Source organism: Vibrio sp. 2017_1457_13 (assembly GCF_030851525.1).
GTDB classification, from domain to species: Bacteria; Pseudomonadota; Gammaproteobacteria; order Enterobacterales; family Vibrionaceae; genus Vibrio; species Vibrio metschnikovii.
The window spans coordinates 115,344-346,029 of the sequence record NZ_VHTA01000003.1 but is presented as its reverse complement, the minus strand read 5'-3'; the positions used below and the strand labels follow the sequence as shown (position 1 = coordinate 346,029).

197 protein-coding genes, 2 tRNA genes, 1 pseudogene, 2 CRISPR repeat arrays, 2 riboswitches and 1 other annotated feature (2 of these 205 only partly in view) are annotated in these 230,686 nt (G+C 44.1%); of the genes and pseudogenes, 89 read left to right on the top strand and 111 right to left on the bottom strand.

All coding sequences use genetic code 11. From position 1 onward, the window contains the following. A protein-coding gene (locus tag FKN88_RS05995; protein WP_306687281.1) for an MFS transporter crosses the window boundary here: on the bottom strand, positions 1-885 show its 5' portion. Its footprint begins 330 nt before the window's first position; 885 of the gene's 1,215 nt are visible here — the first part of the coding sequence; it begins with the start codon at positions 883-885; its stop codon lies beyond the left edge, outside the window. A 440-nt stretch (positions 886-1,325) separates the two neighbouring features. Here FKN88_RS05995 and FKN88_RS05990 point away from each other — a divergent pair, with 440 nt between their 5' ends. The 3 genes from FKN88_RS05990 to FKN88_RS05980 are packed head-to-tail and all read left to right on the top strand — an operon-like array spanning position 1,326 to position 7,593. Next, positions 1,326-1,895 carry a hypothetical protein gene (locus FKN88_RS05990; protein ID WP_217533679.1) on the top strand — a complete coding sequence of 190 codons (570 nt, stop codon included), beginning with the start codon at positions 1,326-1,328 and terminating at the stop codon, positions 1,893-1,895. Positions 1,896-1,916: 21 nt separating this feature from the next. Then, positions 1,917-4,415, top strand: a complete 2,499-nt coding sequence (locus tag FKN88_RS05985) for a hypothetical protein (protein WP_306687282.1) — start codon at positions 1,917-1,919, stop codon at positions 4,413-4,415. 1 nt (position 4,416) lies between these two features. Continuing rightward, positions 4,417-7,593 (top strand): tyrosine-type recombinase/integrase, encoded by a 3,177-nt coding sequence (locus tag FKN88_RS05980; RefSeq protein ID WP_306687283.1) that lies wholly within the window; start codon positions 4,417-4,419, stop codon positions 7,591-7,593. A 54-nt stretch (positions 7,594-7,647) separates the two neighbouring features. Here FKN88_RS05980 and FKN88_RS05975 read toward each other — a convergent pair whose 3' ends face one another. The 13 genes and pseudogenes from FKN88_RS05975 to FKN88_RS05915 form a co-directional block, all read right to left on the bottom strand. Next, complete coding sequence (locus FKN88_RS05975) at positions 7,648-10,227, bottom strand: nuclease domain-containing protein (protein ID WP_306687285.1); 2,580 nt, start codon at positions 10,225-10,227, stop codon at positions 7,648-7,650. Positions 10,228-10,229: 2 nt separating this feature from the next. Further along, a complete protein-coding gene (locus FKN88_RS05970) occupies positions 10,230-12,404 on the bottom strand; it encodes an McrB family protein (RefSeq protein ID WP_306687286.1) in 2,175 nt (724 codons plus the stop codon). Between the two features lie 60 nt (positions 12,405-12,464). Further along, a pseudogene (locus FKN88_RS05965) lies at positions 12,465-12,620 on the bottom strand (IS630 family transposase); the annotation flags it as partial. Between the two features lie 20 nt (positions 12,621-12,640). Beyond that, the gene (locus FKN88_RS05960) at positions 12,641-15,667 is read right to left on the bottom strand and encodes a type I restriction endonuclease subunit R (protein WP_306687287.1); all 3,027 of its coding nucleotides are present in this window, start codon (positions 15,665-15,667) and stop codon (positions 12,641-12,643) included. 170 nt (positions 15,668-15,837) lie between these two features. Then, a complete protein-coding gene (locus FKN88_RS05955; RefSeq protein WP_306687288.1) occupies positions 15,838-16,380 on the bottom strand; it encodes an RlfB protein in 543 nt (180 codons plus the stop codon). Next, a complete protein-coding gene (locus FKN88_RS05950; protein ID WP_306687289.1) occupies positions 16,381-17,085 on the bottom strand; it encodes a DUF3800 domain-containing protein in 705 nt (234 codons plus the stop codon). Between the two features lie 8 nt (positions 17,086-17,093). Then, a complete protein-coding gene (locus FKN88_RS05945; protein WP_306687290.1) occupies positions 17,094-18,254 on the bottom strand; it encodes a DUF4268 domain-containing protein in 1,161 nt (386 codons plus the stop codon). Between the two features lie 9 nt (positions 18,255-18,263). Then, positions 18,264-19,514 carry a restriction endonuclease subunit S gene (locus tag FKN88_RS05940; RefSeq protein ID WP_306687291.1) on the bottom strand — a complete coding sequence of 417 codons (1,251 nt, stop codon included), beginning with the start codon at positions 19,512-19,514 and terminating at the stop codon, positions 18,264-18,266. After that, positions 19,514-21,943 (bottom strand): class I SAM-dependent DNA methyltransferase, encoded by a 2,430-nt coding sequence (locus FKN88_RS05935; protein ID WP_306687292.1) that lies wholly within the window; start codon positions 21,941-21,943, stop codon positions 19,514-19,516. The genes FKN88_RS05940 and FKN88_RS05935 overlap by 1 nt, the downstream gene beginning before the upstream one ends. Positions 21,944-22,056: 113 nt before the next feature. After that, positions 22,057-23,010 (bottom strand): WYL domain-containing protein, encoded by a 954-nt coding sequence (locus FKN88_RS05930; protein WP_306687293.1) that lies wholly within the window; start codon positions 23,008-23,010, stop codon positions 22,057-22,059. 505 nt (positions 23,011-23,515) lie between these two features. Continuing rightward, on the bottom strand, positions 23,516-23,878 hold the full coding sequence (locus FKN88_RS05925; RefSeq protein WP_306687294.1) for a hypothetical protein: 363 nt from the start codon (positions 23,876-23,878) through the stop codon (positions 23,516-23,518). Further along, a complete protein-coding gene (locus tag FKN88_RS05920; RefSeq protein WP_306687295.1) occupies positions 23,875-25,086 on the bottom strand; it encodes an Arm DNA-binding domain-containing protein in 1,212 nt (403 codons plus the stop codon). Before FKN88_RS05920 ends, FKN88_RS05925 begins: the two co-directional genes overlap by 4 nt. After that, positions 25,079-25,315, bottom strand: a complete 237-nt coding sequence (locus FKN88_RS05915) for a hypothetical protein (protein WP_306687296.1) — start codon at positions 25,313-25,315, stop codon at positions 25,079-25,081. The genes FKN88_RS05920 and FKN88_RS05915 overlap by 8 nt, the downstream gene beginning before the upstream one ends. Before the next feature lie 100 nt (positions 25,316-25,415). On the opposite strand from FKN88_RS05915, the gene FKN88_RS05910 reads away from it, so the two are divergent. The 10 genes from FKN88_RS05910 to csm6 all read left to right on the top strand — a co-directional run bounded on the left by FKN88_RS05910 (position 25,416) and on the right by csm6 (position 37,214). After that, complete coding sequence (locus FKN88_RS05910; protein ID WP_217533687.1) at positions 25,416-25,637, top strand: helix-turn-helix transcriptional regulator; 222 nt, start codon at positions 25,416-25,418, stop codon at positions 25,635-25,637. Positions 25,638-26,061: 424 nt separating this feature from the next. Beyond that, a complete protein-coding gene (locus FKN88_RS05905; RefSeq protein WP_306687297.1) occupies positions 26,062-26,433 on the top strand; it encodes a hypothetical protein in 372 nt (123 codons plus the stop codon). Positions 26,434-26,682: 249 nt separating this feature from the next. Continuing rightward, positions 26,683-28,425 carry a hypothetical protein gene (locus FKN88_RS05900; protein WP_306687298.1) on the top strand — a complete coding sequence of 581 codons (1,743 nt, stop codon included), beginning with the start codon at positions 26,683-26,685 and terminating at the stop codon, positions 28,423-28,425. Beyond that, the gene (locus FKN88_RS05895) at positions 28,422-29,009 is read left to right on the top strand and encodes an RAMP superfamily CRISPR-associated protein (RefSeq protein WP_217533695.1); all 588 of its coding nucleotides are present in this window, start codon (positions 28,422-28,424) and stop codon (positions 29,007-29,009) included. Before FKN88_RS05900 ends, FKN88_RS05895 begins: the two co-directional genes overlap by 4 nt. A 3-nt stretch (positions 29,010-29,012) precedes the next feature. Then, positions 29,013-30,626 carry a hypothetical protein gene (locus FKN88_RS05890; protein WP_306687299.1) on the top strand — a complete coding sequence of 538 codons (1,614 nt, stop codon included), beginning with the start codon at positions 29,013-29,015 and terminating at the stop codon, positions 30,624-30,626. After that, the gene (locus tag FKN88_RS05885) at positions 30,623-32,023 is read left to right on the top strand and encodes an RAMP superfamily CRISPR-associated protein (protein WP_306687300.1); all 1,401 of its coding nucleotides are present in this window, start codon (positions 30,623-30,625) and stop codon (positions 32,021-32,023) included. The genes FKN88_RS05890 and FKN88_RS05885 overlap by 4 nt, the downstream gene beginning before the upstream one ends. A gap of 6 nt (positions 32,024-32,029) precedes the next feature. Further along, the gene (locus FKN88_RS05880) at positions 32,030-32,566 is read left to right on the top strand and encodes a hypothetical protein (protein ID WP_306687301.1); all 537 of its coding nucleotides are present in this window, start codon (positions 32,030-32,032) and stop codon (positions 32,564-32,566) included. Then, positions 32,563-34,860, top strand: coding sequence for a TIGR03986 family CRISPR-associated RAMP protein (locus FKN88_RS05875; protein WP_306687302.1), 2,298 nt, complete (start codon positions 32,563-32,565; stop codon positions 34,858-34,860). Before FKN88_RS05880 ends, FKN88_RS05875 begins: the two co-directional genes overlap by 4 nt. Further along, complete coding sequence (gene cas6 / locus FKN88_RS05870) at positions 34,860-35,732, top strand: CRISPR system precrRNA processing endoribonuclease RAMP protein Cas6 (protein WP_306687303.1); 873 nt, start codon at positions 34,860-34,862, stop codon at positions 35,730-35,732. Before FKN88_RS05875 ends, cas6 begins: the two co-directional genes overlap by 1 nt. 132 nt (positions 35,733-35,864) lie before the next feature. Next, positions 35,865-37,214 carry a CRISPR-associated ring nuclease Csm6 gene (gene csm6 / locus FKN88_RS05865; protein ID WP_306687304.1) on the top strand — a complete coding sequence of 450 codons (1,350 nt, stop codon included), beginning with the start codon at positions 35,865-35,867 and terminating at the stop codon, positions 37,212-37,214. Positions 37,215-37,280: 66 nt separating this feature from the next. After that, a CRISPR array of direct repeats spans positions 37,281-38,404; the repeat unit is 38 nt; unit sequence GTCTTAATCCCTTCAGTCAGGGCGTTGTCCAGATGGAC. Between the two features lie 223 nt (positions 38,405-38,627). Here csm6 and cas2 read toward each other — a convergent pair. From cas2 to FKN88_RS05820, 9 genes are all read right to left on the bottom strand, one after another. Beyond that, positions 38,628-38,924: a CRISPR-associated endonuclease Cas2 gene (gene cas2 / locus FKN88_RS05860; RefSeq protein ID WP_217542624.1), complete on the bottom strand. Its 297-nt coding sequence runs from the start codon at positions 38,922-38,924 to the stop codon at positions 38,628-38,630. Next, a complete protein-coding gene (gene cas1 / locus FKN88_RS05855; RefSeq protein WP_306687305.1) occupies positions 38,917-39,795 on the bottom strand; it encodes a CRISPR-associated endonuclease Cas1 in 879 nt (292 codons plus the stop codon). The genes cas2 and cas1 overlap by 8 nt, the downstream gene beginning before the upstream one ends. A 103-nt stretch (positions 39,796-39,898) precedes the next feature. Next, positions 39,899-40,186 carry a CRISPR-associated protein Csx16 gene (gene csx16, locus FKN88_RS05850; RefSeq protein ID WP_306687306.1) on the bottom strand — a complete coding sequence of 96 codons (288 nt, stop codon included), beginning with the start codon at positions 40,184-40,186 and terminating at the stop codon, positions 39,899-39,901. A gap of 2 nt (positions 40,187-40,188) precedes the next feature. Next, a complete protein-coding gene (locus FKN88_RS05845) occupies positions 40,189-41,427 on the bottom strand; it encodes a Card1-like endonuclease domain-containing protein (protein WP_306687307.1) in 1,239 nt (412 codons plus the stop codon). Positions 41,428-41,639: 212 nt separating this feature from the next. Then, a CRISPR array of direct repeats spans positions 41,640-42,688; the repeat unit is 38 nt; unit sequence GTCTTAATCCCTTCAGTCAGGGCGTTGTCCAGATAGAC. Between the two features lie 158 nt (positions 42,689-42,846). Beyond that, positions 42,847-43,536 carry a GTPase family protein gene (locus FKN88_RS05840; protein WP_306687308.1) on the bottom strand — a complete coding sequence of 230 codons (690 nt, stop codon included), beginning with the start codon at positions 43,534-43,536 and terminating at the stop codon, positions 42,847-42,849. A gap of 68 nt (positions 43,537-43,604) precedes the next feature. Then, positions 43,605-44,582, bottom strand: a complete 978-nt coding sequence (locus FKN88_RS05835) for a GTPase (RefSeq protein WP_306687309.1) — start codon at positions 44,580-44,582, stop codon at positions 43,605-43,607. An 87-nt stretch (positions 44,583-44,669) separates the two neighbouring features. After that, the gene (locus FKN88_RS05830) at positions 44,670-45,176 is read right to left on the bottom strand and encodes a hypothetical protein (RefSeq protein ID WP_306687310.1); all 507 of its coding nucleotides are present in this window, start codon (positions 45,174-45,176) and stop codon (positions 44,670-44,672) included. An 889-nt stretch (positions 45,177-46,065) separates the two neighbouring features. Continuing rightward, positions 46,066-46,142 (bottom strand) — tRNA-Val (locus FKN88_RS05825). A gap of 20 nt (positions 46,143-46,162) precedes the next feature. Continuing rightward, a tRNA-Val gene (locus tag FKN88_RS05820) sits at positions 46,163-46,239 on the bottom strand. Between the two features lie 350 nt (positions 46,240-46,589). On the opposite strand from FKN88_RS05820, the gene FKN88_RS05815 reads away from it, so the two are divergent. Continuing rightward, on the top strand, positions 46,590-47,651 hold the full coding sequence (locus tag FKN88_RS05815) for a GGDEF domain-containing protein (RefSeq protein WP_306687311.1): 1,062 nt from the start codon (positions 46,590-46,592) through the stop codon (positions 47,649-47,651). On the opposite strand, the gene FKN88_RS05810 is transcribed toward FKN88_RS05815, so the two are convergent. Next, the gene (locus FKN88_RS05810) at positions 47,643-48,338 is read right to left on the bottom strand and encodes a DUF2726 domain-containing protein (protein WP_154168004.1); all 696 of its coding nucleotides are present in this window, start codon (positions 48,336-48,338) and stop codon (positions 47,643-47,645) included. The genes FKN88_RS05815 and FKN88_RS05810 overlap by 9 nt on opposite strands. A 59-nt stretch (positions 48,339-48,397) precedes the next feature. Continuing rightward, positions 48,398-49,369: a chemotaxis protein gene (locus FKN88_RS05805; RefSeq protein ID WP_040904797.1), complete on the bottom strand. Its 972-nt coding sequence runs from the start codon at positions 49,367-49,369 to the stop codon at positions 48,398-48,400. A 470-nt stretch (positions 49,370-49,839) separates the two neighbouring features. Here FKN88_RS05805 and FKN88_RS05800 point away from each other — a divergent pair, with 470 nt between their 5' ends. The 7 genes from FKN88_RS05800 to pilW all read left to right on the top strand — a co-directional run bounded on the left by FKN88_RS05800 (position 49,840) and on the right by pilW (position 57,244). Then, the gene (locus FKN88_RS05800; protein ID WP_040904267.1) at positions 49,840-50,073 is read left to right on the top strand and encodes a hypothetical protein; all 234 of its coding nucleotides are present in this window, start codon (positions 49,840-49,842) and stop codon (positions 50,071-50,073) included. A gap of 121 nt (positions 50,074-50,194) precedes the next feature. Next, on the top strand, positions 50,195-51,616 hold the full coding sequence (locus tag FKN88_RS05795) for a TolC family protein (RefSeq protein ID WP_040904265.1): 1,422 nt from the start codon (positions 50,195-50,197) through the stop codon (positions 51,614-51,616). Then, positions 51,613-52,587, top strand: a complete 975-nt coding sequence (locus FKN88_RS05790) for an HlyD family secretion protein (protein WP_154168000.1) — start codon at positions 51,613-51,615, stop codon at positions 52,585-52,587. The genes FKN88_RS05795 and FKN88_RS05790 overlap by 4 nt, the downstream gene beginning before the upstream one ends. Before the next feature lie 4 nt (positions 52,588-52,591). After that, a complete protein-coding gene (locus FKN88_RS05785; RefSeq protein WP_004395146.1) occupies positions 52,592-53,755 on the top strand; it encodes an ABC transporter permease in 1,164 nt (387 codons plus the stop codon). After that, the gene (locus tag FKN88_RS05780; RefSeq protein ID WP_158143818.1) at positions 53,742-54,890 is read left to right on the top strand and encodes an ABC transporter permease; all 1,149 of its coding nucleotides are present in this window, start codon (positions 53,742-53,744) and stop codon (positions 54,888-54,890) included. Before FKN88_RS05785 ends, FKN88_RS05780 begins: the two co-directional genes overlap by 14 nt. Positions 54,891-55,317: 427 nt before the next feature. Further along, entirely contained in the window at positions 55,318-56,259 is a 942-nt protein-coding gene (gene metA, locus FKN88_RS05775; protein WP_154167997.1) for a homoserine O-succinyltransferase, read from the top strand. Positions 56,260-56,521: 262 nt separating this feature from the next. Then, positions 56,522-57,244, top strand: a complete 723-nt coding sequence (gene pilW, locus FKN88_RS05770) for a type IV pilus biogenesis/stability protein PilW (protein WP_154167995.1) — start codon at positions 56,522-56,524, stop codon at positions 57,242-57,244. Here pilW and FKN88_RS05765 read toward each other — a convergent pair whose 3' ends face one another. Both FKN88_RS05765 and FKN88_RS05760 read right to left on the bottom strand, forming a co-directional pair. Further along, entirely contained in the window at positions 57,245-57,469 is a 225-nt protein-coding gene (locus FKN88_RS05765) for a hypothetical protein (protein WP_158143816.1), read from the bottom strand. A gap of 125 nt (positions 57,470-57,594) precedes the next feature. After that, positions 57,595-58,101, bottom strand: a complete 507-nt coding sequence (locus tag FKN88_RS05760; RefSeq protein WP_040904263.1) for a M48 family metallopeptidase — start codon at positions 58,099-58,101, stop codon at positions 57,595-57,597. A 144-nt stretch (positions 58,102-58,245) separates the two neighbouring features. Between FKN88_RS05760 and FKN88_RS05755 the strand changes: the two genes are divergently transcribed. Then, on the top strand, positions 58,246-58,479 hold the full coding sequence (locus FKN88_RS05755; protein WP_040904261.1) for a glutaredoxin family protein: 234 nt from the start codon (positions 58,246-58,248) through the stop codon (positions 58,477-58,479). Positions 58,480-58,489: 10 nt separating this feature from the next. Here the strand turns inward: FKN88_RS05755 and FKN88_RS05750 are convergent, their stop codons facing one another. Further along, the gene (locus FKN88_RS05750) at positions 58,490-59,359 is read right to left on the bottom strand and encodes a LysR family transcriptional regulator (protein WP_154167992.1); all 870 of its coding nucleotides are present in this window, start codon (positions 59,357-59,359) and stop codon (positions 58,490-58,492) included. A gap of 117 nt (positions 59,360-59,476) precedes the next feature. Here FKN88_RS05750 and FKN88_RS05745 point away from each other — a divergent pair, with 117 nt between their 5' ends. The 4 genes from FKN88_RS05745 (at position 59,477) to FKN88_RS05730 (ending at position 62,714) form a co-directional block, all read left to right on the top strand. Further along, positions 59,477-60,673, top strand: coding sequence for an MFS transporter (locus tag FKN88_RS05745; RefSeq protein WP_158138529.1), 1,197 nt, complete (start codon positions 59,477-59,479; stop codon positions 60,671-60,673). A gap of 216 nt (positions 60,674-60,889) precedes the next feature. After that, the gene (locus FKN88_RS05740) at positions 60,890-61,450 is read left to right on the top strand and encodes a DUF1415 domain-containing protein (RefSeq protein ID WP_115342677.1); all 561 of its coding nucleotides are present in this window, start codon (positions 60,890-60,892) and stop codon (positions 61,448-61,450) included. A gap of 116 nt (positions 61,451-61,566) precedes the next feature. Next, positions 61,567-61,917 (top strand): DUF2750 domain-containing protein, encoded by a 351-nt coding sequence (locus FKN88_RS05735; protein WP_004395137.1) that lies wholly within the window; start codon positions 61,567-61,569, stop codon positions 61,915-61,917. Between the two features lie 218 nt (positions 61,918-62,135). After that, on the top strand, positions 62,136-62,714 hold the full coding sequence (locus FKN88_RS05730) for a nucleoside triphosphate pyrophosphohydrolase family protein (protein WP_154167990.1): 579 nt from the start codon (positions 62,136-62,138) through the stop codon (positions 62,712-62,714). 100 nt (positions 62,715-62,814) lie between these two features. Here FKN88_RS05730 and FKN88_RS05725 read toward each other — a convergent pair whose 3' ends face one another. The 6 genes from FKN88_RS05725 to FKN88_RS05700 form a co-directional block, all read right to left on the bottom strand. Next, a complete protein-coding gene (locus FKN88_RS05725) occupies positions 62,815-65,889 on the bottom strand; it encodes an efflux RND transporter permease subunit (RefSeq protein ID WP_154167988.1) in 3,075 nt (1,024 codons plus the stop codon). An 8-nt stretch (positions 65,890-65,897) separates the two neighbouring features. Then, a complete protein-coding gene (locus FKN88_RS05720) occupies positions 65,898-67,016 on the bottom strand; it encodes an efflux RND transporter periplasmic adaptor subunit (protein WP_154167986.1) in 1,119 nt (372 codons plus the stop codon). Positions 67,017-67,054: 38 nt separating this feature from the next. Continuing rightward, on the bottom strand, positions 67,055-67,777 hold the full coding sequence (locus tag FKN88_RS05715) for a TetR/AcrR family transcriptional regulator (protein WP_154167984.1): 723 nt from the start codon (positions 67,775-67,777) through the stop codon (positions 67,055-67,057). 372 nt (positions 67,778-68,149) lie between these two features. Beyond that, the gene (gene btuD / locus FKN88_RS05710) at positions 68,150-68,905 is read right to left on the bottom strand and encodes a vitamin B12 ABC transporter ATP-binding protein BtuD (RefSeq protein ID WP_154167982.1); all 756 of its coding nucleotides are present in this window, start codon (positions 68,903-68,905) and stop codon (positions 68,150-68,152) included. Continuing rightward, on the bottom strand, positions 68,892-69,887 hold the full coding sequence (btuC, locus tag FKN88_RS05705; protein ID WP_154170629.1) for a vitamin B12 ABC transporter permease BtuC: 996 nt from the start codon (positions 69,885-69,887) through the stop codon (positions 68,892-68,894). Before btuC ends, btuD begins: the two co-directional genes overlap by 14 nt. A 70-nt stretch (positions 69,888-69,957) precedes the next feature. After that, entirely contained in the window at positions 69,958-70,986 is a 1,029-nt protein-coding gene (locus FKN88_RS05700; protein ID WP_154167980.1) for a succinylglutamate desuccinylase, read from the bottom strand. Positions 70,987-71,278: 292 nt separating this feature from the next. Between FKN88_RS05700 and FKN88_RS05695 the strand changes: the two genes are divergently transcribed. After that, the gene (locus FKN88_RS05695) at positions 71,279-71,968 is read left to right on the top strand and encodes an NAD(P)H-binding protein (RefSeq protein WP_154167978.1); all 690 of its coding nucleotides are present in this window, start codon (positions 71,279-71,281) and stop codon (positions 71,966-71,968) included. Between the two features lie 271 nt (positions 71,969-72,239). Beyond that, positions 72,240-73,619 carry an L-cystine transporter gene (locus FKN88_RS05690; RefSeq protein WP_154167976.1) on the top strand — a complete coding sequence of 460 codons (1,380 nt, stop codon included), beginning with the start codon at positions 72,240-72,242 and terminating at the stop codon, positions 73,617-73,619. 97 nt (positions 73,620-73,716) lie between these two features. Here FKN88_RS05690 and FKN88_RS05685 read toward each other — a convergent pair whose 3' ends face one another. Then, positions 73,717-74,580 carry a DMT family transporter gene (locus FKN88_RS05685; RefSeq protein ID WP_158138534.1) on the bottom strand — a complete coding sequence of 288 codons (864 nt, stop codon included), beginning with the start codon at positions 74,578-74,580 and terminating at the stop codon, positions 73,717-73,719. Between the two features lie 401 nt (positions 74,581-74,981). Between FKN88_RS05685 and FKN88_RS05680 the strand changes: the two genes are divergently transcribed. Both FKN88_RS05680 and FKN88_RS05675 read left to right on the top strand, forming a co-directional pair. Further along, complete coding sequence (locus tag FKN88_RS05680; RefSeq protein ID WP_199244791.1) at positions 74,982-76,238, top strand: aromatic amino acid transport family protein; 1,257 nt, start codon at positions 74,982-74,984, stop codon at positions 76,236-76,238. Positions 76,239-76,440: 202 nt separating this feature from the next. Next, positions 76,441-76,659 carry a hypothetical protein gene (locus FKN88_RS05675; protein ID WP_158143806.1) on the top strand — a complete coding sequence of 73 codons (219 nt, stop codon included), beginning with the start codon at positions 76,441-76,443 and terminating at the stop codon, positions 76,657-76,659. A gap of 192 nt (positions 76,660-76,851) precedes the next feature. Here FKN88_RS05675 and FKN88_RS05670 read toward each other — a convergent pair whose 3' ends face one another. Then, positions 76,852-77,106, bottom strand: coding sequence for a DUF1289 domain-containing protein (locus tag FKN88_RS05670; RefSeq protein ID WP_040904252.1), 255 nt, complete (start codon positions 77,104-77,106; stop codon positions 76,852-76,854). 207 nt (positions 77,107-77,313) lie between these two features. Between FKN88_RS05670 and FKN88_RS05665 the strand changes: the two genes are divergently transcribed. The 5 genes from FKN88_RS05665 to FKN88_RS05645 all read left to right on the top strand — a co-directional run bounded on the left by FKN88_RS05665 (position 77,314) and on the right by FKN88_RS05645 (position 82,081). Beyond that, entirely contained in the window at positions 77,314-77,757 is a 444-nt protein-coding gene (locus FKN88_RS05665; RefSeq protein WP_004395124.1) for an META domain-containing protein, read from the top strand. Between the two features lie 235 nt (positions 77,758-77,992). Beyond that, a complete protein-coding gene (locus FKN88_RS05660) occupies positions 77,993-79,138 on the top strand; it encodes an ABC transporter substrate-binding protein (RefSeq protein WP_004395123.1) in 1,146 nt (381 codons plus the stop codon). Between the two features lie 8 nt (positions 79,139-79,146). Beyond that, positions 79,147-80,805, top strand: coding sequence for an ABC transporter permease (locus FKN88_RS05655; protein ID WP_306687315.1), 1,659 nt, complete (start codon positions 79,147-79,149; stop codon positions 80,803-80,805). Between the two features lie 3 nt (positions 80,806-80,808). Continuing rightward, a complete protein-coding gene (locus tag FKN88_RS05650; RefSeq protein ID WP_170904586.1) occupies positions 80,809-81,456 on the top strand; it encodes an ATP-binding cassette domain-containing protein in 648 nt (215 codons plus the stop codon). Further along, positions 81,449-82,081 (top strand): CDP-alcohol phosphatidyltransferase family protein, encoded by a 633-nt coding sequence (locus FKN88_RS05645; protein ID WP_004395120.1) that lies wholly within the window; start codon positions 81,449-81,451, stop codon positions 82,079-82,081. The genes FKN88_RS05650 and FKN88_RS05645 overlap by 8 nt, the downstream gene beginning before the upstream one ends. Positions 82,082-82,193: 112 nt before the next feature. On the opposite strand, the gene FKN88_RS05640 is transcribed toward FKN88_RS05645, so the two are convergent. Further along, the gene (locus tag FKN88_RS05640) at positions 82,194-82,892 is read right to left on the bottom strand and encodes a TIGR01621 family pseudouridine synthase (RefSeq protein WP_158138539.1); all 699 of its coding nucleotides are present in this window, start codon (positions 82,890-82,892) and stop codon (positions 82,194-82,196) included. Positions 82,893-83,158: 266 nt separating this feature from the next. Then, positions 83,159-84,493: a sodium-dependent transporter gene (locus FKN88_RS05635; RefSeq protein WP_154167965.1), complete on the bottom strand. Its 1,335-nt coding sequence runs from the start codon at positions 84,491-84,493 to the stop codon at positions 83,159-83,161. Positions 84,494-84,828: 335 nt separating this feature from the next. Here FKN88_RS05635 and cls point away from each other — a divergent pair, with 335 nt between their 5' ends. After that, positions 84,829-86,283 (top strand): cardiolipin synthase, encoded by a 1,455-nt coding sequence (cls, locus tag FKN88_RS05630; protein WP_154167963.1) that lies wholly within the window; start codon positions 84,829-84,831, stop codon positions 86,281-86,283. A gap of 32 nt (positions 86,284-86,315) precedes the next feature. Continuing rightward, entirely contained in the window at positions 86,316-87,512 is a 1,197-nt protein-coding gene (locus FKN88_RS05625; protein ID WP_158143802.1) for a cystathionine beta-lyase, read from the top strand. Positions 87,513-87,544: 32 nt separating this feature from the next. Here the strand turns inward: FKN88_RS05625 and FKN88_RS05620 are convergent, their stop codons facing one another. After that, the gene (locus tag FKN88_RS05620; RefSeq protein ID WP_154167961.1) at positions 87,545-88,102 is read right to left on the bottom strand and encodes a DNA-3-methyladenine glycosylase I; all 558 of its coding nucleotides are present in this window, start codon (positions 88,100-88,102) and stop codon (positions 87,545-87,547) included. A 304-nt stretch (positions 88,103-88,406) separates the two neighbouring features. Between FKN88_RS05620 and sapA the strand changes: the two genes are divergently transcribed. The 5 genes from sapA to FKN88_RS05595 are packed head-to-tail and all read left to right on the top strand — an operon-like array spanning position 88,407 to position 93,645. Then, positions 88,407-90,029, top strand: a complete 1,623-nt coding sequence (gene sapA / locus FKN88_RS05615) for an ABC transporter substrate-binding protein SapA (RefSeq protein ID WP_154167959.1) — start codon at positions 88,407-88,409, stop codon at positions 90,027-90,029. Continuing rightward, entirely contained in the window at positions 90,029-90,991 is a 963-nt protein-coding gene (locus FKN88_RS05610; protein ID WP_154167957.1) for an ABC transporter permease subunit, read from the top strand. The genes sapA and FKN88_RS05610 overlap by 1 nt, the downstream gene beginning before the upstream one ends. Further along, the gene (gene sapC / locus FKN88_RS05605; RefSeq protein ID WP_154167955.1) at positions 90,978-91,865 is read left to right on the top strand and encodes a putrescine export ABC transporter permease SapC; all 888 of its coding nucleotides are present in this window, start codon (positions 90,978-90,980) and stop codon (positions 91,863-91,865) included. The genes FKN88_RS05610 and sapC overlap by 14 nt, the downstream gene beginning before the upstream one ends. Continuing rightward, entirely contained in the window at positions 91,865-92,854 is a 990-nt protein-coding gene (locus FKN88_RS05600; protein ID WP_004395112.1) for an oligopeptide/dipeptide ABC transporter ATP-binding protein, read from the top strand. The genes sapC and FKN88_RS05600 overlap by 1 nt, the downstream gene beginning before the upstream one ends. A gap of 2 nt (positions 92,855-92,856) precedes the next feature. Continuing rightward, positions 92,857-93,645, top strand: coding sequence for an ATP-binding cassette domain-containing protein (locus FKN88_RS05595; protein ID WP_154167953.1), 789 nt, complete (start codon positions 92,857-92,859; stop codon positions 93,643-93,645). A gap of 110 nt (positions 93,646-93,755) precedes the next feature. Here FKN88_RS05595 and FKN88_RS05590 read toward each other — a convergent pair whose 3' ends face one another. Further along, complete coding sequence (locus FKN88_RS05590; protein ID WP_040904785.1) at positions 93,756-94,145, bottom strand: DUF2750 domain-containing protein; 390 nt, start codon at positions 94,143-94,145, stop codon at positions 93,756-93,758. Between the two features lie 241 nt (positions 94,146-94,386). After that, positions 94,387-95,229 carry a formate transporter FocA gene (gene focA / locus FKN88_RS05585; RefSeq protein WP_170905904.1) on the bottom strand — a complete coding sequence of 281 codons (843 nt, stop codon included), beginning with the start codon at positions 95,227-95,229 and terminating at the stop codon, positions 94,387-94,389. A 251-nt stretch (positions 95,230-95,480) separates the two neighbouring features. Here focA and FKN88_RS05580 point away from each other — a divergent pair, with 251 nt between their 5' ends. The 3 genes from FKN88_RS05580 to FKN88_RS05570 all read left to right on the top strand — a co-directional run bounded on the left by FKN88_RS05580 (position 95,481) and on the right by FKN88_RS05570 (position 97,297). Next, positions 95,481-95,717 (top strand): TIGR02647 family protein, encoded by a 237-nt coding sequence (locus tag FKN88_RS05580; RefSeq protein ID WP_004395108.1) that lies wholly within the window; start codon positions 95,481-95,483, stop codon positions 95,715-95,717. Between the two features lie 127 nt (positions 95,718-95,844). After that, complete coding sequence (locus FKN88_RS05575) at positions 95,845-96,675, top strand: NAD(P)H-binding protein (protein WP_306687317.1); 831 nt, start codon at positions 95,845-95,847, stop codon at positions 96,673-96,675. Continuing rightward, positions 96,668-97,297, top strand: a complete 630-nt coding sequence (locus FKN88_RS05570) for a YdcF family protein (protein WP_306687318.1) — start codon at positions 96,668-96,670, stop codon at positions 97,295-97,297. Before FKN88_RS05575 ends, FKN88_RS05570 begins: the two co-directional genes overlap by 8 nt. Positions 97,298-97,503: 206 nt before the next feature. Here the strand turns inward: FKN88_RS05570 and FKN88_RS05565 are convergent, their stop codons facing one another. After that, positions 97,504-98,082, bottom strand: a complete 579-nt coding sequence (locus FKN88_RS05565) for a thymidine kinase (protein WP_040904246.1) — start codon at positions 98,080-98,082, stop codon at positions 97,504-97,506. A gap of 169 nt (positions 98,083-98,251) precedes the next feature. Then, the gene (aspS, locus tag FKN88_RS05560) at positions 98,252-100,027 is read right to left on the bottom strand and encodes an aspartate--tRNA ligase (RefSeq protein WP_306687319.1); all 1,776 of its coding nucleotides are present in this window, start codon (positions 100,025-100,027) and stop codon (positions 98,252-98,254) included. A 323-nt stretch (positions 100,028-100,350) separates the two neighbouring features. On the opposite strand from aspS, the gene FKN88_RS05555 reads away from it, so the two are divergent. From FKN88_RS05555 to FKN88_RS05530, 6 genes are all read left to right on the top strand, one after another. Next, complete coding sequence (locus FKN88_RS05555) at positions 100,351-101,253, top strand: DUF72 domain-containing protein (protein WP_170905972.1); 903 nt, start codon at positions 100,351-100,353, stop codon at positions 101,251-101,253. Positions 101,254-101,429: 176 nt separating this feature from the next. Continuing rightward, positions 101,430-102,158, top strand: coding sequence for a carboxy-S-adenosyl-L-methionine synthase CmoA (gene cmoA / locus FKN88_RS05550; protein WP_004395102.1), 729 nt, complete (start codon positions 101,430-101,432; stop codon positions 102,156-102,158). A gap of 116 nt (positions 102,159-102,274) precedes the next feature. Next, entirely contained in the window at positions 102,275-103,246 is a 972-nt protein-coding gene (gene cmoB / locus FKN88_RS05545) for a tRNA 5-methoxyuridine(34)/uridine 5-oxyacetic acid(34) synthase CmoB (protein ID WP_004395101.1), read from the top strand. Between the two features lie 156 nt (positions 103,247-103,402). After that, complete coding sequence (locus FKN88_RS05540) at positions 103,403-104,155, top strand: ATP-dependent zinc protease (RefSeq protein ID WP_154167943.1); 753 nt, start codon at positions 103,403-103,405, stop codon at positions 104,153-104,155. An 8-nt stretch (positions 104,156-104,163) separates the two neighbouring features. Further along, positions 104,164-105,672: an inactive transglutaminase family protein gene (locus tag FKN88_RS05535; RefSeq protein ID WP_154167941.1), complete on the top strand. Its 1,509-nt coding sequence runs from the start codon at positions 104,164-104,166 to the stop codon at positions 105,670-105,672. A gap of 1 nt (position 105,673) precedes the next feature. Continuing rightward, a complete protein-coding gene (locus tag FKN88_RS05530; protein WP_212752362.1) occupies positions 105,674-106,648 on the top strand; it encodes an alpha-L-glutamate ligase-like protein in 975 nt (324 codons plus the stop codon). Positions 106,649-107,074: 426 nt separating this feature from the next. On the opposite strand, the gene mukB is transcribed toward FKN88_RS05530, so the two are convergent. Genes mukB through cmoM form a run of 4 tightly spaced genes read right to left on the bottom strand, consistent with a single transcriptional unit; the run spans position 107,075 to position 114,366 of the window. After that, positions 107,075-111,532 (bottom strand): chromosome partition protein MukB, encoded by a 4,458-nt coding sequence (gene mukB, locus FKN88_RS05525; RefSeq protein ID WP_154167937.1) that lies wholly within the window; start codon positions 111,530-111,532, stop codon positions 107,075-107,077. Beyond that, positions 111,529-112,257, bottom strand: a complete 729-nt coding sequence (gene mukE, locus FKN88_RS05520) for a chromosome partition protein MukE (RefSeq protein WP_004395095.1) — start codon at positions 112,255-112,257, stop codon at positions 111,529-111,531. The genes mukB and mukE overlap by 4 nt, the downstream gene beginning before the upstream one ends. Next, complete coding sequence (mukF, locus tag FKN88_RS05515; protein WP_161426348.1) at positions 112,238-113,575, bottom strand: chromosome partition protein MukF; 1,338 nt, start codon at positions 113,573-113,575, stop codon at positions 112,238-112,240. Before mukF ends, mukE begins: the two co-directional genes overlap by 20 nt. Beyond that, positions 113,572-114,366: a tRNA uridine 5-oxyacetic acid(34) methyltransferase CmoM gene (cmoM, locus tag FKN88_RS05510; RefSeq protein WP_154167935.1), complete on the bottom strand. Its 795-nt coding sequence runs from the start codon at positions 114,364-114,366 to the stop codon at positions 113,572-113,574. Before cmoM ends, mukF begins: the two co-directional genes overlap by 4 nt. 115 nt (positions 114,367-114,481) lie before the next feature. Between cmoM and elyC the strand changes: the two genes are divergently transcribed. The 3 genes from elyC to FKN88_RS05495 all read left to right on the top strand — a co-directional run bounded on the left by elyC (position 114,482) and on the right by FKN88_RS05495 (position 117,676). After that, positions 114,482-115,288, top strand: coding sequence for an envelope biogenesis factor ElyC (gene elyC / locus FKN88_RS05505; RefSeq protein WP_154167933.1), 807 nt, complete (start codon positions 114,482-114,484; stop codon positions 115,286-115,288). Between the two features lie 382 nt (positions 115,289-115,670). Beyond that, a complete protein-coding gene (gene purR / locus FKN88_RS05500) occupies positions 115,671-116,681 on the top strand; it encodes an HTH-type transcriptional repressor PurR (protein ID WP_154167931.1) in 1,011 nt (336 codons plus the stop codon). 205 nt (positions 116,682-116,886) lie between these two features. Further along, positions 116,887-116,969, top strand: a riboswitch (cyclic di-GMP riboswitch). 116 nt (positions 116,970-117,085) lie between these two features. Further along, entirely contained in the window at positions 117,086-117,676 is a 591-nt protein-coding gene (locus FKN88_RS05495; protein ID WP_040904243.1) for a TfoX/Sxy family DNA transformation protein, read from the top strand. A 238-nt stretch (positions 117,677-117,914) separates the two neighbouring features. Here FKN88_RS05495 and FKN88_RS05490 read toward each other — a convergent pair whose 3' ends face one another. The 4 genes from FKN88_RS05490 to topA form a co-directional block, all read right to left on the bottom strand. After that, positions 117,915-118,739 (bottom strand): alpha/beta fold hydrolase, encoded by an 825-nt coding sequence (locus FKN88_RS05490; protein WP_004395089.1) that lies wholly within the window; start codon positions 118,737-118,739, stop codon positions 117,915-117,917. Positions 118,740-118,952: 213 nt separating this feature from the next. Further along, complete coding sequence (gene glgA / locus FKN88_RS05485) at positions 118,953-120,398, bottom strand: glycogen synthase GlgA (RefSeq protein WP_040904783.1); 1,446 nt, start codon at positions 120,396-120,398, stop codon at positions 118,953-118,955. Positions 120,399-120,408: 10 nt separating this feature from the next. Continuing rightward, positions 120,409-121,626: a glucose-1-phosphate adenylyltransferase gene (glgC, locus tag FKN88_RS05480; protein ID WP_154167929.1), complete on the bottom strand. Its 1,218-nt coding sequence runs from the start codon at positions 121,624-121,626 to the stop codon at positions 120,409-120,411. A gap of 433 nt (positions 121,627-122,059) precedes the next feature. Continuing rightward, entirely contained in the window at positions 122,060-124,690 is a 2,631-nt protein-coding gene (topA, locus tag FKN88_RS05475; protein ID WP_004395085.1) for a type I DNA topoisomerase, read from the bottom strand. Between the two features lie 417 nt (positions 124,691-125,107). Between topA and FKN88_RS05470 the strand changes: the two genes are divergently transcribed. Then, entirely contained in the window at positions 125,108-125,359 is a 252-nt protein-coding gene (locus FKN88_RS05470; protein WP_154167927.1) for a YciN family protein, read from the top strand. 59 nt (positions 125,360-125,418) lie between these two features. Here FKN88_RS05470 and aroA read toward each other — a convergent pair whose 3' ends face one another. Together aroA and FKN88_RS05460 are read right to left on the bottom strand one after the other, a co-directional pair. Continuing rightward, on the bottom strand, positions 125,419-126,699 hold the full coding sequence (gene aroA, locus FKN88_RS05465; RefSeq protein ID WP_154167925.1) for a 3-phosphoshikimate 1-carboxyvinyltransferase: 1,281 nt from the start codon (positions 126,697-126,699) through the stop codon (positions 125,419-125,421). Between the two features lie 133 nt (positions 126,700-126,832). Further along, complete coding sequence (locus FKN88_RS05460) at positions 126,833-127,288, bottom strand: glycine zipper 2TM domain-containing protein (RefSeq protein ID WP_040904237.1); 456 nt, start codon at positions 127,286-127,288, stop codon at positions 126,833-126,835. Between the two features lie 33 nt (positions 127,289-127,321). Between FKN88_RS05460 and aat the strand changes: the two genes are divergently transcribed. The 3 genes from aat (at position 127,322) to infA (ending at position 129,057) form a co-directional block, all read left to right on the top strand. Beyond that, entirely contained in the window at positions 127,322-128,056 is a 735-nt protein-coding gene (gene aat, locus FKN88_RS05455; RefSeq protein ID WP_154167923.1) for a leucyl/phenylalanyl-tRNA--protein transferase, read from the top strand. Beyond that, complete coding sequence (locus tag FKN88_RS05450; protein ID WP_154167921.1) at positions 128,053-128,754, top strand: arginyltransferase; 702 nt, start codon at positions 128,053-128,055, stop codon at positions 128,752-128,754. The genes aat and FKN88_RS05450 overlap by 4 nt, the downstream gene beginning before the upstream one ends. 84 nt (positions 128,755-128,838) lie before the next feature. Continuing rightward, on the top strand, positions 128,839-129,057 hold the full coding sequence (gene infA, locus FKN88_RS05445; RefSeq protein ID WP_004395079.1) for a translation initiation factor IF-1: 219 nt from the start codon (positions 128,839-128,841) through the stop codon (positions 129,055-129,057). 172 nt (positions 129,058-129,229) lie between these two features. On the opposite strand, the gene clpA is transcribed toward infA, so the two are convergent. Both clpA and clpS read right to left on the bottom strand, forming a co-directional pair. Continuing rightward, positions 129,230-131,494, bottom strand: coding sequence for an ATP-dependent Clp protease ATP-binding subunit ClpA (gene clpA, locus FKN88_RS05440; protein WP_040904235.1), 2,265 nt, complete (start codon positions 131,492-131,494; stop codon positions 129,230-129,232). A 39-nt stretch (positions 131,495-131,533) separates the two neighbouring features. Continuing rightward, positions 131,534-131,854: an ATP-dependent Clp protease adapter ClpS gene (clpS, locus tag FKN88_RS05435; RefSeq protein WP_040904233.1), complete on the bottom strand. Its 321-nt coding sequence runs from the start codon at positions 131,852-131,854 to the stop codon at positions 131,534-131,536. 694 nt (positions 131,855-132,548) lie between these two features. On the opposite strand from clpS, the gene cspD reads away from it, so the two are divergent. Continuing rightward, a complete protein-coding gene (gene cspD / locus FKN88_RS05430; RefSeq protein WP_004395077.1) occupies positions 132,549-132,770 on the top strand; it encodes a cold shock domain-containing protein CspD in 222 nt (73 codons plus the stop codon). Positions 132,771-132,823: 53 nt separating this feature from the next. On the opposite strand, the gene FKN88_RS05425 is transcribed toward cspD, so the two are convergent. Next, the gene (locus FKN88_RS05425; RefSeq protein WP_158138555.1) at positions 132,824-135,052 is read right to left on the bottom strand and encodes an NADP-dependent isocitrate dehydrogenase; all 2,229 of its coding nucleotides are present in this window, start codon (positions 135,050-135,052) and stop codon (positions 132,824-132,826) included. A gap of 311 nt (positions 135,053-135,363) precedes the next feature. On the opposite strand from FKN88_RS05425, the gene FKN88_RS05420 reads away from it, so the two are divergent. After that, positions 135,364-136,047 (top strand): pseudouridine synthase, encoded by a 684-nt coding sequence (locus tag FKN88_RS05420; RefSeq protein ID WP_233268172.1) that lies wholly within the window; start codon positions 135,364-135,366, stop codon positions 136,045-136,047. A gap of 46 nt (positions 136,048-136,093) precedes the next feature. Here the strand turns inward: FKN88_RS05420 and hisIE are convergent, their stop codons facing one another. The 9 genes from hisIE to FKN88_RS05375 form a co-directional block, all read right to left on the bottom strand. Then, entirely contained in the window at positions 136,094-136,729 is a 636-nt protein-coding gene (gene hisIE / locus FKN88_RS05415) for a bifunctional phosphoribosyl-AMP cyclohydrolase/phosphoribosyl-ATP diphosphatase HisIE (RefSeq protein ID WP_154167917.1), read from the bottom strand. Then, a complete protein-coding gene (gene hisF / locus FKN88_RS05410) occupies positions 136,726-137,499 on the bottom strand; it encodes an imidazole glycerol phosphate synthase subunit HisF (RefSeq protein WP_154167915.1) in 774 nt (257 codons plus the stop codon). The genes hisIE and hisF overlap by 4 nt, the downstream gene beginning before the upstream one ends. Then, positions 137,481-138,218 (bottom strand): 1-(5-phosphoribosyl)-5-[(5-phosphoribosylamino)methylideneamino]imidazole-4-carboxamide isomerase, encoded by a 738-nt coding sequence (hisA, locus tag FKN88_RS05405; RefSeq protein WP_158138556.1) that lies wholly within the window; start codon positions 138,216-138,218, stop codon positions 137,481-137,483. The genes hisF and hisA overlap by 19 nt, the downstream gene beginning before the upstream one ends. Before the next feature lie 60 nt (positions 138,219-138,278). Beyond that, positions 138,279-138,890: an imidazole glycerol phosphate synthase subunit HisH gene (gene hisH, locus FKN88_RS05400; RefSeq protein WP_154167913.1), complete on the bottom strand. Its 612-nt coding sequence runs from the start codon at positions 138,888-138,890 to the stop codon at positions 138,279-138,281. Continuing rightward, complete coding sequence (gene hisB / locus FKN88_RS05395; RefSeq protein ID WP_154167911.1) at positions 138,890-139,963, bottom strand: bifunctional histidinol-phosphatase/imidazoleglycerol-phosphate dehydratase HisB; 1,074 nt, start codon at positions 139,961-139,963, stop codon at positions 138,890-138,892. Before hisB ends, hisH begins: the two co-directional genes overlap by 1 nt. A 62-nt stretch (positions 139,964-140,025) precedes the next feature. Beyond that, a complete protein-coding gene (gene hisC / locus FKN88_RS05390) occupies positions 140,026-141,066 on the bottom strand; it encodes a histidinol-phosphate transaminase (RefSeq protein WP_004395069.1) in 1,041 nt (346 codons plus the stop codon). Continuing rightward, positions 141,066-142,364: a histidinol dehydrogenase gene (hisD, locus tag FKN88_RS05385; protein WP_154167909.1), complete on the bottom strand. Its 1,299-nt coding sequence runs from the start codon at positions 142,362-142,364 to the stop codon at positions 141,066-141,068. Before hisD ends, hisC begins: the two co-directional genes overlap by 1 nt. Before the next feature lie 4 nt (positions 142,365-142,368). Next, positions 142,369-143,265, bottom strand: a complete 897-nt coding sequence (hisG, locus tag FKN88_RS05380; protein WP_306687320.1) for an ATP phosphoribosyltransferase — start codon at positions 143,263-143,265, stop codon at positions 142,369-142,371. A gap of 40 nt (positions 143,266-143,305) precedes the next feature. Next, positions 143,306-143,442, bottom strand: a sequence feature (His leader region). A 133-nt stretch (positions 143,443-143,575) separates the two neighbouring features. After that, on the bottom strand, positions 143,576-145,165 hold the full coding sequence (locus FKN88_RS05375; RefSeq protein ID WP_158138558.1) for a Na+/H+ antiporter NhaC family protein: 1,590 nt from the start codon (positions 145,163-145,165) through the stop codon (positions 143,576-143,578). Between the two features lie 114 nt (positions 145,166-145,279). Continuing rightward, positions 145,280-145,507: riboswitch (Lysine riboswitch) on the bottom strand. Between the two features lie 461 nt (positions 145,508-145,968). On the opposite strand from FKN88_RS05375, the gene FKN88_RS05370 reads away from it, so the two are divergent. Continuing rightward, positions 145,969-146,382: an H-NS family nucleoid-associated regulatory protein gene (locus FKN88_RS05370; protein WP_004395065.1), complete on the top strand. Its 414-nt coding sequence runs from the start codon at positions 145,969-145,971 to the stop codon at positions 146,380-146,382. Positions 146,383-146,581: 199 nt separating this feature from the next. On the opposite strand, the gene FKN88_RS05365 is transcribed toward FKN88_RS05370, so the two are convergent. After that, positions 146,582-147,886, bottom strand: coding sequence for an inosine/guanosine kinase (locus FKN88_RS05365; protein ID WP_040904781.1), 1,305 nt, complete (start codon positions 147,884-147,886; stop codon positions 146,582-146,584). A 311-nt stretch (positions 147,887-148,197) separates the two neighbouring features. On the opposite strand from FKN88_RS05365, the gene mnmA reads away from it, so the two are divergent. The 3 genes from mnmA to purB are packed head-to-tail and all read left to right on the top strand — an operon-like array spanning position 148,198 to position 151,381. After that, positions 148,198-149,316, top strand: a complete 1,119-nt coding sequence (gene mnmA / locus FKN88_RS05360; RefSeq protein WP_306687321.1) for a tRNA 2-thiouridine(34) synthase MnmA — start codon at positions 148,198-148,200, stop codon at positions 149,314-149,316. 20 nt (positions 149,317-149,336) lie between these two features. Further along, entirely contained in the window at positions 149,337-149,954 is a 618-nt protein-coding gene (gene hflD, locus FKN88_RS05355; protein ID WP_004395062.1) for a high frequency lysogenization protein HflD, read from the top strand. Between the two features lie 56 nt (positions 149,955-150,010). Next, positions 150,011-151,381 carry an adenylosuccinate lyase gene (gene purB / locus FKN88_RS05350; protein ID WP_306687322.1) on the top strand — a complete coding sequence of 457 codons (1,371 nt, stop codon included), beginning with the start codon at positions 150,011-150,013 and terminating at the stop codon, positions 151,379-151,381. Between the two features lie 64 nt (positions 151,382-151,445). Here the strand turns inward: purB and FKN88_RS05345 are convergent, their stop codons facing one another. The 9 genes from FKN88_RS05345 to htpX form a co-directional block, all read right to left on the bottom strand. Continuing rightward, entirely contained in the window at positions 151,446-151,973 is a 528-nt protein-coding gene (locus FKN88_RS05345; RefSeq protein ID WP_306687323.1) for a DUF3833 domain-containing protein, read from the bottom strand. Further along, positions 151,970-152,539: a hypothetical protein gene (locus FKN88_RS05340; RefSeq protein WP_233268173.1), complete on the bottom strand. Its 570-nt coding sequence runs from the start codon at positions 152,537-152,539 to the stop codon at positions 151,970-151,972. Before FKN88_RS05340 ends, FKN88_RS05345 begins: the two co-directional genes overlap by 4 nt. Beyond that, a complete protein-coding gene (locus FKN88_RS05335) occupies positions 152,532-153,035 on the bottom strand; it encodes a DUF2878 domain-containing protein (protein ID WP_154167899.1) in 504 nt (167 codons plus the stop codon). The genes FKN88_RS05340 and FKN88_RS05335 overlap by 8 nt, the downstream gene beginning before the upstream one ends. Then, the gene (locus FKN88_RS05330; RefSeq protein WP_161438400.1) at positions 153,035-154,273 is read right to left on the bottom strand and encodes a cyclopropane-fatty-acyl-phospholipid synthase family protein; all 1,239 of its coding nucleotides are present in this window, start codon (positions 154,271-154,273) and stop codon (positions 153,035-153,037) included. The genes FKN88_RS05335 and FKN88_RS05330 overlap by 1 nt, the downstream gene beginning before the upstream one ends. Then, positions 154,273-155,055: a DUF1365 domain-containing protein gene (locus FKN88_RS05325; RefSeq protein ID WP_306687325.1), complete on the bottom strand. Its 783-nt coding sequence runs from the start codon at positions 155,053-155,055 to the stop codon at positions 154,273-154,275. Before FKN88_RS05325 ends, FKN88_RS05330 begins: the two co-directional genes overlap by 1 nt. After that, positions 155,055-156,332 (bottom strand): NAD(P)/FAD-dependent oxidoreductase, encoded by a 1,278-nt coding sequence (locus FKN88_RS05320; RefSeq protein WP_154167897.1) that lies wholly within the window; start codon positions 156,330-156,332, stop codon positions 155,055-155,057. The genes FKN88_RS05325 and FKN88_RS05320 overlap by 1 nt, the downstream gene beginning before the upstream one ends. A 15-nt stretch (positions 156,333-156,347) precedes the next feature. Continuing rightward, complete coding sequence (locus FKN88_RS05315) at positions 156,348-157,073, bottom strand: SDR family NAD(P)-dependent oxidoreductase (protein ID WP_158138565.1); 726 nt, start codon at positions 157,071-157,073, stop codon at positions 156,348-156,350. Next, positions 157,070-157,489 (bottom strand): nuclear transport factor 2 family protein, encoded by a 420-nt coding sequence (locus tag FKN88_RS05310; RefSeq protein WP_158138566.1) that lies wholly within the window; start codon positions 157,487-157,489, stop codon positions 157,070-157,072. The genes FKN88_RS05315 and FKN88_RS05310 overlap by 4 nt, the downstream gene beginning before the upstream one ends. Positions 157,490-157,680: 191 nt before the next feature. Next, positions 157,681-158,544, bottom strand: a complete 864-nt coding sequence (gene htpX, locus FKN88_RS05305; RefSeq protein WP_154167893.1) for a protease HtpX — start codon at positions 158,542-158,544, stop codon at positions 157,681-157,683. Positions 158,545-158,839: 295 nt separating this feature from the next. Here htpX and FKN88_RS05300 point away from each other — a divergent pair, with 295 nt between their 5' ends. Beyond that, on the top strand, positions 158,840-159,007 hold the full coding sequence (locus FKN88_RS05300; RefSeq protein ID WP_004395053.1) for a hypothetical protein: 168 nt from the start codon (positions 158,840-158,842) through the stop codon (positions 159,005-159,007). A gap of 101 nt (positions 159,008-159,108) precedes the next feature. Here FKN88_RS05300 and metE read toward each other — a convergent pair whose 3' ends face one another. Then, positions 159,109-161,400 carry a 5-methyltetrahydropteroyltriglutamate--homocysteine S-methyltransferase gene (gene metE, locus FKN88_RS05295; RefSeq protein WP_154167891.1) on the bottom strand — a complete coding sequence of 764 codons (2,292 nt, stop codon included), beginning with the start codon at positions 161,398-161,400 and terminating at the stop codon, positions 159,109-159,111. Between the two features lie 257 nt (positions 161,401-161,657). Between metE and metR the strand changes: the two genes are divergently transcribed. Further along, positions 161,658-162,569, top strand: a complete 912-nt coding sequence (gene metR, locus FKN88_RS05290) for an HTH-type transcriptional regulator MetR (RefSeq protein WP_154167889.1) — start codon at positions 161,658-161,660, stop codon at positions 162,567-162,569. Positions 162,570-162,590: 21 nt separating this feature from the next. On the opposite strand, the gene FKN88_RS05285 is transcribed toward metR, so the two are convergent. Beyond that, the gene (locus tag FKN88_RS05285; RefSeq protein ID WP_040904231.1) at positions 162,591-162,785 is read right to left on the bottom strand and encodes a DUF4250 domain-containing protein; all 195 of its coding nucleotides are present in this window, start codon (positions 162,783-162,785) and stop codon (positions 162,591-162,593) included. Positions 162,786-162,876: 91 nt separating this feature from the next. Beyond that, positions 162,877-163,554, bottom strand: a complete 678-nt coding sequence (locus FKN88_RS05280; protein WP_154167887.1) for a hypothetical protein — start codon at positions 163,552-163,554, stop codon at positions 162,877-162,879. Between the two features lie 195 nt (positions 163,555-163,749). Between FKN88_RS05280 and FKN88_RS05275 the strand changes: the two genes are divergently transcribed. Beyond that, on the top strand, positions 163,750-166,512 hold the full coding sequence (locus tag FKN88_RS05275) for a pitrilysin family protein (protein WP_154167885.1): 2,763 nt from the start codon (positions 163,750-163,752) through the stop codon (positions 166,510-166,512). Positions 166,513-166,627: 115 nt separating this feature from the next. Here FKN88_RS05275 and FKN88_RS05270 read toward each other — a convergent pair whose 3' ends face one another. Next, the gene (locus FKN88_RS05270) at positions 166,628-169,108 is read right to left on the bottom strand and encodes an EAL domain-containing protein (RefSeq protein WP_154167883.1); all 2,481 of its coding nucleotides are present in this window, start codon (positions 169,106-169,108) and stop codon (positions 166,628-166,630) included. A gap of 285 nt (positions 169,109-169,393) precedes the next feature. Between FKN88_RS05270 and FKN88_RS05265 the strand changes: the two genes are divergently transcribed. After that, positions 169,394-171,607, top strand: coding sequence for a YgiQ family radical SAM protein (locus FKN88_RS05265; protein ID WP_154167881.1), 2,214 nt, complete (start codon positions 169,394-169,396; stop codon positions 171,605-171,607). Positions 171,608-171,677: 70 nt separating this feature from the next. On the opposite strand, the gene FKN88_RS05260 is transcribed toward FKN88_RS05265, so the two are convergent. From FKN88_RS05260 to FKN88_RS05250, 3 genes are all read right to left on the bottom strand, one after another. Continuing rightward, complete coding sequence (locus tag FKN88_RS05260; protein ID WP_154167879.1) at positions 171,678-173,546, bottom strand: methyl-accepting chemotaxis protein; 1,869 nt, start codon at positions 173,544-173,546, stop codon at positions 171,678-171,680. Positions 173,547-173,848: 302 nt separating this feature from the next. After that, complete coding sequence (serC, locus tag FKN88_RS05255; RefSeq protein ID WP_154167877.1) at positions 173,849-174,943, bottom strand: 3-phosphoserine/phosphohydroxythreonine transaminase; 1,095 nt, start codon at positions 174,941-174,943, stop codon at positions 173,849-173,851. A 238-nt stretch (positions 174,944-175,181) separates the two neighbouring features. After that, the gene (locus tag FKN88_RS05250) at positions 175,182-176,444 is read right to left on the bottom strand and encodes a DUF945 family protein (RefSeq protein WP_154167875.1); all 1,263 of its coding nucleotides are present in this window, start codon (positions 176,442-176,444) and stop codon (positions 175,182-175,184) included. A gap of 185 nt (positions 176,445-176,629) precedes the next feature. Between FKN88_RS05250 and FKN88_RS05245 the strand changes: the two genes are divergently transcribed. From FKN88_RS05245 to FKN88_RS05235, 3 genes are all read left to right on the top strand, one after another. Next, positions 176,630-178,564, top strand: coding sequence for an ATP-binding protein (locus FKN88_RS05245; RefSeq protein WP_154167873.1), 1,935 nt, complete (start codon positions 176,630-176,632; stop codon positions 178,562-178,564). 10 nt (positions 178,565-178,574) lie between these two features. Further along, complete coding sequence (locus tag FKN88_RS05240) at positions 178,575-179,072, top strand: response regulator (RefSeq protein ID WP_154167871.1); 498 nt, start codon at positions 178,575-178,577, stop codon at positions 179,070-179,072. 312 nt (positions 179,073-179,384) lie between these two features. After that, positions 179,385-179,933 carry a hypothetical protein gene (locus FKN88_RS05235; protein ID WP_158138576.1) on the top strand — a complete coding sequence of 183 codons (549 nt, stop codon included), beginning with the start codon at positions 179,385-179,387 and terminating at the stop codon, positions 179,931-179,933. Between the two features lie 137 nt (positions 179,934-180,070). On the opposite strand, the gene FKN88_RS05230 is transcribed toward FKN88_RS05235, so the two are convergent. After that, positions 180,071-180,658 (bottom strand): TfoX/Sxy family DNA transformation protein, encoded by a 588-nt coding sequence (locus FKN88_RS05230; protein ID WP_154167867.1) that lies wholly within the window; start codon positions 180,656-180,658, stop codon positions 180,071-180,073. A gap of 352 nt (positions 180,659-181,010) precedes the next feature. Between FKN88_RS05230 and FKN88_RS05225 the strand changes: the two genes are divergently transcribed. From FKN88_RS05225 to FKN88_RS05210, 4 genes are all read left to right on the top strand, one after another. Continuing rightward, positions 181,011-181,931, top strand: coding sequence for an HDOD domain-containing protein (locus tag FKN88_RS05225; RefSeq protein WP_154167864.1), 921 nt, complete (start codon positions 181,011-181,013; stop codon positions 181,929-181,931). 53 nt (positions 181,932-181,984) lie between these two features. Next, a complete protein-coding gene (locus FKN88_RS05220; RefSeq protein ID WP_158138578.1) occupies positions 181,985-182,890 on the top strand; it encodes a lysine exporter LysO family protein in 906 nt (301 codons plus the stop codon). Positions 182,891-183,093: 203 nt separating this feature from the next. Further along, entirely contained in the window at positions 183,094-184,746 is a 1,653-nt protein-coding gene (gene panP / locus FKN88_RS05215) for a pyridoxal-dependent aspartate 1-decarboxylase PanP (RefSeq protein WP_306687328.1), read from the top strand. A gap of 338 nt (positions 184,747-185,084) precedes the next feature. Continuing rightward, complete coding sequence (locus FKN88_RS05210; RefSeq protein WP_004395036.1) at positions 185,085-185,939, top strand: MurR/RpiR family transcriptional regulator; 855 nt, start codon at positions 185,085-185,087, stop codon at positions 185,937-185,939. Positions 185,940-186,020: 81 nt separating this feature from the next. On the opposite strand, the gene FKN88_RS05205 is transcribed toward FKN88_RS05210, so the two are convergent. After that, positions 186,021-187,274, bottom strand: a complete 1,254-nt coding sequence (locus FKN88_RS05205; protein WP_306687329.1) for an iron-containing alcohol dehydrogenase — start codon at positions 187,272-187,274, stop codon at positions 186,021-186,023. Between the two features lie 267 nt (positions 187,275-187,541). Here FKN88_RS05205 and FKN88_RS05200 point away from each other — a divergent pair, with 267 nt between their 5' ends. Both FKN88_RS05200 and FKN88_RS05195 read left to right on the top strand, forming a co-directional pair. Next, positions 187,542-187,808, top strand: coding sequence for a GrxA family glutaredoxin (locus FKN88_RS05200; protein WP_004395034.1), 267 nt, complete (start codon positions 187,542-187,544; stop codon positions 187,806-187,808). Positions 187,809-187,987: 179 nt separating this feature from the next. After that, on the top strand, positions 187,988-189,670 hold the full coding sequence (locus tag FKN88_RS05195; protein ID WP_004395033.1) for an aspartate:alanine antiporter: 1,683 nt from the start codon (positions 187,988-187,990) through the stop codon (positions 189,668-189,670). A 101-nt stretch (positions 189,671-189,771) separates the two neighbouring features. Here FKN88_RS05195 and fabV read toward each other — a convergent pair whose 3' ends face one another. From fabV to FKN88_RS05180, 3 genes are all read right to left on the bottom strand, one after another. Continuing rightward, positions 189,772-190,974, bottom strand: a complete 1,203-nt coding sequence (gene fabV / locus FKN88_RS05190) for an enoyl-ACP reductase FabV (protein ID WP_154167853.1) — start codon at positions 190,972-190,974, stop codon at positions 189,772-189,774. Positions 190,975-191,222: 248 nt separating this feature from the next. After that, the gene (locus tag FKN88_RS05185) at positions 191,223-193,505 is read right to left on the bottom strand and encodes an acyl-CoA dehydrogenase (RefSeq protein WP_154167850.1); all 2,283 of its coding nucleotides are present in this window, start codon (positions 193,503-193,505) and stop codon (positions 191,223-191,225) included. Between the two features lie 61 nt (positions 193,506-193,566). After that, entirely contained in the window at positions 193,567-194,193 is a 627-nt protein-coding gene (locus FKN88_RS05180; protein WP_186461026.1) for a TetR/AcrR family transcriptional regulator, read from the bottom strand. A gap of 505 nt (positions 194,194-194,698) precedes the next feature. Here FKN88_RS05180 and FKN88_RS05175 point away from each other — a divergent pair. After that, the gene (locus FKN88_RS05175) at positions 194,699-195,595 is read left to right on the top strand and encodes a pyridoxal-phosphate dependent enzyme (RefSeq protein WP_154167845.1); all 897 of its coding nucleotides are present in this window, start codon (positions 194,699-194,701) and stop codon (positions 195,593-195,595) included. Between the two features lie 138 nt (positions 195,596-195,733). Here FKN88_RS05175 and arsJ read toward each other — a convergent pair whose 3' ends face one another. From arsJ to FKN88_RS05155, 4 genes are all read right to left on the bottom strand, one after another. Next, positions 195,734-196,960, bottom strand: coding sequence for an organoarsenical effux MFS transporter ArsJ (arsJ, locus tag FKN88_RS05170; RefSeq protein ID WP_154167843.1), 1,227 nt, complete (start codon positions 196,958-196,960; stop codon positions 195,734-195,736). 54 nt (positions 196,961-197,014) lie between these two features. Continuing rightward, positions 197,015-197,509, bottom strand: a complete 495-nt coding sequence (locus tag FKN88_RS05165) for a cyclin-dependent kinase inhibitor 3 family protein (protein WP_154167841.1) — start codon at positions 197,507-197,509, stop codon at positions 197,015-197,017. A gap of 10 nt (positions 197,510-197,519) precedes the next feature. Next, positions 197,520-198,521, bottom strand: a complete 1,002-nt coding sequence (locus tag FKN88_RS05160; protein WP_154167840.1) for an ArsJ-associated glyceraldehyde-3-phosphate dehydrogenase — start codon at positions 198,519-198,521, stop codon at positions 197,520-197,522. 69 nt (positions 198,522-198,590) lie between these two features. Beyond that, a complete protein-coding gene (locus tag FKN88_RS05155; RefSeq protein WP_154167837.1) occupies positions 198,591-198,932 on the bottom strand; it encodes a metalloregulator ArsR/SmtB family transcription factor in 342 nt (113 codons plus the stop codon). Between the two features lie 326 nt (positions 198,933-199,258). Here FKN88_RS05155 and FKN88_RS05150 point away from each other — a divergent pair, with 326 nt between their 5' ends. The 5 genes from FKN88_RS05150 to phoU all read left to right on the top strand — a co-directional run bounded on the left by FKN88_RS05150 (position 199,259) and on the right by phoU (position 204,739). Then, on the top strand, positions 199,259-200,281 hold the full coding sequence (locus tag FKN88_RS05150) for a substrate-binding domain-containing protein (RefSeq protein ID WP_072669632.1): 1,023 nt from the start codon (positions 199,259-199,261) through the stop codon (positions 200,279-200,281). 71 nt (positions 200,282-200,352) lie between these two features. Next, positions 200,353-201,738, top strand: coding sequence for a phosphate ABC transporter permease subunit PstC (pstC, locus tag FKN88_RS05145; RefSeq protein ID WP_306690721.1), 1,386 nt, complete (start codon positions 200,353-200,355; stop codon positions 201,736-201,738). 4 nt (positions 201,739-201,742) lie between these two features. Continuing rightward, a complete protein-coding gene (pstA, locus tag FKN88_RS05140) occupies positions 201,743-203,125 on the top strand; it encodes a phosphate ABC transporter permease PstA (protein WP_306687332.1) in 1,383 nt (460 codons plus the stop codon). A gap of 39 nt (positions 203,126-203,164) precedes the next feature. Then, positions 203,165-203,971: a phosphate ABC transporter ATP-binding protein PstB gene (pstB, locus tag FKN88_RS05135; RefSeq protein ID WP_224214106.1), complete on the top strand. Its 807-nt coding sequence runs from the start codon at positions 203,165-203,167 to the stop codon at positions 203,969-203,971. Positions 203,972-203,995: 24 nt separating this feature from the next. Next, positions 203,996-204,739, top strand: a complete 744-nt coding sequence (gene phoU, locus FKN88_RS05130) for a phosphate signaling complex protein PhoU (protein ID WP_158138588.1) — start codon at positions 203,996-203,998, stop codon at positions 204,737-204,739. Positions 204,740-204,893: 154 nt separating this feature from the next. Here phoU and arsB read toward each other — a convergent pair whose 3' ends face one another. The 4 genes from arsB to FKN88_RS05110 all read right to left on the bottom strand — a co-directional run bounded on the left by arsB (position 204,894) and on the right by FKN88_RS05110 (position 208,644). Then, complete coding sequence (arsB, locus tag FKN88_RS05125) at positions 204,894-205,910, bottom strand: ACR3 family arsenite efflux transporter (RefSeq protein ID WP_154167824.1); 1,017 nt, start codon at positions 205,908-205,910, stop codon at positions 204,894-204,896. 114 nt (positions 205,911-206,024) lie between these two features. Beyond that, positions 206,025-207,782 carry an arsenical pump-driving ATPase gene (gene arsA, locus FKN88_RS05120; RefSeq protein ID WP_306687333.1) on the bottom strand — a complete coding sequence of 586 codons (1,758 nt, stop codon included), beginning with the start codon at positions 207,780-207,782 and terminating at the stop codon, positions 206,025-206,027. A 9-nt stretch (positions 207,783-207,791) separates the two neighbouring features. Then, complete coding sequence (arsD, locus tag FKN88_RS05115; RefSeq protein WP_040904225.1) at positions 207,792-208,178, bottom strand: arsenite efflux transporter metallochaperone ArsD; 387 nt, start codon at positions 208,176-208,178, stop codon at positions 207,792-207,794. 271 nt (positions 208,179-208,449) lie between these two features. Next, entirely contained in the window at positions 208,450-208,644 is a 195-nt protein-coding gene (locus FKN88_RS05110) for a hypothetical protein (protein WP_306687335.1), read from the bottom strand. A gap of 242 nt (positions 208,645-208,886) precedes the next feature. Here FKN88_RS05110 and FKN88_RS05105 point away from each other — a divergent pair, with 242 nt between their 5' ends. Then, complete coding sequence (locus tag FKN88_RS05105; protein ID WP_306687336.1) at positions 208,887-210,611, top strand: SgrR family transcriptional regulator; 1,725 nt, start codon at positions 208,887-208,889, stop codon at positions 210,609-210,611. A gap of 51 nt (positions 210,612-210,662) precedes the next feature. Here FKN88_RS05105 and FKN88_RS05100 read toward each other — a convergent pair whose 3' ends face one another. Then, the gene (locus FKN88_RS05100) at positions 210,663-210,989 is read right to left on the bottom strand and encodes a metalloregulator ArsR/SmtB family transcription factor (RefSeq protein ID WP_306687337.1); all 327 of its coding nucleotides are present in this window, start codon (positions 210,987-210,989) and stop codon (positions 210,663-210,665) included. Between the two features lie 274 nt (positions 210,990-211,263). Here FKN88_RS05100 and FKN88_RS05095 point away from each other — a divergent pair, with 274 nt between their 5' ends. Together FKN88_RS05095 and FKN88_RS05090 are read left to right on the top strand one after the other, a co-directional pair. Continuing rightward, positions 211,264-212,754 carry a SulP family inorganic anion transporter gene (locus FKN88_RS05095; protein WP_306687339.1) on the top strand — a complete coding sequence of 497 codons (1,491 nt, stop codon included), beginning with the start codon at positions 211,264-211,266 and terminating at the stop codon, positions 212,752-212,754. Positions 212,755-212,764: 10 nt separating this feature from the next. Then, complete coding sequence (locus FKN88_RS05090; RefSeq protein ID WP_306687340.1) at positions 212,765-213,613, top strand: universal stress protein; 849 nt, start codon at positions 212,765-212,767, stop codon at positions 213,611-213,613. A 102-nt stretch (positions 213,614-213,715) separates the two neighbouring features. Here the strand turns inward: FKN88_RS05090 and FKN88_RS05085 are convergent, their stop codons facing one another. The 4 genes from FKN88_RS05085 to FKN88_RS05070 all read right to left on the bottom strand — a co-directional run bounded on the left by FKN88_RS05085 (position 213,716) and on the right by FKN88_RS05070 (position 217,627). Next, the gene (locus FKN88_RS05085) at positions 213,716-215,359 is read right to left on the bottom strand and encodes a BCCT family transporter (RefSeq protein WP_306687341.1); all 1,644 of its coding nucleotides are present in this window, start codon (positions 215,357-215,359) and stop codon (positions 213,716-213,718) included. A gap of 185 nt (positions 215,360-215,544) precedes the next feature. Then, positions 215,545-216,402 (bottom strand): hypothetical protein, encoded by an 858-nt coding sequence (locus FKN88_RS05080; protein WP_161429855.1) that lies wholly within the window; start codon positions 216,400-216,402, stop codon positions 215,545-215,547. Further along, positions 216,402-217,259: an ABC transporter ATP-binding protein gene (locus FKN88_RS05075; RefSeq protein ID WP_306687342.1), complete on the bottom strand. Its 858-nt coding sequence runs from the start codon at positions 217,257-217,259 to the stop codon at positions 216,402-216,404. The genes FKN88_RS05080 and FKN88_RS05075 overlap by 1 nt, the downstream gene beginning before the upstream one ends. Beyond that, positions 217,256-217,627: a GntR family transcriptional regulator gene (locus FKN88_RS05070; RefSeq protein ID WP_306687343.1), complete on the bottom strand. Its 372-nt coding sequence runs from the start codon at positions 217,625-217,627 to the stop codon at positions 217,256-217,258. The genes FKN88_RS05075 and FKN88_RS05070 overlap by 4 nt, the downstream gene beginning before the upstream one ends. A 230-nt stretch (positions 217,628-217,857) precedes the next feature. On the opposite strand from FKN88_RS05070, the gene FKN88_RS05065 reads away from it, so the two are divergent. After that, the gene (locus FKN88_RS05065) at positions 217,858-218,541 is read left to right on the top strand and encodes a VC0807 family protein (protein ID WP_154167801.1); all 684 of its coding nucleotides are present in this window, start codon (positions 217,858-217,860) and stop codon (positions 218,539-218,541) included. Positions 218,542-218,617: 76 nt separating this feature from the next. On the opposite strand, the gene FKN88_RS05060 is transcribed toward FKN88_RS05065, so the two are convergent. The 7 genes from FKN88_RS05060 to sufB form a co-directional block, all read right to left on the bottom strand. Then, the gene (locus FKN88_RS05060) at positions 218,618-219,028 is read right to left on the bottom strand and encodes a SufE family protein (protein ID WP_154167798.1); all 411 of its coding nucleotides are present in this window, start codon (positions 219,026-219,028) and stop codon (positions 218,618-218,620) included. An 87-nt stretch (positions 219,029-219,115) separates the two neighbouring features. Next, entirely contained in the window at positions 219,116-219,649 is a 534-nt protein-coding gene (gene sufT, locus FKN88_RS05055; RefSeq protein WP_154167795.1) for a putative Fe-S cluster assembly protein SufT, read from the bottom strand. A 49-nt stretch (positions 219,650-219,698) separates the two neighbouring features. Beyond that, positions 219,699-220,064, bottom strand: coding sequence for an iron-sulfur cluster assembly accessory protein (locus FKN88_RS05050; protein ID WP_154167793.1), 366 nt, complete (start codon positions 220,062-220,064; stop codon positions 219,699-219,701). Positions 220,065-220,074: 10 nt separating this feature from the next. Continuing rightward, on the bottom strand, positions 220,075-221,304 hold the full coding sequence (locus tag FKN88_RS05045; RefSeq protein WP_154167790.1) for an aminotransferase class V-fold PLP-dependent enzyme: 1,230 nt from the start codon (positions 221,302-221,304) through the stop codon (positions 220,075-220,077). Then, entirely contained in the window at positions 221,304-222,563 is a 1,260-nt protein-coding gene (gene sufD / locus FKN88_RS05040; protein WP_154167787.1) for a Fe-S cluster assembly protein SufD, read from the bottom strand. Before sufD ends, FKN88_RS05045 begins: the two co-directional genes overlap by 1 nt. After that, positions 222,563-223,324 carry a Fe-S cluster assembly ATPase SufC gene (gene sufC / locus FKN88_RS05035; RefSeq protein ID WP_154167785.1) on the bottom strand — a complete coding sequence of 254 codons (762 nt, stop codon included), beginning with the start codon at positions 223,322-223,324 and terminating at the stop codon, positions 222,563-222,565. The genes sufD and sufC overlap by 1 nt, the downstream gene beginning before the upstream one ends. 7 nt (positions 223,325-223,331) lie before the next feature. Continuing rightward, entirely contained in the window at positions 223,332-224,768 is a 1,437-nt protein-coding gene (gene sufB / locus FKN88_RS05030; protein WP_004395001.1) for a Fe-S cluster assembly protein SufB, read from the bottom strand. 393 nt (positions 224,769-225,161) lie between these two features. Between sufB and FKN88_RS05025 the strand changes: the two genes are divergently transcribed. Together FKN88_RS05025 and FKN88_RS05020 are read left to right on the top strand one after the other, a co-directional pair. After that, positions 225,162-225,752, top strand: a complete 591-nt coding sequence (locus tag FKN88_RS05025) for a LemA family protein (RefSeq protein WP_004395000.1) — start codon at positions 225,162-225,164, stop codon at positions 225,750-225,752. Then, positions 225,752-227,623: a M48 family metallopeptidase gene (locus FKN88_RS05020; RefSeq protein WP_306687345.1), complete on the top strand. Its 1,872-nt coding sequence runs from the start codon at positions 225,752-225,754 to the stop codon at positions 227,621-227,623. Before FKN88_RS05025 ends, FKN88_RS05020 begins: the two co-directional genes overlap by 1 nt. Positions 227,624-227,776: 153 nt before the next feature. Here FKN88_RS05020 and FKN88_RS05015 read toward each other — a convergent pair whose 3' ends face one another. The 4 genes from FKN88_RS05015 to FKN88_RS05000 form a co-directional block, all read right to left on the bottom strand. Further along, on the bottom strand, positions 227,777-228,445 hold the full coding sequence (locus FKN88_RS05015; RefSeq protein ID WP_154167782.1) for a DUF1826 domain-containing protein: 669 nt from the start codon (positions 228,443-228,445) through the stop codon (positions 227,777-227,779). Next, on the bottom strand, positions 228,442-229,647 hold the full coding sequence (gene zigA, locus FKN88_RS05010; RefSeq protein ID WP_187985708.1) for a zinc metallochaperone GTPase ZigA: 1,206 nt from the start codon (positions 229,645-229,647) through the stop codon (positions 228,442-228,444). The genes FKN88_RS05015 and zigA overlap by 4 nt, the downstream gene beginning before the upstream one ends. A 277-nt stretch (positions 229,648-229,924) precedes the next feature. Next, complete coding sequence (locus FKN88_RS05005; protein WP_373567170.1) at positions 229,925-230,182, bottom strand: alternative ribosome-rescue factor A; 258 nt, start codon at positions 230,180-230,182, stop codon at positions 229,925-229,927. A gap of 217 nt (positions 230,183-230,399) precedes the next feature. Further along, positions 230,400-230,686, bottom strand: the end of a protein-coding gene (locus FKN88_RS05000) for a methyl-accepting chemotaxis protein (RefSeq protein ID WP_154167776.1). 1,285 nt of this gene lie beyond the right edge of the window; 287 of the gene's 1,572 nt are visible here — the last part of the coding sequence; the start codon falls outside the window, past its right edge; its stop codon occupies positions 230,400-230,402.

Below are 230,686 nucleotides of genomic sequence, written 5' to 3'. Positions count from 1 at the left end.
CATCAGTGACATTCCCCATCCCATCCCTTTTGCTGTGCCTAATGAGCGATCTATCCAACGGCTTATTATCATTTGTAGTGTCACCCCCATCAGTGACGAAACCATAAATACCCAAGTAATAATGCTAGGGTCATTAGTCTCTACGCGCGCATGATAAGGTATCGCCATATACAGTTGGTGAAATAGCACTTGATAAATAGAAGCAGCCATTACAAAGGCCATAAACGGTTTATTGCGTAACATCTCTAGCCAATCTTGCCAAAATGGCTGTTGAGCTGATCGGTTTATTTTGTGCCTTTGAGTCGGTAGAAAAAACCATTGCAACAATAGTAATAGGATAAAAATACCAGCAGATAGCACGCCAACCAACGTGAAACTAACACTTAATAGCATCAAACCAAGCAAAGGCCCTAATAACATACCGGCTTCACTAGCAAGGTTTTGTAATGCAAAGACTCGATTGCGTTGTTGATTTTCAGGATATTCAGCAGCAAGAAATGCTTGGCTACTTGGTGTAAATAATGCCCCGGCAAATCCAGTTGCAAAAGCTCCGACGATAATCCACGGTAATTCAACACTCAAGGCAAGCATCAAAAAGCCGACAATACGAACCATACAACCAAATAAAATCATCGGTTTATAACCAAACCAATCACCGAGAGTGCCTCCAACTAAAAATAGCCCCTGTTGACTAAGAACTCGTAAACCGATAACCAGCCCAATATAGGCGCTACTTAAGCCTAAACCTTGTAAATGGTCAGCTAAATAAGGCATCAACATATAGAAACCTAAGTTAAAACTTAGGCTATTCGCGACCAAAACTTTTCCTGCCGGGGAAAGAAGCTGCCAATCATTAAGAAGAGCAACCGGTGGGCGTTTTATCATTGGATTAAACTCGTTTGTTGATTGAGAAGAAGAAACTGAATGAGAAAATTGTAATATTATAACAATAATCAATCATTAAACGCTATTGAATACTAATGATAGGCATTAACAGATATTGCTAGATCACTGACGGTATTGAAAACGGTAAAAAGTAAGAGAAAAAGAAAGGAAATTTAGGGGTAGAAACAACAAAGCCCGCTCAAAAGCGGGCTTTGTCTAAAATTTGGTGGGTCTAGGCAGACTCGAACTGCCGACCCCTACCATGTCAAGACATATATGGTCACTTATAAACTTCGCTTATAACGAAATATCATCGGTCAAACAGTGATTTAGACTCATATCTTTTGACCTTTATCGCAACTTTAACATACAAAATGGACACAAAGCAGGCACAAAACTAAAGTTCTTATATCTGATATGATTTTTGATGTGAGACGATTTTGAAAGACGATATTAAGCACTTTGATGCCACACTACTAGACAATGTAGAGCTCATCCGAGTGCCAATCAAAGAGCTCAGCACTGACGATACGATTCGTGATCTGTTTGCCCAAGCGAATCCGCTGAGCGGATTAAGAACCTCAAATGAAGCAAACGATAAGTCCGCATACTTATTCAACTTGCTATCACTGCAATCTCCGATTATCTGTTACCGATACCGAAAGAATTTTAAAGCTTTGACCGGGGTTTTTACTCTCACTAGACTCCGATGTGCTATTGCTCAACACCACCTGCCCGATGACTTCTCAATATTAGTATTCGTACTTAAAAAGAAACCATCTTCTAACATAAAGCGATCAATTGTCTTATTCGATCTGACTAACGACTTGCTCTCAAAATGCTTTATCAGCGACACAAAAAAAATTAGCTTTTATCTGCATGCATGGTTCACAAAAGATGAAGGAAAACGCAGTATTTATCAGTCTGATGAATGGCAAATATTTTACCCTGAGCTTAATTCGGCGGATAAAGTGGCAAAATTTTTATCTATTTCTAAAGCTGATTTGTAACCTATCAAGGATATAAAATTAATGTCCACACCAAGCGTAGAAGATATTCAATCATTTTTACCATTTGCACCAACTCACCTTTTGAATACACTCGAAAAATTACTTGAAGCCATCGATTGCCCAGAGAATTTTCGCGGCCTGCAAAAAGTACATTCGTTGCTTGAATACCTATTTAATACCCATCCTAATAAATTCTGTGAGATATTCGAGATCGAAATAAATGTAGTCAGCCAATTACTCCCATTATTTTCAAGAGTGGATGATACCTTCTTTAGTAAATATAGTAATACAACTCATGCAAAAGGCTGGATGAGTCGCCGGCCGCTCTATTCTCTACTATTTATTTTCTATGAACATCAGACACCGCAAGCGGCCGAAGCATTATTATTTTTTCTCAATCATTATTACGCTAACGAGTTAAAGATAATCTCTGAAGATCGCACCGAAACTTCGATTCGCTCATTCAGGCTTCTTTATACCGATGAGATGATCGACCGACGATGTTTTAATTCGAATTCGATAGATGATACGGCCAATCAGATTCTTCAAGTTCGTGAGATTCTGATGAAACAAGAACACGAAAATGACGAAGAATCTGGGTCATCAAGTCGTGTGGGTTATCTACGGGACTTAGAGCATTTTTACCGGCTCAATTGGAAAAAACGAAAGAGTTTTTCTCGTACATCTCAAAGAAATATCCGGTCATTCTACAGCCGAAAAAAAATAGAGCGAGTTATCGGTTCAGATAACTTATTTACCGCCTCACTAATCAAACGGGGTTTAAGTAAACCCCTTGTAGATGCAGGAGTATCGGCTGATGAAGATTATCCAGAGCTTTGCATTATCAAAACTGAACAGCCAGTTTTACCTAAACCACGGCACGAATTGCCCGATATATCCGTCATAAAAGATAAGGCTAAAATTAACAATAAGAACCGAGGGATATCGAAAAGTGTAAGTCGGAGCCATAACATAACTCCACTTGCTCGGAACCTTCTTCAGCCTCATGAACTCTGTCACTTATGGCATGGCCGTAATTCTTCGAGTACCAAACTAATAAACAAAATCCCCAAAACCGATATTCAATGCATTCTGCATTTCATATTGATCACCGGACAAAATCTGAATGATGTCTGCAACTTAGCCGTGCATTACAGCCCTAGCAATGACAATCTCGGACTTATCGTCACTGCATCGGAATTAATTTTAAAAATTGCGCCAAAGCCTACAGCAAAGCGAGGTAAACATTCAGATAACCCCAATCTACTCAAAAACCAAATTGTGACATCTATTACTCTTCCGGCTTATTTCTATGAAATGTTCATGAAAAGTAGCCTGCACGGTCATACAAAGTTCTCGGGCAAACCGTCCGTCAATGCATATAGAAAAGCTATAGAGTCCTATTTAAAGCAACTCAATCAACGCCTTCATTGCCAAATCAGTCTAAAACGAATTGAAAATTATCTTATCAATAACTTAATTGCAACAGAACAACACGATCCCGTTATCCTAGAAATTTTACGTGGAGAGTTAAGTTACTATAGTCGTTCACCTCGCCATTATGCCTGGTATTCTGAAACAGAAATTAACTGCCGAATCCAAGCGATATGGTTAGACATGTTTAATCAGATGAGTGGCTACGATGCTCGCATTCAAATCCCGGAATTGCCCGTACAACAACTTGACTTAGATACTACCGGAATTGGATCTCAGTTCACACCAACTAGGGCAGCCATAAAAGATTGGGTTAACCATCATTTGGCACATTTGAAGCAATTTACAGCCTTCGACGTGGTCAAAAATTTAAGAAGCCTGATAGACTACCATAATCAATACACTGCCTATACACTGATTATGTTAGTGAATGCCTCGGGTTATCGAGCCGTTTACAATCCGCTTCCCAGTTTCGACTTGCTGCTATTACGCCATCATGCTCTTTGTATATCAGACAAGGATTCATCAAAAACCTTTTCTCACACTCGAGTTGTCGTGTGCCCAACCGTTCTCAAATCGCAGTTAATTCACTATCAGCAACATATGAAAACACTGGCGAATCTGATTAACCATTTATATCCTGCTCAATCGGCGCAACTTTATGCGCAAACCTGCGATCACCAGTTGATAGATCTTCCCCATAAAAATGACCGAATCGAGTGGTTCCTGACTGCAAAGAATTCACAAGCAAATGATGGGTTGTTTTTTTTATTTATCCAGGATAAAGATGACCCCACGTTTTTCCGGACGAAAAATTCAGGACCATCTTACCTCAGTAAATATATCGATTTGCCACTGAATTTTGGGCGACATTACGTAAGGCGCTATCTACAACTATCGAATATCCATCAAGAATTAATCAAATTTCAATTGGGCCATTGGGTAAACGGTGAAACGCCACTCGAAAAATGTTCATCTCTCAGTCATAGAGTCGCGATAAATCAATTGCTACCGGTTTTGGACATGATGCTGGAAGAACTTAGTTGGGTACCTGTACCGTCTTTAATAACACGTAAGAGAAGTTGATATGAACCGATTAAGTGATGTACTCAACACACAAATAAAGGGCGCATATTTACAAGCAGCTGATTCAGAATCGGAAGAATATCTCAGGTTAACCAATAATGAAAAGCTAGATTTGCCCAGCAAGCTAAAGATGATCAATGATGTTTATTCATTAGCTCAGAAACATGGTTTAGTTGAAAACGAAAAAATCCAATCCGAGTCGCTGAAAACCATCCAGAGCTCTTTTCGCAAAGGGTTCGAAGACCACAATTTCCAGCTTAAATTGCTGGAGCTTTTAATCTGTATTATAGAAAAAAAAACTGGGATCACCGCCCCACCCATTAGCCATACCTGTCATATCAGACAAGATTTGCCTTTGCTCAAGCCCGATGACTTTTTAATGTCGCGGCTACAATCCAAAATCTATGAACTAATTGAAGATGAATCGATGACTGCCTGCTATTTGGATAACCCAAAGCAAAACCAAGCCGTTCTTATTCTATGGTTAGTACTCAAAGAAGGGTTCAAAAAATCAAAAGATATAGAGCAGTTACTTTCAAAAAAAAGCACATGCTACCGAATTGGTGAACACTGGCTAGTTGAAACAAAAGGACAACGCTACTGGTTGTCGCCGATGGCTGAATTACTGTTAACGGCTTACTGGAATGACAGTTCAAAGGTCACGATCAATGTCATGTCAGAGATTAATAAACTACTTCATGAGCATAGAATAGTGCCTCGTATATACAGTTTACGATTTGTTGATCTGCGATCCGCATTTAAATATGAGTTCGTTCTTACTGTCAGTCCAGCAGAATACTCCATCTGCCAATCTTCATTACCCACCACTTCACTTACTCAAGCCTCACTCTATAGGCTACTGCTAGACAAACGGGTTAAACACTGTGAAAAAGACAATGAACAACAAAAAATGCCGGTCCGTCAAAAAGTTGCGTGGCTATCTGCTGGATCCACTTCAGCTGAAAAATTGAGAAAAAAGACCATTCTGACTCAAGAGGAACTCACTACTGCTGAACAAATGAAAGTTATTGAACATTATACAGACAGACTAATTAAAACCCCATTAAAGGAAAGCATTCGAATCAGTAATGAGCTGCAAGACGAGCTCCGTCCGAGGTTGGAAAGTAATGATATAGCAGCAAGTGCCCCTTGGGGGTGGATAGTGCTTTCATGGATGTATCAATTGCTTAAGTTTGGAGGAAAGCATAAAAAACGTCTGCGTTTGACAACGATCAAATCCTATATCAGTTATGTAGCAGCGCCTTTCATTCAAGAATTTTCAGGTTGCGCTCCCAAGAAAATGGACAGTCTGGATTGGGCAGAAAAGCTCAATATTGTGGCAGAACAAGTCACTTCATCCAAAAAAGCGTTTGTACTCTATTTTGCGGAGTTTTTGATTGAAAGTGACATCGTCACCAACTTATGCTTATCTGATATCGATATTCCGTCAATTGGCCATCGTGTTAATGCCAATATAATCACTCACGTCGAAGCCGAACGTATCATTAAAGCCTGTGATTCTTTCGGCACCCCGACGGCCAAAATCGCTAAATTGTGTTTTTATCTCGGTTTTTATAGCGGATTACGCCGCGGCGAAGTCGCCGGACTGCAATTTGCCGATTTCACTATTAATGGCAGACACTATGCCAATCTTCACGTCAGACCCAACAAATATCGTGAACTCAAATCAAGTGAAAGCTCAAGAAACCTGCCGCTTGATTGTTTGTGGCCTGACATAGCTCTTGTGGAGTTAACTGATTACCTTAACATAACTAAGACAAAATTTACCCAGGAAAAATCGCTGATATTTAAAGATACCAGACAACTGAATGAGGCCTTTTCGCTACTAACCGAAATCATGAAAATTATCACTGCAGAGCCTCAAATTCGATACCACCATTGTCGTCACTCTTTCTGCAACTGGACTTGGATCCGTCTAAACTACGCCGAACCATCACAACTAACAGACATATCATTCTGCCAGCATGATTTTTTCTCACCAGTCAGCCACCAACGACTATGTCAACGTCTGGCCATCGCACCGTTTTCCCGTAAAAAACTCTGGGCCTTATCCGGCTTATTAGGCCATTCTTCACCCGAGATCACTACCTCATCGTATTTTCACCTGAGTGAATTGATTCAAAGAACCAAGTTCTCTAATCAGCAACCATCACCATTTTTGTTGCGTCGTGTCTGGGGACAAAGGATACGCATAACTGGTCATTGTAGACCGCTGTCGGTACCCGCATCAAAACGCAATCTCATGGCAGCAGTCCCAGCCACCTATCAACCACCATTGGACTTGTCAAATATTGATGAAGCCATCACACAGGTCGGGCATACTAAAGAAATAGAACTAAAACAAACATTTTCTTTAGGTGAGATCTGGGCAATAATTCAGCTATTGGCGCAAGGGCATCCGTCAGATGATATCGCCAACCTAACCAGTATTGATACTTCAGCGGTCGAAGCTATCGTTAAATCTGATGAATCCATTATGCAAACATCATTGCGCCGCTCAAAATACACACTCCCACCACTGGCTAACTATGCCAAACTCAACCGAGGAAATGTAAAAACGATAGAAAGTCTTATTAAGATATTTCAAAGCGCTATAGAAGACGATGCTATTCCAGACGATTTCAATTTTACGACGCTTATTGAAATACTCAACGATCTGGTCGGAGCGCAAGACTCATTGATCCGTACCCATAATCAAAAAGCGGCTTTGCTCCTGCTTAAGCTCATACAAGTGATGGGGTTAAAAGAACGTCACGTGAAACTCAAGTGGTATTTCCCGAGCGAAAACTGCTTTAATGCCAATCAGATAGAAACGTATAAACAGCATCTATTATTTTGGGACGACACCATTAGAAACCGCATTTTTTCAAATATGGCAATTGAAATTGTGGTACCGAAAACTCTTAAGCAATATATAAAGCCATCCACCAGATTTACCACTACCATCAGTGATGCCGGTAGATTTCTAAAATATCATCCGCCTGGCACGGTCAGTATTCACCTGCTTCAGAGTAAATTCGACCATCAACGACTTGATAAAGAAGGTGATATCATCGAAGTACCACAAAGAACCCGAGCATTTATTACATTTTTGAGATTATTGGCAATTTATACTAAGACCAAGGAGGCGACAAAGAATTCAACCGCTAACGACTAAGGCGACCAATGAATTGTAGGTTGCTTGTATATTGAAGTGCGAGCCTACCCTGCCTTATACGGGAGACTCGCAGTTTGGACACTTTATGTTAATTGAAGACATAGGCATCAAAGACAAGTAGGTCCAATACTCTCCATTTTTGATCAGCCTCGTATTACAAGAGCCGCAATGGGTGTAAACCGTGAATTGGGTGCATTCATTACACCGATACCAACGTTTTTCTTTGTTAGAGCGCTTTGAGTTTGAAACATCCTCAACGTCCGCTGAACCACAAGAAATACAGAAGTTCGCAGCCTCGGTATCATCAGATGCTCTTGGGAAGGAGAAATTGTCTTCAATGCGATACTGTAAAAACATGCCAAGCATACGCTGAATTTCATCAAGATAGCGTTGCGACTTCATTGGGTTAGCACATACTGCACCATAGTTTGTAGCTTGACGTTGAGGCTCTGGCTCCCAATCAAACATGGAAAGCTCACCTAAATAACTGTCTTTCGCCCATTCCTGCGGGGATACGACTTTCTCAACTGCATCTAACACTGGGTGCAGAACAAACACACTGTTCTTTTGGCCTTCGCTATAATCCTTACCACTGTAAAGTTCATGAATAACCCCACCGATTCCACCTCTATGCTTGAGATAGGCAGCTGAATAGTACTTTGCATCGACGACTAACCGTTTTGAAATCTGCGAACCACTTTTGGTCGTCGCTTCCACATCCAGAACAAAATCAGGACGTTTGCCGTTGGCTAGAAATGGCTCGTATTGCAAGGTGACTATTCTTGAAACCTTAGGGTTGAAAAACTGAATGCTGATTTGCGCTTCATTACCTTGAATATTCGCTATCAGCTTACGTTTCCAGTTGCCTTCTGGCTGATATCGGAAAGCCTGAGTCAGCACTTTAATAATTTGAAGCAAACACCACCGCTCATAGAGCAGTGGCATGTTAACTAGTCCAATCGCCTCAATCTTCTCCAGTGAAAGTAAAATGTCCTCATCGGCCAAGCCAATCTGCTCTTTTAACTTTTTAAAACCCGAGTGAACCGCTTGATAGGCAGGGTTTTGCACAAAAGTCATAGAGTTAGGAAAGGTACTTTTACTTTTGACTTTGCATTGACGCCATTCTTTTTCTACTTGCTGGAAAGGCTTTATTTTGGGCGCCAGTACCTGATGCACTATTCCTACTTTTTCATGCTCACTAGCAAAGTAACTAAGGCGCTTTCGAATTGTCTCTCGTTCTTTCTCCTGTTCAGAGAGCTCTTCCTGTGTCAGCTTCGTTTTCCAGCCATTTTCATTTAGAGCAATGCCTTGCTCGCGCAACTTGGAAAACTTCTCTTTATCTCTTAAGAGGGATCGTGAATCCGCCAGAATCGTTAGTTTGGATATGTACTCTGGGTACAAGATCGAAGCTGTTCCTCTCCTCGAGGGAGGAGGCATAATCGCCACCATGTCATAGTCGCTGTATGGCTTAAACAAGCTCGCGTAATGCTCACCAGAACTAAAAATGGTATACCCATTAAGTTCAAACTGTTGCCAATCATCATGCTGGGACGGCTTAATTTTCGCCCACCACTCATTCTCAGATTCTGTAGTTTTTTCTAATCTGAGGTAACCTTTGGCGGCATGATTTGGCGAAAAATATTTATTGGCATTAATTTCACCTAACTGACTCGCCAACTCAGCATTGATTACTTCTGTATCAAAGCACTTTTTAAGTCGTTCTAAGTCTTTAACTACTAGGTCACGGTTGATAGTACGATAATCTTTTAAACTATCTAAACGCTCATTGAGCTTTTCAATAGCACCAGAAAAACGATTCTTTTTGCTCTCAGCTACCCTAACCAATTGCTTTACAATACTCAACGTGCTCGAAACCACATGCAGCACATACTGGTTTTCTGGCACGTTGTAGCTTGGCTCGGATGCGCGACTGGTCAAGTGCTTGCGTGAGCCCTTGGTGCATATTTCCATAAATGTACGCGGTACAGGACGCACTTCTTTGGTTGGCCTCAATGCTTGAACTTCTTTCAGCTCTACTTTGGGCTTTTTTAGGATGATTTGTGTATTACTAAGAATTGACGAGACCAGTGACAACGCTTCCTGATCGATAGCCGCAACCTGAGAATTTTTAGCGTCGCCAGTGATATGGCTGTTCTCATCGAGGATCAGCTCCCACAAATCTGCTTTAAAGTCTGACAAGTAGCATGAAAGCTCCGATGTGGTCTGTTCGGAGATATCAATATCAAGCTTTAGTGTTGAACTGCCAATAACAAACGTGATTTGGCCAGCAGTCCTTCGCGCTTCACTGCGCCAAACCCGCTGTTTTGCATCCCAATGGGCAGGCTCAACCCACCACACTGCATTAGAAGCGGGATCGGTAATCGACTCTAACTGCCTTCTCTCACCATTGGGCATGGCAATGTAAGGCGGTGACTGCTCACCAAGCTGAATTTTAATCGCAAGTTGAGCAAAACGTAGCTCATCGACCTTAGGGTAAATGGTGGTGTGTGCGGAAAAGGCGTTGTTACCCGTATGCTCAAGCTTTAGCGAGTACTCCGACTCGCTAATATTCACTAAGGTTTGCATATCATGCCATTTGGTCTCGATAAACTTGATAGCGAATGGAGCTTCCATGATTACGCCCAATAGTTCACAACGCCATCATTCGATTCAGCCGTTTTAACCAAACGCTCTACCGATTTGGTGCAAGAAAACTCCGTCGCTATCTCCGTTTGATTTTTCAACAGCGACTCAAGTCGAGGTAAGAATACACGGCTAACAAGCTCAGCTTTACTGTAATCACCCACTTGCTTATCGCCATCAAAAGTGAATTTTGGCAGCACTTTGTGAACAATAAAGTTGTTGATAGCAAGAGACTTATTCTCGTTTACATCGCTAAACAGACTAACATAGTTAAGCCCTTGTCGAATGGTACGCATACCAAACTCCACGTCAAGCGGGTCAAACACTTCTCGGTTTAGGGTAGTGAACAACTCACAAAATTCATCAGAGCGTTCAAATTTTGGGTAAGGGGTTCGCTCGCCAAGTTCTGCAATATCAAACACTAGTGGCAAAGTAACGTCATCAAGTTTGTAAGAGTCAATCTCATCAAAAATGACATCCCAGTCGGTCAGCAGAGGACTCTTAAATTTCATCACGTGCGCACGATCGAGAATTTTTGGTGAAAGGTAATGGGTCGTTTCGTCGATGTTGATCGCACCAATGATTCTTACGTTCTCTGGAATCGTGATCGACGAAGGTGTACCAAGAACACCTGCCAACATGCGTCTGATATCACCGTGGTATTTAATCAGTGAGTCTTTAGCGCTAAAGCCAAATGCGCGTTTCATTTCAGCGTTAATCTCTTCATCTTGCATGAGCGTAACGAAGTCCACGATGCCATTTTTACTAAATTTTTCTTGCGCGTTAGAAATGACCGAAACAACCCCTTTTAGCTCGGCAAGAACATGTGCAGCTTCATCATTCGAGTAAAGTTGAATGGTCGGTTGCTCGTTACGCTCCTCAAGCTTGGAAAGAAAGTCAGCAAAGTAATATTCCACTCGGGCAAGATTCATTTCATCTAAGCAAATGAAATATGGGATATCAGGGTTTTGCTTAGCCTCGATCAAGGCCTCAAGAAATGGTGTCGCCAAGTATTTCTTCTCTAGCGGGTTGTAATAACCGAGCAAGTCTTCTGAACTTGTCCAGTTTGGCTTAACTGGGATAATTTTCGATACACCACCAATTGCCTTGGCAAACGACTGAACCAAATTCGTTTTACCCGAACCAGAGTCGCCCGCCAGAATGATAAGATCGTTGGTGCGAATAAGGGTCAGGAAGTTCTCGATAATATGGCGAGGGTACAGGATGTCTCGTTGTTTGAGGTACGCTTGAATGTAAGAAACTGCATCGCTGTAGTTTGAATCAAGGGCTTGTGAAAAAGAGATATGTTCACCTTGCTGTTCTGAAGCTGAACGATTGCCAACAAAAAAATCGAAATCTTCATCATCCAAAAATTCAAAGCTTTTTAGGAATCCTGCCTTACTTTCGACATAGGCTTTTAAGCGTTCAATTTTTTTAGACATTGTTTCTTCCGCCTTTTTTTGTAATGCAATTTTGTGTTGCCATTCAGAGTGTTCAACTTCCAGCTTTTGGACTTTCGCAATCGCCTGAGAGAGAACGTTATTTTTTTGATTTAGGTCATCTTGAGTTTGCAGAAGCTGATCTTGATATGACGATATCTGAGCCTTCAATGAGGATTCTTCGAGCTCAAATTCTGCGTTAAGCGCACTCACTTCGCTGTCAATTCTTGATTGAACGTTCTGTAAATGCAGCTTGTAAACAGCATCATCAAGGAAGATGTTTTCATCGCCTTTGATGATGTCATTCGCCGTATATTCAGGAAGTTTGACAAGTCGACGGACTGAACTTACTACCACATTGCATTCGAATGGGTTTTCATGTTTTTCGCGCTCGGATTGAGGTGCTAAAGCGAGCTCGCATGAGACAAAACTTCCATCTTCCAAGCCAAACAACTCTTCGACACTTTTGAAAGAAACAAAAACACCTTTGTCCATCGTCAAACGAACATTAATGGGATATTCAGTATCCAGTCCCGTTTGGAGGGATTTAATCTCTAAAAGGCGGGTTGGGAGCTTTCTACTATCGGAGTCTGGGCCATTTAGAATCTTGCCCCAAACTGCCAGCTTTCCATTCGTAATACCCCAACTCTCACAAAGGCGTTGATAAAGCTCTGCATCAGAGAGCCCTTTAACCTCTTCAAAGTCATAGATAACTTGTTCTAACGCCATGCTTTCTATACTCAATCAACTTAAAGATGCAGGCTTAAGAACCTGAAAACTATCATTTATTCAAGATACCAAAGAGCCTGCGATCTCTGGAAGAGTCACAGCAAAAAATTGGTCTATTGCCATCTTGAAGTCCCGTTTACTTTTGAAGTAAATGTCGTTCCTCGTCTTCTCATTCATTACTTTCCATAATCGCTCTATTCGGTTGATGTTTAGACTAAGCCAACATCACTCGGGCACTACATCCCAACCATACGCTGCATGCTCTGCGTCCACGACGCTTTAAAAGCAGGGTCTTGGGCAAACAGCTTGTAGAGTTCTAACTCATCTTTACGACGTTGAAGCATGATTTCTTTCAACATTTTCTCAAACGCTAGCTCTCGCGTATGCGGGTCGGCGTTATTTTGGTATTTAGCTTCGAAATCTGGGTGATTGCGGATACTCTCAGCGATGTTCACAAACTTAACTTTTTGCTCTTCAGGTGTGGCACTCCAGCCTTGGAACCATCGTTCATTAAATGTGCGAATGATTTCATCCAGCGGGTCAGTTTCTTTTTCACCGCCATGCGTTCCTCGTGGGTTCGGATTTTGAGGATCAAGCTCCGCTTCTTGGTCGCTAAGTTTAATGCTGTGGTTAAGCTTCACACGTTGCAAACCGTATGAACTCAGATCGACAGAATCGAGAAGCTCATCAATAGCATCTGCATCGGGATCTTCCACTTTCAATTTCGGTATTAAAAACTTCAAGAACCAAAACAGTTTTTCCCAGCTGACCATCTCATAAGGCATGATAGATGCCATCTGCCCATAGATTTTAACGAACTGTTTGGCTTTAATTTTAAAGTCCACTTTAGCTTCAGCTTCAAGCTCTAACTCATGCTCAAACCGTGCTGCGGCAACATCAATGATTGGGCTAAGTGTCTCGGCGTCTTCATTATTGAAATAACGCGTAACAAAGTCTTCAACCTCATACCACTCGTACACACCGACATCGTCCATTTCATCTTTCAACTCGTGCAGCACGTTTATATCTGTAGCCTGGGACAGCGACGTTGCGGTATAAAAAGGATCGAATGCTGACTGAATATCTTCTACTGAGTTAAAAAAATCCAGGATAAACAAGTCTTCTGTTTTCTTCCCTAGCTTAGGTGCACTACGATTGAGCCGAGATAGCGCCTGAACACACAATACGCTGGCAAGCTTCTTATCCACATACATGGCGCAAAGTTTAGGCTGGTCGAACCCAGTCAGATACTTGTTCGCAACCACTAAAAGTCGATACTCATCGGTATCAAACCTATCTTTGGTATCTGACTCAGCAAAACCATTAATATCTGCTTCGGTATACTCAACACCATCAACTTCTTTAGTTCCTGAGAAAGCAATGGCAACTTTAAAGGGGTTCCCTTGCTCCTCAAGTATCCGCCTTATCGCTTTGTAGTATCGAATGGTCGTCTCAATATTTTGAGTGACCACCATTCCTTTACCTTTACCTTTGAGCTTTTTCGCATTCACGACATGCGGAATAAAATGCTCCAGCATAATCTCTGCCTTGGTATTAATCGTTTGCTGGCTTCGCTCTACATAAGATCGCAGTTTTTTCTGCGCCTTTTTAGTATCAAACTCAGGGTTATCAGCGATTGATTTCTCAATCTCATAATAACTTTTGTATGTCGTATAATTTGCCAGCACATCCAAGATGAAGCCTTCTTCAATGGCTTGTTTCATGGAATACAAATGAAAAGGCTTGAAAGTGCCATCTTCTTGGCACTGACCAAACTTCTCCAACGTGCTGTTTTTTGGTGTCGCTGTAAATGCCAGGTACGATGCATTCCCGCGCATCTTGCGCGATTTCATAGCCTGAAGGATTTTATCCTGAGCATCTTCTGCCTCTTCGACTTCAGACTTGCCCATCGCTCGGTTCATGTTGTCATGCGCTGAACCAGACTGTGAGCTGTGTGCTTCATCGATGATCACCGCAAAGCGCTTGTCACTAAGATCGGCGATACCATCAATAATGAACGGGAATTTCTGAATCGTCGTTATAATGATCTTTTTGCCATTTTCGAGCGCCTGCTTAAGCTCAGATGACTTGTTCGCCGGGGCAATAATGTTCTTTACTTCAGAAAACTCTTTAATGTTATCCCGCAGCTGCTTGTCCAGTAGGCGTCTATCGGTAACAACAATCACAGAGTCAAACAACGGCTGCTCCAAGCTTTTTCCGCCTGCCACATCAGACGATGCAGGATAGGTTTCAATTAACTGATAAGCAGCCCAGGTAATAGAGTTAGACTTACCTGAACCGGCAGAGTGTTGAATTAAGTAAGTCTGACCGACACCGTGCTGGGCAGCATGGTCTACTAATTTTCTCACCACATCCAATTGATGGTATCGAGGAAAGAACAGAGTTCGCTTTGGTAATGGATCTTTGCTTGACCCATCCAGACGCACAAAATGCTGAATAATATTCGCCAAGCTTTCTTTGGTGAATACTTCTTGCCATAGGTATGCCGTTTTATGGCCAGTTGGGTTCGGTGGATTACCCTGCCCAAGATTGTGTCCTTTATTGAACGGCAAGAAGAAGGTACTGCCACCTGATAACTTGGTGGTCATATACACTTCGTCGGTATCGACCGCCATATGCACTAGGCAGCGGCCAAAGGTCAGCAATGGCTGAGTTGCATCTCGATCATCTCGATACTGTTTTTGGCCGTGATAACGTGCTGTTTGCCCCGTCCATGCGTTCTTCAACTCCAGCGTTATCAATGGTATTCCGTTGATAAACAATACCATGTCGATTTCTTGTAGGGGATTTACCATCGAATAGCGCACTTGGCGAGTACAACTAAACACGTTATCTGCAAAGTTTTGCTTTACCTTCTCACTACTGCTTGCCAAAGGGGCTGGATAGAGCAAATTGAAGTGAGCATCGTCTACGCTTAGCCCTTTCTTAAGTAAATGAAGAATGCCATGCTTCTTAATCAGTCGGTCAAATCGTTCGAGTAACTTACGCTGCCAATCTGAAGGGTTGTTCTTTTGCAGTTTGGCCAACTCTACTTCTTGTGTCGTTTGCAGAAATTGCCAGAAGAAACGTTCATCAATGGCATATTGCACGTTGAAGTCTGATGCGAAACCAACCTGATAAAGCCTATTGTGAAAATCAGCTGCAACTTCTTGCACCCCTGCTTTGAGCTCTTCGAGAGTCGTACCCGTTAAGCACTTCTCAATCGCCGACTCTAATGCTTGCTCATTAGTTTGACTAACCATACTTATTCCCTAAACCTGCTGTTGCAACCCACGTAACATGAAAAAAGGTCTATCATTACCATTGACAGAACGCCCTAAATTAGTTCAAACTTCCCAACGCTCACCTACCAATGCGTAGAAAGAGGTGACCGCTAATCGCCCGGTCCATAATAGGCGACCATTCCTTTCCTCTAAAACCACTCACAACTATTTAATTCTGGCCTATCCCCAGCTTCATATTCTGTGAACCATTTTTGGTAGCTAGTTCTTTTATAAGCTTCCGTTATATAAAAACTGGTCACTAAAAAGACATCCGAGGCCCCTAGTTTCTGTACAATAACCACGAAATCTTCCTTGTACGCCCATAAATAGAGGCGAATTGGCTTTTTGCCCTTGGTCTCTTTTCGATAAAACATGCGAATATCCGCATGATCATGATTCAAGAGAATCGGGCGAATCCACTCAATTCGGCTGGCTCTGTCAGGGTCTAAAGGTCGAGTAACTATTTGAGTATAAGTTTTCCCCTGTTTAACACGCTTTTTCTTTTCCCTTGTCGTAACATGCCAAAAGACTTCCTCTCGCCCATTTCTCATACCTTGGCCTGTTGGATCAACGTAGATGCGAGCTGCTAACAATGTTTTTTGTGTGACAAAGTCTCTTATAAAAAACGGGTAAAGATGATCAAAAGCCTGTGTTTCCGTATAAGCAGACAGATCAATCGGGCGATTTAGCATTCAATCACCTTTCACTATTGCCGGTGCAAAACGGAAAATATTAAAATTTCGCTCCCACGGTGGGGTCCCGTAGTCTAGAGCATGCCCTAGCTTACTTTCTAAGTAGTCCAAGATTTTTATTTTTATTTGGCTACACTTTTCAATATCACTTCGGTTTTTATAACTAATAGCGCCGATGATCAAATCACAGACTTGGATCAGCTGAGACTCATAGGACTGAATAATGTAAGGCTCTACATTCAGACCTTCTCGGCCTTCCGTCCTTAAAACCTCACAAAGCTTTTTAGTTTTTTCCCCGCCCAAGGTATCCATATAGTCCAAGTAAATTCTGTATTCGTGCCCAGCTTCAAGAAAGTCTTTAAGCGTGTAGTAATACATCTTGTAATAAAAAATGTTATGTGAACCTTCGTTGAAATTAGAATGTGCAAGGCGTTCTTTGTGTTGCACAACAGTAGCTTTAAACCAAACATCCACGTCGTCAACAATCAAATCTATTAAGGCGGCATAGAAATCAAACTGTTTATTAACTAATTTCGTCCACTTTAGCTCCGTATGGTAATTGTGACGATGACGTAACCATTTAATGTGTTTGTTTAAAGCAAGAGCTTTCTCTTCACTACAACGTATTCCACCTAGCACCATAATGTCGGCACCATCATGTTCCAGATGGCAGCTTTCGTCACAGAATATTTTATAAACCGTCATGCCCCACCTTAATTAAAATTCTTCTGTTTCATTGCCTCAGCCGCTTTTTGCAGCGGTCCTTTTAAGGCTTTTTCTAACTTTGTCATCTGCTCTAAGTGCCACGCAACCGCTTGGGGCCAAGTCTCTTTATTAAACCCATCAGCTTTGGTCGAAAACTGGATACGGCAAGATTTCTTCTCATCCAGCCTCATCCACTCAAGTTCTGCACCAAAAGCATGTTCAATGTCCTGTTTGGACTGACTCAACAAGTCAAAAAGGTATTTATTCTCTTCGGTAACTCCACGGCTGATCCAAAGCTCTACTCGAAGCTCTTTTTGCAGAAATATCAGGTTATACGAACATCCACTTAGCCCTGAGCCTGCTGATAACCAATGATCTTTGCTTGGGCTAATGTTGTTATAGAGTTGGCATGAACTTTTCTGAAGCGCCTCTAAGGCTCGCTCCCAGTAATCACGCCGCACGTTATGGCGGTTTTTAAGTACCACTTCGGCGCTTTTCTCTTCGGCTTCTTTAGCGCTAATGCCAATCATCAACTCTTTCGCTTCTGGGGTGGGAATAATCTGATCGATATTAATCAGCAACTGCTCGCCCAAAGCATAGGGCGTGATTTTAAAGCAGGCGATATTAATGCCCTGGCCTAATAACCAGAGTGCGGTGCTGGTAACTTCCTTGCGAAAATTCGCCGCCACCAGCATTAAACGTTGGCTGTTACCTAGGTTTAGTTTTACTTCATCAAGGTCTGGTGCATCCAAAAACTCACAAATACGGGCGGCGGCATGTTGTGGTGCCTTTAGCTCTGGCTCACTTGCCACAGGCTCATAGCGGTCAAGGTATTGCTGATAAATCTCAACAATTTGTGCCTTGGTCAGGCTGGCACAGTAAGAGGCATACTTAAGCGCCTGCCACACCACATCACGGCCGCTGTCATCCAGTTTGTTTTCGATGATCACCAGATTGCCGTCTTTATCCAGCGCCAATAGGTCGAGGCGTTCACGAGTATCATCAAAGCCATCAAACTCCTTTTGAATAATCAGCAGCTCTTCACCGAGTACGGAAGGCTCGTGTGCCAACCACTCCTGAAGATGCTTGCGCTCAGTAAAGCCCAACTCACTGAATCTCTTCGTCTTAACCGGACTAATCCTGTTGGTTTGATGATTCACCGTGAACATAATCGCATCCTATTGCTCAACCATTTCTGGGGTGATTTTTATTTTTCCTGTCACGGCGCTGTTGATCAGGGAGGTTTTGTATTCTTTAAGCTTTTCGATTTGCAGATTGAAAATTTCGATGCTTTTGTGAATGTTTCGCTCTGCTTCAACTATATGTTTAGAAATACCTGCTTGCTCTAGTAATGGTGGGTGAGGGAACAAAACATTCTTTATCACGTTCACTGCAATGCCAGGTTGTGCAGCAGACTGTGACAACCTATTAAAATCTGCAACTCTAATCGCCTCTCCTAGCCAGCGAGTGTCCTCATTGTTTAGTGGATAAACAACGATGGCATGCTCGGAAGCGTAGAACTTACCGCTTGCATAATTGACATTGCCACATAGCGCTCCTTGTCTGCCGATCAAAATATGATCACCATCATTTGTGAATGTACTTGTGTATCCTCGCAAGCCATTTCCACCATATGCTGGAAAACCTGTTTCAGTGAATTGATCGGGTGATAAAGTCTCGCCACTCTTCATATATGCAATGAATTTTAAAGCTTTAACTTCCCAATGCTCCGGTATCTCCCCAATCCAATCAACACCGGAGTCTTTCATTGGCACATTAGGATCAAGTCCTTGGGTCACCGCCTGTTGAATGATGATCTGCTTACGCTCTTTCAGCAGGCTAATTTGCAGCTCTTTAATAGCAATCGCGTCGTCGATTTGAGCGGTTTTCTTGTCTAGGAAGCTGGCGATTAGGGTTTGCTGCTCAAAATTTGGAACAAACGTCTTAAACCCCATAAAAGAATCTTTTGGAATGGTATTCCTTAGGCCACGATACAGAGGTTTCAAGCGTTTGGTTGAATCAAGATTTAAATAAAAATAATAGAGAAATACTTTATTAAAATCTGAGATAGCCTCAAACACTGTATAAGCACCAGTAATCATGCCGTTAAATGAAGACAGTCCTACAGTTCTTGGTGTCTCTTCAACATCAAAAAGGCAAAAGACAAAATCACCACTTGCCACCTCTTGATATGTGTTAAATTCAGCTGGAAACTTTCCTTCAGGATTCTCCATATCGCGTTTTATAATACCTCTGAGTGTCAGAGATAAAAGCTCATACTCGTCTGATCTTTTGCCAACGAGATTTTTCTTTAGCTTGAAAATATATTTGTTTGATAGCAAATTCCATGTTTCAGGTATATCACCCAGCCACTCCGAGCCAGACTCTTTGTACGCTTCGTATTTTGGGAGTATCGCTAAATTACTCATTACGCCTCTCCCTGAACGTCAGCTACTTTTACACCCAATATTTGTGCAATCAAGCCTTCGGCTTTCTGCTCCAGGCTAATAATATCAGCCGCAACCTCTTCCAAAGAACGCAGGGGTTTATGACGGTAGAAGTACTTGTTAAAACTGATTTCGTAGCCAATCTTCACTGAATCCAGATTAATCCAGGCCTCGGCAACGTGCGGTTTTACTTCATCCAGAAAGTATTGCTGAATACTTTGCTGCTTTTCACCACCGGATAGCGGCACGGATTCGCTATCGCGTAAATCGGCATTGGTCTCATAGGTGATGTATTCGCCTTTTTTGCTTGTTGGGAAGTAACCAAAATCAGGCAAGTCGGCTTCTGTACAGCCCAAATGATCCAGTAATGCGGCTAATTTATCACCGCTTAGCTTCACCACTTTATTGACCACTTTTACCGCTGATTCGTCGTACCAGCTGACGGCGTTAAGAATGCTGTTTTTCTCAGTGGCTGAGAGTTTTGTACCACTGGTTTTTAAGGTGTCATCAACCAATTGTTTAAACTGGTTGTAGTCGTTAAATTCGGCCTCACCCATGCTGGCCATTAGCTGCTCTGCGGTTTGCAGCAGCGCTTTTTGCACTAACCAGTGGCTAACATCCAGCAGTTTGGTTTTAGCTTTGGCATTCAGGCTAATATCCTGCTCTTCACACCAGCTGATAATCTCTTTTTCAATCGATTTTAAGAAGCTTTGTTTATGATCTGCGCCAAAACCGGTTTTCTCATAGACGCGCTCGCCGTATTGCTGATAAAGATGCGCCATAACGTCGCTCAGTTGCTTATCGAACCGCAGCGGGTTAATGGCCTCTTGGCTAAAGCGGGCTTTGCGTCTGTCTGGGCGCTCAATGGTTACCTTGTAATAGCCAAAATCTTCGTTATTAAAGACTTTGCTGGCGATACCGACAGGATCCTTGTTCGAATCTAGCTGGCGTTCAATTGCAGCACAAGACAAGTAAGTATCGGTAATTTCCGTGATGTGCTCCGGGGCAAATTCGCAGTTTTTATTGCCCAGGTTTTTACGCAGTTTGCGGTAGAGCAAGCTGGCATCGATTAACTGCACCTTGCCTTTGCGCTGCTGCGGCTTATTGTTGTTTAACAGCCAGATATAGGTGGTGATACCGGTGTTGTAGAACAGGTTATTCGGCAGTTGCACTATGGCGTCTAACATATCGTTTTCGATAATAAAGCGGCGGATATTGCTCTCGCCACCGCCTGCGTCACCAGTAAAGAGTGACGAGCCGTTATGTACCGAGGCAATGCGGCTGCCGAGCGGGCTAACCGCTGGGTCTTTCATTTTGTTGACCATTTCCATCAGGAATAGCAACTGGCCATCGCTGGAACGCGGCGTGGCGTCTAGCAGCTCTGTATTGCCCCAGTAGTCGCTCAGGCTGACTTTAAAGCGTGAATCAATCACATCTTTGTTGTCTTTAATATACTTTTGCTCCGAAGCCCAGCTCTTACCGTAAGGCGGGTTGGATAGCATAAAGTCGAACTTACTGCCGGCAAACTCATCAGTGGATAAGGTAGAGCCCACTTTGATGTTCTCCGGGTTATTGCCCTTAATCATCATGTCGGATTTACAGATGGCGTAGGTTTCGTCGTTGATTTCTTTACCGTACAGGTAAATATCACGATTGGCGTTGGGGTACTTTTCTTCAATAAAGTTTTGCGCTTCGGTCAGCATACCGCCGCTGCCACACGCCGGATCGTAAACGGTCATGGTTAGGGGCAACTGGTCTTTCACTGGGTCGAACACTAGGTGCGTCATCAATTCAATCACTTCACGTGGCGTAAAGTGTTCACCTGCTTCTTCATTGTTTTCTTCGTTGAACTTGCGGATCAACTCTTCGAACACGTAACCCATACCCAGGTTAGTAAGGGCTGGCATCTTGTTGCCATCTGGGTCTTCGACCGTTTCATGAGTTAAGTTGATGTAAGGGGAAACAAATTTCTCGACGACATCAAGCAGGACTTGCTTGGAGGCCATGTGACGAATTTGCGACTTAAGGTTAAAGCATTCAATGATTTCTTTAACATTATCGCTAAAGCCCAGCAGGTACTCTTCAAAATTGGCCAGCATGATTTGCTGGTTATTAGTAGCGGTGTTGTACAGTGATTTCAGCGTCCACTTAGAGGTGTTGTAAAAGACATAACCACTGGCGGCCTTTAATGGTTCATCGTCCAGCTCGGTGGCTTGCATCTCTTCTTTTTGGAACTTTACCTCTTCAAGCACGGCTTCTTTGGTGGGTTCAAGTAACGTATCTAAACGTCGTAATACCACCATAGGTAAAATCACATCACGGTACTTACCGCGAACGTACACATCCCGTAAACAGTCGTCGGCAATGTTCCAAATAAATGAGATGAGCTTGTTATGTACACTATGATCCATTTTCTTTTCCTGTTCAGTGTTAGTTGCACCCCATTAGGTTGCTGCAACGGCTTCACTATAAATTTAAAATTCTGTTCTTTCTGTAACGTCTCAATGGTCGCTACATCGTTCGATTAACTTGTTCTGCCCGGCGCAATACTTAAATTTGTGACACCATAAAGTGCCTGGCTGTTACGCAACCAAAGCTGATACTCAAAGCCCATTAATGAGTGTTCCGTAGAACAATCCACATGCCATTGGCGAAGCAAGTACCCCGCGGTTGCAGCCCTAATCTCAACCTTTAGAACGCCACCCGTCATACCATAATCCAATTCTATCGCTTCGCTGTGCTCAATACGTGGATGCGGCACTAACTCAAGCTCTACAAAGCGATTCCATTGCCGATCTTGGGTTTCGAGCTCAGCTTCAGATAACCTTGAGTCTTCAAGCACAGCCGCTGCTTTAATGCGGGTCAATACAAAGTCACGGAACTCATTATGCTTGCGGTCAAAACCACGAACATGCCAACGCAGGCCATTGTCCACCAGTGTATGCGGCACAATTTCACGCGTGGTTTCACCGCTCGATAACGACACATAGGTGATACTCAAGGCTTTGCCTTTGTGTATGGCCTCGGTGACCTTCGCCACTATCGATAAGCTCGGTTTGTTAAGATGATAAGGCGCTTCACAAGCCAGAGGCGGTTTTACCTTTCCAGTGAAGCCATCTCCGTACCCTTGGCTAATGGTTGCCAGGGTTCTCACAACGTCATAGTCGAACAAGGGTTTAAATGCTTCACCACGCTTATGCAACTTGAGCTTTTGGTCATACTCAATGTTGCCTGGTGCAAGCTCTCGGTACATTGTGAAGTCTTTCGTTGCTTGTGCGGCGGCTATGCTGAAGCGATCGACTAAATCCGCTCGTACCGCTTCGCCCTTAAATAATAAGGTGAAATCGATGTGGGCAATGCGGTCCCTAGTTGCTTGTGGCAACTTCGCTATCTGCGAAAGCCTATCTGGCTTGCCCTCCGCACCTTCTTTAGCGAGTGAACTCGCTGGTACCGTTTGTTTCAGACCATCATTTGTCATGCGTCTTGTTTATCCAATTCAACCAGGTTCTTAAAACTCTGTTTATAAAATACGGTCAGACATCGCTTAATCACATTGAATAGCGCCGCTCAATGCTGCTCTTTATCCGCAATGACTTAGCAATCTCTACTGGTTGAAGCTGGATAGATGGCCATAAGACACTGAATAGACTTCAACCTAATTAATTTTATTAGGTGTCATCCTATCACAAATTATTTTGTAGAGTAGATTAAGCGACAACTTTTTGATCTGGAGTGCAATTGTCGCTCAGATTTGGGCGTAAAGACATTGTTTTATGCCATTGGTGATAGCCGAGATCGATGTGCTCGGAACCGGTGACACCACATTCGCTATCTCTGCTGAGCACTTACGAGAAGAAATGAAACCGTTACTTCTTTTATCAAGGTTCAAGTAGGCTAAACAACAAAGCACCGGTAATACCGATGCCCAACTGAAAAAACGTACAATGAGACGCTACGACCCTGTAAATAATTTTGTGTAACTGCTACGGACGGTCTAAGTGACCCAACATATGCTCACATACCCTGTGTATCACGTCGGTCTCTCCACTCTTTAAAAAATTATCGAGCCGATGTTGTATTAAATCCATGATTAAATCTGGTGAAACACGCCCGGCTGTAAAATGATAATGTAGCAACACATTGATCACCTCTGACGCCAACGCCTTAATCATTCCCTCTTCATCCTGTATGTCACTGGAGACAGGTTCTAGTCGCACTCGGATTTGTATTTTAACTTCTGATTCAAACGCCAGAATATCGGGCGTGGTGTAGCGAAAGAAATGACCTTGATTTAATACATCCAGGCATAAACTGGCACAATGAACATTCATGGTGTTGTATTTCATTGATTTCTCTCCTTCAACTGCGTCAGTAAGCGTTCAAATGCTGAACCATCCTTACGAGTCAGGTTAGGAACGTAACGACTGTAGATTTCGAACAACATTTTTGTGTTGGAATGACCCATTTGACGCGCAATCCATTCAGGTGCTTCCCCTGCTGCTAACCAGAGAGTCGCGGCAGTATGTCGAGTTTCGTAGGGACGACGATAAGGTAAACCCATTTTCTTTAATGTTGGCTTCCAGACACGATCACGAATGTTTCCTTTATCTAATGGATTACCTTCGGCGTTACAGAAAACGAACTCTCCTGCCCCAGTGACTTCTTTCTGACTTTTGAGTGCTTCTAACACCATACTCGACATATGAATATCACGAGCGGAGCCCAATGTTTTGGTGCTATCCATCTTCCCCTGGACATAGGTTTCACGAACACTAATAACCCCAAGACGAAAATCCACATATCGCCATTTCAGACCATCGATTTCAGAAGTGCGCATCCCGGTAAAAAAGCGCACCAGAAAGTAGTTTCGATAGTCAACTTTCACCGCATTTAAGAAATCCATCACTTCTTCCAAAGTAAACGGATTCACGTCCCGTTTCTCTACCCGCAGCGGTTTGATATTTTCAAACTGACAGCGGAAACCATACCTGTCAGCAGCTTCTCGTAAAATCATGCGCAATGGCGTCATTATGTGATTAACAAAATCTGTAGAGAGTTTTGTTCCATCCGGTTTAGGCTGCATTAACTTAGCTCGATATTTTAGAATATCTGGCCGACTAATTTGATCAACATTCACGTCACCAAATTCACTAACAAGATAGCTAAACAAGTAGATCTTCATGCTATTCACATAACTTGTTTTCCATCTCACTTCATTTTCAGCAAACCACTCATGCGCAAACTCCTCAAACGAAATACTAGTGATACCTTGTAGGCCTTTTGAAGCGGTTTTATAAGCACCCAATAGCTCTTCTTTTTTACGTCGAGATTGAATATCTGCTTTTACGAACTTGGTGGCATTTTTTGATTCAGGAAAGTATTCGCTATAAACAAAGCACCCTAAACGAATATCGGCATCGATCTGATTCATCAATTTTGTAAGTTTGCGAATATTCGCTGCTGTATCAGTTAACAGCGTTTGTTCTCGACAGCGAACGCCACAATATCTGAAATCTAAGTAAAGCTTAGAACCTCGTGAATTTACGCTACCCATAACAAACCCTCCCTGCAGCCATCGGTATATACACGGCGTTTCGTGTAGCACTTTGATATAATTCGGCTTCCACCTCTTCCCATATGTACAGAATTTTTCTACCATTGAAAGGTCGAATGTAGTGCTTACCTTCGATAAAAATTGAGTCTCGCAGCTTAGAATTGATATAGTTGGCGCTAAATTTTATCCGAGCTGCGAGCTCTTTCACCGTTAAGAGTGTTTGGTCCATATTGACCTCCATTTGAGTATTTTAACAGGACACAAGGTCAATATAATACAACCAAAGAGTCCTATCAAGACACACATAAAGACTATTATGGAATAGAAATTTGATTAGATATAACCTAAAGGCATTAATCGAAGAAAAATCGGCAAAAGAAGGGAGAAAGATTTCGGGAGCAGAAATTGCCAATGAAATAGGTATCCAACGCTCTGCTATGGCCAAAATGATTCGTGATGAAGGCTATACTACAACGACCAAAACTCTGGATTCCCTATGCCAGTATTTTGATTGTAAGATTGAAGATTTAATAACCTATGAGAAAGTCTAATTATTAAGCGGTTAATTCTAAACAGATACACAATTTAAATTACAGGCTCTCGGCTTTACACCCTAAGAAACCAAATGATTCACGGCGGCGCGACCTTTGGCAGTTCCGCTAACCGTCAACAACTACCCGATTACACTAGCTTACTGCAACACCTTGTCCCCACCTTAATCACCATTATGATGAACAGCAAACAAGCCATGTGGGGCGAGCCGGTGTATCCGTTGGTATATGTGTTACTCGCTAGCTGTCCCCTTCAACGCCAAGTGGTTTGTTATATATTCAAGTGTTAATTCATGCCACTTCTTACCAATTGGTCAAAACTCACCTGTCTATTGTTTACGATATACTCCTCATCATAGAAAGACATCAGCAACAAAGCTTAAAAAACCTTACCTATCCAAACGCGAAAACCGAGGAGGTTATCATGAACGAACAACTCAACGAGCGCTGTCATGTGATTATTCATAGTCACGCCGCTGCAGCCGCCGCCGGTAACTTAATTCCCGTTCCGGGCCTAGGTATCGCTGCGGATATCACTGCAATGACTTCCATGTGCATGAGCCTTGCCAGTGTTATGGGGCGAAATATCAGCGAGGAAGTGGCGAAAGGTTTGGCAATTGCAGCCTTAAAAAACACGATCCTCAAACAGCCAATACGGGTGCTAACGAAAGAGATCAGCAAATTTGTTCCATTTGTCGGACAACTTGTTGCACCTGCAATTTCAGTCGCCATCTTAGAATCCGCTGGCTGGAGCATGGTCAATAGTTTAGAGATCGCCGCCTTAACAACGCACTAGCGAAACAATGGTATGCATTTCCAGTGAAAGAGTGATTAACACAACTAGCATTTCACTTAAGGTGCTAACGCTTGATCCAACTCGTTAGTACCTTAAGTGATCGCGCTTACACTTTTGCCCTTTAAACTCTAGATATTTGGTGCACTGCACCTACATGATTATTATTTCATGGCATTATAAGTGTTTGATCTCTGCATCATAACGGTAAATACATTTACCTTCTTTTGCTTAAACAAAAGGGAACACCGTATGTTTGTTTATCTATTTGAAGCCAAATCGATACAGTCTTATCTGTTTCAATCTGGTAAGCTAAAAGATGTCATCTCAGCCAGTGAACGGTTAGATCGTCTGATTGATAATCACCCATCTTCTGTACTGGCTAACGTTATTGCACAATGCCAACTCGAAACCGACCTGCTTACACCGCACACCAAACAGCATGATCATCAAATTAGTTTTGTACGCTGTAAAGGCGGCGCGTTTTATGCTTGGAGTCAGAGTAAAGACCCGTTGGTACAACTGCGTGGTACCTGGACACTGACCGTTCAACAACTGTTTCCAGGCCTAACGTTTTGTGATGCCTTATGTGAAAACACTTCACTTCAGCAAGCGTTACAACAAGGGCATACGGCACTAGCAGCGGCACGAAATTTGCCAAGTCCTCACTATCCGCTCAGTACCGCACCTTGTGTTGCTTCACCACGTACTGGGTTAGCGGCTGTGCCCATTTCTGCAGTAGCACGGCGCGAAATAGCCCCGCAAGCTAACGAAGGCGAACAACAGATAGATCTTGATACTGAATTACATCGTCAGTGCTATCGCTTTCTCGGATTACGCGAATCACTACTACTAAAAAAATTCAGTTCCAATATCGATCTGCCCGCAAGTCTGCAATTCCCTCTCGATAGCAACAATTTTTACAATGCGCAAACCGAACAAGCAGATGAGACCGACTTGCGTGATCTAGCGCTGATTCATATTGATGGCAACGGCCTTGGCAAACAGCTAAGAGCTCTGCGTAAAGCCCTAGAAAATCAGTCAGATAATGTTTTTTCCACTGCATTTCGCCAATTTTCAGATGCATTAGCTAAGGCCACAGAGCTTGCCGCGGCGGAAGCCACGCAATGGCTTTATCAAACCCAGCTAAAGCAGCAGGAAAATACACCGGTCACATACCTCGCTATGCGGCCATTGGTGCTCGGTGGTGATGACATCACGCTACTGTGCCGTGCGGATTTAGCCTTAGGGTATGCCAAGTATTTTTGCCGCGCGTTCCAGACTTATTCTGCAGAACAGCTCAAAGGCTTACATACTCGCTACCTTAAAGGCAGTGCAGATTTACTGCCCTACCTGACCGCCAGTGGTGGCATTTTGTATCACAAAGCCAATCACCCTTTTATGCTGTGCCATCACTTAGTGGAAGGTTTGTGCAGTGAAGCTAAAACTGTAACCAAAGACACGCCGTCTGCTCTTCCGGCGGCATTAAGTTTTTATCGCATCAGTAAAGCACTGGCTGAAGATATTCGCGTGTTACGGGCACAATCTCAGCAATGGCTCTGGCAGGGTAAGCCGCTGCAAGGGGCGCTGCCGGGTTATCTGATCACTGAAAACGATGATCAATTTAACTCCAGTGTAGTGGGGCCATCATTCATTGAACTTGAGCGTATGCGCCAGTTCCTGAGCCAAAAAGTGAAGGGAGACGCGCCATTGCCGTTGTCTATCAACAAATTCCGCCAAATGGCCACAGAGCTAAGTCGCGATAATAGTGATGAGGCCATGCGGATCTATGATCGCGCCTTGAGCCAACTCACACCGGCTCAGCGCACCGAGTGGGATAAACACTTAGCCTCATTAATGCCTGTAACGCAGCGCGCAGAGCCAAACTGGTTCTGGGATCACACCGATGATAAAGGTGAAAGCCAATACTACAGCTGGATTATCGATTTGCTGGTTTATGAACACTTCATGCCAGAGCAGGAGAATTGCCAATGAGTTCGCTGAATTTTTGCCTCAGATTTGATCTGCGCAGTGAATGGCATGTGGGCACCGGCCGTGAAGGCGGTGCCTATGCCGATAGTTTGGTCTTTAAAGACCAGCATGCCCTACCAATGCTAAGTGGAAAAAGTATCAAAGGATTATTGCGACAAGCCTTTCATGAGGCATTAGAGTTAGAGTGGCTTAAAGGTGCCGATAATCACACCTTAACACAATTGTTTGGTTGTGAAGGTGTACGCGCACAAGCGCAAGGGGCACTACGTATCAGCAGTGCCACATTAAGCGCTGCCGAAATTGCCTATTTCAACGCCAATCCCAAAGATAAAGCGCACCTTTATTTAGTACGCCACGCCACCGCTATTGATTGCCAGACTGGTGCAGCGAAAGAAGGATCATTAAGAGCCATGGAAACCGTCGTACCGTTAGCTCTGCATGCCCATCTTGAGCTCAATAACGCGTCGGCAGAAATACAGCAGCAGTTTGCTCATTGGCTCTCCCTTGTGCTTCCGCTGATTAATTCCGTCGGGGGAAAACGCCGTCGTGGCCTCGGTGATGTGATTGTGACGGTAGAGGAGCAATAACTAATGCGTATTTTTTACACCCTAACCACGCTAGAACCTGTGATCATTAGTCGCAGCTCTGCAACAACGCAGCACCAAACATTAGATCATATTCCGGGTAGTGCATTACTCGGAGCGGTGGCCAGCAAACTGTATCCGCAATTAAGCACAGAAGAGGCGTTTACCTTGTTTCACTCCGGTGAATGCCGCTTTTCCCCCGCCTACCCTGTGGTAAACGGCTCTGATAACCCACAATACGGTGAAATTGCCCTACCGGCACCCGCCAGTTGGCACACCCCAAAAGGGGAAAAAAACGCGCTAACCAACCACGCGGCTCGCCGTTTTGCGCGTGATGAATTAATCCAATACCAGCAAATCCGCCAAGGTTTTATCTCTTCGGCGCGTACCTTACAGTACGCTGCGGATATCCGCACCGGCCTGACCGCCCGCACGGCACTTGACAGTGAAACTCAGCGCGCTAAAGAAGGGCAACTGTTTCAATATGCCTTCATTCAGGCTGAACAAACATTTGCCGGCTGGGTTGATTGTGCAGAGCCTGCGCTTGCGATACTACTCCAACAAACTCTACACGGAGAGTTCGTTTTAGGCCGCTCACGAAACAGTGAGTTTGGTAAAGTTAGTCTGAGCTTGTATCAACCACAAACACAGCCTCAACCAGCGGCGGTTCGAGGTAATGAGTTGGTGATCTGGTGTTTAAGTGATATGGCTTGTTTAGATGCCTTTGGCCAACCCACCCTCACCCCAAGTGCGCAAGATTTACACCCCGAGTTGTGTGGCGATCTCGACCCAACACGCACCTTTATTCGTAGCCGCCGTGTCCGCCGCTTTAACCGCGCCCGAGGCGGATTAAATAGCGAACAACTGCTAATTGCAGCCGGTAGCGTTCTGACTTATCAGTTACAAGATACGCCAACAGAACAGACCCTGCACGCCTTAACCGAGCAAGGCTGTGGCTTCGCCAGAGAGCAAGGCTTAGGCTGGGTCATGATTAACCCTGCATGGGCAGAGCAAGAAAAACCGGGGACCGGTGCTAGCGAATTGTTTACACCGTTTGCTGTAACATTGCCACAGCCGACCGCGCTATATGAAACGAAGGCCGACCACGCTAGCGCAAGCCCTTTGCTGGCATGGGTGCAAAGTAAGCAGGCAAAACAAACTCGCACTCTTGAGCGCAAATTGCGTTGCCAAGCCCTGCACCACCTCATTGCCGATGCATACCAAAGCCTGCGCCGCTATCACCGTACACCACCGGCTTATCAGGCTGGACCTAGCAGCAGCCAATGGCGTCGTTTAGCCGATCTTGCTCGCTCATCGCATGCCGATAGAGTCCAACAACACGGCATTCTCGATTGGCGACGTGCTGCCTTTGAGGGAGAAAGTGCCATCTGTAAAACCACTAACGATCCGAACGGTTGGGGTATCGAATGGCCAGAAGGTGATCTATTAGTCACCTTCGCACAGAAGTTCAATACGGCCATAACGCAACACGAACTGGATCTTGATGATCTGCGTTTACTGCTTGAAGAATTATGCCGTTACGATCTATCAACAAATGAGGGGCTGCGCGCCTACCGTAAAAAATATAATCCAGACAACCAGCAGGAGGCCGAACAATGAAACGTCTTTGGTTAGCCCGTCTACTTTTTGAAACCCGTTCACCACTTGCTATCCATTCTGGTCACCGCGATACCGGTTTTGATCAACAATTAGTACGTGATGCCAACGGCCTGCCCTATATTCCTGCCACCAGCTTTGTCGGCGTATGGCGTCAAAAAGCCAGCCAACAGTTGGGGACATCACCCACGCTCGGTCAGTCCATTGCCGATTACTGGTTTGGCACTACCGATAATCAGTCCGCACAGCTTTCAGTACATCACGGCTTGTTACTGAACAGCCAAGGTAAACCGGTTCAAGGTTTGCTGACCGAGCAAGATATTCATCAAGATCCTCTACTTAGCCGCTTATACCAAGCCAATCCGTTACACCGTGAACGCGTTCGGATCAACGATAGAGGCTGCACTGCGGATAAAGGGAAATTTGATACCGTATTACTGCCGCGCGGATTACGTTTTATCGTCGATATTCGTTGGATGCAATGCGACGAGTCACCCGATCTTGAAGCACAGTGGCATGCATTACTGGCGCTATTAGCCGATCCTGCCTTTGCACTCGGCGCATCAACCCGCAATGGGTTAGGCAAATTAGGCTTAGTCAGCAGTGAGATCATGCCACTGACATTGCAAGGCCAGCCACAGGCGGGCGCACAAATGCTGCGTTTTGCCCAGCGCGATACCTTACCACAAGGCCAAGCTCTGCCCCCCTCAGAGGCCACACCTTTTGCTCGCCTCGGCGTGACGGCACTCGGCGGCTGGCGTGCGGGAAGTGGTGCCCGCCCAATCGGGAATGATACCACTGAACATACGGATACCTTCACGTTCACTGAAAGTGCCGTTCAATGGCAAAACCAACACGCCACCTGGTGCGATAAACCTCAAGCGGTGCTCTGCGGTAGCAGTATTAAAGGCATTCTCGCGCACCGTACCGCATACCACTTGCGCCGACTTAACGGTGACTTTGCCGAGCAGCTTAGCGAAACCGATAGCAAGAGTTGGGAAAGCCGCCCAGCAGCACTGGCTGAATTATTCGGTAGTGAAGATAGCAACACGCCAATGGCTGGTAGGCTGATTGTCGACGACTGCGTAATTTCTCAACCGGTCACTCTGCATCGCACACATACCAGCATTGATCGCTTTACCGGTGGGGTTCGTCAAAGCCGACTATTTAGTGAAGAGATTTTATGGCAACCGGAAATAACGCTAACATTGCACGTTCTGCCGGGTGAACGCTTATCGCCTCAAGTACAACAAGCCTTCGAAGAAACGCTCAACGATCTCAAAGAAGGCTTATTACCACTTGGTGCAGCCAGTGGACGAGGCCTATCTCTGGTGATGCATCAACCACATCAACCTTGGGACATCGACTTTGCGCAATTAACTGGCAGCAGCAAGGAGTAAATATACATGCAAGTAGCATCCTCATTGAAAACCTATAATTCGCTAGCGCAATGCAGCCAACAGCAACCGGAAGTTATCGGTTGCCAACTGCCTACGCTCATCAGCGGGCATCTGCAAATTGAAAGTCGCCGTGGCCAACGTGAAGAATTAAGTGCCTTATTGGCACAATGGCAGCAGGCTGAAGGTTGGTATCAAACCGCCAGCCAATTAGCTCTGGGCTTACCAACCCACGCAGTAGATCTGCTAGAAGGCCAATGGCATCAAAACGGAAATAGCCTGCATATTCAGCATGAGCACAGCACAACCTATCGCATCACCTTGTTGAATAGCCTTGACTGCAATAACAATAGTCATGGCAACAGCACACTCACTCAAGCTTACCGTGATCAGCGTCTGGTTCTACGCCAAGATCTGCCACACGCCCAAGGCCGAGAGCTCGTCTACCGTCTGTGGTGGCAGCAAGGACAAACCGCCACAACAGAAGGCCTGTGGCAGCCGCTGGTGCAACAGTTCGCCGGCTTTGCACAAGGAGACAAATTATGACCCAGGTTCATGCCCCTTATCACTTTGTTCCGTTATCACAGTGGGTTTACTCACCTGACTGGGCACATCAGGTGAGTCATGATCATCCGCTGCAAGACGGTGTTGATGGCATTATCGAATTCGATCTGACTAACCTGACCCCACTTTTGGTTGGTGCTGGTAGTGATCGCACGAATGAACATCAACCGACCGATGTCCACTGGGCTCGTGATCCACAAGGTAATCCGATTATCCCTGGCAGCAGCCTCAAAGGAATGCTGCGTAATGTTTTGGAAATTGCCAGTTTTGCCAAATTTAGCGAAACCGACGATCCTCAATTTTCGTTTCGTGATATCTCTAACGCTGACACCCCGTACAGCAAAACGCTACAAGAGTCCGAACTGCAAACCGGCTGGCTAAAATACAGTACCGAAAACAAGGCGTGGCGATTCACCCCTTGTCAGCATACTGTACTCTTTAGCGATGATATTGAACGCTTCACCAAAATAAAAATCCCCAATGACAGTCACCTTGGTGCATTGGAAAAATATCAAACATTCCAGAAAAACTGGTCAGCCCACACTCTGCCCTTTAGTTTGAGCGAGCGTACGCTACAAGGAACGAAAGGCAAACCCGTTACCGTCGCCTGTGCCAAATTAGAACGCACCGCAGAGCTAGATGGCTATCCGGTTTTTGTTGGCTATCGCCCAGGTAAAAAAGAGTATCAAAATAAGCGCCTGAACTTTCACTACCTGTTCTACTGTGCAGACAACGAAAGCCAGCGTTGGGATTCGAAAGAAGACACCTTACGCATTAGCCGTATGTTTGCCGCTCACAATGAACAACTAGTGAACTACCTCAAACACAGTGCCTACCCGAGCATGGGGATCCCACTTTTTGTGCGCAAGCATAAGCAAAGCGGGAAAATACTGGCCATGGGATTGGCAAAAATGCCGCGCATGCCATACGAAAAGAGTGTGGGTGATTTACTCTTGCAGCAACAAAAAGCCCTCAATAGCGCCAGCATTTTTGACCTGCCAGGTCTGATGTTTGGCACCTTATCGCACTCCGGCTTCTCATTAAAAAGCCGCGTCGCGATTGGCGATGCACTCTGCCGAGAAAATAAGGGCACAGCCAAATCAACGCCAGTGATTTTAGGGCAACCGAGAGCCAGTTACCTAAATGCGTATCTGGAGCAAAGCCAGCAACAGGATCAGGTCAGTGAGCTAAAAGGCTATACCACAGGCAACAAAATTGCCGGCTGGAAACGCTATCCGGCTCAAAACGCGTTCAACGCACATCTTCCTGCTGATTTACAAAGCAAAACCAACGTACAAAGCAGGCTAGAGTTGATGCAACCGGGCAGCCGCTTCACAGGGCGTATTGTGTTTCATAACCTAAAACCAGTAGAACTCGGTGCACTGCTTTGGGCCATTACCCCAACACGTAATGAGCATGATATTGCGCATTTCTGTCATGGTTTGGGGCATGGTAAATCATTGGGAGCCGGCGCGGTGCAACTCACAGCCCGTTTAGCACGTACTCGGGGTCTTGAGAGTCACCATACTGTCGAAAGCCTGCGTAGCCTGTTTGTTGAGCACATGAATCAGGTATACCCGTCAGCCACTAAATGGCAAGACAGCCCACAAGTGCGCCATTTACTGGCCTTTGGTGACCAGCACGATAACAAAGGTAAAAACCTCACCTACATGCCATTAACGAGCGATAAATTCAGTGATGCAATGTCGTACACAGAGTCGCAAAAAGGCCGCATTAAATCGCTGTTACCGGCGTGGCAACAAAATGGGGAAACACTCAATCGGAATGAGTCGTTAACTAACAATATAACGCCTATCGGTCAAGGCCGCTTAGCGGCTTTGCTGCAAGCCCTGCCACAAGACGAATTGTCTCAATTCGAAAAAGAGAGCCTACAGCTCATGCAACAAGCGCAAGCGCAAGCTAAACAGCAAGCCTTGTTGGATTCCGCATCAGAGCCTTTCAAAGTCTGCTTACGTTTACAACAACGTTTAGAGCCTTACAAAGGCCAAACCACGCAAGATGCGATCAACCAACGTGAAGGTGCGGGTGGTGAGATAGACCGCATGTTAGATATGGTTATTACTGATCAACAAGTCAGTCTCAATGAATGGCAGCAAATTTTGACTTTCGTGCTGCAGATGAACTTTAGCGGGTATTTTGATATCGCAATAAAACCTAAAGAATTGAGTAAAAAAGCCAAAGAAAAATACACTCAACGCAAACAACGGCTTATTCAATTACAAATGCGCTTTAACAGTACGGAGGAACTGAAGTAATGCAACTGTCTGAAATTCATGCTTTAGCACAGCGATTTCCTTACTTGCAGTTGCGGTTTTTCTTACAGCTACAGCAAAGGGGGCGCCTACCTGCGTTCAAAGGTTCGTTATGGCATGGTTGGTTAGGACATATGATAAAGGGGAGCCCCCCCCTTTATCAGCTACTCTATGGTGAACACGAAGGCCAACAGCCTAAACCTTATGTGATAAGAACCGATGGCAATCGACAAGAACAGTGGCAAGCCGGCGAGTTAATCACCTTCGATGTTATTTTGCTGGGCGCGGCCACTCAAGCCGCCGAACATCTGATTGCCCACTTAAGTAAAACGCCGTGCTGTGGCCTTGGTTTTGAACGCCTTGAGGTTAGCATTCACAGTGTAGCCACCGTAACACCGCAAGGGTTGCAGCCTGGTTTGCATCATGGCGTATTGGCTGACTGGTTAAGTGCCAAGCCGCTCACCCTATGGCATGAGGTAGCGCTGCAGTTAGAAAGCCCGCTGCGCATCAAATACCAAGGGCAAATAGTCAAGCAAGGGCCCCTGCCCTTGTCATTTTTGCTTGAGCAAATTGCCCGCCGCTGGAGTCTATTGACGCATTTTTGGGTGGATGACCACCCACACTGGCGCACATTACTACAACAGGCACTACCGAATTTAGGCGATCATCAAACTCAAGGAGCCTGTTTGCGGGTGGAAGATTGGCAGCGATATTCAGTTCGGCAAAAAGAGCACTTACCGTTTGGAGGTTTGGTTGGTCAGCTCTGCTATCAAGGCGACATCGCCCCTGCTCTTTTTTGGTTACAAATTGGCGAAAGGCTTCACATAGGAGGTAAAACCACCTTTGGCTTGGGGCAATATCAGCTGATTGCCTAGCGGTATCACATAAAGGTTAATGCTTGAGCTTGCCGCTCAGCCAATCTGCGACCAAATGGTGAGAAAATTAACGAACTCATAGAGCCTCATACTTTGTTAGCAGCCACAAAATGTCAAATAGGATTTCAAGTGATGAATCAGAGTCAACAAAATAGGCAAGAACAGCATCAAGAACCAAAACAACATGTACTACTTGCCGTGTCTGGCATGACACCGCAAATTATCACCGAAACCTTATTCGGGATTTATCGCCAAGATCCAACAAAAGTGCCACAACGCATTGAAGTGATCACCACACAAGATGGCCGTCAACGTTTAATTGATAACTTACTCGGTCCAGATAGCCCACTAAAGCAACTGATCAAAGATTATCAGTTACCGAATACTCGTTTCACTGAAGAAGACATCAAAGTCCCTACAGGTGACGATGGCGCACCACTTAATGATATCAAAAGTGAGCGCGATCAGGAGATCATTACCAACTTCATCACCGACCACGTTCGCCAACTCAGTCAAGATCCAAACATCATTATTCATGCGTCACTGGCTGGTGGCCGAAAAACCATGGGCTTTGCACTCGGTTATGCCATGAGCCTATTTGGCCGGCCAGAAGATAGCTTAAGCCATGTTTTGGTCAGTGAGCCTTACGAATCAATCCCTGATTTCTACTACCCGACGCCAAACACCGTGATGCGCGCCGATCGTGATAAAAAGTCTCAACATGATTTAAGTAAAGCACAAGTGATGCTGGCGAAAATCCCTCTGGTGTTAATGCGTGAAGAGATGCCCACGAGCTTAATTAATGAGCCGAGTTTAAGTTACACCGATACGGTAGCGCGCATTAACCGGGCAAACTTACTTAGCACCGAGAGTGCTACCGTTGAACTAGACTTCACCACCATGAGTATTTGCTGTGATGGCATCACTATTGCGCTGAAAGCCGATTGTTTCGCCTTTTATAGCTGGCTTGCCCAAGACAGCAAAGCGTATCCTGGCGAAGGTATTGAACCGCCAAAACTAGAGATGAAAATGCCTGAACTCGACACGCGATTCGCAAATTATCTCAAAGCGGCGCTTCATCCCGAAGTGGCTATTAATCACAACTGCTCATTAGCGGAACTATTTGAATATGCCAATGATACCGTCGCGGAGATGATAGAGAGAGAGCAGCAAAAAAATGCCGCAAAACCAAAAAAATCGACACGTAATAATTGGCTTTTACAAGGTAATACTAAAATAGATTCTCTTTACTCGGCAGAGCCTGATCGCGACCTCAAAGCCTTAACTACGACCCATAAAAACTTATGGGATCGTTTATTAAAAGAAACCAATCAAGCCATTAAAGATGCCCTAGGGCCGCGGTTGGCTGAGTACTATCAAATAGTGACCGTAAATACAGCAAAAGGCGAAGATAATGGGCGAACACGCTTTGAATATAAGGGTTTAAAACTACCAGCAGAGAATATTCACTTAAAGCTTTAAAAGCACAAAGGGTATCTGAAAGTAAAAGCAAAGCAGAGTTAATTTACTCTGCTTTTTTGGCTCTATTCGCGTTAGTGGTTGATCAGGGCGTAATCCAGATGGACCGTCAAGGGTTATTGCAGTGGGCTTGGGATTCTGGTCTTAATCCCTTCAGTCAGGGCGTTGTCCAGATGGACGAATCAAAGAAAACTGGATACCTCTCCCAGTTTTAGTCTTAATCCCTTCAGTCAGGGCGTTGCCCAGATGGACAACATCTACGTCGCTTTCATTGCCAAAACAATGAGTCTTAATCCCTTCAGTCAGGGCGTTGTCCAGATGGACATGTGTCTCAGACCGTATGGTCAAAGGCAGTGGTGTCTTAATCCCTTCAGTCAGGGCGTTGTCCAGATGGACGCAAGTCAAAACGATGAAACCAATGTTCTTCCAACGTCTTAATCCCTTCAGTCAGGGCGTTGTCCAGATGGACACAAGATCGAAACAGATCTTGACACACGGTTGACGTCTTAATCCCTTCAGTCAGGGCGTTGTCCAGATGGACGTGGAAACGTATGCAAGACCAAACGGTATCTCTAATGTCTTAATCCCTTCAGTCAGGGCGTTGTCCAGATGGACTACTGTAGTCATGACAGGCTTCGTCGTGACGTTCCGTCTTAATCCCTTCAGTCAGGGCGTTGTCCAGATGGACCCAACTTCACTGGAAGACATGGCGCAAAATATCCGTCTTAATCCCTTCAGTCAGGGCGTTGTCCAGATGGACAATAACATCATGAAAAACGTACTATTGGCTTTATGTCTTAATCCCTTCAGTCAGGGCGTTGTCCAGATGGACGAAATTAGAGCGCTTGGCTCGACAGGTAGGATCAGTCTTAATCCCTTCAGTCAGGGCGTTGTCCAGATGGACGGAGCGCTCATGGCGCGCGCTAAAAATCGAATTAGTCTTAATCCCTTCAGTCAGGGCGTTGTCCAGATGGACGAGAGTGTTAGATGTTCGATGCGAATGCGGATCAGTCTTAATCCCTTCAGTCAGGGCGTTGTCCAGATGGACCAGGAACAGGTATGTATATTGTCAAAGGATTCAAGTCTTAATCCCTTCAGTCAGGGCGTTGTCCAGATGGACTTTGGTTAAAGACCACATCAAACTCTTTAACGTGGGTCTTAATCCCTTCAGTCAGGGCGTTGTCCAGATGGACAGAAGATATTTATAACCGATTGTTTTTATTAATGCAAGTTTATCATTAAACAAGCGTTTTAAACAAAAGCCCGCAAGGCAAAAATAAGCAATTGTCATACCATTTAAATAGAGCAAGCGGCTAACTAGCGATGATAATTAAGATTAAATTTAACAGCAAAAAAATAAGCCACTTAACTCGGGCCAATATCCCCTGCCCTTGATTATTCGATCATGGCGGGTGGTTAGTAAACAAAGCCGACTAATCTCGGGTCAGAGTGGATCAAGATTAATGGGCTCTCTGGTACCTGATGAAAGCTGCCTTCTAACAAGGTAAAAGGCAGACATAATAGCCTATCTTGCTGTTGATCAAGCATACTGAGCAAACGTTGGCAGGTTTTTTCTCTTTCCGTTCGCGATAAAGCAAAGAGATAAACTGACTTTTGTAACGGCCAGGCGTATTTGCTGCAGTATTTGTGCATTTTTCGTAAACGCTTAGGACAGCTGATATCATAACTGATGATCCATAACGGTTTATTCATGGCTCATCCCCCGCTCTAAATAACGGCGACATAACCTTATCATCCGCCTCAATGCCGTTTTTCTTTGTTTTTGCCAACCAAACCAAGCCGGATAAAAGCGCTGTTGCCCTGCTCGGGTTAAGCGACAGCCGTATTCGGTTTGCTCAAAATCTTGCGCGGTGAGTTTTTGAGTCCGCCACAAGGCGATCAACCATGCCTCTAAATCTGAGCGAGTCAGTTCTTTGATATCCAGCACTAGGCTGGATCGGCGATAACCAGTTCGATGGTGAAAACCCAAACAAAGGTCAAATCCTTCAGCCAGTAGATGAGGAGTCAACGCACTGTCTTCTAAGGTTGCGGTTAACGACAGTAAAGCATTGATAGGGTCACCCGGAGGTTGCCGCTCTCTGCCGGTAAAGCCATCAAGCTGAAAGCACTGCGCCCACGCCTGCCAATACTTACGGCTCATTTCTGCTTCATAAAGCATAAGATTATTCGGCGGGCAAGTGGGAGTGGCGAGCAAAGGCATACCTAATTGCTTAAGCACTCGGTTTTGACCGCGCCGTCTGGCAGACAATAATGCCCATGCATAACGCTGGCGCTGAGACTCTTGGCAGATCGCCCGATATTGTAATAAGCGTAAGTTATTCGGCGCACTGGCTGAGTTGAAAATCATCGCACTATGCTTGTGACCCACAATGACTAGCTCTTTACCCAACTCTGACAGTTTTAGATGTAAATCGGTACTGATTGCAATGCTTTTACCTACTACCACACGCTCAATTTCTGCTAACGGCAATAAGCGTGATGGCTGCTGTGGATGAGCGATATGGAGCACACTATCCTGAACGGAAAGACTAAAATCAGGCATATCGAGAACTAAGCTTGTCATGGTTATTACCTCGGTTGGTGTATTCATGACAGCATAATTGAACCTAACGAATAAAAACGGCCTGACCAATTGGTCAAGCCGTTCGAGCTAGGCAATAGCCAGTTTAGATTGCTTGAATACGAAACTCTTGCAATTTTGCACCTAGGCGAGCCATGGTTTCGCTATCTAACTCTTTGCCGCGTAGTGCTTCTGGTACATCGAGAGATAAATGCAGATAACGAGCACCGTTTTGCTGGATTTGCGCCGCCATCGGTAAAGGTAAGATGCCAATCACCAGATCACCGGGTTGAATAATGTCAGGGGTTAAATGTGGCAATTGTTGATCCACTTGATACCCCTGCTGCAGACACCATTCTCGCGCCCCGCGATGTCGCGTCACTAAATAGCGCATATTTAATCCATGGCCTGCTTGAGTTCATACAAACACTGTTTAATCTTGTTCGCATTGACGCGATCACACACCTGTATACGATTCACTTTGGCTCGATTAACCATCGACGTATTCACTTCATAAGCGCTAACCAGCAAGTTACGGGCATATAACCCCCCCAGTTTATTACCTAATGTATCAAGTTTATGCAGGGTATCTTGATCATTAGAAACCCCTTGCTGCTTACCATCTGCGCCCCAGTAACGAGCTTTACATTCAATGATCAGTAGTTGATTTTTATGGCGAATGAGTAGATCAAACTCGTTATTTTTGCCTTTGTCTGAACGTCCCTGCATTAAAGCCCGATGTTGATCCATTTTTGTGCCCCACACCCCTTCAACACTCATGGCGACTTGTTCAAAACCACATTGTAAAGCCTGTAGATAGGTCAGCTCTTCTAACCATAAACCAGCTAAATACCGACAAGCGTCTTCAGAACAAAATTGAATTTGTTTGCTCTCCTCTTGCCAGTTGATCAGCCCTGCTTGAGCAAGCTTGGTATAGACTTGCACAAACGGACCACGGGGTATCTGCTTCATCTGTTGCTGTTGATTGGTCGGAAAGTCTTTGGCAGCCGTACTCGCCATCGCCTGTAAACTCCCCAACATATTCTGACATGGACCAGCGAATTGTTGCCCTAAAAACAGAGTTAACTCAGCACGGTCATGAACGACACTATCATTTTCTTGATCGGTACTGTCAGTTAACCAAAAACCGTTGGCCGCTAAGAGTTCTTCAAGGGTTAACACCGATTCATAAGGCAGCTGAAAATCTATATTTTCATTGAGTATTGGAATGGCTTTATTTTGGCTATCGGTATAAAGGATCAAGGCCTGTTCGCCATCTTGTGGCAAATTAGCATTGTGTTGATAAAAGGCTAAAGTCATGGCCAGTGACATCGGTTTCGTACCACAGGTAGCGTTAAGCACCCAACGTTTATCAATATGATGCTCAGTGAGATAGTTAAGCAGGTCTTGTGCTTGTTGTTTTAACGTGGGTAAGTGGTGGCTACTTTTACCATGGCTACGCCATAATACGGGTACGCCGCGCTGCTGATAGATCTCCTCTAAGCGGTCACCTTTGGTGTCTAAGGTGCTATCACCAAAGACTAAAATCGCCCCGCTACAGTTAGGGTCGGCAAAAGTAGGAATAAGGTTCGGGATGATTTGATCAGAAATTAAGTTGATATGAATGGTCTGCATTATTGGCCTCTTACTAATTACCCGCTTGAATCCGTTAATCTACCATAATCCATTAAGTGCATTGATGAATATGATGTTGATCTGTGAAGTTATTAACCTTAATCCTTTACGGTTTGATTAAGTTAAGTAGGTATAGAGTAACAAATAAGGTGACAAGAAACGGTACAGCCAATTGGTGAGGTGCTAGGTGCTAGGTGCTAGGTGCTAGGTGCTAAAATATCCCTTCAGTCAGGGCGTTGTCCAGATAGACGCAACATACCGTTCAATCGTCCAAGTACATCAAGTCTTAATCCCTTCAGTCAGGGCGTTGTCCAGATAGACCTATCTATTCAGATCGTGGCCTATTGGTGTTTGAGTCTTAATCCCTTCAGTCAGGGCGTTGTCCAGATAGACTAATAAATATAAGGAAATAAATCATGAGCTACGGTCTTAATCCCTTCAGTCAGGGCGTTGTCCAGATAGACACTTACCTTCGGTGCTAATCCCCTGCGTATGTATTAGTCTTAATCCCTTCAGTCAGGGCGTTGTCCAGATAGACACTTCTGTTACCGCGTCACTAGCAAATTCGACGGGTCTTAATCCCTTCAGTCAGGGCGTTGTCCAGATAGACTTTAGTTTATAAGACAGATCTTTCCGTCATACGAGTCTTAATCCCTTCAGTCAGGGCGTTGTCCAGATAGACTGTAACATTCTTAAGAACGACGCAGCAGACATCTGTCTTAATCCCTTCAGTCAGGGCGTTGTCCAGATAGACATAGATGTTACCAGTCCCACCTGCACCGACCCACGTCTTAATCCCTTCAGTCAGGGCGTTGTCCAGATAGACCTTACGCGAAGCTACCCGTTGGGAGGGCAATCTATGTCTTAATCCCTTCAGTCAGGGCGTTGTCCAGATAGACTGAGCGTATCACTGAAGCAGTAAACACCACTTATGTCTTAATCCCTTCAGTCAGGGCGTTGTCCAGATAGACATAGGAGGGAGGTTCATGGTGGCCGCGTAAGCTGCAGTCTTAATCCCTTCAGTCAGGGCGTTGTCCAGATAGACCGCAAGCGCCACTGCTTTGCAAAACGCTCGTACTGTCTTAATCCCTTCAGTCAGGGCGTTGTCCAGATAGACTTCACATAAAAGAAAACCCACCGAAGTGGGTTATGTCTTAATCCCTTCAGTCAGGGCGTTGTCCAGATAGACTAATCACTGGCTCGGCTGTTCACTCTGAAGTGCTGTCTTAATCCCTTCAGTCAGGGCGTTGTCCAGATAGACAGAAGCTATTTATAACCGATTGTTTTTATTAATGCAAGTTTGGGGTCAAACAATCGTTTTAAACACAGAGAAAATCGCCCGATTTAAGCATTTTTTAAGCCAAACTTAACACATCAACTTTAATACATTGATTATTAATCACTTATTTTTAGCGGTTTTTATTTTAGCTCACTACGTCTTTCCGTTGGCAAATGAGCAATAATATGGCTCATGACCCGATCAAGGTTATAGCCATATTCAGCGCTATAACAAACAGGCTTGCTGATCTTCAACCCTGTTGACTGTTGAATGCGGCGCTGAACCGATTGGGATTTTTCCGCCAATTGCGCCGCAAGCGTAGGCTCAGGCCTAGCCAGTGAGCGATGCCAATGACGGCCTTTCATCACCATATCGGCTTGGTTAATCACCACCACCACGCGTTCAGGTTGAATTTGCGGTAAAATAACGCTTTCTAGTAACTGAAAACTCGTGCCTAAATCTCGTAAGCCTCCTTCTAGGATCACCAGCACCATATCGATCAGTGCATAATGACGATTAGGCTCGCCCACCGCGGTGCAGGTTTGCTGCAACTGTTGTGAAATGGCTTTAGCGTGCTGTAAATCTGCTGCTCGTCCATCCCCGAGCCCGGCAGAGTCATGCAAACGTAAATATTGACTCAATGAATAATCACTCACCTGCTGGGTTTCCGGATCGACCCCTCGCCCTACTCTGGCTAAATTTTTTCCTGCTAACGCATTAATTGTGCTGCTTTTACCACAGCCAGTTGCGCCAACCAATAATACATCCAGTGGTAGCAACAGTTGACGCTGTTCAATCGCTTGAGCTAAACGTTGCATTAATTGATTCATATTTCACCTCATGGGTCAATAAGTGCCGTAATAGCGGCACTTATTGATCGCTAACTATGATTACTTCACTAAAACAAACGGCCGAAAAAGCCACAAACGCCACCGACAATGGCACCAACCCCGCTGCCAATTTTTTCACCAACACTACCAAACAAGCTGCCAAGTTTTCCGCCAATTTCAGCGCCCTTTGCAGCCCCAGAGCACACCGACTCCCAAAGGGTTTGGTTAATTTCTTGCTGATAGTCCAACAGCGCGTCATCATCTTGCCAAATTTGACTCTCACGGTTGATATCTTGTATTAAAGCCGCCCGCTTTTCCTGTTGCACATTTTGGATAATGTGCAATAGCAGTTTACTCATGTTATAAGGCCGCTGTTCGATGCTGCCCTCTTTATAACCTGCAGCGTAATAGATCGGCGACACCTCGACCTGCGTCGCTTCAAATATACGTCGGCGCGTTGAGCTGATCTTTTCTGCCAGAAACCTGACCAATTCTGGCTCAGGCTGATTGGTTTCATGATCCCAATGACGGCCTTTCATCGCCATATCCGCTTGGTTTATCGCGACCAACAGACGGCTTTTATCGTTACCTAAATTGGGGATGATCACTTGATTGATCAGCTCAAATGAAGTGCCTAAATCACGACTACTGCCATCTAATACCACCAGCACCAGATCAATCAGCAAATTGCCGTTTTGATCGGTCTCGTTCAGCTTGTCGATAATATTCTTCGAATGACGACGATCCGCCGCTTTACCATCGCCCAATCCTGGGCTATCAAACAGGACTAGGTTATCAAGCTCAAACTTGGCAATATCCATGGTTTCTGGATCAACGCCTTGACCAACTTTGGCTTTTTCTGTCGCAAACAGGGCATTAATGGTTGAAGATTTACCACATCCGGTTGCTCCAGTGATCAAGATGTTAATCTTGGTCTGTCTAATTTCGGTGATTCTGGTCAACCATTGCAGCTTTTGTGATTCATTTAAGCTGTTGTCTTGCTCAATCAACTGGCCCAGCTTATCAGTGAAGTGTTGTGCGCTCATAAGAGACTCCTTGTTAACGATATAAAGAAGAAAGAAGATTGCCCCGTGTTCAATACCGCTCACGAATGGTGTACATCAATACTTGACTCAACAGCCAAGCATTGGGGTGCCAACAATGACTTTTGTTTTCATTAATCCAGCAATTTGTCTTTGATAATGAAAACCATCCGCCACTTGAGTTTGAACCGGCTTATTCAGTAACTCGGCCGCTAAACTGGCATGAATAACATAGTGCTGGCCACCACAGTGCCTGAGTACAAAGGCTTCGGCACGCTCAGACAGCTCCATCCAGCTACGAGATAAATCGGCATGAATTAAACGTTGCAGTGCACGGCGAGCACGCTGACCTTGACGGCGACAAGTCGCCATTGCGACTAATTTCCAGCCTCTCTTGGCTTTAAAAAAAGTAGCGGCAATAACTCGCCCGTGACGAATGACTAAACGCCAACGTTGAGTATCTTCGAGTAAATCTTGAGGAGAGGAATAATGTAAACCACCACTGACTTGTGCATAGCTCTCAACAAGCAATGACCATACTTGTTCCAGATAACGTTGCATGCCAGATTGATGCAGTACTGTGATTGTTTTCATCATTGCGCCACCCCCTGATTTGGTATGACGCAAGAATAACTTAATAAGGGAAACAACCCCCTCTGACCAATTGGTGAGTGATAACCGTGTTAAGCGATCTCCACCGCGGATTTGGTGATCTTAGACAGAGAAACCTAGTGGATAGGCGAAGCAAACACCATCAATAGAAAGTAGATGATTGTTACCAATTGTCTGGAGAAGCTGTTAATTATATCGGTGAGTGTCATACTCACCCCGAGGGCTTACCCTAACCATTGCAACAGGATGGGGTTTCATGGTCAACACACCTCGAAGGGGGAACACCTAAGATAGTTCTCATTGTCGGGATAAAAGGTTTTTGGATCGGAAAGATGAAAGGGACTATTTTATCAACACTCTCCCGCAGGTAATCAAATAAGTTTTGTTTATAGATCTAACAAGGCACTAAAACTTGGATTGGGGCAAATGTTTTAGCTGGCAGTTTCGCTCTCTAACTGAATTCTGTGAGTCAATCAATTATTACACTTAACGATTAAGTGAATATTCATTCATGAGGAGGGGCTAGATTAAGACGCCAGATTGAATGGATACACATAGCTACTTGTTCGACTAAAAAGAAAAATGAATGACCATCGTTCCACTAGCACCTGAAGTGGTGCGCTCTTAATTCACTCAGACAACACCACAACATTCGAAGCCTGAATATTGACAATATTTATCACTCAAGATCGATATTAGAAGAATATAGCATGGTCACCGTATGGTCACAATTGTGACCATGTACGCCCATTCAGGTATAGTTCAGTGAATATTTAATGAATAACTATGTAAGGATGAGATAAGGAAACATTGATAAGGCTATATAAACTCTAGAAACAACAAAGCCCGCTGAGAGCGGGCTTTGCATAAAATTTGGTGGGTCTAGGCAGACTCGAACTGCCGACCCCTACCATGTCAAGGTAGTACTCTAACCAACTGAGCTATAGACCCAAATTTTTTCTTGTTCACATTGGTGCGTCCGAGTGGACTCGAACCACCGACCCCCGCCATGTCAAGGCGATACTCTAACCAGCTGAGCTACGGACGCATCACTTGAGAACGGGGTGGATATTAGCGATTGATTTTACTCAGTGCAAGTGGATTTTTACTATTTTTGACTCAACTGACTCTTACGTGATCAACTTGCTTGTTTTTTACTCTAAAATAACCGTTGTCATCCAATCTTTCTGTCTAAGTTCACAGTCATCTCCCTTTTATAGTAGGTCGTGAGTAAGTCATAAAAAAGAGAAAAGGCGGGTCACATCAAAAATTAAAAAGGCCGTTAATTAGAACTAGCTCCTCTTTTTGTGATTTGGATTCAAAAATAACGTTGATTGGTGAAGGCAAATGGGTACTATAACGGCTATTCGAACGAATATGCAATTGAGTCGGTAGAACATGGATGCAAAACTGTTTAATCATTCACAAACGCTAAGAGCGTCCGTACTTCGCGGGCTGAGCTTATTTTTGTGTTTTATTGCTCTCTCTATGGCCATCTTCAACGTTGTCTACCATCAAGCACTCGGCCTAGCGAGTATTGAAGTTCTGTTTTCAGGCTACTCTTTCTATATTCATCAATACGCTAAACAGAATGACTACTCTGAGCGCCATGCTCAGTTTTACGTTTGTGTCCTATTAACGATCATAGTGTTAGCAACTTATCTACAACCGATTAGCAATGGAACCTTTATATGGGGCTTATTGGCTCCGGTGGTACTTTACGTCTTTCTGGGTCAGAAACTAGGCGGAGTAGTAACCGGTATGATCGTCGTGTTCATCAGTTGCCTTTTGTTTATTCAGCTCCCCTACTCATCGTATCCTAATGCGATACCTGTACTGATTAATTTTAGTTTTTGCTATAGCGGCCTTTGGTTTATTGCTCATCTTTATGAATCTAATCGCCATAAAATTGAATTTACGCTGACTCATTTAGCCACTCGAGACCCATTAACTGGAGCTCATAATCGACTTTCGCTGCATTCTGCATTTGACTATTTTGAGCAAAACAAGAGCCCAAATACCTCGCTTTGCTTATTGATTATTGATTTAGATTACTTCAAACAAATCAACGATCAGTTTGGCCATGATACTGGCGATAAAGTGCTAGTAGAAACATGTCGATTATTTGCTCAACACGTTGGGGAGAAAAACTTATTTCGAATTGGTGGGGAAGAGTTTTGTATTACTCTCTTTGATCATTCACTGTTACAGGCAGAGCAAATCGGCGAAAGGCTACGCAATCTTGTTGCTAATTACTCATTTTCTAAACAACAAGCTATCCAGTTAACACTCAGTGTCGGTATTTGTGAGTATCGCAGCGGGGATAACTTGAATGAGTTAATTAAATTAGCGGATATGGAACTGTATAAAGCGAAAAAAAATGGCCGAAATCAAGTCTGTATTTGTCAATCATCAGCCAGCAAAGATTATACTGAACTTTCACAAGCTGATTCAATTTAGCCGTTTTATTTCGGACACCGGTACCTCAGCTTCATCAGTTTCAAAAACAACGTTATAATTCTCAGTATAGGTACAATGAGGTAAACGACTACAAGTGAAAAATCGTCGGCCTTTAAACTCACCTTGGCTGGCCGTCTTGATGACCATTGGGCTACCACAACGCTTACAAAAACGAACTTCTTTATCCGGCTCAATAAGATCAATATGTGCGGCAAGCAATCGGCGTAGTTTACCCACTTGATAACTGTATTTAATATTGGCGCCAATTAGTGGAATATTAGCTGACTGACATACTTGCAGTAACAACTTTTGTCGCTCTATTTTTCCTTTGTTTAACGGTTTTCCATCATCGAGTTCCATGATGACTCGTGGTTCTAACGTTCTTGCATCGCAAACCACAAAACTAAAATAATGCTTAGCAATCCGGCTATGAGCAATAAACCATTGTTTTTTGTTCTTCAATGGTTTGGGCATAACAGCATGGGTCATGCTTACTTTTGCCAGCACAATGCCGTGCTCACCGACGGCGGCTCTTAATGCATTAAAAAAGGTACTTTCTGCGGCATTCAGTAACGGGCCACTTTTTTTGTAAGTGTAATCTTTACTATCATCATTACGAATTAAATATTTTTGAATGAATAGAAAAAAACCAACCAAAAGAGCAACTATAATAAAGACGTTCGCCATAGTACCTATTCTTTATCTATACAACGCTAACGAGAAGCTTATCGCTATATTGACTATTATTAAAAAATAAAACTATCCATCAAACCGACCATCTTACCAATTTCAGGTTTAGTGATAGTGTCGTTAGCACCTAGAGCAAGCGCTTTAGCTCGGTTATCATCGCTCATTAATGATGAGAACATGATGATTGGTGTTTGGTTATATGCTTCATTCTCACGTAACCGTTTGACTAAATGCATCCCATCCATACGAGGCATTTCTACATCAGTCACGATGGCATTCACCAACTCACTAACGGAGGTATTCTCTTCTTTGGCCACACGCTGAATATCCATTAGCTTTTCGTACGCTTCTCCCCCATCTTTACAAGCAATCACGTTATAACCAGCTGAACTCAGCGTTTCTTGAATCATACTACGAATAAATGCCGAATCATCGACTACCATGATCGTTTTAGCATTGCGTTTGCTGACCATTTTCTGATTTAAATCAATCGAACGATCCATTTTAACATCGTATTTACCCATACTTAATTCTGGGTTGATGTCAGCAATGATTTTCTCAAAATCTAAAATCATGATCAGCTTTTTGTCTTTACGGACGACGGCAACGACACAGTCTTGCTCACCAGCTTCTAAAAATTGACTCGGTGACTCAACATCATTCCACGAAATACGGTGAATTCGACTAATACTGTCAATTAAAAATCCGTTTGTCATACGGTTAAAATCGGTCACTATAACGTATTTGTTCTTAATATCTGGGCGAGTGGGAACACCAAGCCAACCAGCAAGATCGACTAAGGGTGTTAATATTTCCCGAGAAGAAAAGACCCCTATCATGTGAGGCTGTGCATTGGGATAATCGGTGGTTTCAGGTACACGAATGACTTCTCGTACTTTGGCAACGTTAATCCCGTAGTAACAGGTTTTCGTCTCACCACTAGGCAATAGTTTTTCTAGATGGAATTCAATAATTTCCAGCTCATTAGTACCACTTTCTAATAAAATTGTATTATTTGGATTGCTCATAATCATTCACATCTTTTCGGCAAAGCGTTAAGTTCGTTCCTTTTTGTAGTATATACGCAAGTCGTCCAAAGAAAATGATAATGGGGTAGATTGTTTATTTAATTTGTTATCTATACCCAATTACCAAGAAAAAAGTCTCTCGTTAATCCGCCATGGCTCCCTTAAACCGTGCTATTGCCAGCAAGTCTATGAATATAGATGAGTAGTTGTAAAAGAAGCACCACAGAACCAATGATTAACCCATTAAAATGGGAAAAATCACACCTCAATAGAAACTCTTTTGCATATCAATATGTGACATCGATCACTTATAATGTCGCTTATTTTTTACTCAACAGGTACGTTCTTCTATATACTGATAAGTGCAGTGAGGTGTTAAATCATCAATCATTCCCTACTCATCATAATCATTTAAATAGATTAGGAACGATTGACTTATCTCATTTTACATCGTCAGGAGGAAAGTCATTATGGAAAAAGATGCTTTAGGTATATGCCTTTCACGAGACATGCTAAGCGAGCATCTTCTGTCAACGTTTACTCATGTTCGGGCTTACGAACTGGCGGTAGAAAACGATGAACAAGTCCGCGTATTATTCGCTTTTCCACAAATGTCGGGCAAGGATGTGCTCACTACGATGCAAGGCACGAAAAAATTGATTTGGCGAGCAGATTTCTTCTGTCCCCATTTCCCTCATCGATAAATCAAAGCTGATTCGTGGTAACGAATCAGCTTTGAACTCTTGTTACAACAAAACACTACCCTCTCGAAAAAAAACTCGCTACTATAGAGTAATCACTCTAAATCGAACTCTGAACGGTAACATGAAGCTAAAAACCATTACTTTGACGTTGTGCTCGTTGCTGGGTAGTGCTTCTGTCCATGCCATGCCGATTTCGTTTCAGCAAGCTTGGGATATTTTGCAGCAAAGCAACCACTCATTAGCCGCCGAACGAGCCAGTGTTGAGCACTATCAGCACCTCCAAGATTCTACGGCAAATCTTAATCTTCCTTCGGTTTCATTAGGAGCCAGCTATACTCGGCTTGATAAAGATGTCACTTTATCCGTACAACAAATTGTAGGCAGTAGCGGGGCTCACTTACCGACCTTGCCGCCGCCATTAAATCAATTGGGGTCTCTTAGCTCAACGATCACTGAACGTGATATTTTTAGTTCTTCGATTCGAGCGGTATGGCCTATTTTTACCGGTGGACGTATTACCGCCGCTCAAACGGCCGCTCAAGGCAGAAAAGAAGAAGCACAAAGTCAATTAGCGATGGTAACCCAAGCACGCTACGAAGATTTAGCCAAGTACTACTTTAGTGTGGTTTTAGCACGCGAAGTGTTACAAACTCGGCTTGCCGTTGAGCAAGGATTGACTCAGCATCGAGATAAGGCCCTTAAACTTGAGCAACAAGGTCAAATCGCTTTAGTTGAGCGTCTACAAGCCGAAGCCTCCCTTGATAAGGCAACGATTGATCGTAAAAAATCAGAAAAAGATTTAGATATTGCACAAAGTGCTTTAACTCAAATACTTAATCAACATCAGCCTGTTGAACCAAGTGGGCAGCTGTTTATTAACCAAAGCCTTCCTCCTTTGAGTGCTTTTATACAGCAAACCTTAGCAACCTATCCTGGCCTTGATCTGCTCAGCGCAAAAGAGAAACAAGCCAATAGCCTTATCAAGGCTGAGAAAGGGAAATACTACCCAGAGGTGTATCTATTTGGTAACTATAGCTTACATGAGGATGACTCATTAGCGGGCCAAATGAAACCCGATTGGCTCGTTGGCGTTGGCGTCAGTGTGCCTTTAATTGAAAATACTGGGCGTAGCCACCAAGTGAAAGCCGCCAATAGCTTAGTCTCACAAGTCCGCTATTTGCGCGCCCAAGCAGAACAAGATTTAACGGTATTGGTTGAAAAAACCTATAAAGAAGCCGAACAAGCTCTAGAAGAAGCACAAGGGCTTAATTCAAGCTTACGCTTGGCACAAGAAAACTTATCATTACGTCAGAAAGCCTTTAATCAAGGTCTGGCCACTTCGCTTGACGTTGTCGATGCCGAACTTTATTTAGCCAGCATTAAAACTCAACAAGCCGTGGCTGGTTTTAACTATCTCATTTCTCTGAGTAAGCTTTTAGCCTTATCGAGTGAGATGCAAACTTTCTCTCATTATAAGCAGATGGCAGTTCCTTTAACGATGCTGCCCAATCACCTTGTCGATTCACAAAGGGAACCTTCATGAAAGCGGTTAAATCTTCTGTTATTGTAATTTCTGTCGTCGCCGCCGTCGCTTGGATAGGTTATAGCTTTTATCAAGCTTATCAGCCTCAACCCATTCGTCTCCAAGGACAAATTGAGTCTCAACAATACAGTATCTCATCCAAAGTGCCGGGACGTATTGATCAAGTCTTTGTTCGCAAAGGGGATCTCGTCAGCAAAGGTCAGCTAATTTTCACCATTCATAGTCCGGAAATCGAAGCTAAGTTAGAACAAGCGATGGCGGGGCAAAGAGCGGCTGGCGCATTAGCTCAAGAAGCGGAAACGGGTTCACGTAGCCAACAAATACAAGCAGCAAGAGACCAATGGCTAACCGCAAAAGCGGCGGCTGATCTGGCTGAAAAAACCTATTTACGAGTGAATAATCTCTTCGAGCAAGGCGTTGTTGCTGAGCAAAGACGAGATGAAGCCAATACTCAATGGCGTGCAGCCAGATACAGTGAAAATGCCGCTCTACAAATGTATGAAATGGCTAAAGAAGGGGCTCGTAAAGAGACCATACTCGCCGCTTCTGAAAATGAACGCATGGCCGCAGGTGCGGTGGCTGAAGTAGAAGCTTATGCCGCTGATACTCGCATTGAAAGCTGGTTTGACGGTGAAGTGTCTCAAGTATTAATGCAAGCCGGAGAATTAGCCCCGCAAGGTTTTCCTGTCGTCACCGTGGTTGATCGCGCCGACTCTTGGGCAGTCTTTAATGTTCGAGAAGATTTATTGCGCCACTTTGAACAAGGATCAACCTTCAAAGCATTCTTACCTGCGTTGGATAAATACGTTGAATTTACCGTGACCCACATCGCAGTAATGGGAGACTTTGCTACTTGGCGATCAACCGATACTTCACAAGGTTTTGATCTAAGGACCTTTGAAGTTGAAGCTCGTCCCACACAACCCGTTGATGGGTTAAGAATGGGCATGAGTGTTGCTGTTGAGTTATAAGACCATGTCAAACCGTCTCCCTTCACAGTGGCAGTTGTTACGTCACGATCACTGGCTACTCTCATGTCTGACTTGGGTGCCCATTACTCTAGCGGCGCTATTATGGTGGATATTTTCCCAAGGTATCCTCCATCATTTACCGATAGGTGTGGTCGACCTATCACACAGCCAATTATCGCGGCAAATGGTTCGTCAACTGGATGCTACATCAACCTTATCGGTAACACGCCACTATCAAAGTGCCTCGGAAGCGAAACAAGCATTAATCTCAAGTGATATTTATGCTTACGTCGTTATTCCTACTCAGTTTGATAAAAGTATTTATCGTGGGGAGCAGCCTCAAGTCAGTACTTTTTACAATAGCCAATATATTTTGATTGGACGATTAATCAATTCAGCGGTTCTTCAAGCCCAAGGAACATTTAACGCTCAACTGGATGGAGCCAGAACCTTAGCAAAAGGCGATCAAACCCTGTTGAGCGCTTTGGGACAAGCGGTGCCTGTTCGAACTCAAGTGACTCCACTGTTTAATAAAAATAATCACTATGCTCAATTTTTAGTCTCTGCGGCGGTTCCTGCACTGTGGCAAATTTTTATCGTGGTCGCGACAATTTTAATTTTAACGGCAAATTATCGTGAATATGGTCTACAACGTTGGTTAGCGGCTCACCCTTTCCGAAACCTGAGTAAAACACTGGCTCCCTATTTTGTCATTTTCCTACTTCAGGGAATTGGATTTTTAATTTGGTTCTATCAAGCCATGCAATGGCCGATGCACGGTAGATTCTCAATCATCATTGTTGCTCAGATGGTGACTATTTTAGCTTGTATGATTATGGGCTGTTTTTTTTACTTTTTAACCCTTGACCCTGCTCGAGCAATGAGTTTTGCGGGTGCATTTACCGCGCCGAGCTTTGCGTTCATGGGCGTCACTTTCCCTGCCTCAGATATGAGTAGCGTCGCGCTCGCTTGGCGAAGTTTGTTACCCATCAGTCATTATATTGAAGTGCAGATCAGCCAAGTCAATTATGGACTGAACGCTCAGCAGTCACTTCAGCATTTATGGCCAATGCTCGGTTACCTACTCCCTTTAGTGATCACACTCGTGCTTATTAATAAACATCAAAGCAAAGAAACCGCGCTAAGGAGTAATCATGACTCTGTTTAATCTGTTCAAAGCCGAGTTAAAAGCGCTGATAACTAATCCTGTCGTGATGTTAACCATGATCGGTGGTGTGGTTTTTTATTCTTTTCTCTATCCATTACCGTATAGCCAACAAACCCCTCGTGAATTACCCATTACTGTAGTGAATTTAGATAAAAGCCAGACTAGCTATCAACTTGAGCGAATGGTTGATGCTACCCCACAGATAAAAATCATCCAGCGAAATCACTCGATCGTGGATGCCAAAGCAGCCTTTTTAGCTGGCGAAGTGAGTGGTATTTTGGTGATCCCTGAACATTTCTATAAAGATTTACTGCTCGGTAAAAGCCCAACGCTAGCCTATGCCGGAGACGCGGCGTACTTTCTGGTCTATGGCACGGTGGTAGAGGGATTGGTTCAAGCTGGTGGCACCTTATCAGCGAAAGCGAAAGTCGCGCGCTTGGTCGTCGATGGAGAGCCTTTAGGTCTCGCGACGGAACACTGGTCGGCACTACAATCGAATATGAAGCCGACTTTTAACCCTAAAATGGGTTATATCGATTACGTTGTGCCCGGTGTATTTGTGTTGATTTTGCATCAAACACTGATTATGGCGGTGGGATTAATGGTCGGTACTCAAAAACAGGGTAAAGGCTACTGGCAGCGCGTCTCTCCACTTCGACTGATTGCAATAAGAACACTGCTGTTTGTCGCCTGTTATTACCTCCTCAGTATGTATTACTTTGGAGCCAGTTTTAGTCGTTTAGGTATCAGTACTCTCGCCAATATGGGGCAATTACTGACACTTTTATTGCCCTTTTTATTGAGTGCTTGTTTTCTCGGTATCTGGCTTGGTGCGCTCGCCCCAAGGCGAGAGCTCGTCACCGTTGTCGTCTTAATCAGCTCGATGCCTTTAGTTTTCTCTTCTGGTTTTATTTGGCCACTAGAAGCGATTCCGCCCCCTATCACTTGGCTGGCCAGCCTATTTCCAAGCACCCCAGGGATACAAGGTTTTCTTGCTCTTAATCAAATGGGCGCGGAATGGTGGCAAATTGCACCACAATGGACACTGCTTTGGTTACAAACCTTAGGTTGGGGTTGGCTAGCGTGGTGGCAATACCGTCGAACCGGCAAAGGAAAACTCGCTCATCATGACTAACTAATCTCTACTCAGGATAATGAAAGTTCTACAAGCTTTCTTATCCTGAGTTGGCATGAAATCATAAGAACCAAAGAATGACTTCGGTGGTTTGAACAGCCCACAAGCCCTTGTATTATCGCCATCGCTCCCCTGCGATACCCTTCCTATTTGAAGCTGCAGGAGTGTTGGCTACGTTTTGTTCACCCCAATCATAGAGTCTATCTATGCTCATGGGGACTCACTCACCTGCCGCCGACCTGCAACTCCAAGTTGTTTGGGTATACATGCATCTGTTATCGCTATTAACACGAGATCCTTCCTCTATCTTATTCCTTATCGAAGTTAAATAAATAACCATGATAGATATCACTTAGCTATCGACTTTTAAAGTTGCATAGGTTATAAGTCTAGAAGTATAGACGTCCATTAGCTTAGGGAGCAAGCCGTGCCAATTAAGATCCCCGATCAACTACCTGCAACCGATGTGCTACGCCAAGAAAACATCTTTGTTATGTCTGAATCTCGTGCATCGACACAAGGTATTCGACCTCTTAAGGTATTAATTTTAAACTTAATGCCCAAAAAAATTGAAACCGAGACACAGTTCTTACGACTGCTGTCTAATTCCCCTTTGCAAGTTGATATTGAGTTATTACGCATCGATGATCGTCCGAGTAAAAATACACCGGAAGCCCATCTTAATGCTTTCTATCGTCAATTTGATAAAGTCAGTCAACGCAATTTCGATGGCCTTATCATTACTGGCGCGCCGCTTGGATTGGTTCAATTTGAAAATGTCGCTTACTGGGATCATCTACAGCGCGTCATGAATTGGGCCAAACATCATGTCACTTCAACGTTATACATTTGTTGGGCTGCGCAAGCTGGGTTAAAACTGCTATATAACCTTCCCAAACGCACTCGAGAAGAAAAACTCTCTGGGGTTTATCAGCATGAGATTCATCAGCCTTTTCATCCTTTACTAAGAGGATTCGATGATACCTTCCTCGCTCCACACTCTCGTTATGCTGATTTCGCAGCTGATTATCTAGAGCAACATACCGATCTCGATCTGCTTGCAACATCAAGCATTGCAGGCGTTTATTTAGCGGCAACGAAAGATAAACGAAATGTATTTGTGACTGGCCACCCTGAGTATGATGCTGATACCCTACATCAAGAATATGTGCGAGATCTTGCCGAGGGTTTGCAACCGCCAATTCCACTCAATTATTATCCTGACAATAATCCAGATCAGCCACCACGGGCGAGCTGGCGAAGCCATGGACACTTATTATTTGCCAATTGGCTTAATTACTGTGTTTATCAACAAACGCCCTATGATCTTGAGCACTTTAGTGAAGATAAATTCACTAAAGACGATTAACACTACTTCCCCTCTTACCTTAGGCTAACTGAGTTTGCTAACTGACTCGCATCCTTGTCGGTTAGCCATTTTTCAAACCCCCAATCATTCTATTATAGACGCCACAACAACTTGAATTTACGGCTGTATTTGGGCTTCGCCAAGATCCTTTAATCACTCTGATGAGTTCTATCGATAATGTGATGCCAGAGAATCAGTGCGATGACACTACTGAACATTCGAGTAAAACAAACATCACAACGTCGCTGAATGGAGAAATGGCATGAAATTGGGAGCCGTATTAGGATTAGGGATCAGTGCCTTGTGGCTAAGTGGCTGCGTTACTATGACGGAACAGGGACAAGCAGAATTACGAAGTACTCCAATTGAAATGGCAGAATCAAGAATTGCGTTAGGGTTAGGTTATCTCGAACAAGGTAACCGAGTAAAAGCTCGGCAAAGCCTACAAAAAGCACTCCAACATGCACCGCACTATTACCGCGCTCAGCTCTCCATGGCGCACTACTTTGAAATAGTGGGAGAGAATGAAACGGCGCAGCAGCTTTATCAAACCGCATTAAGGGAGCACCCCAGAAATGGTAATGTGCTTAATAACTACGGTGCCTTTTTGTGTAAACAAGGGGAATATAGCCGAGCCGATCAATATTTTATGCGTGCCGTTGAGCAGCCTTACTATTATCTGATCCCCGCCAGCTATGAGAATGCAGGATTTTGCGCTTTAAAATCGGGCGATAAACAAAAAGCGCACTATTATTTCGAACGTTCGTTAGATCATGACCCTAATCGTGCTCGCTCAATCCTACAACTGGCTAAGTTGGAGATTGATAATGACCAATTTATTCCAGCACGGCTGCGTTTAATGAAGTTCCATCAACAATATGGATATCAAAAGACATCCTTAGAGCTATTGATTGAACTAGAAAAACGCAGCGGCAATCCTGCTTTAGAAAACAAATATCAGGCATTATTAGCAGAGCTGGTCTAACTATTTTTTGATGTTGGTAGGGCGGCCATCTTTGCCGCCTTTACGCTCGCGATAATTGACACGGCGCTGCTTTTTAACGGCTTTGGCACGTTCAATTTTCTTATATTCACGATAAGCAATACGAATAAACTTAATCAGCCCAGCTAAGAGTAGTAACCCAAAGACGGTCATAAAGGGCACGCAAAGCCACTCAGGTTGACATGGCAGATAGAAGTCGATGTCCATTTGTGGCCTCCTTAGATTTAGGCGCTATTTATACCTCTTACTGATTTATCGGCAGATAAGCCATATTCTTGACTCTGATGTCATTATACACGTAATTTATCTAAAATTTTCGCTTTCAGAACGACTTAACCTTGTTGAGCTCTCAATTCTAGTACCATCATGTATAGCCGAGCATCAAACTCTAACTGATGATAATTAGGCTCCATATGACAACACAGTTGGTAAAAAGCTTTATTGTGGTCTTTTTCACGTAAATGGGCCAACTCGTGCACAACGAGCATACGTAATAAAGGCTCTGGTGCTTGTTTGAATGCACTAGCAATACGAATCTCATTTTTGGCTTTTATCTTGTTGCCGTGCACCCGAGAAACATAACTGTGTAGACCGAGCGCATTATTAATAAGATGAATTTTGCCATCGTACACCACTTTACTCAGCGGTGACGTCTTCTTCATATACTGATTTTTAATCGCCATCGTGTAGTTAAACAGCGCTTTTTCACTCTGGATAGCATGCCGCTCTGGGTAACGCTGCTCAAACCAAGAGATCAACTTATCTTGAGTGATTAATTGTTGAATTTGTTCTATTAGCGAGGTGGGATAACCTTGAATATACTTCAATACAGGATGCATAAATTCACTCTGTCGCATCAATTTTTGACGTGGCAGTGTAACTTAAATGGCCCAAGAAGTAATGCCTATTGCCACTACAAGGCGGCTTGTGTATCGGCTCAGCCAGCGTTAGAATTCGCCCTTTTGGTCAAAGTGAGCCTAAAAATGAAACGTGTTGTCCTTTATGTCAAAGACAAGTGCCCTCACTGTAAAGATGCCCAGCGTTATTTGGATGCGAAAGGTATTCAGTACCGTTTGTGTAATGCCAAAATGGCGCGCGGTCGCAAAGAGTTAGATGCGCTAGGAGCAAGAAGTCTCCCTGTCCTCAAAATTGGCGATCAGCTCTTGATTGGCTGGAACGTCAGTAATTTTGAACGACTCTATACCCAAAAAAGCTAAGCGCGGCGGATTAAACGTATTGCTTTACAAATTCGATAAACGTTCTATCGGCATTAGATAAATAGCCTTCTTTACGCCACGCTAACGCGAGATCAATGGAGACGGGAGGTGTGAACGGTATTGCTCTCACTTCCGGTTCATTATCTGCGACCAGCTTCAATAAAGCAGTAATCGCGTGTTCTTGTTTAACAATGCTGAGGATCATCGGTAACAGATTAGTCTCAAAAGCAATTTTTGCCTCATGTTGATGTGTTTTACAAACCTTATCAATGAACTCACGGTGAAAATAACCCGTTTTAAACATCACCAGTTGATGCTCAAAAAATTGCTTAAAATCGATCTGTGTTTGAGCAGCCAGTGGATGATGCTGGCCTACAACGGCCACCATCGGGGAAGAGAGTAACGGGTCAGTTTCTAAATCAGCAGGCACATCTTGATTTAAAATCACGCCGACATCGAGCTCTCCTGCTAATAACATTTTGCGTATCGATTGGGTTCCCGCATCAATGACCGTCATTTTTAAATTCGGAAACTGGGTTTTAAACGCCATTACGATCGGTGGAAAAAAATAACTACCCATCATACTTGGTGCACCTAAGCGCACTTCCCCTTTTACCAGTCCTTTGAGTTCATCCATGGCTAATTGAGCATTGTCGATTTGCTGCAAAATTCGTCGAGCATGGTCGATTAATACCGAACCTTCATGCGTTAAACTTACTTTACGATCACCACGCTTAAATAGGTTTACACCCAGCTGCTGCTCAAATTTTTTAATAGCAATACTTAATGCTGGCTGAGCGATGTGCAGTTGCTGTGCGGCATGAGTGAAGTTCTCATGCTCTGCCACCGCAAGAAAATATCGTAATTGACGACTATCCATTAGCTATTAATTAAAGTTATTGCTTCGATATTTATAATATATTTTATTAATCCGGATAACGCTGCTAGTTTGATCACATTAAGCTTCCCTAACGACTTCACCTGGTCAATAAAACGTATGATTGAACAACACAGCCCAGCCTATCGCCGAGTTACGTTTGCTCTTGCACTTGGATCTTTTTTGATCTTCTGTAACTTGTATCTTTTCCAACCAATGCTGCCTTATCTGGCTCAACACTTTGCGGTGTCAGAAACACAAATTAACTGGCTGTTTGCTGCCTCAACGTTAGCATTATCGGTAAGCTTAGTGCCTTGGGCGATCAGTTCTGAAGTTTTTGGCCGTCGCGGGGTGATGCTGCTCGGGCTGTTTGCCATGCCATGGTTTGGATTACTCACTCTATTGAGCGATCAATTATGGGTACTGATCATCAGTCGAGCTTTGATGGGGATTGCCCTAGCCGCTTTTGCGTCTGTTGCGGTGGCTTATATGGTCGAAGAATTATCGCCACAAGCGTTTAACAAAGCGATTGGTGGATATATCGCCGCCAATTCACTTGGGGGGATCAGTGGTCGTATTGCTGGCGGGTTGTTAACGGATGCTTTTGGCTGGCAAACGGCCGTCGTTGCTATGGCTATCTTTACTTTATTTGGCGCATTGATTGTTTATTTTTCTTTGCCCGTACAACACCATTTTACGCCACAACGTGGGCGTTTTTTACAACATAATCAAGCACTCATATCTCATCTAAGACAACGTAACTTATGGTTAGCCATGCTCATCGGTGGCACCAACTTTGCTTTGTTCGTTAATCTCTATTCGGTAATGGGTTTTCGCTTAGTCGCAGATCCGTATGCGCTACCCGTTGGCATTGCCTCATTAATCTTTCTTTGTTATCTCGCGGGCACCATCAGCTCTCGACTCACAAACCGCTGGACATCGCATTATCATCCTGTCGCCGGGATGATTCTTGGTGCCATGGTCAGTATGGCCGGAATGTGGCTAGCCGCCGTCGAATCATTATGGTTTATGGTGTTTGGTTTACTTTTGATAAGCTTCGGCGCTTTTTTCACTCATACCTTAGCTTATGCTTGGGTCAGTCAAAAAGCGGTTCAAGCCAAAGCAACCGCGACCGCACTGTACCTAGTACATTACTACGTAGGGGGTAGTCTGGGCGGATTTTACCTGCTCTATTGCTGGCAACAGGGAGGCTGGGTAATGGTTACTCTTGGTGGCACGGTGTGTTATTTGATTTTGTTCTTACTTTGCTGGCAGCTATACCCAAAGCAAGAAAAAGTGGCGATCAACAGTAAGTAACCGATACAATCTGATATTACTCTATGTCTGAGTAGTATTACGCTGCTAAGACGCTTATTCATCACTATACCCAAACGACTTGGAACAATAGGTAGGCGATCAGTGAATCAATTCCAGTCAGCATCAATCAGCGATGCTGATGGGAATTGACGAAGCTCGCCAACATTACTGCGACTTCAAGTGGTAAAGGGATATTAATCAATGTGCTCAACCATTATGTCAACACTTAGTCCCTCAACGATTACCGAACATGTCAATCAATGGCTCAATGACGTCGTGATTGGTTTAAACTTATGTCCATTTGCTGCAAAACCTCAACGCAATCAGCAGATTAAAATTTTCGTTAGTCAAGCGAGCCGTGAAGAAGCGCTGCTACAAGATATTCTTGATCAATTACTCGAACTGGATACGAAAGAAGCACAAGAGCTAGAGACAACCTTAGTAGTGGTCCCTAATATGTTAGATGACTTTATGGACTACAACTTTTTTATCGATTGGGTTGAAGCCTTGATTCGTCAGCAAGACTGGGAAGGCATTTTCCAAGTCGCGACCTTTCATCCTCATTATTGTTTTGCTGGAACCTGCCCAGAAGATGATGAGAACTTAACCAACCGTTCACCCTATCCTATCTTTCATTTAATCCGTGAACAGAGCATGGAAAGAGTACTGAAACATTATCCGAACCCAGAAGCGATTCCTGAGATAAATATTCAACGTGTTAGTCAGCTCTCTCCCGCTGAACGCAAGGCGCTTTTCCCTTATTTATTTAATCAATAGGCGCGAGAAAAGCGACGAATGACTCTTCGCCAGTGACCGGATATTATCGAAATCTTAATGGGATTTATGCCTTGAAAATGCTACTCTAGTCGCATCATTCTTAGTGAGAGAATAAAATGAGCAAATTAACAGCAGATATTCAAGCGAACCTGGATCTTTTCATCAAAGAGTCCCAAGAAAACAAATTGGTATGGGGACTACGCAATGAAGAAGGCTGGCTTTCTTGTGAATCGACTGAGTTTGAAGACAGTGAAGTGATGCCTTTTTGGTCTTCAAAAGAAGATGCTCAACTGCATAACGTTGAAGAGTGGTCTGATTTTGAAGTGCTTGAGATCCCTCTGGATATCTTTGTCGAAGATTGGTTAATCACTTTAGCCGAAGACGGCGTGCTAATTGGGCCAAACTGGAATGCCACACTAGACGGTAAAGAGATGGAATCTTCTGAACTGGCTAAGCTATACCTATAATCCCAGTGATCATAGACAAGGCGCTGATCGCGTCTTGTCTCTTTTTATGCCTCAACGCTAAGCGCTAAACCAATACTATTCGCTCTCCTATCGACCGATATTGTCGTTCGTTTACGAGAAGCAACAATCACCACGGTATTAACCAAGTGGGTGATTAAACGGCTGCCATTAACGCCTATCTATACACTCTTTAAACTATTTCAACCACGGACTAAACCATGCATTTATCTAAGTTGACTGAAGATATCTACCAACACCTCTATCGTGATATTAGCGAATTTCGTCATACGTTTGATCTCCCTGTCGCTGATCCATCGAGCTTAGATAGCCAAGCCGATACCCTGCATACGTCTTTAATTATTGAAGAGCTGACTGAGCTGGCAGAAGCTGACTGTAAAACCGAGCAAGCCGATGCGATTGTTGATAGCGTCTATGTCTTAATGGGACGCCTGGTGCATTTGGGGCACACTCAGATTACCGACAACCTAACAATCAGTTATCTTATTGATTTGCTGTTAAATGTTGCCGTTAATCGTGGGATAGATTTTCTTCCCTGCTGGGATGAAGTGCATGCCTCAAACATGAGCAAAGTCTGTCGTAACGAGCAAGAGTTTATCGATACTGAAGCGTTTTACGCCAAACAAAATATCCCGCTGACGGCAGTACAAAAAGGCGATTACATCATTGCTAAATGTGCTAAGGATGTCGTGATGGAAGGCAAAACCATTCGTCAAGGTAAGGTGCTAAAATCGGTGTATTATCGTCCCGCGAACTTAGCAGCGCTAACCCAATCGTAAACTGATTCGATCATTGTGTTGTCTAAGGCTATCCAATATAAAAATGGCCGTCTCTTTAACGAGACGGCCATTTTATTAGACTGAATTAATCACCATCGCCTTATGCTGAGGCCTCTGACTCAACTTGACCTTGGTGTAAATCTTTAGCCAACAGTAAATACATGGCCGGAACAACAAACAAGGTAAACAGCGTACCAATCGACATGCCACTAGCAATCACTAAGCCCATCGCGTAACGAGAGCCAGCACCAGCACCGGTCGCAATTAATAGTGGGATCATTGCCAATACGGTTGCCGCGGTCGTCATCAAAATAGGTCGTAGACGAATCGCGGTGGCTTCTTCAATCGCATCGCGCTTACTCTTACCATCCATTTGTAATTGATTGGCAAATTCCACAATCAAGATACCGTGTTTAGCGATCAATCCGACCAGCGTCAACAAACCCACTTGGGTATAGATGTTGATGCTGGTGAAACCGAGGCTGGTAAAAATCAATGCGCCACACACACTCATCGGTACGGTAACCATGATAATGATCGCGTTCTTAAATGACTCAAACTGAGCGGCAAGGATCAAGAAAATCACAATCAATGCAAAGAAGAACGTCACAACCAGTTGCTGCCCCTCACTCTTATATTGACGAGATTGTCCGGAATAATCGACGCTAAACCCAGCAGGCATCACTTCTGCCGCAATATTATCAAGTACGGCTAACGCTTCACCGAGCGGAACACCCGGACGTGGCACACCAGAAATTTTCACCGCATTAAGCTGTTGGAATCCACGTAGAGCTTGTGGCTGAACGGATTCACTCAGCGTCACTAAGGCAGACAGTGGCACTAACTCCCCTTGTTGGTTGCGGGTATAATAGTTAGTCAACTGCTCTGGATTAAGACGTTCGCTGCGCTCAACCTGTGGAATCACGCGATAAGAGCGGTTATCCAGTGAGAAGCGTCCAGTATCAGCGCCAGACAGCAGACTGCCTAAGTCAGCGGCAATTTGCTGCATCGACACGCCCATCAGCGCCGCTTTTTCACGATCCACTTCGACGGTTTGTCGAGGACGATTAATTTTCAAATCGCTGTCAACAAAGATAAAGCGTCCGCTCGCCATTGCTCGGCCTAAGATCTCTTGTACCACCTCTTGCAGTGCTTCAAAAGGTTGAGTTGAGCCGATGATAAATTCAACCGGTGTACCACCACCAGGAGAGGGCAGTGACGGTGGCACTAAAGCAAAACTATTGAGCGCGGGTTGCTGAGCAAGAAAAGGCTGAATGTCTTTAGCCAGCACATCATGAGTGAGCCTATCACGACGCTCCCAAGGCGCTAACACGATCCCAGCAATGGCCGTGTTGGTTCCACCCAACCCATTAATGATGAAGACGTTCTCAATTTCTTCCACATCATCAACCAATCTATCCAGTTCTCGAGTACTTTGTGTCAGTGCATCCAGCGTATGATAGCTATCGCTTTCCAAAATAGAGAACACGAAACCTTGGTCTTCTGGTGGCTCTAACTCTGAAGGGCTGGTGATAAACAAGAAGTAACAAGAAACCAGTACAATCGCACCAAAGGTTAACACGACACTCTTACTATCCAGTAAGCTGTGCAGCGTGCGTTGGTACGAATGATGTAATCGGTCAAACTGCTTATCTAACCACTGCTCAAGCGATTTCTCTTTTTTGTTATCGCTGCTGTGTGGCTTAAGAATATAAGCACACATTACTGGCGATAACGTTAACGCAACAATACCCGATAGAATAACCGATGCTGCAAGAGTAAACGCAAATTCAACGAATAATACGCCCGTCAAACCACCAACAAAACCGATCGGTAGAAAAACCGCAACCAAGGTCGTTGACATGGTAATGATTGGCCATGCAAGCTCACGCGCCCCTTGGATCGCCGCATCAATACGACTTTTACCTTCTTCAATATGACGGTGAATGTTTTCGAGCATGATGATCGCATCATCGACCACAACCCCAATCGCCAGTACCATCGCCAGTAGCGTCAGTAAGTTGATAGAGAAACCCAACAACCACATCAAGAAAAAAGTACCAATCAACGATACAGGTATCGCCACCGCAGGGATGATAACCGAGCGAAATGAGCCTAAAAACGCATAAATAACGAAAACAACGATTGCCAACGCCAAAATAATCGACATCACTACTTCATCAATGGCATTTTCGATATATTCCGTCGAGTCATAAGCGATGTACGCAGAAAGTCCTTGAGGCAGCTGAGGAATAATATCTTGATCCCACACTTGACGAACATCTGCGATCACATCCAACGCATTCGCATCCGGAGAGACTTCGATACCAATAAAGGTTGCAGCTAAGCCATTAAAGCTCACCGAACTCTCGTAGTTCTCAGCGCCTAATTCAACCTCTGCAACATCGGCTAAACGAACAACGCTTTGACCGTCACTGCTGACCACCAGTTGTTTAAATTCTTCAACATCGCGTAAATCAGTCGCCGCCGTTAAGTCAATCGCGACCATCTGCCCTTTAGTACGACCTAACGCCGCTAATACGTTGTTACTGCGTAACGCCGTCGCGACATCGCTCCCCGTTAAACCATACGCGGCCATTTTGACTGAATCTAGCCAGACTCGCATAGCAAACGTACGTGCACCAAGAATTTCCGCTCGTTGCACGCCAGGAATGGTCGATAGCTGAGGTTCTACAACTCGAACTAAGTAATCGGTGATTTGGTTATCACCCAATACTTCTGAGTAGAACGCCAAATACATCGCCGCGACACTTTCGCCGACTTTTAAGGTCACCACCGGTTCACGAGCGTTTTCCGGTAACTCTGAGCGAACCTTATTCACCTGAGCAGCAATTTGCGTCAACGCTTGGTTAGGATCGTAATCGAGGCGTAAATACGCTTCGATGGTACTATTACCCGCGACCGACGTAGAGACTAAATAATCAATCCCTTCTGCTGCGGCAATTTCCCGCTCTAATGGTGTGGTGATAAAACCTTGGATAAGATCCGCATCAGCTCCGACATAAGTGGTACTGACACTGATCACCGCATTTTGGATCTCAGGGAATTGGCGAACATTCATATCCATAATGGCTCGTAAACCAAGTAAGATAATGAATAAGCTCACCACCGACGCTAAGATCGGTTTTTTAATAAAAACATCAGTAAAACGCATGAATACTCCTACTGATTCGCGGGTGATGGGTTCACTTCCGCACTCGGTTGAACACGCGGATTGTCACTAATTATGATTTGTGACCCATTACGTAACTTGAGTAAGCCGGAGGTTACAATCCGATCGCCAACCTCTAAGCCTTGTTCCACCGCAATCAGATCGCCACGACGCTCACCCGTTTGCACAAACCGTTGTTGTACCACTAACTTGTCATCTTGCTCTTCAATCACAAATACTGAGTTACCATAAGGGTTAAACTGAATCGCGGTTTGCGGAATTAAGCTAACTGAACGTGGTTTCCCCGTATCCAATTGCACGCGAGCAAACATACCCGGACGCAATGCGAGATCTTGGTTATCCAGAGTGGCTTGTACTTCAATACTTCGACTTGCTTCGCGAACTGAAGGCGCTATAGCAGTAATTTTCCCGGTGAAAACTCGGCCAGCAACGGAATCAACGTTGACTTGCACGCTTTCTCCTAGACGAATATTAGCCAACTGCTGCTCGGGTAAAGTGAAGTTGAGATAAATTGGGGCAAATGATTGTAATGAGACAACGACACTACCCGGAGACAGTAGCTGACCCAAGCTGACTTGGCGCAATCCAGCAATACCATCAAAAGGGGCAAGAATGGTCTTTTGCGCGATCCGAGCTCGTTGGCTTTCTACTGCGGCAGACGCTTGCTTGGCTTCACTCTCACTGCGACGCAGCTCTGACTCAGAGACATTTTTCTCGCGGAACAGACGCTGATAACGCGTCAACTCGATATTGGCTAACTCTTCCACCGCTTGTAATCTTTTTAGCTCCGCTCTATCGACCGAATCATCCAAAGTGACAAGTAGCGTCCCTTTTTTGATATTACTACCGTTAGCAAAATGGATACCGTTGATGATACCACTCGCTTCAGTGGTTAAATCGGTGCTATTAACGGCGACAAAACTACCAATTGCACTGACAAAGGGCTGCCATTCATCGGTGGTGACTTCGCTAGCCGTCACGGTTACCGGTGGAATCGGCATGTTATCGAAAAATTGATTCATAAAATGGTTGCCGACCGCTTTGTAGGCAAAAATGCCACCAAAAATCAGCGTACTGACGATTAACATCAGGATCATGCGTTTTAACATGAAAACTCCTTGCTGGTTGATCCTAAAAATAAAAAGGGTTAGTGAAAAGCAGGATACTTTTCTAGTTCGATTTTCAATGCCGTTACTTTTTGTAAAATAACGTTATCCTCCAGTGATAATAAGGGCTGCCACTCCATCCCATTAAGTAGCATCGTGATGTTACGATAAAGTTGCATCGAATTAGGTGATACCGCTAATGCCTCTAGTAAGCCATCGGCATTAACCAAAGCATGGTGGCCTTGACACTGCGCCCAAGGCGCTAAAGAGAGATCCATTGCGTGATAGCCATAATCAGGCAGCTCACCGCAATCAAGCGCATCTTGGGTTATTCTACTGACGATCTCGCCAATTGGTTTACAGGATTGGAAAATTTTCTGCTTATGAGCGACAGAGACATTTTCCCATACTGCTTCCGTAAAAACGTATTGTTCTAATTTGGCATGTTGCGGATAACGCTGCTGAAATAAACGATCGGCAATCGCTAAAGCCAACATTTTATCGCGCCCGCTGACCTCCAATTGAGCAATACATTCAAAACGTTCGGTTCTATCCGCTGCCTTTAAGCCGACAATAGCGGCCAATAAATCCTCTCGGCTTGCAAAATGTTGATAGAGCGTCCCCGTCGCGTATTGACACTGCTTGGCCAATTTCGCCATATGTAAATTCAAGAATCCATCTTGCTCAATCATGTCGCAAGCGGTTATTAAGAACAGTTGTTCTCTTTCTTGTCGCTCACGAAGCTTTCTTTCTGATGTTGTCATAATCAAACCATACTTGAATGGGAAACAGATTATGAACGTGATTCAAAAAGCGATCAATTTTGATTGTTCACACTTAGTTCACAATTTGTATCAAAATGTGAACTGCAACATCATTTATTCTCATCAATGACTCCCCATCGATGAGAATAAGCAAGAATAGGCAGGGAAAAGAATAAAAAAAGCCACCTTAAGGGCAAGGTGGCTAAAGACTATCAAAGTCTAACAAGAACGAGAATGTATCAATACGTTTAATGCGATTGGCATGCCAAGTTTTCACAATCAACCATCTTATTGTTTATAAAGGATTTTCATAAAGCGCTATTGCCAAAGGCGAATCATTATTGAACCACGATGGTGCTAGATGCACCACCATCAATCAAAGACTAAATAAGGCTGCCCGGCAATCTCCACTTGTTGAACGGCGGTATGAAAAACGTGTTGGATACGCTCGGCGGTTAACACTTGTCGAGGTTCACCTAATGAATGCATCACCCCATTATCTAACAGTAATACTTTATCGGCATAACGTAGCGAACGGTTCAAATCGTGATTAGCCATGATGACCGTGATCCCATCGCTGGCAATACGCTGGATGAGGTCATACAGCAGTCGCTCTTGCGCAATATCTAACGGAGCCGCAGGTTCATCGAGGATCAGTAATCGGCCAAATGGATTTAATGTCGGCCAAATTTGTAGGCAGCTACCCGCTAAACGTACTCTCTGCCACTCTCCACCCGATAAATGGTGGATAGAACGATAGAGCTTATTTTGTAAACCCAGCAGTGTGACCAATTCTTGCAGTACTTCGCTGACTCGAGGTTCCTGATAACTGACCCCTTGGGGAAGGGATAACTCTAAATATTGAAACACATCAAGATAAAAAGCAGGTTTATCACTTTGCGATAAGTAGGCACGAACCTGAGCTTGTGCGGGTAATGAGAGTGACAATAAATCAACATCGTCTAACTGCACCGAACCTTGGCTAGTGATCATACCTGCTATCGCTGCTAATAAAGTACTTTTACCACTCCCATTAGGACCAATCACATGCAGCACTTCTCCGGCTACCGATTGAAAAGAGAGCGGCAGTAAACGTTGCCCAACGTGTAAATGACTAACGTTTATCATGACTTCTCACCAGCATCCAAATAAAGATTGGGGCTCCAATGGTTGTCGTCACCACACCAACAGGCAATTCGGCGGACGTAAGAGCAAGCCTTGCCAACATATCAGCCGCCACCAGCAGCAGAGCACCACACACAGCGCAAGCAGGCAACAACATACGATGCTCACTCCCCAATACAAGACGCAGCAAATGTGGAATAACCAAACCAATGAAGCCAATGATGCCAGCTAAAGCAACACTCACACCAACTAATAATGAGATAGCAACAATCAATTTCCAACGTATTGCTATTACGTCTAATCCGAGTTGTTTGGCATGAGTTTCACCTAGCATCAATTGATCAAGAGATCGTCCTTGAAACAGTAACCAGATAATAACGGGTAACGCCAAAAGAGACAGAGCATGTTGATACCAACTGACACCACTTAAACTGCCCATCAGCCAATACATCAGCTGCCTTAGACTCAAGTTATCACTAAAATAAAAAGCCCATGTCACTATCGAGCCGGACAGGATGCCTAAAGCAACCCCAACCAGTAAAAGACGCGTAGTGGTTAAACTCGTCAGCTTGGCAATCGATACCAAAAGAAAGGTAAAAACTAACGCGCCCATCACGGCAGCTAACATAAACAGCGATGGCGTAGCAAAGGTAGGAAAAAAGAATAAGACAATCACCATCGCCACACTGGCACCACCAGAAATCCCCAAGATTCCCGGTTCGGCTAATACGTTACCCAATAGTACCTGTAACGTAGCTCCCGACAAGGCCAGTGCGCTACCGATAACGATAGCCGCCAGTAATCGAGGTAGGCGTAACTCTAAGATCAATTGTTGTTCAAGAATCGTCCAATCTGAACCCAGCCCGATAAAACGCTCACCGACCATTAAATAAGTCGCACTTAATATGAATAACAGGCAAGTAAAACTACCAATCACCCATCGCCAGCGGCGCTGTTTGTTGGCAATTAATTGGTTGAAGTTCATCGGCCTAATAGCATAAAAAAATAATGGGGCTAACCTTATCGTTAACCCCATTGAAGCTCAAGTGCTTTACTTAATCATAAACCAATTGATCATCTTCATATCGAGTATCTACCTTGCAGACCATTAAGGCCGCACGTTGACCAATCGCCACATTGCGGTTGGGAAACACGATCGCCTCCCCTTCATTCTTCGCCATTAAGGGTTTATCGCCATCATGGCCAAATACTTCCCCATGCATAAAAGAGGTGAAGTTTTCTACATCGTCACCAAAGCGAAAATCAAAATCTTCGTGTAAGCGAACAATCGTTCGACTCACTCGATACATAATGGTTTTCTTGGCTAAATGTTCCGACTGCTCTGCCGCGATTAAATCGCGTAATGCGAGATCAAATGCGGCAAGGCGTGCCAAATCATTTTCACCCAGTTTTGCCACTTGACCGAGTTCAACGGTCATCGCTTGCGCAGCAAAATGCTCGGCACTGAACCAGCTAAAGGTACTTGCAGGAGCATTAGAAAGCATGACAGCTTCAATGTGTGCGCTTTCGATAAATGCCATCAAAGCGCGACTACGGACTGGATGACGAGTTTTCGGGCTGACAGCAAATGAATAGTGCTTTGACAAACGAATCGCACAGTGTAAATCGAGATGCCAGCGAGTCTCTGGTCCCGTTTCATTAAAAAACTGGCTGACCTGCGCTTTTAAGTTGGTAGCGATATCCGCTTCTAAACTCGCAGCATGAGGCTTATCATCAAATAATCGGTTGAGATTTTCTTCTATAAAACGGGTATGGCGCAAAGTGGCTTGTGGATGAGCGACAATAAATAAACAGCGCTGCTGCACACGTTGAAATCCGCTGACGATATCATCAATAATTTTATCGACCAGCTCCATTGGCGCCGTTTCATCACCATGCACACCACAAGATATGACGATATTTTTACTATCCGCAGAATAATGTGCTGGTAATACTTCAAGGACACCACGTTGCCACAGTTTAAGTCGGACGCCTGCTTGAGTGGTGATTTCTTCGCTGACCATCGGCTGGTCAATATCCAAACTATCGAAAAGAAAAGATCGGCGAAAGAGGGATGTCGTCATGCGCTACTCCTTTATTGCACAGCGGGTATGGTAAAGAATTGTTTAACCAATTTATGTAGAGAGGATCTCACTTATCAAAACCCGAACGCTGAATAACCTGCAAGTAAGCATCACAAACGGATTTAACTCCCCGAATTCTAACACTAAATATTGCTAATGCACTAGAGTTGGGTTATTCGTGCTGATAGTCAACCACTTGATATGATCAGCATACACCCAAACGACTTGGCGTTGCAGTTTCAAGCACGAAGGGGATACACACTTTGGATAGCGACGAATTTTAGGAATCAGTATGAATAACACAACTCAAGACCCGGTGATCATAATTGCAGGCGCCACTGGCTTAGTCGGCACTTGCGTATTACGACGCTTATTAGCTGAACCTGCCATCCAACATATCTATGCACTGAATCGACGGAGTTTATCGCTGCCTCATCCTAAATTAACCGAGTTGATTGATTCTGAACTCAGTATTACCCACTGGCCTGAGCAGCAGCCTCGCCCTCAGTATGGCATTATCGCGCTCGGCACAACGCTTAAGCAAGCCGGCTCTAAACACGCTTTGGAGAAAGTGGATTTTGAATTGGTTTGTCAGGTGGCGCACAGTATGAAAATCTTGGGCGTGACTCGGCTTGCGATTGTCTCTAGCTACGGAGCCAATCCCAGTGCCCGCTCCCATTACTTACGCTGCAAAGGACGCATGGAAGAAACCATTCGTCGGCTTGGGTTTGATCATCTGGTGTTTGTTCGTCCAGGTCCGTTAGTCGGCCAACGTGAACAGCCGCGAAATGATGAAATTTGGCTACAACGAATCATGAAATTAGGACAATTTTTTCTATTTGGTCGCCTAAAAAACCTGATCCCGATTGACGCCGATAAGGTCGCTCAAGCACTCTTGTACGCTTTATTTGATCAATCAACCAAACGAGTTACTGTTTTACCCTCCGTAGCGATGCATGAACTGGTCAAAAAATACCAATAAACCGACCACTTAATCACCACGCTGACGCCAATACAGCCAAATAAAGCGCTCAATAACTATTTGTTCTACATTATGCCGTTTTGGTCTTTTAAGGTTGATTTAGATCACGCTATGCTCAGCTGGTCTTATTACCCCTATACCTACACCATTTATCGGCGCAGAGCTGTAGCAGCTTAAATGCAATGGATGACGCTACCAGATAACGTTAATGGACTTAACTTTCTGCACGGTTAAATTAAGTGTTGTTTTACCCCTGTTAAGGATGTCTATTATGTCAGTTGCAGCTATCGCTATGCTTGCGGTATTTGTCGGTATTTTGCTGTTCCTGTTTGGTCAACAGAAAAAAAGCCATTCGTTATCGCGCTTAGTTCTATTAGGTCTAGTGCTTGGTAGTGTCTTTGGACTTGCCCTTCAGCTTATTTTTAACCAAGGTAGTCCCGTTATCCGCGATGTGCTCTCATGGATTTCGATTGTTGGCAGCGGCTATGTCGAACTATTGAAAATGGTTATCATGCCATTAGTATTAGTATCGATGATTTCTGCCGTGGTGAAACTGGATAACAGCGGTTCATTGGGTAAAATCTCCTTTCTCACTATCTCAATTTTGCTGTTCACAACAGCGATTGCCGCTTTGATTGGTATTTTGATCACTCATGCGTTTGGCTTAACCGCTGAAGGGCTAACCGAAGGCACACGTGAAGTGGCTCGGATGGGACAACTTGAATCTCGCGCATCAACGGTTGCTAACTTAACTATTCCGCAAATGCTGATCGGTTTTATTCCATCAAATCCTTTTGCAGATTTGACCGGAGCCCGTTCGTCTTCAATTATCGCAGTGGTTATTTTCGGTATCTTAGTTGGTATTGCTGCACGTAAAGTGATGCAAGAGAAAGAACAGCTTGAAGCGCCTATTCGCCTCTTTGTTGATGCGCTGCAATCCATTGTGATGCGCTTGGTTAAAATGATCATCGCCCTCACACCTTATGGTATTGCTGCTCTGATGGCGAGAATGGTTGCAACATCAAGCGCGAGCGATATTTTAAACTTGCTCGGCTTTATCGTCGCTTCTTACCTCGCGATTGCTTTGATGTTTGTTGTGCATGGTTTATTGGTTGCCTTGGTTGGCGTTAACCCTAAAACCTATTTCCAAAAAATTTGGCCAGTACTGACTTTTGCGTTTACTTCACGTAGCTCAGCGGCCACCATTCCATTAAACGTCGAAGCTCAAATCACTAAGCTTAATGTGCCACCAGTGATTGCTAACTTGTCAGCCTCATTTGGAGCAACAATTGGACAAAATGGCTGTGCCGGAATTTATCCTGCAATGCTAGCGGTGATGGTTGCTCCCTCAATGGGGATCAACCCGCTGGATATCCATTTCATCTTGTCATTGATTGCCATGATCACCATTAGCTCGTTTGGTATTGCTGGGATTGGTGGTGGCGCAACGTTTGCCGCGCTGATTGTACTTCCAGCGATGGGGTTACCTGTGACAATCGCAGCACTGCTTATCTCGATTGAACCGTTGATTGATATGGCACGTACTGCACTTAATGTATCGGGATCAATGACAGCGGGTACCATCACCAGTCGACTCATGAAACAAACTCATGAGCCAGAAGCTGAAACACAACCTGTCCAAGCGTCTTAATCATTAACGATTGCTTAAACACTAAAAAGCCGACCCGTATATTGGTCGGCTTTTTTGTCTCTTTTTTCTATCAATGATGACTTAATTGTCGCGTTTATTATCGCCAACGCAGGATCCCTAAGCGATACAGTGCTAACGCCGAAAGTAACAAAGCACAACCAAGGATTTTATTCAAAGGCATGGTTTCCGCATAAACCAGCATACTAAGAATCAATGTCCACACCGGTTCCAATAACATTAATAAAGCCGCATTGGTCGGATTAGCATGCTTTTGACCAATAGTTTGCATCAGATATCGCAAGCTCGTGGCCAATAACACGCTCAATGCAAACCACTTCCAAGTCATAATACTTACCGATTCTGGCCAGCGTTCAAATAACCAACAGAGCACTACCCCCAAACAACCGACAGTAAAAAGCTGTAATGTGGTTAATAACATTGCGGGCAATTTTGCGGAGTATTGACTATTGAAGTTAAAATGTAATGCCAGCCCCATCGCCGCCGCTAAAAACCACAACTGATTGACCGCAATTTGCCAAGCGCCATTCCAAGAGAGCAAAAACAATCCTAATACTGCAATTGGAAAAGCCAGCCAAAAAGCTCGATTCGGTCGATTACCGTGGAGCGGCCAAGCAAGTAAAGGCACAAATAGCATCGACAAACTCATGATGAATGCACCTTCGCCCAAGGTGGGACTTAATGAAATCGCATGTATCCAGCAAAAAAGCGAACCCCCTAAAAAGACGCCGACCCCCATTGCGCGCAGACAATCTTGTCGAGAGGCTTTTTTTAAAGCTGGGAAACAAAACGGCAGTAAAATCAGAGAGGCGGTAATAAATCGCAAGCCAATAAATCCAAACGGTGGTAATTCTTCAATGGCTTGTTTTGAAAACACCCAACCCGCAGCAGCGAGCAATGTTGTTAATACAAAAATCGATTCAGCGCGAAATTTAACCATCATGGTAAGGTCACACAAAGGCAGGAAAGAGTGAACAGATTGTGCGCCAAATGTAAAAATAAAACCACTCTTCATCGGCTAAATATCAATGATTTAGCTTTGCTATAACGTGTTAACAACCCATCTGCAAGCGACACATAAATAGAAATTGATTCGATATCTGAATCATCAAGAACAGCCGTTCTCAAATTCATACAACTCTAAAAATTAACTTAAAATAGAAATTAAAAACCAATAAAAATATTAAAATCGGAATAAAAAACCAATATTTTCACTTTTACATAGTTCCATTGGGCCGACAACTGAGGGTTAATCAGTGAATGTGACCACTACCACAAAAAGCCTTCATCCACTAAATGTGGTAAGTTTTACCACATTATCATTTCTATATGGCTCTAATTTCAGTGAAAGAATCCCAAGAAGCATTGCATTTTAGCATCACTCCAGAAAAGACCGCTTGGAACCGACATGACACTTATTGGTCACTCAGCTTATTTGGTACCGCCGTCGGTGCCGGCATTCTTTTTTTACCCATTAATCTAGGGCTTGGTGGGTTTTGGCCGTTATTGATTATGGCGCTTCTCGCCTACCCAATGACGTACTACTCTCATCGCGGCCTAGCAAGATTCGTCTTATCTTCTGCTTATCCTAACAGTGACTTTACGGATGTGGTTGAAGAACACTTTGGAGTCACGGCTGGCAGAGCCATTGCATGGTTATACTTTCTGTCTATTTTCCCTATCTTATTGATTTATGGCGTGGGACTGACCAATACCGTTGATAGTTTCTGGGTTAACCAAGCACAACTCAGCGCTCTGCCTCGTTGGTTACTGTCCGGTGTTCTGGTCAGTGGGTTGATTGCGATTATGCTCGGCGGTGAAAAAATCATGTTACGCGCATTCGCCGTCATGGTTTATCCTCTCGCGGCCATTTTAGCCGCTCTATCACTCTATTTAATTCCACGCTGGCATCTGCCTTCTCTTGCTTTGCCGAGTGCTGGGGAGTTTATTCATACCGCTTGGCTATCAGTGCCGGTGATTGTTTTTTCATTCAGTTATGCTGCGGCTATTTCTAGTTTTGCTCATAAGCAGCGACGCTATTACCAGCAACAAGCCTTAAAGAAAAGTGAACATATACTAAAACGCACCAGCATAGTGCTGATTGCTTTTGTATTGCTGTTTGTTTTTTCATGTGTGCTAACGCTATCCCCAGAGCAACTCCTTGACGCTAAGACGCAAAACTTATCTATTTTGTCTTACTTGGCAAACGCGACTGATAATCCGTTTATTGCAACGCTCGGGCCACTGGTGGCTTTTATTGCGATTACTTCCTCGTTCTTAGGGCACTTTTTAGGGGCTCGTGAGAGCCTAAATGGATTGCTGACTAAGCACAGCTCTCTCAATTACGCTCAGGCGAATAAATTAGGAATAGGATTTCTATTTCTGACTATCTGGGCGGCGGCAATACTCAATCCAAGTATTTTAGGTATGATGGAAGCGTTATCTGGACCCGTTATCGCCTTAATTTTATTTATCATGCCCATGATTGCCGTCTATCGTGTTAACGCTCTCAATGGTTATAAAAAACACCTAAGCACTTACTTTGTATTTGCCATTGGCATGATGGCAGTCTCTGCTTTGCTTTATCGCTTACTCCATTAAGTCTCGGTAACATCTCCTCCTCTCCACTGGAATCTCATCGGTGGAGAGGGGCGCGTTATAGTGATAGAAAAACGATTTATTTATCAAGGGGTAAGATCAATCATCGTCATACTTTAGTTAAAATACTCGCAGAACTTGTTGACTAATATTTAACCAGGTCGTACCTTGTAATGTAATCTTCATCACATTAGGAGGCTATTCCATGAAACGCTCTAGCGCAACTTCGCGTCTGCAAATGATTAAAGAAGTTGCAAAACGCAACACCTCTCCCACCAATGCCGATCCTATGGCGCAATACATCAATACATTAATTCACAAAAAAACCAGTCAACCGAAACAAGAACCGAAACGGATTTTCTCAGGTTTGCATTTTGATGAGCATGCCGGTGGATGGGTTAGCGATAACTGGGATAATAAATAGTCCAACTCTCGCGAACCACTTTATTGCTGATACCCTACCGATGCGAAGGCCAAACGTCGAACTCGATTGGATGTGCAGCTAGTCGTCCTTAGGGTATTGCCAACTATGGTGTGATTAGAAATGGATTTCATGTGACACTTTTTTACCGCCGTTCATCGAATATCATTCGCTTAAAAGTACGAAGCCGAGCGACTAGAACAGTTCGTTTTGTCGATCCTCGTTAGCCATTTCCATCCTCTTATTGGCTTGACTTTGCTGCGATCGTTGTTTGCGCCGATAACGTTGCCGACAAAGATGAATGACGTGCAGTTGCTGAGCTGGCGTCATATCTAACCACGTAAAGCGTTCCTCTCTTTTACGCATACAGCCCTGACAATAGCCTTTTTCATCCACGCTACAGACACCCACACAAGGGCTTGGGATCTGGAAAAACTCCAATTGCTCCATAACCACTCCATTGTTTTATGCCCTATCTGACCCCATAAACAATTCGGTTAGCGATTAGCTCATGATCGCCTACGCTTTAGGCATGACAGTCCGCTAACACAACTTAATCATGGCTCGTTATACTCTATGCCAATCATCTCATCAACTTAACGTGATTAGGTTGTCCTGATGCTATTTGATGTCCGATTGTTGATTAGGAGTTCTCACATGAAGCTTAGTTCAAAAGCCCTACTTGCCGCAATATCCTTACCTGTCTTACTCTCTGCTTGTGCAGGTTACCAAGATAAAACCGAGATTACTGCCGACGTACTGCAACATCATCATTGGCAACTGACTCATATCGATGGGCAGCCGTTGGTCATGGATGAGCATTATGACGCACCAAGACTCGAGTTTGGCGAAAAAATGATGGCCAGTGGTAATGCCGGCTGTAACAACTTTTTCGGTCAAGCCGAGCTAAAAGATAACAAACTGCGTATTGAAAGAATGGGCATGACGATGAAAATGTGTATCGGTGATGTTATGGATACCGAGCAACTCGTCTCTCAATCATTGAGCGACTGGAATGACGTAACATTAACCGAAGAAACACTAACCTTAAAAAACCAAGCACATACACTTACTTTCACGTTGAGTGATTGGGTTAAGTAAAAGCCATCGGTTTTTCATGTTCACAGTGAGTAATAAAAAAAGACAGCTTTTTGCTGTCTTTTTTTATTAAGCCAATTTTGTTACACAGAAGATTAACTTATTTAATGATTTTCCTTCATAATGGATCGATATGGCGGTTCGATAAAGGGCGAGGACAGCGAGTTATTGCAGCAAAATGACTCCGCATTGCCGATAGCACTGTCACCCTCAGTAGAAAAAGAGATTAAGGATAATAATGAAAAACTGGCTAGCTCTACTCTGCGCAAGTTTACTGTCGTTTGCGCTTCACGCTCAATCTTGGCAAGACATCACCCAACAAGCTCGAGGAGAGACGGTCTATTTCCATGCTTGGGGTGGCAGTCAAGAAGTTAACAACTACTTACGTTGGGCGGCTGTACAACTCAAACAACAGCACGACATCAATTTAGTGCATGTGAAGGTATCTGATATTGCCGAAACGGCCAGCCGACTAGTCGCAGAGAAAGCCGCAGGCCGTCACGATGCTGGTAGTGTTGACATGGTGTGGATCAATGGTGCTAATTTCAAGTCGATGAAAGATAATGGATTATTATACGGCCCAATCGTTGACATGCTACCCAACTGGGCAATCGTCGACTCATCACTTCCGGTCGATCGTGATTTTGCTGAACCAACGGAAGGGTTAGAAGCCCCTTGGGGAGTCGGTCAGTTAGTGTTTATTCACGACCACCAAAAGCTCAATAATCCCCCACAATCTTTCGCAGAGTTGCTCAGTTATGCCAAGGTATACCCTAACCGGATTACTTACCCTCGCCCACCTGAATTTCATGGTGCCAGTTTTCTTAAAGCATTATTGATTGAATTAACCGCGAACAATGCTGCATTAGGTTTACCGGTTGATCACGCGTCTTTCCCTATCATCACTAAACCGTTATGGGATTATTTGGATCAACTGCACACCGTCGCTTGGCGATCAGGGCGACAATTTCCATCTGGCTCATCAGAAATGCTCCAATTACTGGATGATGGACAAATTGATCTTGCGATTACTTTTAATCCTAATGCTGTTTTTGCCGCTCAGGCTGCGGGTAAGCTGTCGAAAAGTACACAAAGTTACGCGATGCAAAACGGCGCTTTAACCAATATTCATTTTTTAGCCATCCCTTGGAATGCCAATGCCAAAGCGGGGGCTTTAGTGACAATCAACTTTTTACTCAGCCCAGAAGCCCAATCTCGTAAAGGGGATTTAGCCATTTGGGGTGACCCTGCCGTGATCCAAAGGCAGCACCTTAGCGGCTCTGCCAGCCGTTCGAAATTGTATCCTTCAATAGACGAACCTCATCCCAGTTGGCAAACTGCGTTAGGGGAAGAGTGGCAGCGTCGTTACGGTCATCGTCAATAACGATTACTATGCGATTACGACTGGCTTATTGGGGCGTACTGCTGATTTGCGTTGCGCCGATCATTCCTGGAGTGCTCGGTATCGTCAGCTCTGCGTTGGGTTATATCCCTGCCGTAGGATTGAATAGTGTTGGCGTTGAGGCTTTTCAGCAAGTTTGGCAATGGACCGGTATTGAACGTTCATTGCTGCTCTCGCTTAGCTCAACCCTATTGAGTACCTACCTTGCCTTAGCGATCAGTTTTGCTATTTTAGCCTCGCTTTGGCACTCTCAATATTGGCGAAGGGTTGAACATGCGTTATCCGCGCTGCTTGCTCTTCCTCATGTAGCTTTTGCGATTGGCTTTGCCTTCCTATTTGCACCGACAGGAATGGTTTCGCGTTTGATCCATTCCATGTCGGGCTATCATCCCTCCACTCAAGGTGCCACTTGGCTAGTTCAAGATCCCTACGCGCTGGGACTCACTATCGCCTTAGCATTAAAAGAAGTTCCTTTTCTGCTCTTGATGAGCCTCTCAGTGGTACAACAATTACGCATTCCGTCCTTACTCACCGTTGCGGCCTCTCTCGGCTACTCACCTCATCAAGCTTGGTGTAAGTTGGTTTTTCCACAATGGCTATCTAAAATGCGCTTTGCCTTATTTGCCGTCACTAGCTACGGTATTTCGGTAGTCGATCTCAGTCTAATTTTAGGTCCGAATACCCCTCCGACCTTCGCAGTCTTAGTCTGGCAATGGTTCAGTGATGCCGATCTGCAGCAAATTCCCCGCGCCGCCGCTGGCGCGTTACTGCTCTTAGGATTAGCGAGTATCATGCTGCTATCGGTGTTACTGATTGAACGCATACTCTTGGGTTTATGCCGTCAATGGATGTGGTCAGGCCGTTACGCCTTATTCTTACCAGGAAAAAGCTTACTCTATTTAGTGTGCTTTATTTCTTTGAGTATTTTCCCTCTGATGATGTTATGGAGCATTGCTCAGCGTTGGCGTTTTCCTGAGTTGTGGCCCAGCGAATACAGTTGGCGATTTTGGCTAGCTGAATGGCCGACAATGCTCCCCGCTCTCTATCAAAGTGTTGGTTTAGCGCTGGTCAGTGGTAGCCTAGCATTGCTTTTTGCTGTTCTGACTCATGAATATCGTCAAGCTTCGCCTCGCTCAGTACCGACCTATTTGATCGTCATGCCAATGCTAGTCCCTGCGCTCTCTTTATTGTTTGGCGTACAAATTCTCACTTTACTGATCTCAGGCTCAAACTATGTCTTATGGGTCGTTTGGGGGCATCTCTTCTTTGCCTTTCCGCTGGTGTATCTTGCGCTTGATGGGGCATGGAAAAGCTACCCTGCTGACTACCATAAAATCGCCGCCAGTTTAGGTAAAAGTGATTGGTCTATCTTTTGTAGAGTTAAAGCCCCCTTATTAAGGCCGGCTATGCTCTACGCTTGGGCGGTAGGGGTTAGTGTGAGTTTAGCGCAATATTTACCAACGCTGATGCTTGGAGGCGGTCGCTTCGCTACCATTACTACCGAAGCGGTGACACTATCCAGTGGTTTTGACCGCCGGGTAATGGCGATTTATGCTCTTTGGCAAGCCGTGTTACCGTTCATTTTTTTCTTGCTTGCGATTATTCTTAGTCGCGCCTTTCAGCCTCAATCTTTAACAAGAAGCCGTTAACTAATGAGTTTTTATCTCAAAAACCTTACCCTATATAAGCCAGATGGCCAGCCACTGCTAAGCCATTTTGATTTAACCATTCATCGAAGTGAGATCGTCAGCCTAATGGGGCCAAGCGGCTGTGGTAAGTCGACCTTACTCAATGTTATTGCCGGACATTTACCCACCGATTTTCGTTATCGTGGAGAGATGACATTCAATCAACAAGATCTAACGACGCTGCGCCCACATCAACGCCAAATTGGTTTATTGTTCCAAGATGATTTGCTATTTCCGCATCTGAATGTGTGGGAAAATTTAGCCTTTGCCTTACCCAATGCAGTCAAAGGCCAACATCGCAAACGACAAGCGCAACAAGCTTTAGAGAACGTATCGTTACTCGCGTTAGCGGAGTCTTTCCCAGACCAACTGTCGGGTGGACAAAGAGCCAGAGTCAGTTTGCTGCGTATGCTGCTCGCTCAACCTCGCCTAGCGCTACTTGATGAACCATTCAGTAAATTAGATAAAACACTACGGATACAATTTCGCCAGTGGGTATTTGAACAGTTAAAAGCCTCGCAAATTCCAACCTTAATGGTCACTCATGATGAAGAAGATGTGCTTCACTGTGATCGTGTAATCCAATGGCCTGAGGAGCAACTCAATGCTTGATCGCTACATTATCCCGGTTATTCGCCGCCCCTTATCCTATGCGGCAGAACAATTGGATGAACTCAACGTGACCGCAAATCAGGTGACACTCTTCGGTTTTGCTTTGGGGTGTTTGGCTTTTCCAGCGTTATTATTAGAGCAGTATACTTTGGCTTTATGGCTGATCCTCGCTAACCGACTTTGTGATGGGCTGGATGGAGCATTAGCGCGAATTCAAGGACTCACTGATGCAGGCGGATTTCTCGATATTAGCTTAGATTTTCTGTTTTATTCGTTAATCCCTTTTGGTTTTATTCTCGCGAATCCAGAAGCCAACAGCATTGCGGGCGCTTTTTTGATTTTTTCGTTCATTGGTACTGGGTGCAGTTTTCTCGCTTTTGCCGTCATGGCCAGCAAGCACGGGATCATCAACCCTGTTTATCAGCATAAGTCTTTGTATTATATGAGTGGATTAACCGAAGGGACAGAAACCATCGTTTGTTTGGTTCTATTTTGTCTCTTTCCTGACTATTTTTCACTGATTGCCTATCTGTTCGCAGCGGCTTGTTGGATAACGACAGGAACACGGCTCTATTCTGGTTTTCATACACTATCAACATTAGAGAAAACCAATAACTCACATTAAGACGTTTCGACACAACCCCTTAGTGACGGCGTCACTAAGGGGCAATCCGTTTTGGTCGAAATAGAACGACACTATTCAACGGTTAATATAGCGGCTAATCACTACACTTCGCTTAGCGAGCTTTGATCTCCGGCCAGAGGATATTCCAAGGTTTAATCCAGTTATCAATACCTTGACTAACCATAGGCGAAGACCATTTTTCGCCCAGCAGAGGGGCATTTCTTGGATCACAAACAAACTCAAAGTGTGTGCCCTGAAAAGAAAAACGCAAAGCAAAAGCATGCAGATACCCACGATCCGCTTGGCTAGTCGGCAAATAAATAGGATCACCGACGATAGGCGAGCCTATCGATTTGAGTGCTACTCGAATTTGGTGGGTTTTGCCAGTGTGCGGTTTACATAAAAACAGCCGCTCGCCTGGCTCAGCCGGTAAAGAGAAAAATTGTGTGATGGCTGGGTTATCATACGTTGGTACGAGTTTCCAACTGGCTCGACGTGAACGTTGCATATCACCACTGATCAACCCTTGTTTCTTCTTCGGTTTTTTGGCACCTATCGCGAGATAATATTTCTCAACCTTTCGCTTAGCAAAAGCCTGCGACAATTCACTGGCTGCCGCTGCATTGCGGGCGAGCAGTAGCAAACCAGAGGTCATTTTATCTAAGCGATGCACCAAATACAGTTGTGTATCGCCACTTTGCTGCCCGACTTCATGCAGCAACATCGTCTCCCCATCATCTTTATGAACAGAAACATTAGGGTGTTTATTAACGACTAAAAAATCCGTATGCGTCACAACTATATCAAACATGGTATTTTCCGAATAAAAACGATATTCACCTACGGCGACTTCAGACTGTAGATAAATAATAAATTGAGACCGAGGATCATAAAGCAACGGCTAAGTTTCACCTAGGTTTAGTTAATAAGCGAAACCGAAGGCTTCTATTGCGAACAAAGTGGAGTAGTAGCTAGACGTCAGCAAATGCTGAAAGTTCATAATCACTTATTCAATGCCCCGTAAACGCAAACACCGTCATGGCAGACGGTGTTTAGGGCGAAAATTAAGCAGGTCAATTAGGCAAAAAAGACCAATAACATCAACACAGGACAGACGATACGCACATACGTAGGCCAAATTTTCCAAAACCAGCTTTGTTCTATTTCTGGATAACCTTGCTTTAACTCATTGAGAATGTGGTTACGATGCCAAATCCACCCGACCATTAAAGTGATCAAGAGAGCAATAATTGGTTGTGAATAAACGGTAGTAAATTGAATCACCAGCCCAAATAAGGCCGAGAAATTAAAGACAATCACCGCTGAAAACAACGTAACTAAACCGCCAATCCACAACACCGCCGAGCGGCGGGTCTGTTGCAACTCTTCAGTGGCACACGCCACGGGCACTTCAAGCATGGATATTGATGAAGTCAGGGCAGCAATGACCATCAATAAGAAGAACACTAAACCGATTAATGTCCCGACGGTGCCCATGGTATCAAACATGGCAGGTAAAACCGTAAACACCAAGGTATCTGAATTGAGTAACTCACCCGAGGCAGAAAAAATTTCTACGCCATTATGTTTAGCCACAAACATCGCAGGTAAGATCATCAAACCAGCAATAAAAGCAACACCAGTATCAATCAGTGCTACCTGAGCGGCCGTTTTAGGGATGTTGGTCTCTTTCTTCAAATAAGAGCCATAAGTGGTCATCACACACACACCCAATGAGAGAGAAAAGAACGCTTGTCCCATCGCACTGACAATCAGTTGCGGTGTCAGATGACTGAAATCGGGTACTAAGTACATGGTTAACCCATCCCATGCGCCTGGCTGAGTGAAAATATACACCGTCAATAAACCAAATAGGATAAATAGCAGAGGCATCAGACGAGTCGACCACTTTTCAATCCCATTTGCGACGCCATTACTGACCACAAACATGGTCAGAGCCATAAAAGCCATCATCAGAATTAAGTTACGTTCGGTACTAAAAGTGGTTAACCATTGGCTAGCACTCTCTATGCCTACCAATTCTAAACTGCTGCCAAATAATGACCCTAATAACCAACCAGCAACAATCGCGTAAAAACTGAGAATTAAAGAGACGACGACCATGCCGATAACGCCAAGTAAGATGGCACCGAACTTGCCTTTTGGCCATACCGAACGAAACGAGCGTATCGGGTTAGATTGCCCATAACGCCCTACGGTCAATTCGGCCACCAGCATAGGAAACGCCAATAAAAACACCATCAGTAAATAGACGATTAAAAAAACCGCACCGCCGTTACTCGCAGCTTGAGTCGGAAACCCCCAAACATTACCCAAACCGACTGCAGAACCTGCTGCTGCCATAATAAAACCAAATCGGGAGGTGAATTGGCCTCGAGAACTACTCGCCATAAATAGATACCATCATGTTATTGTAAACGCGCTAACCGCCCTTAGTGTGTACAAAAAAATATACACCAAAACAAAGCACGACTATCAACGTGGATATAGCAAGTAAAACAGTTTAATTATAAAATTGGAAGTCCGAACGCTCTAAATAAACACCAAGATGAAGTCTGTTTGGTGCTTTTTTGTTCGACCCATTGATCATCTTAGGTTCCTCCACCGCATTCTTCTTTTAACGATCACTTTTTTGTACAGTTCTGTTTCATATCACCTTTCAATCCTTCCTTCTCTGACGCTTTCCCTTTACTATCCACATAGACAACAATCAATACCGTGAGTATATGGATAAGATTTATCACTTTTTAACGTTAGCAAGCATCGTGATTTATTGGCTACTGGTCGCCGGGGTCACTCTGCGCGTTGTTCTTAAACGTAAGGCCATGAGCGTCTCTCTCGCTTGGTTAATGATCATTTACATCATTCCTATTGTCGGCGTGATCTGTTACTTCATGTTCGGGGAGCTGAACCTTGGCCGAACCAGAGCCGAACGAGCAAAAGAGATGTTTAAACCGTTTGGTGAATGGTTTCGTTCGCTCAATGATTGCCAAGCGCATATGCCTGAAACCATGGGCGCTCATATTTATAAAATTGATGAGCTGTGCAACCGTCGCATGGGAATTCCGGCGTTAAGCGGCAATACGCTCTCACTGCAAAACTCGCCTAATGAAATCCTCCATTCGATCATCGCTGATATCGAAAAAGCGCAACATAATATTCGCATGGAGTTTTATATCTGGCATCCCGGTGGTCTAGCGGATGCCGTTGGCTCGGCTTTAATTCAAGCAGCTAAACGCGGCGTCGATGTAAAACTATTGCTCGACTCCGCAGGGAGCCCGAAATTTTTCCGTAGTCATTGGTACAAATTAATGCGCAGTTCTGGCATTCATGTGGTTGAAGCGCTGCAAGTCAGTCCTTGGCGGATGCTATTTCGCCGTTTAGATCTTCGTCAGCACCGTAAAATTATCGTTATCGATGATAGCATTGCTTACACTGGCTCAATGAACATGGTCGATCCTGCGTTTTTCAAGCAAGACTCTGGCGTAGGGCAATGGATTGATATTATGGTACGTATCACTGGGCCTACCGTTAATGTCCTCTCAGCTATCCATTGTTGGGATTGGGAGGTAGAAACCGGGTCGCGGATGTTGCCTAATGTTCCAGAGTGTCAACTCGATACAAGCCAACCCCAACACCCGATACAAGTCGTGCCATCCGGACCGGGAATGCCCGAGCATTTAATTTTACAAGTATTGATTCTTGCTATGCATCAGGCTAATCAATCCGTACGGATTACTACGCCTTACTTTGTGCCAAGTGCTGATTTATTGGCCACGTTAAAAATGACGGCACAACGTGGGATCACGGTTGAATTGATTATTCCGCAAAAAAATGACTCAATGATGGTGCAATGGGCTTCTCGTTCATTTTACGAAGAATTGCTTGCAGCAGGCGTCACTATTTATGAATTTCATGGTGGATTACTGCATACTAAATCGGTTGTTATTGACCAAAAATTCTGTTTAGTCGGTACCGTTAATCTTGATATGCGCAGCTTATGGCTTAATTTTGAAGTCACGCTAGCCGTTGATGATCAAGAGTTCACTCAGCAATTGTATTGGCAACAACAAAGTTACATCGACCAATCTCAAGCCGTCCAAGCCAGTGAGTGGGAGAAGCGATCCTTAGGTCATCGCTTTTTAGAGCGGGTCTTTTACCTGTTCAATCCTCTTCTGTAATCGACTAGGAAACTTTAGACAAGGACTCTGACATGTCACACAATAAAAAGACTCAATTGATCACTGCTGGTCGAGATAAAAAATGGACACAAGGTAGTGTCAACCCTCCGGTTCAACGCGCATCAACCATTGTTTTTGATACGGTTGCCGATAAGCATCACGCGACGGTGAATCGAGCCAATAAGACTCTTTTTTATGGTCGCCGAGGAACCACCACTCATTTCGCCTTTCAAGAAGCGATGAGTGAATTAGAAGACGGTGCAGGTTGCGCCCTCTACCCTTGCGGGGCTGCGGCGATCAGTAACGCAATTCTGGCCTTTGTTCAATCCGGCGATCACTTATTAATGGTCGATACCTGTTATGAACCAACGCGTGATTTTTGTAACACCATACTCAAAAAATTTGGGGTTGAAACGACGTATTATGACCCGATGATTGGTGAAGGGATCAGCGCTCTTATCCAGCCTAATACCAAGATTTTATTTACCGAGTCACCGGGCTCTATCACCATGGAAGTTCAAGATATTCCCACCTTGGCTCGCATTGCTCATCAACATAATATCATTGTGATGATGGACAACACGTGGGCTGCGGGTATCCAGTTTGCGGCGTTACAACATGGTGTTGACATATCGATTCAAGCGGCGACCAAATACATTGTAGGCCACTCCGATGTGATGCTTGGTACTGCCGTTGCTAAAGCGGAATATTGGGACCAATTACGTGAAAATAGCTATTTAATGGGCCAATGCATTTCACCTGATGATGCTTATTTAGGTCTTCGTGGATTAAGAACCTTAGCGGTCCGTTTACAGCAACATCAACAAAATGCCCTTGCGGTGGCCAATTGGTTAGCCACTCATCCTTTAGTGGATGAGGTTCGTCATCCGGCATTCGCCAGTTGTCCAGGACACGAATTTTTCCAACGTGATTTCACTGGTGGCAACGGACTTTTCTCGTTTGTTCTTAAAACCAGCTATCCTCGTGCAACCACCGCTCTGCTCGATGGCATGCAACATTTTAGTATGGGTTATTCTTGGGGGGGATTTGAAAGCTTAATTTTAGCGAATGAACCGAAAAGCTTTACCCAGTTACGAAGTGTCTCTCGACCCAATTTTGACGGGACTTTAATTCGTTTACATATTGGCTTAGAAGCGGTAGAAGATTTAATTGCTGATCTTGAACAAGGGTTTGCACGCTATCAAACCGTATTGGACTCTCGTTGCTGAACGCTTGTTTTGCCGGTAACTGAACACTTTAGTTATCGGCATGGGCAATTCAAAAGGTGATCATTAACCATACCTACCGCTTGCATAAAAGCATAGCACGTCGTCGGTCCGACAAATTTAAACCCGTGTTGCTTTAAATAGTGGCTCATTGCACTCGACTCCTCACTGTAAGCCGGAACTTGATCTGCGCTTTGCCAGTGGTTGATCTTCGGCTCTCCGCCAACAAAAGACCATAATTTATCGCTCAATGACCCACATTCTTTCTGTATCGCTATCGCAGCACGAGCATTAGTAAACACCGACGCTATTTTTCCACGATGTTTAATCACATCAAACTGGCTCATGATCGATTCAACATCAGCATCATCGTATTGAGCTAACACGCTCAAGTCGTAATTGGCAAACGCTTGTCGATAAGCCTGACGTTTTTTTAATACCGTTAACCAACTAAGCCCAGCCTGAGCGCCTTCTAAAGTGATAAATTCAAACAAAACCCGATCCAGATAGACTGGCCTGCCCCATTCCGTATCGTGATATTCACGCTCAAGAGGATGCTTTAGTGCCCATGGACAGGTTAAATTACTCGTCATTGTTACCTACTCGTTGAATGTTTGGTTTAGCTCAAAGGATAAAATTATTCCGCTATACTGTGATGACCGATACCGAAAAGCAATCAAATCTACAGGAGTGATGAACCTTCACGATGATGTTATTAGCGCTTAACATCGATGCCGATTGCTCAAGATTAATATCGAATACTGTAGCGTTCTTCGCTAACCCAGCAATTTTCACAGAAAAGAGGCTCTTCGCTTTACTTGGGTATGATAGTACGACAACTTCAAGTAGAATAAAGGGATATTGCTTAGCCTCGTTGCTCACATGCGCACTTCTATTATGAATAGTTTATTACGATACACCATAGGCTTATCTGGCCTAATGTTGCTAATTGGATGTGGTGAAAGTATCGAACATCATCAAATCCGCCAATCTGGATTTGTCTATTGTGGACAAGGTAGTCCTAGTACATTTAACCCTCAGTTGGTTGATAGTGGCATCACTTCCGAAGCTTTAAGTCCACAATTGTATAATAGCTTGCTCACCATCGATCCTGATTCTCATTTTGTTCAACCTGGCTTAGCCAGTGAGTGGTATGCGACTAATCAAGGCACCGAGTATATTTTTACCCTGCGTTCCGGCGTTGAGTTTCAAACCACACGCTGGTTTACTCCAACCCGTGCACTGAATGCAGAAGACGTGGTCTTTAGTTTCAAACGTATCATCGATCCTACGCATCCATTTCATAGCATCAATAATGCAAGTTATCCTTGGTTTACGAGCTTAAACATCACGAATACTCTCAAAGAGGTCGAGGCGTTAGATGCTAATACGGTAAAGTTTACTCTGACTCGACCAGATAATACCTTTTTAGCCAATATCTCTACAGCGCACGCGGTCATCCTCTCGGCGGAATATGCACAACAACTGCAAGCCAGTAATCAATTAGCGAATATTGATACCTATCCCATCGGTACTGGGCCGTTCTATTTGGATGAGTATCAACCTCTTGATCTGATTCGTTTACGTCGCCATCCACACTATTGGAATGGACCGGCGAAAATGCAGCAAGTGGTGTTTGATATTTCCCAACGCGGTACCGGAACGCTGGCTAAGTTACTGCGTCACGAATGTGATGTGTTAACGTCACCGATCGCCAGTCAACTGCCAATCATCGAAAATCAGCCACACCTCACTCTCAAATCTAAGCCGGCGATGAATATTGCTTTTATTGCAGTGAATACCTCACATCCAGCGCTGAATGATGTTCGGGTACGTAAAGCGCTCAATTTTGCGATCAATCGGCAAAATATCTTAGATTCGGTGTACTACGGTACCGGCAGCATCGCCTATAATCTACTACCGCCAAGCTCATGGGCTTATCAAAAAGATAAGGTACAAATTCGCTATGATCGTAACTATGCGCTCGCTCTATTACGTGAAGCTGGCGTTACCTCAGGATTAGAGCTCACCATGTCGGTTCCAAATGAACCTCGGGCTTATAATCCTAGTCCAAGAAAAACCGCAGAATTAATCCAGACTCAGTTGGCCGAGGTTGGTATTACACTGCACTTGGTGGCTGAAGATCGCCTACAACGAGGTGAACTGCCACAACGTACAGAAGTCGATTTACTGCTGACAGGTTGGATTGGACACACAAGCGATCCGGACAATTTCTTACGTCCTTTACTTTCTTGTAGTGCGAATCGGGCAGGTCTTAATGTCGCCATGTGGTGCAATGATGACTTTGATTTCCTACTTGATCTAGCAAGAGAAGTCGAACGACCACGCTATAGGCTTAACCTCTACACCCAAGCACAAAATATACTGAATCAAGAGTTTCCAATTATTCCTTTAGCGCATGGCAAACAATTTAAAGCGTACACGACATCACTATCGGGTTTTCAACTGAGTCCATTTAATGTGCAACCTTTCAATACCATCGAGAGGATAAGTGAATAATGTTTAACTATACGTTTCGTCGCTTTAACCTCTTTGTGGTGACTTTATTTATTTTAACCTTAGTCGGTTATAGCTTACTCAGATTAGATCCGAGCTCTCATGCGATACAAGATAATTACTGGCTAGGCTGGTGGTCTTATGTGCAAGAACTGGCTCGTTTAAATTTTGGCGTCAATAAAAATGGCACGCCGATCATAGACGAACTATTGCTCGTATTTCCAGCTACCTTAGAACTGTGTTTAATTGCCTTTACCCTAGCGCTTGTGATTGGCATTCCTGTCGGCACCATTGCTGGTATGAAGCAAGGAAAATGGGTGGATACGGCAATTTCTTTTACCTCAATCTCTGGTTATTCGGCTCCGATTTTTTGGGTCGCGCTGATGATGATCATGTTATTCTCACTCAATTATGAAGCACTGCCTGTTGCCGGACGTTATGATTTACTTTATCAAATCCAACCCATAACTGGCTTTGCATTAATAGATGCCTTTCTTGCGCAAGGGCCGGATCGCCACTATGCACTACAAAGTGTGATTGAGCATATGATTTTACCTTGCTTAGTGCTGGCTCTAGCGCCAACCACTCAAGTGATCGGATTAATGCGTGCATCTGTCTCTGATGTGATGGCTCAGAACTATATTCGTGCCGCTCGTATTAAGGGGCTATCGTATTATCGGATCATTACCCAACATGTTCTGCCTAACGCGATTCCACCAATTATCCCTAAATTTGGTTTTGAACTCTCCAGTATGCTGACGCTGGCGATCATTACCGAATCGATTTTTAACTGGCCTGGCATCGGCCGCTGGCTGCTGGAAGCGCTCTCCAACAAGGATTACGTATCTATGCAAGCCGGGGTAATTGTGATTGGTGTATTGGTATTAACCGCCAATATTTTATCAGACCTCGTCGGAACCCTCGTCAACCCTCTGATAAGGAAAGAGTGGTATGCTAACAAATAGTATTTACCAAGAAGAGCACATCCCGACCCAATTTGAGCGTTTTTGGCGAAGTTTTAAAGCCAATAATCTCGCTATGTTTGGGTTATGGTGTTTATTAATCGTTCTTTTTCTCACGCTGACTTCTTATTGGATAACACCGCACGATCCTCATAGTCAGTCAGGAGAATTATTAATGCCGCCATCTTGGGATCCCAGTGGGACCGTCAAATTCTTTTTAGGCACTGATGATTTCGGGCGTGATATTTTATCTCGTCTGATTGATGGATCTCGCTCAACCTTGGGTTCTGCATTATTGATCACCTTTATCGCAGCGCTCATCGGATGTTTAATTGGTATTTTAGCGGGCATGACCAAAGGGCTGCTCTCAAGCACCCTCAATCATTTATTAGATACGGTCATGTCCATCCCGTCCTTGCTACTGGCAATAATCTTCGTCGCTTTCTTAGGGCCAGGCGAATTTAATGTCTTATTGGCTATCGGCTTAGCCCTGATCCCGCGTTTTGTTCGCTCAGTCTATATCGCAGTACATAACGAGGTAGAGAAAGATTATATTTTGGCCGCTCGCCTTGATGGAGCGAGTGATATTTATCTCTTGTGGTATTCCATATTACCTAACGTACTACCGGTCATTGCCGCCGAGATCACACTAGGGCTGTCGGTGGCGATTTTAGATATTTCAGCCCTCGGTTTTTTAGGTTTAGGCGCTCAATCACCCAGTACCGAATGGGGAGCCATGCTCGGTGATTCTGTGGAGCTGATTTACTTAGCACCTTGGACGGTGACGCTACCCGGCATCGCGATTATGTTTACTGTGGTGATGATTAACTTAGTCGGTGAAGGCGTCCGTCAAGCCTTAAATGCAGGAGTGGAATAATGCCGCTGTTAGATATTCGCCATCTCACGATTGAAATTGATACGCCGCAAGGGTTAGTTAAAGCGGTCGACCGTATGAGCTTAACCATGAATGAAGGCGAGATTCGAGGTTTAGTTGGCGAGTCTGGATCAGGTAAAAGCTTAGTCGCTAAAGCCATTGTGGGGGTGAGCAAAGATAACTGGCGAATTACTGCCGATAGGATGCGTCTTGGCAATATTGATCTGCTCCAACTGACCCCCCGTGAACGCAGACGAGTCATTGCTCGTGATATTGCCATGATTTTTCAAGAACCCTCAACCTGCCTTGACCCCTCTGATAAAGTCGGTGAACAGTTGATTGAATCGATCCCCTCGCGTACCTTTGAAGGGCGTTGGTGGGAGCGTTTTACTTGGCGGAAAAAACAAGCCATTGCTTTACTGCATAAAGTCGGTATTAAAGACCATCGTAAAATCATGGCAAGCTACCCTTATGAGCTAACCGATGGTGAATGCCAAAAAGTGATGATCGCCATGGCGATTGCAGCAAAACCGAAATTGTTGATTGCCGATGAACCAACAAATGACTTGGACCCCATTACTCAATCACAAATTTTACGTTTACTCAGTCGGATGAACCAAGTCAATAATACCTCTATTTTGTTAGTCGGCCATGACTTAACCACCATTACCCAATGGGCAACGCGCATCACTGTTATGTATTGTGGTCAATCCGTGGAATCCGCTGATACACCTAAGATCATGACTGAGCCTAAGCACCCTTATACCGTTGCGCTTCTCAAAGCGATGCCCGATTTCAGTGATTGGATACCTCACAAACAGAAGCTGCAATCATTGCCAGGCTCCATTCCCCCATTGCAACATCTCCCGATCGGCTGTCGCTTAGGACCTCGTTGTCCTTATGCTCAGCGTCAATGTGTCGAAGTGCCTGCCACTCGATTCATTAAAAGCCATAAGTTTGCTTGTCATTTTCCACTGAATATGGAGCCATAATCATGAGTGCTTCACTGCTAGAAGTTCATCAGTTATCGAAAGATTTTGTGAATCGCTCTGGTCTGTTTCGTAAAACCATTCACCATGCGGTCAAGCCAGTGAGTTTTAGCTTAGAGGCTGGACAGACTATTGGTTTCATCGGTCAAAATGGCTCAGGTAAATCGACTCTTGCACGTATGTTAGCAGGCGTAGTGGAGCCATCCGGCGGCGACATTTTGGTCAATGGTGAGCGTCTAGCACATCAAGATTACAGTACACGTTGCAAATTAATTCGGATGATTTTTCAAGATCCAAATACCTCGCTCAATCCGCGCCTACAAATAGGTAGAATTTTAGAAGGCCCGCTGAAACGTAATACCAGCATGACACCAGAAGCACGGATGAATCGCGTAAGAGACACCTTGCTGCGTGTAGGACTGCTTCCAGAACATGCTTACTTTTATCCACAAATGTTAGCCACTGGGCAAAAACAGCGGGTTTGTTTGGCTCGGGCGCTGATTTTGCAACCTTCGGTGATCATTGCCGATGAAGCATTAAACGGTTTAGACATGGCCATGCGATCACAAATCATCAACCTTTTCTTAGAGTTACAAGAAGAAATGGGCGTGTCTTTTATTTATGTTTCGCAACATATTGGCATTGTTAAACATATCACGGATAAAATCATGGTCATGCATGAAGGTGAAGTTGTTGAGTCAGGTAACACTTTACAAGTCTTAGCTGATCCTCAGCATCCTATTACTCAACGGATGATTGAAAGCCATTTTCAAAAAGCGCCAAACTTTAAGTAACGGCTTAGCCGGTAACATAAAGTATCATTGAGCGGTTAAGATCAACGATTGAATGCGTACTCGAATAAGCAAAAGGCCCAAATCATTGGGCCTTTGTTCTCTAACTCACTTTATTGGGCGGACTTTTGCTTATTCAATTCCCTATCAAATTCATCGGGAAATAAGACCACCCCTTCTTCATTCTCATTCGGACAAACTACAACCGAAAGATCATCATCTGCCAATCCAGGAGTCCAGCGACTGCGCCATTGATTAAGAGGAATAGACTGAGCTTCACACTCTGCCCACTCGCCAGTGGCCCACGCCTCGGCTAGCTCACGATGCGGCCAAACGGGCACACACTCTTCGTCTTCAGTATTGAGCATCACACAGCCATCTTGGTCTTTTAAAATCCAGACTTGCTGATTAGCAACAATGTGCTTAATGCAATACGTTAAACGCTGTTCAGAATCATACTGATTGACGGCCGCGATTTGCTCCGCGCTAAGTGAATTAGACATAATATTCTCCGCTTTTTTTAAGCCCAAGATCATACCGTAATTTAATCATTACGCCAGCTCCGTTTGCGCCGCCACGACAACATCACATTCATACTCATCGCTGCCGCTGCACCTTAGCCGTGCTATCACTGCACGAATGTCGTGCATCATTTATACGAAAAATCATTCAGTTAATGTTACGCACTGAGTTTGAAAGCACTTATCCACAGAAAATGTGGATAACCAGCCCAACGATAAAAACCTACTCTTTGAGATAAATTAGCCAATACCAAATCCCCACAAACACACCACCACCGACAATATTGCCCAAGGTAACAGGAATTAAGTTATCGACAATAAAGTTCATCATGGTTAAGTCGGCATACTGGGCGATATTCGCCCCAGTCATCTGCCAAAAAGCTTCAGGGGCCACGTATTTGATGCCAATGGCTAACGGAACTTGATACATGTTAGCAATACAGTGTTCAAACCCAGAAGAAACAAACATCGCTACGGGTAAAATGAGTACCATGACTTTGTCTGTTAAAGAGCGAGCACTGAAAGTCATCCATACGGCTAAACAGACCAAAATATTGCACATCAAACCAAGAGAAAAAGCCTGCAGAAAACTATGATGCAGCTTATGCTCGGCAATCGCCATTGCATTTAAACCGAGTTGTCCGCCATCATCCATAAACTGCTTGGTTGATAACATGATCCCAACCAATAAAACAGAACCACATAAGTTACCAAAATAGACCACGATCCAGTTTTTGACTAACTGTGGCCAAGAAATTTTCCCACTCGCTTTGGCGACCAAGGTCAATACAGAGCTGGTAAAGAGCTCTCCCCCCGTAATCACCACCAAAATCAATCCAAGACTAAAGGCTATCCCGCCAATCAGCTTAGCAATACCGTAGGGAATATCTTGTGCGCCCGTGGTAACCACGGTGTAAAACACAAAAGCGATACCAATATGAATGCCTGCAGAAATCGCCAGTAAAAACGATTTATACATAGGTTTAGTGGCTTTGCTTTCTCCGGTGACGGCAGCACGTTCCGCCATTTGTGGAGGAAGCAGAGAGTCGAACTGGTTCAGATCCATAATTAATGTTACATTTTGATACAGGTAAAAGAGTGGCGGATAATCGCTCCATTTCCTTTTTTGTTCAAGGGGTATTATTGATGTTTACCAAAAATGTTTTAAAGCCTACCTCACGCAGCTTATTTCTCCTTCCTTTAACTGCATAAAAAAAGCCCATAATGGATTAAGATAACAGTTCTCTATGTTTATGATTGCGTCTTTTTCTTTCGACGATTAAGGTGAATTTAAATCAACCATAGTAAGGGTTTACGATGAAATTTTCTCCACAGCACCTTGATGAATTAAACCTGCTTATTCAATTTGATGTCAGCAGCGCAGCAACGGGTATAAAAGTACACAGCGATGCTCCAGAAGCACTCCAAGCTGCTGCACAGCGACTTCATGAAAAAGGCTTATGCAGCTTACCCGATGGTGGTTATTTGACTCACGAAGGGATTGAAATGGCCGAACTTACCCAACGTCTTTTGCACGTGTTAACTCACGCTTAATCTTCTTCCATCAAACCATGCGATAATAACGTTAACTTTCGGCTCATCATTCACGGTGGTTTTGGAGTTAACGTTATTGCTCTCTCAGTGACAAGCTCCTAACAACCACTATCCAACAGGTAATTGTATGCAACGTATCGCCATTATCGGTGCAGGTTGGCTGGGCCAACCACTGATTCAACATCTCAAACAACAAAATTATTACGTTTGTGCCAGTCGCACCAGCCTATCTGGCGTTGAGCAATTGCACGCACAAGGTGTGGATGGGTTTGTTTGTCAGTTACCAGATGCCCCCAAGCTTGTCGAAGCGCTCTTAAACTTTCGCTGCGATGCGTTGATTGGCTGCTTTCCTCCCGGTTTTCGCAAAGGCCACGGCACCGACTACCAAGCAAGCTGGCAAACGTTAGTTAACGCAGCACAACAAGCGGGCATTCGCAAAATTATCATGATCAGCTCAACCAGTGTTTATCCTGACCAAGCACAAACGATGCGTGAAGAAGATGCCTCTTTGGTTCAGTGTGAACAAAACCCTATGTTTTCAGAGAAAGCCAAAATCATGCTCTGCGCCGAACAAGCCGTTATCGATAGCGGTATCGAGTATGCTATTTTGCGTTGCAGTGGGTTAATCGGTCCCAATCGCCACCCTGCTCGCTTTGCGCTTCGTCTTTCCCAAGTCAGCGATCAAGCGCCCGCCAATATGGTCCATCAATATGATGTTTTACAAGCGATTACTTTTTCGCTGACTGAGATTAATAACCATATTATCAATGTCACTACGCCGACAACGGTCAGTAAAGCCGAGTTTTACCGAGCGGCTTTGTCTTCGGTTCAATCACCTCATCCGTTACCACCGATTGTTCATTTACCCGATAAACGAATTGTCAGTGATAAGCTGATCACGATGGGATTTCATTTTCACTACGCTAATACATTAGAGGCGCTGCACGGTTATGAGTAAACGTCTTTATCAACATTTAGAAACTCTCTGGCAGTTTATGCAAATGGGACACGAGTTAAAACCTGCTGATGTGATCGTTGTCCCTGGTAGTAATGATATACGCGTTGCCGAAGTGGCCGCGGATTTATACCAAAGAGGACTAGCACCGTGGGTGCTTTTTTCTGGGGATAAAGGGCGCTTTACGGAAGATTTATTTGAGTACAGTGAAGCTGAAACATTCGCGATGGTCGCTAAAGAGTGCGGCTTACCCAGTTCTGCGATCTTATTAGAAACCCGAGCCACCCATAGTGGTGAGAATGTGTGTTTGAGTCATCAATTGCTCAGTGAGAAAGGTATTCAGGCTCAACGTTTACTGATTGTGCATAAACCATATATGGAGCGACGCGCTTTCGCGACCTTTACTAAACAGTGGCCAGCAACGTTAACGTCTTTGCAAGTGACCTCTTCTGGCGGAGATTTTTTTGATTACTTGACCGAATCCCTGACGCTCGATGTAGTACTCCACGCCTTACTGGACGATTTTCAACGTTTGTTGGATTACCCTGCGCAGGGTTTTCAGGTTCCCCAATCGGTCCCAGATGAAGTACAGCAAGCTTATCAAGCCCTTAAGCGGTTGTTTTAAACTTTCATTATACCCAAACGAGTTGAAGTTGCAGGTAGGCGGCAAGTGAGTAAATCCCCATGAGCATAGGCAAACTATGTGATTGGGGTGAACGAACGTAGCCAACACCGCTGCAGCTTCAAGTAGGAAGGGTATATTAGGGGCAAATGAAGGCTTGCCCCTTGTCTACTGAGATGATTGACGGCAAGGAATATCGCGAACAGAACTCAACGCCCAAGCGCTTGTTTATAGTGCTGTCGGCATACCGAGACATAGCGGTCATTACCACCAATATCCACTTGGTCACCTTCACTGATCGCCTGACCGTGCTCATCGGTACGGATCACCATATTCGCTTTGCGACCACAATGACAAATGGTTTTCAGTTCAATCAATTTATCCGCCCACGATAACAGGTATTTACTTCCTTCGAACAGCTCACCCAAAAAGTCGGTACGCAAACCATAGCAAAGTACCGGAATATCTAACTTATCGACCACTTCCGTTAACTGATACACTTGCTCGCGAGTTAAAAACTGGCATTCATCAACCAGTACACAATGGCGTTTCTGTTCGGTATTTAATTGAGTGATCGCGTGCAATAAATCGGTGGTGTCATCAAACAGATGAGCATCCGCTTCAAGGCCAATACGCGAGCTGACCTTACCAACACCAAAGCGGTTATCAATCGCGGCAGTAAAAATCACCGGAGTCATGCCCCGCTCTTGGTAGTTAAACGACGATTGCAGCAAGGTGGTTGATTTACCCGCGTTCATTGCGGAGTAATAAAAATACATCTGAGCCAACGGGGAGGTTTCCTATTAAAACTAAAAAGCGCGCCATTGTAGCAAACCATCATCAAATGTGGATGCTTATTAGCGACGATAAGGCTTGTTCGTGAGCTTAACGGATCATTTCTACGATAAAAAAGGGCGGCTCAAAGCCACCCTCTTCTTATCATCAAACAACCATCGTTTACTGTGCTTTTTCTTTAGCTGCCGTCACGGCAATCGCTAATTCTTCAAGAGCGGCTGGGTTAGCGACACTTGGAGCATCCGTCAATAAACAAGCCGCTGCGGTCGTTTTCGGGAAAGCAATCACATCGCGGATGTTTTCCGTTCCACACAACAGCATCACTAAACGGTCTAAACCAAACGCAAGGCCAGCGTGTGGTGGTGTGCCGTATTTTAGTGCATCCAACAAGAAGCCAAACTTCAAACGTTGCTCATGCTCATCAATACCCAGCAAATCAAATACCGCTGATTGCATGGTCGCATCATGAATACGAACAGAGCCACCACCAACTTCATAGCCGTTTAACACCATATCGTAAGCATTAGACAACGCATTACTTGGGCTGGCTTTTAATTCTTCTGCCGTCATATTCAATGGTGCAGTGAATGGGTGATGCATTGCCGCAACATTGCCTTCGCTGTCGGTTTCAAACATAGGGAAATCAACAACCCACAATGGTGCCCAAGTTGCCCCGTTGGTGATGGCCAAATCTTTGCCTACTTTAAGACGTAAAGCACCCATCGCTTCCGCGACAACATTGGCATTATCAGCGCCAAAAAGAATGATGTCGCCATTCTCTGCTTGAGTACGCTCAATAATTGTTTGCACAATCTCGGCATTTAGGAATTTAGCGACTGGCGATTGGATCCCCTCCAAACCAGCAGCGCGATCATTGACTTTCAACCACGCTAAACCTTTCGCGCCATAAATAGCGACAAACGCGGTGTATTCGTCAATTTGCTTACGCGATAGCGCTGCACCACCAGGGACGCGAAGCGCAGCAACACGACCTTTTTCATCATTGGCAGGACCAGAGAAAACTTTAAAATCGACGTCTTTCAATAAATCTGCTACATCAACCAGTTCCATTGGGTTACGCAAATCAGGCTTATCACTACCAAAACGACGAATAGCTTCGCTATACGGCATGACGGGGAACTCACCCAAATCAACATCCAATAGCTCCAACCACATCTCACGAATCATTTGCTCAGTAACCGTACGAACTTGATCCGCCGTCATAAATGAGGTTTCGATATCGATTTGAGTAAATTCTGGTTGGCGATCGGCACGTAAGTCTTCATCACGGAAACACTTAACGATTTGATAATAGCGGTCAAAGCCAGACATCATCAGTAACTGTTTGAATAACTGAGGAGACTGAGGTAAAGCATAGAAACTGCCTTTGTGCACCCGACTTGGAACAAGATAATCACGTGCACCTTCTGGCGTTGCTTTGGTCAATACTGGCGTCTCAATGTCCAAAAAGCCATGTCCATCAAGGAAACGGCGAACAAAACTTGACGCTTTGGCTCGCAGCTTAATCCGATCGCTCATCTCTGGGCGGCGCAAATCTAAATAACGGTATTTTAGGCGCTGCTCTTCCGAGTTCTTTTGGTTGGAATCTAAAGGTAAGGCTTCTGAACGGTTGATGATCTGCAAATCTTTAGCCAGTACTTCTACTGCGCCCGTTGCCATATCTTGATTGATTTGACTGTCTGGACGAGCGCGGACTTCACCCGTTAGCTTGATGCAGAACTCATTACGCACTTGGTTGGCAATGTTAAACACATCCACCATATCGGGGTCGACAACAACCTGAACGATACCTTCACGATCTCGCATATCAATAAAAATCAGACCGCCTAAATCACGACGGCGGTTAACCCAACCGCAAAGTTCTACTGTTTGTCCAACAAGGGACTTGTTCAGGTGACCACAATAATGGCTACGCATAATGAAATTCCCAACCTCTATTTAATTCATCTTATTCCTAGCCGCAGATAATGTTAGCTACGGCGCATGATTCCATTTATACGCTGAAAAAAGTTGAAAATCGACCTTCCAGAATACAATTTTGCTGTGTTTTCTTCTGCCCTGCTTTTTCCGTACAATAATTCAGCAAAATATGTACAAAGCATCAACAGTAATAAAATTGGCGCTGATTATAACGTTAAAATAACGTATTCTTCAAAGAACTCATGCTTACCAACAAGAAAAAACTCATCATCGCAGCAATGACCAAACCACTTGAAGTAAGAAGCAAATAAACCGTGACGATGACAAACTTACCACTACGTCTAGGACTGACCCTATGGTCACATACCGGCTGGCAAGGGCGCTTTTATCCTTCGGGTAGTTCAGCGGCCGATCGTTTAGCGCACTACGCAACCGTTTTTCACACCGTCGAAGGCAATACGACGTTTTATGCCTCGCCCTCGCCACAAACGGTGAATAATTGGCGAGCCGCAACCCATGACCATTTCCGGTTCACATTTAAGCTACCGAAAAGTATTACCCACCAACATCAGTTGGTTGGATGCCAAGGTGAACTCAAACAGTTTTTACAATTAATGGCTCCACTGCATCAACGAATTGGTTTATGGACCATACAACTGCCGGCTTCGTTTAGTACCGCTCAGTTGAGTCATTTACAAAAATTTTGCCGCTATTTCCCCAAAGATTTCCCATTAGCGGTAGAAGTGCGCCATCGTGACTATTTTGCTAAAGGTGAAGAAGAGCGCCGTTTTAACCAATGGCTGATTGAAGAGGGGATCAATCGAATTATCATGGATAGCCGCCCTGTTTTTGCCGCCGAGCCAAGCAACGAAACCATTATTGATGCACAAAAGAAAAAGCCGAAAGTGCCCGTCCACGCATTGGCCACTGCCGATAACCCCATGATTCGCTTTATCGGCCATCCTGATTTAACTGCGAATGATGCTTTTTTTAAGCCTTGGCTACAAAAGTTACCCCAATGGATCGCCGCCGGAAAACAACCCTATCTGATGATTCATACGCCGGATAACTTTTATGCCCCAGAACTCGCGGTTGATTTGTATCGGCAATTACAAACCAGCGTCCAACTTGCGCTTATTGCCGATGAAATCGCCAAACAAACAAGGTTACCCGATTTAGCTCCATTTCCGGCCCAAAACAGTCAACAAATGTCGATATTTTGACGATGTTTTGTCACTGGCTCTGGGTATATAATGACAGACCAGTAAATTTTTCATAAAATACGGCACTTTTTTATCTAACCCGTCCTTTATATTCCTCGATGTTAGCGAGCGCTCATTTCTATTCGCGTCGTGATGATAAAAGGACAGGTAAAATCAAGTGTGTATAAGGGTTACTCATGGCCAACAAAGACACCATATTCTCCGCTCCTATCGATAAAATCGGTGATTTTACCTTCGATGAGCGAGTGGTTGAAGTGTTCCCCGATATGATTCAGCGTTCCGTTCCGGGCTACAGTAATATTATTTCCGCGATTGGCATGCTCGCCGAACGTTTTGCTAAGCCACACTCTAATTTGTATGATCTTGGCTGTTCATTAGGCGCTGCCACTTTATCCATGCGTCGTCATATCCAACAAGAAGGGTGCAAAATTATCGGCGTCGATAACTCATCGGCGATGGTAGAACGGTGTAAATTGCACGTGAATGCTTACCGTTCTGATACGCCAGTCGAGATTATCGAAGCGGACATTCGTGATATTCAGATCGAAAATGCCTCTGTGGTGGTGCTTAACTTCACACTGCAATTTTTGTCCCCTGACGATCGTTATCGCCTACTGGAAAATATTTATGCTGGATTACGTAGTGGCGGAATATTGATTATTTCTGAAAAGTTTATTTTCCCTAATCAAACGGCTCACGAGCTGCTGATCGATTTACATCATGACTTTAAACGTGCTAATGGCTACAGCGAATTAGAGATTAGCCAAAAGCGCAGTGCAATTGAAAATGTGATGCGCCCAGACTCAATAGAAGCCCACAAAGCACGCTTCAAAGCCTTAGGCTTTTCGAGCTACGAAATGTGGTTCCAATGCTTTAATTTTGGGTCGATGTTCGCCATCAAATAATCTCATCGTGTGCTGACTTGGCATGATTACCTCAAATAATAACCACACTTTTTTCCTGCAAGGTAGATATGGGTTCTCTACCATCGTGGGTTTGTACTAGTTAGGAATAGACGATTATGTTTAATTTTGGTCCACTTTATCAGCGCATTGCGCAAGACACCCGCTTACAGCCTTGGTTAGAAGTGTTACCTAAGCAGCTTGCTGAATGGCAGGCGAAACCTCATGGGGATATGGAACGCTGGCTACGCGCCTTAAAAAAAATCTCGGATGCCAGCCCTGATCATATTGACTTAAAAGAGTCGGTGTCGGTGAGCAATACACACCCCTTGCCTGAAGGTGAGCAAAAAAAACTAACCAGTCTATTAAAAACGCTCCATCCATGGCGCAAAGGTCCTTATCAACTGCATGGCATTCATATCGATACCGAGTGGCGCAGCGACTGGAAATGGGATCGTCTTCTACCTCACATTTCACCCCTTCAGGGGCGTTCAATATTGGATGTCGGCTGTGGTAATGGTTACCATATGTGGCGTATGCTCGGCGAAGGAGCGTATCAGGTGATGGGTATCGATCCATCTGAACTGTTTTTAATCCAATTTGAAGCCGTTCGAAAATTGATGGATAACGATCAACGTATCCATTTAGTCCCGCTTGGTATTGAACAACTCCCTGAATTACAAGCATTTGATACTGTATTTAGTATGGGAGTATTGTATCATCGTCGCTCACCATTAGATCACCTCATCCAATTAAAAAATCAACTGGTTAGTGGGGGTGAATTGGTCTTAGAGACTCTGGTGATTGAAGGGGATGAAAATGCGGTTCTTGTGCCTTTTGACCGCTATGCCCAGATGCGAAATGTGTACTTTTTCCCATCAGCGCTGGCATTAAAAGGCTGGCTAGAAAAAGTCGGATTTGTGGATGTACGGATTGTCGATGAGAACATTACCTCACAAGATGAGCAACGCAGTACCGAGTGGATGACTCATAATTCGCTCCCCGATTACCTTGATAATAACGATCCAAGTAAAACCGTGGAAGGTTATCCAGCACCACGTCGAGCAATTTTAATTGCTCAGAAACCATAATTGACACAGCCTTAACTCGTCAGGCTACGGATACGTCTACCCTAACGGATGAGATTAGCGCCCTCGGGCGCTGATCGATGACTTAAAGTCACCGATCGTCCTTTAAGTCATCGAGGGTATAACGAATGAAACCATCACATAACAATAAGGTTGCCAATGTTTAAGCGAATAGCTCCCATCGTTGCACTGAGCCTACTCTCAGGCTGCACACTATTAAAGGGGGATGAATATCATCAGGCTACGCTGGCCGCACTTCACCAATCCGAGTCAAACATTGCTAATAAAATCGTTAATTTAGAACTCCATATCAGCAATCAGATGGATTATATCGATAGCCTTGAAGGTAAAGTCTCTAGCTTACAGAATGAAATGTACGAGCTAAAAGACCTCGCCAACCGACCGATCATCATCAGTGAACCATCACCATCCGCTGATTCCCTCGCCACGGTGAATGCCACTCAAACTATCCCTCGTCAGGATCTGGTATTAGGTGAAATCGAACGCGTGACCATCGACAGTATTAAACAATCGTTTGATGCTCGAATTGATACTGGCGCAGCGACTTCTTCACTGAATGCCGTCGACGTTGAAGAGTTTGAACGCAATGGCAAGAATTGGGTGCGTTTTCACCTTACCGGTGATAATAGCGTCAAAGACGATAGCAATTGGATAGAAGCGCCTATTCTCCGTTATGTTCGTATTCGTCAAGCGACCAACGAGCAAACAGAGCGTCGTGCTGTGGTCGAATTATGGGTGAAATTGGGGCCTATTCATCAAAAATCTCAATTTACCCTCGCTGATCGTTCACAAATGACCCATCCTATTTTATTAGGTCGGGAATTTATTCGCGATATCGCCGTGGTGGATGTAAGCCGTCAATACATTCAGACAGAAACTAAAGTAAAATAAGGCCCATTATGACGTCACGAATTCCGTTTTATCTATCCATATTGTTGTTAATTGTGGTGGGGATTACTTTAAGTGTCATGCGTCATCAAAGCTATGGTGTACCATGGACACCCGGTGAAACTCGCCAAGTCTGGGACATTGAAGCGCGAATTGAATTTAACGCGCAAGGTCGGGAAGTCAAAGTCTCTCTCGCCGCTCCTCATACCCAAGATGGCTTTACGTTGATTGGAGAGAATGCCTCTTCTCCGGGTTACGGTATCTCTTATGTCACTACAGAAAGTGGCCGACGTGCAGAGTGGACCATTCGTCAGGCCAAAGGTCCACAGACCATTTATTACAAAACTCAGTTCTTGGTGGACCCACAAGCGAACGCGATTCCTCTCCCGCCAAGCGCACCGATGGTTAAACCCACATTTGACGGTCCAGATGAAACCTCAGCCATCGCGCTTATCGAGCAGGCTAACCGTCGTTCAGCGGATGACGTTACCTTTACTCGCGAACTGATTAAAGCGCTCAACGAAGCAGAAAATCAAAACGCCGCCTTACTGCTCAATAAAATGAGTAAAGTCGACGCGGCGCAAAAACTCCTTTCGTATGCACAAATTCCTAATAAAGTGGTTGGCGTCATTCGCCTAGAAGACGGGCGTCGGCGTCAATCGATCCAACATATGAATCAAGTCTGGGACGGCAGTAAATGGGTGCTGTTTAATCCAGAAACTGGCACGCAACCGACTCAACCGAATTTGTTGGTGTGGGATGAATCGAATGTTTCTTTACTTGATGTGATGGGTGGACAAAACAGCCAAGTGCATTTCACGATGATTGCGCAAGATGTCTCTCCTCAACAAGCCACCAACAGTAAAGTCAGCGCCGATGGATTATTAAACCTATCCATTCATAGCTTACCGCTTGAAGAACAAGCGATGTTTAAAAATATTATGCTGATCCCTATCGGCGCACTGATTGTGGTTTTTTTACGTGTGATCATTGGCTTAAAAACCTCGGGCACTTTTATGCCCGTTTTGATTGCCGTCGCGTTTGTGCAGACCCAATTAACCACGGGGATCATCGGGTTTTTATTGATTGTCGGCACAGGCTTAATCATTCGTAGCTATCTCTCTAAGTTAAACTTATTGCTGGTCGCCCGAATATCGGCGGTGATTATCTCGGTGATTTTAATCATTTCAATGTTTACTGTCGTCGCATTCAAAATCGGCCTGACCGAAGGCTTAACGATTACGTTCTTCCCAATGATCATCTTATCTTGGACCATTGAACGGATGTCTATCCTTTGGGAAGAGGAAGGCGCTAAAGAAGTGATTCTGCAAGGTGGTGGCTCGTTATTGACTGCCGTACTGATTTATTTAGCCATGACTAACCCTTATGTGCAGCACTTAACTTTCAACTTTATCGGATTACAGTTAATTGTCTTAGCAGGCATTTTATTATTGGGAACGTATACCGGTTATCGCTTAACCGAACTGCGTCGCTTTAAACCCTTGGTAGACGGAGATTAATATGTTTTTTTCTCTTTCTGAATACACCTCCCCTTTCAAGCTACGCCGTAAGGGGATCATGGGCATGAATAAGCGTAATCATAGCTATATTGGTCGCTATAATGATCGCTCCAAATACCCTCTGGTTGACGATAAGCTGCAAACAAAACTGATTGCTCAACGCGCAGGTTGTACGGTGCCAAAGCTGATTGGCGTGATCAGCAACCAAGGCGATGTTAGGCGTATTCACGAGATGGTCAAAGAGTGGCCGGGCTTTGTTATCAAACCGGCACGAGGCAGTGGCGGCAAAGGTATCTTAGTCATCACCTCACACAAAGATGGCATTTACACCAAGCCCTCTGGCTCGACCATTAATAAAGAAGATGTGGAACGGCACGTCAGTAACGCTTTAGCTGGTCTCTTCTCGCTGGGTGGTAAAAATGACGTTGTCGTGATCGAAAACCTAATCAAATTTGATGACTGCTTTGATGGTTTCAGCTATGAAGGCGTTCCCGATGTACGGATCATCGTCTTTAAAGGCTACCCAGTAATGGCAATGATGCGGCTTTCTACCTCGGCTTCAGATGGCAAGGCTAACTTACACCAAGGAGCGGTGGGAGTGGGCGTTGATCTCGGATCGGGTAAAGCGGTACGTGCTGTACAGTTCAATCGCCCAGTGACCCATCATCCCGATACCGGAAGATCATTATCTGAGCTTACGGTACCGCATTGGGAACGCTTATTAACCTTAGCGGCCAGTGCATGGGAAATGACCGGTTTAGGTTATATTGGAACTGATATGGTCCTTGATAAAGAAGAAGGTCCGATGGTGCTTGAGCTTAATGCCCGCCCAGGTTTAGCGATTCAAACCGCTAATGGTGCTGGCTTACTACCAAGGTTACAGCATATTGAAAGCATCGGATCACCACTGATTTATCCAACACCAGCCGAGCGAGTGGCTTATGCCGCGAAACAATTTGGGCTAAAAAACGGGTAATACTCATTAGATTGATTACCGCCATTCAATTAACGGTGGACAACTAAGTTTGCAGCTCGACAATAAAGTTCGAAACTTTTCGATGATTTTTTGTCGTAGTTTACCTTTTACTCTGACAAGGTTTTATCCAGAACCATACTGAAGGGCAATGACCGTAACGCAGATTTGCCCCGAAATGTGTTACGCCGTTAAAAACGAAATCTGTGTAGTCACACTTTTTCTTAGGGTAGCCACGTTGATTGAGTCTAAGTTTCAATCTTTATTGTTACATTTGGTCTCTGGTAGCCGCGATGGAAGCGAGCTTCGGAAGCAGAAAGGTTTCAAACTTTAATGTTCTCCTACATCAATACCCGTTCAGCGAAGACAACAATGATCATAAAAAAGCGCCTTATCATCAAGGCGCTTTTTATTTACAAGTGACTCAGCTTAGCTGACAGCATCGGCCAGTGGCAAAGACTCATTTTTTGGTTTTTCACTAGTAAAGCCACGCAGTCCGACCACATGCACGTGTTCATGATCTTTAAATACCTTACGCACCAGTTTATAGGTGGTCCCTCTTTCTGGGCTGATATTTTCTGGCGCCGCAATCAATAATTGCATATCCAAACGTTCACACAGTTCAAATAGCGTTGCTATTGATTTAGCATCTAAACGTGCTGCCTCATCTAAGAACAATAAACGGCATGGGATAATATCTTTACTGCGTAGACGACGAGACTCTTCTTCCCAGCTCTGTACGACCATCAGTAAGATAGATTGGCCAGTACCAATGGCTTCACCCGTTGACAATGCGCCCGATTCGGCTTGTAACCATCCATCTGAACCACGATTAACTTCAACACTCAACTCAAGATAGTTACGATAATCGAGTAGCTCTTCACCTAATATTTGTGGTGAACGCTGCCCCATATCGATGTGTGGATTGACGCGCTGGAATAACTTCGCCATCGCTTCTGAGAAGGTATAACGTGAGCTTTCAAACAGATCTTTATGTTGAGCCTGCTGCTCGGCTAAACCACTGAGCAGAACTTCATGGCTTTCACGAACTTTGACATTTAAACGCACACCATTCACTTGCCCAAAAGCAATATTCGAAAGCCCTTGGTTGAGCATGCGAATACGGTTTTGTTCACGTTGAATGGTTTTACGAATAATACTCGCCACCGAATCTGAGCTGATCGCTAAGCGGTTTTCCCGCTGAGTCAGCTCTTCTGTTAGGCGAGCTAGCTCGACTTCCATCTCTTCAATCGCTTCAACAGGGTCATCGGTACGAATAATATCTTGTCGAATGCGCTCACGTAAGTGCTGATAAACCGCAATGTAAAACAGTACTTTACGTTCAGGATAAGCATTATCCTCCGAGAGACGCAGCGCATCACGCAGCGCCTCATTATTCGCCACGGCAAGACGTAGCGCCCCGAGTGATTTATCCGACATGGAGCGTAACTCATCAGCCGATAAATAAGCCAATTCACGTTTATGCAAACGACGTTCAACATCATTTTGGCGGGCTAAACGAAGAACCGCACACCACCCAGCTTTGGCATTAACAACGAAAGTACGTAAATCTTGATACTCTTTTTCTAATTTTTTCAATCGCTTGGCAAGCGATTTCATCTCAATTTCGGTTGAGGTGATTGTCCGCTCATAGTGACTCTTACGGCTACGAGAGCTGTGCAAACGTTCATGCAGCTCATCACGGCGCTGCTGAGCTCTGAATAATGCGTTTTCATCTGGATGTACGCCAAACTCCTGTAGCTCTTGCTTAAACTCTTGCATTGTTTCCAATTTAGCCTGATGAGCACTTTTCAACGATGCCAACACTTGGTTGTACTGATTGAATTGCGCTTGCGCTTGTTTTAACTCTTCGCGAGTACGCTGACGCAGGCTCTCAGCTTGAACTAACTTAGCTTTTAACTGCTCACTGAGTTCGCTACTTTGATTGAGAAGATCCACCGAATCTGCGTAAGCAAAGTGGTGGCGACGTTCAACCAAATCAGCGAGGGCAAAAATTTGTGTTTTGAGTTGTTGCAGCCCGCGATCCGCTGCAAGATATTGCTGTTCTAAGACTTCAAACTGCTCAGGATCAACCTCTAACGCTGAAGCAATCGGCGCCAGTTGTTCAACCGTTTTACCATGATCATGAAGCCAAGCTTTCGCTTCCACTAACTGAGCTAACTTGGCGTCAATATCTGCGGCTCGTTGGGTTAATCCAGATTCAGACAACAAGCGTAAATGAGGCGCAATATTCTCTAATAGTGCTAATGCCTGTTTACTCAGTTGACGTCGACTGGTTTGTTGCTGTTGTTGATGCTCTAACTCGACTAACTGGCGAGCAAGATGATTGAGCGCGTCACGAGCTTGACTGAGTGCTTGTTCAGGATCCGACTCAAACGCAACCTGCAAATGCTGAGCAACAAAATCATTAAAACTGCGGTATAAGCGCTGTAACTTTTGTGAATCAAACGCGGCCTTAGCATGCGCTTCGACGACTTCATCACGCTCATCGCGCAGTAGCTCTAAACGTTGCTCACGAGCTGCACGCCCAAACAGTGGGATTTTTGGAAAACGGGAATAGCGCATTTGACGCTGATTGAGCTGAACACAGACCGCACCTTCTAATTCTGCGGCATTAAATGAGCTATCATCGAACGCATCAATATCGCCCTCAATCAGATAAAGATCTTCTGGACAGTCGTCTAACTCGACCAGTTTTTCTTTGATGCCTGAAAGATCAGAGACCACAATCGCGTGACGAGCCGGACCGTACATAGCACTGAAGTACGGCGCATCTTCTAACGTTATGTCATCATAAATTTCAGAAAGTAGAACGCCACCAAGGGTATCGGCAAGGCCTTTAAGGCGAGGATCATTCGATCCGCCCGGTGAAGCCAAGCGTTCGATATCTTTCTCTAATTGCTCACGACGTTGAGCTAACGCATCTTTCTGAGCCGATTGGTGTTTTTCACGCTCTAAAATGCTTTGCATCTCAGTCATTACCGACTGTCGACTGTCTAAACCCGCCCCACTTTGCTCACGCAATAGCTGCAATGCTTCTATCGCTTGATGCCAAGCTGGCGCTTTTAGCTCCAACTGTTTGATAGCATTGCGTTGTTCTTGTTCAAGACCACGCTGTTGACTACGCTGATCGCGTAGCACTTCTTGTGCCTCATCAAGCTCTTCTAACAGAGCGAGATGCTTCTCGCGTTCTTGCTGCAATTGGGATGGATCATCAATCATCACCTGAAATTGCTGGTGATAATCAGTCACCGATTGACGCACAGATTGTTGCTGTTCGATACGGTGCTGTAAATCGCGCTGCTGTTCATACCAAAGCGCTTCATTCTGTACGAGTTGCTGTGCTTGCTGTGCTTGAGCGAGTAATTGGTTTGCATGCTCTGCCGCTTGGCTACGAGTGACCTCACCTAAAACGCGGCTCACTAAATGTAAGGCTTCGTTAAACCGCGCGGAAGCGGCCGAAGACATATCGAGCTTATGTTTAACCGCCAGTAATTCGTGGGTGGTTGACTCTTGGCGTGCGCTCAGCTCAATCATCACCGTCTGAGCACTTTCTGCCGTCAAGCTATCATCAGCGAGCTGCTGACGTGCTTTTGCCAAGGCTTGCATTGCTTGTTGATACTGCAAAGCGCGCGTTTGCTGAATGTCCAACGCTTGCTGATAATCCGCAAGCTGAGTTTTCAGACTATCGACTTCCTCTTCAGCCGCAGTGGCTTGGTCTTCAGCCATCACTAAGCGTTCTTGCGCTTCTTCAACCACCATTAGCTGCTCTTCAAGACGCAGACTCAACTCTTCAAGATCGTCTTGATAACGGGCGATTTTTTCTTGCTGACGAAGGGCATTTTGTACTAACTGCAGATGATCGGCTGCACTTTGATGATCCTGTTCTAGCGCAGCTTCTTGTTCAAGCAGCGTTTCCAGCTCTTCGTGCACTTGATTCAATAGCCGATTGTGTTCCAGAAGCGTATCTCGAGCGCTGAATAACTCTTGGCGTAACGTCAACGTTTGCTGCACTTTACTGCGACGTTCATTGGCGTGACGCATGTAGTCTGCGGCAACATATTGGGTCGATTCGGTGATTAAATGTTTGAACAGATCACGATCGGCTTGGGTGTTTTTAATCGCTTCCAGCGTCATGCGGTTTTCTCGCAGCGCTGACTCCATATCTTGAAACGCTTTTTTCACCCCACCATTTTGTGGCAGTAAGTAATCGCGTAATGAACGGGTAATCGCGCTGGAAATACCGCCGTACAAAGACGCTTCAATGAGGCGATAAAACTTTGATCGATCGCTGCTATTACGCAGCTTTTTTGGTACCACACCAAATTCAAACATGTGGCTATGATAATCGACGATGGAACTGAACGATTTAAAATGCGCACCTTCAATAGCATGAACGGCATCTTTGACTTCATTGAGCTGTCTCACTCGAGCGTGTTGATCAGAAACACTTTCAATCAAAATATCCGTCGGTTTGATATGGCTAGGTAAACCCTGAATCACAAAGGGTTTAATATCGACTTTTTTATCACGGCCGGCAACTTGTTGAAGTTTTACTGCAAACAGTAAGCGTTGATGGCGAGAATTGACCACATCCAATGCCGCATAGCAGGCGCCAGGTTGTAATTTACCGTACAGGCCTTTATCACGAGAGGCTTGAGAGCTGCCCGCTTCTGTGGTATTTCGAAAATGCAGTAAACTTTGATCGGGAATTAATGCGGTGATAAACGCCGCCATCGTGGTTGATTTACCCGCCCCATTGCCGCCCGATAACGTCGTCACCAAATTATCAATATCAAAAGTACGTGCGAAAAAGCCGTTCCAATTGATCATGGTCAGCGATTGATACTTACCTCTTTCAATCATGCTTCATCTTCCCATAATGTCGGTTGATCTTCATGTTGTTCGTCAGCAGATACCGTATCCAATAAGCTTTGCTGACTGGGCTCTTGACTATGAACAACGGCTTCACCATCTCGTATCAAACGCAATTGCGCTTGACGTAAATCGTCGCCAATACGCACATCGGCCCCAAAACGAAATACCGCTTCGGTAATTCTAAATTTGGTGGTTTCGCCAAGGTGGATAATCATCCCTAGGCGGCGTAAACGACGTAACGAAGTGCGGACTTTTTCAAACAGTTTCTCTTTATCTAAATCTGAACCTTGCGCACGATTGGTCGCAAGCTTCATCAATTTCTTCTCATCGGTCAAACTCAATAACTCTTCATAGAGTTCTTGATACGTGAATAAGCCTTCATGGGCAAGACGCTCTGGGCTTAGATATAAGAAGCACAGCACCTTACCAACCAGCATATCTAATTCAGACAAAACACTGCGATTGATCAATGAGGTAGAGCGTGGACGTAAGTAAAAAAAGCCCTCGGGCGCACGAACTAACTCAGTATTGTAGCGCTGATAAAAAAGTGCTAACTCTGGCTCAAAATCACTGAGAAACGCATGGTTATCTAAATCATCGCTGGACACATGGCGCCCTGCGCGTAATTGGCTGTCTAAAGCCGGAAAAAGCGGGTTAACAATCGCTTTAGCCAGATTCTCTGGCATATAGTGGTTAATATCGGTCAATGACATTAGCTTGTACCTTTGCACCAAATTGGTTAATCGCTTGCCAATCAGGTTGAATGGCTTGATAGTCGGATTGTGAATACCCCAAGCGAACGGCTTGGTCGACAACAATACGGGCTAGATCGAAATGATGAGTTCTTGGGTGTGCGGCAAGATAATCACGCAGCACATGACCAAGGTTGATCGGTTGGCCCTGTTGTTTATGGCTCTGAAGCATCCCAGCAATACGCTCTGCAAGCTCATCGTGAACCTTTTGAAACGTTTCATATTCGACAGCTGGGGGAATGTGGCCGGTCACTTCTTCATCTCGTAACATCAGAGTTTCATCGCGTAAATCAGACAAACGCTCGGCCTCGGCATAAGTGAGCAGCCAAGGTTGAGAAAAGTAATCGTGCAGCGACTGGCGTAAACGTTGGCTGAAAGCGCGATTTTGATCCATATCTATCGCCGTGCGAATGAACTTATGCACATGGCGGTCATAACCAATCCATAAATCGATCGCTTGTTGTCCCCAACTGATGATTCGGTCTAATTTCATTTGCAGCACAAACAGCACTTCATCGATAAACTCTAATTCTGGATCGCCGTAAACAATCTCTTGAATATCAAGAATTTGAGTTTGTAATTCGTCGCCTGCGGCTTGAAGCGTATCTTGTAGCTCTCGTAACGTCGATGAGGTTTCAGACAATAAACTTTCACAGTTATGAATCGCTTCTCGCCAATCTTTATTCAATAGATCGGCAATTTGTTGTTTCACGGATTGCTGCTGCTCGTCTAAAACGCGTTGGTTGAGATCGATGCGATCAAAGATTTCACTCACCGAGTATTTTAATACCCCGTAAACATTCTTTTTCCAATGCGCAGGTGTCCCCCCTTGCTGAGCGGAGTTGGCGGCTTTAGCCATTTCATCCGCTAACAAGGAAAGTTGAATAGAGAGTTTTAATTTCGAAAACTGACGATGACGAACATAATAATCGGTAATGCCAATCGCCAAAGGCGACAAGCGATAAATGCTCGCGCCATCGGTGACCTCACTAGTAAAACGACTGAGCAAACGCTGTTTAACCAGTTCATTAATAGCATTATTAGCCCGAAATGCAGAGACATCACCCGTTTCAGTAAATAGGCGGCTAACAATCGCAAACGCATCATGCAATTCCCCCTCCCCTAATTCTTCATCGAATTTTTCATGGCTCAATACCGCAATCGCTATCAAAAACGCCAGCCGTTCAGCAGGTAAGTTCAAAGAAAAATCGTGCTGCTTCACCCAACTGACGAGTTCATCAATCGGTTGTTCAGTCGCATTGTGAGTCATATCACTCATTGTTCTTCCTGTGGTTGTTTCCTAGCCCAAACATGGATGTAGCGTCCTAAAGATAGATAAGGCTCTTGGCGGCAAAATTGTTGCTCCAATGCCAAAAGGTCTGCAAACTCAAACTCGCCCATATTGGTCATATTGCCGATATAATCGCTAAAGCAACGAATGCCTGACTTACCCATAATTTGACATCCAGCATGTTCAATCCACTGATACACATCAGCCGGGAGCAGCCCTTTTTGTGGCTGTAATTTAAATCGTTTACGATGTGGCATGCCATTTAAAATATGCGGAATATTGCCACATACCGCATTTTTATAAACTAAGCCATGTTGGTTGTAAAACATCACCGAAACCATACCGCCAGGACGCACCAGTGCTAACAGCTGCTGTAAAGCCTCTTGTGGTTCCGTCAACCACTCCATCACCGCATGAAATAAGATGATGTCAACGGGCTCAGTCAAATGTTGCTGCACAGATTGTACGGGAGAATGCACAAAGCGAAATCTCTCCAGTAATCCATGGTCGGTCACCTCTTGTTTGGCTAAATCGAGCATCTCTTGCGAGAGGTCACACAAGGTGATTTGATGGCCAAGCATGGCGAGTTTTTGCGACATTTGCGCCAAGCCCCCTCCCGCATCCAAAATATGCAGGGGCGTTGTCTGACCGTTAAAATGGGTCAAAATTTGCATGAGATCATCCCAAACAATGACTTGACGAATCTCGCCTTTGTCAGAGCCGTAAATATTTTTTGCAAATTTGTGGGCAATATCGTCGAAATTGCGATCTTCAGTCACAGTGGCTTGAGTTATGATAATAAATCGTGCTGCTATTCTGTCATAGGAATGGCAGGAATAAAGGACCTTTCGCTGATTTTATTATCAAGTGCTGTTTTTTCGGACTATTTAATCTATGTTTGAGCTGAAAAAAATCGTTTCTTCTCTACTGATGCCATTACCAGCACTGCTGATGATTGGTTTTATCGGCTTGATGCTGATTATGTTTACCGCAAAGCGAAAGACTGGCTGCTTAGTGGTTCTATTTTGTTTGTCTAGTTTATTGGTTATTTCTTTTCAACCAGTATCCAGTCGCTTATTAATGCCTTTAGAGCGTCAGTACAGCGCTTTTTTACCCATTGAGGGTACTATCGATTATGTTATGGTTTTAGGTAATGGCCATGTCGTCGATGATAGCATCCCACCAACCTCTGAACTTACCCGAGCCGCGTTAATGCGTCTTAGCGAAGGAATTCGAGTAATGCGGATGTACCCTGGCGCAAAACTGATCCTATCGGGTTATGCAGGCGGGAGTGAAATGAGTCATGCACGCATGCTGGCTAAAGTGGCGCTTGCGCTTGGTGTTGCAAAATCAGACATTATTTTGCTCGAAACGGCGCAAGATACGTGGGAAGAAGCAAGACAAGCGGCCGCTTTTGTTCAGCAGCGCACTCTGGTTCTGGTCACCTCGGCCAGCCACATGCCCCGTGCAATGAATGAATTTCAATCTGCAGGGCTAACGCCTATCCCTGCGCCGACAAATTATCTTGCCCAAACGAATATCAGCCAAGCTTGGGATAAATATATTCCGAGAGCGCTCTATTTAGAACAAACTGAGCGGTATTGGTATGAAACCATGGGGCTAATATGGCAAGCCATGCGCGATTGGGTGAGCCATGAACCCAAATTGAATGAATCATCGCCTGCTGTAGAGGGTGATTGATATTCTTGTTATAAGCGGCATCGTCGAAAAAGTGGTTTGGTGCACAACTTGATAAACATTGTGCACATTTAACATCAATTGGAAGGATTATGGGCCGAATTTGATTGCGAGTTACTGCGTTGCAGTCTAGAATCTTGCTGGTTATTAACAAGATTAAATGTAACCAATAGGCCGCTATTTAACAGCGGTTTTTGTGTTTTTATTACTTTTAGGCTGACGTTAGCCTATACCCGAAGAATGAGACGTTGTAAAAAGGCAGCATCGACAGTGCTTAAAACAAACCTCTCTCCTATCACGATCTCCTAACAGGGCGATTGCACTTTCGGGACATAACTACTGCTCTAGTTACCTAACGCCGAGCAGTCACCGACAGGATAATTTTATGGCTACGATTAAAGACGTTGCACGCCTAGCAGGCGTATCGACAACAACCGTATCTCATGTCATCAATAAAACACGTTTTGTGGCAGAAACCACTCAAGAAAAAGTCTTGGACGCGGTTAAACAGCTGAATTATGCACCAAGCGCCGTCGCACGCAGCTTAAAATGTAACACCACGCGTACGATCGGTATGCTGGTGACTCAATCCACCAATCTATTCTTTTCTGAAGTGATCGATGGTGTTGAAAGCTATTGCTATCGCCAAGGCTATACGCTGATCCTCTGTAATACCGGGGGTATCTACGAGAAACAACGTGACTATATTCGCATGCTTGCTGAAAAGCGGGTCGACGGTATGTTGGTCATGTGCTCCGATTTAACGGAAGAGTTACTTGAGATGTTAGAGAGTCATCCCTCGATCCCTAAAGTTATTATGGATTGGGGCCCGCAAACATCACAAGCCGATAAGATCATTGATAACTCTGAAGAAGGGGGTTATCTAGCAACGAAATATTTGATCGAAAATGGGCACACTGAAATTGCTTGTCTAAGTGGTCACTTTGTTAAAGCCGCCTGTCAAGAACGTATCGCAGGCTTTCGGCGTGCCATGGCAGAAGCCAACCTAACGGTAAAAGAAGATTGGATTTTAGAAGGCAATTTCGAATGCGATACTGCCGTTCTAGCCGCGGATAAAATCATTGCTATGGATACACGCCCGAGCGCGGTATTCTGCTTTAATGATACCATGGCATTAGGTCTGATCAGCCGTTTACAGCAACGTGGCATACGCGTACCAGACGATATGTCAGTCATTGGTTATGATAATATTGAGTTAGCCGAATATTTTTCTCCGCCACTGACCACGGTCCATCAACCTAAACGCCGTGTTGGGAAAAATGCGTTTGAAATATTGTTGGAGCGCATCAAAGATAAAGAACACGAAAGACGTATTTTTGAAATGCACCCTGAAATCGTGGAACGTGACTCAGTCAAAAAACTCACCGCTAAATAGATAACCACTTCATTGACCCATTGTTGAGCAAAAAAGACTTCAAACCCAATCGTAGCCTTAGCGCCACGATTGGGGGGCAATCTTTGCCTAATTCAAATCAAAATGAAACAAACATCATATAAACAATCACTGAGTGTGATATTTATTCAATGATTTGTTTATTTTATACATCCACGTTATACTATTTTGTCAATAATGAAACGTGTCACGCACAGGGCAAACCATTTGAAAAGATGGGACGCAAAGCCTCCGGCCTAAACCATAGTGGTAGGTAGCGGGGTTGCCGATGACAAAATAGCCAAAACAAGCAGTCAACTCCCCCTATTATTATGCTTTTTGACGTTTTGCTATTTTCTCGGACCTGATTTTGCTGGCGAATTGCTTAATACACCGAGAATGACAGCATGGATAAACCGGTATTAAAAGATTCAATGCGGCTATTCGAACTGCTTGGCCAGGTCAAGTCGCGCTCAATGTTTGGTGGCTTCGGAATTTTTGTCGATGACACTATGTTCGCTTTAGTCGTCAACAATCAACTCCATCTTCGAGCTGACGATGAATCCGCTAAAGTTTTTACCGAAAGAGGCTATCTGCCCTACGTTTATAAAAAACGGGGCTTTCCTGTGGTAACTAAGTACTTTGCTTTACCTGATACCTGTTGGCTTGATCCAACGACCATTTTGCAGGAAGCAACCGTGGCCTTACGTCAAGCCAAATCGGAGCGAGAGCAGCAAGAGCAGACTAAACCCACTCGTCTTAAAGATCTGCCTAACCTACGTTTAGCAACCGAAAGAATGCTCAAAAAAGCAGGTATTCATTCCGTTGATCAGTTGCAACAAACGGGTGCTGTCGCCGCTTATCAGGCGATCAGACAAAGTCACTCATCTGATGTCAGTTTAGAGTTATTGTGGGCGTTAGAAGGGGCAATCGAAGGTAAACATTGGTCGGTTATCCCTCCAAGTCGTCGTGAAGAATTGAAAAAAAACCTGTTTTAATTTTGATATCTAGCCCGCTCACTGAGAATCAGTAGCGGGTATATCTACCAATCATAACACCTCCTAATAAGCATCATGATTCCTTGACCTTAATCATTTCGATATCGTTTGCACAATTGAAGCTGACAGCTCGCCAACCCTTTCCTCTAATCTCTATCAATATAAATCAACAACATGATTGGCTTAAGACAAGCATAGCTGCCCAACAATCGTGCCATTCAATCAGTTGATACTGAGATTAAGTCACTGAATGAGATAAAGTCGTTGCTGTACTTTGCCGCTGGATAAATTGAATCGACAGCTGGTTAAACAACTCCGGTTGTTCGACATTACAAACATGACCACAATTTGGGAGTTCCAACAGTTCACTCTGTCGATGCGCGGCGACCATTTCGCGCACTGGGCGAATAAACATATAGTCGCGCTCCCCCATTAAATACAAGGTGGGAATAGGCAACTCTCGATCTTTGAAATAACGCATCAATGGATTGACTTCCGCCGTCAATGTAAACCAACGTTTAAACTCTTGCTGACACAATTTTTTAGCTTCTCGAACGAACAGATGACGAGACTCTTTCTGACTGCGTTGCGGCATGACAATATAAGCAAACAGTCGATATAACCACATGTAGGGAATGAGATGTTTACTGAGATGGCCTAACTTCACCAAAAGCTGAGAGCGGATATTCAAACGAGTGACAGCGCCACCTAATACCATAGAGCGAACTCGCTGGGCGGACAATTCGGCAATATTACGCACGATAATAGTCCCCAGTGACATCCCGACAAAATGGGCTGAAGCTATTTTTAAGTGATCCAGCACCTTAAGTACATCAATGGTTACTGTCTTAAAGGTGTATCGATTAGCAATCAGATCTTTGATAAGACGATGAGATTTTCCATGGCCGCGTAAATCAATCAGTAGCAGATTAAAATGCTGCTTATACGCTTTGATCTGCTTAAACCAAATAGACGAGCTTCCACCCGCCCCATGCACAAACACCACCCATTCTCGGCTGGTTGGATGTGGATAAACTTTATGAAACAGTAAAGATTGAGACATGGATACCACAGAAAATCAAAATCATTGATACTGAGAGATTAGCATATTTTAGTGTCAAAAATCGTTTTTGAGTTGTAAAAATCTATTGTTGTTAAACGGGCGATTGGTAAACCGACGGGGAAACTCCCCATCGGTATAAAGGAAAGTGATTAGAAAAGAAAAGACGATGGTAGCCGATCAACAAGCATTGACGCTTCCCGTCTTCATAGACATTTAGTCAAAAATGGCTAAGCGGTACATTTTAAGGTATTCAAGAGCAGACTCACGCCAGCCAAAATCTCTGCTCATCGCTCGTATTTGAACGTTAAGCATCTCTTCAGGTTGCTGTAGATAAAACAGCAACGCCCTCTGCATCGTGATCAATAATGCCGCTGGTGACGGCTCTTGAAAACCAAACCCCGTCGCTTGCTGAGGGTATTTATCATAATCTTGTACGGTATCTTTTAAACCTCCAACCTCGCGTACGATAGGTAAAGTACCATAAGCCATACTGTAGATTTGGTTTAGTCCACAAGCTTCAAATTCTGAGGGCATGAGAAAAAAATCCGAGCCCGCTTCAACTAAATGAGCCAAACGATTGCTGTAAGTCTCAACAAACCCTAACTTATCAGGATAATGCGCAGCAATTTTATGTAATGCCGCCGCAATCTCCGGTTCACCGGTGCCGACGATCACCACTTGTACCTGATTACGCAAAAACGACTCAAGAATAGGCAATAAATAATGAAATCCTTTTTGATGAGTCAAACGGCATACCATGCCAAACATCGGTGTCGTCACTTGTGGTAAATTTAACTCTTGCTGCAAGGCAAGCTTGCTGGCTGATTTTCCTAGAGTGAGCGATTGTCGTTCCGCATGGTAAGTCTGAGGAATATAACGATCCGTCAAAGGGCTCCATTCAGAATAATCGCATCCATTGACAATCCCATGCAGATCTCGCGCACGGCGCACAAAATCATCCACCAATCCGTGAGAACCTAACGGCGTCAACAGTTCAGAAGCATAATTAGGACTCACCGCATTGATTTTATCGGCAAAAGCAATACCAGCTCGTAGCATGCTAACATGATCATGTCCGTACTGTAGAAACTCCATCCCAGAGAGATTTAACTCGGGGATAACTTCCAATTGGTAATAGGAAAAAATACCTTTGAAAATGGCATTATGAATAGTCAGCACCGACTTAACGCCGAAAAAGTGTGGGTCTTCACGGTAGCGAGTTTTTAATAAAAAAGGCACTAAACCTGTATGCCAATCATTGGCATGGATGATGGTTGGCTTAATATTCAGCTTGGGCAAAATATCCAGACACGCCGCCGAGAAAAAACCAAAACGCTCACCGTTGTCCGTGTAAGCTTGATTGTGCTCCGCATACATTTCTGGTCGATCAAAGTAAACATCACAATCAATCAGGTAAACCACAACACCGTCGAGCTCACCCTGCCTTACTTGATAGCGAGTATGAGGCCAGTGGGTTAACTCGGTTTCGAGTATGATGGGTAAATCCATTTTATTTGGAATTGAACGATAAGCAGGTAGCACAATGGCTACCTGGTGACCTAACTCCTGTAATGCTTTTGGTAAAGCTTTGGCAACGTCGGCTAAGCCTCCGCTCTTCACTAAGCCTTCTGCTTCGGATACAACAAACCAAATATTCATTTTTTCAAGATTAGAATCCAACTTTCATTCCTTTTTCGATGACTACAATGCCTTCATCAGAGACATGGAAGCGCTGCTTATCTAATTGTAGATCTTCCCCAATCACCGTTCCTGGAGCAATTTCGACGTCCTTATCGATAATCGTGCGTTTAATCGTACAACCAGCGCCAATTTTGACATCACCAAGAATAATCGATTCACTGATCCATGAACCTGCACCGATATTGGTTCGAAAACCTAACACCGATTTATAAATTTTTGCACCTTGGATATAACTTCCCGCTGAAATTAAACTATCGGTAATACAAACCTTTTTCTCTCCTTCATTAGCAAAGGTCGCTGGTGGCAACGGTGGATAATGAGTATGTAAAGGCCAACTGCGGTTGTAAAGAGAAAATGGCGCATCTTTTTGCAATAAGTCCATATGCGCAGACCAATAAGATTCAATCGTGCCAACATCACGCCAGTAGGCTTCGCCCTTCTCACCTTTGATTTTATTGGTTGAGAAATCATAAACGAAGACTTCACCCTGCGGAAACATTTTAGGGATAATATCTTTACCAAAATCATGGCTAGACTCTGGGTTTACCGCATCTTCACGTAATTCACGGCATAACGTATCGGTATCAAAAATGTAGTTACCCATTGATACTAATGCCCACTCAGGCTCGCCCGGTATCGATTTAGGGTGTTGAGGTTTTTCTTCAAAACCAATCATCTTCCCCGTAACATCTACCTCTATCACCCCAAATTGTGACGCTTGGGCAAGAGGCATACGAATGGCAGAGACGGTCAGTTTGGCTTCCATTCGACGATGGAAATCAAGCATCTGACGAATATCCATTTTATAGATATGATCAGAACCAAAGATACAGACATCATCGGCTTCAGAAATTTCAATGAAACGTAAGTTCTGATAAATAGCATCGGCCGTTCCTTCGTACCAACGTTTACCATCACGCATCTGGGCAGGTATGGAATCAATAAAGCTGCCACGCAAGCTAGAGACGTTCCAGCCTTTTTTCATATGCAGATAAAGGGATTGCGATTTGAACTGTGTTAATACATACACTCGCATTAAATCTGCATTAATAAAATTGTTTAGAGCGAAATCTATCAAGCGATAACTACCACCAAATGGCACGGCAGGTTTAGTACGCGATTCAGTTAAAGGCTTCAATCTTGAGCCTTCACCACCAGCCAGAATCATTCCTAGTACACCGGTCATTGTTATTCTCCATTAAGTTTTATTGATTATCGTCATGTCAATACTATTGGGGGGATGACGATACTATCCTTAGTTTATTACGGCCTTTCGGCCAACCACGAAAAGTGCAATTGGTTGTGTATTACTTTATAGCGTTTGCATAAAAATACAAATGGCAATTGTCTATTTTGAGCCAGTAAAACAGCCAATCGGTTGAACTCCTAATCTTGTTCACAATTAAGGCATCATAACGTTATGAAATTGCATTTTTATGTTTCATTTTTGGTAACGAAAAATAACGACTATTTATTGATGATGAGAAAAATAGGATGAAAATTGGGGGATAATTTTGCTTGAAAAAGCACACCGATTCTCCATTAAGAATGACTTACTAGGAAAACATTGAGGCAGCCAATGGCTGCCTCAATGTTGTTATCGATAAGAAAAATTTCTCTTATTTGGCTGACTTTCGTTTGTCCGTCACTTGCCAGTGACCATCGTCATAGATTGCCGTCCAACCGGAAGGTTTACCATTTACTTCCGTGCGTACGTAATGCTCTTTACTCTTACGACTAAACCGTACCACCGCAGCAAGCCCATCGGGATCATGAGTGGGAGCCGTCGCTAGATATTGGTACTTTTCAGGTAAACGTTGTTTAAAACGCTGTAACTCTTCAACAAGAGGCGCTCGTGTTTCACGAGATTTCGGAAAATTACTGGCGGCTAAGAATAGTCCAGAAGCACCGTCACGTAGCACAAAATAGGCATCTGAGTTTTCACACGGCAGTTCAGGGAAATGAACCGGATCTTCTTTAGGAGGAGCAACTTCGCCGTTTCTCAATATCTTTCGAGTGTTCTTACAGTTGTCATTGGTGCAGTCCATGTACTTACCAAAACGTCCAGTTTTTAACACCATATCTGATGAACATTTATCACACTCAACAACGGGACCGTCGTAACCTTTAACTTTGAACTCACCGGTTTCAACGACATAACCTTCACAGTTTGGGTTATTACCGCAAACATGTAGTTTACGTTGACCATCAATCAGATAAGCGTCCATCGCCGTTTCACAAATCGGACAACGTTTTTTCGCTCGTAACGCTGCCGTTTCGACATCTTCCTCAAGAACATTGATAATGCCATCTTCATCGCCCAAATTAATCGTCGTTTTACAACGTTCTTTCGGAGGCAAAGCATAACCTGAACAACCGAGGAAGACCCCCGTTGAAGCCGTTCTGATCCCCATAGGACGAGAACAGGTTGGGCACATAATATTGGTCATGACAATATGGTTAGGCTTCATACCACCGTGATCTTCGTCCTGCTCGGCTTGCTCTAAATCACCACTAAAATCAACGAAGAAGGCATCCAATACTTGTTTCCAATTCGCTTCACCTTCTGCAATTTGGTCAAGTTTTTCTTCCATCCGAGCAGTAAAATCATAGTTCATTAGATCGGTAAAACTACCATCGAGACGATCGGTCACGATTTCGCCCATTTTCTCTGCATAAAAACGGCGCTGATCAACTTTCACGTAGCCACGATCTTGAATGGTAGAAATGATCGATGCGTAGGTCGATGGACGCCCAATACCACGCTTTTCTAATTCTTTGACTAATGCGGCTTCCGTAAAACGTGCTGGCGGTTTGGTAAAATGCTGCTTAGGATCAAGTTTCTCAAGAGTAAGTACTTCACCGACTTGAACTGCGGGTAAAATTTGATCTTCATTTTTACCAAGTGGACGCTGTACGCGAGTCCAGCCATCGAACTTCAAAATCCGTCCTTTCGCTTTCAACGTATACTCATCTGCTTTAACACTGATGGTGGTTGAATCGTACTGGGCGGGGGTCATTTGACAAGCGACAAATTGATTCCAAATCAGAGCATAAATCTTATGTGCATCCGCTTCCATCCCTTGTAAGTCATCGGCTTTGACATTAACGTCGGAAGGACGAATCGCTTCGTGCGCCTCTTGAGCCCCTTTCTTGCTACCATAGACAATCGCTTGTTGTGGCAGATACTGTGGACCAAATTGCTGCTCGATAAACTGACGGGCTGATTCTACCGCCTCGCCACTTAAATTAGTCGAGTCAGTACGCATATAAGTAATGTAACCCGCTTCATACAAGCGTTGTGCCAACATCATGGTTTTCTTCACGCCATAGCCTAAACGTGTACTGGCGGCTTGCTGAAGCGTTGAGGTGATGAAAGGTGCACTAGGCTTACTGCTGGTAGGTTTATCTTCGCGTTTACAAACTTCAAAGCGCGCTTTTTGTAACACTGAAAGCGCGGCTTGAGTTTCAGCCTCATTGGTCGGCTTAAAAGCAGAGCCCGCTTGTTGAGCCACCATCAAACGAAAATCATCTTGCGTACTGGTTTTTGTGTCCGCATGAATATCCCAAAACTCTTCAGGAATAAACGCTTTGATCTCACGCTCACGCTCAACTAAAAGTTTTACGGCTACCGACTGCACACGACCAGCAGAAAGGCCACGAGCCACTTTTTTCCATAATAATGGCGAGACCATAAAGCCTACAACGCGATCCATAAAACGACGCGCTTGTTGAGCATTAACGCCATCCATGTTCAGCTCTCCCGGTTGCTCAAAGGCTTGCTGAATGGCATTTTTAGTAATTTCGTTAAACACTACCCGCTTATAGCGCTCTTCATCACCACCGATGATCTCACGTAGGTGCCAAGCGATAGCTTCTCCTTCGCGATCCAAATCGGTTGCGAGATAAACGCAATCGGCGTCTTTAGCTAATTTCTGTAGCTCAGCGACCACTTTTTCTTTGCCTGGGAGAATTTGATAGTTCGCTTCCCAACCTTGAAAAGGATTCACTCCCATTTTCTTAATCAGAGCGGTCCGTTCTTTTTCTTTTTTTAAACGCTCTTTTTCTTCCAAAGAAAGTGCTTTATTCGCTGCTGGTGTCGCTTTTTTAGCCGTGGTAGTAGTTTGACCTGCCGTAGGCAGATCGCGGACATGACCGACACTAGACTTAACAATAAAGTCTTTACCAAGGTATTTATTGATTGTTTTAGCCTTGGCTGGCGATTCCACTATAACGAGTGATTTACCCATAATTTGATTCAAATGCCCTTAATCACACTGCGAGTAATAAATCGCATGATGTTCTAAAAATATTGCTTCTTTTTTTACTATCGAGCCAGTTAAGCAGAAGATCAACCTGTTTTTGAAAAAAAACGCTTGTTTGCTCGACAAATCGACGAAACCGCATTCGCAAGACAAAATTAGCCTCATAGTAAAGAGAGTCTGTTTTAGGCGCGACCATTAATCTAGAAAATATGTTGTTAATCACAAAATCAGGCAAAATTGTCTTTTATCCATTTCCTGTTTATGATCATGGTTTTTACATGACACAATTCTACAATCACGTTATCAATTGCTAGACAGTCGGTATCTACTGGGCAGCAGCATAGAGAAACGTAATACCGAGAGCAAGTAAATCAAAGAACAACCTAAAATAAAGAGAACAATATGCAGACCAAACAACCCATCAATGAATTCGATTTATTACTCATAGCCAATCAATTAATTCAAGAACACGATAACTATATAGAGGGAATGCGCACGACCAGCGTAGAAGAAAAAGACGGCGTATTGGTATTTAAAGGTGAGTATTTTCTTGACCCTCAAGGTCTGCCAAGTGAAAAAACAACCGCCGTTTTTAATATGTTTAAATATTTAGCTCATCATCTTTCAAAACAATTTACCCTTAAAAAACAATAAAAGCCTCTATATTGAGGCTTTTTCCGTGGTGACGCTGAACATTTATTTTCCTAATTAACTCAGTGAGATAACTGGGCAAATTTCTCAAAATAATCAGGAAAAGTTTTTGATGTACACTTTGGATCATTAATCGTCACTGGTGTCTCACCAAGCGCGACTAAAGAAAAGCACATCGCCATGCGATGATCGTCGTAGGTATCGATTGTCGCATGTTGTAAATGGCTTGGCGGGGTGATGATAATGTAGTCCTCACCTTCTTCGACCTGAGCACCAACTTTACGCAGTTCTGTTGCCATCGCGGTTAGCCGATCGGTCTCTTTAACTCGCCAATTGTAAACATTACGAATCGCCGTTGACCCTTTAGCAAATAGAGCCGTCGTAGCAATTGTCATCGCAGCATCAGGAATAGCATTAAAGTCTAAATCGACCGCAGTTAACTCTCCACGACGAGCAATCACATAATCGTCTCCCCATTCAATTTGTGCGCCCATTTTCTCTAACGCATAAGCAAACTGGACATCGCCTTGAATACTATTTTTACCAATGCCTGTCACTTTAACTTGACCGCCTTTTATCGCGGCAGCAGCAAGAAAATAAGAAGCAGAAGAAGCGTCGCCTTCAACCAGAAAATCACCAGGAGAAACATACGATTGACCAGCAGGAATCACAAATTGCTGATAGTTGTGATTGATCACCTGAACACCAAATTGTTGCATCAGATGTAACGTAATATCGATATACGGTTTTGAAACTAACTCGCCTTCAATATCAATAGTCACGGTGCCTTCTGCTAATGGTGCCGACATTAAGAAGGCCGTTAAAAATTGGCTGGAAATAGAACCGTCAATCGAAACATGACTCGCCTTTAATCCGGTTCCTTGAATACGCAATGGAGGATAATGCTCATTTTCCAAATACTCGATATTTGCCCCCGCTTGACGCAAAGCCTCCACCAAATGGCCTATTGGTCGCTCTTTCATTCGTGGCTCACCCGTGAGAACAAACTCACCACGCCCCAAGCACAATGCTGCAGCCAATGGGCGCATTGCCGTCCCGGCATTACCGAGAAAGAGTTCTTGTAAACCATCGATTACAAAGGGTTGACCTAACCCCTCTACTTCACACTGTGTTTTATCCGCTGAAAGCCGATACTTAACACCCAATTGGCTCAATGCATTGAGCATATGGCGGATATCATCACTGTCGAGTAAATTGGTTAAGCGTGTCGTTCCGGTGGCTAATGCGGCTAACAGAAGCACTCGATTTGAAACGCTTTTTGAACCTGGCAAATTAACTTCACCATTAATATTTGCAATAGGCTGTAAGGTAAGACTTTCCATTAAACGTGTATTTCCTTGCACTGTCATCATAACCATTAATATTGAAGGCAGTAAAATTCTTGATACTGGCAGACTAACCAAAATCTTTTATCCTCGCTAGTCTTTATCCATCGCTCAATACAAAAAATCTTGCTTATCTTTCTTTATCCACTCTCACACCATCTGAGAAGTACAAGATTCTTACTAAATCACCTCGGTTAAAGATCATTTGGTTATCGAGATCTTGAATAACATCAATCAATTGACCATCGTTCGTTCTAATCAATAGCTCAACCAATTTATACTCAATAAGATGAGTTTTATTTCCATGATGATGAGCAACACCCGCACCAGCTGCTGCACCAACCGCCGTGGCAACTTGTTTACCTCGACCATCACCAAACTGATGACCGACAAGGCCTCCAACTACCGCACCAAGCAATGTTTCCCAGCCCTTTGATTTTGAATGTATAATCTCTTGCTGGGTAATATAACGGACGGTTTCTACTTGCCCAAAAACGACATCATTAACCGGTCTCGCCTGATTTCGTTGATACGCAGCATTGGCAAACAGAGGAAAAATCAATAAGATCCATATCCACTTTGTCATTTTTTACTCCTATTAGGATAAGTTGGTTAAGTAATGGCACTCTATCTCACTGAATTAGCGAGTGATAATTTCGATTTCCCCTCGCCTTTACTTGCCTCAGATGAGCCTAATGGCCTACTGGCTTTTGGTGGGAGTTTGCATCCCGATCGTCTTATTTCAGCTTACCACAATGGTATCTTCCCATGGTATGGCCCTGGCGAACCCATTCTTTGGTGGAGTCCCTCCCCACGTGCCGTGTTTTTTCCTAAGACCTTTAAACCAGCAAAAAGTGTGCAAAAATTTCAACGCAAACACACTTATCGAGTCAGTTTAAATCATGATACGGCACGTGTGATTGAATTATGTGCAGCAGTACGTCCTGCTGAGCAAACTTGGTTAAATGCGGATATGCGTTCATCCTATCAACAACTTGCCAAGCAAGGCATTTGCCATTCCGTTGAAGTGTGGCGTGATGATACCTTAGTGGGTGGGCTATACGGCATTCAAGTCGGGCAGCTCTTTTGTGGTGAATCGATGTTTAGTTTAGCTGATAACGCATCAAAAATCGGTTTTTGGTATTTCTGTGTCCATTTTGCACGCTGTGGTGGGCAATTAATCGATTGCCAAGTCATGAACCCACATCTTCGCTCATTAGGTGCCGTTGAATTACCACGTGACCAATTTTTAGATTCATTGCTATCCTTAAAGCAAGGTCAGGTAACAGATCACTGCTTTCAACCTCAATGGTTATCTCTTACCGTTAACGACTCATCGAAGGAGTCGCTATGAGTTCTGATTTACAGCAAATACGCATTGGTTTAACCAGTAATCATCCCTGCAGTTATTTAGCCGATCGTATGGAGCGAGTCGCCGTTGCCATGGAGCCTCACATGCAGAGCCCAGAAAACTATGAGCTACTGCTAGCCAATGGTTTTCGACGCAGTGGTGACATTATCTATAAGCCTCATTGCGATCATTGCCAAGCTTGCCAAGCTCTGCGCGTATCAGTGAGTGAATTCACCCCATCGAAAAGTCAAAAACGCCTGCTCAAACAAGTACAATCTCGTTATCGGTGGCAATTAAAACCAGAGATGGATCAAGATTGGTTTACGCTCTATTCTCGTTACATCGAAGCGCGTCATAACAGCGGTACTATGTATCCTCCTCGCCGTGATGAATTTGCTAAATTTGCTAATTCGGACTGGTTAGATACACAATACTTACATCTCTATTTGGATGATCAGTTAGTCGCTGTCGCTATCACCGATATTCTCCCGAGTAGTGCGAGTGCATTTTACACCTTCTTTGATCCCGATAGTTCCCTATCTTTAGGAACATTGGGCGTTCTTAGTCAACTTGAGCTTGCTAAAACCATGAACAAACAGTGGCTTTATTTGGGATATCAAATTGATGAATGCCCAGCGATGAACTACAAAGTACGCTTCAGAGCACATCAAAAGCTAGTCAAACAGCGTTGGCAAGGGTAGAATACGCCCCAAGTTTACATATTGATTTTTTAACGGCAAAATACGCCGTTGATTATTTTTCGCCAAATTTCTAAAGAGGATTAAATGGCTAAAGAAGACGTAATTGAGATGCAAGGCACTGTCCTTGATACTCTTCCAAATACAATGTTCCGTGTTGAGCTAGAAAATGGTCACACAGTGACGGCTCACATTTCTGGTAAAATGCGCAAAAACTATATCCGCATTCTTACTGGAGACAAAGTTACTGTCGAGATGACACCGTACGATCTCTCTAAAGGTCGCATCGTCTTCCGTGCTCGTTAATCACTGATTTTCGAATGCAACAAAAACGGAGCTTAATGCTCCGTTTTTGTTGCCTGAGAGTGAATCATGGATCGGGTGATACACGGATAACAAAAAGCGCACGATACTCTGTGCGCTTTTTTATTAACTTAATTTCATTCAATCGTGAGTTTCGCTGAGCAAAGGATTACGCTTAATGAGCGACCTTTTCACGAGAACTCATATACTGGAACGTTAATTGATCATCAGCTAAATCCACTTTGACCGTTCCACCTTCGACTAACGAACCAAACAGTAATTCATTAGCCAATGGTTTTTTCAACTGATCTTGAATCACTCGACCCATCGGGCGAGCCCCCATGTCACGATCATACCCTTTCACGGCTAACCAGTGGCGTGCATCTTCTGACACTTCAAGAGAAACACCACGAGCATCAAGCTGCACTTGTAGTTCAACAATAAATTTATCAACGACTTGGTGAATCACTCGCTCATCAAGACTATTGAACCAAATTACATGATCCAAACGGTTACGAAACTCTGGCGTAAAGACCTTCTTGATCTCCGCCATCGCGTCATGGCTGTGATCCTGCTGAATCATACCAATCGATTTTTTAACCGTTTCCGCAACCCCAGCGTTGGTCGTCATGACTAAGATAACGTTACGAAAATCGGCTTTACGGCCATTGTTATCGGTTAACGTCCCATTATCCATCACTTGGAGTAATAGGTTAAATACATCGGGATGCGCTTTTTCTATCTCATCCAATAACACGACAGCATGAGGATGTTTAATCACTGCATCAGTCAATAATCCGCCTTGGTCATAACCAACATAACCAGGAGGCGCACCAATTAAACGACTGACCGAGTGACGCTCACCATATTCCGACATATCAAAGCGCAGTAACTCGATACCAAGCAACTTAGATAGCTGAACAGTGACTTCAGTTTTACCGACCCCTGTTGGGCCTGCAAATAAGAAGGAGCCGACAGGGCGATTTTCCGCGCCCAATCCTGCACGAGTCAGCTTAATCGACTCGCTCAACACTTCAATAGCTTTGTCTTGACCAAATACCAGCATCTTCATCTTCTTATCCAGATTTTTCAAAATATCTTTATCTGAAGAAGAAACTGACTTTTCGGGTATACGAGCCATTTTAGCAACCATGGCTTCAATTTCCGCAACACCGACCGTTTTTCTGCGTCGGTTTGCAGGCATCAAGCGAACTCTCGCCCCAGCTTCATCAATGACGTCAATCGCTTTATCTGGCAAGTGACGCTCGTTAATGTATTTAGCCGAGAGCTCCACCGCTGCGCGTAACGCTTTATTGGTATAACGAACATCGTGGTGAGCTTCATATTTTGGTTTTAAGCCCATCAAAATTTTTGTTGTATCATCGATGGAAGGCTCGACAACATCAATTTTCTGGAAGCGACGGGATAACGCACGCTCTTTTTCGAATATGGTGTTGTATTCCTGATAAGTCGTTGAGCCGATACAACGTAGCTTACCACTACTCAGCAACGGTTTGATTAAATTAGCCGCATCAACTTGTCCGCCAGAAGCGGCTCCAGCACCGATGATGGTATGAATTTCATCGATAAATAAAATTGCATCTTTTTCTTTTTCTAACTGTTTTAGAATGGTTTTAAAACGTTTTTCAAAATCACCACGGTATTTGGTCCCGGCTAATAACGAACCAATATCCAACGAGTAAATCACGCTATTTTGGATGACTTCAGGCACTTGCCCTTCAACAATCCTCCACGCTAAACCTTCAGCAATCGCAGTTTTACCTACTCCGGCCTCACCCACTAATAAAGGGTTATTTTTGCGACGACGACATAATACTTGAATAGTGCGCTCAAGCTCTTTATCTCGGCCGATTAGAGGGTCAATTTGGCCTTGTTTGGCAAGCTGATTTAAGTTGCAAGCAAAGCTTTCTAAACGTTCATCAGAATTTGATTCTTCAGGGCTACTGCTACCAAAGGCATCCCCTGACGAATCTTCAGCACCAGATGTTTTCGTGATGCCATGAGAAATGTAGTTAACAATATCGAGACGGCTGATATCGTTCTTTTTCAATAGGTACGCCGCGTGAGATTCTTGCTCACTAAAAATGGCAACCAGTACGTTAGCACCCGTGACTTCACTGCGACCAGAAGATTGAACATGGAAAACAGCGCGCTGTAATACACGTTGAAAACTTAATGTAGGCTGAGTTTCGCGTGTTTCATCGTTATTAGGAATTAAGGGTGTAGTTTGATCAATAAACTGATCAAGCTCGCGACGTAAGTTATCGATATCGGCTTGACAAGCGACGAGTGCATCCTTCGCTGCATCATTTTCTAATAATGCAAGTAGGAGGTGCTCGACGGTCATAAATTCATGTCTTTTATCTCGCGCTCGAGCGAACGCGCCATTGAGACTCGATTCTAGTTCTTTGTTAAGCATAAGGCCTCCTTGAGGAACAACCAGATTGTTGTTGCAAGTCTAAGCTTGCTCCATGGTACACAAGAGGGGATGCTCATTTTCTCTTGAGTATGTCGCGACTTGTGCCACCTTCGTCTCTGCTACCTCTGCAGTATACGTGCCACAAATGGCTTTTCCTTCATAATGAACTCTCAACATGACTTGCGTCGCTCGTTCCATGTCCATTGAAAAGAACCGAGCCAGTATTTCGATGACAAAGTCCATAGGAGTATAATCATCGTTATTGAGTACCACATGATACATTGCCGGGGGTTTAACCGCGGTTTTCTCTTTCTCCAGTAAGTCAGAGCCTGGAGTGACCCATTCAAAATTTCTACTCATAACCGTCGTATTTAGGAGCGTTTCTCGTTGTATTACTCATTGTTACCCTTTTCATCAGCGCAGTAAATAAACTTTACTGGTGGCTTGCTCAGGTGAAAAACAACCCTTACTTAGAGACTAATCTAGCAATGGTATCGCTGCAAATAAAACCTCACTTTTCCGGTTATCCGCTAGGTTTAAATGTGTAAAATTTGCCCACCACTATGCACCCGATATCACATTATGCATTGCTATTTGCGAATCAAATTGCATTTATCCACACGCTAAATTTCTCATTACATCATCTTACGTTAATAACCCCTTCAATCGATCAACTGAGATCTGGAGGAAAATCCTAAACAACGCATCTATCTCTTAGCGATTGAGGATCACATTATCAATGCGGCTGAGACACTATCAATACCACAACGCCAGCGTGTATTTGATAAATATGCGTTTAATAGCAGGCTAGTTAAGTGATTTACCTATAAAAGTGACGATTTTTATGTCTTTTTACTATTGACTGCGCTCAATCATTGGCTACATTGGTCAATTAGTGACTAAAAATTTGGCAGCGGCTAAATGGTTATTCACTTAACAACCGCTTCGCTAACGGAATAAAAAGCGAAGATTGATGCCTTGTTTATTGGAGATTGTCGATAAACAAGGTAAGCGTTAACAACATCAGTAATACAATGCATGAGGGATGTATAGCATGGCTACAGGTACAGTAAAATGGTTCAACAACGCTAAAGGATTTGGTTTTATTTGTCCGGAAGGCGGAAATGAAGACATTTTTGCTCATTATTCAACGATCAAAATGGATGGCTATCGCACATTAAAGGCGGGCCAACAGGTTGCTTATGAAGTGGAACAGGGCCCTAAAGGCTATCATGCGAGTAATGTGGTACCGATTGAAGGCCAACCAAGTAAATAATTCGCTGCCAACTTGTGTCTAAAACTAACCCGCCTTTCGGCGGGTTTTGTTGTTTAAGCGCGGTCAATAATCTTATTTAACGTCTGGCTAGGACGCATCAAAGTAGACGCCTTGGCAAACTCAGGGGCGTAATAGCCACCTAAATCACCCGGCACGCCCTGCGCCTGATTAAGTTCTTGAATAATCTGTTGCTCTTGCGCCTTCAATTGCTGAGCAATGGGAGCGAACTCCGTGGCTAAATCACTATCTTGCTTTTGCTCAGCAAGTGCTTCTGCCCAGTAAGTAGCAAGGTAATAATGGCTGCCACGGTTATCTAACTCCCCGACTTTACGTGACGGTGATTTGTTATTATCTAAAAACTTGCCTGTTGCTACATCCAAGGTATCAGCCAATACTTGGGCTTTCGGATTACCCGTGACCACACTCAGATGCTCCAGTGAGGCAGCAAGAGCGAGAAACTCACCCAAAGAATCCCAACGCAGGTGATTCTCTTTCTGCACTTGTTGTACGTGCTTCGGTGCAGAGCCACCCGCTCCGGTCTCAAACAGACCGCCACCGTTCATTAGCGGAACGATGGATAGCATTTTCGCTGACGTTCCTAATTCAAGGATCGGGAATAAATCAGTCAGATAATCACGCAGTACATTACCGGTTACTGAAATGGTGTCTTTGCCTTCTTTCATGCGCGCCAAAGTATAGAGTGTAGCTTGTACTGGCGACATAATTTTAATGTCTAGACCATGGGTATCGTGATCCGGCAAGTATTGCTTAACCTTTTTAATCAGCTCAAGATCGTGGGCGCGAGAGTCATCGAGCCAGAATACCGCTGGCACTCCCGTTGCGCGAGCACGATTAACGGCTAATTTAACCCAATCTTGAATCGGTGCATCTTTCACTTGGCACATACGGAAGATATCCCCCGCTTCGACAACCTGTTCAAGCAATACTTTACCTGATTGATCAATGACTTGCACAACGCCATCAGCATCAAGGATAAAGGTTTTGTCGTGTGAACCATATTCTTCGGCTTTTTGTGCCATTAAACCAACGTTAGGCACACTACCCATGGTCGTTGGGTCAAAAGCGCCATTATCACGACAAAAATCAATCACCGCTTGATAGACCCCTGAATAGCAACGATCAGGGATCAACGCCTTAGTATCTTTTTGTTTACCATCCGGTCCCCACATCTGACCTGATGAACGAATCATCGCTGGCATTGAAGCATCAACAATAATATCGCTTGGTACGTGTAAATTGGTGATACCACGATCTGAGTCAACCATCGCCAAAGGAGGTTGAGTGGTGTATACCGCTTGAATGGCAGACTCGATTTCTTCACGCTGCGCTTGTGGTAAGGTCTGAATTTTAGCGTAAACATCGCCAAGACCATTATTAACATCAACACCGAGTTGATCAAACAGCTCACCGTATTTAGCAAATACATCTTGGTAATAAACTTTAACTGCATAACCAAAAATCACCGGATCAGAGACTTTCATCATCGTCGCTTTGAGATGCAAAGAAAGCAAAATATCTTGCTGTTTAGCTTGGGCGATCTCTTTTTCGTAAAACGCCACTAAAGCCTTCTTATTCATCACGCTGGTGTCGATAATTTCTTTATCCAGCAAAGCAAATGGCTTTTTCAAAGTTTTACGAGTGCCATCATGAGCGACAAACTCAATCGAGACCTGAGTGTCACCGGCAACCGTTAACGATTTTTCACTGCCAAAGAAATCTTTATCATCCATGCTCGCCACGTGAGAACGGGAATCTTTCGACCAAGCGCCCATTGAGTGCGGGTTTTTCTTGGCGTAATTTTTCACTGATGTTGGTGCACGACGATCCGAGTTACCTTCTCGTAGTACTGGGTTTACCGCACTGCCTTTAATTTTATCGTAAGTGGCTTTGATCGCTTCCTGCTCGTAAGTGCTCGGTTCTGCAGGATAATCGGGAAGATCATAACCTTTGTCTTGCAGCTCTTTTATCGCGGCTTTCAACTGAGGAATCGACGCTGAGATATTTGGTAGTTTAATAATATTCGCCGCTGGGGTTTGTGCTAACTGGCCCAACTCAGATAAAGCATCGCTGACTCGTTGATTCTCTTTCAAGTGTTCAGGGAAGCTGGCAAGAATACGCCCGGCTAAGGAAATATCTCTGGTCTCAACACTGATCCCTGATGATGCCGTAAATGATTGAATAATTGGCAGTAATGAATACGTCGCTAACGCCGGCGCTTCATCAGTGATGGTATAGATGATGGTTGGTTTTTCTGTAGGCATGAACTTTCCCTTTGTTCTAACCGCACTATGGGATGAAATAGTACGATGTGAATGTCCGTGAACAAGCTAGTTTTACATCCTCAAAACTTGGCCACGTTTGTCTCACTATTATAAGGTTAACTCTCACGATGGATGTGCTGGTTGAGTCTCACGGTGAGAAATTCTCTATTGGCTATAATTAAACAAAAACAAGATAATAGTCTATCATTCCGTCGCTCAATCTTGTTTTCAGGCGCGCAAAGCATAGCCTATTTCTGCGTCAGATAAAACATTCAAACACAACTCATTTACATATTTGCAAGGTGCTTAACATGTCATCCCGCTCACGTCGTACGCTTTCCGGTTCCTCAACGACCAGCGCACCTGCGCAATTCAAACGCGCCGAACGCCCTAAACTCGCTGAAAGACCCAGCTTCAAGCGAAAGAAAATCGCTTCTGTACCACGATCGTCTGACGAACGAAAAGTCATCGCCTTTAATAAACCTTACGATACCTTAAGCCAATTTACCGATGGTCAAGGGCGACAAACACTGGCTGATTTTATTACGATAAAAGACATTTATGCCGCCGGGCGACTCGATCGTGATAGCGAAGGATTAATGATCTTAACTAATGATGGCGTATTACAAGCAAGATTGACTCAACCTAAAGCTAAAGCGCCAAAAACCTATTGGGTGCAAGTTGAAGGGCAACCACAAGAAGCCGATTTAGAGCAGTTGCGCCGCGGTGTGACGCTTAAAGATGGCCCAACGTTACCGGCTCAGGTTGAGATTATCGAGCCACCACTGGTATGGGAGCGCCATCCACCAGTGCGCTTTCGGGCGGCAATCCCCACCACGTGGTTAGCGATTACCATTATTGAAGGCCGCAATCGACAAGTACGACGCATGACCGCTCACATCGGCTTTCCCACTCTACGTCTGATTCGTTATTCGATTGGTAACACAACCCTAGAAACGCTCCAACCCGGAGAATGGCGCGAAATCGATCTGTAAATGATTGTCTGACCATGCTCTGATGAGAGGCATGGTCAGATTGTGATTACTGATGACGCTGCTTTAATTTATCAATCACATCACTCAGGGCTAAGCCTTGGTCTTGTAATAGCACTAATAGATGATAGATAAGATCCGCCGATTCACTGATCAGCTCCGCCTTATCACCCGTCGCCGCCGCAAGCGCGACTTCAACCCCTTCTTCACCGACTTTCTGCGCAATGCGCTTAGTGCCGCTCGCGTAAAGGCTAGCGGTGTAGGATGACTCAGGATCGGCAGATTGACGAGCCGCCAATAATTGCTCAAGTTGATGAAGCCAAACCATTTGTGATTCTTCTTGGCTATCACCGTCCCAGCAAGTCGTGGTGCCAGTATGACAAGTGGGACCAATCGGATTAACCTTGACTAACAGGGTGTCTTGATCGCAATCGAGGGCCAAATTTCTTAGGTGTAAAACATGGCCAGAGGTTTCCCCTTTAGTCCACAAGCGCTGTTTGGAGCGCGAATAAAAAGTCACCTGCTTAGTAGTTAGTGTCACCTCAAGCGCCTCTGGATTCATGTAACCCATCATCAATACTTGGCTAGAGTCAAAATCTTGCACAATCGCAGGGATAAGACCATCGACTTTTTGCCAATCAATGCGCTCAACCAGTGGCCGCTCAGTTTGTTTCGTTTGGCTCATCGTCTTACCTCTATCTGTTGTTGATGTAAATATTGCTTCAACTCACCAATATTAATGATTTGTTTATGGAATACCGATGCCGCGAGCGCGCCATCAACGTTGGCAACTTGAAACGCATCGGCAAAATGCGCCATAGTCCCCGCGCCTCCTGATGCAATCAGCGGCACTTGGCATACCGCACGGATCATTTTCAGCTGCTGTAAATCATAACCATTACGCACCCCATCTTGATTCATCATATTGAGTACGATTTCCCCCGCGCCGCGTTGTTGGACTTCTTGCACCCAATCTTGCGTTTGCCACTGCGTGGCTTTGGTGCGCGCTTCATCACCGGTAAATTGATAGACCTGATATTGCCCCGTTGCCTGATCAAAATAAGAATCTATCCCGACCACAATACACTGCACACCAAATTTGTCCGCTAATTGAGTGATCAAGTTAGGATCCGCTAACGCCGGTGAGTTAATAGAAACTTTGTCAGCACCAAACTCTAAGATCCGCGCCGCGTCTTGCGCCGTTTTAATGCCGCCAGCGACGCAAAAAGGAATATCAATGACCTCAGCAACTTTGGCAACCCAGCTTTTATCCACCACCCGTCCATCACTGGAGGCGGTGATATCATAAAAAACTAACTCATCGGCACCTTCTTGTGCATAACGCTGAGCGAGTGGCACGATATCACCAATAATCTCATGATTACGAAACTGGACACCTTTCACGACTTGCCCATCACGCACATCTAAACAAGGAATTATTCGCTTTGCCAACATGAAAATGCCTCCTGAGCGGTAAATTTGCCATCCAATAATGCTCGACCGACAATTACACCCGCCACACCACTGCCTTTAAGTGCAGCAATATCAGCGAGGGTGCCAATCCCCCCAGAAGATTGAAACTGGACCTGAGGGTAACGCTGACATAAATCGATATACAACTCGACATTGGAGCCATTTAAGGTCCCATCACGGGCAATATCGGTACACAATACATGCTGCAAGCCGACAGTGAGATAATCGTCTAATAGTGCTTCAATGGTTACCCCAGAATCTTCTTGCCAGCCAGAGACCGCCACTCGGCGCACGCCCTCTTGATCAATATTGATGTCTAGGGCGAGGACGATTTTCTCAGCGCCATATTTTTCCATCCACTGCTTGACCAACTGCGGCTGCTTAACCGCTGTCGAGCCGATAACCACACGCTGAGCTCCAGCCGCCAGTAAATCGATAACATCTTGCTCACTGCGTACACCTCCGCCAATTTGGATATTGGCCGGCGTACTGGCTAATAGCTTACTGATCAGCTCAAGCTGCCGTGCTGAGGTATCTTTTGCACCGGTTAAATCCACTAAGTGCAGCCAGTTGGCCCCAGCTTGGTGATATAAATTAAATTGCTCAACGGGGTCCACTTTGTATTCAGTCACTTGGCCGTAATCACCTTGGTAGAGGCGTACCACCTGACCATCAATTAAATCTAATGCGGGAATAATCATCACTTATCCTTAATGCTGGCTGAGTCCATCGACTAAGCCGCGATCCTTAACCATTCAAACTTACAGTTTCAAAAAATTATCAATCAGTTTTGCGCCCACTTTTGACGAGCGTTCAGGGTGAAACTGCACACCGTAATAATTGCCCTGTTGGATAGCGGCGCTAAACGGCTGTCCGTAATCACATTCAGCAATGGTGTAATCAGCGACTGGAATGGCAAAGCTGTGGACAAAATAGAAATACTCATTGGCATCAATACCCGCAAATAACGGATTACCTTGCTGAGCGGTCACCGTATTCCAGCCCATATGGGGAAGTGGTAAATCTCTAGTTTGCATACGCTGCACATCGCCGTTCACTAAACCAAGACAATCTACCGCCTGCTGCGCTTGTTGGCCATGCTCTTGTGAGCGTCTGCCCATCAATTGCATCCCTAGGCAAATCCCAAGTACCGGTTGCTCAAGGCGCTGAATCAATTCCACTAATTGTCTCTGTTTGAGGTTATGCATCGCTTCACTCGCGGTACCTACGCCAGGTAGAAACAGCTTATCCGCAGCGAGGATCTCCTCTGGCTGGCGAGACAAAGTGACATCGTAACCGAGTCGTTGAATTGCAAAGCGTACTGAAGCGATATTGGCACATCCCGTATCAATAATGACCACCTTGGGTTTCATCACAGCACTCCTTTGCTACTCGGTAATTCATTACCTTGCACTTGAATCGCTTGGCGCAGAGTGCGGCCAAAGGCTTTAAACAAGCTTTCAATAATATGATGATCGTTGTCACCGGTTGAGGATAAATGCAAAGTACAGGCTAAGGTATCAGTGAGAGAGCGGAAAAAGTGGTAGACCATTTCCGTCGACAAATCCCCGACTTGTTCACGGCTAAATTGCGCGTCAAATTTAAGGTAAGGACGACCCGATAAATCTAAAGCGCACTGTGCTAAGCATTCATCCATCGGTAAGCTAAAACCAAAACGGCCAATACCTCGCTTATCACCTAAGGCTTCTCTTAAAGCTTGGCCTAATGCCAAAGCGGTATCTTCTACCGTGTGGTGATCGTCAATATGCAAATCGCCCTTAACGGTTAATTTAAGTTGAAACCCACCGTGGGTAGCAATTTGATCCAGCATGTGATCAAAAAAACCTAAACCAGTTTCAATCTGATTACCGCCTGTTTCATCGAGATTAACCGCGACTTGAATGTCGGTTTCTTTGGTTTTTCGTACCACCTGAGCGGTGCGTGCTTTGACCGTTAACTGCTTGACTATCTGCCGCCAATTGCAATTTTGTGGATGATATTGAATCCCTTGCAGCGCCATATTTTCTGCCAATTGCAGATCAGTCACTCGATCGCCAATCACCGCTGAATGTTTAAAATCGATCTGGCCACTTTGCAAATAAGACTTCACCAAACCCAATTTAGGTTTACGACAGGCACAATTATCCTGTTCAAAGTGAGGGCAAATCAGCACCTCATCAAATTTCACGCCTTGTGATTGAAAAATCTCCATCATCATCGTATGCGGCGCATCAAAGTCTGCTTGCGGATAACTGTCGGTGCCAAGACCATCTTGATTAGTGACCATGACCAAACGATAACCCGCCTCTTGGAGCGCCAACAGGCTGGGGATCACATCAGGCTCAAACTTAAGCTTATCTAAACGATCCACTTGAAAATCGACCGGAGGCTCGACAATTAAGGTGCCATCGCGGTCAATAAAGAGAATTTTTTGTTGTATGCTCACAGGAATATCCTTTTCTTATTCTGCACTCAAGGTTATTGCGCCTTGATGCCCGTTAATGTCATTTATTGGTAATAATTGCGCACAAAGGCGACAACTTTTTCACACTCTTCTCGATTGCCGACAGAAATTCGTACTGCATTGTCGATTGGCGAGTTACGTAAAATAATCCCATGCTCCCAAGCGGCTTTAAATAGCGCATCGCCATCGGGAAACTTAACCAATAAGTAATTACCCCAGCCTTCAAAGACCTCGACACCGGGCACCATTTGCAAACCGACTTGTAAATAGGCGCGGTTCGCATTGAGATCCAATACCTGAAATTTAGTACGCGCTAAACCTGATGGCGATAAAGCTTGCAGGGCAATATCCGCTACTGGTACCGGAACCGGATAAGGCGCGATCACTTTAAGTAACAGATTAATGATCGCTGGACTCGCCAAAGTAAAACCACAGCGTAGGCCCGCCAATGCAAATGCTTTCGACAAGGTACGTAAAATGGCCAGATTAGGATAGGTTTGCAGTAAATCGACCGTTGACGCTTCGGGACAAAAATCGATATAGGCTTCGTCCATCACCACAATGGCCCGATCTTGAGTCATTTCTAATAGCGCGATGATATCTTCACGACGAATAAGGTTGCCAGTCGGGTTATTCGGGCTGCACACAAAGACTAATTTCACCTGCTCAAGGTTGGCCTCAATCGCGGTTAAATCGAGTTGCCAATCTGCGCTAAGCGGAACCTGTTTACGCTCCACCCCAAAGGTTTCAGCGCTGATCGCATACATGCCATAAGTCGGGGGACAATAAAGAATCGCATCTTGATTCGGCTCACAAAAGGTGCGGATCAATAGCTCAATACTCTCATCAGCACCGCGTGAAGTGAGTACTTGATCAGGCTTAACTCCAGCGTAGTCAGCATAAGCTTGGATCAGTGCTTGTGGCTGACAATCGCTATATCGGTTAAGACGAGCAAAGTCGGTTTTATAGTGATTATCGAACGGAGATTCGTTGGCATTCAGCCACACATCGCCACTACCGCCAATGCGACGAGCCGATAAATAAGGCGTTAAAGCCTGAATTTGTTTGCGTGCCAATTTTTCCATCAGTTTTTCGCCTCTTGTAATTTCTCTATACGGATCGTGACCGCACGTCGGTGAGCATCTAATCCTTCCGCGTTAGCCATGGCAACCACTGTCGGTGCTAATGCCTTTAAGCCATCCGCTGTCAGCTCTTGGACTGTCATACGCTTAGTAAAATCTGCCAAACCTAAACTGGAATAGGTCCGTGTATGACCATAAGTTGGCAGCACATGATTGGTGCCTGAAGCGTAATCCCCGACCGATTCTGGTGACCAATTGCCTAAAAATATCGACCCAGCGTTATCGAGCAGTGGCACGAGCTCACGAGGATTTTTGGTCTGAACAATCAAATGTTCTGGACCGTAATAGTTAGAGATCGCCACCGCTTGGGTCAGCGAATCGGCAATAATGATTAAACTGGAAGCCAACGCTTGCTGAGCAATGTCTGCCCGAGTTAACGTTTTAAGCTGACGCTGCACAGCATCAGTCACACGATCGGCAATCATTGGCGATGGCGTCACTAACACCACTTGTGAGTCAGGTCCATGCTCGGCCTGACTGAGTAAATCAGCAGCAATAAATTCAGCGTCCGCCGTCTCATCAGCGATCACTAACACTTCTGACGGACCAGCAGGCATATCCATCGCTGCGCCCTGAAAGTCATGACTCACTTGCCGCTTAGCTTCGGTCACATAAGCATTACCAGGACCAAAGATTTTATCGACTTTAGCTACGGTTTCCGTGCCATACGCCATCGCCGCAATCGCTTGAGCACCGCCGACGTTATACACCTCATCGATATTGCATAATTTGGCCACATAAAGAATTTCATCAGCAATTGGTGGCGGTGAGCAAAGCACCACTTTTCGACAACCTGCAATTTGCGCTGGAACGCCAAGCATTAATACCGTTGACGGCAACGGTGCACTGCCACCGGGAATGTATAAGCCGACTTTATTAATGGCACGAGTCACTTGCTCACAAACCACACCAGGCATGGTTTCCACTCTCAGAGGCTGCGATTTTTGCGCTTTATGAAATTTGGCAATATTACTGTACGCCTGCTGCAAAGCTTGCTTCATCTCGGCGGATAAACGCTCACTGGCGGCGTCAATCTCTGCTTGCGAGACACGCAAGGTGTCGGGTTTCACTCGATCAAATTTTTCCGTCAGTGCCAGCAACGCCTTATCCCCTTCACGGCGAACTTGGCTGATCAAATCTTGTACCGTGGCGGTAATATTGGCTCCTGCACTTATCGCTGGGCGCTCTAAAACCGATTCTTGCTGAGTTTCACTCAGTGATGGCCAAACAACCGTTCTCATTTCCTTACTCCATCATTTTTTCAATCGGTAACACAAGGATAGAACTGGCTCCCAAGGCTTTGAGCTCCTCCATCGTTTCCCAAAATAAGTTCTCCGAACTCACCAAATGCACTGCCACTTTGCTTTTATCTGCCGAGAGCGGTAGTACGGTCGGGTCTTCAGCACCGGGTAACAACGCAGTAATTTTGGAGAGCTGCTCAACAGGAGCATGTAACATGATGTATTTTGATTCTTTGGCTTGTTGCACGCCGTGCATGCGAGTCAGCAATTTATCAATCAATGCCGCTTTATCGGCCGTGAAATCGCCTGAACGTTGAATAAGCATGGCTTTGGATTGGAAGATCACTTCTACTTCTTTTAATCCGTTTGCCTCTAAAGTGGCTCCCGTTGAGACTAAATCGGCGATCGCATCAGCAAGACCTGCGCGAGGAGCGACCTCTACTGAGCCAGTTAACATACAGGTACTAAAATCGATTCCCTGTTCATCCATGTAGGCTTTGAGTAATTGCGGATAAGTCGTCGCGATCCGTTTACCTTTCAAATCTTGCGGGCCAGTGTAGGTTTGATCTTTATCCATGGCGATCGACAGACGACATCCACCAAAGTCCATCCGACGGAGGCTGACAAATTGGCTTGGCTGATTCAACGCGCGACGATCTAAGCGAGTCTCTTCGAGGACATTTTCACCGACAAACCCTAAATCAACCACGCCATCCATGATCAATCCGGGAATATCGTCATCTCGAACGAGCAGGAGATCAATCGGCATATTCAGCGAGTGAACTACGAGTCGCTCGCCCATGATGTTGAATTTCACCCCACATTTTTTCAATAAATCTTGGCACTCTTGACTTAAGCGACCCTTCTTCTGGATAGCAATTCTTAGGCGTTGTGTTGGCATTCGTTCATTCCTTTGTTATTTATCGCGTTAAAATCAAACCGTAAAAAAACCCTTGGAAGAGTGCTCTCCCAAGGGTTTAAAATCTAAATATACTTTGATTTAACCACCGGGAGCATCCTGCCTCCCGGGTATGCGTACATCTCCCGAAAGACTGGCTAGGGATGATGATGGTGATGAATATTCATTACAAAATTACGCATACTGATTATCTTTCTATGGCTTAATTCGACTGTTTTCAACACTAACTAAGCTTGACCATATTTGCAACTGCAAATTGCAAATTTTTCTAATTTATCGTCAATGCTCGCGATTAACGAACCATTCTCGCTTTAGATAACCACGATAATATAAAACAAACGATGATAAACACCACGCTTGAAGCCGCCAGAGAAGCTAGGACCGAAGCCGTCATCCCTAACACCACAAAACCAATCGCAGAAATAAAGGCCACTGAAAGTGAATAAGGCAATTGGGTTGCAACGTGATCGATATGGTTACAACGTGCTCCTGTTGAAGAGAGAATGGTCGTATCTGAAATCGGTGAGCAATGGTCACCAAACACCGCTCCCGCCAATACCGCACTAAGCATCGGCAACATCAATGCAATGTCAGTCGCCGCAGCCATGTCTCCGGCAATCGGTAACATTATCCCAAAGGTCCCCCATGAGGTTCCGGTTGAAAACGCCATCACACCTGATAATAAAAAGAGCATCACTGGTAACCAGTGAGGATTAATATTGCCTTGCACCAATGAAGACAAATAAGCCCCGGTTTTCATGTCACCAATCACGGAACCAATCGTCCAAGCAAAGATAAGGATCAAGATCGCACCAAACATCGAACGAGCACCAATCCACATCGTCATCAATGTGTCTCGTAATGGCATTTTTTGTTTGAATACCGTTACTAATGCCGCCAATAATCCCGTAGAGCCACCATAAACTAATGAGGTGCCTACATCGGTATTTTCGAAGGCTCCGAGAATATTAAAAGCCATCCCCTCACCTGCTAAAGCTTGTCCACCGGTGTAGAGCATGGCACCAATAGTAGCGATAATCAGCAGCACAATCGGTAACACCAAATCCAACACTTTACCGTTTTCACTTTCCGGAATGTCTAACTCTTCATTTAATTGATGAGCAGCGGGACTATCATTGTCCTGATCGTTATCAAATCCTCGACCTTGCGACGCATTAATTTCATGACGACGCATCGGACCAATATCCATTTGAAACCACACTACCGCAAATACCATAAGCAAGGCGAAGATAGCGTAAAAGTTCATTGGTACAAGGCGTAAATAAGCACCAAGCGGTGAATAATCAGTAATACCATGCGAGACGAGAATACCACCGATAATCGTCATGATGTATGCACCCCAGCTGGAAGCGGGCATCACGACACACATTGGCGCAGCCGTCGAATCTAAAATATAAGCCAGTTTGGCACGTGATACATAAAAACGATCCGTGACTGGCCTTGAAATAGAACCGACCGCTAAACTATTAAAATAGTCATCAACAAAAATAAATACACCAAGAAAAGCCGCTAATAATTTAGCCCCACGTTTGCTTTTTACGCGAACTTGCGCCCATTCGGCAAACGCACGAGTTCCGCCAGATAACGTCAATAGCGCGGTCATCATGCCTAATAATAATAAAAAGCCAACAATACTCATATTCCAAGTATTGATACCACCATCAGCGATAAACACACTGAATACTTGACCACTGGTATAAGAAACCGCATCAGTGACGGAATAGTTAGCGAGCAGTAAAGCACCGATTAAAATACCAACGCCAAGAGACAACAACACTCGACGGGTAATAATTGCTAAGCCCAATGCAACCAAGGGTGGTAACAAAGACAAAGGCGAGGAAGCAAAATCAATTACATTCATGATCTTCAAAAACCAATAATAAATGGCAAGAGATCTACTGCAGACAAACTGGACGATATTGATCATCACAGCTTATGTTGAACTAAGCGAAAGGGAAGCGAACACTTCACCCAACCCTACAGTAGCGCTCCATAGTTTAACAACACAGTACCGAACGGTAGGTTGGTTATGTTCACCAAACGCGTACGGTACTTAGACTATGGCAGTGTTGTCCCTATTCGATAACAACCCCAGCAAGCCGTGTTGATCGACGACTTACTTCGGCGGTAAGGCCTTTCACTTGGGTTCATTGGCATCACCCCAACCCTAGTTACTTTTCAATACCGCACCTCTACATCGAGAAATCCGCTTACTTAATTATCTTAAGTAATCCATGACTCCCGCATTAGGTCATCGCATTGTACTTATCATCCATCTCAATGCAACCTATAGTAAGGTTTAATTCCTTTTGATGCTCTACCGCTTGCCGTTACTGGTCAGTAACCCGTAAAATCATCGATTTTTATGGCGGCACTATTCTCGATTTAAAATTAATGATGGCATGAGCTGATAGCAACAGATGATTATGCAATGAATATCACTAAAAATAGTAAATAGACTTGAAAAAAACCTGTTTATGGTTAACGTTATGCTCAAATATGGTCATATTAACCGGCTATACTATAAGCCAATAATATTAATCTTCGGCTTGTTAATCTTTTTTTACTCAATATTCGTGTTATTATCATCATCCTAATATTGCTAGAACAAATAACTAGGTTTAATATTAAGCGGTAAACCATTTTATCTCACAGGAAACAGTAATGTCTGAACTAACTAAAACGCTATTAAATATTCGTAGCCTACGTGCATATGCTCGTGATTTGACTCTAGAACAGCTTGAAGAAGCGCTCGATAAATTAACGACCGTAGTACAAGAGCGTAAAGAACTTGAAGAACAAGAAAAAGCGGCAATGGCAGAACAAGAAGCTAAGCTCTCTGCGATTGCTGAACAAATAGCTAAAGAAGGTATTGATGTGAGCGCGTTAATTTCTGCGCTTGCTGGAGAAACCAAAACTAAAGCTAAGACGAAACAAGGTAAACGTGCACCACGTCCAGCTAAATATAAATACATGGACAATGGCGTTGAAAAAACATGGACAGGTCAAGGACGTACGCCTTTAGCCATTCAAAAAGCATTGGATGAAGGTAAATCATTAGAAGAGTTTGCTATCTAAACTCTTTTATTTCCTCTTTGTTAACTAACGGCTTGGTATTTATCTGCTGATAATCGCATTCATCAACCTTGGAGCCTAACTCTCGATTAGTGAGTATTTCGTTAACAAAAGGGAATTTATCTGTCATACAATAAAGGCTCCTACTAGGAGCCTTTATTATTCACAGCGGCAAATAATCTGCCGCTGTGTGTTTGTGTTTTTATCGTTCCCAGTAGGCTTCTTCTAAGCTATCTTCTCGCTCAGGCAAGCCACGAGATAAACGAGGTGAATGTTGTACTAATACCTCATAACTGGCTCGATTAGAATATTTGCATACTTGAGAAAAAGAAGAGTATGTCAAAAATTGATATTGATGCTTACTTGAATTAGGTACATTTTCTTTATGGTACTTATTCGCCGCCATATCATGCAATAAAGCCGACAGTGCGGCATCACCTGCACCATTGGTATTTTTAATCTTTTCTGGTCCGCCCATATAAGGAGCGATATGCGAATAAACTCGGATAGGATTTTCGCAACCAAGACGACTGGTTGGGCGACTAAATTCATAACGATTAAATTCTGCAATTGAACCCGGTAATAAAGGTAGAGAGGTTTCACGTTTCGCTGAATCCTCGGTGTAACCGGCCATAAATAAACCCACAGGACCTGCTGTACAAAGTACTAAATCAACCCAATCTAACGCTTTATCAGAAGCGGCTAGTGGGTCTTGTTCTCCCGTTAAGGCTTGCGCTTCATCTTCATTCATCGCTAACACTGTAACGTGTTCACTTAAAAATCGCTGCCAAAACTCCGGGTCTTCCTGAATAACAAATTTAGTCCCGAGGGTTAATACTACAGGCACGTCGTATTTTTTTGCATACTCAATCGCTCTCATTGTCGCATCTGGCATCGGATCGCCCGCTTTACAACGTACTAAATAAGCCGTAATCACCAAAGCAGAAGCGGTACGGAAAATTTTCTCTGGAATATTATCTGGATTTAATTGGTTCATTTGACCTTCACTGATCGCAAAGGTTCGTTCACCATCCTCGGTGATTAAGGCAAAACAACGGCCAATCGCACCGTCAACACCTTGTAAATAATTAAGATCAACGCGACTAGAAGTATTACAAAGATAACGATAGCCATAGCTACCAATCTTAATATCTTGGCTCATTACCCCTAATAAGGTAGAGCGATCATCTGCCAGTACCGAATAGTTATGTAGTGTATTACCGATCGTCCCACCAGCATATTCACTACTAATTAATTGATTGCTTTTTAATTCCTGATAAAGCGCTTCTGCCGCCTCGTCATTGATCACTAAAGAGTGGCCTTTACTTAGTCCATAACGCTCAATCAGCTCAGAATCCACTTTCGCTTCAATGTCGACCAAAGTTTGATCAATTCCAATAATGTGTGTACGGGACATTTTTTTATTTTCTTGCGCTTGGATAACCAGTGGATCGCGAGCATGGACAGGAAAATAATGTTTAGATTTACGTTGGCCAGGAAATTTCATAGCGTCAATTCGGCTTGGGAATAAAAAGATGGGCGATTCTAACTCGCTCTCCACTAAAACAGCAACTAACAGAAACAAGGCAAACGTTTTCGTTATGGTTTTTATTTTTGTCTGTGTTGACTTATGCACCTTTGCGAATCTTTGCTTCGCACTTTGTCTCAGCGCTTACCTGATGCACCCGCCATCATGACAAAATGGCCGCAAATAGCTCAGATAATCAGCAAGGGAAGTGTGATTGCGGTCGCGGATCTGTCCTCGAAAAATTCTTTCTGTTAGAATCTGAACCCAAGTTAATTAAGTGGTATTACGTTATGTCAGATAACCGCAATGCAAACAGCCAAAAGAAAGTGATTGTTGGCATGTCAGGTGGCGTGGATTCCTCCGTTTCAGCCTATCTTTTACAACAACAAGGCTATCAAGTCGAAGGCTTGTTTATGAAGAATTGGGAGGAAGATGATAACGAGGAGTACTGTACTGCCGCTGAAGATTTAGCGGATGCTCAAGCGGTCTGTGACAAGCTAGGCATTTATCTGCATACCATTAATTTTGCTGCAGAATATTGGGATAATGTCTTTGAGTATTTCTTAGCTGAGTACAAAGCTGGCAGAACGCCTAATCCGGATATCCTCTGTAATAAAGAAATTAAATTCAAAGCCTTTCTTGAGTTTGCGGATGAAGTCCTCGACGCTGATTATATCGCTATGGGTCATTATGTACGCCGTACTTTCCCAACTCAAGGTGAAAAGCCACAAATGCTGCGTGGTTTAGACAGTAATAAAGACCAAAGTTACTTTTTATACACCCTGAGTCACGAACAAGTAGCAAGAAGTTTATTCCCTGTCGGGGAACTAGAAAAACCTGAAGTTCGTCGTATTGCTGAAGAGCAAGGTCTCATTACCGCCAAGAAGAAAGATTCCACAGGAATCTGTTTTATTGGTGAGCGCAAATTTACCGACTTCTTATCTCGCTATTTACCTGCACAACCGGGTAAAATTGAAACGCCGGAAGGCAAAGTGATTGGTGAACACCAAGGACTGATGTATCACACCCTAGGACAGCGTAAAGGCTTACATATTGGTGGTTTGAAAGACGGCAGTGAGCAACCTTGGTATGTGGCAGAAAAGGATTTACAACGTAATGTTTTGATTGCCGTGCAAGGCGCGGATCATCCGTTGTTAAAATCTCAGGGGTTAATGGCTTCTCAGCTACATTGGGTTTCTCGTCAAGCCATCACCGAGCCAACACGCTGCACGGTCAAAACTCGTTATCGTCAAACGGATATAGCTTGCACTATTATTCCGCTTGATGAACAAAACATCAAAGTGATGTTCGATGAACCACAAATTGCAGTTACCCCAGGACAATCTGCCGTTTTCTATCAAGGCGAAGTCTGCCTCGGTGGTGGGATTATTGAACAGCGCATTTCTTAGTTAACTGTAGGAGTATTTACGTGGCTAACACCAACTACGACCGTACTATCGCCTTTGCTGGAATGTGCCAAGCCGTGGCTTTGGTTCAACAAGTGGCAAAAAACGGTCACTGTGATTCAGACGCGTTTGCAACCTCACTCCAAGCCATCGTCAACCTTAATCCCAATAATACCGTGGATGTTTTCGGTAATGAGGCCAATTTAAAAGTTGGCCTTCAATGTCTAGTGAATGGGATTGATAGCACGCCATCAGGAGGTGAGGTGACTCGTTATCTGATTAGTTTGATGGCTTTAGAACGTAAATTACATACGCGACGCGATGCCATGGCTCAACTTGGCGACCGTTTGCAGATGTTAGAGCGTCAAGTAGAACATTTTGATCTGCTTGATGACACCATGATCAGTAATCTTGCTAGTGTTTATCTTGATGTGATCAGTCCTATTGGTCCACGCATTCAAGTAACGGGCACTCCAACGGTATTGCAACAAACCGCGAATCAACAAAAAGTACGTGCTTTGCTACTTTCCGGTATCCGCTGCGCTGTGCTTTGGCGTCAAGTCGGTGGTAAACGCCGCCATTTGATTTTTGGTCGTAAAAAGATGATCGAACAAGCTCAGATCTTGTTAGCAAGACTATAACGCTTGGCTTAACTCTTATTCACCTTCATTTTTAACTCACACTCCAGGAGAATAACATGGAACTGTCAGCATTGACTGCTGTTTCACCGGTAGATGGCCGATACGGAAGTAAAACGATTGCGTTGCGCAGTATCTTCAGTGAATATGGTCTCCTCAAGTACCGTACTATCGTTGAAATACGCTGGCTACAGAAGCTGGCTGCCACAGCAGAAATTAAAGAAGTCCCTGCGTTTAGCCAAGCAACCAATCAATTCCTTGACCAACTTGCTGAAAACTTTAGCGAACAAGATGCGCAACGTATCAAAGATATTGAACGGACCACCAATCACGATGTGAAAGCGGTAGAGTACTTCTTGAAAGAGAAAGTCGCGACAGTTCCAGAACTTCACGCCGTTAACGAATTTATCCACTTTGCTTGCACCTCTGAAGACATCAATAATACTTCGCATGCGTTGATGCTTAAAGAAGCGCGTGATACGGTCATTCTTCCGGAGATTCGTCGTATTATTGATGCTATTCGTCAATTAGCTGAAGAGTATCGTGATATTCCCCTCCTTTCTCGCACCCATGGTCAACCAGCATCGCCTTCTACCATGGGCAAAGAGATGGCTAATGTCGCGTATCGCATGGAGCGCCAATATAAGCAAATCGCTAATATTGAAATTTTAGCCAAGATCAACGGTGCCGTCGGTAACTACAATGCGCATCTTTCTGCTTATCCTGAAATTGATTGGCATAAATTCAGTGAAGAATTTGTCTGTGCGTCGTTAGGCGTCAATTGGAACCCTTACACAACACAGATTGAGCCACACGATTATATTGCCGAGCTCTTTGACGCTATTGCCCGTTTTAATACTATCCTCATCGACTTTGATCGTGATATCTGGGGATACATTGCTCTTGGTCACTTTAAGCAAAAAACCGTTGCGGGTGAAATTGGCTCTTCAACCATGCCTCATAAAGTCAATCCCATCGACTTTGAAAACTCGGAAGGTAATTTAGGCTTGGCTAACGCCATCTTTACCCATCTTGCGCAAAAATTGCCTATTTCACGCTGGCAACGCGATCTGACCGATTCTACCGTACTGCGTAATCTTGGAGTCGGTGTGGGTTATGCGATCATTGCTTATGCTTCAACCCTAAAAGGCATCAGCAAACTGGAAGTCAATCGTGACGCTCTATTGGCTGAACTCGATAAAAATTGGGAAGTATTGGCAGAACCCATTCAAACCGTGATGCGCCGCTACGGTATTGATCAACCATACGAAAAATTAAAAGAGTTAACCCGAGGTAAACGTGTTGATGGCGAAGCCATGCGCCAGTTTATTGATGGCTTAGCACTGCCTGATGCAGAGAAGGCCCGTCTTAAACAGATGACACCAGCGAGCTATATTGGTTATGCGATTGAGCTAACGGATCAACTCTAAGTGGTGAACTGATTAGACTAAAAAGGACTTCACATTGAAGTCCTTTTTTTGTTGATGCGCCCCGTTACTGCTTTTGGAAAAATAGGGTGATTTTACCGACTTCAATACCAAATTTCTTAATTTTGGTGAGGTTAAACATGTGACGATCATCTTGTCGATACATCCAATCATCAAACAACACTTCAATATCACGGCTGTCGGTGCTCAATAAAAATGAGTAACGCCAGTGCAATGCATTACCGACTTCTTTACCTTGAGCTTGACCAATAATATCATCAGCCTCACCGCGATATTCACCCTCTCCGGTGCGAGTGATCACCCAAATACGTTGGCTCTCCTCACCATCATCGAAAATAAAATCTTCGACCAGAGTCAGTACATCCCCTTCTACCGAACCTTCGATCAAAACTTCAAAACGTCGTGTTTGTTTATCGGTATAATCTTGCACCATCCCCCAAGCGTGGGTTGTGCCTGTAAAATAGTTGAACAGATCAAACTTTGGCTCTGCATCCTGATAATCATTGATCTCTGTTGAACAGCCAACCAACACCAGTGCAACATTTAACCAAAGAGCTTGCCAATACTTTTTCATCCGCGTTTTCCTACCAGTTGATTTCTTAATCTAGGATAATCACTCCGTGGTGATAACCAAATGGCCAAAAATGCCTCATTCATTTGGGGGTCAATCACCTCGCCACGAACGTGTTTATCTGTTGGTGTTGGAAAATACCACAACTGTCCATGCTGACCGTCCGAGAGATAAACGAGGCGCTGATCTTTTTCTACCGTTGGAAATAGGTGACTTAACTGGGCCATCCATGACTCAATGTTTGCCGCAGAGTAACCGAGTTTTTGCCACTGCTTTTCGGTGGCCTCCAATAGCTGTTCACGACGAATCGTACGTAGGTAATGGATCTCTAAAGCCAAAGGATGAGTCGCCACCTCTTGACCGGGCTGCTTCTGGTATTGACCATCGGGAGAACGTAGCTGGGAGTGATAAACATCCCAAAATAACCACGATAGCGTAGCCTGTCCAACCACTGGCCAATCACGCCAAACATCCTGCCTTTCTCCTTGTGGTTTATCGGCTTCTGCTCTCAGCGAAATAGACAACATCATGACGACCAAAAGCGAAATACGAATAACCCATTTATACACGCTGAGCGTTCCTTGCATGACTAAACACCTTTAATAAGCACCATGTGAGCCCTGCCCATTGGACAAATAAAATGCCCATTACGGTCAGAACCGTCCATTGAAAATCCACTGCCGCAAATCGATAACCGGCCCAATAACTGACAGCGCCACCCAAGCCACCTAAAATGATAATCCAACGTGGCGAATGGTGTTGAATCGCAGGGATAAGCAACCGAGCGTACCATGCAAAACCACACCATAAGATAACCAACCAAAATGGAATAGGATGCTCCGTAGGAAAAACAAACAGGCCGATGGCACCATTGATGATATCCAATAGCACTCCCGCTCCGGCCAACAGCATTACTGGGAAAAGTGAGGTTAACTGAGTGTATGCCATACTAAGCCAAGCGATGATGACCAACACTAAAGTCAACCATTGCCAGTCGGTCTGGCCCCAGACAGCAGACCACCAAATAACTTCAAACAGTAATGAAGGCAGCAGTAGTTTGCGCATTAAGCACCTTTCTGGAAGGTCATATGAATCGTACTGATCGTCCGAGCCTGAAAACCACCTTCGCAATAGCACAAATAATAACGCCACATACGAATAAATCGTTCATCGTAGCCTAACCGTTGCACCTCTGGTAACGCCGCTTCAAAACGCAAACGCCAATCGGCTAAGGTATGCGCATAATCTAACCCAATATCAAAAACATTGCGCACCACCAAATTGCTAAACCGAGTTGCCATTTGAGTTAAGGCGGTAATCGAGGGTAAAAAACCACCAGGAAAGATGTATTTTTGAATAAAATCAACATTATTACTGTAATAGTCATAACGTTGATCGGTAATCGTGATCGCTTGAATCGCCATTAAGCCTTGTGGCTTCAATAATTGATTACACTGTTGGATATAAGATTTTAAGTAAGCTTTACCAACCGCTTCAATCATCTCAATAGAGACTAATTTATCAAACTGTCCCGTGAGCTGACGATAATCTTGTTTTAATAAGGTAATTTGGTCCGTTAAACCCAGCGACTCAACTAATGCCTGTGTGTAGGCAAACTGCTCTTCAGAAATGGTCGTGGTGGTCACTTTACAACCATAAGTTTGTGCCATGTAAATCGCCATCGCTCCCCAGCCTGTCCCGATCTCTAACACATGATCGCTGGCTTGCAATTGCAACTGCTGACACAAACGCTCCATTTTATTCAGTTGTGCTTGCTCTAAACTGTCAGTACTGTTTAGATAAAGTGCGCTAGAGTACAGCATTCTTTTATCTAAAAAGGTTTGGTACAGATCGTTACCAAGATCATAATGCGCTTCAATATTTTGCTTAGCTTGACCAAGGGAATTACGCTTTAACCAGTGCCCCATTTGATTGAGCCAGCGCATCACAATACTACTTTGCGCTTCCAGCTTATCGAGCGCGGCTAAATTTCGCGCCATTAATTCCATCACTGCGGTTAAATCGGGGCTATCCCACCAACCATCCATGTAGGCTTCTGCGGCGGCGATACTGCCACCTTTGAGTAAACGAGCATAGAAATGAGGATGTTTAACCTCTACCGTCGCGTGGATCTGCCCCTCTTGGGCTGGACCAAACTGTTCAATACCCACTTCATTGAACGATTCTTTGATGGTTAAACAGCCAATTTGCATTAGGTTGAGAGACTTGAATGCCATTGCCCGCGCCCCTTTTTGTAAAACAGTTAGCGTCTTGGGCATATCCAAAGAAGAAGAGTGTGACATTAGCGTTTCTCCTTATTATTTTTGTTTACTGACGATGAATCTGGATGAGCATAAAAAGGGGCTCCTTTTATCCATAACTTCAACGCATGCCAATAGATTCCCACCATCACTTTAATTGTCATGATTGGCGTTTTCATTAATAGCTTAAGTAATTGAGCAGACGTAAAAGGCCGCGCTTTTAAGGTCAGCGTCGCATCGAATTCTTTATGCTGACGATGACACTCTAAATGCACCATTAAGCCTTGATTGAGCGGTTTTAGCTTCCAAACATACTGCTGATCAATTGGGTTAAATGGTGAAACATGGAAGGCTTTAGCATGTTGCCAATGCTGATTATCCACCCCCGCCTCTGCCGGTAACGCATAGTAGTGACGCTCATTCCATGGCGTATTACTGACCTCTGCCAATAAATAACGCCATTCTCCTTGATGGTCATACAAGTAATAAAAATTGACTGGGCTAAAATAGAGACCGAGGTAACGTAAATGGACCACTGCCAATACTTTACCTTCGATACGCTGACCAGTGAGTTCATGAACTTTATCTTGCACCGCAGCTTTCAAATCACCTTGACCAAGATAATCTTGACGACGAAAACGTGCCCAATGCCACCATTTCTCACCCAACCCCCACACGTTTTGCTGAAGCTCAGACCACTGATCGAGGTCAATCGCAGGCATAAAGAGTGGGTAGGTCAAATCATGCGCCACTGGCGATAAACGCCGATGACGCACATGTCCAACCATTAAGGCACTGCTTACCGCGTTATCTTGACTGTGCATTACGCAGCCCCTTGCTGAGCCGTATTGGTCTGCGCGCTAAGGCGGGTTACAACATCTAATGCACTTTTAACACCATCTTCATGAAAACCGTTATGCCAGTAGGCACCACAGAACCAGGTGTGATTAACCCCACTGATCTCTGCTTTGCGTTGCTGGGCAGCTATCGCGGCACGGTTAAATACCGGATGATGATACGTAAATTTACGCAGCACTTTATTGGGATTAATACTTTCGCTGCTGTTTAAGGTGACACAGAACGTTTCTGAGCTATCAATATGCTGCAATATATTCATATTGTAAGTTAAAGCCGGCAAACGGGTCTCTTGATCCACGTCCCCTGCCAAGCGATAGTTCCACGATGCCCAAGCCGCTTTTCGCTTTGGTAATAAGCTGGTATCCGTGTGTAAAATCACTTCATTGGCTTGATAACCCATGGCGCCGAGTAATTCACGCTCAATATGATTAGCATCCGATAACAAAGCTAACGCTTGATCGCTATGACAAGCAAAAATCACCTCATCAAAGTGTTCAATTTTGCCATGCACTTGCAGTTCAATACCTTGTCCGCTCCGTCGCAACCACTCAACAGGAGCATTGAGACGAATCTTATCGCGAAATCCTTGGGTTAACGGTTCAATATACGCTCGAGAGCCCCCTTCAATCACATACCACTGAGGACGATGAGTAATATCTAATAAGCCATGATTGAGGAAAAAACGCAGAAAAAACGTCAAAGGAAAAGCACGCATATCGGCCAATGAAGAAGACCATATCGCCGCTCCCATCGGTAAAATATAATTCTCACAAAAATAATCAGAGAATTGATGATGATGCAAAAATTCTCCGAGAGTTTGAACACTATGCTCTGCATCAGCCGCCGCGGCTTTAGCGAGTTGATTGAAGCGTAATATTTCGCGGATAAAACGATAAAAACTTGGCTTAAACCAATTACGCTTCTGAGCAAACAACGTCGTGATGGTATGGCCATTATACTCAAGGCCATTGGCATCATTACGTACACTAAAACTCATTTGTGTTGCGACGCCACGTACGCCAATCTCATTCATCATTTTGATAAAGTTTGGATACGTGCGATCGTTGTACACGATAAACCCCGTATCAATCGCATAAGACTGGCCGTTCAGTTCAACATCTACTGTGGCGGTATGCCCACCAATATAATCATTCGCTTCAAAAATCGTTACATCATGCTGTTGATGCAAGTAATGCCCACAAGTGAGCCCTGATATACCACTTCCAATAATGGCAATTTTCATTGTTATGTTGTCCTTCTATGCGCCAACTAATCGTTTAACAATAGCGTGCTGCCAGCGGTAAGGCAGTGCCGCAATTAAACGAATGATCCAAGTAAATACCGCAGGAAAATATATGCTCTGCTTACCTTTGGCCAGTCCTTGCCTGATCGCCAAAGAGGCTTGCTCGACGGTAATGATCATCGGCATAGGAAAGGTATTTTTATCGGTCAAAGGTGTAGTGACAAAACCCGGGAAGATGGTCGTAACCTCTACCTCCTTGGCTTGCCAATCTAATCGTAACGTTCGAGCCAAGTAGTTGACCGCCGCTTTTGAAGCACCATAAGCTTCCGCTCTTGGCAGGGGAAGCTCACTGGCGATAGAGCCAACAAAAGCCACTCGATGTCCCTGAGTTAGATAAGGTTGAATGCCCTCAATGCAGTGCGCAATACCCAGTACATTAACCTCAAAAACGCGGCCTAATAATGCAGAGTCCATGACGCCATCATCAATGTATTCACAACTTCCGGCATTGAGAATCCAAAGGGTTGGAACCACCGTCAAAGAAGATAAAGCGTTGAGTGTGGCATGACGATCAGTGACATCGGCAATCAGAATTTCAATCGTGGGATACTCGGCTTGTAATGTTTGCAATGCCGTCAAATTACGCCCACAAGCAATCACCGACCAACCTTGTTGAGCATAATCTTTAGCAAGCTGCAAACCTATGCCTGAACTAGCTCCGGTGATCAAGACACCATTCATTGGCCTAACCTCCGTTTCACCGCGCGAACTAAGCTACCCAGCAGCGGTAATTGCTCGTAGAGCATTTCACCTAAATCAAAATAATCTCGATGATAAATGACTTTATCGTCTTGAAACTTAATCTGGCTCATACCCTGAACATCAATCACTCGACCACTGGCAAGCTTAGGATGCTGTAAGTGCATCGTCCAGACGAGAAACGCCGTTTGTTCAATTTGATGTTGTTCATGAATAGTAAATTCACATCGCTGCACATTTTGATAAAGGTTAACAAAGTACTGATGTAAGCTTTCTAGACCTTCAATACGGTGTGCAGCGTCAGCGAAAACCACGTGTTGATGGTAAATTTCAGGCAAACGATGCAAAGTATGCTTGCTGAGCTGACAGTAGAATTGACCAACCGTTTGAACATCCATGTGGAACCTCGTAGTTATACAAAATAATTTTTCGTACAATATAATGATAAGATAGTGCATTTTATAAAGTTGTACGAAAAAAAATTTGTACAACTTTATAAAAATGAGATACGACATGAAGAGATAAAACGATCAATCGATAAAAAAGAAAAACCAGCCCGAAGGCTGGTTAATGAATGATAAATAATGGATTATGAGTTACGTAATGCGGCAATACGTTTATCTAACGGTGGATGGCTCATCAATAGCTCCATAACCGTACGCTTACCGTTAATACCAAACGCCATCATCGACCCCTCTAACTCCGACTCGTGACTCATTTTCAAACGCTCTAAAGCGGCAATCATTTTGTGTTTACCCACTAGTTGAGCAGCGCCTGCATCCGCATGAAATTCACGATGGCGGCTATACCACATAGTGATAAAGCTCGCTAAGAAACCAAACACCAATTCCAAAGCCATAGAGACACCAAAGTAAACCATCATATTGCTACCTTGCCCTTCATCTGAGTTGCGAGAAGAAACAATATTAGCGATAAAACGCGATAAGAATATCACGAAGGTATTCACTACGCCTTGCATCAATGTCATAGTTACCATGTCCCCATTAGCAATATGGCTTACCTCATGGGCTAATACCGCTTCTGCTTCATCACGAGTCATGTTGTGCAATAGACCGGTCGATACAGCGACTAACGAGTCGTTACGCTTGGCACCTGTAGCAAATGCGTTCATATCAGGGGCATCATAAATAGCCACGGTCGGCATACCAATACCCGCTTGCTGCGATTGACGCTCGACGGTTTGCAGTAACCAATGTTCCATCTCATTGCGTGGCGTTTCAATGACTCTGCCTCCTACCGAGCGCAGAGCCATACTTTTTGACATAAGAAGTGAAATAAATGAACCACCAAAACCAAATACCGCTGCCAAAACTAACAAGCCAGACAAACTACCATGCTGAATGCCTGTTGTTGCATAAACGATATTCAGAACAACACTGAGCACCAGCACAACGGCTAGGTTGGTTGCTAAGAATAAAAATACTCGCTTCATTACTTCTCTCCAAATAGGATGTTTTGATTAATTGTACCGATGATATATCAGTCAACTTTTACTTTTATATAGAGATAGTGTTATCGATTTAATATTCAAGGTTAAGTGCTAAATTGCAACATTTAATGTCCGAGAAATTAACCAACAGATCCGATCAGTAAAAAGTTAGACTTTGGTCTTATTGAGGGGCGTAGTTAAAGCGATTAGATTGATCTAAGTCAATGGCTATAAGCAAACTATTTGCAGATTCAGCTAAAAAGCGGATATATCACAGCAAGCAAAGGAAACTACCACCATGGCCGAAGTCAATAGCTACCAAATGGCAATCGATTTACTGTGTTGTCATCTAGGATTAACCGTTGAAGAAGCAAAACAGCAATTGGGCATTACCACTCAGCCAACCATGCAAACACCAGTCAGTGATATCCAACAATCGTTACTCGGTCTATCACAAGATAAATAAGATTGAGAACCATCAAAAAATGAACGTTCTCAAAAAAGCCGCCATTTAAACCCATGGCGGCTTTTTTATATTCAACAGAAAAACATCCCTCAACCGAAGTGTTAAGCTTTTGTTTGCCACTCATTACGTAGTGTTTTTGCTGCAAGCACCAAGTTGTTTAATGCCGCTTCCACCTCTGGCCAATTACGCGTTTTTAAGCCACAGTCCGGATTAACCCACAAACGTTCAACCGGAATTTTTTCCGCCGCCTTACGGAGTAAACCTTCTATCCATTGTTGCGAAGGAATATTAGGGGAATGAATATCATACACACCAGGGCCAATCGCATTAGGGTAATTAAATACCTCAAATGCTTTAAGCAATTCCATATTAGAACGTGAGGTTTCGATGGTAATTACATCGGCGTCTAACGCAGCGACAGAATCAATAATTTCGTTAAATTCGCTGTAGCACATATGAGTATGGATCTGTGTTTCTGGGCGCGCCACCGCTGCAGAGATCTTAAAAGCCTCCACAGCCCACTGTAAATACGCTTGATGATCGCGCTTTTTCAGCGGCAAACCTTCACGAATCGCTGGCTCATCAATCTGAATAATATTGATGCCCGCATCTTGCAGATCGGCAACTTCATCACGTAAAGCCAGTGCTAATTGCTGAGCAATGTGCTGACGAGAAATATCTTCTCGTGGGAATGTCCAACATAAAATGGTCACAGGCCCAGTTAACATCCCTTTCATTTGCTTGCTGGTTAATGACTGAGCATAAGTCGACCAACCTACTGTTATTGGCTGTTCTCTTTCAATATCGGCCACTACGATTGCCGGCTTAACGCAGCGCGAGCCATAACTCTGTACCCAACCAAATTGCGTGGTTTGAAAACCAGCGAGGTTTTCCGCAAAATATTCCACCATGTCATTACGTTCAGCTTCACCATGTACTAATACGTCTAAACCTAATGCTTCCTGACGCTGCACCGCATCGGCGATATGCCCTTTAAGCGCTTGCTCGTATTGATCTTGAGTTAATTTACCTTGTCGATAAGCACTGCGCTCAGCGCGGATATCGCCCGTTTGTGGGAAAGAACCAATCGTCGTCGTCGGTAATAATGGTAAACCTAATACTTCTTGCTGATGATAGGCTCGCTCACTGTATGGTGCACTGCGCTCTGCCAGTGCTTGGCTAATACTCTGTAAACGTGTTTGCACTTGAGGCTTATTAACATGCAGGGCACTTTTTCGCGCGACAATCGGTAAGCTGTAAGTATCGCAAGCTAAGATCGCCGCTTGATCGCCATCGAGCGCTTTCGCGAGTAAAGCCACTTCGGTAATTTTTTGCTTGGCAAAAGCAAACCAGCTGCGCACCTCCGCTGATAGAGTTGACTCTAAATCCAAATCCACCGGACTGTGTAATAAAGAGCAAGAACTGGCCAACCAGAGCCTGTCACCCAATTGTTCTTTTACGGGTTGTAATAACGTTAATAATGCGGCTAAATCTGCACGCCATACATTACGACCATTAATCACCCCTGCCGATAACACCCAATCTTGAGGTAACTTCTCAACCACGCTATTTAACTGTTGAGGCGCGGCTGAAAGATCGATGTGCAAACCATTGACCGGTAATTCAATAATTTTATCTAAGCTATCAACTACCGAATCAAAGTACGTGGTGAGTAACAGTTTCACCTCTCCTTGCAGAACTTGATAAGCTAATTTAAACGCATCTTGCCATTTTGGCTCTAACTCAAGGGCTAAAATCGGTTCATCAATTTGTACCCACGTCACGCCCTGTTTGGCTAATTTAGCCAAAATAGCTTGATACGCCGTTAATAGTCTTGGTAATAAGCTTAGGCGATCAAATCCTTCTTCGACCTCTTTACCTAAATACAAGTAGCTTAATGGCCCTAGCAACACGGGTTTAACTTGATGACCAGCTTTAATCGCTTCATTGACTTCATCAAACAGCTGCGGCCAACTGACTTCAAAACTATCATCAGCACTAAACTCTGGCACAATATAGTGGTAATTGGTATTAAACCACTTGGTCATATCCGAGGCGGCGCTGCCACTGCAGCCACAGCTATTTTGCGATTGACCACGGCCAACACGAAATAAGGTATCCAGATCAGGCGAACCATCACGATGGCGCTTAGGCGCATGACCAAGTAACAAGGTGGTCGTTAACACATGATCATACCAAGCAAAATCGCCAGCCGTGACAAAACTTAATCCTGCATCTTTTTGCCATTGCCAGTTTTGTTGTCGAATGTCACTGCCTAGCTGTTGCAATTGATTTTGCGTTATCTCACCTCGCCAGTATTGCTCTAAAGCGAATTTCAGTTGACGTTTTTCACCGATACGTGGGTAGCCGAGAATATGTGTTGTCGTTGCCATGGTTGTTATCCTTTTATAATTCATTTTTGCAGACATCCATCGCACCAAAGATGTCCGGATGTCCAAACTATCTCGCTAATCCATGGCCGGTACAATCGCCAATTATTCAACTTGTTTATTAAATAAATTCATGTTGATGTTCGATAACTTCACTTCTTTAAATGCCAAACAGCCATCTAGATGTTTACAGCTCCAAAAAAACAACGTAAGTTAAATAGCAATAGACCAGAATAAAGATAAAACGATGACGGTGACGCATGATAGAACTTAAACATTTAAAAACCTTAGTGTCGCTACGTGAGACAGGATCGCTAACCGCAACAGCGACGAGTCTCCACTTAACGCAATCGGCTCTATCGCATCAAATTAAAGATCTCGAAGCGCGAATTGGTGGGCAACTTTTTTTGCGTAAAACGCGTCCTGTGCGCTTTACCTCTGAAGGAGATATTTTATTGAAAGTCGCCGATGAAATACTGCCGAGACTGGCGAAAGCCGAAAATGAACTGGCTAGTCTAAAAGAAGACGTTAATGGCCGATTACACATGGCGATTGAGTGTCATTCATGCTTTCAATGGTTGATGCCTGCGTTACGTGAATACCAAGTTGCTTGGCCGAGCGTTACTCTCGATTTTTCTTCTGGTTTTGGCTTTGAGCCCCTCCCTGCATTGCTGGCTGGAGAGCTTGATTTAGTGATCACATCAGATATTCTTCCTCGCTCTGAAGTGCATTATGAGCCGCTGTTTGATTTTGAAATGCGCTTGATCACGGCAACCACTCATCCATTAGCAGAGAAAACCTCGATTAGTGCGCACGATTTAGCCGACCAAACCATGCTGAGCTATCCGGTACAAAAACAGCGCTTGGATGTCGTAAAGCACTTTTTACAACCGGCAGGTATTGAACCCGCAAAATGGAAACAAGCCGATAACACTCTGATGTTGGTGCAGATGGTCTCTGCAGGATTAGGAGTAGCAACATTGCCAAATTGGGCGATCAGTGAGTTTTCACGTCAAGGGTTGATCACCAGTAAGCCGCTAGGCGATGGCTTGTGGCGCAGGCTATTTGCGGCAACTCGTAATAGTGAAAAAAACAAACATTACTTACAAGCCTTCTTCGCTATTGCTCGCCAACAATGCAAAAGCCACCTTGAGGGGATCAAGATGGCTTAAAAATCAATAGGCCTCGTAAAGTTAGACCGCTTTAAACTGGTTGGTGAGAGGGTCGTATCTAAAACCTAAGTTTTGCAGCTTACCAACCACATGTTCTTCATTCATCTCATACATTGAGACTAATTCACCCAAGCTATCACATTCAAGCCGCAGCTTCTCATTTACAATACCGAGTAAAATGGCATCATCAAGACGGCTCACATTGCTTAAATCCATCATCATGCTCCTCTATCGCCATACGCCCTATTAATAAGCTTAGTCGTAATTAGTCGAATGGAAAGTGAGCCGTCTCTCGAAACACAGTCAATTACAGGTAAAGATGATGAAAACCCGTAGCCGCAATCAAAATCAACGTTTGGGCAAGGATCAATTGTCCTTTGCTCACAGGCTTAACCAATAATAAATGCCAACACCAAACCACAATACCTATCACTAGTAATGAAAAACTTATCAATAAAGGTTGAGTCAATGCGGAGAGAGATTGCGCATCGAGTTGATAGGAATAAGGAACAATACAGAGTGTGGCGATCATCGCCGACAAAATTCCCATCACTGGCAATAGACGATGAAAGGCTTGTAAACGCGTACGAGCAATAGTTAATAACAGGTGCCCTAATAACGCGCCTAATAAAAATATCAGGCTGAGCAGAGACAAGCTTGCAGACCAATTAACCGTTTCAGTGATCAAAATCGCGACAAAGGCTAATGCTAAACCATCAGCCAGATACATCACCCACAACGGCCCTTCTTGACGTGTTTTTTTAGTTTGCACTTGCGAGTAAAAATAAAGCAAAGCAAATACGACTAAAAATGCCTCAACTTTTAATGACGCAACCGCAACCCATAAAATAGCCAGCACAGGCAGCACTTTATGTATTCGCCCCCGTTGCCCAGGACAAATATCGCCTTTGACCAACACGAGGGTCAACAACACTTGTGCGCCCAATAACATAGGAGCCATCACACTCAATAGGGAATAAAGCATAAATTCTTCGTTACATAATGAAAAACGGATGGGGATGATAACAAAAGCGTCACACCTCTGCCTACCTCGATTTTAATATTGACAGTCATATCATTCTTATTGATTCGATTCGTTATTCTCATCGAGAATCATAAATATCTAGCACCATCATGAACGACTTCTTGTTTATAGTACGAAAAAAATCAAGAGGTCACTATGAACACACGAATAATGGCTGGGTTAGTTTCCCTTTCTTTACTGGGTTGTGTCTCTCACCACCCTACTACACCTTTACAAGCCGATCAGCGATGGGTAACGGGTCAATTAGAGAATGGCTTAACCTATCATCTGTACCCTGATCATCATCAACCCGTTTCCATTCGTTTTTATGTCCATGCGGGGTCGCTACAAGAAAGTCCTGAACAATCCGGCTACGCGCATTTCGTCGAACATATGGCTTTTAATGGCAGTATCCATTACCAACATAATGATGTGATTAAGATGGTGCAGCAGACCGGAGCCAGTTTTGGGGCCGACCTGAATGCATTTACTAGCTACAAAGAAACCGTCTATAGCCTCGATTTGCCGGATAACCTAGCGATAGACAAAGCATTACTCTGGTTTAGAGATATTGCCGACGGTCTACATTTTACGCCGCAAGAAGTTGAAAAAGAAAAAGGCGTGATCATGGGTGAATTTCGTTATCGAATAAGTGACGATAAACCATTTGAACAAAAATTTTATGAGCAATTAATCGCAAAAACGATTTATGCTCAACATGACGTATTAGGAACGCGAGATAGTGTTCAACAAGCGACTCCTGAACGCCTAAAAACCTTTTATCAAACGTGGTATCAACCTCAATTAACAGAAATTGTCATTACGGGTAATGTCACTCTCGAACAAGGTGAAAAATGGATACAAGAGTACTTTGCTGACTGGCAGGCTGGTGAAACACTTCGCCCAGTTCTTCCAAGTCAAACAAAATTGGATACACAAGATTTTATTGATTACGTCGCGACTGGTGAACACCCAAGTTTTTCTCTGTTAATCGATCGTGGAGAACATCGTATTACCAATCACGAACAGTTAATTAATCATCGTCTAGATAATATTGCTGAACAACTCATCTCTTATCGACTTGCTGCCGAGTTTAATCAAGCCGCACAAGTTCATACTCAATTACATACGATCAGTTATCGTATACTTGATCAACGCTATTCTCTGATCAGTGTGGCTTTTCCTTACCAACAAAGAGGTATGGTCACCGACCTTACCTTATCGACATTGTCGTCACTCCGTGATTTTGGCGTCAGCGAGCAAGAGCTACAGGCGGTACTTCATTCGTACCAAGATGACCTCCTGTATGCGACTCAAAACAAGCATAATCGGTTACCCCCTGAACATGCGAATGATCGAGTTTGGGCTATCTCTAACCAAGAGGTACTACAAAGTGACCTCGATTTTCAGTATGGTCTAAAACAGTTACTCAGCAAAGCTTCTGTTGAAGAGGTCAATCGTCACTTAAAACAGTTACTGCGTAGTGATGCCACCATCATTATTGGTGCTGATCGACAAGAAACTTTATCCAAACTCACCAATCAACGAGATCATATACAAAAAACCAAGCAACGCCGTGGGATAAAAACTGAAATAGCCGACATTAATCCTGCATTGTATCAACCGATACAACAAGGAGAGATTATTAGCTCACAGTCTATCCACACCGACCCTGATATTGTTCATTGGCAATTAGAAAATGGTGTGGATGCTTATTTATTAAGAACATATAGTGGGAAAAAAAAGCTGCAACTTTTTTACTCTAGCTTAGGTGGCTACGCTGCTTTACCCAATGACCTATTTTATGCAACCGATATTTCACCGACCGTTCTGATGCAATCGGGTTTGGGTGACATGAATGGAGCACAAACGGACAGCTACTTGAAACGCAAAAATATGTCGATGGCGACCTTTATTGATACCACCTCACACTGGTTAAGATTGGAAATGAATCAAAAGGATTTAGATGAAGGGTTCGCGATGATTCACCAGTTCTCTACACGGCCAAATCTTGATCTCATAAAACTGGATACGACCAATCAGCAACACAGAGCTAACTTAAGTCAATTTGTGGCGACGCCCCTTGGCCAACTCATTAAAACCGTTAGCCATGATTCTTATAATCCGAGCAGTGCCCATTGGTTTAGGGATACTCAAGATCAACCGATTCCGACGGCAGATCAAGTCATGCAAGTGCATCAACAACTCTTTCAGCAAGGTAACTTTACTTTGGTTATCGTTGGCGATGTGACACCCTCGACCATCACTCCCTTATTACGTCAATATATTGCTAATATTCCACTAGCGCCATCGCAACCACTTAGACTTACTGCGGACTATTCAACCTCCATCAGTTCACAATTAGAATTACCGATAAATACAGACAACCACACTCTGATTGTTCATCGTTATATTGCTGCTGATTCCTCAGTCAAAAGCGCAAAAACCGTGTTCCTAGAAGACATGCTCTATCGCTTAGCGACACAAAGATTATTAGCCAACATTAGAGAAAATAAAGGGTTGGATTATACCCCTGAGGTTATCCCACTCAATAAGGATAGTGAACCGAGTTCTGATTGGTCATTTATTACCACCATTGATTCGGCTTATGTTGAGCAAACACAACAAGCTGTTCAGGAAGTTATCGAGAGTTTAACGCAGTATATCAGCCAAGAAGAAGTACAAACTGTCGCGAAACAACTCATCGTAGATTTAAAACCATTACAAGATAGACCAGAACAAATGGCATCAATGCTTAGCCGTTACCTTATTCATGGTTATGGTATTGAAGCTCTAATGAATATCGAAGATACGGCGAATAGCATTCGTGCTGAAGAGATGCAGCATCGAGCAAAGCAAATGTTTGGTGATACAAGTATCAAGCAAATCAGCATAATGACACCTAAACAGAGCGGTTAATCTATTGCTCTAAGGCAAAGCTGCTCTAAACCGAGATACCCAAACGACGTACTAAAGCACTCAAGTCGATTATGGGTATTTTAGGGTAAAGAATGGGCTATAACGCCATAGCTAATTACAAACACGGTTGTCTTTCTGCTAAATGCAGCAAGACATCCGCTTGTGTTAGTAAACCTTTATACTTCTCACCATCCACCAAAACCCAAGGAAAGGGGGTTTCATTACTGATTAATTCCGAGATTTTATCTTGTTTGGTATCCGCCTTGAGTTGGGTAAAATGGATTTGCATTAACTGATTAACAGGTCGTCGCCAAATCGCGGCTTCACGCATCGTTTCCAGCTCAGTCCCCATCGTTGGGGTTAAGTGCAAATTTAACGTCTCTCTTAGCACAATTCCAACACAAACCCCTTTATTGATAACCGGTAGTGCGTCAGTTTGTGTCACTTTAAAATACTTGTCGACTAAAGAGAGGGGCTCACTCGGATCAAGATGCGGTTTACCTTTAAATAAATGGATTAAGCTGGTTTTCTTTTGTTGTTGATCAGGTTCAGTATCGATTGTAACTAAATTTCGACGATAATTTTTCGCTTGATGTAATGATGTAAAAGGCAATGGTTTAGAAAAGAAATAGCCTTGCATATAATCGGCGCCCAATGACTTTAATACCATCACTTCTTGTTCAGTTTCGACCCCTTCTGCAACAACCTTAATCCCTAGACTATGACATAATCCAATGATCATATTTACTATTTTGCATTTATTACTACCAAGCTGAATATCAGTAACAAACTCACGATCGATTTTTAAATAATCAAAATGACAATCACTTAAATAAGTAAACGAAGAATATCCAGTACCAAAATCATCAATCGCAACGGTCACACCTTGTTCACGTAGTGATTTTAATGCGTTAGCTTGTTGTGACTGGCTATCAAAATAAGCACTTTCTGTTAATTCTATCGTAATTGATTGTGGGCTATCGGTGTAATTTTCTATCATTTCTAAGGTATTGGTTAATATTTGCACCGCATCCATTTTGCTATTAAAAGAGCGATTAATGGTTAATCCGATATGTTGCCCAAATAACATCTTAATCTTAGGTAAAGCTTGTAAAGAGAGAATACCGACCGTTCTATCTAACTCGCTGATCAAGTTAAGATCCTCAGCAATACTGATCATTTCTTGAGTCGTGAATGCATTATCCTTAGTGGGTTTAAAACGGCATAACGCTTCAAACTTCGCTATTTCCCAGGTTTTGGTATCGACAATCGGCTGATAATGTACCTCGAGATCCCTTTCAGAGATCGCTTTGCTCACTAAATCCTCTAAAGATTTTCGACGCTTAACTTGTTGATGTATCTCACTGTGATAGAAGCTAATCGTCTTTGATTCACCAGCATGTTGCTCAAGCATCGCCTGCATGGCATGAGTGACCATTCTAGCAGGAGTTTTAGCGTCTAACTCTAAAACCGAAACACCAATACGACCACCGATCACCGTCGCGTATATTTCAGATTCTTTTTTCAAATCTTGCATAAAACGTCGAATAGCATGCTGAATTTGTCGAAAGTCCGTCGTTTTTTGACACTTAGTACACGCTAAACACACAGCATAAATATCTTTACCAACGTAACCTGCCAATTTTACTTCTTCACTATTAACCAAGAAATTAGATAACATGACCATCTCAGCATGATGATGATCTGTCGAAAATTTAGGTTGAAAAACAAGCACGATTAATGTGGTATCTTCTTGATTTTCTCTCTGGTAAACACCTAGTAAATCTTTAAATTTATCTTCTGTTGGCAATTGGGTGAGCAGATCAATTTCACCTAATGGGGTATCGGCTACCCGATAAAGGTTTTCTGACAAATCCAAAGTCATCCCTAAAAAAAAGACCCGACCATCCTGTAAAGTAATTTTCTGAATGGTCAACTCTTGTGGCGAGATTTTTCCTGATGCTAATCGATTTAAAATCACCCCGCTCCAACTACCATAATGATTAATGTCATGCCACATAGATTGATAAAAATTGGCTGAGTGCTTCTGACTATTAAAAATACTCGCCTTTAAACCGAGTAATTCACTTTGTTTAAAGCCCGAATATTGCTCAAAATAACGGTTACATGCCAAAATCCGTGTCTCTTGATCAGTCAACATAAATCCATGGTGCGTATTATCAAAAAGATCTTCAAAAAGTTTAGCTAACTCTCTAATCGAGCCTAAAATCATTAATGGCTGTACAGTACCTTTAAGTAAAACGGTTGAAACCCGCTCAATCAAAAACTCCACATAAATCAACGTTTGTTCAGCAATAACCAAGCTGCAGTTAAAATGATGACTCTCGCCTGTTTCAATCACATATTTGAAACAACGCTTCATCTCAGCGGCCTTACTCGGCGTCATATAACGTAAAAAATCTTTGATATTAGTAAAAGAGTGCTTCGAAGAAAGTAGGCTATTGAGTACGGCTTGGTCACAAATGAACTCATGAGTCTCAATATTCAGTGACCATGCAATCGAACGGTATCCTACACTGGTAGGATTTTTTAATGCCTTCTTCTGCAAGCATTCTTGAGAATCTGCTTGTGCCATAATTATCCCAGCTCTTCAACGTGACCGATACTTATTAGCAAGCCATACTCACCATGAAGCAATGAACTTACATAAATAAAAACCATTTGCTTATTAAATATTGTAGCCTATATCACAGAAAGTGACGGTGATTTTCGGATCTTCAGTAACCCATTTAAATTCATCACCAAAAATTAATCGTCATTATTTATCGCCACAAGAAGCCCGACATGACTTAACAGGTTCCCCTAGATACTACTGATACAAGTCGTTATAATGCGCGGCTTATCTATTAGAGGTTAGAATATGCACAGCAAGATCACTCCTATCCATCACTACAAAAAATACTGGGCTGAATGTTTTGGAACGGCACCCTTTCTTCCTACCAGTAAGCAAGAGATGGATGCGCTAGGATGGGATAGCTGCGATATTATTATTGTCACTGGCGATGCGTATGTTGATCATCCCAGTTTTGGGATGGCGATCATTGGCCGCTTACTAGAAGCGCAAGGTTTTCGGGTCGGTATCATTGCACAGCCTGAATGGCATAATAAAGAGGCTTTTATGGCCCTCGGTAAGCCAAATCTCTTTTTTGGCATCACCGCAGGCAATATGGACTCGATGATTAACCGCTACACCTCTGATAAAAAGCTGCGCCATGATGATGCCTATACGCCAAATAATGAAGGTGGTAAGCGTCCTGATCGCGCCACGTTAGTCTATTCTCAACGCTGCCGAGAAGCTTATAAAGATGTCCCATTAGTCTTAGGTGGTATTGAAGCGAGCTTACGCCGCGTTGCTCATTATGATTATTGGTCTGATAAAGTTCGTCGCTCGGTGCTGTTCGATTCCAAAGCAGATATTTTGTTGTTTGGTAACGCCGAGCGTGCTTTAGTCGAAGTCGCTCATCGTTTGGCTAATGGCGACGCTATCACTGAGATGACCAATATCCGCGGCACGGCGGTTATCCTTCCTGCAGCACCCGAACATTACACGATTATTGACTCTTCACGGATTGAAAAACCGGGTAAAGCGTTTGTACCGATAAACCCTTATGCAGTAGAAACCCAGTGTGAGACTAATCAGGAAAAAGAAGCCGAAGCCAAGCCAATCACCATTCGCCCTTCTCGTCACGATGCAGCGACGACAGCCGTACGTTTACCAGCCTTTGAAAAACTGAATAATGACCGGATATTATACGCCCATGCGAGCCGCGTATTGCATTTAGAAACCAATCCCTATTCGGGACGTGCATTAATTCAGCGTCATGGTGATCGTGAATTGTGGGTCAACCAAGCCCCAATCCCACTCACCACTGAAGAGATGGATTACGTATTTGGATTAAATTACGCCCGAGTGCCTCATCCTCAATACGGCCAAGCAAAAATCCCCGCTTACGACATGATCAAGACCTCAGTAAATATCATGCGTGGCTGCTTTGGGGGGTGTTCATTTTGCTCAATTACTGAGCATGAAGGACGAATTATTCAAAACCGCTCAAAAGAGTCAATCCTCAATGAGATGGAAGAAATTCGCGATAAAGTGCCAGGATTTACTGGGACGATCTCCGATTTAGGAGGTCCAACCGCCAATATGTACCGTTTGGGTTGTAGCGATCCTAAAGCAGAAATGAACTGTCGTCGTCCATCGTGTGTTTTTCCGGGTATTTGCCATAAACTCAATACTGATCATAAACATACCATTGATCTTTATCGTGAAGCGCGCAAGGTAAAGGGCATCAAAAAAGTGATGATTGCTTCTGGTGTACGCTATGATTTAGCGATTGAATCTCCAGAGTATGTCCGTGAACTGGTCACTCACCACGTTGGCGGTTATCTAAAAATTGCTCCTGAACACACCGAAAAGAACCCGCTCGATCTGATGATGAAACCGGGTATGGGCACCTATAACCGTTTTAAAGAGATGTTTGAGAAATACAGTGCGGAAGCGGGTAAAAAACAGTATTTAATCCCTTACTTTATTTCTGCTCATCCAGGTACCGAGGATGAGGACATGCTCAACCTTGCGCTGTGGTTAAAGTCTAATAACTATCAATGTGATCAGGTACAAAACTTCTACCCATCACCGATGTGTAACGCGACAGCAATGTATTACTCAGAAACCAACCCATTAAAACGAGTCAAATACAAAAAACGGGAAGAGGTTACTGTCGCTAAAGGTGAGCGCCAACGTCGATTGCATAAAGCATTACTACGTTACCATGATCCGCTTAACTGGCCTTTGATCCGTGAAGCTCTGATTAACATGGGCAAGAAACATTTAATCGGAGACAAAGCAACCTGTTTAGTACCCGCTGATGATGTTGACGCTCGCACTCCTGCGCAACGACGTAAGTCGGGACGCCACGGTGCCAATCGCTTTGCTACCAAGCATACCAATACCCAACCTGGATTTGATGCACTGCGCAGCAATACCAAACCTCATGCGGCTAAAAAAACATCATCGCCTAAAGGGAAAAGCCACACCACCAAACCAACCGCTAAATCCGCTCGCCCTTAATCGCTTAGCTTATATTGGATATAAAAAACTCAGGCAAACCGCCTGAGTTTTTTTATTAAAGGAGAGAGAATTAAACAATAAACTTGTTCATCACTGCCTCTTGACGACGAACATCTTCAAGCTGCTCTTGCATCTGTTGGTTTGATTGGCTCGCGGTATCCGATACTTGCACCGATAAATCTTTAATTTTCACCGTATTCGTATTAATTTCTTCAGCCACCAAACTTTGCTCTTCAGCCGCCGACGCGATTTGCATATTCATATCACTAATTTGCTGAATCGCTTGACGGATACGCAATAAAGCATCATTGGCTTCGCTCGCCTTGGCGACAGTTTCTGTTGCCGTGTCTTTACTTTGTCTCATCGCTCCAGCGACTGAGCTTGATCCCACTTGCAGTTGTTCGATCATACTGCGAATCTCAGTGGTCGATTGTTGCGTTCGTTGGGCAAGTGTACGCACTTCATCGGCCACAACCGCAAAACCACGACCTGATTCTCCGGCTCGCGCTGCTTCAATCGCGGCATTCAAGGCCAATAGGTTAGTTTGATCAGCAATATCATTAATGACTTTTAAAATAGTCTCGATGTTTGAGGTCGCACTTTCTAATTGCTTGACCTCTTCTACTGCTTGATCGATACGTAACGCTAGGGAATTAATCGCTTCTGTAGTGTGTGATACCACTTCAGAGCCTTGCTCCGTGGCGTTATCTGCGTCTTGCGCAGCTGAAGCTGCACCTTGCGCATTACCCGCCACATTCATTGCTGTCGCGGCCATTTCATTCATTGCCGTTGCCAACTGCTCCACCTCATGCATTTGACTTTGCATTGCTTCGGTCGACGCTTGTAAACCGTGAGCGGTAGATTCAGTACTGTGCATGATCTGTTGACCAATCTGCTTCGACTCTTTAATCAACTGCTGTAAAGTTTCAGTAAAACGGTTAAAGCCGCTGGCTAATCGAGCAAACTCATAATCCGTATTGGTATCAAGTCGCTTAGTCAAGTCTCCCTGTCCAGATGCAACATCTTGAATCGCATCATTGAGAGTATCTAATGGGCGCATTAAAATACGGATCACGAAAGAAAGAATTAAGGTGCTGACCACTAAAGCGAGTAACGAGTAAATTAACGCACTACGCCGTAAATCATCAACCGCAGCAAAGGCAATACTCTCATCCAGTAAAACCCCAACTGACCAAGTTTCACCGGGGATTTGTACAAAACGTAATTGATAATCTTGATTATTAATCCTCACTTCTTGTACATCACGACTGATACGTACATTCGGTAAGAAAGCCGACATCGGTTCACCATTAAAACGCGCTTCAGGGTGAGCAACGGTAGTTCCATCATCAGAAACGATAAATAGATAACCCGCATCAAATAGAGAAACTTGGTTAACCAGTTCGGCAAGAGACACAAGACTAACATCAAAAAATATTGCCCCTGAAAATTGCCCACGGTAATTAACTGGTGTGGCAATCGAGATCAATATTTCTCCCGTAGCTGAATCTGCATAGGGCGCGGTAATGGTTAATTGCCCCGCATTTTTGGCATCACGATACCAAGGCCGAACTCTTGGATCCCAAGTTGCTCCCGGGTTCCAACTTGGGTCACTACCGACATAAGAGCCATCTTTATCATAGCCAAACCCGACCAAAATAAAGCTTTTCGCTAAAGCCCTCTGGCGAAGCACATCGGCGACACTTCGAGGATCAATATCAACCTGAACCAGCTCTGTAACATACTGTGCTAACGCTTTACTACCACTGAGATCTTTACTCACCGTATTGCGTACCCCACTAACAATTTCATCAACGCTGCTATTCACTTGAGTTTCAATCTCAGAGCGCATAGTAAAATACTGTTGCGTCGACAAAAGTGTCAGCGTCAAAAGTAGCATCACGGATGACGCTGCGACTACTTTATGACTGAATTTCATGGTTTATCCCTCAAAGAAAACTATCTTCATGCATGGTTGTGCATGCTCACTTCCTTAATTGTTAGGGTCAGACAAAGGGATGACAGCAACATAACGTTACTAGGATCGATTTACTCCAACTCACTAAGGTTTGCTAAGCCATTTACACCAAACCAACTCCATTTTTTATGCACTAAGTATGAACCAAGATCTGTCATTGTGCTGAACAAAACATCGATTATTATCAAATTTATCAAGAATAAAAAACCGCAGTCAGGATACGACACTCCTGACTGCGGTTTGATCGAGAGAAATAAAGCGAGTTAAGCGTATTGCTCAGCAAATTCTTGCATAAAATCGACCAGAGCTTGCACCCCCTCTAACGGCATTGCGTTGTAAATCGATGCGCGCATTCCACCAGATACTCGATGGCCTTTTAGCGAAACTAAGCCTCGAGTTTCGGCCAACGATAAAAAGGTCTCATCTAACTCAGGTTTGGCTAATTGGAAAGGCACATTCATTAATGAACGATTATCTGGATGAATGGTGTTACGATAAAAATCTGACGAGTCAATGTAGTCGTACAGCAAGGCTCCCTTCGCTCGGTTAATCTTCTCTATCGCTTGAACACCACCTTGCTGTTTGAGCCATTGAAATACTAACCCTGACAGATACCATGCAAAAGTCGGCGGTGTATTAAACATCGATTCTTGTTCGGCTAACAATTGATAGTTAAGAATACTCGGTAAAACCTCATTCGCTAAACCGAGTAAATCGTCACGTACAATCACAATACAGATCCCAGCAGGCCCGATATTTTTCTGCGCGCCAGCATAAATCACCCCATAACGAGAGACATCGATCTCACGTGATAAAATCGTCGAGGACATATCGGCCACAATCGGTTTATCGGTGATCGGTAAATCATTAATTTCAATGCCATCAATCGTTTCATTAGGACAGAAATGCACGTAAGCCGAGTCTGGATCAATCGCCCATTCACTGGCTGGCCGTACCGCCGTTTTGCCTTGCTTATTGATTTTGGCGTCAAAGACATCGACACGACAATATTTTTGGGCTTCTTTGACCGCACTCGCTGCCCAGTATCCGGCGTCAATATAGGTAGCGGTATTCGCCTTACCCAATAAGTTTAGAGGGACCGCCGCGAATTGAGCCCGAGCACCGCCATGACAGAAAAGCACCTTGTAATTATCAGGAACGTTGAGCAAATCACGTAAATCTTGTTCAGCCTGCTGCGCCACTTGAATAAAGGGCTTACTACGGTGGCTAATTTCCATCACCGAGACGCCAAGACCATTCCAGTTCACTAACTCAGCTTGCGCTTTATCCATGACGGCTTTAGGTAAGGCGGCGGGACCCGCACTAAAATTATAAATAGTGTCCGTATTCGGCTCCATGTATTGCTTGCTCCTGCTATCGAAAATGGGGAAATGATGTCAAAAATGTAACTGTACTCACCATCTCTCTCTGAAAGAGTCCATGCTGAGTGTTTTCGGTATACCACTTTTTTATAAGAAGAAACAGCTTGAACTGACTGAAGATCGGCGGTTAATTATTTTTCCATCAACTTATCCGCATTACTTTCAGAACCGCCCCCTAAAGAGGCGGCTTAATTAAAAATCGAGACCCTCTTTATTAACGCATCAATAAGGGCATGATCAAACTGATCAAAGGTACTTGTTTACCATTATCAAATGAGACATTGCCTTGATTGATTTGCGCATGAATTCGATACCCTTGTTCATCTTGTGTAGCCATCTCCATCATCACCAGTTCATCCATTCCTTGCTGAATAAAAGGATAATCTTGGGCAAATTGTTGAGAGACAAAATTATCAAGATGACCGGTTAAAGCTGGTAAAATCACGCTGGGGTCTTGCAAAATATCATTTGTACCTTCAGGAATCGTCAGCATCCAATTGGCCGAAAAATCACCGTCACCCACTTTAACAGCGAGTTGATTTAGACTCAGACTAAAACCTTGAGAAAATAGTGTTTCGATCAATGGTAGTGCTTGATTTAAAGCCTGTGCAGGCATGGTTGAGTAGGTTTGATATAACGCGGATAATTGCTCAAAAGCTTGGCTATCAACATCCGCTAACGTGAAGTCAAATGTAGCATCATGCACTTCACCTTCATCGCTAACCACTTGATCAACCGTCAATTTATGTTGGCTAGTAAAACGTTTTTTATGGGCATCCATCGATGAAGTGAATTCATAACTGCCCTGACGAACAAGCAAAAGGGATTGATGGTCACTGTCGTTAATCTCAAGTTCACCAATCGACAACGCTTGCTTACCCAGCCAAAAGCCATTTTCTTGTTTGCCATGACCTTTGGCTTCAAGTTTAGACAATTGCATTTTTTGACCATCGATAAAATCAACCATTACCGAAGGCAAAGTTAGATCATAAGTCACTTCCCCTAAGGTAGTGACTGTGCCAGTAAGCTGAGCCGGCGTTAACGATATCCCTAAGGCTTCATTGTCCAACGGTTGGTAATGCCAGCTATCTAGCTGAATATGATAATCCGTATTGCCATTTAATTGGGTAACGGTCGTCATGGTTAATGGTAATTCGGGGTATTCTGGCAGCCTTGATTGCGCCGACAGGCTGAATAATTGATGTTGAATATCGCTGTCCACTATCCACTGTGTTGGTAAACCTTCGCTGATCAACTGTTGCCGAACTCGCTCATCGAGCACCGTAAATCGAGCTGATACGTGAGAAGAAAGATAGCCACGGTCATAATGAATTAGCTCTGCGCTTATTTGTTCATTCGTTAAATTTTCTAAACCGTGAGTAATCGCTTTCTGACCTATTTGCCCAACCGCTAAAGGCCAACACAAGACTAAAACTACCGCACCACCGATAGCCCCTATTCGTTTGATATTTTGCATAAATGACTCGATTGCTTATTATTTCAAGCAGTGTAACGCAGATGATTGATCGAGCTCAAGTGGTGCCTCATTACCATCAGCGAACTCAAATACTGACGAGGTTAAGATTCTTAAACTCAGCTCTCAAATCTTTTTCGCAAAGCTTGTTACAGTAGCCTAGCTAAAAAGTAATGATAGGGACCGCTGTGAACCGATATGCTCTGCTGTGCTTAGATAATAATCCCATTAGTATTGAACAATGGCGTCATGAATTAAGTATTTTTTCCGCCAAGTTTGATCTCTATACCGCTGATTCTATGCTAGAAGCTCAGCAGGCACTCGAGTTCATCCAAGAAAACCAACAAACCGCCGCGTTAGTGATTGCCTGTCATCATGAAGGCTTTAATGGCGCCGAATTTTTAGTTCAATTAGATAAAAGCCCTGAGACGAAACACGCTCGCAAAATATTGATCAGCAGCGGTCAAGATATTCAAGCCATTTTAAACGCGGTCAATGAAGGACGTTTAGATTATTGTTTAACCAAACCGTTACAAGATAACGTGTTATGTAAGACGGTTCTCCAAGAGTTAACCACGTATGTTCTTGATAATGATAAAGACAATATTCTTACTTACAGCACCTTATTAGATCAAACCCGAATTTTACGCGCGCATATTGATCAGAAAATGCGTATCTATCGTGAAGGTTTTATCAGCGATTATCACCGCATGTCCGATCAACAACTCGCCGAGCAAGTCATTGGTGCCTTGTATGAGTTTTTTGACGGTAATGATGAAACGCGAGCCTGTCGAACTTACTCTGCGGAGCACTTACTCACCGTTGAAGGTGAAGACAATCATTTCTTATGGTTTATTACCTCCGGTGAAGTGGCGCTGTATAAACGAGATGAGCTCGGCCAACAAAGAGAAGTCGTGCGCCACAATAAGGGCAATATCGTCGGAGGGATGTCTTTTGTAACCGGAGAGCCCTCTTTCTCGACCGCGTTAACGTTAACTCGTACTGATGTCATTAAATTAGATCGCGATATCTTTGCTAAAGTGATGCATAGCGATACCAGTTTACTGCCCCTATTTACTAACTTATTACTGCGTCATTTTAATCGACGGCTACAGCGCAGCATTAATACCAAATTACAATTACAAAAAACGCTCGACTCGCTTGAGTCAGCGCATAAGCAACTGATGGAAAGTGAAAAAATGGCCATGCTGGGTCAGTTGGTTGCCGGCGTCGCTCATGAATTAAACAATCCTGTTGCGGCGATTCTACGTGGAAGTGATACTCTACGAACTCATATTGCTCACCTCGTCGGTCATGCTCCACCCCACTCTTTGGAACATACTGGCGCACAACTACTGGCCCAAGCCTTACAATCTAAACCTATGTCCACGGCTGAAGAGCGGGCAAAAGCCAAGCAAATCGCAGAACAAATTCATCATCCGCTATTAGCAAAAAAAATCGTCAAACTCGGCCTAGAGCACGACCAACATCTACTCAATTTAGCTCAGTCTCAACCACAACAAGCATTGCTCGACATTGAACAATTAGAAGTGTATTTCTTAGCAGGGAGTAATCTTCGTTCGATTCAGGTTTGTGCGCAGCGAATTGCCGATATGGTCAAAAGTCTCAAAGGGTATGCGCGCGCAGATGACGAAACGTTTCATACTGTCGATATCCATGAAGGACTAGAGGACACTTTAGTTATTTTCGAAAATCGCCTCAAAAGACATCAGGTTGAAAAGCATTATGCCAAACTCCCCGCTATCTCTTGTCTCCCTATTGCCCTGCAACAAGTTTGGACTAACCTTATCTCTAATGCGGTTGAAGCGTTTCCAGAGCATGGCGTATTAATCATTACCAGTGAGCTACGCCAACAAGGTAATCACGCCTATGCGGTGATCAGTTTTACCGATAATGGTTGTGGCATTCCTAAAGAGCGACAAGACGAGATTTTTACGCTTAATTATACCACCAAACGAGAAGGCGATTTTGGGTTAGGGATTGGTTTATCTGTTTGCCAACAAATTGTTCGTCAACACCAAGGATGGATCAACGTAGACAGTGAAGTTGGTCAATACACTACGATGCAGGTTTGGTTACCCGTCAACCGAGAACCTATTTAGGGAGAAATAAATGCAAAAACTGATGATTTTATGTGTCGATGATGAACGTGAAGTACTGAATAGCGTTATGCAAGATCTGAGCGTCTTCGAAGAACATTTTATTCTTGAAGCCGCGGAGTCTGTCGCAGAAGCCAAAGAAGTCATTACCGATTACCAGCAGCAAGCAATCCCGCTGGCACTTATTTTGTGTGACCACATTATGCCTCAAGAAACCGGCATTCATTTTCTTATCGAACTTAACCAATCTGAAGCGACTCAGCCAACACGTAAGGTATTGTTAACCGGGCAAGCTGGATTAGACGATACCGTCGAAGCAATTAATCACTCGAGCTTGCATTTCTTTATCACGAAACCTTGGCAAGCCGAGCAATTACGTCATACCGTGAAAGAGCAGTTAACTCATTACGTGATCGAAAACGAGCCCGATTTAATGGCTTGGATGCCAATTCTTGATACTGAGTTAATTCTAAACGCACTGGCTGCAAACCGCTCCAGTTATGGTGAATGATCTTTAAACGTGAACAATATCGAGCTTAACAGATAAAAAGATGGTCGCATTCTAAACAATATCATATTGATTTAGCTATTTTTTTATCAAGGTAACCCAATCTTGACATTTTTTGGTAGAGTTCGTCTCTATCAATCAATTATGATGTTATCACACTCGAAATAGTAATTGATTTAGTGTGTACCCAAGCCGCCCGTTCTATAAGCCGTATGCATTGGATTTGAAATCAGTTGCAACGTTTTCAATACTGCATCTTAATGTCGCTTGGGTATACTATGGAATTAATCATAAACAGATAGGTTTATTGTGACTATGCGCAAAACAATCATGGCAACCGCTTTACTTCTAACGTCGGCACACGCTTTGGCTCAAACGGATCCAAACAGTCCAACTGTGATGAGTAATTTTAACTACGAATATATCGAAGCTCGTTTCGGCGCTAGCCCTGCTACCTTCGGTGCAGCAATCAGTAAATCGATTCATCCTAATGCTCATATGATTGCCCGTATCGATTCTGAGTTTGAAAGTGATTACGATCTCGCCGCAGGTTTTGGCTTTCACGCACCGATTAATAATTGGGCAGATTTAACGGGAGAAATGTTATTCCGTTTACAAGATAAGAAAAGCTACGGCAGTGCAGATTCGGGAATGGAACTGAATTTAGGTGTTCGTCAGTGGTTAGGGCCACAACTTGAAGTCGGTGGAAAAGCAGGTTATGTCTCTATTGATGATCGCGACGATTGGATAGGTTCTGTTTACGCTCGTTTCCACTCAACGGAATTATTCTCACTCGGCGCAGAAGCCCGTTTCAATGATGCGTATGGTGACCAACTGATGCTTACGGCTCGATTTAAATACTAATTTTATACCCTTCTTACTTGAAGAAGCAGCGGTGTTGGCTGCAACTTCAAGTAGTTTGGATATACCACTCAGTTTAAGTACTCTGTGCGTTTCATAAAACAAGCCGACGTCTCTGACCTCGGCTTGTTTATTATTGCTCAACGAGCTTGGCAATATTCTAATAACTGACGTTTTTGTGGCTCTTGGAGTAGCTTCCAATGCACACCTTCAATCGCTCCAGCAAACTTCCACAGCAGCTTAACATCAACATCACTGCCATAAATTTTGCGAACCTTACTAAATACAGCAGGAGCGCCAAGTTTTACAAAAGTTTCCACATCGCTGACGCCGGCTTTTTTTACCATTCGCTCAAGAGTCAATTGCATATTAGGCAAGTCTCTTAACCGACGGCTCGCCTGCGATTTTTGAAAACTACGTTGCGAAATAGAATAAAAGATAGAACGTTGAATAATATCGTCTAATTGTGGATAACCTTGCTCGAAAAGTTGCGTAATATCATAGTAATTAACCGTTGCTGTGGTCTGCTTTTTCACATGACGGAATTTTTCACAGCCTAACTGGATTAATAATTCATCGAGTTCTTCACTACCACGAAGGAAAATCGCCCCCTCAGTTAACAATGCGTACATGGCTTCTTGTTGAAATAAGCCAATACCACCGAACATTGAGCGTTTTTGGTAGTCCCCAAACTTAATTACATAATCAAAAAATGTTGTCTCACTCATCTTGATAGATCCTTTAATCGTCGTCCCCGAGTCACAAAGATCACCAGATAGCAGCAAGTTATAGCGAATAAATTAGGTATACATCGCAAGCTTATTTTGACTACGTGCCTGCGTATTGATTTATGTACATGATAGTTAATTCCATAAAATAAGTCTGGACTTAACTCACATCCATCACTTGAAAAGCGTGTTAAAAAGCCACTGACTTCACAAAAACTTAATGTTGCATATCAGTCGTTATTCATTTAGTGCTTTATATTAGACGATAAAACCATTAAGACCTGTTTAATGGTTGCATCTCTTTATTAGCAATCGGTAAAATGGGGCGTCTTCCCGCTTTTGACCGGATGCGATGAACCATTTATCTTTTTACTGGCTTCCCGAAAATAAACACCTCCTTATCCAAGGATTGGAAAGTGAGTTTGCTCAACTGGTTAAATTTTCAATCAGTACAGGCAAGATTGCGCTTCCCCCTATCCCGGATGTGGTGTTGAAAATTCAACAATTATGCAGTATCGAATCCACCACGATCGCTGATGTGGCCGCCTGTCTAACCGACGATCCAAGCCTCGCAGCAGTAGTTATTCGAGTCGCAAACTCGGTGGTTTTTAATCGCCGAAATATTACCTGTCTGGACTTAAGCACTGCGGTTTCCCGCTTAGGTATTATACGCGTACGTGATATTGTCACCGCTCAAGCTATTGAGCAACTCAAGCATTCGATTAATCTAAGTACCGCGTGCAATAAAGTCCTGACCAATAGTGCGGCCATATCACGTGAATTTGGTGCCAGTATGGTTCTAGTTACTCAATGGTTTAAGCGTTTAGAACCGCAGCACTATCAACATTTAGAACAAGAGAAAGCTTTGTTGGTTGGTCTATTGGCCGATATCGGTCTGTTTTGCTTAGTGAATGAGTACCATCTTTACTTGGAAAATGGACACTACCTTGATCAAGACATTGCACTGCAGATTTTCCAATCGAACTGTTCGGCAACCAGTCAGCTAGTTTTAAAACATTGGGGATTTGATAACGATTTTCTCGAAGTGGCGAGTAACCAACCATTCATTGAGCATCGCCAAGAAGTCAGTTATCTTGATATCGCTCGCATCGCAAATCATCTGTTATTATTTCGTAAACAAGATGACGCTTTAGACGAGCATGAAGTGGAAATTAACACCACGGGCGCGGAAGTGCTTTACCATTTAAGTAACATGACGGACGTTGAATTTCGTTCTCAGTTACATGGCGTGATTAACGCCAGTGGTTTTTGACCCCCTTCCCCAGTCATCGTCAATACGAGCTGGGGTTACCTATTGAGGAATCTATGTTTTTAGGGATGCTATTTATTTTTGCCCCACTCGTTATCGGGTATCTTTTTTCTATTTCTCAGCCAGCAAAATTAACCTTACTCAACAAAGCAACGGTTTCTCTGGTTTATGTCGTCCTTTTCCTGATGGGGCTTAGCCTCGCTGCATTAGATAATTTAAGCGCTAATCTACAAGCAATTTTGCGTATTGCAGGCGTGTTTTTTCTTGCGATGGGGTGCTGTAACTTGTTAGCTCTTCCCTTGATTGATAAATGGTTTCCCATTGATAGCCAAGCGACACAAACCAAATTACCCTTATCAAGCATGGCGTTAGAATCAATTAAGCTGATTTTTGTCGTGGGCGCAGGTCTGCTGCTTGGCTTGGTTCTTGGTTTTGATTTATCTTGGGTAGAAAGTGCCAGTGAATGGATTTTATTTATTTTACTGTTTTTTATTGGCGTTCAATTAAGAAACAGTGGCTTAACATTGAAACAGATCTTATTGAATAAGCATGGCATGATCATCGCCTCAGTCGTCATTATTACCTGCTGGATAGGTGGGATCCTAGCGGCTTTCATTCTCGATATCCCAATCTATCGAGCATTAGCCATGGCCTCTGGGTTTGGCTGGTACTCATTGTCTGGAATTCTGATGGGCGATGCTTTTGGCCCAGTCTATGGTGGCGCTTCTTTTTTGATTGAGCTGATGCGTGAGTTAGTGGCACTGGCCTTAATACCGATGTTTATTGGTCGTAAGCCCTGCACTTCTATTGGCTACGCCGGAGCAACCGCCATGGATTTCACCCTGCCAGTGATCCAGACGACAGGGGGAGTACGCTGTGTTCCCATTGCGATTGTCAGTGGCTTTATCTTGAGTCTGTTAGTGCCGTTTTTAATGTTGTTATTTGTCTCTCTTGCAGGTTAACGCTCAAGAAACCGTTATAGCGCACTTTACAATGCATCAACATTTCATCAATATGCGTAACCCAATTAAGTGACTGAGTAAAGCGCGCCAATCGAACAAAGAACGAACCGCCAAGGCTATATAAATTACTGCAGGACAAGTTTTTTGTTTTGGTTTAGATTGCCTAGCTGACATTAATCAGTCTCAACAATAACGATATAACTATGGTATCAGAACATAAAATAGCGGATGCAAGCTTTGAGAGCCTTTTACGTATATTCACCGTACCAGAAGGACCAGATTCAACCCTGACTCGTATTGAAGAAGAATTGTCACGTAATTTAAACCAATTCTTACGTGAGCATATTGTGGCAGAAGAAAAGCCGCTTAAAGAGATAGAAAAAGACTTTTCCAATCCGCACATTCCTGAAGCGCCAGAGTTTGTCTCAGAGCATACTCAACATTTAATGGATACGTTAGTGGCTCAATCGGTGCATACGGCATCGCCCAGTTTCATTGGCCATATGACTTCAGCATTGCCTTATTTTTTAATGCCGCTGTCAAAAATCATGATTGCTTTGAATCAAAACTTAGTAAAAATTGAAACCTCGAAAGCGTTTACGCCACTTGAACGTCAAGTATTAGGCATGTTGCACCGTCTTATCTATGCTCAACAAGACGAGTTTTACCAACAATGGATGCACAGTGCCGCCCATTCTCTTGGCGCATTTTGTTCAGGGGGCACGATTGCTAACATTACCGCGCTCTGGGTCGCACGTAATAATGCACTGCAAGCGAGAAAGGGTTTTGGTGGCGTAGAAAAAGACGGCTTATTCAAAGCCATGCTCCACTATGGTTATCAAGGATTAGCGATTTTAGTCTCTGAGCGCGGCCACTATTCACTAAAAAAAGCTGCTGATATTTTGGGCATTGGCCAACAAGGCTTAGTCACTGTTCGTACTGATAATAATAATCGTCTTTGTCCCGATGATCTGCAGTTGAAGATTAACCAACTCAAATCACAAAATATTCATCCCTTTGCCGTTGTCGGTGTTGCAGGTACAACTGAGACGGGAAATGTCGACCCACTAAGAACCATCGGTGAAATTTGCCAAAAAGAGCAATGTCATTTTCATGTCGATGCCGCTTGGGGTGGTGCCACCTTAATGTCGAGTACCTATCGCCACTTGTTGGATGGTATTGAACTGGCCGATTCTGTAACCATTGATGCCCATAAGCAAATGTATATCCCAATGGGTGCCGGAATGGTGTTATTTAAAGACCCTCATGCAATGAATGCGATAGAACATCATGCGCAATATATTTTACGCAAAGGTTCTAAAGATTTAGGCAGTCATACCTTAGAAGGATCTCGTTCTGGGATGGCGATGCTTGTCTATGCGAGCATGCATATTATTAGTCGTGCAGGTTATCAACTATTAATTGATCAAAGCATTGAGAAAGCGCGTTATTTTGCTGATCTGATTCAATCACAAACAGATTTTGAACTCGTTTCAGAACCTGAGCTTTGCCTGCTCACTTATCGTTATGCTCCTGATAACGCGATAAAAGCACTGACAATCGCTGATGAAAAAGAGAGAATCGCACTGAATCATTTGCTGAATGAATTAACTAAATACATTCAGAAGAAACAGCGTGAAACAGGTAAATCGTTTGTTTCTCGCACACAACTCAATCCGGCACGTTGGCAAGGTTTAGATACCTTAGTCTTTCGTGTCGTATTGGCGAACCCGCTCACGACTAGGTCAATTTTACACTCGGTCTTGCAAGAGCAAAGGGACATAGCCCAAACAGCCACTCAATTACTTGCCCAGATAAATCAGTCGAGTCAAAGCATTATTAGCTCACAGGCTTAAAAACTCGGGCAAATTTGCAAAACAATAACGACGAATAAAAAGAAAGAAATAAATGAAAATTTCTTTCTTTTTATTGTAACTCGCCCATCATAATCCATCGATAAACGACGCTTTTAGCTCTTTTCGCCAATTAAAAGTGTAGTTTTCATGAAATTTAGTTTGAGGCTTGTCATATTCTCACTATTTGATAGTGTGTTTACTTTATGATTTATGACCGCTTGGGTTTATACTCGCGTCATGGCGTTGGTAAATGTGTCCCTTGTCGAAATAATTCATTTTCATGATGACAAGACACCTAAAAATCCCAATGAGTTGTTCTCTAGGCCCGCGTGAACACTATGAATACATTAGAAAAAATACAAAAAAATCTAGAAAATTTCAGCAAATCGGAACGTAAGGTAGCTGAAGTGATCATGGCTTCCCCGCAAACCGCGATCCATTCCAGTATTGCGACGCTGGCCAAAATGGCCGATGTTAGTGAACCAACGGTGAATCGCTTTTGTCGTCGACTCGATACCAAAGGTTTCCCTGATTTCAAGTTACACTTAGCGCAAAGTTTGGCAAATGGTACGCCTTACGTGAATCGCAATGTGGAAGAAGACGATGGACCTGATGCGTATACCCATAAGATCTTTGAATCGACCATGGCGTGTTTGGATGTGGCCAAAAATAGTCTCGATCCAATGCAAATTAACCGAGCCGTTGACCTATTAACGCAAGCGAAGCGCATTTCGTTTTTTGGTTTAGGCGCTTCATCCTCCGTTGCGCGTGATGCACAAAACAAATTCATTCGTTTTAATATTCCAATCTCTTGTTTTGAAGATATTGTTATGCAGCGGATGAGCTGTATTAACTGTACTGATAATGATGTGATCGTCCTTATTTCTCATACAGGACGGACAAAAAGCCAAGTCGAAATTGCTAATCTTGCACGAGAAAATGGCGCAACGGTTATTGCAATCACAGCAAAAGACTCGCCATTAGATAAAGCGAGTTCTTTATCGATTTGTCTTGATGTCCCTGAAGATACTGATGTTTACATGCCGATGGCGAGTCGAGTTGTGCAGATGACGGTGATAGATGTGTTGGCGACCGGTTTTACTTTACGCCGAGGTTCTGGTTTTAGAGAAAACCTCAAACGCGTCAAAGACGTGTTAAAAGACTCTCGCTACGATAAATTATCGCAGTTTTAATTCTTTTCTCTCCCCCAACCTAAAAATAGAATGGAGCTATTCATGGTCATAAGATGAATAGCTCCATTCTCTTTCTACTTTTTAGCTTCCTTGTTCACTTCCTTCGACAAGGCGAGAATTATAAATCCACTGCAATCTTTTCTCGGTAACCAAAGGCGGGATAATGTTCTGCGTTTCTGATTTAGAACATGAACAAACTTGACGTAAAATATACACTAACCTCTCATGAGTTAACGGTAGTGGATTGCCTTTGATCGCTTGTGAGCGCAGAGCATCCGTCGCAACTTGCTCGAAAGAAGTCGAACACACGCCAAATTGACTCAACGTCGGTAGTAGTAATTTGTCGAGCATCATTTGAACCCAAAGAATACTGTCATCAATATTGACATTTTTACGCTTCGTTAATAATTGAGCGATTCGGTAATAACGCTGTAAAACATCCGCTCGCTGAGCCTTTTTCGCCGCATGAATATTCTCTCTCATAACGTAAGGGGCAAGACGAGCGGTGATCACGCTGTGTGGCGCGTCGAGCTTACCTCCCAACGCAGAGGCCAATCCATACGCAGCACCTAGCTTAGCGTTAGTGATTGCCATCCCGCCCAACATCGCAGCAAAAGATAAATCCTCACGAGCAGGTTTATCATCCAGACAACACGCAGCAAGCGTTGAACGTGATAAACGGCGTAATCCCTCTTCACAGATCATATCCGTTAAAGGATTGGGATCACCACAAACGTAAGCCTCCATGAGATGAGTAAAAGCCTTCATTGCACCACGACCAGACGTATAACGATCGGTGCCATAGGTTAAACTCGGATCGATAATCGCCATGACTGCCAGCATCTCTGGGCTACGTAAACTCACTTTAACTTTATCTTGTCCAGATTTTAACACTGCGTTTTTCGTGACTTCAGAACCGGTACTGGCGGTGGTTGGAATCGCAATAAACGGCAGTGGCTTTGCTTTGAGTGGCACATTACGACCAACAACTTCAACATAATCATACACATTTCCTTGATTAGGAATAATCGCCGCTAAAGCTTTGCCCATATCTAAAACGCTACCACCACCGATAGCAATCACTACTTGTGGTCGAAAACGTCGTCCGACAATTGCCGCTTCTTCTACCATAGTAATATTGGGCTCGCCATAGATCGCAACATGTTGGTACGGCATCTTTTGCTGTTGCAAGTAATCACTGATCATTTGAGCGCGTTGCACGTTTTTACCTGAGACCAATAGAACGCTGTAACCGTATTGATTGATCAGCGATAGCGAGTGTTGCAGTGCACCCGCACCGAATACAATTCGATTCGATGTCATAAACTGAAACATGTGCCCTCCCCCAATCACTTTGATAGCATTCAGTGTGCTTTCCTTTGTAGAAAAATTTTTTGACTCAGTGCAACCTGTTGCTAAATAACTCAAACTTCATCTCAGACTATGCACGACATCACAATAGATGGCATGACTATCGCTGCTTTATTTAACTTGGGCATAAATTATCCAATCAATTTTACCTATTAAAACAACTGGTAAATGACACTTTATTTCCTAATTCGAATCGGGCATAGTGGCGCAAACGAAACAGAGGAGAAAGTGATGTTCGTAGTGATTTTTGGCCGCCCGGCTTGCCCATATTGTGTCCGTGCAAAAGAGCACGCAGAAACCTTAAAAGCGAAACGTGATGACTTCAACTACCGTTATGTTGATATTCATGAAGAAGGTATTACTAAAGCCGATCTAGAAAAAACCGTGGGTAAACCGGTTGAAACGGTGCCACAAATTTTTATTGATCAAGAGCATATTGGCGGCTGCACTGAATTTGAAGCCTATGCAAAAGAGCATTTAGGTCTATTTGACGAATAAGCTTTCGATACACCATTTCTAATCTTAGTCAACCCGCTGATGTTTAGCGGGTTTTTTAATGGATTATTTATTAAAAAATGACCTTGCCCTGAAAAAATTCACTTATCTTTTTGCCTATTTACGATACAATCGTCACAATTTAATCATCCTCCCCTTGCATGCCAACATTGAGCTAAATTGTGAATATCGACGTCGTACTGTTGTTAGAACAAAATCCCATCTTATTGATCTTCGTTGTCCTCGCCATTGGCTTGGCCTTTGGCAAAATTCGCTTTGGCAGTTTGCAATTAGGCAACTCCATCGGTGTGTTGATCACGTCTTTAGTGATGGGGCATTTGGGCTTCTCGTTTAATGCCGAAGCATTAACGATTGGTTTCATGTTGTTTATTTATTGTGTGGGGATTGAAGCGGGACCAAACTTCTTTGGTATCTTCTTTCGTGATGGTAAACACTACTTAATTTTAAGTTTAGTGGTGTTAGTCACTGCCACCAGTTTAACCTATTCCGCCAGCCATTTTTTTAATCTCGATTACGGCTTAGCCGCGGGGATGATGGCCGGAGCGTTAACGTCGACTCCAGTGTTGGTTGGCGCACAGGATGCCCTGAACTCTGGGCTAGCCAATATTCCTCGTAATATGGATCTGACCTTGATTTTAGAAAATGTCTCGGTCGGCTATGCGATGGCTTATCTGATTGGCCTGATCAGTATGATCATGTTTGCAAAGTTACTGCCTAAATTACAAAAACAAAATCTCTCTGATTCAGCGCAACAAATTGCTCAAGAACGGGGAATTGGCGGCAGCGGACAACGTAAGGTCTATTTGCCGATCATTCGTGCTTATCGGGTTGGCCCTGAGCTAACCAATTGGATTGATGGCAGAAATTTACGAGAGCTTGGTATCTATCGTCAAACTGGATGCTATATCGAGCGTATTCGTCGTAATGGTATTCTTGCCCACCCTGATGGTGATGCCATTTTGCAAGAAGGCGATGAAATTGCCTTAGTCGGTTTTCCTGACAGTCATGCGCGCCTTGATCCAAGCTTTCGTAATGGTAAAGAAGTGTTTGATAGAAACTTACTTGACCTACGGATCACTGAAGAAGAAATTGTCGTCAAAAGTGACAGTATTGCCGGAAAAAGGTTGTCTGATTTAAACCTCTCGGAATATGGCTGTTTCTTGAACCGCGTGGTGCGCGCACAAATTGAAATGCCGATGGATCTCGATATTGTGCTGGCGAAAGGCGATGTACTTCAGGTCAGTGGAGAAAAAAGTCGCGTTAAAGGTCTAGCCGAACGAATCGGCTTTATCTCCATTCATAGTCAGATGGCCGATCTCATGGCTTTTTGTAGCTTTTTCATTTTAGGAATTCTCTTTGGCTTAATTACCATGACCTTTGGCCAAGTCTCCTTTAGCCTAGGCAATGCCGTCGGCCTGCTTTTGTCCGGTATATCGCTTGGTTTTTTACGAGCCAACCATCCAACCTTTGGTTATGTCCCGCAAGGTGCATTAAACATGGTCAAAGATCTAGGACTGATGATATTTATGGTGGGTATCGGCTTAAGCGCTGGCGGACGGATGTTTGAACACTTAACCGAAGTTGGTCCGCAAGTGATTGGCTTAGCGTTTATCGTGAGTGTTGTCCCCGTGGTCTTTGCTTATTTGGTCGGAGCCTACCTATTAAAAATGAATCGTGCTTTACTTTTTGGAGCGATCATTGGCGCTCGTACCTGCGCACCGGCGATGGATATCGTCAATGATTATGCCAAATCGACCATCCCAGCGCTTGGCTATGCAGGCACTTACGCGATTGCCAATATTTTGATGACGCTTGCTGGTACCATTTTGATCATTCTCAGCTAAAACGGTTCAATCAATGAGTATCGTTAAAAGGAATAAAAGCTAAACAAAAAAGGCGCATAAAGCGCCTTTTTTACTATCTTTACTATCAGAACGGATATCGATTAGATATCGATCACATCAAACTCAACTTCTGGACTGACATCGGCATCGTAATCAACACCCTCAACACCAAAGCCAAACAGCTTAAGGAACTCTTCTTTATAAAGCTCATAGTCTGTTAACGTCTTTAGGTTTTCAGTCGTGATTTGCGGCCATAACTCACGGCAGTGCTGCTGAATGTCTTCACGCAACTCCCAATCATCGAGACGCAGACGGTTATGATCGTCCGTTTCTGGTGCTGAACCATCGTTTTTATACAAACGCTGGCTGAACAAACGATAGATTTGCTCCATACACCCTTCGTGGATGCCTTCTTCACGCATTTTCTTAAAGACCATTGCGATGTATAACGGCATGACAGGAATCGCCGAGCTGGCTTGAGTGACAACCGACTTTAACACGGCCACATTAGCGCTACCTTGCTTAGCGGCTAATTTTTCATTTAATGCTTGCGCTGCGCGATCTAAATCCATCTTCGCACGACCCAATGCACCATCCCAATAAATTGGCCAAGTCAGCTCAGTACCGATGTAGCTATAAGCGACTGTTTTACAACCGTCCGCTAAAACGCCCGCATCATCAAGCGCTTGCATCCACAACTCCCAATCTTGACCGCCCATCACAGTGATGGTGTCGTTGATTTCTTGTTCAGTGGCAGGTTCAACGCTGGCTTCGATAATGATGTCTTTATTGGTATCAACCGCAGTAGCGGTGTAGGTTTCACCGATTGGTTTCAGGGCCGAACGAACCACTTCACCGCTATCTGGCATCTTGCGTACCGGAGAGGCCAATGAATAAACCACTAAATCAATTTGACCTAGGTCTTGTTTGATCAACTCAATGGCTTTTTGCTTAGCTTGATCAGAAAAGGCGTCACCATTGAGGCTCTTGGCATATAAACCTTCTTGGTGAGCTAACTTATCAAACGCGGCCGCATTGTAAAACCCAGCGGTTCCGGTTTTCTTTTCCGTACCCGGTTTTTCAAAAAAGACGCCAATCGTTGCAGCACCACCAGCAAAGGCGGCAGCAATACGTGAAGATAAGCCGTAGCCACTAGAGGAGCCAACGACCAGCACACGTTTGGGTGCATTCTTAATCGAGCCTTGTGCTTTAGTATAAGCAATTTGTTCTTTTACGTTCGCTTCACAGCCCACTGGATGAGTGGTTGTGCAAATGAATCCACGAATTTTAGGTTTGATGATCATATTCAACTTCCTTCAAAAATCTCGGTTAGGATAAAAGTTTCAGCGCCACTTCGCATCTTATTTCTGCCCAAAAGCACTTTTTTACTGAGTGGTTGGAGCTGTTCTTAACCTAAATGGTTCAGGATCATCCTATCTTAAACACGCAAGACAAGACCAATCACAAAAAATCAGCGCTACTGTACCACTAACAGCAAAAAAATAAGGCCTCAAAAGAGGCCTTAAGACATTAGCAAATTGAATAGGATGAGTTATGCCACATTATTCAGTTTTGGTGGATTAACGTTGTGAGTGCGCACTTCGCTTAAGTCGTGGCTGAAATGGTCCACTTGAATCGCTTTCGAACGCAGTTTGTCTGCGGCTAAAATCGCTTCAACTTCATTTTCAGTCAAGACACCAGCCGCTTTCGCTTGAGCAAGACGCTCAGTCAAAGGTCCTTTACGAGCCACTTTACCTTCTTTCACCGCTTTATTCATTTGTCGCTCTAATCCTTTAACGCTATACATAGCAAGGAAAGCTTTTTCCATTAAGCCGACGCTATCATCTTCATCTTTGCCGATGTAACACAAATGGGTTAAGCGATCACGATGCGCTCCCGGCGTCATTAAACTTTCGGCAATCTTGACGGTAAGTGTATCGCTAGGCGCTTGATAGTGATTACCAAGTGGGAATATCAATCCTTTTAATAATCCACCGACCGCTTTAATCGGATAATTACGATAAGTATCACTCAGGGCTTTGGAAGCATGATGTAAACAGTGTTGCATCGCGTAGTGCACGTAATCGAGATCCGCTTGTTGACGGCCTTCATCTTCGTAACGCTTTAGAACCGCTGACCCCATATAAAGGAAGCTCAGTGCATCCCCCAAACGCGCAGAGATCATCTCTTTACGTTTCAACTCACCACCCAGAGTCAACATGGCAAAGTCGGCGCTAACCGCTAAGGCACGGCTTAAACGAGTCATTTCTTTATAATACCCTTGGGTCGGCCCACTCATCTCCGCTTTGATGAATCGTGAACCCGTCAGAGCAGCACCAAAAGCACCAAAGGTATTTTTGACTGCATGACCAATGTGTTTAAACAATAACTTATCAAAATCTTTCGCGGCTTGTTCGCTATCTGGGTTAGCAGCCGCTTCCATCTCTTTAAGAACATAAGGGTGACAACGCGTCGCACCTTGACCAAAGATCATCAGGTTACGGGTCAGGATATTGGCCCCTTCCACCGTAATCGCAACGGGAACTCCGAGGTAATGGGTCGATAGATAATTCATAGGCCCATCTTGAATTGCACGCCCTGAATGAATATCCATTGAATCATTTAAGATAGTTCGCGCCATTTCTGTCATATGGTATTTAGCAATCGCGGTAATGATCCCAGGACGCTCTTTCATATCGAGAGAGGTTGTTGTCAAGGTGCGTGTCGCTTCGAGTAGGTAAGTCAAACCACCAATTCGACCGAGCGCTTCTGCAACGCCTTCAAACTTACCGATCGACATACCAAACTGCTTACGAACATAAGCATAAGCTCCTGTAGTACGAGAAGTGAGGTGACCAATCGCCGTACCGAGAGCCGGTAAAGAAATACCCCGCCCAGCAGAAAGACATTCAACCAGCATACGCCAGCCTTTACCAGCATAGTCCACGCCACCAATCAGCCATTCCATCGGAATAAAGACATCATTACCACGAGTTGGTCCGTTCATAAACGCTAAACCGAGCGGATCATGACGCTCACCAATTTCCACACCGGTATGGTTGGCTGGAATTAAGGCACAAGTAATACCGAGCTCTTTTTTATCACCGAGCAGTCCATCCGGATCGTTCAGTTTAAACGCTAAACCAAGAACGGTAGCAACGGGGGCAAGCGTAATATAACGTTTGTTCCACGTTAAACGAATACCTAAGACTTCTTTACCTTCATGCTTGCCGTAGCACACGATACCTTGATCAGGAATGCCGCCAGCATCGGAGCCTGCTTCTGGACCCGTTAATGCAAAACAAGGAATGTCGGTACCATCAGCTAAACGTGGCAACCAATAATCTTTCTGCTCTTGAGTACCATAATGAGAAAGCAGTTCACCAGGGCCTAGAGAGTTAGGCACCATCACGGTAACGGCAGCACTGATACTGCGCGTCGCAATACGCGATACGATGGTTGAATTGGCCAATGCCGAGAATTCACGGCCACCATATTCTTTAGAAATAATTAATGAGAAGAAGCGCTCTTTACGCAGATAATCCCATACCTCTTTGGGTAGGTCACGATCGTGTTTGATGATTTTATGGTCATCAATCATACCGAGTAGCGTTTCAAGCTCATTATCCATGAATGATTGCTCTTCCGCCGTGAGAGTTGGCTTAGGATAATGATGTAGCGTTGTAAAGTTAGGCTTACCAGAGAACAACTCCCCATCCCACCATACACTTCCGGCTTCCATGGCTTCTTTTTCGGTTGCAGACAGCGGAGGCAACACTTGCTTAAAGAGTTTGAAAGCGGGGTCACTAATCCATTTTCTTCTTAGAGAGCTCATAATTCCGATCCTTTTGTTCACTGGTTAAGATTTATACTTATTATAGTTTCGTTTGGTTCAATTATTTGGCCGCCACTCCAGCAGCCAAATAAGGAATAATCTGGTCAATCATGGAGTTAGCGTCAACTTTAGTCGCAAAATCATTTTCAGCTATTTGCGCTAAAGCTTGGCTGGATGCCATGGTAAAAACACAGGTCCCAAGGGTAAAATGCAGCCGCCAAAACAGCGTCTCACGAGTTAAATTGGGGTTTGCCTTCATCACTGACTGAGTAAATAAGCTGAGAACGTCGTCATAACGAGTGGTGATAAACCAACGTAAATGACCTTGTACATCGGTATAACCTCGGCCAATCAACAGCATGAAACGACTGGTACCGCTTGGGCGTATTTGACTCAACGCTTTTAAGGGACCACGTAACGATTCAAAGACTTCTTCCATGCTGTAACTTTCTTGCTCATTCAACGCCATTAATGACTGTTTAACAGCTGGCATAAATGCTTCTAAGTAACGATTTAGTACCGCTCGTACCAGCGTTTTTTTATCACCAAAGTGATAATTCACCGACGCCAGATTGACGTTAGCTTTACTAGTAATGGTACGAAGAGAGGTATCATTAAAACCATGCTCAGCAAATAGCCCTTCTGCTACATCGAGTATTTTTTCTTTGGTACTGCTCTTAGGGGCCATTTCAATCATCCGTATCAAACAACTGTTTGAAATATACCTTTGAAACACGAGATTAACAAGCAATTAACATCACACTTTTTAAACATGGTCCGACCAGATAGTCGCCATCCTATAAAATCCGTGATAAATCAACATAACTTCTCTGCATTTCAGGTTCTCGAGCAAGAACAAGGAAAATAATCATTTTTTTTTGAACATTTTTCTATTATTTGGGAACTCTTTGTTATTCATCCAGTCTGACTTAGTGTAGTTGGTAGAGCATTCAGAGTTTTACGGCCGTCGAACTTTCTTGGTCACTAGCAACTACACGATACCGATACGACTTGAAGGTTGAGCGAATCCCGTCGATGCTTCAAGTGGCAAGGTAAATGCTGCTTTTTCCTTATTAACTCCTATGTTTGTATCCGCCCAGTTCATTTTGTTCTGGGCTTTTTTTGCACCTCATACCGCTAATGGCTAAGAAAGCGTATAATGCTCTGCTGACTTGTTAATACCCCATGAATTCATGAAGCTCTCTCATAGCCCAATCACCCAGCATCGCTTTCAAGGTGTGGATTTCTATTTAAAACGTGATGATAAATTGCATCCACAATTTTGCGGCAATAAAGCGCGTAAATTTCTTGGTCTACTCGAATTGGAAGCGCCGGCGATCACCACTTTAATTAGCTATGGATCCGTGCAAGCCAATTCTTTGTATTCATTGGCAGGACTCGCAGCGATTCGTGGTTGGAAATTAGAATATTATGTTCATCGGATCCCTAAGTGGCTCCAACAACGGCCAATCGGTAACTATCGGGCCGCGCTCGAACTGGGTGCGCAAGTGATGACGACGGAAAATGAGGCGATCAATCATCCACACGATCATATCGTGCAAGTGCGTCAGCCTGATGAGCACTGCCTCTTTATTGAAGAAGGAGGACGCTCTCCTTTGGCTGAGTATGGCGTTAAGCAACTCGCTCTTGAATTACTCGAATGGATTCAACAGCAGCCAAAACAGCACTGGATTATCGCTTTGCCATCAGGCACCGGAGCGACCTCGCTCTACCTGCAAAAGGCACTGCAACCTCATGATATCCAAGTGATTACTTGTCCTTGTGTCGGTGGTGCGGACTATTTACGCCAACAGTGGCAACAACTCGCAGATACCCTTTATCCAACGATTATCGAACCTTCGCGTAAACATCACTTTGGCCATTTATATCGCGAGGATTATCAAATTTGGCAGCAGCTCTATGAGCAAACTCATGTTGAGTTTGATTTGCTGTACGACCCATTGATGTGGCGCTGTTTACTTGATTGGCTACCGAACAACCAACAATATTCGTTGATCTATATTCATCAAGGCGGTTTGTTAGGCAATGAAAGTATGCTACCTCGTTATCAGCGTTTGTGTGGGGAATAAAGGATAGAACGAGAAAACGTCTACCGCCGACAGAGATACTGTGAAAGCAAAAAAGTAGAAGCTGCAGTTTGATGGGGTAGCATACCAACGGTTATCCATCTAACTGCAGCCTCAACGAACAAGCTCATGCCAGTCAATTTAGGTCGCTAATCTATCCTGTGGTTTGACTTTTGGTAAGCCAATCGAAATTAAGGTGGTCAGTAATAAGAAAGCAAAAGAAACCCATAAGCACGCGGCTAATCCCCACTCTTGAAATATCCAACCAGATAAAATGGTGCCAATCAAACGCCCCATCGCATTGGCCATGTAGTAAAAACCAACATCCAATGACACGCCATCTCCCTTGGCATAACTGACAATTAAATAAGAATGCAAGGATGAGTTAACCGCGAAAATCGCACCAAAAAGTAATAATCCCCCGATGATGACCATTTGCGGATGCCATTGGACCTGAATACTGTAAGCAATCACTCCGGTCACTAAAGCCAATAAGGCGGCCCACCCCATGGCGGAACGTCCATCCGGTACTTGACCAGAAGCACTACCGGTGATTTTCGGCGCAAACCCTTGGATAACACCATAGCCAATGACCCACAAGGCTAAAAATCCGCCCACGGCACTGTGATCCCAGCCAAATACACTACCAAGATAAATTGGTAAAGCGATCACAAACCAGACATCACGGGCTCCGAATAAGAACATCCGCGCCGCCGATAAAATATTCACGCTACGTGATTTGGAAAAAATTTCTGAAAATTTGGGTTTATTTTTGGCTTTGCCAATATCGGCTTGTAGACTAACGATGCTGCCAACAAAGACGGCCAATAATACGCCAGCCATCGCCAGCACTGCATATTGAAAACCGATCAGCGAGAGCAAGACACCACCAAGGAAAAAACCGGCTCCCTTCAACGCATTTTTTGACCCAGTCAGAATAGCTATCCATTTATATAACGCCCCTTGTGCATCATCTGGAAGCAACGTTTTAATGGCACTTTTTGCGCTCATCTTATTGAGATCTTTGGCAATACCAGAGAGCGCTTGTGCTGCCATCACTAACGGGATCGTCAACCACGCGGCTGGTACGGCTAACATTAATAACGCGATGATTTGCATCCCTAAGCCAATATTCATGGTGCGATTTAAGCCAAGCCTTGCACCAAGCCAGCCACCAATTAAGTTGGTCACCACGCCAAAAAATTCATAGAACAAAAATAACGAAGCGATCGCTAACGTCGAATAACCTAAATCATAAAAATACAGCACCACCAACATGCGCAATGCGCCATCGGTAATGGTAAAATTCCAGTAATTGAACGTCACCAGCATATATTGACGAACATTGTGATTGAATTGGGACAACATGGATGATCACTCTTTTTGAAAAAGAGCTGCATCAATGCAGCTCTTACTAGGGGGTTATTGACCGACAAACTGATGAATATAATCGACCTGATCCGCTTTAGTGAAAGCACCTGGACGCAAAGCCTGCACCTTGGCAATGATCGTTTCCAGTGGCCAGCCCTTCTCAAGCAAAACATGAGCGGCTAATAATCCCGTACGACCCGAGCCCCCCATACAGTGCAACGCCACTTTATCACCATGACCTAAGGCTTTATGTACTAAAGGCGCAATGTGTTGCCAGCGAACATGGAACGCTTCATCCGGTGCACAATCATCAGCGATTGGGGCATGTAACCAAAGCAATCCGGCTTTCTCTACCTCTTCTGGCAATTGGCCAACGCCATGTTCTTGCATCTCTTGTTGGCTCAGCGCGGTCACCACAACCGTGACTCCTTGCGCCTTTAATTGTGCGATACTTTCGGTCAGCGCCGTTTGTTTTGTGCCCGGACAAGGCGTGAGGATCAGCCCGGCTTGATCGGTAATCGGCAGTTCCCAAGTTGGATGTGTCATTGTCTTTTCCTTATACTGAGCCAACGTTACGCACCAGTTCAGCGGTACGCGTTGCGTAGCCCATTTCGTTATCGTACCAAGCGTAAATTTTCACCATCCGTTTACCCACCACCATGGTTGATAGCGCATCAACAATCGTTGAACGCTGATCGCCTTTATAATCAATCGACACCAATGGACGCGTTTCAAAACCTAAAATACCTTTCAGTTCATTCTCTGATGCCGCTTTAAGCAAAGTATTTACCTCATCAGCAGTGGTATCACGTTTAACATCAAAAATAATATCGGTCAGTGATGCATTAGCCAGTGGTACTCGTACCGCATGACCATTAATTTTGTCTTTCAGATCAGGGAATATTTCGACAATCGCGGTTGCTGAGCCGGTCGTTGTTGGGATAAGGCTCATCCCACACGCACGAGCACGGCGCAGATCTTTATGCGGCGCATCTAAAATGGTTTGCGTATTGGTTAAATCGTGAATGGTCGTAAATGAGGATTGCTCGATGCCTAATTTTTCATGGATCACTTTAACAATCGGTGCAATGCAGTTGGTCGTGCACGATGCCGCCGTAACAATTCGGTGTTGATCTGGGTTAAAAATATGATCGTTAACACCGACGACAATGTTCGCTACACCCGGCTCTTTTACTGGAGCGGAAACGACGACTCGCTTAACACCTTGAGCAAGATACAGATTAAGTAACTCCGTTTTACGATGTTTACCCGTTGCTTCAATCACCACATCACAACCTGACCAATCTACGGCATCAATGGCTTTTTGTTGAGAGGTTTGAATCTTATGTTGACCAATCATGATGCTGTCGCCATCTGCCAAGACAGGGTGATGCCAACGACCTTGCACAGAGTCAAACTCCAATAAGTGTGCCAACGTTGCCGCATCGCCAGCTACATCATTGATCTGCACAAATTCCAGCTCTGGCCAATCATAAGCCGCGCGCAATGCCAAACGGCCAATACGGCCAAAACCGTTAATTCCTACTTTAATCGTCATGATTTATTTCCTTAATAATGATGAATTTATCCAAGCCATTTGAAATCGATTCAAATCGCAAGGTGATAATTAGGCACAACATAGCGGACGTGATTTCATCGCCGTCAAACGGTCAATATCAAGCTGGTATTCCGCTCGTAAACAATTTGAATCCACGAGACCTTGGATCTGTTTTTTCATCCAGCCAGGTAGCTGATCAGATAAGCGATAAAATACCCACTGACCTTGACGGGCATCGACGACAACGCCACTCGCTCTTAATAAAGCAAGATGGCGCGATATTTTGGGTTGGCTCTCTTCTAATGCCGCGGTTAACTCCGCAACGCAGAGGTTCTGTTCACGAGCAATCATTAATAAGCAACGCACTCGGGTTTCATCAGCCAACAGTTTAAAAAATTGATGAGGTAGCATAAGCTCATTACCTTATATGGATATGCGAATATATTAACTGCCTTCTAATCGCTGTCAATGGTAATCCAGCCGTTGTCATGAAATTTTCATATTCAAAAAGATCATCTTGTTGATGTCATCAGAGCGTCATCCCCCAGTGCTAATCTGCGCTGACTGACCGAGAAACCGGGTTATGCCACACCCCCACTGTCACATGATTGTCATATAACTTCCATTTTACTGTCATACAAACCACCCAAAATCCGTTTTAGTTAAACCAAACACAACCGCAATTTGAAGGCATGATGCCATAGCGGTTAACAATGTGAATGAACGAGGGAAATACTATGAAGTTTGGACGCAACGCGCTATTGCTTGCCTCAACCATCGCCACGGCTATCTCAGCACCTGCAATGGCTCGTGAAACTATCCAAATTGCTGGCTCATCAACTGTGCTGCCATTTTCATCAATCGTTGCTGAAGAGTTTGGGCAAACTTTTGCTCAATTTAATACACCGATTGTTGGATCAGGTGGTTCGGGCGGCGGCCTTCGCCAGTTTTGTCAAGGCGTTGGTGTCAACACCATTGATATTGCTAACTCTTCTCGTGCTATCCGTCCCAATGAGCTTGCGAACTGTAAAGCCAACGGCGTGAATGAAGTCATCGAAGTGAAAATCGGTTACGACGGTATTGTCTTTGCTTCACGCACCGACAGTGGCAGTTTTGCACTAAAACCTGAACATGTCTTTAAAGCAGGCGCAGCGCAAATTCCTCAAAACGGTAAAATGGTTAATAACCCTTACACCAACTGGAAACAGATTGATCCTTCACTACCGGATCAAGATATCTTATTGGTCATTCCTGGCTCTAACCACGGCACCCGTGAAGTGTATGAAGAAAAAGTTGTCCACCCGGGTTGTGCAACATTCGCTGAAGTCAAAGCCATGGATAGCAAAGCTAAAGAAAACTTCTGTAACGCGATTCGTACCGATGGACGCGTAGTGGAAGTCGCTGGTGACTATACAGAAACACTGGCTCGCCTCGATGCACAGCGTAACGCATTAGGCGTATTTGGCCTCAGCTTCTATGACCAAAACCGTGACCGCTTAAAAGTGGCAACGGTCGATGGTGTCACTCCTAGTTTAGAGACCATTTCAACGGGTGAATATCCGGTTTCTCGTCCTTTATTCTTCTATATCAAAAATGCCCACGTTGGTGTTGTCCCTGGCCTACTTGAATACGCTCAATTCTTCGTCAACGAGCAGATTGGTGGCATGGGTAGCCCATTAGAAGAAGCTGGCCTAATCCCAATGGATGACGCTGAGCGCGCGCAAGTGTCAAACGATATTCGCAACCGTAAGACTTTATAAATAAAGTAATAATTCAGTAAGAGAGGCATTAACGTCTCTCTTACTATTGCTTTTAAAAGGTAATCACAATTATGAATAATATGATGCTAATGGTGGTACTACTGGCAGTCATGGCTCTGGCTTATCAGCTCGGGCTAGTGCGCAGTAAAAGAGTGGCATCAACCAGCAGCGGGCAGACTCAACGCTTGCATTCTCGTCCAGTTTATCACGGTGTATTGACCCTACTTTGGGCTGTCGTACCCGCTTTTTTAGTGTTTGTTTTATGGACGACATTTTCCCCTAATTTCATTCAAAACTTAGTGCTCAGCAGTATCCCCAGCGAGTTTCAACCCGCTACCGCCGATCACGCTCGTGTATTGATGAACCAATTGAATAACTTAGCCAGTGGCTTTGCCGTAGTCAGTGAATTCAGTGATTATCAAATCGCGGCGGCTGAGTACCTACAACAGGTACAATTTACCAGTCACGTTATCTTAAGTAGATTAATGGCGACTTTAGCCGCGACAGGCGTCGTCTTTAGCACCCGTCGCATTCGCCCTGATTTACGTGCTCGTAACCAAGTTGAACGTGCGTTGCACATCGTACTTATTCTCTGTTCTGGTGTAGCCATTCTGACAACGATTGGTATTGTGCTGTCGATGCTGGGAGAAGCCTTTCGCTTTTTTAGCTTTGTTGACCCACTCGATTTCTTTTTTGGTACGACATGGAACCCGCGTTTCTCAACCGTAGGCACCAGCGGCCAAAGTGGTTTTGGTATGCTACCGCTGTTAGCGGGAACGTTCATGATTGCGTTTATCGCTCTTGCCGTCGCCATTCCAGTCGGTTTGATGGCCGCGATTTACTTAGCCGAATATGCCCCCAGTCGAGTTCGCTCTGTAGCGAAACCGATTATTGAAGTACTGGCAGGGATCCCAACAATTGTCTATGGCTTCTTTGCCCTGATCACCGTCGGCCCTTTTCTGAGTGAGATAGGTGAATTCTTCAATATTGATATCCGTGCTACCTCAGCTCTAACAGCAGGGGTCGTGATGGGGTTAATGATCATCCCGTTCATCTCTTCTCTTTCCGATGACATCCTCACCCAAGTTCCTAAAGCCTTAAGAGATGGCTCGCTGGGTCTCGGAGCGACAAAATCAGAAACGATACGTAAAGTCGTCCTGCCCGCAGCGCTGCCGGGCATTACCGGAGCCGTACTACTCGCCGCCAGCCGTGCGATTGGCGAAACCATGATTGTCGTGTTGGCTGCGGGCAATAGCCCGGTCTTAACCGCTAATCCTTTTGAAGCTGTATCGACGATGACCGTGACGATCGTCAATCAATTAACCGGCGATCTGGATTTCTCTAGCCCACAATCACTGGTGGCCTTTGCCTTAGGGTTAACGCTGTTTGTGATTACCCTGTTTCTTAACGTCATTGCGTTAGTCATCGTACGTAAATACCGCGAACAATATGAGTAATTTCATGGACAGTATTATGCCAACCTCAACTCAATCAATGAGCGATACGAATAAGCTACGTGAGAAAACACAACTGCGTATTGCAAAATCACTCAAAAAACGCCATGCCAGTGAACGTCGTTTTAAAGCGTTTGGTATGGGAGCTGTTGGCTTAGCCCTCAGTTTTGTATTGATCCTGTTTGTTTCCGTTTTTTCCAAAGGCATTCCTGCTTTTTGGCAGGCGACGGTAAGTTTGAACGTTTATTTCGATCCTGAGGTAATCAATATTGAGCCGAAACCCGTTCAGCTCAGTGGCGAATCCGCAGGTGAATTTCAACAACGAATGCTCGCTTGGCAAGGTCAAGTAGGCATGGTCAATTTCAACCGCATTATCGTCAATAGTTTAGCCAAAGAAATACCGGAAGCGCCCCGCTATCAACGTGATGCATTACGCTTAATCACCAGTGGTGAACGTTTCGCACTGCGCGACATGTTAGTCAATGACCCGTCATTGGTCGGTAAAACACTACGCTTAGATTTATTGGCCGATGCGAATGTCGATGTGTGGTTAAAAGGCAATATTGATCGCGATTTACCCGACTCGCGCCAGCAATTAAGTGCTCGCACGCGTGCTTGGGCTGATGAACTGGCAGACCGTGGCGTGATTCAAAATAAATTTAGCACCGCTTTATTTATGAATGTCGACTCACGCAGCTCGTTAGCGTCGGCTGGCTTAGCGGGGGCATTTATGGGATCGGTATTTATGATGCTGATCGTCATGGTGCTCGCGGTACCGATTGGGGTAGCTTCCGCGATTTATTTGGAAGAGTTTGCGCCGAAAAACAAACTGACGGATTTTATTGAAGTGAACATTAATAACCTCGCCGCCGTTCCTTCAATTGTGTTTGGTCTACTCGGTGCATCGGTGTTTATTTTATGGTTTAAACTGCCATTATCGGCACCGTTTGTCGGCGGTTTAGTGTTAACTCTGATGACACTGCCAACGGTGATTATTGCGACTCGTTCAACCTTAAAAGCGATTCCGCCATCGATCCGTCAAGCAGCGCTAGGTATTGGCGCGTCAAAAACCCAAGCGGTATTTCACCACGTGCTGCCGCTGGCTCTTCCAGGCATTTTGACCGGGGCGATTTTAGGTATCGCACAAGCATTGGGCGAGACCGCACCGCTGCTATTAATCGGTATGAACTCGTTTGTTGCCAGTATTCCAAGTACGCCGATGGATCAGTCAACCGCTCTGCCAGTGCAAATTTTCTTATGGCAAGGTAATGAACTCCGTAACTTCTTTGAAGCAAGAACCTCTGCTGCAATCATCGTATTGCTAGTATTAATGATTAGTCTGAATGCGTTGGCCATCTGGTTACGTCGACGCTTTGAAACACGGTGGTAATCCAACATGATAAGTGAAGCAGTAATGAATAAACAGCCGATGATTAACCCTGATATTGTGCGTAAAGCATCGCCATCCACTGCGGTAAAAAATACCAAAATGGCCGCCCGTGATGTCAAAGTGTTCTATGGTGAATCACAAGCCTTGCATGGCATCAACATGGATATTGTAGAAAATGAAGTCGTCGCGTTTATCGGCCCTTCCGGTTGTGGTAAATCGACCTTTCTACGTTGTTTAAATCGCATGAATGACACCATTGATAGCGCACGCGTTGAAGGCTCCGTCACCTTGGATGGGCAAGATATCTATCACCCGAGCCTTGATGTCGTACAACTCCGTGCGCAAGTGGGTATGGTCTTTCAAAAACCGAATCCATTCCCAAAATCCATCTACGAAAATATTGCTTATGGGCCCCGTTTGCACGGTTTAGTCGATAATAAAGCCGACTTAGAAGAAATTGTTGAAAACAGTTTACGCCGTGCAGGACTGTGGAATGAAGTCAAAGATCGTCTTTCTGCTCCCGGAACTGGGCTGTCTGGTGGTCAACAACAACGCCTTTGTATTGCGCGCGCGATTGCCGTCAATCCTGAAGTCATCTTAATGGATGAACCGTGTTCGGCACTCGACCCTATTGCGACCTCAATCATTGAAGATTTGATTGATGAACTGAAAGGCAGCTACACCATCGCGATGGTCACGCACAATATGCAACAAGCAGCGCGCGTGTCAGATAAAACCGCATTTTTCCACATGGGCAATCTTGTCGAGCTCAATGATACACGAGAAATATTCACCAACCCGCGTGATAGCCGCACGGAAGATTACATCACGGGTCGCTTTGGTTAATTCACAATTTTTCAGGAGAGATTTATGCCAACTCATCGTATTGATGGGCACACCTCACACAGTTACAACAGCGAATTACGCTCGATTGTCGATTCTGTGGTTAACATGGGCGACTTAGTGATAGAGCAGGTTCGCCACGCACTCAATGCCTTTATGACTGGTGATACTCGACTCGCCAAGCAGGTAATAGAAAATGATCATCAGATCAACCTACTCGAACTAAGTATCGACCAAAAATGTGTGGATATTCTCGTCAAACGCCAGCCTGCAGCACGCGATTTACGAGCAATCTTTTCCATCATGAAGGCAATCATGGATTTAGAGCGGATTGGTGATCAATCAAAACGCATTGCCAGCGCGGTACTACGTTTAAAAGAACAGCATCCAGGAAAGAAAAATTACTTTGAGGGTATTGAACTGCAAGAAGATGAGTTCGAACAAATCAACGCTCACGTGATTAATATGCTACAAAAATCCATGGATGCGTTTCATGATATGAATGCCGAAGCGGCCTTAGAAGCCGCAATGTTGGATAAGCATATTGATAACAGTTATAGCGAAATTTTACGCCAAAACAACCAAAATATGCTGCTTAACTGTTCTCACTTCCAAACCATCTTAGAGATCACTTGGATAGGCCGCGCCGTGGAGCGAATTGGCGATCATGCGCGCAACGTCTGTGAGTACACCATCTACTTTGTCAAAGGCTTAGATGTGCGCCATAAAAACGACCAAGAGATGGCTGAACTACTCGCCAAAAAGTATTAGTTCTCTCTGACTCGACGAACGCACTCAGTCTCTACCGAATCGAGGTTGAGAGCTCTGAGAAAAACAGCCATTTCTATACAGAGATGGCTGTTTTTTTATTGAGGGAATAATCCATAACGCTGCCCTATTCGGCAGCGACCAATCGATCGGGTGATTAATTAAACCAATGACGCGTGCGATTAGCAAACCAGACTAAACTTAGCATCACGGGTACTTCCACTAGCACGCCAACCACCGTTGCCAACGCGGCACCAGAATGTAACCCAAACAGAGCAATCGCCACCGCCACCGCGAGTTCAAAAAAATTAGAAGTACCGATCATGCATGCTGGCGCGGCAATATTATGCGGTAAATCGATTTTCTTAGCAGCGAAGTAAGCCAACGCAAAAATGCCATAGGTTTGAATCAACAGCGGAATGGCAATTAATACAATCGCCAAAGGCTTAGAGAGAATGGTCTCGGCTTGAAAACCAAACAACAACACCACGGTTGCCAACAAACCAATTATCGACCAAGGTTTCATTTTTGCGGTAAAAGCGTTTAATCGGGAATGGTCATTGCCTTTATCGAGTTTTTTCCGCGTATAAATTCCAGCCAATAATGGGATCAATACATAGAGTACCACCGAGAGTAATAACGTATCCCAAGGGACGGTGATATCGGTCATCCCCAGCAAAAGCCCTGCAATAGGCGCAAAAGCGAAGATCATGATCACATTGTTTACCGACACCTGAACTAAGGTATAGTTTGCATCGCCTTTGGTTAATTGACTCCAGACAAACACCATTGCCGTACAGGGTGCAACACCCAGTAAAATCATCCCAGCAATGTATTCATTGGCGGTTTGTGGATCGACCCAATTGGCAAAAAACACCTTAAAGAACAACCAACCTAAAAATGCCATGGTGAACGGTTTAATCAGCCAGTTGATCACCAAAGTCAGTACCAGACCTTTGGGCTTTTTGCCGACATCTTTAATGGAAGAAAAATCAATTTGCACCATCATTGGGTAAATCATTAACCAAATCAGCACCGCGATAACAATATTCACCTGCGCATATTCAAAGCGAGCAAATATCGCAAAGACATTCGGCGCTATTGAGCCAAGTGTAATACCAGCAATGATCGCCAGCCCTACCCAAACGGATAAGTAGCGCTCAAATAATCCCATATTTTCTCTCCTAGACGTTTTCGATTCATAAAATTTCAATAGCTAAAAATAACGCATCATCGATGATTGGCTTAACCATTATTGAGATGATGCGCGAATACGTATTGATTCTCACTAGTGAACAGAGTGCGCCATTTGACTCAGCGCTTCAATACCGACGGGTTCATTGACCAGCATCGGCACTAAGGCAATACGTTGGGCGTGTTCTTCAACCTGTTTTATTTGCTGGTACTCTTGTAGCGCACGTTGCTGAAGCAGTGGAGACTGAATGGTCGCGACCGACAACGCATTATTGACTATCCATCCCCAAGGATGAATACCGGCTCGAGCTAAATCATCTTGTAAATGTTTAGCTTCTAAAACCGGGGTGGTTTCAGCCAAGGTCGCAATCAATACCTTGGTTCTTGTGGGATCTTGCAACTGCATTAACGGGGTGGTGAAACGCTGATTATCACCCATCTTTTTGGCAATTTCTTTATGATACGCACCAGTCGCATCGAGAAGCAATAACGTATGTCCCGTCGGGGCGGTATCCATCACCACAAAGCGCTGCGCGGAATCGCGAATCGCTCGAGAAAAAGCCTGAAATGTGGCAATTTCTTCCGTACAAGGAGAACGGAGATCTTCTTCTAATAAGGCTTTTTCTGCGGCTGATAGGTTTTTACCTTTGGTCGCTAAGACATGCTGACGATAACGTTCTGTCTCTTCTTGTGGGTCAATGCGACTGACTTGTAGATTAGGTAACTCACCTTGTAGAGTCGCTTGTAAGTGAGCGGCCGGATCCGAGGTAGTGAGATGCACATCGAAACCTTTATTGGCTAGCCCAACCGCAATCGACGCGGCTAAGGTGGTTTTACCCACTCCGCCTTTCCCCATCAGCATAATTAAACCATGTTTGTCCTCGGCAATATCATCAATCATATTGGCCAAAGTTGGCGACTCAACCTTGATTTGGCTGATTTGAGTGGGCATCGTCTCCAGAATAGACTCCGTTTGTAACAGAGAAGCTAATGCCTTAATACCGACCATATTATCCGCTTTAAGATCAATGGTATCTGTGCTCAAACCTTGTAAAACCTCAGGTAATGCGTGTAGTGCCGCTTGCTCTCGTTGTCTGATGGATGCCGCCAGAGGATCCTGACGCGCAGCGGACTCCGACATTAGCCCATTTACCACTAAACACTGCTGCTTAATACCCAGCGAATACAGCTCTTGGTAGGTACGCGCAACCTCTTCTAATGCACTTCGCTGCGCTCTGGCGACTAAAATTAAGCGCGTTTGCTTGGCATCAGCAAGCATATCCACCGCATGAGCATATTGCTCTCGCTGTTTTTCTAACCCCGCCATCGGTCCCAAACAGGAGGCACCCTCGGGATTCGCTTCAATAAAACTGCTCCACGCGCCGGGCAATTGCAGCAAACGGATCGTATGGCCTGTCGGCGCGGTATCAAACACAATGTGATCAAAACGTTCCGCAAGCTCTGGATTGGTCAGCAAGTCGGTAAATTCATCAAAAGCAGCGATTTCTGTTGTACAAGCCCCAGATAGCTGCTCTTCAATACTGCGTAATGCATCACTAGGCAATAGGCCTTGCAATGGTCCGACAATGCGCTGGCGATATTGCTCAGCCGCTTGCTGTGGGTCTATTTCAATGGCGGATAAGTGTTCAATTTGTGTGATCGCGGTGATTTGATTACCAATCGCTTGATTAAAGACTTGAGCCACATTAGAAGCGGGATCGGTACTCACCAACAACACCCGCTTACCTTGCTCAACTAAATGCAGCGCAGTGGCACAAGAAATTGATGTTTTGCCGACCCCACCTTTACCGGTAAAAAACAGATAAGGGGGTAAATTATTTAGAAATTTCATCGCTTTCTCCTAACAACAGCCCGGTGATTGACAACCTTTACTTGAGTCGCTTTGACTGGTGAGCATCACTAAGTCAAACCATTGTGCTAGCTCGTCTCGGGTCGGATAACGTCCTGATAGCACTAATTGCTCATCAAGGATAAACGCGGGTAAATGCTCAACCCCTTGTTGCTCAAGTAAGGTTTTGATTTGTGGCTGGGTAGCAAATGCCATCGGATCATGAGCCAAATTAAAACGTTTTATCGTTACATCTTGTTGTTTTAACCAATCCAGATCAGCTGAAAACTGGATTAACACTTGATCAGCATCAACGCCACACACTCCGCTACTGCAACACAGAGCGGGATCATAAATATGTAAGCTGTTCTTTTTGGCCGTTAAGCGATTAATTTTCATCGGTAGATTCACCTTATTAGCAACAAACGATCCGAATCATGAGTGGCGTAACTTCGCTCTGAAGAGAGCACCATCACATTCGATTTTTCAGATATATGGCAAATCATATATCTTATTTTACGCTCGTCAAGCATAAGATGTTGAAGTCGTAATCAAGCTAGCAAAGTGAAGTTTTCGAGAAATATCGATGAATGGAAAACGTAAAAATGGCACCTTACTTGCCTCTTGATGGGGGTCAGGAGCGGGCGTAAATAAGGTGCCATGCGGTTATTCAGTTAGATTTACTGTTTATCTCTTGTTGCCATTGGCATAGTTGGATCAAAGCGAATAGCGCTTGCTTTTCTGAACGAGATTGGCATACCGCTAAGCGTTGTAAGTAGTATTCTGTTAATGGCTGCGGGTGAACAACAGACCCCGTTTCAATAGGTTTGCTTGGGCGAGCAACGGCTGATGTGGTTGGCATCATAGTATCCTCTTCTGGCTGGGATATCTTTAGTATGCTAGATTTAAGGAAAAGAAAAACTGACAGGATAATTTATTTTACATCCCTATTTAAAAATAAATCGAATGAATCATTGACACCATCAATACACAATGGACTAAAAAAGCTCAGAAAACTTTAAATAGACATAATATGGCTCTTAATGGAAAACGATCTATTATTACCCTCCTTAAATAGGGAGCAAAAATTTAAAAAGGAAACCTATTTTGTCTATCCTTAATTTATATCGTTATTACTTACGCTTCGATGGTTATGCGATAGAACAACCCATCAGTGCTACGTTAGAGGAGATTGCCAATCGATTATGCAGTAGCCCGCGCTATGCGCGTGTCTTGCTACAACAAATGCAGCAACAAGGCTGGCTCTCGTGGCAGCCTAAGGTTGGCCGAAATAAGCGCTCAACGCTGTGTTTATTGCAAGATCCTGAGCGGCTCAAAGAACATCTAGCCAGTGACTGTCTTTTGCGTGGACAGTATGACAAGGCCTTGGATCTTTTGGAGCAAGATGAACAGGTTTTCGCTCGGCTATTACAGCAAACCTCCGGAGCTTCAATGCACGAAGGGCGATTGCATATCCAATTGACCTATCGCCGCCCCTTTCAAGCTCTGCTGCCCCATCATCCACAACGTAACAGTGAACGCTTTTTAGTACGACAAACCTACGCTTGCTTGGTCCGTTGTGATGCTGACGGACAAGTACATCCGGAACTGGCTCACCATTGGCATTATGATGCTGAGAATTATCAGTGGCGCTTTTATTTACGCCCTGAGCTAACTTTTCATGACGGACAAATGATCGATGCGCAAAGCATTGTCGAGCTCTTTTCAGGCTTAAAATCCTTAGCGAATTATCAGCATGAACTTGCTCATTTAAAACGCATTAGTGCCCCGCATCCGCGGGAAATACTGTTTGAATTCACCGTCCCTGATCAAAGCTTTGCAGGTCTGATTAGCGGTGTCAGTTATTCTATTCAACCGGTTAAACAGCTTCAGCAGTCCAACTCCAACGTGATCGGCAGTGGTGCATTCAAAGTTTATACTCATACTGATAAGCAATTAGTACTGCATGCTTTCAATCGATACTATGGTTGCCGTTCATTATGCGATCAGATTACTATCTGGCTATTCGACCAAGATGTAACAACTGCAACCGACGCCATTCCTCACGCTGGCCGAAGCTGCCAATATTACGTATCGGCAGAATCTCCGAAGATTGAAAACGAACAAATTAATCAATTCTCTCGCCAAGAAGAGGGGGCAATTTTTTTATTAAATAATCACCACGCTAACCTACCGCTCGACGACCAACAACGCCAATGGTTACTTAGCTTGCTTGAACCAAACTGGTTATTGAGCGATATAGCGCACTCAAACCTCACTCCCGCTGATCATTTATTGCCTTGTTGGACCAAGTTATCTCGATTCCCCGCCACTCAGTGCCCATTACCGACATCAATGACGATGGCCGTATACAACTACGTGACATTGATTGAGTGTGCTGAAGCGATAGCTAAGCGGTTGGCTGATCACGGTATTCAAGTCATCATCCACAGTTACGACTATCAAACCTTGCAACAAAAAGCAGCACAGGGAAATCTCAATGAAACCCTAATCTTGAGCAGTATTAACTTAGATGATAATCGTCATACCAGTGCCTATCAGTTTCTTTACAGTAACCCGCTGCTTCACCATGCGCTGGATGATGTGGCCAGTAAATGGCTACGTCAATCGTTAGCAGATATACGTGCAAACGTCTGTATAGAGCAGTACCTTGTGGTATTAGAGCCTTTGGTAGCAACTTTGATCCATCATGGTGTTTTGCAACCACTCTATCACGAGCAACAAGTGCTACGTTTCCACGATTTAATTCACAATGTCGCTTTAACAACTTGGGGATGGCCTGAATTAAAACAGGTCTGGACTAGTAGTTAACGCATATTGGTCGAAAACATCCGATATAGATAAATCAAGAAACAAATTGAGTCAGTTGGTACAGGAGTACTGTTTAATCGTTTGGCTCTCTTTTTCTATCAGTGATCGATTGTTTTCCATCGACATCACCAATACTTGACGCATCCAGTCCGGTAATTGTGGATTAATTTGGTAATACACCCATTTGCCCCGCCGCTCATCAATCACCAAACCGTTTTTACGTAACTCGGCTAAATGACGAGAGACTTTGGGTTGACTAAGAGAGAGTGCAGTCATTAAATCACACACGCACAGTTCTCGATGCTGGCTGATCAACAATAATGATTTAAGCCGAGTCTCTTCAGCTAATGATTTATAGAAGGTTAACGTATCACACATAACAAACACATATGAAAAATCGAATGTGTGTCACATTAAGACTTTCGAAGCAAAAAGTCAAAGTTCAATAGCCCTTTTTCTTTAATTAGCCACGAGGAATTAACCATCGAGAGCATCCTTATTGGTTTACTTAATTGACCTTCAGAACAGCAATGATTAAGATCACATTTCTAAATGGCCAATAGGAGATTCCGTGCATGTCACTTACGCCGCCCTAGAACAATGACCACCTCTCAATTCACACCTTTTATTTACCTATTTATAGAGAAAACAGATGTTACAGAATATTAAGCGCGATTGGTTATCCAACGTGCGAGGGGATGTTTTAGCTGGTTTAGTGGTTGCGCTAGCACTGATCCCAGAAGCAATTGCTTTTTCAATTATTGCTGGTGTTGACCCCAAAGTGGGTCTATATGCCTCTTTTAGTATGGCGGTGGTTATTGCCTTTACTGGCGGACGCCCGGGAATGATTTCTGCTGCAACGGGCGCTATGGCTCTATTAATGGTCACGCTGGTTAAAGAACACGGCCTAGAATATTTATTAGCGGCGACACTGCTCACTGGAGTATTACAAATTGCCGCCGGTTATCTAAAACTGGGGAATTTAATGCGCTTTGTATCGCGTTCAGTGGTCACCGGTTTTGTTAACGCCTTAGCAATTTTAATTTTTATGGCTCAGCTTCCAGAGCTAACCAATGTCACCTGGCATGTCTATGTGATGACTTTAGCTGGCTTAGGCATTATTTATCTTTTCCCTTATGTACCCGTCATTGGCAAAATCCTGCCTTCTCCGCTGGTATGTATTATCACCTTAACCATTATCGCTATTAGTTTTGGCATCGATATTCGTACCGTCGGTGACATGGGGGATTTACCCGATACACTGCCAATTTTCTTGTGGCCTGATGTACCGCTTAATCTAGAAACCTTACTGATCATCTTACCTTACTCTGCTGGCCTTGCTGTCGTCGGTTTGCTTGAATCGATGATGACCGCCACGATTGTTGATGATCTTACCGATACCGACAGCGATAAAAACCGCGAATGTAAAGGTCAAGGTGTGGCCAACATTGCAACTGGTTTTCTTGGCGGTATGGCTGGTTGTGCGATGATTGGTCAATCAATTATTAATGTTAAATCCGGTGGTCGAGGCCGTCTATCGACTTTTGTCGCGGGTATATTACTACTTATCATGGTGGTTTTTCTTAGTGATTGGTTAAGCTTGATCCCTATGGCAGCTCTAGTCGCCGTAATGATCATGGTCTCCATCGGCACCTTCTCTTGGAGCTCAATTAGAGATCTTAAATCGCATCCACTTTCTACCAATATTGTCATGATTTCGACTGTGATTGTGGTGGTCATGACCCACAATCTTGCGATTGGTGTTGGAGTTGGCGTGCTATTAGCTGCACTATTCTTTGCCAATAAAATTGGCCGCTTTATGGTTATCAAGAGCGACCTAGCAGAAAATGGCAGCCAGCGTACTTATCGTGTTGTTGGGCAAGTCTTTTTTGCCTCGTCAGATCAATTTATCAACTCATTCGACTTCAAAGAAGCATTGGATCATGTCACCATCGATCTCTCTGCAGCACATTTCTGGGATATTACTGCCGTCTCTTCCCTTGATAAAGTGGTGATTAAATTCCGCCGTGAAGGGGCTGAAGTAACATTAATCGGCATGAATGAAGCAACAGCCACCATTGTCGACAAGTTCGGTGTTCATAATAAACCCGAAGAAGTGGCAAAACTGATGGGCGGTCACTAAGGAGCAAAGCATGACAAATATTATTGCCTGTATCGATGGAGCGAGCTATTCACAGTCCGTGGCGGATCTGAGCGTTTGGACAGCGAAAACGTTGTCTGCGCCACTCACTCTACTGCATGTGCTCGATAAATCCGATCGAGAAATTGCCATTGAATTATCCGGCAACATTGGACTAGGCAGTCGTGAGCACTTACTACAAGAGCTGGTCGAGCTGGATGAAAAGCGCGCCAAAGTAGCGTTAAGACACGGAAAGGCCTTACTCAATGAGTTAGAAGCCAAAGCCCTTGAGTCTGGTTTTACTGATCTACAAAAACTGCAAAAACACGGTGACTTGCTGGAAACCCTGCTGGATATGGAACAAGAGATCCGCGTCCTCGTGGTCGGCAAATCTGGTGAGGTTAACCAAAGCAACACTAAAGCCGTTGGTTCACAATTGGAAAGTGTGGTTCGCACCATTAAAAGCCATATTTTAGTCGCGACCGGGGACTTTGCAGCGCCGCAAAATTATTTGTTAGCGTTTGATGGCAGTGAAGTGAGCCAAAAGCTGGTTGAAAAAGCGATCAATACACCGCTACTCAAAGGATTGACTTGTCACTTAGTGATGGTCGAAGACTCAGATGAAAAAGCGACCGCGTTTGCTAGCGCAGCGGAAAAGTTGCGTACTCATGGTGTCAATGTGGTGGAAGCCAGCTTAACCGGTGACGTGCACCGCGCGATTCTCGATTACCAACAGCATCATCAGTTGGGAATGATTGTGATGGGCGCTTATGGTCACTCAAAACTGCGTCAGTTTTTTGTAGGTAGCAACACCACAAAAATCATCATTGAATCCAACGTCCCGCTACTTTTGATTCGTTAACTTTCAGTCGTACAACAAAAAGCCCTAACTCTCTGTTAGGGCTTTTTTTATCGAGAAACAACGGTATTCTTTCGACTTTCGGTATATGCCGTTATTGGCTCTTTATTTGGCTTTTGCTTTTCTGGGTTCGCTCATTAATCCCTTAATCAGTGACACCGTCGCGACCAGTAAGACAATGGTAAACGGGAAACCGGTTGTGACCGCCATCGCCTGCGCTGCGGCTAACCCGCCACCTAGCATTAATGCAATAGCAACTAACCCTTCAAAGGTACACCAGAAGATACGCTGTGGCGTCGGCGCATTCACTTTGCCACCTGCCGCAATAGTATCAATCACTAGTGATCCTGAATCTGAAGAGGTGATAAAGAAAACCACGACCAAAATGATGCCAATCACCGACGTAATACTCGCCAACGGCATGGCATCCAGCATCGCAAATAACTTAACGGGTAAATCAGCGCCCATCACTGCTTGATAACCATCATTAGCGTATTGGCTAATCGCTGTGCCACCAAAGGCTGTCATCCAAAATGCACATACCGTCGATGGGATCAACAACACACAAACAATAAATTCGCGTACCGTACGACCACGCGATACTCGCGCAATAAACATACCGACAAATGGTGACCAAGAAATCCACCACGCCCAGTAAAACGCCGTCCAACCTTGTGAATAATTCACATCTTCGCGACCAAATGGCATGGCTAATTCAGGTAGGTATGTCACATAAGCAACAATATTATCGAAAAATCCCGTTAAAATCGCTAACGTCGGACCAACAACAACGATAAACAGCAGCAATAAGGCGGCTAGGCCCATATTGATTTCTGATAAACGTTTAACACCACTATCTAGCCCTGCAACGACTGAGATCAATGCTAACGCGGTGATCACAATGATCAATACCACTTGTGTAGTATCGGTTAAGGGGACATCGAATAAAAAGTTAAGTCCAGTCGCTGCTTGAGACGCTCCGTAGCCTAAGGAAGTCGCCAAACCGAACACGGTCGCTACCACCGCCAAAATATCGATCACATGCCCTGTCCAACCCCATACCCGCTCACCAAAGAGAGGATAAAAAATTGAACGCATTGTCAGTGGTAATCTCTTATTAAATGAGAAAATGGCTAACCCTAGTGCCAGTAATGCATAGATTGCCCATGGGTGCAGCGCCCAATGGTAAATCGTTGCTGCCATACCTAATCGACGAGCCGCTTCAGTATCCCCCATTGCACCGCCCAGTGGCGCCCAATCGGTACGTAAGCCATCTTCTATGGCTGCGCCTGATAAGGAACTACTAAAGTGTGACATGGGTTCTGACACACCAAAGAACACCAAACCAATCCCCATTCCTGCAGCAAATAGCATAGCTAGCCAACCAGCGTAAGAATAGTCGGGTACCGCGTCAGTGCCACCAATACGTACTCGGCCTAATGGCGATACCACCAAACCTAAACACACCAAGACAAAGATATTGGCCGATAGCATGAAAAACCAATCTAAATGCGAGGTCAGCCAACCACGCATATGTAAAAAGACAGGTTCTACTTGCTCGCGGAAAATCAAAGTCGTAAATACAAAAATAATGATTGCTAGCCCAGATACGGCGAACACTCGGTTATGAATGTCTAAGCCAAAAGGCCCAACCGATAACACCACATTATCTTGGCCAACGGTATAGTCCGTATCAATTGGGTTAACCTTGCCACTTGGGCGCGGGATCCCACCGTTATCACTACTCACATTCCTCTCCTCTCACTACTGTGTCTTTTGATACTCCAAATCAAATAACAATACCGGCAACACTAGAGGTGATGAGAAGGGATTTCCCATCACCTCTGTTTATACCCTTTCGACTTGAAGCTGCAGCGGTGTTGGCTACCTGCAACTCCAAGTGGTTTGGGTATATATCGAAGAGGATGATCCGTTTATTTAGCCCATAGCGCGGCCAATGAACTTTCATTCGTACGATAAAGCCGGTAACTTGCCCAATAACTGACCATGCCAATCAAAAGATACGCCATGAGATTACCGATACCAACCTCATTGACTATATTGGACATGGTCGAAGCCGTGACTAATTTTAGCGGAAAATTAAAGATAGCGTTAAAGAAATCACTGATAAGGTAAGAATTAAACATCGCGATCGACAACCATTTTAAGGTAAAACCACCAATAAACATGACTAATAGTGGTGAATTAAACAGTTGTGACATAAGTAAAGTAAAACATGCTAATGGAATTAAACACAAACCGACTAGCCACATTAAACCAATGTAACTCAAACCATGCTGCAATGCGTACCACAAAGAACGCTGAGCAAATAAAAATCCAAATCTTTCATTGGTTGCCATATTGAGCACCCAGAGAAAAATATCTGCAAAAACAACCAATAAAGAGCAGATAACTGGGATTAATAGTAGTCCAAAAGCCAGTTTCACCATATGGACCATGGTATTTGTGACCGGCATACTGCGCCAAAACATCGCGCTACCTTCTTTTCGTTCTTTACGAAACGTTTTCGGAAAATATAAAGCGCTTAACATTAATGATACCAAGCCAATCATCATCGTAATGAATTGATTGAAGCTCTCGACGGCAGAACCATCAACATGAGCAAGCGTGTCAGAATATTCGACATCGAAAAATAGATTATTCCCAAGTGAAACATTCATTAATAAGCTAATGAATAATAATATTCCGCATGCTAATAAAAATAGAGGGATTCGGGTCACACTTTTATTTTCAATCAGCTCTTTTTCAAGCATATATAGACTTGCATGCATTATGCTTTCTCCTTTTGTAGAGCAATAAATAAATCCGCTAATTTGATATTATGTACTGTTCCGAAAGCTTGTACTGCTTCTCGATGTTCTGCGGCCAGCAACCACTTGGTGGTGCCTAATCCGACTTGTGCACGTAACGGATTCAGTTTTTCAATCTCGTCTGCGTAGCTAGAGTTCGCCTCTAATACACAATAATTCTCAGTTAGATTATCCATCGAATCTTGTAAAACGGCGTTGCCTTGTTTTAAGATCAGCACATCGGTCAGCAAATGTTCAATTTCTGCCACTTCATGGCTAGCAATAATTAACGCTCGCTCACCATCATGAAACCACTCTAATAAATGACGATAAAAGGTTTCTCGATACATAAGATCAAGTCCTAATGTGGGCTCATCCAAAATCAGTACTTGGGTATCGGTTGCAATCACTAAGGCTAAATGGAGCTGGACTTTCATTCCTTTGGATAACGTGCGAATTTTACTCGATAAATTAATATTGGTTTCTGCTAACACTGAACGGGCCTTGGTTAACGAAAAGCTGGGATGAACGCCAGAGGTATAGCGTAACAATTGCTTCACCGTCATCCAGTCCGGCAGCACATTGACATCGGAAATATAGGCCAGTATTTCCATGACCTGAGCATGATCAGCAATCGGATGAAGACCGTTAATCGCGATGTCACCTTGGTAGTAGTGAGCTCCTAATAAAGCGTTAATTAGGGTCGATTTACCCGCACCATTATGGCCCAACACGCCTAATACTTGCCCAGCATGAAGAGTAAAACTCACTTCATGCAGCGCCTCTGCTTGTTTAGCGTACTGTTTAGAAACCTGCTTTGCTTCAACTAATGGATTCATTGTTCACCTTCAATATGCCGTTTTAATTGGCTAATAAAATCATCTAAGGGCATCTCTAGCACACGAAGTGTGTGGGCTATTTCTGGGATTTGCTGCTGCAAAAAATGCTGTTTCTGGCTGTTTTTTAACTGCTGAAGTGCACCTTTTATGACATACATTCCCTGACCCCTGCGCTTTTCAACCAGTCCTTCGTCAACCAGTAATTGATAACCTTTCATTACCGTTAAGTGATTAATTTTCAGTTCAGCCGCCACGGTTCTTACTGACGGTAAGGCATGATCTTCTTGCCAAATCCCTTTTAAGATCTGTTCAATGATCTTGTCGGCTAACTGACGAAAAATGGGCTGGTTATCTTGCCACTCTGTCATATTTTTATACCGATATGGTGTTATACACGGATATAACAGTAAACCTAATGCGCCGTATTGGCAAACTCTTTTTACTCAATTATAAAAATAAGGGCGGGTTTAAACTCAAATAGTAAGAAGAAACCATGAGACGACTGCTTACAATTGAGCTCGATTTGAGGTTACTGATGGACTTGCGTTAGTGGGGAGCATTAGTATACTTTGCTCTCTGCAAGTAGGAATCATTTACAATGAAATCAAATAAAAACAAGAGTTTAATCAGTAATCTGTTACTGAACATTATCATCCCTGTCGTTATTCTCAGTAAGATGAGTGGTGAAGATAATCTAGGACCGACCTGGGCGCTGATCGTTGCCCTCGCCTTCCCATTGATTTTTGGTATCGTGAGTTTTATTCAAGAAAGAAAAATCAACTTTTACTCCGCTCTTGGTTTAATCAGTGTTCTGTTGACTGGTGGTATCGGTTTACTGCAATTAGACCCCGCCTATATTGCGATTAAAGAAGCGGCCATTCCAGGGATCATTTTTATTGGTATCTTGATTAGCAATGCCATCGGATATCCGGTTGTCAAAAAGATGCTGCTTAACGATGATATTGTCGATAATGAAAAACTCAACCAAGCGTTAGAAAAATCCAACAATCACGCTGAATTTGAGAGCAAAATTAATATCTGCTCATACATCATTGCTTTTTCGTTTCTGGTTTCTACGGTATTAAACTATGTACTCGCCAAATGGATAGTGACGAGCCCTGCAGGGACAGAAGCGTTTAATGAAGAGATCGGTAAGATGACCGCCCTCAGCTTTCCAGTCATTGCTTTACCCGTCACGATCATCATGATGGGAGCATTGATCTACTTATTTAAAAGTATTTCGACCATTACCGGTAATAAGATTGAAGATTTTCTGCGCTAAACCGCTTAAAGTGACAACATAAATAATAAAACCCACGACTTGCGTGGGTTTTATTATTTATAGGCCAAAACCTGACTTATTGTTGCTGGCGAGCCAAATGTTGAATTTTACCCACAATCGCTCTTAGTCCGTTACCTCGAGTCGGGCTAATATGACGCTCTAAATCTAACGTTTTGAAATAACTATCGATATCAAACGCTAGGATCTCACTGGCAGTCTTATTGTGATAAGCCGCCAAGACAATCGCCAATAAACCGTTAACGATAATCGCATCGCTATAAGCAAAAAGCTGTAAACGACCCTGCTCAATTTGAGTATGCAGCCATACTTGGCTCTGACACCCCGGTACAAGATCTTCATCTCGCCTTTGCTGCTCATCAAACGGCGTTAATGCCTTGCCTAAATCGATGATGTATTGGTAGCGTTGCTCCCAATCGTCAAAAAAAGCCAAATCTTCGATGATCTCTTGGTCACTTGGTAGGTTCATTTTTAAGCTCTATATCCTTACGAATTGATACGACATCGACTGGATTAAGGTGTCGTAACGGCTCTACACTAGTCGTGGAGCCAAGAATTAAAAAAACAGTCCGGTTTCGAGTTGGGCTTCTTCACTCATCATCTCACGTGACCATGGTGGATCAAACACTAAGTTGACCTGAACCTGATCGACATGAGGCACCATACTGACACGATGTTCAACATCACCGACTAAAACAGGCCCCATTCCACAGCCTGGTGCCGTTAACGTCATTTCAATCTGTACGCAGCGAGCAGCCTGATCAATCGACACTTGATAGATTAGACCTAGCGATAATAAGTTAACCGGGATCTCTGGATCATAGACGGTCTCTAAAGCCTGATATATTTGCGCTTGATCGATATTTCCATCTTTGGGTGTATCAAATTCAAGTTTCAGAGGCTGTCGACCAATCGCATCGGCATCAGTACCATCAACACGATACATATTTCCGCGCCACGTGATGGTATAGTTACCGCCCAGATCCTGAGTAATGGTGACAAACTCACCTTGAGTAAGAAGCTGCTTATCGCCATTAGGCACTCGCCTGACCATACAATCGCGTTCAAGGTTTACAATTCTCTGTTGCATTTAGTTAACCTTGATGCTCGAAAAGACAGTAACACTGGCCACTAAGGTGTTAACTGACATTAAAACTTTCTCCACAGCCGCATTCAGCAACCACATTAGGATTATTAAACTTTACCACGCCATTTAAACCATCTTTAACGTAGTCAAGTTCAGTACCTTGCAGCATCGCAATCGCCTCAGCAGCAATACTGACCGTCAACTTATCGCTTGCTTTGATCACTCGATCTGACTCTAGCGCCTGCTCTTGGATATCGAGAACATAGGCATAGCCATTGCAACCACTGGTTTTCACAGAGATGCGTACAACATGGTCAGGCTGACTCGCTAATTTATTTTCAAAATGACGAATCGCACTGTCGGTTAATGTCAGTACTGGTTGATTCGACACTTCAGGGGTATAAGTTTCTACCTGCATATAATTTACCTTAAACTAACATTTGCTGAGCTTTTTTAAGTGCAATGAACAGCGCATCGATTTCTTCTATCGTGTTGTAAATAGAAAATGACGCTCTCGCCGTACCAGGAACGCCTAAACGACGCATCAATGGCTGCGCACAATGATCGCCGGTGCGAATTGCAATCCCTTGTTTATCTAGAATAAAACCGATATCGGCTGGGTGACAACCTTCCAGTAAAAAGCTCAACACGCCAATTTTGTCGTTTGCATTACCAATTAATTGGAAACCCTCTAGCTCACTCGCGTGTTGCAACGCTCGCTCCATCAAGGCCCGCTCGTGTGCTTGCACGGCTGCGAGGTCAAACTGGCTAAACCAAGTAATGGCAGCGGCCAAACCAATCACACCAGCGATATTGGGTGTACCCGCTTCTAATCGGTTAGGAAGGCTTCCCCACGTAGCGTCTTGATAAGTCACCTTAGCAATCATCTCACCGCCCGTTTGCCACACCGGCCAATCTTGCAATACCTCAGCTTTGCCCCAAAGTACGCCCACTCCTGTTGGACCAAAAACCTTATGACCAGAGAAGGCGTAAAAATCGCAGCCAATATCAGCCACATTGACACCACCATGAGCAATGCCTTGCGCGCCATCAATTAAGACCAGTGCCCCCACCTCTTTGGCTTGTGCCGTTAAGGCATGGATAGGGTTAACCGTACCAAGCGCATTAGAAATGTGTGGCATCGCCACCAATTTGGTCGATGAATTCAGCAGCGATGCAAATTGCTCGACATTCAGCTCACCATTATCTTGAATAGGAGCGATGACCAACTCGGCACCACTCTTCAGGCAAGCCTGTTGCCAAGTCACCAAATTCGCGTGATGCTCCATTTCGGTGACCAATACTTGATCGCCAGGCTGCAAACGCTGCGCGATACCATGCGCAACAATGTTGATCGACTCGGTAGTCCCGCTAGTCCAAATCACTTCACTGCGATCAAAAGCGTGGATATAGTTAGCGACCACATCACGGCCATGTTCATAACGTTGTGTTGCTTGATCCGCTAAACGGTGAACGCCACGATGAACATTAGCATTACACTGAGTATAAAAATCAGTAATCGCTTCAATAACCGCCATCGGCTTTTGCGTCGTCGCGGCATTGTCTAGGTAAACCAGAGGCTTACCTTCAACATTTTGATTAAGAATAGGAAATTGCGCTCTAACCGCAGCAACGTCGAACGCAGAGGTTTCGACCATTATCTTACCTCCATCTCTTTAAAACGAGCACTCAATATAGGCGCTAACCACTCAGCCAAAACTTGATTTGGCATTTGGTTAATCAATTCTTGAATAAAGCCAACATTGAGCATGACTAATGCCTGTGAACGGCCAATACCACGCGACATCAAATAATACAGCGCTTCTTCTTCAATTTCAGCCACCGTCGCACCGTGGGCACATTTCACATCATCGGCGTAAATTTCTAACTCTGGCTTGGTATTGATCTGGCCACGGCGTGACAAAAGTAAGTTACGATTATTCAGCTCAGCAAGGGTCTTTTGCGCATCACGATGAATGTGAATACGGCCATTAAATACCGCTGTCGCTTTGTCACCGACAATACCACGTACATTCTCTTCACTAGTGCCATTAGGTTTTGCGTGTTCAATAGTACTGTGCAGATCAAAATGCTCCGATTCACCCAATAGATAAACGGCGTTCATTTTTGCTTCTGCATGCTCACCACTATGAATGATATCAACATCAAGGCGTGACAATTGGCTACCAAAGCCAATCACCGTGCTGTTTAGTTGAGCATAATCATTAAGCGAGAAATGCGTGCCACCAAAATACAAAGCTTGCGGGCTATTGATCAGAAATTGATAATGCTCTAGCTCAGCATGTGCACCAAGCAAACACTCCGTGAAACCGGTGCGTAAATTATCACCGCTGCCTTGAGCATGCTCAATCAAGGTTAATTTGCCATGGTGACCAAGATTAACTTGCACACGATAATGGGCTTCATAGCCATGATGATTGTGATGAACGATTCGGAGCGGAGTCGTGCAATGGCACTCAGGATCAACATCGATAAACAATACATTATCAGCCAATACATCGTTGACCATACCGAATAAATGGCGCGATGGTTTAACCTGAGAAAAACGGCTCACCGTAGCTGCTTGTTGGTCAGCGGGTAGGCTTTGAGCACTATAGATACTGACACCCTGTGATAAATTTAGCGCGCTTAAATCGGTCTGCAATTGACCATCAACAAACACTAAATCGATGGTTTCAAGCCCAGCGATTGGCGCTAAGTTGAACGGCGCATTGTCTGATTCCGGCGACAGTTCCAGCTGCTCTAAACAAGAGAGCGAGGTATAACGCCAAGCTTCAGTACGTCGGGTCGGCCAGCGGGTTTGACGCAGAGCATTAAGCGCTTGTTGACGAACCGGGCTCAGCCAATCATTGGTTTTCGAGCCACGGTCTATCACTTGCTGAAGCCATTGACTCATTACTCAGCCCCCTCGCTATCTTCTAAGCCAAGAAATGCGTAACCCTGTTGCTCAATTTCTCTGGCTAATGAAGCATCACCGCTTTTGACAATTTGGCCGTTAGCCAAAATGTGGACAAAATCGGGTTCAATGTAATCAAGCAAGCGCTGATAGTGAGTAATGACCACAAAGCTACGATCTTTACTGCGCTGGCTATTCACGCCGTTAGCAACCACTTGCAAAGCATCAACATCCAATCCTGAATCCGATTCATCTAAAATACATAGGCTTGGCTCTAATAAAATCATTTGCATGATTTCGTTACGTTTTTTCTCACCACCGGAGAAGCCTTCATTAACGCCTCGTTTCAGAAAATCGAGCGGCAGTTGAACTTGCTTACTGGCTTCTTTGGCTTTTTTCAAAAACTCAGCAGCCGTCAATGGCTCTTGTCCACGATGGGCACGCATGGCATTCACTGACTCTTTCATAAATTCCATATTGCTGACACCAGGAATTTCTACCGGGTACTGAAAGGCCAGGAATAAGCCGTGTCGAGCACGTTCTTCAACGTCCATATCCAGTAAGCTTTGACCATGTAACATCGCTTCGCCGTCGGTCACTTCATAGCCGTCGCGCCCAGAAAGCACATAGCCTAAGGTACTTTTACCCGCACCGTTAGGTCCCATAATCGCGTGAACTTCGCCCGGCTTAATGTCGAGATTTAGCCCTTTTATAATGTCTTTTTGCTCCACACGAGCGTGTAAGTTTTTAATATTTAACATGTAATAATTATCCTACTGAGCCTTCCAGACTAATTTCAAGCAGCTTACCGGCTTCCACGGCAAACTCCATTGGCAACTCTTTAAACACTTCTTTACAAAAACCATTGACGATCATCGATACCGCTTTCTCGGTATCTAATCCTCGTTGTTGGCATAAAAACAGCTGTTCATCGCTCACTTTAGAAGTGGTCGCTTCATGTTCTACTTTGGCACTTGGGTTACGACTTTCAATGTATGGGAAAGTGTGCGCGCCGCAGCGGTCGCCAATTAACAACGAATCACATTCGGTAAAGTTACGAGCGCCATCAGCTTTCGGCCCCATATGTACCAAGCCACGATAAGTGTTATTACTTTCTCCAGCACTAATCCCTTTCGAGATAATCGTTGAGCGAGTATTTTTACCCAAATGAATCATTTTGGTACCGGTATCCGCTTGTTGGCGGTTACGGGTTAAGGCAACAGAGTAGAATTCACCGACACTGTTGTCGCCTTTTAAAATACAACTTGGATATTTCCAAGTGACTGACGACCCGGTTTCAACTTGTGTCCACGATATTTTTGCATTGGTATGACAAATGCCACGCTTAGTTACAAAGTTATAGATACCACCCTTACCATCTTCATCACCGGGATACCAGTTTTGAACGGTCGAGTACTTAATTTGCGCATCGTCCATTGCCACCAATTCAACCACCGCAGCATGAAGTTGGTTTTCGTCGCGCTGAGGCGCGGTACAACCTTCAAGATAACTGACGTAACTGCCTTCATCGGCAATGATTAAGGTACGCTCAAATTGGCCAGTATTTTGTTCATTAATTCGGAAATAGGTTGATAATTCCATCGGGCAACGTACCCCTTTCGGGATATACACAAACGAACCATCAGTAAATACAGCACTATTTAACGCGGCAAAGTAGTTATCAGAACGTGGCACCACAGAGCCAAGGTATTTTTTCACTAGTTCAGGGTATTCTTGCACCGCTTCCGAAATCGGACAGAAAATCACGCCGGCTTCTTTTAGTTTTTCACGAAAGGTGGTGACTACGGACACGGAATCGAACACGACGTCAACAGCAACCCCAGCAAGCATTTCCTGTTCATAGAGAGGAATCCCTAACTTCTCATACACTCGTAATAGCTCTGGATCAACCTCATCAAGTGATTTAGGTTTATCTTTCATGCTCTTAGGCGCTGAATAGTAGGATATGGCTTGATAATCCATCTTCGGATAGTGAACATGAGCCCATTCAGGCTCTTCCATCGCCAGCCAATTGTGGTAAGCTTTCAGACGCCATTCTAACATCCATTCTGGTTCGTTTTTCATGGCTGAAATACGACGAATCACACTTTCATCTAAGCCTGTAGCAAAGGTTTCAGACTCAATATCAGAGACGAAGCCTGCCTCATATTTACGGGATAATGCTTCATGAATTTGTTCAGTCATAACTTCGGTTCTCGCTGATGTCTTTATGCGCTGCTTTGTCATAGGCCTATAGTGTACCCATAATGGCGACCGCAGACGATAATCTTATGACGCAAAGATACAATACCCGAGTAAAATACTCAAGTATTAATCCTCACGGCTTTAGGCTGGTTATTTTTTATCTATTTGTTTTATATGAATTTTATTCTAATTCATCACAAAAGTAAAAAATCCTCGTTTTGAACTTCAGTGTGATAAAAATTTCAAACTGATTGATTTATCAAACATTTTTTATTTTTTTGTCACGAGTATGACTCCGTCAATAACGAAATAAAGTGTAAATATATAAATTTGCTTTTCGATCTCAACTGGTTATATAACATGGCTTGATACTTCTATCTAACCGGGCTGCCCATGACTACTTTTATCATCATCATCGCTATAGTGCTGCTTATTGGCGTTTACGCGATCTCTATCTACAACAAATTGATTACCCTACGTAACCGCTTTAAAAATAGTTTTGCGCAAATTGAAGTCCAACTAAAGCGTCGTTATGATCTTATCCCTAACTTAGTGAGCACAGCGAAAGGCTACATGCAACACGAGCAAGAGACCTTTGAGCGTGTGATTCAGGCGCGTAATCAAGCGATTTCTGGTCTAAAAGCCGCGAGTGAAGCGCCAGAAAGTGAAACGGCCATTCAACTTCTCGGTCAAGCAGAGGGGATGCTCAAGAATGCACTGGGCCGGTTGAATGTGGTGGTGGAAGCGTATCCTGAGCTTAAAGCCAGTCAAACAATGATCCAACTGCAAGAAGAGCTCACCAGCACCGAAAATAAAGTCGCGTTTGCTCGTCAAGCCTTTAATGATTCGGTAACCAGTTACAACACCTATAAGCAAACTTTCCCTCCCGTTTTATTTGCCAATATGTTTGGTTTTCAAAACGGTAACTTGCTTGAGTTTGCTGACAGTGAAGCAATTCAAGAAGCGCCTAAGGTGAGCTTTTAATGGATTTCTTTCAACATCAAGATACCGCCCGTCAACAAACTCGGCGCTTGGTGCTGTTATTGGCTTTCACTATGTTGTCGATTACTGCCCTGCTTAGCCTTGGCAGTATGTTCATTTATTTAAGTGTCTCTCATGCCTCATTGGATTGGCAAACGGCAATCCGCTTAAGCTTGTTGTGCTTTGCCGCACTGAGTCTCGTGATTGGTTTGAGTGCTTGGCTGCGTTTGTATGATCTGCAAAAGCAAGGGGGATGTAGCGTGGCCGAAAGTCTCGGTGGCCAGTTAATCGCCAGTGATACTACCCATCCCAAACATCGTCAGCTGCTTAATGTCGTGGAAGAAATGGCCATCGCCGCCGGTATTGCGGTACCACAAGTGTATTTGTTAGCTGATGAACAAGGGATTAATGCCTTTGCCGCCGGAATGAGTATTGACGATGCAGTGATTGGCATTACTCAAGGTGCGTTGGATAATTTCAATCGTGACGAATTGCAAGGGGTTATTGCCCATGAGTTTAGTCATATTCTCAATGGGGATATGCGCCTTAATACCCGATTAATTGGTTTACTGTTTGGTATTACCTGTGTTGCCTATTTTGGTCATCTCATCGTCGATAGTTTATCTCGCTCACGGCGGCGGACGATCCGACGCTCTTCTGATTCAGACAAAGGTGTCGCAGCGCTATTTGCGATTGGTGTCGTGTGCATTGTCTTCGGTTGGATTGGCACGCTATTTGGTTCAATGATTAAAGCGGCGATCTCTCGGCAACGCGAGTTCCTAGCTGATGCCAGTGCGGTACAATTTACTCGTAATGATCAAGGAATCGCTGGCGCACTAAAAAAAATTGCTGGTTATTCACCAGGATCGACATTGTCCGCCAAAGCCAGCGACGAAATAAGCCATATGATGTTTGGTCAAAGCCGCCGACGTGGTCTTGCAGCGCTGTTCGCCACTCATCCACCTTTAGAAGAACGCATCCGCAGAATTGAACCGTATTGGGATGGCAGTGTACAAAGCGTCAACGAGCATCAAACCCGCTCGTTTGCTGATTCATCAGTCAGCGGCTTTGCAGCAAGTGCAAGCTCGGCACCCGCCGCCTCTAGCACAATATCAACATCTACTGAACTCTGCGCTAGCGGGCAAGCGCTGATTAGTCAGTTGCCACAACCATTAATTGCGATGGCACGAGAACCATACAGTGCTCGCTTTGTTGCTTTTGCTCTGATTTTTGATGGTAGTGAAGCACAACGTCATATCATCAAACAGCATATTCCGATGGTATCCCAAGCCACTATTCTACCTTGGCTGGATTATGCCATTCCAACCCATCTTCGCTTGCCTTTACTGGAATTAAGTATCCCAGCACTTAAATCACTCAGTGAAGGGCAAAGACATCGTTTGTGTGAAGTGTTACGTGAACTGTCACTCACTGATCATCACTATTCGTTGGCCGAATGGTGTGTGATTAATCTCCTAGAGAAACAATTACTGCCGACACTTGGTCATACGCGTCAAAACAAATCTCTGGAGCAGTTGCAATCTAGCGTCTATTGGTTACTGCGTGAACTGGCTTGGGTTTGCCATGATGAGCGACAAGGGGCACAAATTGCTTTTGACAATGCGCTGCGCCATCTGAGTTTGCCAGTGATTCCTCTTGAACCTGCAGAGAATAATTGGCCATTAAGCCGTACCGCATTGGAATTATTACTGCAGTTAAAAGAGCGAGAGCGAGCGCAAGTCGTCAAAGCTTGTCGATTGGCGATTGAATCAAACGGTAAGGTTACCGTTGCTGAAGGTGAATTGTATCGAGTGATTGCCTGCTTTTTAGAGATACCAGAACCGCCGTTAAGCCTATCGTCAGAGGATAAATAGCCATGGGCAGAATGATTTTCGATTTGGCGCAGGGCTAGGGTTATTAGCTCTAATGTGGATGCGTCGTTCACGTCAGCAATAGCAGTTATTAATACTGTCAAAATCAATCAGCAACCCAAGCTATCTCGATATCGCTTGGGTTGTTTTTTTGAATTATACGAAATCAATGGTCAATAATAAACGTCGTTCGTTCGGGATATATGCTGGTGAACGGTGAACTAACCCGTTGTTTTCATTCCCTTCCCAGCCACTGCCTTTTAGCAATGCGACATCACCAGTCGTCATTTGATGGATAATACTCTCTTTAGCGAATAAACCCGAGCAATCATCAGACTGACCCAGACTTCCGGCACCCAGTTTCGTTCGATCGAGCCCTTGGCTACCCAGCCACTGCGTGGCAGAACCAGCATAAGTGGTCACCAGTCGGCATGGAACATGATCGACATGAAATTTAGGACACATCGGTTTATCGAGTATCGTTAGCCGCACCCCGACTTCTTGCACATCAAACAAACAACAAAACATGTCGACAATCATTGCGATATCTTCACTCAATATGTCTGCGCAAACATAATCAGCAAGTTTCTCGCGTAAGTATTCAGCCACATTCAATGGCGTGACTCGTAACACTAAAGCCAGTGAGGAGACTTGCTGTAACAACGTTTCGATCGTTAGTTGTAACTCTGCTGACAACCTACGTTGCCATATCGCAATATTATGCTCAGGTTGATAGATATCGGTTAAAATGCTCGGCAGAGAACCTATCGGTAGGGCCTCTGCCTTTTCAATAGGAACCAATTTAGACGCTATTTTATCGCTCATGCTTCGTCCTCCCATCCTACAAATGGGTCTGGCAACGTCTGCCAAAACGTTTCTCCAGCGAACACCGCCTCTTCACTTAACAAACACTCATCCAGTGCCTTAGTCATCGCGACTTTATCTAGCCCCTGACCAATAAACACTAACTCCTGACGCCTATCGCCAAAGGGCTCTAACCAATGTTCTTCAATCGCTGCTAAATCATCTTCATTCGTTGGCCATTGGTCTTTAGGGATTGCTTTCCAAAATAAGCCAGCAAAACCATAGTCTGCAATGCCCCCAGCTTGATTCCATTGCCCGACGAGATCTGGGCGTGACGCTAACCAAAAGTGACCTTTCGACCGGAGCAATTTGCCAAAATCGCTGGTGTTATGTAAAAAATGATATAATTTTTCAGGATGAAAAGGGCGACGAGCCTGATAACTAAAACTACTGATCCCATACTCTTCTGTTTCTGGGATATGCTCGCCTCTGAGTTCTTTTAACCAACCGGGAGCTTGTTGTGCACGTTCAAAGTTAAATAAACCAGTATCTAATACCTCGGCGATATCAACTTGCCCATTTTGGATAGCGATAATGCGAGCATGGGTATTTAAAACCTTTAAAATTGAGGTTAAATGTTCGAGATCCGTTAGAGAAACAAGATCCACCTTACTGATCAAAATAACATCAGCAAACTCAACTTGCTCAATCAATAAATCTGTCACACTGCGTTCATCTTCGTCATCGAGGTGTTCGCCACGCTCTTGTAATGACTCAGCCGCGTGGTAATCACGTAAAAAATTCACCGCATCAACCACGGTAACCATAGTGTCTAAAATCGCAACATCGGAAAGTGAAACCCCCTCCCCATCCGCAAAAGTGAACGTCTCTGCAACCGGTAGTGGCTCAGAAATCCCTGTTGATTCTATCACCAGATTATCGAAACGCCCCTCCTTCGCCAATTGATTGACCGTAATCAACAGATCTTCACGTAGGGTGCAACAAATACAGCCATTACTCATTTCCACCAGCGTTTCTTCTTGATGATTGAGCGACACTTCGCTTTTTACGGTAGCTGAATCAATATTAATTTCACTCATATCGTTGACGATCACCGCAACTTTCTTGCCTTGACGATTATTCAAAATATGGCTGAGCACGGTGGTTTTTCCTGCGCCAAGAAAACCAGACAGGACCGTGACTGCAAGTTTTTTCTGGTTCATAGCAGTGACTCCAAACTGAATATGAATTCGAATCAGTAACCAGAATGAACATAAGTGCACGGCAACTGATCAATTTCGTTTTTGAACTTGATAAACGGTGACTTAGTGCGTTTTAGATTGATACCACCACCAAGCAAAATCAAATGTTATAACATAACAATAAGATTGCCAATCTTTGGTTGGAAATAAAAAATCGGTTATTAATGTGGCGAAGAAGTGTCAGTGTTGATTCAAGTTAGAATATTTGCAGGAAAAGAATAGCGTTTATGGCGGGAGGTTAAGCAGTGATAAAAGAAAAACCCTGTACAAAAAAGAACCTATTCCATTTTGTACAGGGTTCTTGACCCTTATGTTTCGCTTGTCGTTTAAAACTACCTTTGCCTTTTTGCGCCTTAACCACTCGAGTACGAAATAACGAACTGGTGACAACGGCTTTCAGCGCATTATCTTTGATCACCCCTCGGCCATGATCTAACGCTATTTCCTGCGTATGATCCGCTTTTGACTGCGGAGGAAACGGTTTTTTCTTCACAATAACACCTCGTTTAAATTGAATCATTTTATCATCCACCGTTTAAGCAACATCTATACTCAAACGACTTGAAACCATAGACCGACCGTCAGTTGATAAGTTCCCAATCACATGAATAAACCCTATGATTGGGATCAACGAACACAATCAAGGCCGCCACGGCTTCCAACGGAAAGAGTATAATCCATCAAAAGTAGGAAGCAAGACGTGACCTAATTGACTATTTACTTACAGAGACTTTAAATGCCCCTACATGGTGATCAAGCGTTTTGGCCAACCCTGACAAATCTTGGCTACTAGCCTCCAAGCTGTGACTATCTTCTAAACCGGCTTGCGCTGCTTGGTTAACGTTATCCATATTGATATTAATCTCGTTAGCCACGCTCGATTGCTCTTCAGTCGCGGTTGCCACGTGAGTGTTCATGTCCAATATAGTACTGACTTGAGTAGCAATACTTTCCAATGCCCGTAAGGCTTGTTCCGTGGCACGATTGCCTTCCTTCGTTA

Coding starts and splice junctions, on each gene's coding strand:
- FKN88_RS05985 (WP_306687282.1), top strand. CDS start 1,917: ATGTCCACACCAAGCGTAGAAGATATTCAATCATTTTTACCATTTGCA.
- FKN88_RS05980 (WP_306687283.1), top strand. CDS start 4,417: ATGAACCGATTAAGTGATGTACTCAACACACAAATAAAGGGCGCATAT.
- FKN88_RS05975 (WP_306687285.1), bottom strand. CDS start 10,227: ATGGAAGCTCCATTCGCTATCAAGTTTATCGAGACCAAATGGCATGAT.
- FKN88_RS05970 (WP_306687286.1), bottom strand. CDS start 12,404: ATGGCGTTAGAACAAGTTATCTATGACTTTGAAGAGGTTAAAGGGCTC.
- FKN88_RS05960 (WP_306687287.1), bottom strand. CDS start 15,667: ATGGTTAGTCAAACTAATGAGCAAGCATTAGAGTCGGCGATTGAGAAG.
- FKN88_RS05955 (WP_306687288.1), bottom strand. CDS start 16,380: ATGCTAAATCGCCCGATTGATCTGTCTGCTTATACGGAAACACAGGCT.
- FKN88_RS05950 (WP_306687289.1), bottom strand. CDS start 17,085: ATGACGGTTTATAAAATATTCTGTGACGAAAGCTGCCATCTGGAACAT.
- FKN88_RS05945 (WP_306687290.1), bottom strand. CDS start 18,254: ATGTTCACGGTGAATCATCAAACCAACAGGATTAGTCCGGTTAAGACG.
- FKN88_RS05940 (WP_306687291.1), bottom strand. CDS start 19,514: ATGAGTAATTTAGCGATACTCCCAAAATACGAAGCGTACAAAGAGTCT.
- FKN88_RS05935 (WP_306687292.1), bottom strand. CDS start 21,943: ATGGATCATAGTGTACATAACAAGCTCATCTCATTTATTTGGAACATT.
- FKN88_RS05930 (WP_306687293.1), bottom strand. CDS start 23,010: ATGACAAATGATGGTCTGAAACAAACGGTACCAGCGAGTTCACTCGCT.
- FKN88_RS05925 (WP_306687294.1), bottom strand. CDS start 23,878: ATGAAATACAACACCATGAATGTTCATTGTGCCAGTTTATGCCTGGAT.
- FKN88_RS05920 (WP_306687295.1), bottom strand. CDS start 25,086: ATGGGTAGCGTAAATTCACGAGGTTCTAAGCTTTACTTAGATTTCAGA.
- FKN88_RS05915 (WP_306687296.1), bottom strand. CDS start 25,315: ATGGACCAAACACTCTTAACGGTGAAAGAGCTCGCAGCTCGGATAAAA.
- FKN88_RS05905 (WP_306687297.1), top strand. CDS start 26,062: ATGAACGAACAACTCAACGAGCGCTGTCATGTGATTATTCATAGTCAC.
- FKN88_RS05900 (WP_306687298.1), top strand. CDS start 26,683: ATGTTTGTTTATCTATTTGAAGCCAAATCGATACAGTCTTATCTGTTT.
- FKN88_RS05895 (WP_217533695.1), top strand. CDS start 28,422: ATGAGTTCGCTGAATTTTTGCCTCAGATTTGATCTGCGCAGTGAATGG.
- FKN88_RS05890 (WP_306687299.1), top strand. CDS start 29,013: ATGCGTATTTTTTACACCCTAACCACGCTAGAACCTGTGATCATTAGT.
- FKN88_RS05885 (WP_306687300.1), top strand. CDS start 30,623: ATGAAACGTCTTTGGTTAGCCCGTCTACTTTTTGAAACCCGTTCACCA.
- FKN88_RS05880 (WP_306687301.1), top strand. CDS start 32,030: ATGCAAGTAGCATCCTCATTGAAAACCTATAATTCGCTAGCGCAATGC.
- FKN88_RS05875 (WP_306687302.1), top strand. CDS start 32,563: ATGACCCAGGTTCATGCCCCTTATCACTTTGTTCCGTTATCACAGTGG.
- cas6 (WP_306687303.1), top strand. CDS start 34,860: ATGCAACTGTCTGAAATTCATGCTTTAGCACAGCGATTTCCTTACTTG.
- csm6 (WP_306687304.1), top strand. CDS start 35,865: ATGAATCAGAGTCAACAAAATAGGCAAGAACAGCATCAAGAACCAAAA.
- cas2 (WP_217542624.1), bottom strand. CDS start 38,924: ATGAATAAACCGTTATGGATCATCAGTTATGATATCAGCTGTCCTAAG.
- cas1 (WP_306687305.1), bottom strand. CDS start 39,795: ATGACAAGCTTAGTTCTCGATATGCCTGATTTTAGTCTTTCCGTTCAG.
- csx16 (WP_306687306.1), bottom strand. CDS start 40,186: ATGCGCTATTTAGTGACGCGACATCGCGGGGCGCGAGAATGGTGTCTG.
- FKN88_RS05845 (WP_306687307.1), bottom strand. CDS start 41,427: ATGCAGACCATTCATATCAACTTAATTTCTGATCAAATCATCCCGAAC.
- FKN88_RS05840 (WP_306687308.1), bottom strand. CDS start 43,536: ATGAATCAATTAATGCAACGTTTAGCTCAAGCGATTGAACAGCGTCAA.
- FKN88_RS05835 (WP_306687309.1), bottom strand. CDS start 44,582: ATGAGCGCACAACACTTCACTGATAAGCTGGGCCAGTTGATTGAGCAA.
- FKN88_RS05830 (WP_306687310.1), bottom strand. CDS start 45,176: ATGATGAAAACAATCACAGTACTGCATCAATCTGGCATGCAACGTTAT.
- FKN88_RS05815 (WP_306687311.1), top strand. CDS start 46,590: ATGGATGCAAAACTGTTTAATCATTCACAAACGCTAAGAGCGTCCGTA.
- FKN88_RS05810 (WP_154168004.1), bottom strand. CDS start 48,338: ATGGCGAACGTCTTTATTATAGTTGCTCTTTTGGTTGGTTTTTTTCTA.
- FKN88_RS05805 (WP_040904797.1), bottom strand. CDS start 49,369: ATGAGCAATCCAAATAATACAATTTTATTAGAAAGTGGTACTAATGAG.
- FKN88_RS05800 (WP_040904267.1), top strand. CDS start 49,840: ATGGAAAAAGATGCTTTAGGTATATGCCTTTCACGAGACATGCTAAGC.
- FKN88_RS05795 (WP_040904265.1), top strand. CDS start 50,195: ATGAAGCTAAAAACCATTACTTTGACGTTGTGCTCGTTGCTGGGTAGT.
- FKN88_RS05790 (WP_154168000.1), top strand. CDS start 51,613: ATGAAAGCGGTTAAATCTTCTGTTATTGTAATTTCTGTCGTCGCCGCC.
- FKN88_RS05785 (WP_004395146.1), top strand. CDS start 52,592: ATGTCAAACCGTCTCCCTTCACAGTGGCAGTTGTTACGTCACGATCAC.
- FKN88_RS05780 (WP_158143818.1), top strand. CDS start 53,742: ATGACTCTGTTTAATCTGTTCAAAGCCGAGTTAAAAGCGCTGATAACT.
- pilW (WP_154167995.1), top strand. CDS start 56,522: ATGAAATTGGGAGCCGTATTAGGATTAGGGATCAGTGCCTTGTGGCTA.
- FKN88_RS05765 (WP_158143816.1), bottom strand. CDS start 57,469: ATGGACATCGACTTCTATCTGCCATGTCAACCTGAGTGGCTTTGCGTG.
- FKN88_RS05760 (WP_040904263.1), bottom strand. CDS start 58,101: ATGCATCCTGTATTGAAGTATATTCAAGGTTATCCCACCTCGCTAATA.
- FKN88_RS05755 (WP_040904261.1), top strand. CDS start 58,246: ATGAAACGTGTTGTCCTTTATGTCAAAGACAAGTGCCCTCACTGTAAA.
- FKN88_RS05750 (WP_154167992.1), bottom strand. CDS start 59,359: ATGGATAGTCGTCAATTACGATATTTTCTTGCGGTGGCAGAGCATGAG.
- FKN88_RS05745 (WP_158138529.1), top strand. CDS start 59,477: ATGATTGAACAACACAGCCCAGCCTATCGCCGAGTTACGTTTGCTCTT.
- FKN88_RS05740 (WP_115342677.1), top strand. CDS start 60,890: ATGTCAACACTTAGTCCCTCAACGATTACCGAACATGTCAATCAATGG.
- FKN88_RS05735 (WP_004395137.1), top strand. CDS start 61,567: ATGAGCAAATTAACAGCAGATATTCAAGCGAACCTGGATCTTTTCATC.
- FKN88_RS05730 (WP_154167990.1), top strand. CDS start 62,136: ATGCATTTATCTAAGTTGACTGAAGATATCTACCAACACCTCTATCGT.
- FKN88_RS05725 (WP_154167988.1), bottom strand. CDS start 65,889: ATGCGTTTTACTGATGTTTTTATTAAAAAACCGATCTTAGCGTCGGTG.
- FKN88_RS05720 (WP_154167986.1), bottom strand. CDS start 67,016: ATGTTAAAACGCATGATCCTGATGTTAATCGTCAGTACGCTGATTTTT.
- FKN88_RS05715 (WP_154167984.1), bottom strand. CDS start 67,777: ATGACAACATCAGAAAGAAAGCTTCGTGAGCGACAAGAAAGAGAACAA.
- btuD (WP_154167982.1), bottom strand. CDS start 68,905: ATGATAAACGTTAGTCATTTACACGTTGGGCAACGTTTACTGCCGCTC.
- btuC (WP_154170629.1), bottom strand. CDS start 69,887: ATGAACTTCAACCAATTAATTGCCAACAAACAGCGCCGCTGGCGATGG.
- FKN88_RS05700 (WP_154167980.1), bottom strand. CDS start 70,986: ATGACGACATCCCTCTTTCGCCGATCTTTTCTTTTCGATAGTTTGGAT.
- FKN88_RS05695 (WP_154167978.1), top strand. CDS start 71,279: ATGAATAACACAACTCAAGACCCGGTGATCATAATTGCAGGCGCCACT.
- FKN88_RS05690 (WP_154167976.1), top strand. CDS start 72,240: ATGTCAGTTGCAGCTATCGCTATGCTTGCGGTATTTGTCGGTATTTTG.
- FKN88_RS05685 (WP_158138534.1), bottom strand. CDS start 74,580: ATGATGGTTAAATTTCGCGCTGAATCGATTTTTGTATTAACAACATTG.
- FKN88_RS05675 (WP_158143806.1), top strand. CDS start 76,441: ATGAAACGCTCTAGCGCAACTTCGCGTCTGCAAATGATTAAAGAAGTT.
- FKN88_RS05670 (WP_040904252.1), bottom strand. CDS start 77,106: ATGGAGCAATTGGAGTTTTTCCAGATCCCAAGCCCTTGTGTGGGTGTC.
- FKN88_RS05665 (WP_004395124.1), top strand. CDS start 77,314: ATGAAGCTTAGTTCAAAAGCCCTACTTGCCGCAATATCCTTACCTGTC.
- FKN88_RS05660 (WP_004395123.1), top strand. CDS start 77,993: ATGAAAAACTGGCTAGCTCTACTCTGCGCAAGTTTACTGTCGTTTGCG.
- FKN88_RS05655 (WP_306687315.1), top strand. CDS start 79,147: ATGCGATTACGACTGGCTTATTGGGGCGTACTGCTGATTTGCGTTGCG.
- FKN88_RS05650 (WP_170904586.1), top strand. CDS start 80,809: ATGAGTTTTTATCTCAAAAACCTTACCCTATATAAGCCAGATGGCCAG.
- FKN88_RS05645 (WP_004395120.1), top strand. CDS start 81,449: ATGCTTGATCGCTACATTATCCCGGTTATTCGCCGCCCCTTATCCTAT.
- FKN88_RS05640 (WP_158138539.1), bottom strand. CDS start 82,892: ATGTTTGATATAGTTGTGACGCATACGGATTTTTTAGTCGTTAATAAA.
- FKN88_RS05635 (WP_154167965.1), bottom strand. CDS start 84,493: ATGGCGAGTAGTTCTCGAGGCCAATTCACCTCCCGATTTGGTTTTATT.
- cls (WP_154167963.1), top strand. CDS start 84,829: ATGGATAAGATTTATCACTTTTTAACGTTAGCAAGCATCGTGATTTAT.
- FKN88_RS05625 (WP_158143802.1), top strand. CDS start 86,316: ATGTCACACAATAAAAAGACTCAATTGATCACTGCTGGTCGAGATAAA.
- FKN88_RS05620 (WP_154167961.1), bottom strand. CDS start 88,102: ATGACGAGTAATTTAACCTGTCCATGGGCACTAAAGCATCCTCTTGAG.
- sapA (WP_154167959.1), top strand. CDS start 88,407: ATGAATAGTTTATTACGATACACCATAGGCTTATCTGGCCTAATGTTG.
- FKN88_RS05610 (WP_154167957.1), top strand. CDS start 90,029: ATGTTTAACTATACGTTTCGTCGCTTTAACCTCTTTGTGGTGACTTTA.
- sapC (WP_154167955.1), top strand. CDS start 90,978: ATGCTAACAAATAGTATTTACCAAGAAGAGCACATCCCGACCCAATTT.
- FKN88_RS05600 (WP_004395112.1), top strand. CDS start 91,865: ATGCCGCTGTTAGATATTCGCCATCTCACGATTGAAATTGATACGCCG.
- FKN88_RS05595 (WP_154167953.1), top strand. CDS start 92,857: ATGAGTGCTTCACTGCTAGAAGTTCATCAGTTATCGAAAGATTTTGTG.
- FKN88_RS05590 (WP_040904785.1), bottom strand. CDS start 94,145: ATGTCTAATTCACTTAGCGCGGAGCAAATCGCGGCCGTCAATCAGTAT.
- focA (WP_170905904.1), bottom strand. CDS start 95,229: ATGGATCTGAACCAGTTCGACTCTCTGCTTCCTCCACAAATGGCGGAA.
- FKN88_RS05580 (WP_004395108.1), top strand. CDS start 95,481: ATGAAATTTTCTCCACAGCACCTTGATGAATTAAACCTGCTTATTCAA.
- FKN88_RS05575 (WP_306687317.1), top strand. CDS start 95,845: ATGCAACGTATCGCCATTATCGGTGCAGGTTGGCTGGGCCAACCACTG.
- FKN88_RS05570 (WP_306687318.1), top strand. CDS start 96,668: ATGAGTAAACGTCTTTATCAACATTTAGAAACTCTCTGGCAGTTTATG.
- aspS (WP_306687319.1), bottom strand. CDS start 100,027: ATGCGTAGCCATTATTGTGGTCACCTGAACAAGTCCCTTGTTGGACAA.
- FKN88_RS05555 (WP_170905972.1), top strand. CDS start 100,351: ATGACAAACTTACCACTACGTCTAGGACTGACCCTATGGTCACATACC.
- cmoA (WP_004395102.1), top strand. CDS start 101,430: ATGGCCAACAAAGACACCATATTCTCCGCTCCTATCGATAAAATCGGT.
- cmoB (WP_004395101.1), top strand. CDS start 102,275: ATGTTTAATTTTGGTCCACTTTATCAGCGCATTGCGCAAGACACCCGC.
- FKN88_RS05540 (WP_154167943.1), top strand. CDS start 103,403: ATGTTTAAGCGAATAGCTCCCATCGTTGCACTGAGCCTACTCTCAGGC.
- FKN88_RS05535 (WP_154167941.1), top strand. CDS start 104,164: ATGACGTCACGAATTCCGTTTTATCTATCCATATTGTTGTTAATTGTG.
- FKN88_RS05530 (WP_212752362.1), top strand. CDS start 105,674: ATGTTTTTTTCTCTTTCTGAATACACCTCCCCTTTCAAGCTACGCCGT.
- mukB (WP_154167937.1), bottom strand. CDS start 111,532: ATGATTGAAAGAGGTAAGTATCAATCGCTGACCATGATCAATTGGAAC.
- mukE (WP_004395095.1), bottom strand. CDS start 112,257: ATGTCATTGACCGATATTAACCACTATATGCCAGAGAATCTGGCTAAA.
- mukF (WP_161426348.1), bottom strand. CDS start 113,575: ATGAGTGATATGACTCACAATGCGACTGAACAACCGATTGATGAACTC.
- elyC (WP_154167933.1), top strand. CDS start 114,482: ATGTTTGAGCTGAAAAAAATCGTTTCTTCTCTACTGATGCCATTACCA.
- purR (WP_154167931.1), top strand. CDS start 115,671: ATGGCTACGATTAAAGACGTTGCACGCCTAGCAGGCGTATCGACAACA.
- FKN88_RS05495 (WP_040904243.1), top strand. CDS start 117,086: ATGGATAAACCGGTATTAAAAGATTCAATGCGGCTATTCGAACTGCTT.
- FKN88_RS05490 (WP_004395089.1), bottom strand. CDS start 118,739: ATGTCTCAATCTTTACTGTTTCATAAAGTTTATCCACATCCAACCAGC.
- glgA (WP_040904783.1), bottom strand. CDS start 120,398: ATGAATATTTGGTTTGTTGTATCCGAAGCAGAAGGCTTAGTGAAGAGC.
- glgC (WP_154167929.1), bottom strand. CDS start 121,626: ATGACCGGTGTACTAGGAATGATTCTGGCTGGTGGTGAAGGCTCAAGA.
- topA (WP_004395085.1), bottom strand. CDS start 124,690: ATGGGTAAATCACTCGTTATAGTGGAATCGCCAGCCAAGGCTAAAACA.
- FKN88_RS05470 (WP_154167927.1), top strand. CDS start 125,108: ATGCAGACCAAACAACCCATCAATGAATTCGATTTATTACTCATAGCC.
- aroA (WP_154167925.1), bottom strand. CDS start 126,699: ATGGAAAGTCTTACCTTACAGCCTATTGCAAATATTAATGGTGAAGTT.
- FKN88_RS05460 (WP_040904237.1), bottom strand. CDS start 127,288: ATGACAAAGTGGATATGGATCTTATTGATTTTTCCTCTGTTTGCCAAT.
- aat (WP_154167923.1), top strand. CDS start 127,322: ATGGCACTCTATCTCACTGAATTAGCGAGTGATAATTTCGATTTCCCC.
- FKN88_RS05450 (WP_154167921.1), top strand. CDS start 128,053: ATGAGTTCTGATTTACAGCAAATACGCATTGGTTTAACCAGTAATCAT.
- infA (WP_004395079.1), top strand. CDS start 128,839: ATGGCTAAAGAAGACGTAATTGAGATGCAAGGCACTGTCCTTGATACT.
- clpA (WP_040904235.1), bottom strand. CDS start 131,494: ATGCTTAACAAAGAACTAGAATCGAGTCTCAATGGCGCGTTCGCTCGA.
- clpS (WP_040904233.1), bottom strand. CDS start 131,854: ATGAGTAGAAATTTTGAATGGGTCACTCCAGGCTCTGACTTACTGGAG.
- cspD (WP_004395077.1), top strand. CDS start 132,549: ATGGCTACAGGTACAGTAAAATGGTTCAACAACGCTAAAGGATTTGGT.
- FKN88_RS05425 (WP_158138555.1), bottom strand. CDS start 135,052: ATGCCTACAGAAAAACCAACCATCATCTATACCATCACTGATGAAGCG.
- FKN88_RS05420 (WP_233268172.1), top strand. CDS start 135,364: ATGTCATCCCGCTCACGTCGTACGCTTTCCGGTTCCTCAACGACCAGC.
- hisIE (WP_154167917.1), bottom strand. CDS start 136,729: ATGAGCCAAACGAAACAAACTGAGCGGCCACTGGTTGAGCGCATTGAT.
- hisF (WP_154167915.1), bottom strand. CDS start 137,499: ATGTTGGCAAAGCGAATAATTCCTTGTTTAGATGTGCGTGATGGGCAA.
- hisA (WP_158138556.1), bottom strand. CDS start 138,218: ATGATTATTCCCGCATTAGATTTAATTGATGGTCAGGTGGTACGCCTC.
- hisH (WP_154167913.1), bottom strand. CDS start 138,890: ATGAAACCCAAGGTGGTCATTATTGATACGGGATGTGCCAATATCGCT.
- hisC (WP_004395069.1), bottom strand. CDS start 141,066: ATGGAAAAATTGGCACGCAAACAAATTCAGGCTTTAACGCCTTATTTA.
- hisD (WP_154167909.1), bottom strand. CDS start 142,364: ATGAGAACGGTTGTTTGGCCATCACTGAGTGAAACTCAGCAAGAATCG.
- hisG (WP_306687320.1), bottom strand. CDS start 143,265: ATGCCAACACAACGCCTAAGAATTGCTATCCAGAAGAAGGGTCGCTTA.
- FKN88_RS05375 (WP_158138558.1), bottom strand. CDS start 145,165: ATGAATGTAATTGATTTTGCTTCCTCGCCTTTGTCTTTGTTACCACCC.
- FKN88_RS05370 (WP_004395065.1), top strand. CDS start 145,969: ATGTCTGAACTAACTAAAACGCTATTAAATATTCGTAGCCTACGTGCA.
- FKN88_RS05365 (WP_040904781.1), bottom strand. CDS start 147,886: ATGAAATTTCCTGGCCAACGTAAATCTAAACATTATTTTCCTGTCCAT.
- mnmA (WP_306687321.1), top strand. CDS start 148,198: ATGTCAGATAACCGCAATGCAAACAGCCAAAAGAAAGTGATTGTTGGC.
- purB (WP_306687322.1), top strand. CDS start 150,011: ATGGAACTGTCAGCATTGACTGCTGTTTCACCGGTAGATGGCCGATAC.
- FKN88_RS05345 (WP_306687323.1), bottom strand. CDS start 151,973: ATGAAAAAGTATTGGCAAGCTCTTTGGTTAAATGTTGCACTGGTGTTG.
- FKN88_RS05335 (WP_154167899.1), bottom strand. CDS start 153,035: ATGCGCAAACTACTGCTGCCTTCATTACTGTTTGAAGTTATTTGGTGG.
- FKN88_RS05330 (WP_161438400.1), bottom strand. CDS start 154,273: ATGTCACACTCTTCTTCTTTGGATATGCCCAAGACGCTAACTGTTTTA.
- FKN88_RS05325 (WP_306687325.1), bottom strand. CDS start 155,055: ATGCACAGTCAAGATAACGCGGTAAGCAGTGCCTTAATGGTTGGACAT.
- FKN88_RS05320 (WP_154167897.1), bottom strand. CDS start 156,332: ATGAAAATTGCCATTATTGGAAGTGGTATATCAGGGCTCACTTGTGGG.
- FKN88_RS05315 (WP_158138565.1), bottom strand. CDS start 157,073: ATGAATGGTGTCTTGATCACCGGAGCTAGTTCAGGCATAGGTTTGCAG.
- FKN88_RS05310 (WP_158138566.1), bottom strand. CDS start 157,489: ATGGATGTTCAAACGGTTGGTCAATTCTACTGTCAGCTCAGCAAGCAT.
- htpX (WP_154167893.1), bottom strand. CDS start 158,544: ATGAAGCGAGTATTTTTATTCTTAGCAACCAACCTAGCCGTTGTGCTG.
- FKN88_RS05300 (WP_004395053.1), top strand. CDS start 158,840: ATGGCCGAAGTCAATAGCTACCAAATGGCAATCGATTTACTGTGTTGT.
- metE (WP_154167891.1), bottom strand. CDS start 161,400: ATGGCAACGACAACACATATTCTCGGCTACCCACGTATCGGTGAAAAA.
- metR (WP_154167889.1), top strand. CDS start 161,658: ATGATAGAACTTAAACATTTAAAAACCTTAGTGTCGCTACGTGAGACA.
- FKN88_RS05285 (WP_040904231.1), bottom strand. CDS start 162,785: ATGGATTTAAGCAATGTGAGCCGTCTTGATGATGCCATTTTACTCGGT.
- FKN88_RS05280 (WP_154167887.1), bottom strand. CDS start 163,554: ATGCTTTATTCCCTATTGAGTGTGATGGCTCCTATGTTATTGGGCGCA.
- FKN88_RS05275 (WP_154167885.1), top strand. CDS start 163,750: ATGAACACACGAATAATGGCTGGGTTAGTTTCCCTTTCTTTACTGGGT.
- FKN88_RS05270 (WP_154167883.1), bottom strand. CDS start 169,108: ATGGCACAAGCAGATTCTCAAGAATGCTTGCAGAAGAAGGCATTAAAA.
- FKN88_RS05265 (WP_154167881.1), top strand. CDS start 169,394: ATGCACAGCAAGATCACTCCTATCCATCACTACAAAAAATACTGGGCT.
- FKN88_RS05260 (WP_154167879.1), bottom strand. CDS start 173,546: ATGAAATTCAGTCATAAAGTAGTCGCAGCGTCATCCGTGATGCTACTT.
- serC (WP_154167877.1), bottom strand. CDS start 174,943: ATGGAGCCGAATACGGACACTATTTATAATTTTAGTGCGGGTCCCGCC.
- FKN88_RS05250 (WP_154167875.1), bottom strand. CDS start 176,444: ATGCAAAATATCAAACGAATAGGGGCTATCGGTGGTGCGGTAGTTTTA.
- FKN88_RS05240 (WP_154167871.1), top strand. CDS start 178,575: ATGCAAAAACTGATGATTTTATGTGTCGATGATGAACGTGAAGTACTG.
- FKN88_RS05235 (WP_158138576.1), top strand. CDS start 179,385: ATGCGCAAAACAATCATGGCAACCGCTTTACTTCTAACGTCGGCACAC.
- FKN88_RS05230 (WP_154167867.1), bottom strand. CDS start 180,658: ATGAGTGAGACAACATTTTTTGATTATGTAATTAAGTTTGGGGACTAC.
- FKN88_RS05225 (WP_154167864.1), top strand. CDS start 181,011: ATGAACCATTTATCTTTTTACTGGCTTCCCGAAAATAAACACCTCCTT.
- FKN88_RS05220 (WP_158138578.1), top strand. CDS start 181,985: ATGTTTTTAGGGATGCTATTTATTTTTGCCCCACTCGTTATCGGGTAT.
- panP (WP_306687328.1), top strand. CDS start 183,094: ATGGTATCAGAACATAAAATAGCGGATGCAAGCTTTGAGAGCCTTTTA.
- FKN88_RS05210 (WP_004395036.1), top strand. CDS start 185,085: ATGAATACATTAGAAAAAATACAAAAAAATCTAGAAAATTTCAGCAAA.
- FKN88_RS05205 (WP_306687329.1), bottom strand. CDS start 187,274: ATGTTTCAGTTTATGACATCGAATCGAATTGTATTCGGTGCGGGTGCA.
- FKN88_RS05200 (WP_004395034.1), top strand. CDS start 187,542: ATGTTCGTAGTGATTTTTGGCCGCCCGGCTTGCCCATATTGTGTCCGT.
- fabV (WP_154167853.1), bottom strand. CDS start 190,974: ATGATCATCAAACCTAAAATTCGTGGATTCATTTGCACAACCACTCAT.
- FKN88_RS05185 (WP_154167850.1), bottom strand. CDS start 193,505: ATGAGCTCTCTAAGAAGAAAATGGATTAGTGACCCCGCTTTCAAACTC.
- FKN88_RS05180 (WP_186461026.1), bottom strand. CDS start 194,193: ATGGCCCCTAAGAGCAGTACCAAAGAAAAAATACTCGATGTAGCAGAA.
- FKN88_RS05175 (WP_154167845.1), top strand. CDS start 194,699: ATGAAGCTCTCTCATAGCCCAATCACCCAGCATCGCTTTCAAGGTGTG.
- arsJ (WP_154167843.1), bottom strand. CDS start 196,960: ATGTTGTCCCAATTCAATCACAATGTTCGTCAATATATGCTGGTGACG.
- FKN88_RS05165 (WP_154167841.1), bottom strand. CDS start 197,509: ATGACACATCCAACTTGGGAACTGCCGATTACCGATCAAGCCGGGCTG.
- FKN88_RS05160 (WP_154167840.1), bottom strand. CDS start 198,521: ATGACGATTAAAGTAGGAATTAACGGTTTTGGCCGTATTGGCCGTTTG.
- FKN88_RS05155 (WP_154167837.1), bottom strand. CDS start 198,932: ATGCTACCTCATCAATTTTTTAAACTGTTGGCTGATGAAACCCGAGTG.
- FKN88_RS05150 (WP_072669632.1), top strand. CDS start 199,259: ATGAAGTTTGGACGCAACGCGCTATTGCTTGCCTCAACCATCGCCACG.
- pstC (WP_306690721.1), top strand. CDS start 200,353: ATGAATAATATGATGCTAATGGTGGTACTACTGGCAGTCATGGCTCTG.
- pstA (WP_306687332.1), top strand. CDS start 201,743: ATGGACAGTATTATGCCAACCTCAACTCAATCAATGAGCGATACGAAT.
- pstB (WP_224214106.1), top strand. CDS start 203,165: ATGATTAACCCTGATATTGTGCGTAAAGCATCGCCATCCACTGCGGTA.
- phoU (WP_158138588.1), top strand. CDS start 203,996: ATGCCAACTCATCGTATTGATGGGCACACCTCACACAGTTACAACAGC.
- arsB (WP_154167824.1), bottom strand. CDS start 205,910: ATGGGATTATTTGAGCGCTACTTATCCGTTTGGGTAGGGCTGGCGATC.
- arsA (WP_306687333.1), bottom strand. CDS start 207,782: ATGAAATTTCTAAATAATTTACCCCCTTATCTGTTTTTTACCGGTAAA.
- arsD (WP_040904225.1), bottom strand. CDS start 208,178: ATGAAAATTAATCGCTTAACGGCCAAAAAGAACAGCTTACATATTTAT.
- FKN88_RS05110 (WP_306687335.1), bottom strand. CDS start 208,644: ATGATGCCAACCACATCAGCCGTTGCTCGCCCAAGCAAACCTATTGAA.
- FKN88_RS05100 (WP_306687337.1), bottom strand. CDS start 210,989: ATGTGTGATACGTTAACCTTCTATAAATCATTAGCTGAAGAGACTCGG.
- FKN88_RS05095 (WP_306687339.1), top strand. CDS start 211,264: ATGTTACAGAATATTAAGCGCGATTGGTTATCCAACGTGCGAGGGGAT.
- FKN88_RS05090 (WP_306687340.1), top strand. CDS start 212,765: ATGACAAATATTATTGCCTGTATCGATGGAGCGAGCTATTCACAGTCC.
- FKN88_RS05080 (WP_161429855.1), bottom strand. CDS start 216,402: ATGCATGCAAGTCTATATATGCTTGAAAAAGAGCTGATTGAAAATAAA.
- FKN88_RS05075 (WP_306687342.1), bottom strand. CDS start 217,259: ATGAATCCATTAGTTGAAGCAAAGCAGGTTTCTAAACAGTACGCTAAA.
- FKN88_RS05070 (WP_306687343.1), bottom strand. CDS start 217,627: ATGACAGAGTGGCAAGATAACCAGCCCATTTTTCGTCAGTTAGCCGAC.
- FKN88_RS05065 (WP_154167801.1), top strand. CDS start 217,858: ATGAAATCAAATAAAAACAAGAGTTTAATCAGTAATCTGTTACTGAAC.
- FKN88_RS05060 (WP_154167798.1), bottom strand. CDS start 219,028: ATGAACCTACCAAGTGACCAAGAGATCATCGAAGATTTGGCTTTTTTT.
- sufT (WP_154167795.1), bottom strand. CDS start 219,649: ATGCAACAGAGAATTGTAAACCTTGAACGCGATTGTATGGTCAGGCGA.
- FKN88_RS05050 (WP_154167793.1), bottom strand. CDS start 220,064: ATGCAGGTAGAAACTTATACCCCTGAAGTGTCGAATCAACCAGTACTG.
- FKN88_RS05045 (WP_154167790.1), bottom strand. CDS start 221,304: ATGGTCGAAACCTCTGCGTTCGACGTTGCTGCGGTTAGAGCGCAATTT.
- sufD (WP_154167787.1), bottom strand. CDS start 222,563: ATGAGTCAATGGCTTCAGCAAGTGATAGACCGTGGCTCGAAAACCAAT.
- sufC (WP_154167785.1), bottom strand. CDS start 223,324: ATGTTAAATATTAAAAACTTACACGCTCGTGTGGAGCAAAAAGACATT.
- sufB (WP_004395001.1), bottom strand. CDS start 224,768: ATGACTGAACAAATTCATGAAGCATTATCCCGTAAATATGAGGCAGGC.
- FKN88_RS05025 (WP_004395000.1), top strand. CDS start 225,162: ATGACTACTTTTATCATCATCATCGCTATAGTGCTGCTTATTGGCGTT.
- FKN88_RS05020 (WP_306687345.1), top strand. CDS start 225,752: ATGGATTTCTTTCAACATCAAGATACCGCCCGTCAACAAACTCGGCGC.
- FKN88_RS05015 (WP_154167782.1), bottom strand. CDS start 228,445: ATGAGCGATAAAATAGCGTCTAAATTGGTTCCTATTGAAAAGGCAGAG.
- zigA (WP_187985708.1), bottom strand. CDS start 229,647: ATGAACCAGAAAAAACTTGCAGTCACGGTCCTGTCTGGTTTTCTTGGC.